Source organism: Caulobacter sp. P1_D6 (assembly GCF_056406095.1).
Map to the genome: position 1 here is coordinate 1 of NZ_JBFUAW010000029.1, position 210,579 is coordinate 210,579.

The 210,579-nt window shown below is 68.2% G+C and carries 206 protein-coding genes and 2 tRNA genes; 104 read left to right on the plus strand and 104 right to left on the minus strand.

Going from position 1 to position 210,579, the window contains the following annotated elements:
- From AC1DYP_RS16495 to AC1DYP_RS16525, 7 genes are all read left to right on the plus strand, one after another.
- A partial coding sequence (locus AC1DYP_RS16495; RefSeq protein ID WP_477047244.1) for an SAM-dependent methyltransferase occupies positions 1 to 489 on the plus strand: 489 nt, incomplete at its 5' end.
- Positions 490 to 492: 3 nt separating this feature from the next.
- Positions 493 to 1,272 carry a peptidoglycan editing factor PgeF gene (gene pgeF / locus AC1DYP_RS16500; RefSeq protein ID WP_477047245.1) on the plus strand — a complete coding sequence of 260 codons (780 nt, stop codon included), beginning with the start codon at positions 493 to 495 and terminating at the stop codon, positions 1,270 to 1,272.
- Between the two features lie 113 nt (positions 1,273 to 1,385).
- Entirely contained in the window at positions 1,386 to 2,324 is a 939-nt protein-coding gene (locus AC1DYP_RS16505) for a ribose-phosphate pyrophosphokinase (protein WP_477035200.1), read from the plus strand.
- 156 nt (positions 2,325 to 2,480) lie between these two features.
- Positions 2,481 to 3,608, plus strand: a complete 1,128-nt coding sequence (locus AC1DYP_RS16510) for a hypothetical protein (protein ID WP_477047246.1) — start codon at positions 2,481 to 2,483, stop codon at positions 3,606 to 3,608.
- Between the two features lie 117 nt (positions 3,609 to 3,725).
- Entirely contained in the window at positions 3,726 to 4,328 is a 603-nt protein-coding gene (locus AC1DYP_RS16515) for a 50S ribosomal protein L25/general stress protein Ctc (protein ID WP_477035198.1), read from the plus strand.
- 95 nt (positions 4,329 to 4,423) lie between these two features.
- Complete coding sequence (gene pth / locus AC1DYP_RS16520; RefSeq protein ID WP_477047247.1) at positions 4,424 to 5,044, plus strand: aminoacyl-tRNA hydrolase; 621 nt, start codon at positions 4,424 to 4,426, stop codon at positions 5,042 to 5,044.
- A gap of 85 nt (positions 5,045 to 5,129) precedes the next feature.
- Positions 5,130 to 5,867: a tetratricopeptide repeat protein gene (locus AC1DYP_RS16525; protein WP_477047248.1), complete on the plus strand. Its 738-nt coding sequence runs from the start codon at positions 5,130 to 5,132 to the stop codon at positions 5,865 to 5,867.
- On the opposite strand, the gene AC1DYP_RS16530 is transcribed toward AC1DYP_RS16525, so the two are convergent.
- The gene (locus AC1DYP_RS16530; RefSeq protein WP_477047249.1) at positions 5,864 to 6,223 is read right to left on the minus strand and encodes a phage holin family protein; all 360 of its coding nucleotides are present in this window, start codon (positions 6,221 to 6,223) and stop codon (positions 5,864 to 5,866) included. The genes AC1DYP_RS16525 and AC1DYP_RS16530 overlap by 4 nt on opposite strands.
- A gap of 159 nt (positions 6,224 to 6,382) precedes the next feature.
- On the opposite strand from AC1DYP_RS16530, the gene AC1DYP_RS16535 reads away from it, so the two are divergent.
- From AC1DYP_RS16535 to AC1DYP_RS16550, 4 genes are all read left to right on the plus strand, one after another.
- Positions 6,383 to 6,931, plus strand: a complete 549-nt coding sequence (locus AC1DYP_RS16535) for a biliverdin-producing heme oxygenase (protein WP_477047250.1) — start codon at positions 6,383 to 6,385, stop codon at positions 6,929 to 6,931.
- Positions 6,928 to 9,066 carry a histidine kinase dimerization/phosphoacceptor domain -containing protein gene (locus AC1DYP_RS16540; RefSeq protein ID WP_477047251.1) on the plus strand — a complete coding sequence of 713 codons (2,139 nt, stop codon included), beginning with the start codon at positions 6,928 to 6,930 and terminating at the stop codon, positions 9,064 to 9,066. Before AC1DYP_RS16535 ends, AC1DYP_RS16540 begins: the two co-directional genes overlap by 4 nt.
- A 240-nt stretch (positions 9,067 to 9,306) precedes the next feature.
- Entirely contained in the window at positions 9,307 to 10,194 is an 888-nt protein-coding gene (gene rpoH, locus AC1DYP_RS16545; protein WP_477035192.1) for an RNA polymerase sigma factor RpoH, read from the plus strand.
- Between the two features lie 58 nt (positions 10,195 to 10,252).
- The gene (locus AC1DYP_RS16550) at positions 10,253 to 10,963 is read left to right on the plus strand and encodes an alpha/beta fold hydrolase (RefSeq protein ID WP_477047252.1); all 711 of its coding nucleotides are present in this window, start codon (positions 10,253 to 10,255) and stop codon (positions 10,961 to 10,963) included.
- On the opposite strand, the gene AC1DYP_RS16555 is transcribed toward AC1DYP_RS16550, so the two are convergent.
- Positions 10,960 to 11,964, minus strand: coding sequence for a phytase (locus AC1DYP_RS16555; protein ID WP_477047253.1), 1,005 nt, complete (start codon positions 11,962 to 11,964; stop codon positions 10,960 to 10,962). The two genes, AC1DYP_RS16550 and AC1DYP_RS16555, sit on opposite strands and share 4 nt — an antisense overlap.
- A 205-nt stretch (positions 11,965 to 12,169) precedes the next feature.
- Between AC1DYP_RS16555 and AC1DYP_RS16560 the strand changes: the two genes are divergently transcribed.
- Complete coding sequence (locus AC1DYP_RS16560; RefSeq protein WP_477047254.1) at positions 12,170 to 14,455, plus strand: TonB-dependent receptor plug domain-containing protein; 2,286 nt, start codon at positions 12,170 to 12,172, stop codon at positions 14,453 to 14,455.
- 85 nt (positions 14,456 to 14,540) lie between these two features.
- Here the strand turns inward: AC1DYP_RS16560 and AC1DYP_RS16565 are convergent, their stop codons facing one another.
- From AC1DYP_RS16565 to AC1DYP_RS16585, 5 genes are all read right to left on the minus strand, one after another.
- Positions 14,541 to 15,284 (minus strand): nuclear transport factor 2 family protein, encoded by a 744-nt coding sequence (locus tag AC1DYP_RS16565; RefSeq protein WP_477047255.1) that lies wholly within the window; start codon positions 15,282 to 15,284, stop codon positions 14,541 to 14,543.
- A 98-nt stretch (positions 15,285 to 15,382) separates the two neighbouring features.
- On the minus strand, positions 15,383 to 16,180 hold the full coding sequence (locus AC1DYP_RS16570) for a response regulator transcription factor (RefSeq protein ID WP_477047256.1): 798 nt from the start codon (positions 16,178 to 16,180) through the stop codon (positions 15,383 to 15,385).
- Between the two features lie 93 nt (positions 16,181 to 16,273).
- Positions 16,274 to 17,401: a hypothetical protein gene (locus AC1DYP_RS16575; protein WP_477035185.1), complete on the minus strand. Its 1,128-nt coding sequence runs from the start codon at positions 17,399 to 17,401 to the stop codon at positions 16,274 to 16,276.
- 106 nt (positions 17,402 to 17,507) lie between these two features.
- Complete coding sequence (locus AC1DYP_RS16580; protein ID WP_477047257.1) at positions 17,508 to 18,794, minus strand: adenylosuccinate synthase; 1,287 nt, start codon at positions 18,792 to 18,794, stop codon at positions 17,508 to 17,510.
- A gap of 122 nt (positions 18,795 to 18,916) precedes the next feature.
- Entirely contained in the window at positions 18,917 to 19,525 is a 609-nt protein-coding gene (locus AC1DYP_RS16585; RefSeq protein WP_477047258.1) for an acyloxyacyl hydrolase, read from the minus strand.
- Positions 19,526 to 19,623: 98 nt separating this feature from the next.
- Between AC1DYP_RS16585 and AC1DYP_RS16590 the strand changes: the two genes are divergently transcribed.
- Complete coding sequence (locus AC1DYP_RS16590; protein WP_477047259.1) at positions 19,624 to 20,601, plus strand: threonine ammonia-lyase; 978 nt, start codon at positions 19,624 to 19,626, stop codon at positions 20,599 to 20,601.
- A 45-nt stretch (positions 20,602 to 20,646) separates the two neighbouring features.
- Here the strand turns inward: AC1DYP_RS16590 and AC1DYP_RS16595 are convergent, their stop codons facing one another.
- Positions 20,647 to 21,420, minus strand: a complete 774-nt coding sequence (locus tag AC1DYP_RS16595; protein WP_477047260.1) for an exodeoxyribonuclease III — start codon at positions 21,418 to 21,420, stop codon at positions 20,647 to 20,649.
- A 131-nt stretch (positions 21,421 to 21,551) separates the two neighbouring features.
- On the opposite strand from AC1DYP_RS16595, the gene AC1DYP_RS16600 reads away from it, so the two are divergent.
- From AC1DYP_RS16600 to AC1DYP_RS16615, 4 genes are all read left to right on the plus strand, one after another.
- A complete protein-coding gene (locus AC1DYP_RS16600) occupies positions 21,552 to 23,222 on the plus strand; it encodes a M28 family metallopeptidase (protein WP_477047261.1) in 1,671 nt (556 codons plus the stop codon).
- Between the two features lie 92 nt (positions 23,223 to 23,314).
- A complete protein-coding gene (locus AC1DYP_RS16605; protein WP_477047262.1) occupies positions 23,315 to 24,703 on the plus strand; it encodes an L-serine ammonia-lyase in 1,389 nt (462 codons plus the stop codon).
- Between the two features lie 210 nt (positions 24,704 to 24,913).
- Complete coding sequence (locus tag AC1DYP_RS16610) at positions 24,914 to 25,216, plus strand: hypothetical protein (RefSeq protein WP_477047263.1); 303 nt, start codon at positions 24,914 to 24,916, stop codon at positions 25,214 to 25,216.
- 67 nt (positions 25,217 to 25,283) lie between these two features.
- Positions 25,284 to 26,039: a DUF72 domain-containing protein gene (locus AC1DYP_RS16615; RefSeq protein WP_477047264.1), complete on the plus strand. Its 756-nt coding sequence runs from the start codon at positions 25,284 to 25,286 to the stop codon at positions 26,037 to 26,039.
- A gap of 133 nt (positions 26,040 to 26,172) precedes the next feature.
- Here the strand turns inward: AC1DYP_RS16615 and AC1DYP_RS16620 are convergent, their stop codons facing one another.
- Positions 26,173 to 27,177 (minus strand): NAD-dependent epimerase/dehydratase family protein, encoded by a 1,005-nt coding sequence (locus AC1DYP_RS16620; RefSeq protein ID WP_477047265.1) that lies wholly within the window; start codon positions 27,175 to 27,177, stop codon positions 26,173 to 26,175.
- 104 nt (positions 27,178 to 27,281) lie between these two features.
- Here AC1DYP_RS16620 and AC1DYP_RS16625 point away from each other — a divergent pair, with 104 nt between their 5' ends.
- From AC1DYP_RS16625 to AC1DYP_RS16685, 13 genes are all read left to right on the plus strand, one after another.
- Entirely contained in the window at positions 27,282 to 28,175 is an 894-nt protein-coding gene (locus AC1DYP_RS16625; protein ID WP_477047266.1) for a LysR family transcriptional regulator, read from the plus strand.
- An 85-nt stretch (positions 28,176 to 28,260) separates the two neighbouring features.
- On the plus strand, positions 28,261 to 28,800 hold the full coding sequence (locus AC1DYP_RS16630) for a hypothetical protein (protein WP_477047267.1): 540 nt from the start codon (positions 28,261 to 28,263) through the stop codon (positions 28,798 to 28,800).
- A 34-nt stretch (positions 28,801 to 28,834) separates the two neighbouring features.
- Positions 28,835 to 29,152: a hypothetical protein gene (locus AC1DYP_RS16635; RefSeq protein ID WP_477035173.1), complete on the plus strand. Its 318-nt coding sequence runs from the start codon at positions 28,835 to 28,837 to the stop codon at positions 29,150 to 29,152.
- 81 nt (positions 29,153 to 29,233) lie between these two features.
- A complete protein-coding gene (locus tag AC1DYP_RS16640) occupies positions 29,234 to 30,613 on the plus strand; it encodes a flavin-containing monooxygenase (protein ID WP_477047268.1) in 1,380 nt (459 codons plus the stop codon).
- Between the two features lie 51 nt (positions 30,614 to 30,664).
- Positions 30,665 to 31,306, plus strand: a complete 642-nt coding sequence (locus AC1DYP_RS16645; protein WP_477047269.1) for a TetR/AcrR family transcriptional regulator — start codon at positions 30,665 to 30,667, stop codon at positions 31,304 to 31,306.
- A gap of 29 nt (positions 31,307 to 31,335) precedes the next feature.
- Positions 31,336 to 32,382, plus strand: a complete 1,047-nt coding sequence (locus AC1DYP_RS16650) for an alpha/beta hydrolase (RefSeq protein ID WP_477047270.1) — start codon at positions 31,336 to 31,338, stop codon at positions 32,380 to 32,382.
- Positions 32,383 to 32,533: 151 nt separating this feature from the next.
- Entirely contained in the window at positions 32,534 to 33,532 is a 999-nt protein-coding gene (locus tag AC1DYP_RS16655) for an NADPH:quinone oxidoreductase family protein (RefSeq protein WP_477047271.1), read from the plus strand.
- An 11-nt stretch (positions 33,533 to 33,543) separates the two neighbouring features.
- Positions 33,544 to 33,918: a hypothetical protein gene (locus AC1DYP_RS16660; protein ID WP_477047272.1), complete on the plus strand. Its 375-nt coding sequence runs from the start codon at positions 33,544 to 33,546 to the stop codon at positions 33,916 to 33,918.
- A gap of 117 nt (positions 33,919 to 34,035) precedes the next feature.
- On the plus strand, positions 34,036 to 34,170 hold the full coding sequence (gene rpmH, locus AC1DYP_RS16665; protein WP_012284717.1) for a 50S ribosomal protein L34: 135 nt from the start codon (positions 34,036 to 34,038) through the stop codon (positions 34,168 to 34,170).
- A 105-nt stretch (positions 34,171 to 34,275) separates the two neighbouring features.
- Positions 34,276 to 34,716 (plus strand): ribonuclease P protein component, encoded by a 441-nt coding sequence (rnpA, locus tag AC1DYP_RS16670; RefSeq protein ID WP_477035168.1) that lies wholly within the window; start codon positions 34,276 to 34,278, stop codon positions 34,714 to 34,716.
- Between the two features lie 9 nt (positions 34,717 to 34,725).
- Positions 34,726 to 36,609: a membrane protein insertase YidC gene (yidC, locus tag AC1DYP_RS16675; RefSeq protein WP_477047273.1), complete on the plus strand. Its 1,884-nt coding sequence runs from the start codon at positions 34,726 to 34,728 to the stop codon at positions 36,607 to 36,609.
- Positions 36,609 to 37,250: a ribosome biogenesis GTP-binding protein YihA/YsxC gene (gene yihA / locus AC1DYP_RS16680; protein ID WP_477035166.1), complete on the plus strand. Its 642-nt coding sequence runs from the start codon at positions 36,609 to 36,611 to the stop codon at positions 37,248 to 37,250. The genes yidC and yihA overlap by 1 nt, the downstream gene beginning before the upstream one ends.
- A 129-nt stretch (positions 37,251 to 37,379) precedes the next feature.
- The gene (locus tag AC1DYP_RS16685) at positions 37,380 to 37,877 is read left to right on the plus strand and encodes an ASCH/PUA domain-containing protein (RefSeq protein WP_477047274.1); all 498 of its coding nucleotides are present in this window, start codon (positions 37,380 to 37,382) and stop codon (positions 37,875 to 37,877) included.
- 104 nt (positions 37,878 to 37,981) lie between these two features.
- Here the strand turns inward: AC1DYP_RS16685 and AC1DYP_RS16690 are convergent, their stop codons facing one another.
- The 4 genes from AC1DYP_RS16690 to AC1DYP_RS16705 form a co-directional block, all read right to left on the minus strand.
- The gene (locus AC1DYP_RS16690) at positions 37,982 to 38,434 is read right to left on the minus strand and encodes a chemotaxis protein CheW (RefSeq protein ID WP_477035164.1); all 453 of its coding nucleotides are present in this window, start codon (positions 38,432 to 38,434) and stop codon (positions 37,982 to 37,984) included.
- 154 nt (positions 38,435 to 38,588) lie between these two features.
- Positions 38,589 to 38,708, minus strand: coding sequence for a cytochrome bd-I oxidase subunit CydX (cydX, locus tag AC1DYP_RS16695; protein WP_035071806.1), 120 nt, complete (start codon positions 38,706 to 38,708; stop codon positions 38,589 to 38,591).
- A gap of 12 nt (positions 38,709 to 38,720) precedes the next feature.
- Positions 38,721 to 39,866 carry a cytochrome d ubiquinol oxidase subunit II gene (gene cydB / locus AC1DYP_RS16700; RefSeq protein ID WP_477047275.1) on the minus strand — a complete coding sequence of 382 codons (1,146 nt, stop codon included), beginning with the start codon at positions 39,864 to 39,866 and terminating at the stop codon, positions 38,721 to 38,723.
- A 14-nt stretch (positions 39,867 to 39,880) separates the two neighbouring features.
- Positions 39,881 to 41,446 (minus strand): cytochrome ubiquinol oxidase subunit I, encoded by a 1,566-nt coding sequence (locus AC1DYP_RS16705; RefSeq protein WP_477047276.1) that lies wholly within the window; start codon positions 41,444 to 41,446, stop codon positions 39,881 to 39,883.
- 127 nt (positions 41,447 to 41,573) lie between these two features.
- Between AC1DYP_RS16705 and cydD the strand changes: the two genes are divergently transcribed.
- The 6 genes from cydD (at position 41,574) to AC1DYP_RS16735 (ending at position 48,342) form a co-directional block, all read left to right on the plus strand.
- Positions 41,574 to 43,208 carry a thiol reductant ABC exporter subunit CydD gene (gene cydD, locus AC1DYP_RS16710; RefSeq protein WP_477047277.1) on the plus strand — a complete coding sequence of 545 codons (1,635 nt, stop codon included), beginning with the start codon at positions 41,574 to 41,576 and terminating at the stop codon, positions 43,206 to 43,208.
- Positions 43,205 to 44,857 carry an ATP-binding cassette domain-containing protein gene (locus AC1DYP_RS16715; protein ID WP_477047278.1) on the plus strand — a complete coding sequence of 551 codons (1,653 nt, stop codon included), beginning with the start codon at positions 43,205 to 43,207 and terminating at the stop codon, positions 44,855 to 44,857. The genes cydD and AC1DYP_RS16715 overlap by 4 nt, the downstream gene beginning before the upstream one ends.
- 116 nt (positions 44,858 to 44,973) lie before the next feature.
- The gene (locus AC1DYP_RS16720; RefSeq protein WP_477047279.1) at positions 44,974 to 46,449 is read left to right on the plus strand and encodes a PAS domain S-box protein; all 1,476 of its coding nucleotides are present in this window, start codon (positions 44,974 to 44,976) and stop codon (positions 46,447 to 46,449) included.
- Positions 46,442 to 47,053, plus strand: coding sequence for a response regulator FixJ (gene fixJ / locus AC1DYP_RS16725; RefSeq protein WP_477047280.1), 612 nt, complete (start codon positions 46,442 to 46,444; stop codon positions 47,051 to 47,053). Before AC1DYP_RS16720 ends, fixJ begins: the two co-directional genes overlap by 8 nt.
- A 121-nt stretch (positions 47,054 to 47,174) precedes the next feature.
- Entirely contained in the window at positions 47,175 to 47,822 is a 648-nt protein-coding gene (fixK, locus tag AC1DYP_RS16730) for a transcriptional regulator FixK (protein WP_477047281.1), read from the plus strand.
- 61 nt (positions 47,823 to 47,883) lie between these two features.
- Positions 47,884 to 48,342: a hypothetical protein gene (locus AC1DYP_RS16735; protein WP_477047282.1), complete on the plus strand. Its 459-nt coding sequence runs from the start codon at positions 47,884 to 47,886 to the stop codon at positions 48,340 to 48,342.
- Positions 48,343 to 48,348: 6 nt separating this feature from the next.
- On the opposite strand, the gene AC1DYP_RS16740 is transcribed toward AC1DYP_RS16735, so the two are convergent.
- A complete protein-coding gene (locus tag AC1DYP_RS16740) occupies positions 48,349 to 49,197 on the minus strand; it encodes an aldose 1-epimerase (protein WP_477047283.1) in 849 nt (282 codons plus the stop codon).
- A gap of 134 nt (positions 49,198 to 49,331) precedes the next feature.
- Here AC1DYP_RS16740 and AC1DYP_RS16745 point away from each other — a divergent pair, with 134 nt between their 5' ends.
- The 4 genes from AC1DYP_RS16745 to AC1DYP_RS16760 all read left to right on the plus strand — a co-directional run bounded on the left by AC1DYP_RS16745 (position 49,332) and on the right by AC1DYP_RS16760 (position 53,668).
- Complete coding sequence (locus AC1DYP_RS16745) at positions 49,332 to 50,495, plus strand: CaiB/BaiF CoA transferase family protein (protein WP_477047284.1); 1,164 nt, start codon at positions 49,332 to 49,334, stop codon at positions 50,493 to 50,495.
- Positions 50,492 to 51,607, plus strand: coding sequence for a CaiB/BaiF CoA transferase family protein (locus tag AC1DYP_RS16750; RefSeq protein WP_477047285.1), 1,116 nt, complete (start codon positions 50,492 to 50,494; stop codon positions 51,605 to 51,607). Before AC1DYP_RS16745 ends, AC1DYP_RS16750 begins: the two co-directional genes overlap by 4 nt.
- An 84-nt stretch (positions 51,608 to 51,691) precedes the next feature.
- Positions 51,692 to 52,705 carry an SMP-30/gluconolactonase/LRE family protein gene (locus tag AC1DYP_RS16755; RefSeq protein WP_477047286.1) on the plus strand — a complete coding sequence of 338 codons (1,014 nt, stop codon included), beginning with the start codon at positions 51,692 to 51,694 and terminating at the stop codon, positions 52,703 to 52,705.
- A gap of 123 nt (positions 52,706 to 52,828) precedes the next feature.
- Positions 52,829 to 53,668: an outer membrane beta-barrel protein gene (locus tag AC1DYP_RS16760; protein WP_477047287.1), complete on the plus strand. Its 840-nt coding sequence runs from the start codon at positions 52,829 to 52,831 to the stop codon at positions 53,666 to 53,668.
- A 9-nt stretch (positions 53,669 to 53,677) separates the two neighbouring features.
- Here the strand turns inward: AC1DYP_RS16760 and AC1DYP_RS16765 are convergent, their stop codons facing one another.
- From AC1DYP_RS16765 to AC1DYP_RS16775, 3 genes are all read right to left on the minus strand, one after another.
- The gene (locus AC1DYP_RS16765) at positions 53,678 to 54,061 is read right to left on the minus strand and encodes a DUF1244 domain-containing protein (RefSeq protein WP_477047288.1); all 384 of its coding nucleotides are present in this window, start codon (positions 54,059 to 54,061) and stop codon (positions 53,678 to 53,680) included.
- Positions 54,058 to 56,070: an acyltransferase family protein gene (locus tag AC1DYP_RS16770; protein ID WP_477047289.1), complete on the minus strand. Its 2,013-nt coding sequence runs from the start codon at positions 56,068 to 56,070 to the stop codon at positions 54,058 to 54,060. Before AC1DYP_RS16770 ends, AC1DYP_RS16765 begins: the two co-directional genes overlap by 4 nt.
- A 422-nt stretch (positions 56,071 to 56,492) precedes the next feature.
- A tRNA-Arg gene (locus AC1DYP_RS16775) sits at positions 56,493 to 56,569 on the minus strand.
- Positions 56,570 to 56,799: 230 nt separating this feature from the next.
- Here AC1DYP_RS16775 and ggt point away from each other — a divergent pair.
- Positions 56,800 to 58,527, plus strand: a complete 1,728-nt coding sequence (gene ggt / locus AC1DYP_RS16780; RefSeq protein ID WP_477047290.1) for a gamma-glutamyltransferase — start codon at positions 56,800 to 56,802, stop codon at positions 58,525 to 58,527.
- Between the two features lie 40 nt (positions 58,528 to 58,567).
- Here ggt and AC1DYP_RS16785 read toward each other — a convergent pair whose 3' ends face one another.
- Genes AC1DYP_RS16785 through AC1DYP_RS16805 form a run of 5 tightly spaced genes read right to left on the minus strand, consistent with a single transcriptional unit; the run spans position 58,568 to position 62,752 of the window.
- Positions 58,568 to 60,082 carry a sensor histidine kinase gene (locus AC1DYP_RS16785; protein ID WP_477035148.1) on the minus strand — a complete coding sequence of 505 codons (1,515 nt, stop codon included), beginning with the start codon at positions 60,080 to 60,082 and terminating at the stop codon, positions 58,568 to 58,570.
- 9 nt (positions 60,083 to 60,091) lie between these two features.
- On the minus strand, positions 60,092 to 60,829 hold the full coding sequence (locus tag AC1DYP_RS16790) for a TVP38/TMEM64 family protein (protein ID WP_477035147.1): 738 nt from the start codon (positions 60,827 to 60,829) through the stop codon (positions 60,092 to 60,094).
- On the minus strand, positions 60,826 to 61,902 hold the full coding sequence (locus AC1DYP_RS16795) for a quinone-dependent dihydroorotate dehydrogenase (RefSeq protein ID WP_477047291.1): 1,077 nt from the start codon (positions 61,900 to 61,902) through the stop codon (positions 60,826 to 60,828). The genes AC1DYP_RS16790 and AC1DYP_RS16795 overlap by 4 nt, the downstream gene beginning before the upstream one ends.
- A complete protein-coding gene (locus AC1DYP_RS16800) occupies positions 61,899 to 62,243 on the minus strand; it encodes a DUF952 domain-containing protein (RefSeq protein WP_477047292.1) in 345 nt (114 codons plus the stop codon). The genes AC1DYP_RS16795 and AC1DYP_RS16800 overlap by 4 nt, the downstream gene beginning before the upstream one ends.
- A complete protein-coding gene (locus tag AC1DYP_RS16805) occupies positions 62,240 to 62,752 on the minus strand; it encodes a SixA phosphatase family protein (protein WP_477047293.1) in 513 nt (170 codons plus the stop codon). Before AC1DYP_RS16805 ends, AC1DYP_RS16800 begins: the two co-directional genes overlap by 4 nt.
- Before the next feature lie 77 nt (positions 62,753 to 62,829).
- Between AC1DYP_RS16805 and metX the strand changes: the two genes are divergently transcribed.
- From metX to AC1DYP_RS16820, 3 genes are read left to right on the plus strand one after another with little or no spacing between them, the layout of a single operon-like run.
- Positions 62,830 to 63,987 (plus strand): homoserine O-acetyltransferase MetX, encoded by a 1,158-nt coding sequence (metX, locus tag AC1DYP_RS16810; RefSeq protein WP_477047294.1) that lies wholly within the window; start codon positions 62,830 to 62,832, stop codon positions 63,985 to 63,987.
- Positions 63,984 to 64,652 (plus strand): methionine biosynthesis protein MetW, encoded by a 669-nt coding sequence (gene metW / locus AC1DYP_RS16815; RefSeq protein ID WP_477047295.1) that lies wholly within the window; start codon positions 63,984 to 63,986, stop codon positions 64,650 to 64,652. The genes metX and metW overlap by 4 nt, the downstream gene beginning before the upstream one ends.
- A complete protein-coding gene (locus tag AC1DYP_RS16820) occupies positions 64,649 to 65,452 on the plus strand; it encodes an endonuclease/exonuclease/phosphatase family protein (RefSeq protein WP_477047296.1) in 804 nt (267 codons plus the stop codon). The genes metW and AC1DYP_RS16820 overlap by 4 nt, the downstream gene beginning before the upstream one ends.
- On the opposite strand, the gene AC1DYP_RS16825 is transcribed toward AC1DYP_RS16820, so the two are convergent.
- Positions 65,382 to 66,917, minus strand: coding sequence for a phospholipase D-like domain-containing protein (locus AC1DYP_RS16825; protein WP_477047297.1), 1,536 nt, complete (start codon positions 66,915 to 66,917; stop codon positions 65,382 to 65,384). The two genes, AC1DYP_RS16820 and AC1DYP_RS16825, sit on opposite strands and share 71 nt — an antisense overlap.
- Before the next feature lie 93 nt (positions 66,918 to 67,010).
- On the opposite strand from AC1DYP_RS16825, the gene AC1DYP_RS16830 reads away from it, so the two are divergent.
- A complete protein-coding gene (locus AC1DYP_RS16830; RefSeq protein ID WP_477047298.1) occupies positions 67,011 to 68,567 on the plus strand; it encodes an MFS transporter in 1,557 nt (518 codons plus the stop codon).
- 3 nt (positions 68,568 to 68,570) lie between these two features.
- Here the strand turns inward: AC1DYP_RS16830 and AC1DYP_RS16835 are convergent, their stop codons facing one another.
- The gene (locus AC1DYP_RS16835) at positions 68,571 to 68,915 is read right to left on the minus strand and encodes a P-II family nitrogen regulator (protein WP_422178578.1); all 345 of its coding nucleotides are present in this window, start codon (positions 68,913 to 68,915) and stop codon (positions 68,571 to 68,573) included.
- 29 nt (positions 68,916 to 68,944) lie between these two features.
- Positions 68,945 to 69,751 (minus strand): class I SAM-dependent methyltransferase, encoded by an 807-nt coding sequence (locus AC1DYP_RS16840; protein WP_477035138.1) that lies wholly within the window; start codon positions 69,749 to 69,751, stop codon positions 68,945 to 68,947.
- Positions 69,752 to 69,828: 77 nt separating this feature from the next.
- Between AC1DYP_RS16840 and gloB the strand changes: the two genes are divergently transcribed.
- Complete coding sequence (gene gloB / locus AC1DYP_RS16845; protein WP_477035137.1) at positions 69,829 to 70,575, plus strand: hydroxyacylglutathione hydrolase; 747 nt, start codon at positions 69,829 to 69,831, stop codon at positions 70,573 to 70,575.
- Positions 70,576 to 70,577: 2 nt separating this feature from the next.
- Entirely contained in the window at positions 70,578 to 71,045 is a 468-nt protein-coding gene (locus tag AC1DYP_RS16850) for a cupin domain-containing protein (protein ID WP_477035136.1), read from the plus strand.
- 4 nt (positions 71,046 to 71,049) lie between these two features.
- Here AC1DYP_RS16850 and AC1DYP_RS16855 read toward each other — a convergent pair whose 3' ends face one another.
- Both AC1DYP_RS16855 and AC1DYP_RS16860 read right to left on the minus strand, forming a co-directional pair.
- Positions 71,050 to 72,795 carry a flavin monoamine oxidase family protein gene (locus tag AC1DYP_RS16855; protein WP_477047299.1) on the minus strand — a complete coding sequence of 582 codons (1,746 nt, stop codon included), beginning with the start codon at positions 72,793 to 72,795 and terminating at the stop codon, positions 71,050 to 71,052.
- A 145-nt stretch (positions 72,796 to 72,940) separates the two neighbouring features.
- Complete coding sequence (locus AC1DYP_RS16860; RefSeq protein ID WP_477047300.1) at positions 72,941 to 74,842, minus strand: peptide MFS transporter; 1,902 nt, start codon at positions 74,840 to 74,842, stop codon at positions 72,941 to 72,943.
- A gap of 184 nt (positions 74,843 to 75,026) precedes the next feature.
- Between AC1DYP_RS16860 and AC1DYP_RS16865 the strand changes: the two genes are divergently transcribed.
- Entirely contained in the window at positions 75,027 to 75,581 is a 555-nt protein-coding gene (locus tag AC1DYP_RS16865; RefSeq protein ID WP_477047301.1) for a DUF427 domain-containing protein, read from the plus strand.
- Between the two features lie 113 nt (positions 75,582 to 75,694).
- The gene (locus AC1DYP_RS16870; protein ID WP_477035132.1) at positions 75,695 to 75,853 is read left to right on the plus strand and encodes a hypothetical protein; all 159 of its coding nucleotides are present in this window, start codon (positions 75,695 to 75,697) and stop codon (positions 75,851 to 75,853) included.
- A 7-nt stretch (positions 75,854 to 75,860) separates the two neighbouring features.
- On the opposite strand, the gene AC1DYP_RS16875 is transcribed toward AC1DYP_RS16870, so the two are convergent.
- A complete protein-coding gene (locus AC1DYP_RS16875; RefSeq protein ID WP_477047302.1) occupies positions 75,861 to 77,249 on the minus strand; it encodes an aminotransferase-like domain-containing protein in 1,389 nt (462 codons plus the stop codon).
- A gap of 123 nt (positions 77,250 to 77,372) precedes the next feature.
- Here AC1DYP_RS16875 and AC1DYP_RS16880 point away from each other — a divergent pair, with 123 nt between their 5' ends.
- Positions 77,373 to 78,233, plus strand: coding sequence for a DMT family transporter (locus tag AC1DYP_RS16880; RefSeq protein ID WP_477047303.1), 861 nt, complete (start codon positions 77,373 to 77,375; stop codon positions 78,231 to 78,233).
- A 28-nt stretch (positions 78,234 to 78,261) separates the two neighbouring features.
- On the opposite strand, the gene AC1DYP_RS16885 is transcribed toward AC1DYP_RS16880, so the two are convergent.
- From AC1DYP_RS16885 to AC1DYP_RS16895, 3 genes are all read right to left on the minus strand, one after another.
- Positions 78,262 to 79,620 (minus strand): glutamate--cysteine ligase, encoded by a 1,359-nt coding sequence (locus tag AC1DYP_RS16885; RefSeq protein ID WP_477047304.1) that lies wholly within the window; start codon positions 79,618 to 79,620, stop codon positions 78,262 to 78,264.
- A gap of 196 nt (positions 79,621 to 79,816) precedes the next feature.
- Positions 79,817 to 81,604 (minus strand): hypothetical protein, encoded by a 1,788-nt coding sequence (locus AC1DYP_RS16890; RefSeq protein WP_477047305.1) that lies wholly within the window; start codon positions 81,602 to 81,604, stop codon positions 79,817 to 79,819.
- Between the two features lie 145 nt (positions 81,605 to 81,749).
- On the minus strand, positions 81,750 to 82,466 hold the full coding sequence (locus AC1DYP_RS16895) for a 16S rRNA (uracil(1498)-N(3))-methyltransferase (RefSeq protein ID WP_477047306.1): 717 nt from the start codon (positions 82,464 to 82,466) through the stop codon (positions 81,750 to 81,752).
- Positions 82,467 to 82,512: 46 nt separating this feature from the next.
- Between AC1DYP_RS16895 and AC1DYP_RS16900 the strand changes: the two genes are divergently transcribed.
- The 3 genes from AC1DYP_RS16900 to AC1DYP_RS16910 are packed head-to-tail and all read left to right on the plus strand — an operon-like array spanning position 82,513 to position 84,979.
- Positions 82,513 to 83,274 (plus strand): polyphosphate kinase 2 family protein, encoded by a 762-nt coding sequence (locus tag AC1DYP_RS16900; RefSeq protein WP_477047307.1) that lies wholly within the window; start codon positions 82,513 to 82,515, stop codon positions 83,272 to 83,274.
- A 37-nt stretch (positions 83,275 to 83,311) separates the two neighbouring features.
- Positions 83,312 to 84,088: a phytanoyl-CoA dioxygenase family protein gene (locus AC1DYP_RS16905; RefSeq protein ID WP_477047308.1), complete on the plus strand. Its 777-nt coding sequence runs from the start codon at positions 83,312 to 83,314 to the stop codon at positions 84,086 to 84,088.
- Between the two features lie 45 nt (positions 84,089 to 84,133).
- On the plus strand, positions 84,134 to 84,979 hold the full coding sequence (locus tag AC1DYP_RS16910; RefSeq protein WP_477047309.1) for an alpha/beta hydrolase family protein: 846 nt from the start codon (positions 84,134 to 84,136) through the stop codon (positions 84,977 to 84,979).
- Here AC1DYP_RS16910 and AC1DYP_RS16915 read toward each other — a convergent pair.
- Positions 84,976 to 85,815: an aldo/keto reductase gene (locus tag AC1DYP_RS16915; protein WP_477047310.1), complete on the minus strand. Its 840-nt coding sequence runs from the start codon at positions 85,813 to 85,815 to the stop codon at positions 84,976 to 84,978. The two genes, AC1DYP_RS16910 and AC1DYP_RS16915, sit on opposite strands and share 4 nt — an antisense overlap.
- Positions 85,816 to 85,867: 52 nt before the next feature.
- A complete protein-coding gene (locus AC1DYP_RS16920) occupies positions 85,868 to 86,212 on the minus strand; it encodes an MmcQ/YjbR family DNA-binding protein (protein WP_477047311.1) in 345 nt (114 codons plus the stop codon).
- Positions 86,213 to 86,258: 46 nt separating this feature from the next.
- Here AC1DYP_RS16920 and AC1DYP_RS16925 point away from each other — a divergent pair, with 46 nt between their 5' ends.
- The gene (locus AC1DYP_RS16925) at positions 86,259 to 87,140 is read left to right on the plus strand and encodes an NAD-dependent epimerase/dehydratase family protein (protein ID WP_477047312.1); all 882 of its coding nucleotides are present in this window, start codon (positions 86,259 to 86,261) and stop codon (positions 87,138 to 87,140) included.
- 228 nt (positions 87,141 to 87,368) lie between these two features.
- Here the strand turns inward: AC1DYP_RS16925 and AC1DYP_RS16930 are convergent, their stop codons facing one another.
- The 4 genes from AC1DYP_RS16930 to AC1DYP_RS16945 all read right to left on the minus strand — a co-directional run bounded on the left by AC1DYP_RS16930 (position 87,369) and on the right by AC1DYP_RS16945 (position 89,488).
- The gene (locus AC1DYP_RS16930) at positions 87,369 to 87,905 is read right to left on the minus strand and encodes a YkgJ family cysteine cluster protein (RefSeq protein ID WP_477047313.1); all 537 of its coding nucleotides are present in this window, start codon (positions 87,903 to 87,905) and stop codon (positions 87,369 to 87,371) included.
- Complete coding sequence (locus AC1DYP_RS16935; protein WP_477035118.1) at positions 87,902 to 88,342, minus strand: YkgJ family cysteine cluster protein; 441 nt, start codon at positions 88,340 to 88,342, stop codon at positions 87,902 to 87,904. Before AC1DYP_RS16935 ends, AC1DYP_RS16930 begins: the two co-directional genes overlap by 4 nt.
- 72 nt (positions 88,343 to 88,414) lie before the next feature.
- Positions 88,415 to 88,759, minus strand: a complete 345-nt coding sequence (locus tag AC1DYP_RS16940) for a VOC family protein (RefSeq protein ID WP_477047314.1) — start codon at positions 88,757 to 88,759, stop codon at positions 88,415 to 88,417.
- A 42-nt stretch (positions 88,760 to 88,801) separates the two neighbouring features.
- A complete protein-coding gene (locus AC1DYP_RS16945) occupies positions 88,802 to 89,488 on the minus strand; it encodes a class I SAM-dependent methyltransferase (protein WP_477047315.1) in 687 nt (228 codons plus the stop codon).
- Positions 89,489 to 89,589: 101 nt separating this feature from the next.
- On the opposite strand from AC1DYP_RS16945, the gene AC1DYP_RS16950 reads away from it, so the two are divergent.
- A complete protein-coding gene (locus AC1DYP_RS16950) occupies positions 89,590 to 90,030 on the plus strand; it encodes a PEGA domain-containing protein (RefSeq protein WP_477047316.1) in 441 nt (146 codons plus the stop codon).
- Here the strand turns inward: AC1DYP_RS16950 and AC1DYP_RS16955 are convergent.
- Entirely contained in the window at positions 90,027 to 90,989 is a 963-nt protein-coding gene (locus AC1DYP_RS16955; protein ID WP_477047317.1) for a fatty acid desaturase family protein, read from the minus strand. The two genes, AC1DYP_RS16950 and AC1DYP_RS16955, sit on opposite strands and share 4 nt — an antisense overlap.
- Before the next feature lie 71 nt (positions 90,990 to 91,060).
- On the opposite strand from AC1DYP_RS16955, the gene AC1DYP_RS16960 reads away from it, so the two are divergent.
- The gene (locus tag AC1DYP_RS16960) at positions 91,061 to 91,402 is read left to right on the plus strand and encodes a lysozyme inhibitor LprI family protein (RefSeq protein ID WP_477047318.1); all 342 of its coding nucleotides are present in this window, start codon (positions 91,061 to 91,063) and stop codon (positions 91,400 to 91,402) included.
- Positions 91,403 to 91,405: 3 nt separating this feature from the next.
- Here AC1DYP_RS16960 and AC1DYP_RS16965 read toward each other — a convergent pair whose 3' ends face one another.
- Entirely contained in the window at positions 91,406 to 92,428 is a 1,023-nt protein-coding gene (locus tag AC1DYP_RS16965) for a UbiA family prenyltransferase (RefSeq protein WP_477047319.1), read from the minus strand.
- 227 nt (positions 92,429 to 92,655) lie between these two features.
- Here AC1DYP_RS16965 and AC1DYP_RS16970 point away from each other — a divergent pair, with 227 nt between their 5' ends.
- Positions 92,656 to 92,889, plus strand: a complete 234-nt coding sequence (locus AC1DYP_RS16970; RefSeq protein ID WP_477047320.1) for a hypothetical protein — start codon at positions 92,656 to 92,658, stop codon at positions 92,887 to 92,889.
- A gap of 3 nt (positions 92,890 to 92,892) precedes the next feature.
- Here the strand turns inward: AC1DYP_RS16970 and AC1DYP_RS16975 are convergent, their stop codons facing one another.
- Complete coding sequence (locus AC1DYP_RS16975; RefSeq protein WP_477047321.1) at positions 92,893 to 93,015, minus strand: hypothetical protein; 123 nt, start codon at positions 93,013 to 93,015, stop codon at positions 92,893 to 92,895.
- A gap of 714 nt (positions 93,016 to 93,729) precedes the next feature.
- Between AC1DYP_RS16975 and AC1DYP_RS16980 the strand changes: the two genes are divergently transcribed.
- On the plus strand, positions 93,730 to 94,020 hold the full coding sequence (locus AC1DYP_RS16980) for a DUF454 family protein (RefSeq protein ID WP_477032503.1): 291 nt from the start codon (positions 93,730 to 93,732) through the stop codon (positions 94,018 to 94,020).
- Between the two features lie 58 nt (positions 94,021 to 94,078).
- On the plus strand, positions 94,079 to 95,869 hold the full coding sequence (locus AC1DYP_RS16985) for an ABC transporter ATP-binding protein (protein WP_477047322.1): 1,791 nt from the start codon (positions 94,079 to 94,081) through the stop codon (positions 95,867 to 95,869).
- On the opposite strand, the gene AC1DYP_RS16990 is transcribed toward AC1DYP_RS16985, so the two are convergent.
- Entirely contained in the window at positions 95,866 to 97,656 is a 1,791-nt protein-coding gene (locus AC1DYP_RS16990) for a DUF4153 domain-containing protein (RefSeq protein ID WP_477047323.1), read from the minus strand. The two genes, AC1DYP_RS16985 and AC1DYP_RS16990, sit on opposite strands and share 4 nt — an antisense overlap.
- 128 nt (positions 97,657 to 97,784) lie before the next feature.
- Between AC1DYP_RS16990 and AC1DYP_RS16995 the strand changes: the two genes are divergently transcribed.
- From AC1DYP_RS16995 to AC1DYP_RS17010, 4 genes are read left to right on the plus strand one after another with little or no spacing between them, the layout of a single operon-like run.
- The gene (locus AC1DYP_RS16995) at positions 97,785 to 98,801 is read left to right on the plus strand and encodes a cupin-like domain-containing protein (RefSeq protein WP_477047324.1); all 1,017 of its coding nucleotides are present in this window, start codon (positions 97,785 to 97,787) and stop codon (positions 98,799 to 98,801) included.
- Between the two features lie 50 nt (positions 98,802 to 98,851).
- Positions 98,852 to 100,381 carry a UbiD family decarboxylase gene (locus AC1DYP_RS17000; RefSeq protein ID WP_477047325.1) on the plus strand — a complete coding sequence of 510 codons (1,530 nt, stop codon included), beginning with the start codon at positions 98,852 to 98,854 and terminating at the stop codon, positions 100,379 to 100,381.
- Between the two features lie 55 nt (positions 100,382 to 100,436).
- Positions 100,437 to 100,694 (plus strand): AbrB/MazE/SpoVT family DNA-binding domain-containing protein, encoded by a 258-nt coding sequence (locus AC1DYP_RS17005; protein ID WP_477032498.1) that lies wholly within the window; start codon positions 100,437 to 100,439, stop codon positions 100,692 to 100,694.
- Positions 100,688 to 101,005 carry a type II toxin-antitoxin system PemK/MazF family toxin gene (locus AC1DYP_RS17010; RefSeq protein WP_477047326.1) on the plus strand — a complete coding sequence of 106 codons (318 nt, stop codon included), beginning with the start codon at positions 100,688 to 100,690 and terminating at the stop codon, positions 101,003 to 101,005. Before AC1DYP_RS17005 ends, AC1DYP_RS17010 begins: the two co-directional genes overlap by 7 nt.
- Here AC1DYP_RS17010 and AC1DYP_RS17015 read toward each other — a convergent pair.
- Positions 101,002 to 101,814, minus strand: coding sequence for a DUF817 domain-containing protein (locus tag AC1DYP_RS17015; protein WP_477032496.1), 813 nt, complete (start codon positions 101,812 to 101,814; stop codon positions 101,002 to 101,004). The two genes, AC1DYP_RS17010 and AC1DYP_RS17015, sit on opposite strands and share 4 nt — an antisense overlap.
- 72 nt (positions 101,815 to 101,886) lie before the next feature.
- Here AC1DYP_RS17015 and hisI point away from each other — a divergent pair, with 72 nt between their 5' ends.
- From hisI to AC1DYP_RS17030, 3 genes are all read left to right on the plus strand, one after another.
- Positions 101,887 to 102,288: a phosphoribosyl-AMP cyclohydrolase gene (gene hisI / locus AC1DYP_RS17020; RefSeq protein WP_477032495.1), complete on the plus strand. Its 402-nt coding sequence runs from the start codon at positions 101,887 to 101,889 to the stop codon at positions 102,286 to 102,288.
- Between the two features lie 163 nt (positions 102,289 to 102,451).
- On the plus strand, positions 102,452 to 103,258 hold the full coding sequence (locus tag AC1DYP_RS17025) for a hypothetical protein (protein WP_477047327.1): 807 nt from the start codon (positions 102,452 to 102,454) through the stop codon (positions 103,256 to 103,258).
- Between the two features lie 39 nt (positions 103,259 to 103,297).
- Positions 103,298 to 103,927 carry a LysE family translocator gene (locus AC1DYP_RS17030; RefSeq protein WP_477047328.1) on the plus strand — a complete coding sequence of 210 codons (630 nt, stop codon included), beginning with the start codon at positions 103,298 to 103,300 and terminating at the stop codon, positions 103,925 to 103,927.
- A 25-nt stretch (positions 103,928 to 103,952) separates the two neighbouring features.
- Here AC1DYP_RS17030 and AC1DYP_RS17035 read toward each other — a convergent pair whose 3' ends face one another.
- Positions 103,953 to 104,591 carry a TetR/AcrR family transcriptional regulator gene (locus AC1DYP_RS17035; RefSeq protein ID WP_477047329.1) on the minus strand — a complete coding sequence of 213 codons (639 nt, stop codon included), beginning with the start codon at positions 104,589 to 104,591 and terminating at the stop codon, positions 103,953 to 103,955.
- 93 nt (positions 104,592 to 104,684) lie between these two features.
- On the opposite strand from AC1DYP_RS17035, the gene AC1DYP_RS17040 reads away from it, so the two are divergent.
- Positions 104,685 to 105,350, plus strand: a complete 666-nt coding sequence (locus AC1DYP_RS17040) for an O-methyltransferase (RefSeq protein ID WP_477047330.1) — start codon at positions 104,685 to 104,687, stop codon at positions 105,348 to 105,350.
- Positions 105,351 to 105,544: 194 nt separating this feature from the next.
- Here the strand turns inward: AC1DYP_RS17040 and AC1DYP_RS17045 are convergent, their stop codons facing one another.
- A complete protein-coding gene (locus tag AC1DYP_RS17045; protein ID WP_477047331.1) occupies positions 105,545 to 107,248 on the minus strand; it encodes an alkaline phosphatase D family protein in 1,704 nt (567 codons plus the stop codon).
- Positions 107,249 to 107,328: 80 nt separating this feature from the next.
- Here AC1DYP_RS17045 and AC1DYP_RS17050 point away from each other — a divergent pair, with 80 nt between their 5' ends.
- Complete coding sequence (locus AC1DYP_RS17050; protein ID WP_477032489.1) at positions 107,329 to 107,637, plus strand: ferritin family protein; 309 nt, start codon at positions 107,329 to 107,331, stop codon at positions 107,635 to 107,637.
- A gap of 47 nt (positions 107,638 to 107,684) precedes the next feature.
- Here the strand turns inward: AC1DYP_RS17050 and AC1DYP_RS17055 are convergent, their stop codons facing one another.
- The gene (locus tag AC1DYP_RS17055; protein WP_477047332.1) at positions 107,685 to 110,183 is read right to left on the minus strand and encodes a TonB-dependent receptor; all 2,499 of its coding nucleotides are present in this window, start codon (positions 110,181 to 110,183) and stop codon (positions 107,685 to 107,687) included.
- A gap of 96 nt (positions 110,184 to 110,279) precedes the next feature.
- On the opposite strand from AC1DYP_RS17055, the gene AC1DYP_RS17060 reads away from it, so the two are divergent.
- The 6 genes from AC1DYP_RS17060 to AC1DYP_RS17085 all read left to right on the plus strand — a co-directional run bounded on the left by AC1DYP_RS17060 (position 110,280) and on the right by AC1DYP_RS17085 (position 115,328).
- Positions 110,280 to 111,350: an RluA family pseudouridine synthase gene (locus tag AC1DYP_RS17060; protein WP_477047333.1), complete on the plus strand. Its 1,071-nt coding sequence runs from the start codon at positions 110,280 to 110,282 to the stop codon at positions 111,348 to 111,350.
- Between the two features lie 109 nt (positions 111,351 to 111,459).
- Complete coding sequence (locus AC1DYP_RS17065; protein ID WP_477047334.1) at positions 111,460 to 112,185, plus strand: hypothetical protein; 726 nt, start codon at positions 111,460 to 111,462, stop codon at positions 112,183 to 112,185.
- Between the two features lie 110 nt (positions 112,186 to 112,295).
- Positions 112,296 to 113,138 carry an MBL fold metallo-hydrolase gene (locus AC1DYP_RS17070; RefSeq protein ID WP_477047335.1) on the plus strand — a complete coding sequence of 281 codons (843 nt, stop codon included), beginning with the start codon at positions 112,296 to 112,298 and terminating at the stop codon, positions 113,136 to 113,138.
- Positions 113,139 to 113,207: 69 nt separating this feature from the next.
- Complete coding sequence (locus AC1DYP_RS17075; RefSeq protein WP_477047336.1) at positions 113,208 to 113,630, plus strand: PaaI family thioesterase; 423 nt, start codon at positions 113,208 to 113,210, stop codon at positions 113,628 to 113,630.
- Between the two features lie 150 nt (positions 113,631 to 113,780).
- Positions 113,781 to 113,870 (plus strand) — tRNA-Ser (locus tag AC1DYP_RS17080).
- 147 nt (positions 113,871 to 114,017) lie between these two features.
- Positions 114,018 to 115,328: a tyrosine-type recombinase/integrase gene (locus AC1DYP_RS17085; RefSeq protein ID WP_477047337.1), complete on the plus strand. Its 1,311-nt coding sequence runs from the start codon at positions 114,018 to 114,020 to the stop codon at positions 115,326 to 115,328.
- Here AC1DYP_RS17085 and AC1DYP_RS17090 read toward each other — a convergent pair.
- Complete coding sequence (locus tag AC1DYP_RS17090) at positions 115,234 to 115,515, minus strand: helix-turn-helix domain-containing protein (protein ID WP_477047338.1); 282 nt, start codon at positions 115,513 to 115,515, stop codon at positions 115,234 to 115,236. The genes AC1DYP_RS17085 and AC1DYP_RS17090 overlap by 95 nt on opposite strands.
- Positions 115,516 to 115,646: 131 nt before the next feature.
- Positions 115,647 to 116,168: a hypothetical protein gene (locus tag AC1DYP_RS17095; protein WP_477047339.1), complete on the minus strand. Its 522-nt coding sequence runs from the start codon at positions 116,166 to 116,168 to the stop codon at positions 115,647 to 115,649.
- A 138-nt stretch (positions 116,169 to 116,306) separates the two neighbouring features.
- Here AC1DYP_RS17095 and AC1DYP_RS17100 point away from each other — a divergent pair, with 138 nt between their 5' ends.
- Positions 116,307 to 116,537 (plus strand): helix-turn-helix domain-containing protein, encoded by a 231-nt coding sequence (locus AC1DYP_RS17100; protein WP_477032480.1) that lies wholly within the window; start codon positions 116,307 to 116,309, stop codon positions 116,535 to 116,537.
- Positions 116,538 to 116,907: 370 nt separating this feature from the next.
- On the opposite strand, the gene AC1DYP_RS17105 is transcribed toward AC1DYP_RS17100, so the two are convergent.
- The gene (locus AC1DYP_RS17105; protein WP_477032479.1) at positions 116,908 to 117,162 is read right to left on the minus strand and encodes a hypothetical protein; all 255 of its coding nucleotides are present in this window, start codon (positions 117,160 to 117,162) and stop codon (positions 116,908 to 116,910) included.
- Between the two features lie 48 nt (positions 117,163 to 117,210).
- Between AC1DYP_RS17105 and AC1DYP_RS17110 the strand changes: the two genes are divergently transcribed.
- On the plus strand, positions 117,211 to 117,426 hold the full coding sequence (locus tag AC1DYP_RS17110) for a hypothetical protein (protein WP_477047340.1): 216 nt from the start codon (positions 117,211 to 117,213) through the stop codon (positions 117,424 to 117,426).
- A 596-nt stretch (positions 117,427 to 118,022) separates the two neighbouring features.
- Here AC1DYP_RS17110 and AC1DYP_RS17115 read toward each other — a convergent pair.
- Positions 118,023 to 119,984, minus strand: coding sequence for a hypothetical protein (locus tag AC1DYP_RS17115; protein ID WP_477047341.1), 1,962 nt, complete (start codon positions 119,982 to 119,984; stop codon positions 118,023 to 118,025).
- A 301-nt stretch (positions 119,985 to 120,285) separates the two neighbouring features.
- Between AC1DYP_RS17115 and AC1DYP_RS17120 the strand changes: the two genes are divergently transcribed.
- Positions 120,286 to 121,317: a CBS domain-containing protein gene (locus AC1DYP_RS17120; RefSeq protein WP_477032476.1), complete on the plus strand. Its 1,032-nt coding sequence runs from the start codon at positions 120,286 to 120,288 to the stop codon at positions 121,315 to 121,317.
- A gap of 701 nt (positions 121,318 to 122,018) precedes the next feature.
- Here the strand turns inward: AC1DYP_RS17120 and AC1DYP_RS17125 are convergent.
- From AC1DYP_RS17125 to AC1DYP_RS17165, 9 genes are all read right to left on the minus strand, one after another.
- Positions 122,019 to 122,831, minus strand: coding sequence for a hypothetical protein (locus AC1DYP_RS17125; protein WP_477032475.1), 813 nt, complete (start codon positions 122,829 to 122,831; stop codon positions 122,019 to 122,021).
- A complete protein-coding gene (locus tag AC1DYP_RS17130; protein WP_477032474.1) occupies positions 122,828 to 124,162 on the minus strand; it encodes a DNA cytosine methyltransferase in 1,335 nt (444 codons plus the stop codon). The genes AC1DYP_RS17125 and AC1DYP_RS17130 overlap by 4 nt, the downstream gene beginning before the upstream one ends.
- A gap of 34 nt (positions 124,163 to 124,196) precedes the next feature.
- On the minus strand, positions 124,197 to 124,646 hold the full coding sequence (locus tag AC1DYP_RS17135) for a very short patch repair endonuclease (RefSeq protein ID WP_477032473.1): 450 nt from the start codon (positions 124,644 to 124,646) through the stop codon (positions 124,197 to 124,199).
- Positions 124,647 to 124,685: 39 nt separating this feature from the next.
- Positions 124,686 to 125,612, minus strand: coding sequence for a hypothetical protein (locus tag AC1DYP_RS17140; RefSeq protein ID WP_477032472.1), 927 nt, complete (start codon positions 125,610 to 125,612; stop codon positions 124,686 to 124,688).
- A gap of 48 nt (positions 125,613 to 125,660) precedes the next feature.
- Positions 125,661 to 126,608: an O-methyltransferase gene (locus AC1DYP_RS17145; RefSeq protein WP_477047342.1), complete on the minus strand. Its 948-nt coding sequence runs from the start codon at positions 126,606 to 126,608 to the stop codon at positions 125,661 to 125,663.
- Positions 126,608 to 128,065, minus strand: coding sequence for an ATP-binding protein (locus tag AC1DYP_RS17150; RefSeq protein WP_477032470.1), 1,458 nt, complete (start codon positions 128,063 to 128,065; stop codon positions 126,608 to 126,610). Before AC1DYP_RS17150 ends, AC1DYP_RS17145 begins: the two co-directional genes overlap by 1 nt.
- Before the next feature lie 9 nt (positions 128,066 to 128,074).
- The gene (locus AC1DYP_RS17155; protein WP_477032469.1) at positions 128,075 to 128,590 is read right to left on the minus strand and encodes a hypothetical protein; all 516 of its coding nucleotides are present in this window, start codon (positions 128,588 to 128,590) and stop codon (positions 128,075 to 128,077) included.
- 149 nt (positions 128,591 to 128,739) lie between these two features.
- Positions 128,740 to 129,843 carry an HNH endonuclease gene (locus AC1DYP_RS17160; protein ID WP_477032468.1) on the minus strand — a complete coding sequence of 368 codons (1,104 nt, stop codon included), beginning with the start codon at positions 129,841 to 129,843 and terminating at the stop codon, positions 128,740 to 128,742.
- A gap of 561 nt (positions 129,844 to 130,404) precedes the next feature.
- Positions 130,405 to 130,749, minus strand: a complete 345-nt coding sequence (locus tag AC1DYP_RS17165) for a hypothetical protein (RefSeq protein WP_477047343.1) — start codon at positions 130,747 to 130,749, stop codon at positions 130,405 to 130,407.
- 151 nt (positions 130,750 to 130,900) lie between these two features.
- Between AC1DYP_RS17165 and AC1DYP_RS17170 the strand changes: the two genes are divergently transcribed.
- The gene (locus AC1DYP_RS17170) at positions 130,901 to 132,565 is read left to right on the plus strand and encodes an alpha-glucosidase (protein WP_477047344.1); all 1,665 of its coding nucleotides are present in this window, start codon (positions 130,901 to 130,903) and stop codon (positions 132,563 to 132,565) included.
- 131 nt (positions 132,566 to 132,696) lie between these two features.
- Here AC1DYP_RS17170 and AC1DYP_RS17175 read toward each other — a convergent pair whose 3' ends face one another.
- From AC1DYP_RS17175 to AC1DYP_RS17205, 7 genes are all read right to left on the minus strand, one after another.
- Complete coding sequence (locus AC1DYP_RS17175; RefSeq protein ID WP_477047345.1) at positions 132,697 to 133,350, minus strand: FABP family protein; 654 nt, start codon at positions 133,348 to 133,350, stop codon at positions 132,697 to 132,699.
- A gap of 73 nt (positions 133,351 to 133,423) precedes the next feature.
- Positions 133,424 to 134,260 carry an alpha/beta fold hydrolase gene (locus AC1DYP_RS17180; RefSeq protein ID WP_477032512.1) on the minus strand — a complete coding sequence of 279 codons (837 nt, stop codon included), beginning with the start codon at positions 134,258 to 134,260 and terminating at the stop codon, positions 133,424 to 133,426.
- Between the two features lie 402 nt (positions 134,261 to 134,662).
- Positions 134,663 to 134,857 carry a tryptophan 7-halogenase gene (locus AC1DYP_RS17185; RefSeq protein WP_477047346.1) on the minus strand — a complete coding sequence of 65 codons (195 nt, stop codon included), beginning with the start codon at positions 134,855 to 134,857 and terminating at the stop codon, positions 134,663 to 134,665.
- 196 nt (positions 134,858 to 135,053) lie between these two features.
- Positions 135,054 to 136,847, minus strand: coding sequence for an N-acetylglucosamine-specific PTS transporter subunit IIBC (gene nagE, locus AC1DYP_RS17190; RefSeq protein WP_477047347.1), 1,794 nt, complete (start codon positions 136,845 to 136,847; stop codon positions 135,054 to 135,056).
- Between the two features lie 3 nt (positions 136,848 to 136,850).
- Positions 136,851 to 139,376 (minus strand): phosphoenolpyruvate--protein phosphotransferase, encoded by a 2,526-nt coding sequence (ptsP, locus tag AC1DYP_RS17195; protein WP_477047348.1) that lies wholly within the window; start codon positions 139,374 to 139,376, stop codon positions 136,851 to 136,853.
- A 27-nt stretch (positions 139,377 to 139,403) separates the two neighbouring features.
- Positions 139,404 to 141,773, minus strand: coding sequence for a family 20 glycosylhydrolase (locus tag AC1DYP_RS17200; protein WP_477047349.1), 2,370 nt, complete (start codon positions 141,771 to 141,773; stop codon positions 139,404 to 139,406).
- A 15-nt stretch (positions 141,774 to 141,788) separates the two neighbouring features.
- Positions 141,789 to 144,650 (minus strand): TonB-dependent receptor, encoded by a 2,862-nt coding sequence (locus AC1DYP_RS17205; RefSeq protein ID WP_477047350.1) that lies wholly within the window; start codon positions 144,648 to 144,650, stop codon positions 141,789 to 141,791.
- A 258-nt stretch (positions 144,651 to 144,908) separates the two neighbouring features.
- On the opposite strand from AC1DYP_RS17205, the gene AC1DYP_RS17210 reads away from it, so the two are divergent.
- From AC1DYP_RS17210 to nagA, 3 genes are all read left to right on the plus strand, one after another.
- Positions 144,909 to 145,652 (plus strand): GntR family transcriptional regulator, encoded by a 744-nt coding sequence (locus tag AC1DYP_RS17210; protein WP_477047351.1) that lies wholly within the window; start codon positions 144,909 to 144,911, stop codon positions 145,650 to 145,652.
- Positions 145,653 to 145,731: 79 nt separating this feature from the next.
- Positions 145,732 to 146,823 (plus strand): SIS domain-containing protein, encoded by a 1,092-nt coding sequence (locus AC1DYP_RS17215; RefSeq protein WP_477047352.1) that lies wholly within the window; start codon positions 145,732 to 145,734, stop codon positions 146,821 to 146,823.
- Positions 146,823 to 147,974, plus strand: a complete 1,152-nt coding sequence (gene nagA / locus AC1DYP_RS17220; RefSeq protein WP_477047353.1) for an N-acetylglucosamine-6-phosphate deacetylase — start codon at positions 146,823 to 146,825, stop codon at positions 147,972 to 147,974. The genes AC1DYP_RS17215 and nagA overlap by 1 nt, the downstream gene beginning before the upstream one ends.
- A 114-nt stretch (positions 147,975 to 148,088) precedes the next feature.
- On the opposite strand, the gene AC1DYP_RS17225 is transcribed toward nagA, so the two are convergent.
- The 13 genes from AC1DYP_RS17225 to AC1DYP_RS17285 all read right to left on the minus strand — a co-directional run bounded on the left by AC1DYP_RS17225 (position 148,089) and on the right by AC1DYP_RS17285 (position 161,173).
- The gene (locus AC1DYP_RS17225) at positions 148,089 to 151,109 is read right to left on the minus strand and encodes a TonB-dependent receptor (protein WP_477047354.1); all 3,021 of its coding nucleotides are present in this window, start codon (positions 151,107 to 151,109) and stop codon (positions 148,089 to 148,091) included.
- Positions 151,110 to 151,391: 282 nt separating this feature from the next.
- Complete coding sequence (locus AC1DYP_RS17230; RefSeq protein WP_477047355.1) at positions 151,392 to 151,859, minus strand: chemotaxis protein CheE; 468 nt, start codon at positions 151,857 to 151,859, stop codon at positions 151,392 to 151,394.
- Positions 151,856 to 152,440 (minus strand): response regulator, encoded by a 585-nt coding sequence (locus AC1DYP_RS17235; protein WP_477047356.1) that lies wholly within the window; start codon positions 152,438 to 152,440, stop codon positions 151,856 to 151,858. Before AC1DYP_RS17235 ends, AC1DYP_RS17230 begins: the two co-directional genes overlap by 4 nt.
- 3 nt (positions 152,441 to 152,443) lie before the next feature.
- Entirely contained in the window at positions 152,444 to 152,830 is a 387-nt protein-coding gene (locus AC1DYP_RS17240; protein WP_477032453.1) for a chemotaxis protein CheU, read from the minus strand.
- A 4-nt stretch (positions 152,831 to 152,834) separates the two neighbouring features.
- Positions 152,835 to 153,407: a chemotaxis protein CheD gene (locus AC1DYP_RS17245; protein ID WP_477032452.1), complete on the minus strand. Its 573-nt coding sequence runs from the start codon at positions 153,405 to 153,407 to the stop codon at positions 152,835 to 152,837.
- Positions 153,404 to 153,793: a response regulator gene (locus AC1DYP_RS17250; protein WP_010918325.1), complete on the minus strand. Its 390-nt coding sequence runs from the start codon at positions 153,791 to 153,793 to the stop codon at positions 153,404 to 153,406. The genes AC1DYP_RS17245 and AC1DYP_RS17250 overlap by 4 nt, the downstream gene beginning before the upstream one ends.
- A gap of 4 nt (positions 153,794 to 153,797) precedes the next feature.
- Positions 153,798 to 154,826 (minus strand): protein-glutamate methylesterase/protein-glutamine glutaminase, encoded by a 1,029-nt coding sequence (locus AC1DYP_RS17255; RefSeq protein ID WP_477032451.1) that lies wholly within the window; start codon positions 154,824 to 154,826, stop codon positions 153,798 to 153,800.
- Positions 154,826 to 155,710 (minus strand): CheR family methyltransferase, encoded by an 885-nt coding sequence (locus AC1DYP_RS17260; RefSeq protein ID WP_477032450.1) that lies wholly within the window; start codon positions 155,708 to 155,710, stop codon positions 154,826 to 154,828. Before AC1DYP_RS17260 ends, AC1DYP_RS17255 begins: the two co-directional genes overlap by 1 nt.
- A gap of 1 nt (position 155,711) precedes the next feature.
- Positions 155,712 to 156,179, minus strand: a complete 468-nt coding sequence (locus tag AC1DYP_RS17265; RefSeq protein WP_477032449.1) for a chemotaxis protein CheW — start codon at positions 156,177 to 156,179, stop codon at positions 155,712 to 155,714.
- A 4-nt stretch (positions 156,180 to 156,183) separates the two neighbouring features.
- Positions 156,184 to 158,502, minus strand: coding sequence for a chemotaxis protein CheA (locus tag AC1DYP_RS17270; protein ID WP_477047357.1), 2,319 nt, complete (start codon positions 158,500 to 158,502; stop codon positions 156,184 to 156,186).
- A gap of 48 nt (positions 158,503 to 158,550) precedes the next feature.
- Positions 158,551 to 158,916 carry a response regulator gene (locus AC1DYP_RS17275; RefSeq protein ID WP_028038734.1) on the minus strand — a complete coding sequence of 122 codons (366 nt, stop codon included), beginning with the start codon at positions 158,914 to 158,916 and terminating at the stop codon, positions 158,551 to 158,553.
- Positions 158,913 to 159,200 (minus strand): STAS domain-containing protein, encoded by a 288-nt coding sequence (locus tag AC1DYP_RS17280; protein ID WP_477032447.1) that lies wholly within the window; start codon positions 159,198 to 159,200, stop codon positions 158,913 to 158,915. The genes AC1DYP_RS17275 and AC1DYP_RS17280 overlap by 4 nt, the downstream gene beginning before the upstream one ends.
- Positions 159,200 to 161,173: a methyl-accepting chemotaxis protein gene (locus AC1DYP_RS17285; RefSeq protein ID WP_477047358.1), complete on the minus strand. Its 1,974-nt coding sequence runs from the start codon at positions 161,171 to 161,173 to the stop codon at positions 159,200 to 159,202. The genes AC1DYP_RS17280 and AC1DYP_RS17285 overlap by 1 nt, the downstream gene beginning before the upstream one ends.
- A 418-nt stretch (positions 161,174 to 161,591) precedes the next feature.
- Between AC1DYP_RS17285 and AC1DYP_RS17290 the strand changes: the two genes are divergently transcribed.
- Positions 161,592 to 161,903, plus strand: a complete 312-nt coding sequence (locus AC1DYP_RS17290) for an energy transducer TonB (protein WP_012284370.1) — start codon at positions 161,592 to 161,594, stop codon at positions 161,901 to 161,903.
- A gap of 130 nt (positions 161,904 to 162,033) precedes the next feature.
- Here AC1DYP_RS17290 and AC1DYP_RS17295 read toward each other — a convergent pair whose 3' ends face one another.
- The 3 genes from AC1DYP_RS17295 to AC1DYP_RS17305 all read right to left on the minus strand — a co-directional run bounded on the left by AC1DYP_RS17295 (position 162,034) and on the right by AC1DYP_RS17305 (position 165,239).
- Positions 162,034 to 163,182, minus strand: coding sequence for an acyl-CoA dehydrogenase family protein (locus AC1DYP_RS17295; RefSeq protein WP_477047359.1), 1,149 nt, complete (start codon positions 163,180 to 163,182; stop codon positions 162,034 to 162,036).
- A gap of 189 nt (positions 163,183 to 163,371) precedes the next feature.
- Complete coding sequence (locus tag AC1DYP_RS17300) at positions 163,372 to 164,811, minus strand: amino acid permease (protein WP_477047360.1); 1,440 nt, start codon at positions 164,809 to 164,811, stop codon at positions 163,372 to 163,374.
- A 173-nt stretch (positions 164,812 to 164,984) separates the two neighbouring features.
- Positions 164,985 to 165,239, minus strand: a complete 255-nt coding sequence (locus AC1DYP_RS17305; protein WP_477047361.1) for a DUF6356 family protein — start codon at positions 165,237 to 165,239, stop codon at positions 164,985 to 164,987.
- 121 nt (positions 165,240 to 165,360) lie between these two features.
- On the opposite strand from AC1DYP_RS17305, the gene AC1DYP_RS17310 reads away from it, so the two are divergent.
- From AC1DYP_RS17310 to AC1DYP_RS17325, 4 genes are all read left to right on the plus strand, one after another.
- The gene (locus AC1DYP_RS17310) at positions 165,361 to 165,828 is read left to right on the plus strand and encodes an Lrp/AsnC family transcriptional regulator (RefSeq protein ID WP_477047362.1); all 468 of its coding nucleotides are present in this window, start codon (positions 165,361 to 165,363) and stop codon (positions 165,826 to 165,828) included.
- 52 nt (positions 165,829 to 165,880) lie between these two features.
- Positions 165,881 to 166,984, plus strand: coding sequence for a pyridoxal phosphate-dependent aminotransferase (locus AC1DYP_RS17315; RefSeq protein WP_477047363.1), 1,104 nt, complete (start codon positions 165,881 to 165,883; stop codon positions 166,982 to 166,984).
- Positions 166,985 to 167,152: 168 nt separating this feature from the next.
- A complete protein-coding gene (locus AC1DYP_RS17320) occupies positions 167,153 to 167,515 on the plus strand; it encodes a YciI family protein (protein ID WP_477047364.1) in 363 nt (120 codons plus the stop codon).
- A 226-nt stretch (positions 167,516 to 167,741) separates the two neighbouring features.
- Positions 167,742 to 168,134 (plus strand): hypothetical protein, encoded by a 393-nt coding sequence (locus AC1DYP_RS17325; RefSeq protein WP_477047365.1) that lies wholly within the window; start codon positions 167,742 to 167,744, stop codon positions 168,132 to 168,134.
- 61 nt (positions 168,135 to 168,195) lie between these two features.
- On the opposite strand, the gene AC1DYP_RS17330 is transcribed toward AC1DYP_RS17325, so the two are convergent.
- Positions 168,196 to 168,825, minus strand: a complete 630-nt coding sequence (locus AC1DYP_RS17330; protein WP_477047366.1) for a TetR/AcrR family transcriptional regulator — start codon at positions 168,823 to 168,825, stop codon at positions 168,196 to 168,198.
- Between the two features lie 263 nt (positions 168,826 to 169,088).
- Between AC1DYP_RS17330 and AC1DYP_RS17335 the strand changes: the two genes are divergently transcribed.
- From AC1DYP_RS17335 to AC1DYP_RS17345, 3 genes are all read left to right on the plus strand, one after another.
- Positions 169,089 to 169,913 carry a UDP-2,3-diacylglucosamine diphosphatase gene (locus tag AC1DYP_RS17335; protein ID WP_477032436.1) on the plus strand — a complete coding sequence of 275 codons (825 nt, stop codon included), beginning with the start codon at positions 169,089 to 169,091 and terminating at the stop codon, positions 169,911 to 169,913.
- Positions 169,913 to 171,004 carry a glycosyltransferase family 4 protein gene (locus tag AC1DYP_RS17340; RefSeq protein WP_477047367.1) on the plus strand — a complete coding sequence of 364 codons (1,092 nt, stop codon included), beginning with the start codon at positions 169,913 to 169,915 and terminating at the stop codon, positions 171,002 to 171,004. Before AC1DYP_RS17335 ends, AC1DYP_RS17340 begins: the two co-directional genes overlap by 1 nt.
- A 217-nt stretch (positions 171,005 to 171,221) precedes the next feature.
- Complete coding sequence (locus AC1DYP_RS17345) at positions 171,222 to 171,965, plus strand: helix-turn-helix transcriptional regulator (protein ID WP_477047368.1); 744 nt, start codon at positions 171,222 to 171,224, stop codon at positions 171,963 to 171,965.
- 88 nt (positions 171,966 to 172,053) lie between these two features.
- Here AC1DYP_RS17345 and AC1DYP_RS17350 read toward each other — a convergent pair whose 3' ends face one another.
- Complete coding sequence (locus AC1DYP_RS17350; RefSeq protein WP_477047369.1) at positions 172,054 to 174,687, minus strand: glycoside hydrolase family 3 C-terminal domain-containing protein; 2,634 nt, start codon at positions 174,685 to 174,687, stop codon at positions 172,054 to 172,056.
- Positions 174,688 to 174,946: 259 nt separating this feature from the next.
- Here AC1DYP_RS17350 and AC1DYP_RS17355 point away from each other — a divergent pair, with 259 nt between their 5' ends.
- Entirely contained in the window at positions 174,947 to 176,575 is a 1,629-nt protein-coding gene (locus AC1DYP_RS17355; RefSeq protein WP_477047370.1) for an ABC-F family ATP-binding cassette domain-containing protein, read from the plus strand.
- Between the two features lie 30 nt (positions 176,576 to 176,605).
- Here the strand turns inward: AC1DYP_RS17355 and AC1DYP_RS17360 are convergent, their stop codons facing one another.
- The 5 genes from AC1DYP_RS17360 to AC1DYP_RS17380 form a co-directional block, all read right to left on the minus strand.
- Positions 176,606 to 176,890 (minus strand): hypothetical protein, encoded by a 285-nt coding sequence (locus AC1DYP_RS17360; RefSeq protein WP_477047371.1) that lies wholly within the window; start codon positions 176,888 to 176,890, stop codon positions 176,606 to 176,608.
- A 26-nt stretch (positions 176,891 to 176,916) separates the two neighbouring features.
- Positions 176,917 to 177,165 (minus strand): hypothetical protein, encoded by a 249-nt coding sequence (locus AC1DYP_RS17365; protein WP_477032430.1) that lies wholly within the window; start codon positions 177,163 to 177,165, stop codon positions 176,917 to 176,919.
- A gap of 27 nt (positions 177,166 to 177,192) precedes the next feature.
- Positions 177,193 to 177,525, minus strand: coding sequence for a DUF6481 family protein (locus tag AC1DYP_RS17370; RefSeq protein WP_477032429.1), 333 nt, complete (start codon positions 177,523 to 177,525; stop codon positions 177,193 to 177,195).
- 9 nt (positions 177,526 to 177,534) lie between these two features.
- A complete protein-coding gene (locus AC1DYP_RS17375; RefSeq protein ID WP_156390673.1) occupies positions 177,535 to 177,660 on the minus strand; it encodes a hypothetical protein in 126 nt (41 codons plus the stop codon).
- A gap of 403 nt (positions 177,661 to 178,063) precedes the next feature.
- A complete protein-coding gene (locus AC1DYP_RS17380; RefSeq protein WP_477047410.1) occupies positions 178,064 to 178,810 on the minus strand; it encodes an enoyl-CoA hydratase/isomerase family protein in 747 nt (248 codons plus the stop codon).
- A gap of 293 nt (positions 178,811 to 179,103) precedes the next feature.
- Between AC1DYP_RS17380 and ccrA the strand changes: the two genes are divergently transcribed.
- Positions 179,104 to 180,381, plus strand: coding sequence for a crotonyl-CoA carboxylase/reductase (gene ccrA / locus AC1DYP_RS17385; protein WP_477047372.1), 1,278 nt, complete (start codon positions 179,104 to 179,106; stop codon positions 180,379 to 180,381).
- A 110-nt stretch (positions 180,382 to 180,491) separates the two neighbouring features.
- Here ccrA and AC1DYP_RS17390 read toward each other — a convergent pair whose 3' ends face one another.
- Both AC1DYP_RS17390 and AC1DYP_RS17395 read right to left on the minus strand, forming a co-directional pair.
- Positions 180,492 to 181,601, minus strand: a complete 1,110-nt coding sequence (locus tag AC1DYP_RS17390) for an MFS transporter (RefSeq protein WP_477047373.1) — start codon at positions 181,599 to 181,601, stop codon at positions 180,492 to 180,494.
- Positions 181,602 to 181,662: 61 nt separating this feature from the next.
- Positions 181,663 to 182,628: an NAD-dependent epimerase/dehydratase family protein gene (locus AC1DYP_RS17395; RefSeq protein WP_477047374.1), complete on the minus strand. Its 966-nt coding sequence runs from the start codon at positions 182,626 to 182,628 to the stop codon at positions 181,663 to 181,665.
- Between the two features lie 82 nt (positions 182,629 to 182,710).
- Between AC1DYP_RS17395 and AC1DYP_RS17400 the strand changes: the two genes are divergently transcribed.
- The 4 genes from AC1DYP_RS17400 to AC1DYP_RS17415 all read left to right on the plus strand — a co-directional run bounded on the left by AC1DYP_RS17400 (position 182,711) and on the right by AC1DYP_RS17415 (position 187,361).
- Complete coding sequence (locus AC1DYP_RS17400) at positions 182,711 to 183,271, plus strand: sugar O-acetyltransferase (protein ID WP_477047375.1); 561 nt, start codon at positions 182,711 to 182,713, stop codon at positions 183,269 to 183,271.
- Positions 183,272 to 183,358: 87 nt separating this feature from the next.
- The gene (locus AC1DYP_RS17405) at positions 183,359 to 184,834 is read left to right on the plus strand and encodes a M20 family peptidase (RefSeq protein ID WP_477047376.1); all 1,476 of its coding nucleotides are present in this window, start codon (positions 183,359 to 183,361) and stop codon (positions 184,832 to 184,834) included.
- Positions 184,835 to 184,999: 165 nt separating this feature from the next.
- Positions 185,000 to 186,109 (plus strand): Rieske 2Fe-2S domain-containing protein, encoded by a 1,110-nt coding sequence (locus tag AC1DYP_RS17410; RefSeq protein WP_477047377.1) that lies wholly within the window; start codon positions 185,000 to 185,002, stop codon positions 186,107 to 186,109.
- Between the two features lie 94 nt (positions 186,110 to 186,203).
- Positions 186,204 to 187,361 carry a vWA domain-containing protein gene (locus AC1DYP_RS17415; RefSeq protein WP_477047378.1) on the plus strand — a complete coding sequence of 386 codons (1,158 nt, stop codon included), beginning with the start codon at positions 186,204 to 186,206 and terminating at the stop codon, positions 187,359 to 187,361.
- Positions 187,362 to 187,403: 42 nt separating this feature from the next.
- Here the strand turns inward: AC1DYP_RS17415 and AC1DYP_RS17420 are convergent, their stop codons facing one another.
- From AC1DYP_RS17420 to AC1DYP_RS17445, 6 genes are all read right to left on the minus strand, one after another.
- Positions 187,404 to 188,696 carry a hemolysin family protein gene (locus tag AC1DYP_RS17420; RefSeq protein WP_477047379.1) on the minus strand — a complete coding sequence of 431 codons (1,293 nt, stop codon included), beginning with the start codon at positions 188,694 to 188,696 and terminating at the stop codon, positions 187,404 to 187,406.
- A gap of 112 nt (positions 188,697 to 188,808) precedes the next feature.
- Positions 188,809 to 189,852 carry a substrate-binding domain-containing protein gene (locus tag AC1DYP_RS17425; RefSeq protein WP_477032418.1) on the minus strand — a complete coding sequence of 348 codons (1,044 nt, stop codon included), beginning with the start codon at positions 189,850 to 189,852 and terminating at the stop codon, positions 188,809 to 188,811.
- A 96-nt stretch (positions 189,853 to 189,948) separates the two neighbouring features.
- Positions 189,949 to 191,235: an OprO/OprP family phosphate-selective porin gene (locus AC1DYP_RS17430; protein WP_477047380.1), complete on the minus strand. Its 1,287-nt coding sequence runs from the start codon at positions 191,233 to 191,235 to the stop codon at positions 189,949 to 189,951.
- Positions 191,236 to 191,396: 161 nt separating this feature from the next.
- The gene (phnE, locus tag AC1DYP_RS17435; RefSeq protein WP_477047381.1) at positions 191,397 to 192,212 is read right to left on the minus strand and encodes a phosphonate ABC transporter, permease protein PhnE; all 816 of its coding nucleotides are present in this window, start codon (positions 192,210 to 192,212) and stop codon (positions 191,397 to 191,399) included.
- A gap of 20 nt (positions 192,213 to 192,232) precedes the next feature.
- Positions 192,233 to 193,252 carry a phosphate/phosphite/phosphonate ABC transporter substrate-binding protein gene (gene phnD / locus AC1DYP_RS17440; protein ID WP_477047382.1) on the minus strand — a complete coding sequence of 340 codons (1,020 nt, stop codon included), beginning with the start codon at positions 193,250 to 193,252 and terminating at the stop codon, positions 192,233 to 192,235.
- The gene (locus tag AC1DYP_RS17445) at positions 193,249 to 194,061 is read right to left on the minus strand and encodes a phosphonate ABC transporter ATP-binding protein (protein ID WP_477032414.1); all 813 of its coding nucleotides are present in this window, start codon (positions 194,059 to 194,061) and stop codon (positions 193,249 to 193,251) included. The genes phnD and AC1DYP_RS17445 overlap by 4 nt, the downstream gene beginning before the upstream one ends.
- A 327-nt stretch (positions 194,062 to 194,388) precedes the next feature.
- Between AC1DYP_RS17445 and AC1DYP_RS17450 the strand changes: the two genes are divergently transcribed.
- From AC1DYP_RS17450 to AC1DYP_RS17475, 6 genes are all read left to right on the plus strand, one after another.
- Positions 194,389 to 195,648 (plus strand): type III PLP-dependent enzyme, encoded by a 1,260-nt coding sequence (locus tag AC1DYP_RS17450; protein ID WP_477032413.1) that lies wholly within the window; start codon positions 194,389 to 194,391, stop codon positions 195,646 to 195,648.
- Between the two features lie 165 nt (positions 195,649 to 195,813).
- Entirely contained in the window at positions 195,814 to 196,866 is a 1,053-nt protein-coding gene (locus AC1DYP_RS17455; RefSeq protein WP_477047383.1) for a 1,9-bis(guanidino)-5-aza-nonane synthase, read from the plus strand.
- A gap of 60 nt (positions 196,867 to 196,926) precedes the next feature.
- Entirely contained in the window at positions 196,927 to 197,685 is a 759-nt protein-coding gene (locus tag AC1DYP_RS17460) for an acid phosphatase (RefSeq protein ID WP_477047384.1), read from the plus strand.
- A gap of 177 nt (positions 197,686 to 197,862) precedes the next feature.
- On the plus strand, positions 197,863 to 198,351 hold the full coding sequence (locus AC1DYP_RS17465) for a transcriptional repressor (RefSeq protein ID WP_477032410.1): 489 nt from the start codon (positions 197,863 to 197,865) through the stop codon (positions 198,349 to 198,351).
- A 109-nt stretch (positions 198,352 to 198,460) separates the two neighbouring features.
- Entirely contained in the window at positions 198,461 to 199,099 is a 639-nt protein-coding gene (locus AC1DYP_RS17470) for a hypothetical protein (RefSeq protein WP_477047385.1), read from the plus strand.
- An 80-nt stretch (positions 199,100 to 199,179) separates the two neighbouring features.
- Positions 199,180 to 200,127, plus strand: a complete 948-nt coding sequence (locus AC1DYP_RS17475; protein ID WP_477047386.1) for a thioesterase family protein — start codon at positions 199,180 to 199,182, stop codon at positions 200,125 to 200,127.
- Here the strand turns inward: AC1DYP_RS17475 and AC1DYP_RS17480 are convergent.
- Positions 200,124 to 200,480, minus strand: a complete 357-nt coding sequence (locus tag AC1DYP_RS17480) for an ankyrin repeat domain-containing protein (RefSeq protein WP_477032407.1) — start codon at positions 200,478 to 200,480, stop codon at positions 200,124 to 200,126. The two genes, AC1DYP_RS17475 and AC1DYP_RS17480, sit on opposite strands and share 4 nt — an antisense overlap.
- A 5-nt stretch (positions 200,481 to 200,485) precedes the next feature.
- Positions 200,486 to 201,397: an alpha/beta fold hydrolase gene (locus AC1DYP_RS17485; protein WP_477047387.1), complete on the minus strand. Its 912-nt coding sequence runs from the start codon at positions 201,395 to 201,397 to the stop codon at positions 200,486 to 200,488.
- A 73-nt stretch (positions 201,398 to 201,470) separates the two neighbouring features.
- Between AC1DYP_RS17485 and AC1DYP_RS17490 the strand changes: the two genes are divergently transcribed.
- A complete protein-coding gene (locus AC1DYP_RS17490; RefSeq protein ID WP_477047388.1) occupies positions 201,471 to 201,929 on the plus strand; it encodes a DUF488 domain-containing protein in 459 nt (152 codons plus the stop codon).
- Between the two features lie 160 nt (positions 201,930 to 202,089).
- On the opposite strand, the gene AC1DYP_RS17495 is transcribed toward AC1DYP_RS17490, so the two are convergent.
- Entirely contained in the window at positions 202,090 to 202,881 is a 792-nt protein-coding gene (locus AC1DYP_RS17495; RefSeq protein WP_477047389.1) for an SH3 domain-containing protein, read from the minus strand.
- A gap of 66 nt (positions 202,882 to 202,947) precedes the next feature.
- Between AC1DYP_RS17495 and AC1DYP_RS17500 the strand changes: the two genes are divergently transcribed.
- Positions 202,948 to 203,838, plus strand: coding sequence for a crotonase/enoyl-CoA hydratase family protein (locus AC1DYP_RS17500; RefSeq protein ID WP_477047390.1), 891 nt, complete (start codon positions 202,948 to 202,950; stop codon positions 203,836 to 203,838).
- A 49-nt stretch (positions 203,839 to 203,887) separates the two neighbouring features.
- On the opposite strand, the gene AC1DYP_RS17505 is transcribed toward AC1DYP_RS17500, so the two are convergent.
- The 5 genes from AC1DYP_RS17505 to AC1DYP_RS17525 form a co-directional block, all read right to left on the minus strand.
- The gene (locus tag AC1DYP_RS17505; protein ID WP_477047391.1) at positions 203,888 to 205,213 is read right to left on the minus strand and encodes a hypothetical protein; all 1,326 of its coding nucleotides are present in this window, start codon (positions 205,211 to 205,213) and stop codon (positions 203,888 to 203,890) included.
- Positions 205,214 to 205,454: 241 nt separating this feature from the next.
- Complete coding sequence (locus AC1DYP_RS17510) at positions 205,455 to 206,702, minus strand: pentapeptide repeat-containing protein (RefSeq protein WP_477047392.1); 1,248 nt, start codon at positions 206,700 to 206,702, stop codon at positions 205,455 to 205,457.
- Positions 206,703 to 206,769: 67 nt separating this feature from the next.
- On the minus strand, positions 206,770 to 207,729 hold the full coding sequence (locus tag AC1DYP_RS17515; protein ID WP_477047393.1) for a magnesium transporter CorA family protein: 960 nt from the start codon (positions 207,727 to 207,729) through the stop codon (positions 206,770 to 206,772).
- A gap of 51 nt (positions 207,730 to 207,780) precedes the next feature.
- The gene (locus AC1DYP_RS17520; RefSeq protein ID WP_477032399.1) at positions 207,781 to 208,485 is read right to left on the minus strand and encodes a CHAP domain-containing protein; all 705 of its coding nucleotides are present in this window, start codon (positions 208,483 to 208,485) and stop codon (positions 207,781 to 207,783) included.
- Between the two features lie 67 nt (positions 208,486 to 208,552).
- Complete coding sequence (locus tag AC1DYP_RS17525) at positions 208,553 to 209,650, minus strand: acyltransferase family protein (RefSeq protein WP_477047411.1); 1,098 nt, start codon at positions 209,648 to 209,650, stop codon at positions 208,553 to 208,555.
- Between the two features lie 117 nt (positions 209,651 to 209,767).
- Here AC1DYP_RS17525 and AC1DYP_RS17530 point away from each other — a divergent pair, with 117 nt between their 5' ends.
- The gene (locus AC1DYP_RS17530; RefSeq protein ID WP_477047394.1) at positions 209,768 to 210,547 is read left to right on the plus strand and encodes a TerC family protein; all 780 of its coding nucleotides are present in this window, start codon (positions 209,768 to 209,770) and stop codon (positions 210,545 to 210,547) included.
- Positions 210,548 to 210,579 lie beyond the last annotated feature (32 nt).

Below are 210,579 nucleotides of genomic sequence, written 5' to 3' on the forward strand. Positions count from 1 at the left end.
CCTCCCCCACAGGGGGAGGGCCTAGAGCCCGGCGCCGTCATCGAGTCTTCCCCCGCCCAGGCCGCCCTCGGTTCCGAGATCGGCCATCGCGTCGCCCGCGACGGCGGGGCGGCGCTGCTGATCGACTACGGCCGCGACACGCCCGGCGCCGGCGACACCCTGCAGGCCCTGAAGGCCCACGCCAAGGTCTCGCCGCTGGCCGAGCCGGGCCAGGCCGACCTGACCGTCTGGGCCGACTTTCCCGCCGTGCTGGCCGCCGCCGTCGAGGCGGGCGCCGCGACGGGACCCATCCTGACCCAGGGCGCGTTCCTCCAGGCGCTGGGGATCGAAGCCCGCGCCCAGGCCCTGGCCGCGGCGCGCCCCGATCAGGCCGAAAAGCTGGCCAGGCAGCTTGATCGCCTGACCGGAGCGGCGCAGATGGGTCAGCTGTTCAAGGTCGCCTGCCTGTCCGCGCCCGGCCTTTCTCCTCCGCTTTTCGAGGAACCGTAGACGATGCACGACCTGCCCACCGTCCAGTCGCCGCTGCTGGCCGCCGTCGCGGGAGTCCGGCATGCGTTCTTCACGCGCCAGGGCGGGGTGTCGACCGGGCTCTATTCCAGCCTCAACGTCGGGCGCGGCAGCAAGGACGAGCCGGCCGACGTCGCAGAGAACCGCGCCCGGGCCGCCGCCTGGTTCGGGGCCGCTCCGGAAGACCTCAACACCTGCTTCCAGATCCACTCGACCATCGCCATCGTCGCCGACGGCTCGTGGGGCGACGTTCGCCCCGAGGGCGACGCCGTCGTCACCAAGACCCCGGGCGTGGTCTGCGGAGCCCTGCACGCCGACTGCGCGCCGGTGCTGATCGCCGATCCGGTCGCCCGCATCGTCGCGGCCGCCCACGCCGGCKGGCGCGGGGCGCTGGACGGCGTCGTCCAGGCCGCGGTCGACCAGATGACGGCCCTGGGCGCCGACCCTTCGCGCATGGTCGCCGCCGTCGGCCCCTGCATCGGCCCGCAGTCCTACGAGGTGGGGCTGGAGTTCCTGCACCGCTTCGAGGCCGACAGCCCCGGCTCCGGCCGATTCTTTACGCCCGGCCAGGCCGACGACAAGCGCCTGTTCGACCTGCCGGCCTTCGTTCTGGACCGCCTGGAGACGGCCGGCGTGGGACAAAGCGAATGGGTCGGCCGCGACACGCGAACCGAGCCGGACCTGTTCTTTTCGAACCGCAGGGCCTTCCTGGCCGGGGAGTCCGACTACGGACGACTTCTCTCGGCGATCGCGATCGAGGCATGAGCCCGCCGGAAGACACGCCGAATAACGAGACTCAGTGGAAACACGGGGTTGTTCCAACGCCCGAGACTGCTAGAAGCCCCCGCAACGGCGACACCCCTTCCCGAGACAAGATCATGAAGCTGCTGTCCGGCAACTCGAACCGCACCCTGGCCCAGGCCATCGCGGAGTATCTCGACATGCCGCTGACCCGCGCCCAGGTGCGCCGGTTCGCCGATCTCGAGGTGTTCGTCACCATCGACGAGAACGTGCGGGGCGAGGACGTCTTCGTCATCCAGTCGACCAGCTATCCGGCCAACGACAACCTGATGGAGCTGCTGATCTGCATCGACGCCCTGAAGCGCGCGTCGGGCAAGCGGATCACGGCCGTGCTGCCCTACTTCGGCTACGCCCGCCAGGACCGCAAGACCGGCGGCCGCACGCCGATCTCGGCCAAGCTGGTGGCCAACCTGATCACCCGCTCGGGCGCCGACCGCGTCCTGACCATGGATCTGCACGCGGGCCAGATCCAGGGCTTCTTCGACATCCCGACCGACAACCTGCTGCCCTCGCGCCTGCTCGCCGACGACATCCACAAGCGCTACAAGATGGGCGACGACCTGATGGTCGTCTCGCCCGACGTCGGCGGCGTGGTGCGGGCCCGGGCCCTGGCCAAGCGCCTGAACGACGCCGACCTGGCCATCGTCGACAAGCGCCGCTCGGCCCCCGGCGAGAGCGAGGTCATGAACATCATCGGCGACGTGAAGGACCGTCGCTGCATCCTGTTCGACGACATCGTCGATTCCGCCGGCACCCTGTGCAACGCCGCCGCCGCCCTGATGGCGCACGGTGCCAAGTCGGTCTCGGCCTATGTCACCCACGGGGTGCTGTCGGGCGCGGCCGCCGAGCGCGTGGCCAATTCGGTGCTGACCGAACTGGTGGTCACCGACTCGATCGAAGCTTCCGACACCGTCAAGGCCTGCCCGAAGATCCGCTACGTGTCCTGCGCCCCGCTGATCGGCGAGGCCATCCGCCGGATCGCCAACGAGGAATCGGTCTCCAAGCTGTTCGACTAAGCCTCGGAAAAACACCCTGGGCGGGAACTGATCGGGCTGCACACGCCTTTTCGACAGCTACGCTTGTCAAGACATGGTTAACGGGCTGACTGTCACAATCTCGCCCGCGCGCCAGTGTTATGGCGGGCGCTCTATATCATTGGGGATGTTCCAGGGATGCTTTCCACCACGCGTACGCGCGCCGCGCTGACGGCCATCGCCGTGGTCGCCGCCACCTTGCTGGCCAGCTGCGAAACGCCGCCGCCGCCGCCGCCGGTGGTCCTCGCCCCGCCCGCCCCGCCGCCGATCACCCTGTCCTCGAGCATCGTCGAGAAGGCCAGCGCCTTCCGCGGCTACATGCAGCGCGCCGGCGCGATCGGCGCCACGTTCGAGAACGGCGACCAGATTCAGGCTTCGCTGAAGGTCGGCGTTGGCTACGAGCCCAAGCAGTTCCTGTCGGGCGCCACGGCCTACGCCGCCGTCCTGGCCCTGCAGGACCCGACCTACGTGGCCTCGGTGCGCGCGTTCGCCGCCGATCCGACCCAGCGCCAGCAGGTCATCAACCAGCTCATCTCCGACCCGGCCTACGCCGTCGGCTTCAAGGGCAGCGACACCGCCGCCGGCCGGATCATCGACACGCTCGGCGCCGACGGCGTGAAGCTCTACACCGCCGGCAAGGCCGTGAAGCAGTCGGCCTACGATGTCCAGCGCGCCAAGTGGTCGCTGCTGCCGGTCCTCGACCGCGACGGCCGCCTGGCCTACGCCAAGACCATGTCGGCGACGCCGGCCCTGGCCGACAGCGCCGACGTGGCGGCCCTGCGCCAGGCCTCGCTGAGCGGCGTGACGCTGGTGTCGGCTCCCGACGCCTCCGCGACCGCCMCCCCCGTGACCGCGGTCCCCGCGACCGACACGACCGCCGTTCCGGTCGCGGGCCCCCGGGCCGCCCCGCCGCCGTACAAGCCCCTGGTGATCCGCGGCCTCGCCGTCGCGGCCCTGGCCGCGCTCGGCTATGCGGGCGACGACAAGCTGGCCCTGATCGACGCGGTGATGGCCGAGCCGGCCAGCGCCATGTGCCTGAACATGGCCAAGCTGAACCTCTACCAGTGCCTGGCCGTCTCCAAGCCGCACTACGAGGACGTCTTCTGCCTGGGCCAGCACATCATGATCGACACCGGCATGTGCGTGATCAAGGCGTCGGGCGCGGCGATGCCCTACGAGCCGCCGCCCCCGCCCAAGCCCGAACCGGCGGTCATCAAGAAGAAGCCGGTCGCCAAGAAGGCCCCGGCCACCAAGAAGAAGAGCTAAGCAGCTCTACAGCCTGCCCTTTCGTCGCACTCCAGACGGCCGCCCGTTGCATGACAATCCAGTCTTGTGCGGCGGTTTCGCATTTCGAGAGCACGGGGCTCTCCAGAGAGACAAGACATGGCCGAGATCATTCTCAACGTCGAACTTCGTGACCGCGCCGGCACCGGCGGTTCGCGCGAAACCCGCCGCCAGGGCCTGGTCCCCGGCGTGCTGTACGGCGGCAACCAAGCCCCGGTGAACATCGCCGTGAAGGTCAACGAATTCCGCAAGGCGCTCTACACCGGCAAGCTGCTGGGCCACCTGGTGACCTTGCAACACGGCGCCGACAAGCAATCGGTCATCGCCAAGGCCGTGCAATTCCACCCCGTCACCGACGTGCCGCTGCACTTCGACCTGTACCGCGTCGACGAGCACCAGCTGATCAAGATCGAAGTGCCGGTGCACTTCAAGAACCACGAAACCTCGGTCGGCCTGAAGAAGGGCGGCACGCTGGAAGTCATCCGTCACACCGTCGAGCTGGCCTGCCCGGCCGACAAGATCCCCGAAGAGCTGGTCATCGACCTGGCCTCGCACGACATCGGCGACGTCATCCGCATCTCGGAAGTGAAGCTGCCCGAAGGCGTGCGCCCGGCCCAGGACCGCGACTTCGTGATCGCCAACCTGAAGGCCTCGGCCGCTTCGCAATCGAACGAAGGCGACACGGCCACCACCGAAGCCTAAGCGCTTTGGTCGGGTCACCGATCTGATACGTGAGAACGGGCGGGCTTTCAGGCCCGCCCGTTTTTCGTTCTGACGCCCAGTTTAGGTCTTAAGCGATGCTGATCCTCGCCGGCCTCGGCAATCCCGAGCCGAAATACGAGAAGAACCGCCACAATGTCGGGTTCATGGCGGTCGACGCCCTGGCCCGCAAATGGGGCACGTCGCCGTGGCGTTCGCGCTTCCAGGGCCTGGCCTGCGAGGGTCAGATCGGCACGCAGAACGGCCCGGTCAAGCTACTGCTGCTCAAGCCCAAGACCTTCTACAACGAGAGCGGCCGCGCCGTGGGCGAGGCGATGAAGTTCTTCAAGCTGGCCCCTACCGACGTGATCGTCTTCCACGACGAGATCGACATGGCCCCCGGCCGCTTCCGGATGAAGGCCGGAGGCGGGGCGGCGGGCAACAACGGCGTGCGCTCCATCACCAGCCAGATCGGCGACACGTTCCGCCGCGGCCGGATCGGCGTGGGCCATCCGGGCCACAAGGATGCGGTCATGCACTACGTGCTGGGCGACTTCCACAAGGTCGAGCACCAGTGGCTGGACCCGATGCTGGACGCCCTGGCCGACGCCCTGCCCTTCGCGGCGGCCGGCGACGACGAACGCTACCAGGCCGAGGTCCTGCGCCTGGCGCCCGCGCCGAAAGCCGATCCGAAGAAGGCCGCGCGCCAGCCCGAGTAAGGGGCCGGCCGATTGACGGCGCCGGCTTCCGCCCACACATAACAGCCTAGCCTTGGCCAACGCCAAGCTTGGAGCGCCTCTACCGATGATCCTGATAGGCCTGTCGCTGATCTTCTCGATCGCCCTGTGCGTCCACGTGGTGCGCACGGGCCAGCAGATGTACTGGCTGATGATCATCCTGCTGTTCCAGCCGCTGGGCGGGCTGGTCTACCTGCTGGCCATCGTCGCGCCGGAGTTCCTGGGCGGCGCCAAGGCCCAGAAGGCCCGGCAAGCCGCGCGCCAGGTCCTCGACCCGCAGCGCGAGTACCGCGAGGCGAGCCGGGCCGTCGACGACGCCGCGACCGTCACCAACCGCACCCGCCTGGCGGTCGCCGCCAGCGGCCTGGGCAAGCATGCCGAGGCCGAGCGCCTGTACGCCGAGGCCCTGCAGGGCATGTACGCCGACGACCCACAGCTGCTGCTGGGCCGCGCCAACGCCCTGATCGAGCTGAACCGCTCGGCCGAGGCGCTGCCTCTGCTGGAGAGCCTGAGCGCCCAGTCGCCCGCCGCCCGCACGCCGAACGTCGCCCTGGCCATGGGCCGCGCCTATCACGCCCAGGGCCGCGAGTCGGAGGCCGACACCGCCCTGCGCTGGGCGGCGGCGCACCTGCCGGGCTTCGAAGGGATGGCGCGCTACGCGGTGTTCCTGGCCGAGACCGGCCGCAAGGACGAGGCCCGCGAGGCCCTGACCGAGATCGACAAGCGCCTGGCCAAGACCCACTCGCACTTCCGCAAGGAAGCCCGCGGCTGGCGCGACCTGGCCGCGACGGCGGTGGGGACCTAGGCCCGCTCCCCGCCGTCCCCGATCAGCAGGTGGCCCAGCCAGCTGACGGCGCCGACGACGAGCGAGCCGAAGATCCCCGCCCACAGGCCGTCGACCACGAAGCCTTTCAGCATCAGGCCGACCAGGCCCAGCATCGCGGCGTTCACGACCAGCAGGAACAGGCCCAGCGTCACCACGGTGATCGGCAGGGTGAGCACGAAGACCACGGGCCGGACGATGGCGTTGACCACGCCCAGCAGCACCGCGGCGATCAGCAGGCTGGTCCAGCCGCCCGGCACGGCGATGCCCGGCACGATCTCGGACGCCAGCCACAGCCCCAGGGCGGCGATCAGGGCACGGATGATGAAGCGCGTCACGGGCAAGCCTCCTTGGCGTCCAAGCGCGACTATTAGATGTGCACTTCCCCTGTCGCAGCAAGGCCTCGCCGCGCCTTGGGTCGCATAGCCGACAGTGAACATGTTCATTGAGAGCTATGGTCTGAGACTCGGCCTTGGCCACGGGAATACAATCGCCTGATGACATCGCCGATCCTCGATCACCTGCGCTCGGCCACCCGTGACCTGCACGACGGCCTGGAAGCTCGGTTGGACGTCTTCGCGCGCGTCGCCGATCCCGTCCGTCGCCGCGAGATGGTCGGCCGGTTCCTGGCCTTCTATCGTCCCGCCGAAGCCGCCCTTGCGCGCGTGCTGGCCGACGAGCCGGACCTGGAGTTCGATGCCCGCCGCAAGGCCCCGGCCCTGGAGCGCGACATCGCGGCCCTGAAAGCCGCGCCGCCGGCCGACGCCCCGCTGGCCGCCCCGACCGGACGCTGCGAGGCCCTGGGCTTCCTCTATGTGCTGGAAGGCTCGACCCTGGGCGGCCGGGTCATCGACAAGCAGCTTCGCCAGCGCGGCCTGTCGCCCGAGGGCCTGAGCTTCTTCCAGGGCTATGGCGAGGCGACCGGCGTCCGCTGGAAGGCGTTCTGCGCCGTGCTGGAGCGCGCCGACGACAAGACCGCCGCGGCCCGCGGCGCCCGCTCGGCCTTCGCCCAGATGGAAGCCTGGATGTGCGGGGTTCCTGCATGACCACGCCTGATCCCGTGACGGGCCCCACGGCCGAGCAGATCGCGTCCTGCGACCGCGAGCCGATCCACATTCCCGGCGCGATCCAGCCGCACGGCGTGCTGCTGGTGCTGGACCGTGACACACTGGAGATCCGCCACGCGGCCGGCGACGTGGCCGGGCTGCTGGGTGTGGAGACGTGGATCGGGACGACCGCCGGCGCGGTTCTGGGCGACGCCGTCGCCCGGCGCATCGCCGCCGTCACCGCGTCGGGCAGCGGCGGCGGTTTCGTCGGGGCCCTGCGCGTGGCCGATCGCGCCTTCGACGTCAGCGCCAGCTTCCAGGCCGACAAGGTGCTGGTCGAGGTCGAACCGGGCCTCGACATGGCCCTGACCGGCGCCCAGATCCTGGCTCAGCTGGAGTCGGCGGCCGCCGCGTTCGAGCGCTGCCCGGGCCTGAAGACCCTGTACGACCGCGCGGCCCTGGAGTTCCGCCACCTGACCGGCTTCGACCGGGTGATGGTCTATCGCTTCGGCGAGGACGACGCCGGCGAGGTGGTGGCCGAAAGCCGCGCGCCCCACGTCCAGGCCTTCCTCAACCACCGCTTCCCGGCCAGCGACATCCCCAAGCAGGCCCGCGCCCTCTATGTGCGCAACCTGGTGCGGGTGATCCCCGACGCGGCCTACGTCCCCGCCCCGCTGCTGCCGCCGATGGAGCCCCTGCTGGACATGAGCGACTGCGCGCTGCGCAGCGTCTCGCCGGTGCACCTGCAGTATCTGCGCAACATGGGCGTGACCGCCTCGGCCTCGGTGTCGGTCGTCAAGGACGGGCGGCTGTGGGGGCTGATCGCCTGCCACCACGAGACGCCGCGCCTGCTGCCCTACGACATCCGCGCCGCCTGCCGCGCCCTGGCCGGGGGCCTGGCCCGCCAGATCAAGGCCAAGGAGGACGCCGAGACCTATCACGAGCGCCTGCGCCTGCGGTCGCTGGGCGACGACATGATCCACGCCCTGGCGCGCGCCGACAACGCCGACCTGGCCCTGGAAGAGCATCTGCGCGACCTGCAGCGCCTGGCCGGGGCGGACGGCGTGGCGGTGTTCCGCGACGAGCGCATCGAGGTGACGGGCAAGCTGCCGCCCTACCCGGCCCTGGCGATGCTGCGCGACTGGCTGGTGGAGAACGCCGCCGACGGGGTGGCCGCCACCGACCAGGCGCCCGCCGAGATTCCCGAAGCCGTCTCGTTCCGCACCCTGGCCTCGGGCCTGATGGGCGTGGTGGTCGAGCGCTCGCCCCTGCTGGCCATCCTGTGGACCCGGGCCGAACAGGTCGAGACCGTGCGCTGGGCGGGCGAGCCGGTGAAGGCCACCACGCCCGACGGCGTCCTGACCCCGCGCGCCTCGTTCGACGCCTGGACCCAGACCGTGCGCGGCCGGTCGCGTCCCTGGACCGCGGTCGAGACCGCCGCCGCCCTGCGGCTGCGCGACGACCTGATCGACCTGCGCCGCGCCCGCCGCACCGCCGAGTTGAACAACCACCTGCGCGCCACCCTGCAGGACAAGGACGAGCTGCTGCGCCAGAAGGACTTCCTGCTGCGCGAGGTGAACCATCGGGTGCAGAACAGCCTGGCCCTGGCCGCCAGCTTCCTGACCATCCAGATGAAGGCCCTCGAGGATCCGGTGGCCCGCGCGCCCCTGGAGGAAGCCAGCCGCCGCCTGACCGCCGTGGGCCTGGTCCACCGGCGGCTCTATCGCGGCGACCAGCTGGAGACCGTGGCGCTGGACCGCTACCTGACCGAACTGGCCGAGGAGATGGTCGGCACGCTGGACGAGGATTGGGGCCGCCACCTGCGGGTCGACGCCGCGCCGGTGACGGTGCCCACCGACAAGGCGGTGATCATCGGCCTGGTGGTCACCGAGCTGTTCATCAACGCGGTCAAGTACGCCTACCACGGCAAGCCTGGCCGGCTGGACATCGGCCTGGTCGAGGACGGTGATCGCCTTCGCCTGATCGTCGCCGATCAGGGCGGCGGCAAGCAAGGTCCGCGCGTCGGCTTCGGCAGCAAGATGATGGACGCCCTGGTCCGTCAGATGGGCGGGACCCTGACCTATCACGACAACGCCCCCGGCGTGCGGGCCGAGCTGTCCGTCGGCCGGCTCTGAAATCCCCTCGGGGAAGGCCCTTTGAAGGTGACGTCGCGTCGCGCGGCATTTTGCACTTGAAAAAGTGAGAATGAACGTTCATTCTCACTTTCGAAGGGCCAATACCCGAGTCCGGGTGTCGGACATTACAAATACGTTATCGACCTTACCTTAGCCGCAACGCCTTCCTATCTGACCCATTCCGGTGGGGATGGTGGCGCGCGGTTGACGGGCGGGTCCACACCAAGGGGATAGTTTTCCATGGCCGTGAATTCACTATCGGTGATGTCGCCGGACGGCGGCCTGTCGCGTTACCTCACCGAGATCCGCAAGTTCCCGATGCTGGCCAAGGACGAGGAGTTCATGCTCGCCCAACGCTGGAAAGAGCATCAGGACAGCGAAGCCGCCCACAAGATGGTCACCAGCCACCTGCGTCTCGTCGCCAAGATCGCCATGGGCTATCGCGGCTACGGCCTGCCGATCGGCGAGGTGATCTCCGAGGGCAATGTCGGTCTGATGCAGGCCGTCAAGAAGTTCGAGCCCGACAAGGGCTTCCGCCTGGCCACCTACGCCATGTGGTGGATCCGCGCCTCGATCCAGGAATACATCCTGCGCTCGTGGTCGCTGGTGAAGATGGGCACGACCGCCGCGCAGAAGAAGCTGTTCTTCAACCTGCGCAAGGCCAAGAGCCAGATCGAGGCCTTCCAGGACGGCGATCTGCGTCCCGACCAAGTCAGCGCCATCGCCACCAAGCTGGGCGTGCTGGACAGCGAGGTCATCTCGATGAACCGCCGTCTGGGCGGTCCCGACGCCTCGCTGAACGCGCCGCTGCGGGCCGACGGCGAGAGCGAGTGGCAGGACTGGCTGGCCGATGACGATCAGGTTTCGCAGGAGACCGTCGTCGCCGAGAGCCAGGAAAAGTCCATGCGGATGAGCCTGCTCGAGGAGGCCATGGTCGAACTCACCGATCGTGAGCGCCACATCCTCACCGAGCGGCGCCTGAAGGACGACCCGACCACCCTGGAAGACCTGGCCTCGCAATACGGCGTCAGCCGCGAGCGGGTCCGCCAGATCGAGGTCCGGGCGTTCGAGAAGCTGCAGAAGTCGATGCGCGAAGCCGCCATCGCCAAGAACATGGTCGAAGCCTAAGAAGGCCAAGATCTGAAAGACGGAGCGCCCCGGATCGCAAGGTCCGGGGCGTTTTTTAATGACCACTGCCCTCTCCCAACTGATCCTGCTGCCCGGCCTGCTGAACGACGCCGAGCTGTGGCGCGACCAGGTCGGCGGCCTGGCCGACGTCGTCCGCTGCCAGGTCGCCGACCTGACGCGGGGCGAAAGCCTGCGCGAGCTGGCCGAGCAGGTGCTGGCCAACGCCGAACCGACCTTCGCCCTGGCCGGGTTCTCGATGGGCGGCTACGTGGCCCAGGAGATCGCCCGGATCGCGCCCGAACGGATCGAGCGCCTGGCCCTGATCGACACCGCCATCCGCGCCGACACCCCCGAACGGGCCGCCCAGCGCCGCGCGGTCAACGCCGCGGCCAGCGGTGAAGGAGCCTTCCTGGGCGTCGCCGACCGGCTGATGGCCAGCTATGTCGACGCCTCGCGCCTGGGCGACAAGGACCTGACCGGCCGCATCCAGGCCATGACCCAGCGGCTGGGCCGCGAGGTGTTCCTGCGCCAGAACGGCCTGGCCCGCGAGGACGGCGCGGTCGCCCTGCGGGCCCTGCGCTGCCCGATCGTCATCATCTGCGGCGAGCACGACGCCATCACCCCGCTGGCCGGCCAGCACGAGATGGCCCACGCGATCGGCTGCTCGCACATGGTGATCATCCCCAACGCCGGCCACATGACGCCGATGGAAGCGCCGGACGCGGTCAACGCCGCCCTGCGTCGCTGGCTGGCGCGCACCGGTCGCTAGGGCGCGTCCAGCTTCAGCGCCGCCTTCACCGTCCGCCAGTCGACCAGCTTGAAGTTCTGCCGCTGGCGGTCCGTGGACGGCGTCTCGCCCTCGACGTCGACATCGTCCTGCATGACCACCAGCCCCTCGGCATAGGGTCCGACGGCGCCGCCCAGCGCCGCGACGCCGTCGGTGCCGGTCACCCCGTCGACGCCCTTGGCGGCGACCACCGAGAAGCGCCCAGCATAGGTCGGCTGCGCGCCGTCGACCCGCCACACCGCGAAGGCGCTGTCGCCCTGGCTGGAGGCGATCAGCCAGGTCTTCTGGCCCTCGCGCAGCAGGGTCAGCCCCTCGACGTCGGGCTTCAGCATGTCCGAGGGCGCGCTGGCCACCAGGGTGCGCGCGGCGCCCTTGGCGGGATCCAGGTCGTAGCGCCAGATCCCCTTGGCCTCCTCGCCGATATAGAGCACGCCCCTGGCGTCATCGACGACGCAGCCCTCGGTCTGGCTGCCGACCGCGAAGCGCTGCTCCTCGGTCGCCACGGGCTTGCCGTCGGCCCCCACGGCGATGCGCAACTGCCGCACCTGGCCGTCCGTGCCGTTGACGATGACGATGAACCCGTCGCCCCGCCGGCCCATGCACAGGCCGTAGGGCTCGGCCAGGTCGAGCGGCGCCAGGCCCCAGGGTTCGACCTTCAGGGTGGCGGGATCCATCAGGTAGAGCGCCGCGCCGATTCGACCGCGATCGCTGGCCGCGACCAGCACCCGCTCGCCCTTCGCCGTGGCCAATCCGCCACGAAGATCGACATTGTTGAGCTTGCCGTCGGGAATGAAGCCAGTGACGGCGCCCTTGAGATCGTACGTGTACAGACCAGCCTGCTTGTCGGTTCCGAAGATCACCCCGCGGGACGGATCGCGCGGATCGACCCAGATCTCGGGATCGTCGGCCGCGTCGGCGCGCTGGGTGGCGACCGATTGGGTCTCGCCGGCCGCGGGAACGGGCGTTCCCACCCCTACCAGCATCTTGTCGGAGTCCGACTTCGCCTCGGGATCCGCGGGCTTGCAACCCGCGAGAAGGAGAGAAATTCCCACCGCGATCACAAAAGTGAAACAAAACTGTCGAGTAAACATCACTGGCCCCAAGATGACGGCGAATTTATGCCCCGCCGCGTGAAATCACGTGCGAACGGCCGCGTCAACGGCCGCGCCGACGATGGGGGTACTCACAATGAAGAAGACCATGCTGTTCGCCTTGGCCGCGCTCGCGCCCCTGGCCCTGGCCGCCGCGGCTCACGCCGCCGACGCCGACGCGCCGATCGCCACGGCCGCCGAAGCGCCGACCACCGCCTCGGAACTGGTCGTTCAAGCCCAGATCGCCTATCGCAACCGCACCGACCAGGCCGCCCCGGTCCTGGACTACGGCCTGGACTACTTCCAGCGCTTCGAACCCCTGACCGCCGGCGACGCCCTCAAGCGCGTGCCCAGCGTCGCCTTCCTGTCGGATGTGCTGGAGTCGGACGGCGTCCGCCTGCGCGGCCTCGACCCCGCCTACACCCAGATCCTGATCAACGGCGAGAAGGTGCCCGGCGCCGGCTCCGGTTCGGGCGCGTTCGGTTCGGGCGCCGACTCGGCCTTCTTCGTGGACCGCATCCCGGCCGAACTGATCGACCGGATCGAGATCGTCCGCAGCGCCTCGGCCAACCGTAGCGGCGACGCCGTGGCCGGCGCGCTGAACATCGTGCTGCGCGACTCCTATTCGCTGGACGGCGGCTTCATGCGCGTCGGCGCCCTAATGTTCGACGACAAGCGCATCCGCGAGACCGTCGGCGGCGTGTGGGGCGGCCAGGTCGGTCCCGGCCGCCTGCTGGTCGGCGCCAACATCCAGGGCCGCCGCAATCCCAAGAACAAGACCAGCCTGCGCTATGACGAGCCGGGCGCGCCGATCAACAACAGCGAAGTCCAGACGGACGTGCGCAACGGCACCGACTACTCGTTCAACGCCAGCTACCAGACCCCGCTGGCCGGCGGCGACCTCGACCTGAGCGGCTTCTACGTCCACACCGACCGCTACCAGAACGAAGACTCGATCGAGTACAACAAGGACATCCGCAACAACGCCAACCTGTCGACCCTGAACGACAACGACGTCGACATCGAGCAAGACAGCTACTCGGTGAACGGCAAGTACAGCCACGACATGTTCGGCGGCAAAACCAGCGTGAAGCTGGGCTACGCCTCGTTCAAGGACAAGGAAGCCGAGTTCGAGGACGAGACCGAGTACCTGCGCGACGCCACGCCCTATCCGGACGGCGACCGCATCACCCGCGACAAGTCCAAGACCGATCTGGAAGACACCGAATTCTCGGCCAAGCTCGAACACAAGCGCGACCTGAGCGAGGGCGTGCAGCTGCAGTTCGGCCTGCAGTACGAGAAGAAGCAGCGCGACCTGCTGGTCACCGAGGTTCCGCGCAACCGCTACAACCTGCCCGCCGCCAACCCGCCGCCCTTCGGCCCCTATGCGGTGATCGACGGCGGCGACGCGGCGTTCGAACAGACCCGCCTGGACCCCTACGTGATGCTGGACGGCAAGTCGGGCGCGCTGAAGTGGGAAGCCGGCCTGCGCTACGAGACCACCGACGTCACCCTGCAGGACCGCACGGCCCCCTCGACCACAGACGTCGACTACAACTTCCTGCTGCCGTCGGCCTCGCTGCGCTACAACCTCACCACCGAGGATCAGGTCTACGTGTCGGGCGCGCGCACCATCCGCCGTCCCAGCTTCGACTACCTGTCGCCGGCCCTGCTGACCGCCGAGCTGGGCGACAACGACTTCATCGGCAATCCGGAACTGAAGCCGGAAAGCGCCTGGGGCCTGGACGTCGGTTACGAGCACCGGATGGGCAAGCAGGGCGTGGCCGGGGTCAACGTCTTCTACCGCAAGGTCAAGGACCTGATCGAGCTGAGCAACACCGGCGCGGAAGGCGACGAGGGTCCCGGCACCTTCGTCTACTCGGCCCGCAACACCGGCGACGGCAAGGTCTGGGGCATCGAGTTCGACCTGTCGACGCCGCTGACGGTGATCGGCCTGGAGAACACCGGCGTGTTCCTGAACTACTCCTGGCTGGACAGCGACGTGAACGACGAGTTCGGCTCGCGCAAGTTCAACAGCCAGTCGGACTACGTGTTCAACATCGGCTTCATCCAGGACATCCCGACCTGGGGCGCGGCGTTCGGCGCCACCTATCGCAAGCAGGGCGAGGCCTACAGCCGCGTCGTGGGCGAGGAAGTCACCACCACCTATGACGGCGACCTGGAAATCTTCCTCGAAAAGCGGATCGGCAAGGACCTGACGATCCGCCTGACCGGCTCCAATCTGCTGGACGCCGAGAAGAAGGAAACCTTCAACAAGTTCACCACCATCGAAGACCAGAACGACCGGAGCTTCGACGAGTACGAAATCGAGCGCGAGAACGCCGGTCCGGTGTTCCAGCTGATCGCCCGCCTGGCCTTCTAGGCCGGGACGCCATCCGAGACGACGAAGGGCGGCGTTCGCGAGAACGCCGCCCTTTTTTGTCAGACCGCCAAAGCGTCACCCACCATTAGTCGCCGACGAACAGCAGGGCCATCATTCGCCAGCCTCGGTCGGTCTTGAGGACCAGGGCGCGATCGGTCCAGGTCCTGCCGGCGGGGGTGCGGAACGACCAGCGGGCGACGCCGATCGAACCGCGGGCATCGACCTTGCGATCGATCTCCACCACCGGATTGTCGGGCGAGGCGACGCGACGCTCGGCGTAGCGGGCCTGCCACTCGGCGACGCTGGCGGCGACCAATTGGCCATCCTCCACGGTCATGACCAAGGCGCGCGGGTCGATCGACTTGAGCAGCAGATCGGGATCCCAATGACGGTCGGAGGCCAGCTTGGCGTCGATCACGGCTCCGATCGCGGCTTCGGCGACCGGATCGGCCGCCGCGCCAGCCTGGCACAGCTTGCCGACGATCTTCCAGTCACCGCCCAGGCGGGCGAGAAGAAGATAGTCGGCGAAGGTTCGGGTTCCCCGCACCGCCGCCGCCCGGGCCACGGCCGTGGTCTGATCGGCGTCCAGCCATTCGATCGTGGTCGACACAGGCGCCTCGGACGGCGGCGCCGCGCGCAGCCGGGCCTTCCACTGGGATTGATAGGTGGCGCGCACGCCCTCGGGGCCGGTGCAATACATGATGGCGCTGGGCTGGAAGGCGGCGCTCATTTCGGCGACGTTGTTGGTTTCCATCGCGCGCCCATAGGCGGCGATCGCCGCTTGCGGGGTTGCGTTGGCGAGGACGAGACTTACGGCCAGGGCCATCATGGGCGCACCTCCAATCGAATGGAGCGTGATCATCCGGCGGCCCGGCTCTTTCGAGAATTCGTAAGTTTCGCCGTCGCCGTTTCGCCAGACGAAACGATCTAGGCCGCGCCGCGGCCGCCGTTGTCACCCTCGACCATGAAGCCCAGCAGGGCGTCCATGCGCTTGACCAGTTCGGTGCGCGCCATGCCGCCGGCCGTGCAGGCCTCCAGGGCGACGGCGGCCTCGATCAGGCGGGTGTCCTTGACCGCTTCGCCGACCTTCTTGAGTTCGACGGCCTGGGCGGCCAGGGCGCGCCGGGCCTGGGCCGGATCGCTGTCCAGCGCCTGGGCGGCCGATTTGACGATGCGCAGGGCCTGGGACAGGCGCGCCGCCGGCGTGCCGCTGGCGTCGGCCTTGCGCTTGCGCGGTCCCGTATACTCGGCCGAATTGAAGCGGCGGCGGTCGGGCCCGACATATTGCACGGCCTCGACCCAGTCGCGGGGCTTCAGCGTCACCGCCTCGAGCCGGCGCTCAAGATCCTTGATCGTGAACGGCTTGCGCATGAACTCGTGGATGCCCGCGTCGCGCGCGCCGAAGATCGCCTCGGCCGTCGCCTCGGCGGTGCACATGATGATCGGGTTCTCGCGGCAGGCCAGGTCGCTGCGGCGAATCTTCTTGGCCAGGGCCAGACCGTCGCAGCCGCTGGAGGCGTGCTCGACGAAGACCAGCATCGGGTCGACCGTGCGGGCCATGCCCCAGCCGGCCTCGATGCTCGCGGCGTTGAAAATCTGGATGTGGCCCACGTGACGCAGTTGGTCGGCCAGCAGGCGCACGGCGGCCGTGTTCGGGTCGACGATCAGCACGCGCTGCATCTTCGCCGCGATACGCTGCAAGGTGCGGATGTTGCCGTCGAACACGGGCCTCGGAAGCTCCAAAAGTCTTTCGCCCGCACAATAGGCGGGCGATGGTAAAAATCCACTTGATGGCGACGGATCGCGACGGAACGTCCGTCAGATGGCCAAGCTGCTGCTCAGGCCGGAGTCGAAATCCGCCAGGATGTCGACCGCGTCGTCCAGATCGGCCATCAGCGGCGTGCCCAGCGGGAACCGATAGCGCCAGAAGGTCGCGATGTGGGCCAGCACCCCGACCCTCTCGCCCAGCGACAGGAACATCTCGGGCGCGCGCAGCAGGAATTCGCGGAATCCCTGGGGCCTGCCGTGGTCGATCAGACCGTCGAAGGCGCGGTCATAGACGTCCAGCGACCGCATGATCGCCTTGCGCTCGACGAGGAGACCCTGGCGCACGCGTTTACGGGTTTCGTCGAGATAGCGCTGGGTGTCGGCATCGCGATTGCCGCCGGTGACCGTCAGCCTGGCGATCTCGTCGCCCACGGTCTCCAGCTCCGACCACAGCCGGGTCAGCGTCCATTTGTAGTAGAGGAAGCCCTTCCAGCTGAAGACGCCTTCCTTGAAGCTCTCGCCGTCCATGATCAGCGTCTTGCGCAGCGGCTCCAGCCGCTCGTCGACGTCGGTCGACAGCAGGGCCTCGACCAGGCGGGCGGCGTGGGCGCCCGGCGCGGTCCGGTTGGCGTCGCGATAGGCCAGGTCGATCAGGTGCGAGATCTGGACCGACACGAAGCTTTGCATCTGCTCCATGTCCGCGCCCGACAGCGAAAAGTAGCTGGGCGCCACCGACATGCCGTGGCGGCGCAGATGCTCGCGCAGCAGGAAGGGGTCCAGGGACGGAAGCTGGTCGATGAGCTTCAGCGTCGCGATGTCGCGCGCCATGTCGGTGTGTTCGTTGCAAGCCTCGCGCAGCAGGTCGACCCAGCCGCGCTGTCCCACGAAGAACGACTGGCCGCCAAGGCCAAGATCGCTGCGCTCGAACGGGATGATGACCTTGGTGGCGCTCGGGCGCACCTCGTCGAACAGGAAGATGTCGTCGGCCCGCAGGCGGTGTTTCACCAGCAAGGCCGAGTTGAGGATGCGGTTGCGGAACAGCGGCGCTTCGGCGTGTTCAGGCCGGTGGCCGCTGCGGGTTTCGATGGCCAGCAGGTTGAGCACGCGGCTGGTCGAAGCCTCGCGGTCAAGCGCCCGCAGGCTGCGCGTCAGCCGATCCGCCTTGTTCGCGGACTTCATTAAACGACGCGCAGCGGCCAACGACGGCGAACCTCCCTGGAGAAGCCGCCGTCATAGGCCCTGGCCTGCTAAGCAATCGCTAATCGGGCCGTCGAAACCCGACCGATCAGCCCTGGAACGGATCGCGCATCAGGATGGTGTCGTCGCGCTCAGGACTGGTCGACAGCAGGGCCACCGGGGCGCCGATCAGTTCCTCGACCCGGCGCACATACTTGATGGCGTTGGCGTTGAGGTCCTTGAACGAGCGGGCGCCGGCGGTGCTTTCGCTCCAGCCTTCCATTTCCTCGTAGATCGGCACGGCCGCGGCCTGATCGCGCATGCCGGCCGGCAGATAGTCGACCTCGCGGTCGCCGATCTTGTAGCCGACGCAGATCTTCAGGGTCTTCAGGCCGTCCAGCACGTCCAGCTTGGTCAGGGCGATGCCGTCGATGCCGTTGATGGCCACCGACTGGCGCACCAGCACCGCGTCGAACCAGCCGCAGCGACGGGCCCGGCCGGTGTTGACGCCGACTTCGCGGCCGACGGTCGACAGGTGCTTGCCGACCTCGTCGTCCAGTTCGCAGGCGAACGGACCCTCGCCGACCCGGGTGGTGTAGGCCTTGACGATGCCCAGCACGTAGCCCGGCCCCTTGGGACCCATGCCCGAGCCGGCGGCGGCCTGGCCGGCGACGGTGTTGGACGAGGTGACGAACGGATAGGTGCCGTGGTCGACGTCGAGGAGCGCGCCTTGCGCCCCCTCGAACAGGATGCGCTTGCCGGCCTTGTGGGCCTGGTCCAGCAGGCGCCAGGCCGGCTGGGCGTAGGCCAGGATCTTCGGCGCGATCTCCATCAGCTGGTCGAACAGCGCCTCGCCGTCGGCCTCGGGCAGGCCCAGGCCGCGACGCAGGGCGCCGTGGTGGCTGAGCAGGCGCTCGATCTTGGGCTTCAGGGCTTCGGGATCGGCCAGGTCGGCGACACGGATGGCGCGGCGGCCGACCTTGTCCTCATAGGCCGGGCCGATGCCGCGGCCGGTGGTGCCGATCTTCTGGCTGGAAGCGGCCTCGCGGCCCTGGTCCAGGTCCTTGTGCAGCGGCAGGATCAGGGTGGCGTTGTCGGCCAGCACCAGCAGGTCGGGGCCGATGACCACGCCCTGCTCGGCGATCTTGGCGATCTCGCCCAGCAGGTGCCAGGGATCGACCACCACGCCGTTGCCGATGACCGAGAGCTTGCCCTGCACCACGCCCGACGGCAGCAGAGCCAACTTATAGACCTTGCCCTCGACCACCAGGGTGTGGCCGGCGTTGTGGCCGCCCTGGAAACGAACGACGACATCGGCCCGGTTGGACAGCCAGTCGACGATCTTGCCCTTGCCCTCGTCGCCCCATTGGGCGCCGACAACGGTCACATTGGCCATGTTCAGATATGCCTTATCACCTGCCGAAAGGCGCCCGCGGCCCTTCGACAGGACTCGGCGGCGGACGTTTCATCTCTTGTGATCGGCGTGACGGCCCCGCCTTCGAAAGGGGGCCGCCCGGTTCAGAACTTGTAGACCAGCCGGACCCCGACGTCGTCAAGCCCCTGGTTCTTGCCTTGGTGGAAGATCTGGCCGTTCGACAGGTGGGTGTAGCTGAGCTCGGTCGACCAGCTGTCGTTGATGTCGTAGCCCAGGGCCAGCTCCGGCTCGAACAGCACCTGCGAACCGAAGTCGATGCGAGTGTTGTAGAGCACCAGCCGCCGCTGGATCTCGTCGGGGGTCAGGCCCGGGGCGTTGACGGGCGGCAGGCCGGCCTCGCCGTCCGTATAGGCCAGGCCCATGCCCGGGCGCAGATAGAAGCCGCCCGGCTTGCCCAGCTCGATCCGCCAGTCGAAGCCGGCGGCCACGAAGTTGGAGGTGTTCTCGCTGTTGATCGAGACCATGGCGTGGACCTGGGGCTTGCCCAGCCAGCGCAGGCTTTCGATCCTGTTGGTGCGGTAGCCCAGATGGACGTCCACGCCGTCCTCACGGCCCGCGGCGCCCAGGCCGACAGCCTCGCCCAGGAAGGTCACGTCGTGCTTGTAGACGCCGACGAAGGCTTCGCCGGCGAAAGCGGGCGCGGCGACGGCCACGGCGGCGCAGGCCGCGGCGGCGAACAAGGCTTTCTTCACGGAAGGCTCCCCAGCGAAATCGTGTGTCCTCTTATCCCCTGAACGGCGCAGCTCGCAAAGGGTTTCGGCGACGCTTGGAGGACACTAGATGTTCCTGCATGAGCATCGCCCTATCCGACATCCAAGCCGCCGCCGCCCGCCTCGAAGGTCAGGCCGTCCGCACCCCGCTGATCGAGAGCCCGGCGCTCAACGAGCGTCTGGACGGCCGGGTGCTGATCAAGCCCGAGACCCTGCAGCGGGCCGGGGCCTTCAAGTTCCGCGGCGCCTATAACCGCCTGTCCCAATTGACCGACGACGAGCGCAAGCGCGGGGTCGTGGCCTTCTCGTCGGGCAACCACGCCCAGGGCGTCGCCCTGGCGGCCCAACTTCTGGGCTGTCCGGCCCTGATCGTCATGCCGTCCGACTCCCCGGCGGTGAAGGTCGCGGGCACGCGCGGCTTCGGGGCCGAGATCCGGTTCTACGACCGATTCACCGAGGACCGCGTCGCCATCGCCAAGGAGATCGCCGACCAGCGCGGCTGCGTGGTGGTGCCCTCCTACGACGATCCGCACATCATCGCCGGCCAGGGCACGGCCGGACTGGAGATCGTCGAGCAGGCCCGGGCGCTGGGCGTGCAGCTGGACAAGGTGCTCAGCCCGGTCGGCGGCGGCGGGCTGATCGCCGGCGTCTCGACGGCGGTCAAGGCGCTGTCGCCCTCGACCGAGGTCTGGGGCGCCGAGCCGGCCGGCTTCGACGAGACCCGGCGCTCGCTGGAGTCCGGACAACGCGAGACTATCGACCCGGACGCCCGCTCGTTCTGCGACGCCCTGCTGACCCCGATCCCCGGCGAGCTGACCTGGGCGATCAACAGCAAGACCCTCAGCGGCATCGTGGCGGTCACAGACGCCGAGGTCGCCGAGGCCATGCGCTACGCCTTCTCGGTGCTGAAGCTGGTCGTCGAACCCGGCGGTTGCGTCGCCCTGACGGCGGCCCTGACCGGCAAGATCGACCTGAAGGGCCAGACGGCGGCGATCGTCTGTTCGGGCGGCAACGTCGACCCGGCGCTCTATGCGCGGATTCTGAACGGCGAGATTTGATGGCCAGGGACATGCGCTCGTCGCGTGTCCCCATCGGCGGCCCCGTCAGTCCTGCAGCTCTATCCACACCGGCGCGTGGTCGCTCGCGCCCTCCTCCCCACGCGGCCAGCGGTCGACGCCGGCGTCGACCAGCCGTTCCGCCAGGTCCGGCGTCAGCAGCAGATGGTCCAGGCGCAGGCCCTTGTCGGCCGGCCAGCGGTTTCGCAGATAGGCCCAGAACGTCCACAGGGCCCCGTCCGGGTGGATGGCCCGCAAGGCGTCGGTCCAGCCCTGGTCGAGCAGGGCGCGATAGGCGGCGCGGACCTCCGGTTGCAACAGGGCGTCGCCCTTCCAGCTGTGCGGCTGGTAGATGTCGGCCTCGGTCGGCACGACGTTGTAGTCGCCGGCCAGCACCACCGGCGCGCCCGACGCGCGCAGGTCGGCGGCGTGGGCGACCAGCCGCGCGAACCAGGCCAGCTTGTAGTCGAACTTCGGACCGGGCCGAGGATTGCCGTTGGGCAGGTAGAGCGAGGCCACCAGCACCCCGTTGACCGCCGCCTCGATGTACCGGGCCTGACCGTCCTCGCGGTCGCCCGGCAAGGTCGTGCGGGTGACGACCGGCTCCACGCCGCGCGCCAGGATCGCCACGCCGTTCCAGCTGCGCTGGCCCTTCCAGACCGCGTGGTAGCCCATCTGGGCCAGCGGCTCGGCGGGAAACCAGCCCTGTTCGGCCTTCAGCTCCTGCAGACACACCACATCGGGCTCGGCCTCGGCCAGCCAGGCGATCAGGTTGTCGAGCCGCTTGACGACATTGTTGATGTTGAAGGTGGCGATCTTCACGGGGTCCAAACGCGGCACGGCGCGGGACGGTCCCAGGCGACGTTTTCAGGCGAAGTCGGAGGATGACGCGCGCGGCGCCTACGGCTAGGGTCCGCGCCAACGACCAAGATCTGCTCCAAAAGAGAGGCCCGATGAAACGCCTGCTGCTCGCGACCGCCCTGATCGCCGCTCCTATGCTGGCTCACGCGGCCGACACGCCAAAGATCGACCCCGCGAAGCTGTCGGCCCACATCAAGGTGCTGTCGTCCGACGACTTCGAGGGCCGCGGCCCCGCCACGGCCGGCGAGACCAAGTCGGTCGACTACATCGTCGGCCAGATGAAGGCGATCGGCCTCGAGCCCGCCGGCGATGTCCAGAAGGACGGAACCCGCGCCTGGACCCAGGACGTGCCGCTGGGCAAGTTCGACATCAAGGGCCCGGTCGCGGCCCAGTTCACGATCGGCGGCAAGGCCGTCCCCCTGGCCCAGGGCGAGCAGATCGCCGTGCGCGCGGCCATGACCAATGTCGACAGCGTCGCCATCACGGACGCCCCGATCGTGTTCGTCGGCTATGGCGTGAAGGCCCCCGAGCGCAATTGGGACGACTTCAAGGGGCTGGACCTGAAGGGCAAGGTCCTGGTCGTGCTGATCAACGATCCGGACTTCGAAACCGGGCCTAGTACGAAAGATGGGGGCGACTTCGGCGGCAAGGCCATGACCTATTACGGCCGCTGGACCTACAAGTTCGAGGAGGCCGCCCGCCAGGGCGCGGCGGGGGTTCTGATCGTCCACGAGACCGCGCCGGCCTCGTACGGCTGGGCCACGGTCAAGAACTCCAACACCAACACGATGTTCGACATCGTCCGCAAGGAGCCGGCCAAGAGCCACCCGGCCCTGGAATCCTGGATTCAGCGCGACGTGGCGGTCGAGCTGTTCAAGTCGGCGGGCCTCGACTTCGACGCCCTGAAGAAGCAGGCCCAGAGCCGCGGCTTCAAGCCGGTGGAATTGAAGGGCGCGACCTTCTCGGCCAGCTACGCCGTCGACCATTCGGTGATCGTGTCCAAGAACATCGCCGGCCGCATCAAGGGCTCCGCCCGTCCGGACGAGACCGTGATCTACAGCGCCCACTGGGACCACCTGGGCGTCGGCCAGCCGGACGCCAAGGGCGACAAGATCTACAACGGCGCGATCGACAACGCCGACGGCATCGCCGCCATCCTGGAGCTGGCCCGCGCCTTCAAGAGCCAGCCGGCCCCGCAGCGCTCGATCCTGTTCCTGGCCGTCACCGCCGAGGAGCGCGGCTTGCTGGGCTCGGAATACTACGCGTCGAACCCGCTGTTCCCGCTGTCCAAGACCGTGAGCGACCTGAACATCGACGCCCTGTCGGCGGCCGGCCCGTCCAAGGACGTCACCACCTCCGGCGACGGCAAGGTCGACCTGCAGGACCTGCTGGTCGCCAAGGCCAAGGCCCACGGCCGCTATTTCACGCCAGACCCCTCGCCCCAGGCCGGCCACTTCTACCGCTCGGACCACTTCCCGTTCGCCAAGCGCGGCGTGCCGGCCATCTCGGTCGGGTCGGGCGAGGACCTGGTCAAGGGCGGCAAGGAAGCGGGCCAGAAGGCGGAAGAGGACTACACCGCCACCCGCTACCACCAGCCCGCCGACGAATGGAGCGCCGACTGGGACCTGAGCGGCCAGGCCCAGGACATCGGCCTGTTCTACGAGATCGGCGCCGACCTCGCCAATTCGAAGACCTGGCCGGAATGGCAGGCCGGGTCTGAGTTCAAGGCGCTGCGCGACACGACTAGGGCCGACCGGAAGTAATTGCCGCCGTTCGGGATGCAGACGGGGACACGCACATGTGCGTGTCCCCAATCGCGTTCACGGGCCGCGAAACRCGTTTGTGAAATCATAGAATGACAGCCTCCGTCTTCGATCTGTTCAAGTTGGGCGTCGGCCCGTCGAGCAGCCACACCATGGGGCCGATGACGGCCGCCGGCCTGTTCGTCGGCCGGCTGCGCGACGCCGGCAAGCTGGCGACCGTCGCCCGGGTCGAGACGCGGCTCTATGCCTCCCTGGCCCTGACCGGCCGCGGCCACGCCACCGACCGGGCCGTGATCCTGGGCCTGATGGGCTTCGTGCCCGCCCACCTCGATCCCGACGCCGGCGAGGCGGCCCTGGCCGAGGCCGCCGCCAGCCAGTGGATCAAGCTGGGCGGCGAGGTCGGGATCAAGTTCGACGCCGAGCGCGACATCGTCTGGGCCGGCCACGAGCGCCTGCCCCAGCATCCCAACGGCCTGATCTTCACCGCCTTCGACGCCGCCGGCGTCGTGCTGGCCGAGCGCACCTATTTCTCGATCGGCGGCGGCTTCGTGCGCGATGAGAGCGAGATGGGCCGCAACACCCCGCCCGACGAAGGCCCGGAACCGCCCTTCCCGTTCGAGTCGGGCGCCGACCTGCTGCAGCGCGCCGCGGACGCCGGCCTGACCATCGCTGGCGTGATGGGCGCCAACGAGCTGGTGCGAATGGACGAAGACGCCCTGAGCGCGGGCCTCGATCGGATCTTCGACGCCATGGAGGCCTGCATCGAGCGCGGCATGCGCGAGACCGGCACCCTTCCGGGCGGCCTGGCGGTCAAGCGTCGGGCCCGGCAGATCCACCAGACCATCCAGGGCCGCATGGAGCGCCAGATCAGCGACCCGCTGGCGGCCATGGACTTCGTCAACCTGTGGGCCATGGCGGTCAACGAGGAGAACGCGGCCGGCGGCCGGGTGGTCACCGCCCCGACCAACGGCGCGGCGGGCCTGATCCCGGCGGTGCTGCGCTTCTACCACCGCTTCCACAACGGCACGCCGCAGGGGGTGCGGGTGTTCCTGCTGACGGCGGCGGCGATCGGCGCGCTCTACAAGCGCAACGCCTCGATCAGCGGGGCCGAGGTCGGCTGCCAGGGCGAGGTCGGCGTGGCGTGCTCGATGGCGGCGGCGGGGCTGGCGGCGGCGCTCGGCGCGACCAACGACCAGATCGAGAACGCCGCCGAGATCGGCATGGAGCACAATCTGGGCCTGACCTGCGACCCGATCGGCGGCTTGGTCCAGATCCCCTGCATCGAGCGCAACGCCATGGGCGCGATCAAGGCCATCGACGCGGCGAGGCTGGCGCTGCTGGGGGACGGGCAGCACTCGGTGTCGCTCGACAAGGTGATCGCCACGATGAAGCGCACCGGCGAGGACATGAACGAGATCTACAAGGAGACCTCGTTGGGGGGGCTGGCGGTGGGGCTTTCGGTCAATCGGGTGGAGTGCTGAGGGCCTGACCGCCGCAGTCCCTCCCCCTGTGGGGGAGGCGGCCGAAGGCCGGTGGGGGGATATTGCGCCCTCGACCACCGGCAAGATCGATAATCCTAGAACTCCCCCCACCGATCGCCCCGCGATCGCCTCCCCCACAGGGGGAGGGACTGTGAACCGGCTGTCGCCCTTGCACGTTAAGCCTCACCATTCCCCACGTCGGAGTTCCCCATGCGTATCGCCCTCACCGCCGCCGCCCTGCTGACCCTCGCCGCCGGCTCCGCCCAGGCCTCGACGCCCGGATCCTGGAACGACCTGCGCGTCCGCTCCGACAAGGCCTGCATCGCCGCGGCCCAGGAGCTGCGCAACGTCCGCGTCACCGCCTATGGCGACACCTTCCAGTCGGTGACCGTCTCCAGCCTCGAAGGCGTCTACAAGCCGCGCCACATGAAGGGCGCGCGCGGCAAGGCCACCTGCGTGTTCGACAAGCGCAACGGCCGCGCCGAGGTCCAGGAGCTGCAGGTCCGCCGCTAGCTTTTTCCGCTTCCGGTTTTCGCGGCCGCTGCTAGGGTGCGCCGCGAGAACAGGAAGGGAACGCCCGATGACCGGAACAATTCGCTGCGGCATTGGCGGCTGGACCTTCGAGCCCTGGCGGGGCGGTCCTTTCTATCCCGACGACCTGAAGCAGAAGGACGAACTGAAATACGCCTCGTCCAAGCTGACCAGCATCGAAATCAACGGCACCTACTATTCCACCTTCAAGCCCAATAGCTGGCAGAAGTGGCGTGACGAGACGCCCGACGATTTCGTGTTCGCGGTCAAGGCCAGCCGGTTCTGCACCAACCGCCGGGTGCTCTCCGAGAACAATGACTCCATGCAGAAATTCCTGACCCAAGGGCTGGAGGAGCTCGGCCCTAAGCTGGGTCCCATCAACTGGCAGTTCATGGCGACCAAGAAGTTCGACCCGGTCGACTTCGAGGGCTTCCTGAAGCTGCTGCCCAAGGAGATCGGCGGCCGGCCGGCGCGCCACGCCCTGGAGGTCCGCAGCCCAACCTTCGCGACGCAGGAATTCTACGACCTGGCCGCCAAGTACGGCGCGGCCATCGTCTACGCCGTCGACGACGAGGAGCCGACCTGGCCCTGCATCGACGCGCCGACCGCCGACTTCACCTATGCCCGCCTGATGTCGAGCAAGCCCGACGAGCCGACCGGCATGAGCTCGGACGAACTGGACGGCATCGCCAAGCAGGCCCAGGCCTGGGCCACGCGCGGCGACGTCTTCGCCTACTTCATCGCCGGCGCGAAGGTGCGGAACCCGGCCGCGGCTATGGCGCTGATCGAGAAGCTCAAGAAGTAGCCTCTCCGACTACCCAAACCCTCTCCCATGGGGAGAGGGAGGTGCCCATGCGCAGCATGGGAGGGTGAGGGGGCAAAACGTCAGCCGGCGTGCCGGCAGGGCGCTCGGGAACAATTTGTGAGGGTGTAACCCCTCACCCTCCCACCGCTACGCGGCGGGCCCCGCCCTCTCCCGCTGGGAGAGGGTGATCAAGGCACCCCAGCGCCCGCAGGCTCGACGCGATCGCCGCGTCCAGCGGCGTATGCGGCACATCCCCCAGGAACGCCCGGAGCTTGCGGTCGTCCAGGGCCAGCGGCTCGCGCCACAGGTAGCGCATCTCGGCCATCTCGCCGAACAGCGGCACGACCGGCGACAGGGCCGTGACCAGCCACCACGGGAAGCCCATGACCGGCAGCTTCGGCTGGCCGGTCGCCCGCCGCACCGAGGCCGCCATCTCGCCCCAGGCCAGCAGGTGGCCGCCAAAATGGAAGACCTCGAAGGCCGCCAGGCGATCGGCGCGGTCCAGCAACCGGGCCATGGTCTCGGCCAGGTCCGGCAGATAGGCCCAGGCATGGGCCAGGCCCTTGGCCGAGGGTTCGGTCACCGACTTCACCGGCGTGGCCGGCTTGATCACCATCTGGCCGAACCAGTTGTTGCCGGCGTGCGGACCGAAGAAGTCGCCGGCCCGGACGATCAGCACCGACGCGCCGTGGGCCGAGGCCGCCTTCAGCCGCCGCTCCATCTCGACCCGGATCTTGCCCTTGCGGGTGGTCGGGGCCTGGGGCGCGGTCTCGTCGATCAGCGGGAAGGCCTCCAGGCCGAAGTTGTAGACCGTGCCTGGCAGCAGGATTCGCGCGCCCTCCGCCTTGGCGGCCGCGATGGTGTTGTCGATCATCGGCAGCACCAGCTTGCCCCAGTTCCGGTAGCCGGGCGGATTGGCGGCGTGGACGATCAGCTGGACGCCCCGGGCCGCGCGGGCCACGTCGGCCGCGACCATGGCGTCGCCTTCGATCCACTCGATCCCCGCGCGGGCCGGCTGGGCGCGGCGGGTCAGGGCCCGGACGGTCCAGCCGTGGCGGACCAGGGCCGAGGCGGCCTCGCCGCCGATGCCGCCGGTCGCGCCGATCACCAGGGCGATGCGTTGTTCAGTCGTGGTCATGTCGATCTCCGTCATTGCCCAAGACGGGCTTGATGACGGGAAGATCGCTTGCGTGAGGCCAAACGAGAATTGACGAACTCTCTTGATCTACCATACATAAATGCATGATCGACCCCGACTGGAGTTTGTACCGCGCCTTCCTGGCGGTGATGACGGAAGGCAGCCTATCGGCCGCCGCCCGGGCGCTGGGCCTGACCCAGCCGACCCTGGGCCGTCAGGTCGCCGAACTGGAGCGCGCCCTGGGCGTGGCCCTGTTCACCCGCTCACCGCAGGGGCTGAAGCCCACCGACGCCGCGCTGGACCTGCGGCCCCACGCCCAAGCGATGGCCGGGGCCGCCAGCGCCCTGGTCCGGGCGGCGTCCGGGGCCGGCGACACCGCGCGCGGCGTGGTCCGCGTGACCGCCAGCGAGATCATCGGCGCCGAGGTGCTGCCCGCGATCCTGGCCGACTTCCGGCCCAAGCACCCCGGCGTGGCGGTCGAGCTGTCGCTGGACAACCAGCAGCAGGACCTGCTGCGCGGCGCGGCCGACATCGCCGTGCGCATGGTCCGCCCCACCCAGGACGCCCTGGTCGCCCGCCGCCTGCCCGACACCCACCTGGGTCTCTACGCCCACCGCCGCTATGTCGAAGCCGAAGGCGCGCCCGCCACCCTGGACAGGCTGAGCGACCACGCGCTGGTCGGCTTCGACAAGGGCACCCCGTTCCTGCGCGGCCTGGTCCAGCGCGTCCCGCTGCCGCCGGGGGGCTTCGCGTTCCGGGCCGACAGCGACCTGGCCCAGTTGGCCGCCGTGCGGGCGGGCTTCGGGATCGGCTTCATCCAGCACGGGGTGGCCCGCCGCGATCCCGACCTGATCCCCGTCTGCCCCGGCCAGATCGGGTTCGACCTGCCCGTCTGGCTGGTCATGCACGAGGACCTGCGCGCCACCCTGCGCATGCGCGCGATGTTCGACCACCTGGCCGAGGGTCTGGCGGCGTTCCTGGCGACGTCGCAGCCGTGACTAGGGACGGGCGCATGCCAACGGGTCTGGAATTCGATCGCAGAATCAGGGCGCTTAGCCCGCCGGAACCGGGGGAAATCTGATGATGAAAGCTTCGAGCGCGATTGCACTGGCGCTGTTGCTGACGGCCGGGTCGGCCTCGGCCCAGGACGCGCCGCCGCCCCAGCTCCCCGCCCAGGTGACGGCCCTCGCCGGCTGCTGGCAAGGGACGGGCGAGGTGATGGGCAAGCCGGTGGCGATCACCCTGACGGCCAGGCCGATCGCCCTGGACGCGATGTTCCTGATCGAGGCGGAAAGCCATGCCACGGCCGATCCCGCCGACCGCTACGCCGCCCACCTGATGATCGGGGCCCGCGCGCCCAAGGGGGCCTTTCCGGCGACGCTGACGGGCTACTGGGCCGACAGCTTCGGCGGCGACTACACGGCCACCGGCGCGGGCGCGGTCCGCGAGGACGGCTTTGAGATCGCCTATCCCTATCCGCCCTCCAGCTTCCTGAACCGCTGGACCTTGAAGGGCGACCGGCTGGACTGGCGGATCACAGCCCGCGAGGGCGACAAGGAACAGGTCTTCGCCCACTACGAGACGGCGCGCGTGGCGTGCCCCTCGGCCGGGAAACGTGGTTAACCAAACCTCAACGGCGAGCGGCTAGACCAAGCCCATGCGCCGCGCTCTTGCCTGCCTGCTGATTCTCGCCGCCCTGACCGGCTCGGCCGTCGCCCAGACGGCCAAGCCGGCGCGCCTGTCGTCCGGGTCCAGCAGCGCCTCGATCCAGAGCGACAGCCCCGCCCTGCCGCCGCCGCTGATCCCGCTGACCGGCGCGTCCCAGGGGCGCGATCCGGACCAGTGCCGGTCGTCCTGCAACCGCACCTACTTCTTCTGCCGGGCCAACGGCGACGACGACGGCTGCCCGACCCAGTGGGCCCAGTGCAAGACACGCTGCACGGCCACCTATTCGCCGCGCCCGCTCGGCGGCTGACCGCGCTGACCCAACGGCAGTTTGACGGCTCGCATAACGCTGATACGCTCACCTGAACAACGATAAGTCAGGGAGCAGGCGATGACCTCAGCATTGCCTAAGGCGTGCATCATCGGCGCGGGCTGCAGCGGCTTCACCACCGCCAAGCGGCTGAAGGACGCCGGCGTCCCGTATGACTGCTTCGAGGCCTCCGACGACATTGGCGGCAACTGGTACTACCGCAACCCCAACGGCCTATCGGCCTGCTACGAGAGCCTGCACATCGACACCTCCAAGTGGCGGCTGGCCTTCGAGGACTTCCCGGTTCCGCCCGACTGGCCCGACTTCCCGCACCACAGCCAGGTCCTGGCCTACTTCAAGGACTACGTCGCCCATTTCGGGCTGCGCGAGACCATCACCTTCAACACCAAGGTGTTGCGCGCCGAACGCACCCAGGAGGGCCTGTGGTCGGTGGCCCTGTCGACCGGCGAGACCCGGCTCTACGACGCGCTGATCGTCGCCAACGGCCACCACTGGGACCCGCGCGTTCCGGAATATCCCGGGACCTTCGACGGCGTCGCCTTCCACGCCCACGCCTATAGCGATCCGTTCGACCCGGTCGACATGCGCGGCAAGACCGTCGTGGTGGTCGGCATGGGCAATTCGGCCATGGATATCGCCAGCGAGCTGGCCCAGCGCCCGATCGCCGGCAAGCTGATCGTCTCGGCTCGGCGCGGGGTCTGGGTGTTCCCGAAATATCTGAACGGCAAGCCGTCGGACAAGTCGGCCATGCCGCCGTGGATGCCGCGCGGGCTAGGCCTGAAGATCGTGCGCTCGCTGATCCGCAAGCATGTGGGCCGGATGGAGGACTACGGCCTGCCCAAGCCCGACCACGAGCCGCTGGAGGCCCACCCCTCGGTCAGCGGCGAGTTCCTGACGAGGGCCGGCTGCGGCGACATCACCTTCAAGCCGGCGATCAAGGCGCTGGAGGGGAAGAACGTCCGTTTCGCCGACGACAGCGTCGAGCCCGTGGACGTGATCGTCTTCGCCACCGGCTACAAGATCAGCTTCCCGTTCCTGGACGACCCGGCCCTGGTCCCCGACGCCAACCACCGGCTGCCGCTGTTCAAGCGGATGATGAAGCCGGGCGTGCCGGACCTCTTCTACATGGGCCTGGCCCAGGCCCTGCCGACACTGGTCAATTTCGCCGAGCAGCAGTCCAAGCTGGTCGCCGCCTACCTGACCGGCCGCTACGCCCCGCCGTCGATCGCCGAGATGCAGAAGATCACCGCCAAGGACGAGGAGCGCCACACCGGCCAGTATTACGCCTCGGCCCGCCACACGATCCAGATCGATTTCGGGGTCTATTGCGCCGATCTGAAGAAAGAGATCGCGGCCGGCGAGAAGCGGGCGCGGGGGTCGCGCGGCGCCCWGCCGGTGGCGGCGCGCGCGTCGCGATCCTTGCCACTCACGGCGGAATGAGGCTGAAATCATGACGGGGCGTCATCTGGGCCTCGCCACGAGTCGCGTCCGATGTCGAACATTGCCTATTTCCCCGCCCGCCCGGTCCTGGAAGACAACAAGCCGGGCAAGCGCGAACGCACCAAGGTCGCCAACCGCCAGTCGATCCTCGACGCGGCGCGAGCTGTGTTCGGCGAGCTGGGCTACGAGGCCGCCACGGTCCGCGACATCATCCGCCGCACGGGTTTGGCCTCGGGCACCTTCTACAACTACTACAAGTCCAAGGAAGAGGTGTTCGACGCCCTGGCCGACGACGGCGCGCGGCGCTTCCGGCCGATCCTGCGGGCCGAATCCGAGCGCGCGACCGACTTCGAAAGCTTCCTGCGCGGCGCCATCCGGGCCTATTTCGACTTCCTCGAGGGCGAGCACGAGAGCTGGCGGATCAACCGGCCGGCCGGCGAGGTGTTTCCCCACGCCCGCGCCACGCCCGAGATCCAGGCGGTGTTCGACGAGGTCCACGCGGCCTTCGCCAAGGTGCTGGAGCACGACCACGCCCCGGCCGTCGATCTCGACTACTTCGCCGCCGCCTGCATCGCCGTGGCCCGCGAGGTCGGCGACAAGATGCTGGAGCGCCGGCCGATGGACGTCACGGGCGCCACCGACTTCGCCGTCCGGATGATCCTGGGCGGCCTGCCCGCCCTGCCTCGCCCGTAAAGCCGCGCCCCTTCCAAGAAAGAGCCCGAATGGCCGATCCCGCCGTCCAGAAATTCATCCTCAAGGTGCTGATGTCGCTGCCCAGCCCGGTGCTGCGGGCGATGTCGGGCGGCGGGAGCGTCTATCGCGGCGGGCGGACCCTGGATCCGCGCTTCCAGTTCCTGGCCGCGGCCGCCGCCAAGATGCCGTCGCTGACCAGCCTGGCGCCCGACGAGGCCCGCGCCGCCAGCGCCCGGGGCCTGACCGCGATGAGCGGTCCGCCCGAGCCCGGCGTGCGCAACGAGAGCCTGTCGATCGACGGCCCAGGTGGTCCGATCAAGGCGCGCGCCTATCGTCCGGCCGACCAGGACAGCAGCGCGCCTCTGATCGTCTTCGCCCACTTCGGCGGCGGGGTGATCGGGGATCTCGAGACCTGCCACGCCTTCTGCGGGATCCTGGCCCGGATCGCCCGGACGGCCGTGATCTCGGTCGACTATCGCCTCGCGCCGGACCACCGCTTCCCGGCCGGGCTGGACGACGTTCTGGCCGCCTTCCGCTGGTCCCGCGACAACGCCGCCCGGTTCGGGGCCGCGCCCGGCGTGGCGGCGATCGGCGGCGACTCGATGGGCGGCAACTTCTCGGCCATCGTCGCCCAGGAGATGAAACGCCTGGGCGAGGCCCAGCCGGCCCTGCAGCTGCTCATCTACCCCGCCGTCGACGTGGCCAGCGAGACGGCGTCGATGACCACCTACGGCGACGCCTATCCGCTGAGCCGGCCGATCATGGACTGGTTCATGGGCCATTATATGGGCCCCGACGCCGACCCGGCCGATCCGCGCCTGTCGCCGGACAAGACCAGGGACCTGTCGGGCCTGGCTCCCGCCGTGGTGATCACCGCCGGCTTCGACCCGCTGGTCGACCAGGGCGAGGCCTACGCCAAGCGCCTGGTCGCGGCGGGCGTGCCGACCACCTACCGCTGCTACGACAGCCTGGCCCACGGCTTCACGGCGTTCACCGGCGCGGTGCCGGCGGCCGACGCCGCGTGCCGCGAGATCGCGCGACTGGTGCGGGCGGCGTTCGACGCGAACAAGGCCTAACTTTTAAATCCGCTCATCCCGGCGAAGGCCGGGACCCAGATGGAATGGCTTTGAGGCTGACGCCAAAAGCGCCGAGCTCCTCCAATCAGCCACCCAGTTTTGGGATCTGGGTCCCGGCCTTCGCCGGGATGAGCGGAGTTTGGTGGGATTCATGACCGACACCATGCGCGCCCTCGTCGTCGAGACCCTGAGCGAAGACTTTTCGGGCTGCGCGGTCCGCGATGTTCCGACCCCGACACCCGGCCCGGGCGAGGTGCTAGTCCGCGTGCGGGCCGCCAGCGTCAACTTCCCCGACCTGCTGATGACGAAGGGCGAATACCAGTTCAAGCCGCCCCTGCCCTTCACCCCCGGCCTGGACCTGGCCGGCGAGGTCGCGGCGCTGGGCGAGGGCGTGACCGGCTGGAGCCTCGGCGACGCCGTGGTCGGCGGGGCGCGGCTGGGCGGGTTCGCGGAATACGCGGTGCTGTCGGCCGAGGCGCTCAAGCCCAAGCCCGAGCGGCTGTCGTTCGCGGAAGGCGCGGCCTATGGCGCGGCCTATCTGACGGCCTATGTCGCCCTGGGGCGCCGGGCGCGGCTGGAGTCCGGCGAGTGGGTGCTGGTGCACGGCGCGGCCGGCGGGGTGGGGCTGGCGGCGGTGGACCTGGCCAAGGCCCTGGGGGCGCGGGTGATCGCCGCCTCGGCCTCGGACGCCAAGCTGGCCGAGATTCAGCGCCTCTACGCGCCCGACGCGGTGGTCAACGTAACCGACGGCTTCAAGGACAAGGTCAAGACGATCACCGGCGGGCGGGGCGCCGACGTGATCTACGACCCCGTGGGCGGCGACGTGTTCGACGAGAGCGTGCGCTGCATCGCCTTCGACGGCCGGCTGCTGGTGATCGGCTTCACCTCCGGCCGCATCCCGAACGTCTCGGTCAACATGCCGCTGATCAAGGGCTTCTCGGTGATGGGCGTGCGGGCCGGCGAGTACGGCCGGCAGTTTCCGGAGAAAGGCCGCGAGAACGCGCAGGCGGTGTGGCGGATGGCGGACGAGGGCGTGATTTCGCCGCACGTGCACGCCACGTTCAAGCTCGACCATTGGCGTGCGGCCTTCGACTTGCTGGCCAACAGGCAGGTGGTCGGCAAGGCGGTGATCCAACCGAACGAAGCTTGAAGGAGCCTTCGATGATCCGCGAAGTGACGCTGGCGGCGGCTCTCGCGATGACGGCGAGCATGGCGCACGCCGATGAACCGCCCCTGTACCTGAAAGGCGTGCTGGTCAAATCCATCGAGCGCTCCAGAGTAGGCTCGGGGATATTCATCTTCTGGCATCGCTGGACCGTGGAGCCGCGGGCCGGCGCTACGATGACGCTATTCTCGCTCAGCCTGTCCACGGAAGAGCCCTTGCCGAGCCTCGGCCAGCGTTGCGAGGTGCGCTATCATTTGGGTAAACTGGGAGGGATGGCAGGCCCCGCCTTCGATACGGCCAAAGACTGGCCGATCGTCGATGATTTCAGTTGCGCACAGCTCTCGCAGGAACCTGTCGCGCCAAGCCCCTGATCCGACTCGTCTTCGTGTCGGACTCATGTTGACAGCGCCCGCCCCTTCCCTTATCCACCGCCCCTCACTCGCGGCGGCCCTCCGGCTTTCGCGTCCCATTATTATCGGAGCCACCTCGTGAAGCGGACATTCCAGCCGTCGAAGCTCGTGCGAGCCCGCCGTCACGGCTACCGCGCGCGTATGGCCACCAAGAACGGCCAAAAGATCGTCGCGCGTCGCCGCGCCAAGGGCCGTAAGCGCCTGACGGCCTAACAGCCTTATCTCCCGTCTCCAACTCGGCGGGAACTATACCATGATGAAAGCCGCCCCCTCCTCGAACCAGGTTTCGTGCCTGCGCCGGAAGGGGCGGCTTTTTTCATGACCGAAGCCCAGGTCACCGCTTCCAAGCCCGTGAAGATCGAACGCCTCAAGAAGCGCCCGGACTTCCTGAAGGCCGCCAAGGCGCCCAATCTGGCGCGCGGCGCGGTGTTCATGCAGATGCGTCCCCGCCACGACGATGACCCGCTGATCCGGGTCGGATTCACCGCCACCAAGAAAATCGGCGGCTCGGTCGAGCGAAATCGCGCCAAAAGACGCCTGCGGGAGGCCGCAAGGCTGCTTCTCCCCCTTCATGGCCGCCCCTCTTGCGACTATGTGTTCATCGCCCGCGGCGGAACAGGCCAGCGGCCATGGGGGCGTTTGCTTGACGATGTTAAAACCGCGCTGATAAGCCTCGCCGCCGACCTCGATCGCGCGGGTCCGGGCCAAGCGCCCGCTCCGCACGCCCCCGCCGCGTCCGATTCCTCCGTTTCTGGTTAAGTCCAACCCATGCAGAACGACTCCAACAAAAACACGCTGATGTTCCTCGTCTGCGCGTTCGCGATCCTGATCGGCTACCAGTTCTTCGTCATGGGCCCTCAGCAGAAGCGGCAGGAAGCCGAGATCCGCGCCAAGAAGATCGCCGAGGCGCAGATCGCCGCCCAGCCGGGCATGACCATCGGCGCGGACGGACTGCCACAGCCGCTGAAGCTGTCGCGCGACGCCGCCAAGGCTCAGAGCCCGCGCATCGCCGTCGACACCCCGGCTCTGTCGGGCTCGATCGCCCTGAAGGGCGCGCGGATCGACGACCTGTGGCTCAAGCGCTTCACCCAGACGGCCGACAAGAATTCGCCGCCGGTCGAGCTGTTCCGCCCCGAGGGCGCCGAGCACGCCTGGTTCGCCGACTTCGGCTGGGCCGGGATCGCCGGCATGACCGGCCTGCCCACGCCCCAGACCGTGTGGACCGCCGCGCCCGGCCAGGTGCTGCGCCCGACCACCCCGGTCGTGCTGACCTATGACAACGGCCAGGGCCTGGTGTTCACCCGCACCATCTCGGTCGACGCCGACGCCATGTTCACGGTGGCCGACACCGTCCGCAACCAGAGCGGCGCGGCCGTGGCCCTGGCCCCCTACGCCTCGGTCCAGCGCCAGGGCATCCCGACCGACGGCCCGCACGGCCTGGGCAAGACCCAGATCGTCTACGAAGGCGGCATCGGCGTGCTGGGCGGCATCGACGGGGTCAAGGACGGCAAGTACCTGCTGCAGGACCAGGCCAAGTACCCCAAGTGGAAAAAGGACAAGCCGCTCCAGAACGACCTGGCCTCCAAGGGCGGCTGGATCGGCATGACCGACAAGTACTGGCTGGCGGCGCTGATCCCGGAGCAGTCGGAGCTGATCAAGGGCCGCTTCCAGGTCCAGCCGGTCAAGGGCGTCGACGTCTACGAATCGGCCTTCACCGGCACGCCGCAGTCGCTGGCGGCCGGCGCCACGGTGACCAACACCACCCGCCTGTTCGCCGGCGCCAAGACCGTGCCGCTGCTGACCCGCTATCAGTACGGCGGCAAGCCGGTGGTCTGGTGGCAGTTCTGGAACCGTCCCGCCGAGGTGGTGCCCAGTTTCGACAAGGCCGTCGACTGGGGCATGTTCTGGTTCTTCACCCGCCCGATCTTCAACATCCTGGAGATCTTCTACAAGCTGGTGGGCAACTTCGGCGTGGCCATCATGCTGCTGACCGTGGCCCTGAAGCTCATCCTCTTCCCGCTGGCCGACAAGAGCTACGAGTCGATGGCGAAGATGAAGAAGATCGCCCCCGACGTCGAAAAGCTGAAGGCCAAGTTCAAGGACGATCCGGCCAAGCTGCAGCAGGAGACGATGGGCCTGTACGCCAAGGAGAAGATCAATCCGATGATGGGGTGCGTCCCCATGCTGATCCAGATCCCGATCTTCTACTCGCTGTACAAGGTGCTGACGGTGACCATCGAGATGCGGCACGCGCCGTTCTTCGGCTGGATCACCGACCTGTCGGCCCCGGAACCGACCACCCTGTTCAACCTGTTCGGCGCGATCCACTGGGATCCGGCCACCCTGCCGCTGCTGGGCGCCTCGATCGCCCACCTGGGCGTCTGGCCGCTGCTGTACGGCTTCACCATGTGGCTGACCACGGCGATGAACCCGCCGGCCGGCGACCCGATCCAGCAGAAGATCTTCCAGTTCTTCCCGATCATCTTCACCTTCACGCTGTCGGGCTTCGCTGTCGGCCTGGTGATCTACTGGTGCTGGAGCAACGTGCTGACGATCATCCAGCAGTACATCATCATGCACCGCTACAAGGTCGACAACCCGATCGACCAGATCATCAACCGCCTGCGCGGCAAGACCGTCGAGGCCACCTGATGGACGAACTGGCCTATAGCGAAGAGGACATCGAGGCCGCCCGCGTACTGTTCGCCCAACCGGCGACCTTCATGATGGGCGCGGTCAAGATGGACGGCATGCCCGCGCCGTCCCTGCCCGAAGTCGCCTTCGCCGGCCGTTCGAACGTCGGCAAGTCCAGCCTGATCAACGGGCTGGTCGGCCAGAACCACCTGGCCCGCGCCTCGAACTCGCCGGGGCGCACGCGGGAGGTCAACTTCTTCGTGCTGGCCGAGAAGCTGCGCCTGGTCGACCTGCCCGGCTACGGCTTCGCGCGGGTGTCCAAGAGCGTGGCCGACAAGTTCCAGGACCTGGGCCGCGCCTATCTGCGCGGCCGGGTGAACCTCAAGCGGGTCTATCTGCTTATCGACGCCCGTCACGGGCTGAAGTCGGTGGACACCGAGGCCCTGGACGCCCTGGACATCGCGGCGGTCTCCTACCAGATCGTCCTGACCAAGGCCGACAAGATCAAGCAGGCCGAGCTCGACGCCACGGTCGAAAAAACCCTCAAGGCCATCGCCAAGCGCCCGGCGGCCTTCCCGAAGGTCCTGGCGACCTCGTCGGAGAAGGGCTACGGCCTGCCCGAACTGCGCGCCGAGATCGCGCGGACCTGCCTGACCTAGATCCGGTTTCCTCTCCCGTGTTGATCCGCGGGAGAGGAGTCCACAACATCCCTTTCACGCTTTAACCTTCCGGCGACATCGGCCGGTTAAGGCCACGCCTCCCGTTTTCCGCCTGCCGAAGAATCCCCCATGACCCGTCACGAACTGAAGACTTGGCCGCAATATTTCGCCGCCGTGCGCTCGGGCAAGAAGCGCTTCGAGATCCGCCGCAACGACCGCGAGTTCGCGGTGGGCGACGTGCTGGTGCTGCGCGAGTTCGATCCGGAGCAGGACGTCTACACCGGCCAGGTCGAGGAGCGGCAGATCACCTTCCTGCTGTCGGAAGAGGACTACGGCGTGATCCACGGCTTCGTGGCGATCGGCTTCGGCGAAGTGGTCCACCATGGCGACCTGCCGGCCGACAGCGCTCTGACGGCCGAGCAACTGGCCCACTGGCACGAGACGGTCTCCAACAACGCCGCCCTGCGCGCCCAGGACGCCCGCAAGGTGGCCCAGAGCTACGCCGCCCCGACCACCGGCCGCGCGCCCATGTCGGTCGCCGCCGACCGCCACAACGCCGTGGCCGCCGCCGCCGAGGCGGAGGCCGCCTTCCACGCCGCGGCGGTGAAGATCGTGCTGCGGAAGTAGATCGGTTGGGGACAGGTCCATGGGCCTGTCCCCAGTCCGAGGTGCTGAATCAAAAAGGGCGGACCTGCTGGTCCGCCCTTTTTCGTTTCGCGCTGAAGCGTGGCTTACGCCGCCTGGCTGACCTGGGCCGGGAAGACGTCGTCCATGCGCAGATAGGTGATCAGGCGGCTGTCCAGCGAGATGATCGCCTGGATGAAGCGCAGCTCGTCGGCGCCCAGGTCCGGGGTCGGCTGCAGGTGGTCGCGCGACACGGTGAAGGTCTCGCTGACCGCATCGACCAGGATGCCGGCCAGGCGGTCCTGGCACTCGACCACGACGATGACGTGGCGGGTTTCCGGAACGGTGACGCCCAGGCCCAGGCGGTTGCGCAGGTCGATGACCGGCATGATCGCGCCACGCAGGTTGATCACGCCCTTCAGGAAGGCCGGGGCGTGCGGGATCGGGGTGGCCGGGGTCCAGCCGCGGATCTCGCGGACCGTCTTCACGTCGATGCAGAACTCCTGCTCGCCGATGCAGAACGAGATCAGCTCCAGGGCGGGTTCGGCGTGGTCGGTCATGGTCGGGTCCCGAGGCTCAAAAGTCTTCTGGCGAAGGCCGAAATCCGGTTTCGCGTCGTCCACCAGAAGAGCCCGAGCGCCGTTTAATAACGGTTAATGCAAAGCTTATGGCGCGGCGTCGAATTGTCGCTGCTCCTCCCCCTGTGGGGGAGGATTACGGCTCCGACGCCCCGACGTCGCCTTCGTCGGTCAGGTTGAACTCGTACCAGACGCCGTTCAGCACCCCGAAGGCGACGGCCAGGCCCAGGCCCAGGACCCAAGTGAAGTACCACATGGTTCAATCTCCTCAGTACAGGGCTGGGTCGGTCTTCAGCGCGGCCGAGCTCGTGCGCCCCCACAGCACCCGGTAGACCCAGGCGGTGTAGAGCAGCACCAGCGGCATCAGCGTCGCGACGACGATCAGCATGATGAACAGGGTCGAGTGGCTGGACGAGGCGTTCCACACCGTCAGGCTCGACCGGGGATCGATCGTGCTGGGCAGGATGAACGGGAACATCGACAGGCCCACCGTCGCGATGATCCCGGCCGCCGAGGCCGACGAGCCGCCGAAGGCCAGCGGCGCGGACCGCCGCCACAGGCCCAGCAGGGCCAGGATCGCCCCGCCGAAGCCCAGCACCGGCGCGATCAGCATCCAGGGATGGCGGCCGAAGTTGTCGAACCAGGCGCCGGGGGCGGCGACGGTCGCGGTCCGCAGCGGGTTGGACGGCGCGGCGGGGTCGAACGCGCCTTCGATGCGGAAGCCCAGACGCATGGCCAGCAGGCCGCCGACCAGGAACAGCAGCAGCGTGGCGATCCCGGCGCCCGTGCCGAACCTGCGGGCCCGGTCCTGGACCACCCCGCCTTCCTCGGCCTTCACCCCCAGCCAGGCCGCGCCGTGCAGCACCAGCATGGCCACCGACAGCAGGCCGCAGACCAGGGTGAAGGGCGTGAACAGGCCGAAGAAGGCGCCGTGATAGGTGCTGCGCAGGTCGCCATCCAGCTTGAACGGCGCGCCCTGCAGCACGTTGCCCACGGCCACGCCGAACACCAGCACCGGCACGAAGCTGCCGGTGAACAGCGCCCAGTCCCAGAACGAGCGCCAGCGCGGGTCGGGCCGCTTGGACCTGTACTTGAAGCCCACCGGCCGCAGGATCATCGCCACCAGCACCAGGAAGATGGCCAGGTAGAAGCCCGAGAAGCTGACGCCGTAGACCAGCGGCCAGGCCGCGAAGATCGAGGCCCCGCCGGTGATGAACCACACCTGGTTGCCTTCCCAGGTGGCGCCGATGGTGTTGATCACCATGCGTCGCTCCTCGTCGGTGCGGGCGACGAACGGCAGCAGGGCGCCGACGCCCATGTCGAAGCCGTCGGTCAGGGCGAAGCCGATCAGCAGCACGCCCAGCAGGCCCCACCAGATCATTCGCAGGGTCGGATAGTCGATGGGGAGTTCCATGATCCGGTTTCTCCTTAGGCCACGGCTTCGCCGGCGGAGGCGGCGTGTCCAGACGGGAAGGTTTCCTGCTCGGCGAACGGACCCTTCTTGATGGTCTTGAGGATCAGTCCGACCTCGACCACCGCCAGGGCGCCGTAGAGCAGGGTGAAGACCACGATGCTGGTCAGGATCTGGGCCACGCTCAGCGACGAGGGCGCCAGGAAGGTGGGCAGCACCCCTTCCACCGCCCAGGGCTGGCGTCCGACCTCGGCCAGCACCCAGCCCAGCTCGGTCGAGATCCACGGCAGCGGGATGGCCGCCACCGCGATCATCAGGAACCAGCGGGTGTTCTGCTTGCGCAGGGTCACCAGCACGAAGGCCGTGGCGAACAGGGCGATCATCAGGAAGCCGATGCCGGCCATGATCCGGAACGACCAGAACATCACGGGCACGTTGGGCACGGTGTCCCACGCGGTCTTCTGGATCAGCGCCTTGTCCGCCGTTCGCGGATCGGCGACGTGGCGCTTGAGCAGCAGGGCATAGCCGAGATCGCGGCGGTGGGTCTCGAACACGCCGCGCGCCGCCAGGTCGGTCGGATTGACCTTCAGGGTCTCCAGCGCGTCGTAGGCGACCAGGCCGCTCTCGATCCGGGTCTCGGCCTGGGCCACCAGCTCGAAGATGCCGGCGACGGGACGGTCAAAGCTGCGGGTCGAGATCAGGCCCAGGACGTAGGGGATCTTGATCTCGGCGTGGGTCTTTCGCGCCTTCAGGTCCGGGATGCCGAAGGCGGTCAGGCCGGCCGGGGCGGGCTCGGTCTCCCACATGGCCTCCAGGGCCGCGAGCTTCATTTTCTGGTTGTCAGTCAGAGCGTAGCCGCTCTCGTCGCCCAGCACGACCACCGACAGCGACGAGGCCAGGCCGAAGGCGGCGGCCACGGTCAGCGAGCGCTTGGCGACGCTGACATAGCGGCCCTTCAGCAGGTACCAGGCGCTGACGCCCAGCACGAAGACCGCGGCGATGGTGTAGCCGGCGCTGACCGTGTGCACGAACTTGGCCTGGGCGACGGGATTGAAGATCACCACCTTGAAGTCGACCACCTCCATCCGCATCGTGTCGGGATTGAAGGCCGCGCCGACCGGGTTCTGCATCCAGCCGTTGGCGATCAGGATCCACAGGGCCGAGAGGTTGGTGCCCAGGGCCACCAGGAAGGTGACCAGCAGGTGCTGCACCGGCTTCAGCTTGTCCCAGCCGAAGAACATCAGGCCCACGAACGTGGCCTCGAGGAAGAAGGCCATCAGTCCCTCGATGGCCAGCGGCGCGCCGAAGATGTCGCCGACATAGTGCGAGTAGTAGGACCAGTTCATGCCGAACTGGAACTCCATGGTCAGGCCGGTGGCGACGCCGAGCACGAAGTTGATGCCGAACAGCGTGCCCCAGAAACGCGTGGTGGTGCGCCAGATCGGCCGCTTGGTCATCACATAGACGCTCTCCATGATCACCAGCATGAAGGAGAGGCCGAGGGTCAGGGGCACGAACAGGAAGTGGTAGAGCGCCGTCAGGGCGAACTGCAGACGGGATAGGTCGACGACGGCGGGGTCCATGCAGCGCTCCGGTTGTCGTTGGCGATCATTGTCGCGCCAAGGACCATCCACCCCTAGACGCGTCGTGGCTAGGGCGCTTTGATCCTGATCAAGGACGCCCCCGTCCTCCAGGTCTAAACAACGGCTGATGACCGCCAGTTTCACCGCCCAGCTCGACGCCGTCGCGCGACCCTGGCTGAAGGCGCTGAGCAAGGCCGGCGGTCGCCAGGCCCGGACCGCCCCGCTGTGGCTGCTGGCCGATGTCCCCGCCGCGATCGCCTTCGCCGCCGGACTGGCCCTGGCCCTCGACGCCCTGCCGCGCGGCCTGGCCGCCGCGACGCCCTGGCTGGCCCTGCTCGCCCTGGCCGCCGCCGCGCGTGGATTGCTGGCCAAGCGGGCGGCCGAAGCCGGGACCCAGGCCGCCGCCGCGGTGAAGGCCAAGGCCCGCCACGACGCCGTCGCTTCCGTGCTGGGCCGCCGCGTCACGGGCGGTGAGGCCCTGTCGGCCGTGGTCGAGGGCGTCGAGGCGCTGGACGGCAATGTCGCGCGGTTCGAGCCGGCGCGAACGGCCGCCGTCGTCGCGCCCCTGCTGATCATCGCCGCCGTCGCCGTGGCCACGCCCGTGGCGGCCGGCATCCTGCTGGCGACCCTGGTCCCGTTCGGGCTGATCATGGCTCTCACCGGCGGAGCTGCGGCTGAGGAGGCGCGGCGGCAGTTCCTGGCCCTGGAGCGGCTCTCCAGCCTGTTCCTCGACCGGGTCCGCGCCCTGCCGCTGGTGCTGGCGTTCCAGGCCGAGGGCGCGGTGACCCGCGACCTCTCCGTCGCCGCCGACGACCTGGCGCGACGGACGATCCGTGTGCTGAGGGTGGCGTTCCTGTCGTCGGGCGCGCTGGAGTTCTTCGCCGCCCTGTCGGTGGCCCTCGTGGCGGTCTATTGCGGCTTCAACCTGCTGCGGCTGCTGCCCTTCCCGGTTCCCGAACAGCTGGACCTCAAGCGCGCCTTCTTCGCCCTGGCCCTGGCGCCCGAGGTCTACGCCCCGCTGAGCCGCCTGGCCGCCGCCTATCACGACCGCCAGGCCGCCGAGGCCGCCGCCCTGACCCTGGCCGTCCTGCCCGCCCCAGCGCCCCCGCCCGTCGCCGTGACCTTCGACGCCGCCCCGGCCATCCGCTTCCAGGCGGTGACGGTGACCTACGAGGCGGGCGAGGCGACGGTGTTCGACGGCTTCGACCTGGACGTCGCGCCGGGCGAGATCGTCGCCCTGCTGGGCCCCAGCGGCAGCGGCAAGACCACCCTGCTGAACCTGCTGCTGGGCCTGGCGCCCCTGAGCGGCGGCGAGGTGTCGGTCGGCGACCAGCGTCTGTCGCACCTGGGCTCGATCGCCGCGTCGGTCGCCTGGGCCGGACAGTCGCCCGTGGTTCTGCCCGGAACCCTGGCCGACAACCTGGCCCTGGCCCATCCGGGCGCGACGCGGGAGGCGCTGGAAGCGGCGGCCCGCGCCGTCGGCCTGACGGACGTGCTGGACGGTCGGGGCGGCCTGGACACAAGGCTCGACGAGCGCGGCGCGGGCCTGTCGGGCGGCGAACGACGCCGCCTGGGCCTGGCCCGGGCCATGCTCAAGCCCGCGCCGATCCTGCTGCTGGACGAGCCGACCGCCGATCTGGACGCGGCGTCGGAGCAGACCCTGCTGCCGATCCTGACCCAGGCCGCCAAGGGCCGCACGACCCTGATCGCCACCCACTCCGAGGCGGTCGCCGCCCTGGCCGACCGCGTGGTGCGCCTGTGAGCACCCCTCAAGCAAAAGGGGGTCCCCTCGCCGCCCTGATCCGCGAGCAGCGCAAGCGCCATGCCGACGGCCTGCGTCTGGCCGCGCTCTCGGCCGCGATCGTCGGGGCCGGATCGGTGCTGCTGTTGGGCCTGTCGGGCTGGTTCCTGACCGGGGCGGCGATCGCCGGACTGGCCGGACTGGCGGCGGCCCAGGCCTTCAACGTGCTGCTGCCCAGCGCCGGCATCCGCCTGCTAGCCATCCTGCGCACCGTCTTCCGCTATCTGGAGCGGCTCTCCGGTCACGCCGCCGCCCTCAAGGCCCTGGCCGCCATCCGTCCGACCCTCTACGCGTCCCTGGCCGCCGCCCCGCCGACCCAGGCGCTGGCCCTGTCGCGCGGCGAGGCGTCGGCCCGGCTGGTGCAGGACGTCGACGCGGTCGAGACCCGGCTGATCCGCCTGTCCGCCCCCTGGGGCGCCGGAGCCGCCGTCGCCGCCGGCCTGGCCATGGCCGCCCCCGCCGGCTGGGCGTCGGCCCTGGTCGTCGCCCTGGCCGTGGCCACGACCCTGCTGGGCGTCCGCGCCCTGGCCCGCCGCTTGACCACCCGCACCGGCCCGGCGATCCAGCGGGCCGCCGGCGACCTGAAGGACGCCCTGGCCGCCTACGCCGCCGCCGCGCCCGAGCTGAGGGTCTATGGCGTACAGGACCGGGCCGCCGCCGAGATCGCCGCCAAGGGCGCCCGCCTGGACGCCTTGCGCCGCGAGGCGGTCGCCGCCGGCGGTTGGGCGGCCGTGCTGCAGGGCGCGATCCTCGGCCTGGCCGTCGCCCTGGTCCTGGCCTTCGCCCACGACGCCGCCACGCCCCTGGCGGCCATGGCCGGCCTGGCCGCCGCCATGGCGCTGGAAGGCTTGGCGGGGGTCGGCAAGGCGTTCGAGCAGGACGCCGGGGCGGATGCGGCGAGCGAGCGGCTGGACGCGGTGCTGGTCCATGCGCCAAGCACGACGGACGCCCAGGCCTCGCTGGATCGTCCGAGCCTTGGCTTCGGCGATCTTGTCCTGGAGCCAGGCTCGCGGCTGGTCCTGACCGGACCTTCCGGTTGCGGCAAGACTACCGTGCTCGAAAGATTGCTGGGCCTCCGCTCCCCCCCATCCCTTCATCCCGACGAACGTCGGGATGAAGGAAGTTTGGGGTTGGCCGTGGCGGGCCAGTCCGTCGAAGCCCTCTCGCCCCAAATCCTCCGCGCCGCCTTCACCCACGCCCCGCAGGACGCCGCGATGATCGCCGGCACGGTCCGCGCCAACCTGGCCCTGGCCGGCGTCCATCCCGACGATGCGCTGTGGGACGCCCTGGCCGACGCCGCGCTGGAGGCCCGGGTCCGCGCCCTGCCCCAGGGCCTGGACACCTGGATCGGCGAGAACGGCGAGCGGCTGTCCGGCGGCGAGCGGCGGCGCCTCTCCCTGGCCCGCGCCCTGCTGCGCGACGCCCCCTGGCTGCTGCTGGACGAACCCACCGAGGGCCTGGACGCCGCCGCCGAGGCCCTGGTGGTCGCGCGCCTGGACGCCCGCCTCGAGCGCACCGGACAGGGCCTGGTCCTGGTCAGCCACCGTCCCGCGCCGCGCGCCCTCTGCGATCAGGAACTGCCAATCTCTCCGCCAAGGGCTGGGGCATGAAAAGCCATGCTCCAGCTTCCCTATCGGCGCGTTTCCTTCACGCGAACCGGTATCCACTTCGCTCGCAAACGCTCATAGGGTAGCCGACCTTGCGCAGCGGAGACCGCTATCACGTGATGACCACGGTTTCGGCCGGGACGCTGCACAGCGACCTGCGGCCCCGGGCCTATCTGGCGGCCGTGGCCACGGTCCTGGCCTGCGCCCTGATCCAGCTGGCCCTGCCCCCCGGCTTCACCGCCCCGTCGGCCTTCCTGCTGTTCGTGCCGGCCGTGCTGATCAGCGCGGCGGTCGGCGGCCTGGCGCCGGGCCTGTTCGCCACCGTGCTGGCGGCCGCGGCGGTCTGGCTGCTGAAGGTGCAGGGAAGGCCCGACCAGGCCACGGCCCTGTCCAGCCTGGTGTTCGTGATGATCGGCTTCGGCATGTCGGTCGGCGGCGGCTGGTTCCATGCCGCCCGGGCCCGGGCCGCGGCCATGACCCATCACCTGCAGTCGATCCTCGATTCCGCGCCGGACGCGGTGATCGTCATCGACCCGGTCGGGGTCATGACCTCGTTCAGCCCCGCCGCCGAGCGGCTGTTCGGCTGGACCTCGTCCGAGGCGATCGGCCAGAACGTCAGCCTGCTGATGCCCGAGCCCGACCGGGGCAGCCACGACAGCTTCCTGGCCAACTACGCACGCACCCGCGAGCCGAGGATCATCGGCACCGGCCGCGTGGTGGTGGGCCGGCGCAAGGACGGCTCGACCTTCCCCATGGAGCTGGCGGTCGGCGAGACCCGGGGCTCCAGGCCGTTCTACACCGGCTTCATCCGCGACCTGACCGAGCGCCAGCACACCGAGGCGCGGCTGCGCGACCTGCAGGCCGAGCTGGTCCACGTCTCGCGCCTGACCGCCATGGGCGAGATGGCCTCGACCCTGGCCCATGAGCTGAACCAGCCGCTTTCGGCGATCGCCAACCTGCTGACCGGCTCGCGCCGCCTGATCGACCGGGGACGTCCGGAGGACCAGGCCAAGGTCCGCGACGCCGTCGACAAGGCCTCGGCCCAGGCCCTGCGGGCCGGCGACGTGATCCACCGCATGCGCGAGTTCGTGCGGCGCGGGGCCAGCGAGCGAGCGCCCGAAAGCCTGTCCAAGGTGGTCGAGGACGCCGCCGCCCTGGCCCTGATCGGGGCCCGCGAGCATCTGGTCGCCAGCCGCCTGCAGCTCGATCCCGCCGCCGACGCGGTCTATGCCGACCGGGTGCAGATCCAGCAGGTGCTGGTCAACCTGATCCGCAACGCCGTCGACGCCATGGCCGACTCGCCCCGCCGCGAACTGATCATCGCCAGCCAGCGGCTGGAGGACGGGTCGGCCCAGGTCAGCGTGATCGACACCGGCTCAGGGATCAGCGACGACTTCCGCGACCGATTGTTCCAGCCGTTCATGACCACCAAGGCCGAGGGCATGGGGGTGGGCCTGTCGATCTCGCGCTCTATCATCGAGGCGCATGGCGGGCGCATCTGGGCCGACGCGAACCCCAAGGGTGGTACGGTGTTCCACTTCATCCTGCCGCCGCGCCGCGACGACCAGAGAGCCGAGGAAACGATCGATGAGTGAAGCCGTGGTCCACGTGGTCGACGACGACGAGAGCGCCCGCGAGTCCCTGGCCTTCCTGCTGGAGGCCGCCGACTTCGAGGTGGTCAGCCACGCCTCGCCCCTGGCCCTGCTGGACGCCCTGCCACTGGACGGCGCCGGCTGCGTGATCACCGACATGCGCATGCCCGACATGACCGGCCTGGAGCTGGTGCGCGAGCTCAACGCCCGGGGCTCGCGCGTGCCGATCATCATGATCACCGGCCATGGCGACATCCCCCTGGCGGTCGAGGCCATGCGGGCCGGGGTCGCCGACTTCATCGAGAAGCCGTTCGGCGAAAGCCGCATGCTGGACGCCCTGAACCGCGCCCTGGAGACCGCCCCGCCGCCTCCGGCGGAAGCCTCCGACGAGACGACCGTGGTCCGCCAGCGGCTCGAGACCCTGTCGGAGCGCGAACGCCAGGTGCTTGACGGCGTCGTCGACGGCCAGCCCAACAAGGTCATCGCCCGCGAGCTGGGCATCAGCCCGCGCACCGTCGAGATCTATCGCGCCAAGCTGATGGCCAAGATGCACGCCGACAACCTGGCGGCCCTGGTGCGGATGACGCTGTCGACCCGGCGCGGCTAGAGGCGCGAGACGATCGCTTCGTGCAAGCCATCCTAGGTAGTCCCCCTTAGGCGTAGGTCCCGACTGTACCGCTTGGCTCCGGCGACGGAGATTGGGCGGGCTATCAGATCGGGAGATCGCCATGCTGTCCGTGATCCAGACGCCCGCGCCCACCGTCACCCGCCAGCCGGCGGCGGTCGTGCTGGACGGCCTGCACCTGAGTTACGGCCAGGGCGAGACGATCTTCGACGAGGGCGAGCCGGCCGACCGGATCTATCAGCTGATCTCCGGCTCCCTGCGCACCTGCCGGATCCTGCGCGACGGCCGGCGGCAGATCGAGGCCTTCCACTTCGCCGGCGACGTGTTCGGCCTGGAAAGCGGCGAGGCCTACCGCGTGGCCGCCCAGACCCTGAGCCCGACCCTGGTTCGGGTCATGCCGCGCCCCGCCCTGCGGGCCCTGGCCAGCGAGCGCGGCGACGTGGCCAGGCGGCTGCTGGAGCTGACCACCGACAGCCTGCGCCGCTGCCAGGACCATGTGCTGATGCTGGGCGGCCGCACGGCCTGCGAGCGCGTCGCCGCCCTGCTGCTGGACCTGGCCGAGCGCACGGGCGCGCAAGCCCTGCTCGACGTGCCCATGACCCGCCAGGACATGGCCGACTATCTGGGCCTGACCATCGAGACCGTGTCGCGCACCTTCACCCAGTTCCAGCACGACGGCCTGATCGCCCTGCCGACCACCCGCAAGGTGCTGCTGAGGGACCGCGCGGCGCTGGAGGCGATGGTCGACTGAGCCAAGGTCACTCGAATCCATTGTCCCGCTGCGTTAGAACTCACGTACGGGGATATAGAAAATGCGCTTGATTAGTCTGGTTCTGGCAACGGTGGCTTTGGCTTCGAGCCCGGCGCCCGCACATGCCGAACCAACTGGCCGCTGGTGGGCGGGCTATGGCCATGGCGACTTTGAGTATGGAATCCGCAACGATAGCGCTGGCAGCGACACGATCTACATCGGATGCGGAGAGGGGCTGACTTACATCTCCTTCATCGTGGGCGGCGTTCAGCCCAAGGAAGGCGCAACGATTGTTGCGACCATCGGGGCCGACGAGTTCGAACTTCGGGCGGACAGTGCGGGCAATGTCCCAACAGCCTCACACGTCGACTCCGACAACTTTCACGCATTGTGGAAGGCGATCAGAGCCGGAAAGTTCATGCGTGTACGCCTGAACACCGGACAATCCACCTCTTTCACTTTGAAGGGCGCAGCCAAGGCGCTTCCTGCTCAGGCGTGTGAAACGGATTTCGAACGGTAGTTACGATTAGCTCGAGCTGACGTTCATCCACACCAAGGCCGTCTCGCCCGGCACCAGGATCTTGATGCCGCTGTCCTCGCCGTTGAACGGGTCGGGGCGGTTGGCGACCGGCTCGGCGCAGACGAAGTCGGCGCCCGGCGGCGAATAGACGTGCAGCCAGCGGCACTCCGGCGAGGCGGTCAGGGTGGTGCTGGCCCCGCCCGGAGCCGACAGGGTCGCGACGCCGTTCCAGCCCGTGTAGCAGTTGTCGATCAGGGACGAGACCGCGGTCGGCGCGCCGGCCGCCCAGTCCGAGCGCCAGGGTCCTTCGACCTTCGTGGTGGGCAGGCAGTCGTCGTCGATCAACCAGACGCCGGTCACGCCCGCCTGCAGGCGCTCGCCCTCGCGGGTCGGGAAATAGGGATGGAAGCCCAGGCCGACGGGCATCGGCTCGGTCCCGGTGTTGGTCACCGTCAAATCCTGGCGCAGGCCGTCGTCGCCGAGGGTGAAGCGCTGCTCGGCGCGATAGGCCCAGGGCCATTCGCCGGGCGCGTGGTCGAAGGCCAGCACGGCCTGCGTCTCGCTCGCCGAGACCACGCTCCACGCCCCGCGCCAGGCCTGGCCGTGCAGGGCGTGCGGATGGTCTCCCAGGTTCGGCGACAGGGCCACGTCGCGGCCGCCGAAGCTGAAGCGGCCATCGCGGATGCGGTTGCAGAACGGGACCAAGGCGAAGTTACCGGTGTCGAGCACCTCGGTCGCGCCGGCCGGCGCCGGCCGCAACACGTCGCGGCCGTCCCAGGTGAACCGGCCGACAGATCCGCCCAGGGCGGGCAACAGCTCGACGCGGGCGCGGGCGGTCTGCAGGACGACGGTCATGGGGGCCTCGATGGAGCAAGCTGACGCGGCCTGCCTACGCATATCGACCCGCCGAAACAAGCGCCCTTCCCCAACGTCGCCCTAGGCGCGGCCGGGCGCCCGTCGCATCATCGCGCCAACAAAAGGCGGAGCGGATGAACAGACCCCTGGACGGCGTGCGCATCGTGGCGGTCGAGCAGTACGCCGCCGGTCCCTACGGCACCCAGCTGCTGAGCGAGCTGGGCGCGCAGGTGATCAAGATCGAGGCTCCGTCCCTGGGCGGCGACATCAGCCGGGGCCTGGGTCCCTACTATCTGGGCGACGGCGACAGCCAGTTCTTCCAGACCTTCTCGCGCGGCAAGCAGTCGGTGGCCCTGGAGATCAAGACCCCCGACGGCCGGGCCGATTTCGAGCGGCTGGTGGCCGGCGCCGACGCCGTGGTCAACAACCTGCGCGGCGACCAACCGGAGAAGCTCCGGATCGCCTATGAGGACCTGAAGGCCATCAATCCCGCCGTCGTCTGCGCCCATCTGTCCGCCTACGGACGAGGCAACAGCCGCGAGGCCTGGCCGGGCTACGACTATCTGATGCAGGCCGAGGCGGGGTTCATGACCCTGACCGGAGAGCCCGACGGACCGCCGGTGCGCTTCGGCCTGTCGATGGTCGACTTCATGACCGGTTCGGTGTGGGCGTTGGGCATCGTCTCAGCGATCCTCGGGGCGCGGGCCGGCGGCAAGGGCTGCGACGTCGACGTCTCGCTGTTCGACGTCGCCCTGCACCAGACCTCGTATCCGGCGGTGTGGGCGATGAACGAGGGCCACCAGGTCGGCCGGCCGCCCCGTGGGGCGCACCCGTCGATCAGCCCCTCGCAACGGGTGAAGACCAAGGACGGCTGGGGCATGCTCATGTGCCAGACCCAGCGGTTCTGGGAGGTCTGGTGCGGCCTAGTCGGCCGGCCCGAGCTGAAGGCCGATCCCCGCTTTGTCGACATGCCCGCCCGCCGCGCCAATCTCGACGCCCTGACCCCGATCCTCGACGCGGTGATGGAGCAGCGGACCGGCGCGGCGTGGATGGCCTATCTGGGCGGCCGCGTGCCCTTCTCGCCGATCACCGACCTGGCGGACGCGCTGGACAATCCGTTCGTGGCCGAGGTGGCCATGCGCGACCGCATCGACCATCCGGCCCGGCCCCAGGGCCTGGACATGCTGGCCTGCCCGATCAAGGTCGACGGCCGGAGGATGCCCGCCGCCCGCGCCCCGGCGATGGGCGAGCACAACGATCTGCTGCTGGGACGCCCGGAAAAGCGGGAAGGGGCATGAAGCTCGACGGCGTCAAGGTCCTGGACCTCTCCCTGTTCCTGCCCGGGCCGATGCTGACCCTGATGATGGCCGACCACGGGGCCGACGTGATCAAGGTCGAGCCGGTCGGCGAAGGCGAGCCAAGCCGCCATATCGGTCTCTCCACGAACGGCCAGACGGTCTGGTTCCGCAACACCCATCGCGGCAAGCGCTCGGTGCAGCTGGACCTGAAGTCGGCCGAGGGCCAGGCCGCGTTCTGGGCCCTGGCCAGCGAGGCCGACGTGCTGGTCGAGGCCTTCCGCCCCGGCGTGGTCGACCGGCTGGGCGTCGGCTACGAGGCGGTGAAGGCGGTCAATCCGGGGATCGTCTACTGCTCGATCAGCGCCTTCGGCCAGACAGGCCCCTATCGCGACCGCCCGGCCCACGACCTGGCCGTCGAGGCCCTGGCCGGGTTGGTGGCCCTGAACGAGGGCCAGGACGGCAAGCCGGCCATGCCCGGCCTGATGGCCGCCGACGCCCTGGCCTGCCTGACCGCCCTGTCGGGGGTGCTGATGGCGCTCTATCGCCGGACCCAGACGGGCCAGGGCGACCACCTGGACGTCGCCATGCTCGACAGCCTGATGGCCTGGACGCCCAACGCCACCGGCCCGGTGTTCGCCGAGAGCCGCGCCAACGTCCCCAAGGCCGAGCGCTCCTGGGGCGGGGCGGCGATGTTCAACCTCTACGAATGCGCCGACGGCCGCTGGATCGTGCTGGGCGGATCGGAGGTGAAGTTCGCCGCCAACCTGCTGGAGGCGCTGGGACGCCCTGACCTGCTGGACTACGCCAAGCTGCCGCCGGGCCCGGGGCAGGAGCCGCTGCGGGCCTTCTTCCGCGAGACCTTCCGTACACGGACCCAGACGGAATGGGAAACCTGGTTCGAAGGCCGCGACGTCTGTTTCGCCCCGGTGCGCAGCCTGAAGGCCGCCTTCGACGATCCGGCCGTGGCGGCGCGTGGGATGATCTCCCGCGACGCGGAGGGCGCCGCCGTGGTCGGCACGCCGCTGATGTTCCGCGAGGAGCCGGGACGCGTGGAGCCCAAGACGCCGGGGTTGGACGAGCACGCCGGCCAGGGGTGGCGGCGCAAGCCATGACAAGGCTGTCATGACCAGTAGCGCTTCGGCGGAACGCGGGGCACAACAACGGGGCCGAAGATTCGGACCTCAGGAGCTCCGCCCGTGAACAACGCCTTCCAGATGACCCGTCGCGGCGCGGCCGCCTCGATCTTCGCCCTCGCCGCCGCTCCGTCTCTGGCCAGGGCCGCGATGCAGTCCTACCCCGTGGCCGGCAAGGTCGAGCGCCTTGACCCGGCCCTGGACGCCCTGATCGACGTCGACGCGCCGGTCGAGCAGGTGCTGGACGGCTTCACCTGGAGCGAGGGACCGGTCTGGGTCGGCGGCAAGGACGGCTTCCTGCTGGTCTCCGACGTGCCGGCCAACAAGATCATGCGCTGGTCCCCGGCCGCTGGCGGATCGGTCTGGCTGACGCCCTCGGGCTATGCGGGTCCGGAGACGGGCAGCCTGCGAGAGGCCGGCTCGAACGGCCTGATCCTGGCCCGCGGCGGCCTGGTGATCGGCGACAGCGGCAACCGCTGCGTCTCGCGGATCGACCTGAAGACCCAGAAGAAGACGGTGCTGGCGTCCAGCTTCGAGGGCAAGCGCCTCAACAGCCCCAACGACTTGGTGCTGGCCCGCGACGGCGCGATCTATTTCACCGATCCGCCCTGGGGCCTGAAGGGCGACTGGAGCTCGCCCTACCGCCAGACCGACTATTCGGGCGTCTACCGCCTGGGGACCGACAATGTCGTGACCCTGATCGACAAGACGATCGAGCCGAACGGCATCGGCCTGTCGCCCGACGGCAAGACCCTCTACGCCACCGACCGCAAGTCGGGCTGGGTGGCGTGGGACCTGGACGCCAAGGGCGCCCCGACCGCCCGCCGGCAGTTCGTCGACCGCGCGAGCAGCGGCATAGACGGCGGCGACGGCCTGAAGGTCGATCGCGGCGGCAACCTGTGGGCCTCCGGCAAGGACGGGATCTCGATCTTCACCCCGACCGGCAAGCGCGTCGGGATCATCCGCGCCGACGACGTGATCTCCAACTGCGAGCTGGCCGCCGACGGCCACCTCTACATGTCGTCCAACCACCGGGTGATCCGGGTCAAGGTGAAGGCCAGGAAGCTGACCGTCTGAGCCCATCGTCTCCAGACAAACCTGATCCGCACTAATGTAAAATCCACGGGCGAATTGAGAATTCTCCCGATTGGTTCGCGGCGCTTCCACGAGCAGCTTGACGGGTACACGCGGAGAGACCCCATGGCCCGATCGTCCACGAAGTGCTGCTTCCTGACGTCGGGGGCGGCGGTCGGAGCAGCCTTCGTCGCCTTCGCCTCATCCGCTCACGCCCAGAACATCGAGGACCGCTACTGGCTGGAGGCCCAGGCCTTCTGGCCGGACATCGACACCACGGTCAGGGTCGAGGGCAACGGCGGCGTGATCGGCACTGAGATCGACCTGGAATCCGATCTCAAGCTGAAGGATCGCAAGTCCCTTCCGGCCTTCTTCGCCGGCGCCCGGTTCGGCGACCACTGGTCGATCATCGGCGAGTACTACGCCCTCAACCGCAGCGCCTCGGCCAGCGCCAACCGGGACATCGTCTTCGACGACGTCACCTTCCCGGCCGGGGCGACCATCTCCAGCGAGTTCGACACAGACGTCTATCGCCTGGCGGTCGGCTATTCCTTCATCCGCAACGACAAGGCCGATCTGGGCGTGGCGCTCGGCCTGCACGCCACGCAGTTCTCGGTCGCGCTGGAAGGACAGGGCCACGTTGGCTCCGCCGCGGTCCAGACCCAGAACCGCAAGCGCGACGCCCTCGCGCCCCTGCCGACGGTGGGTCTGTACGGCGCCTACCAGGTGACCCCCAGGCTGTCGCTGGGCGGCCGGGTCGACTACCTGTCGCTGAAGGTGTCGGACTACGACGGCCGCCTGATCAACGCCGAGGCCCGGGCCTCGTACCGCCTGTTCAAGAACGTCGGGGTCGGCGTGATGTACCGCTATGTCGACTACGAGCTGGACATCGAGAAGGACCGCTGGAACGGTGAGGTGGCCTACCAGTTCAAGGGCCCCGCCATCTTCCTGCAGGCCGCCTTCTAGCCGCCCGTCCTAGCGTCCCGGCTCGGTCATGGCCGGCGGATCGCTGGCCGGAAAGCTGTCCTCCAGCGCCTCGTCCAGCTTGGCCTCCCGCTTGGCCCGCAGGCGTTCGTTGAGCGCCACGCTGGCCTCCATGCGGGCCAATTGCTCGGGAGTCGCCGGTCCCTGGTGGCGCGACTTCCAGTCGGACTGCGGCATGCCGTAGATCGCCTCGCGGGCCTGGTCCCGGCTCAGCGCGCCCTCCGAGGCCTCGCTCACCCAGTCCCCCAGGCAGTTGCGGCAAAACCCCGCCACGCCCATCAGGTCGACGTTCTGGACGTCGGTCCGCAGGCGCAGATGCTCGACCAGCCTGTGGAAGGCGACGGCGGCGAGACGGTCGTCGATCGGTGTGGTCATGGCGGCTCGCCCGGGATTTGTCCTGCACCACCATTTGGCGGCTCACGACCCGATCGGCAACACCCGGGACATGCGCACGGGCCTGTATCAAGCGTGGGGTGACCGTCGAGCTGTCCATGGCAGTAGGCCGCGTCGCAGGTGCGGGCCGCAAGATCCATCATCGTCACATTGGGCTTGGCCGCGAGTTGGGTCAGGACGCCGCCGTAGGCCGCGCGGGAGGCGTCGAACGTCTCACGGGGGATCCGCGGGTCGAAGGGCTGGTGGAACATCCGGGCGCGGGCGGCCGGGTGACCTCCGAAGCTGAACGAGTCGGCCGTGGACGTGGTCACCAGGAAGCGCCGGTCGGGATATCGGTCGATCAGCGCGTTCAGGCCGCGCGACATCGCGACATCGCCCGCGATGCGACGACCTTGGGCGTCGATATAGTCGTCCGTCACCGTCGCCGCCTTCCAGTAGACGACCACGATGACCTCGCGGACCTCCGGATGGGTGTCGAGCAGCTTCACGACCAGAGGGTTGAGGTAGGCGTACTTCTCCGGCTCGCCGCGTTTGCGATAGCCCAGGACCGGCCGATAGCCGGTCGCCGAGATCTGATAGCCGGATTGGCCGACACCGGCGCCCGCCTCGAACGCGGCGGCGGCCATCGCGTCGGCATGGCTGTCGCCGACCACCAGGAAGGTCGGCGCGACGCCGGGCGCGCCGAGGACGCAAAGCGTGTCGACCGTCCGCTTCTTGTCGAAAGCGAACCCGCAGTCACGGCGCGGGCCCTGGTGCGTGGCCTTTTCCGAAAACCGGACGATCTCCGGCGAAATCCGTCCGGCGAAGCCGCCGGCTTTGGCCAGGACGGCGCCCGTGCACGCCGCGACGGCAAGGGCGGCCGCGCCGACGATCAGGGCTCCACGAGGAGAGCCGCCCGGCTTGGCGTGGCGCAGCGGCTGCTCGACAAAACGCCAGGTGAGATAGGCCAGGGCAAACGAAAGCGCGACGACCGCGGCCATCAGACCGGGGTTCGGTTCGATGAAATAGTACTTCGTGAAGACGATCAGCGGCCAGTGCCACAGGTAGAGCGAGAAGCTGATCAGGCCGATCCACCGCAGGGGCGCGGCGGCCAGAAGGCGACCGACCAGCGTTTGCGTCGACGCGCTTCCCGCATGGATGATCATCGCGGCCCCGGCCACCGGCGCGATCGCCGCCCAGCCCGGAAAGGGCGTGGTCTCGTTGAACAGCAAGATGCTCGCGACGATGGCGATCAGGCCCAGCGCCGAGACGATCTCGGCGTGCAGGCGACGTGTCAGCGGCGGCACGACGCCGATGGCCAGCAGCGTCCCGGCGAGCAGCTCCCAGGCCCGCGCGGGCAGGAGGTAGAAGGCCGCGATGCTGTAGTGGTCGGTCGCGTAGATCGACAGGGCCAGCGACAGGACAAGTCCGACGACGACGACGGGCTTGAGGAATCGCCAGCCGCGAAGGCGGCTGACGGCGAGCAAGAGCAGGGGAAAGACGACGTAGAACTGTTCTTCCACGCCCAGGGACCAGGTGTGCAGAAGGGGCTTCAGGTCCGACTTGTTCGCGAAATAGTCGCCGCTTTCGAGCCAGAACAGGACGTTCGAGCCCGAGAGCGCGGCCGCCACGAGACTATCGCCAAATCGCGCCAGATCCTCCGGCAGCAACAGGGCGAAAGAGGCCAGGCAGGTGATCGCGGCGACGAAGAGGAACGCCGGCAGGATGCGCCGGACACGGCGCTCGTAGAACCGCGCGAGGCTGAAGCGGTTCTCCCCGATCTCCGTGGCGATGATCTGCGAGATCAGGAAGCCGGAAATGACGAAGAACACATCCACGCCCACGAAGCCGCCGGAAATCCCCGACATGCCGGCGTGGAACAGAACGACCGGGACCACGGCCAGTGCTCGAAGCCCGTCGATGTCGGGGCGATACTTCACCTTCTGCTTCCGGTCGCCAGGCTCCGCCGACGTTAGCTCCGGCAGTACGGCGCCCCCCCAGTCCATTCGCATAGTCGTCTATCCCCCGAGCTTCCCGATATTGTGCGTCGCACAAGTCAAGCTTCGACGCCAGCAGCGCGCCGCCCGATCTCTCAATATTCCGAGATTTAGATCCATGACGTGAGCCGGCGGCGAAAAGCTGATCTCCGCCTTTGCACAAAAGGAAGACATTCCCTTTTGGGGCGAGCCGATCTATTGAAGTCCAGGACGACAAAGGCGGGCGCCTGTACAACCTAGGATCTACTCTCCATCCGGCGATCGGGACAATCTAGACCACCCAGATCAACGCGACCGACGCCGAAAGTCACCGCGTGGACACGCTGTCCGCCGCCGAGATCAAGATCATGGGAAAAGGGACCGAACCGCTTCGGACATCGGCCGCTGCAGGCGGCGACCGGTCTGCAATTCTGGAGGTTCTCGGCTCTAGACCGAAATGGCGCGCCCGGAACGATTCGAACGTCCGACCCTCAGATTCGTAGTCTGATGCTCTATCCAGCTGAGCTACGGGCGCGCACTGCCTTTCGGCGAGGCGGGGGAGATAGCCCGGACCATCCAGGGACGCAAGCGCCTTTTGATGCAGAACGCGCGAAGTTTGTGGAGAAGGGCTTCCAGGCCTTGACCCGCAAGGCTCCGCTCCCTTCTTGAAAGGAACGACCTTGGCCGCGCGGGGATCGCCACGGCGCGCTCCCCGTTTCCGTGACCAGGGCTCATGTGACCAGAGTCCCTCGACGAAAGTTCGCCATGCGCCTGATTACCCCGCTGCTCATCGCCCTGCTCGCCGGCTGCGCGCCGCTCTCGGCCGAGGCCCGGCCGCCCGCGGCGGCTCCAGCCCCCGCCTCGGCGCCGGCCTACAAGCCCAGCGGCATGGTGGCGGCGGCCAATCCCCTGGCGGTCGAGGCGGGCCTGCGGGTGTTGCGCGACGGCGGCACGGCGGTGGATGCGGCGGTGGCGGTGCAGTCCGTGCTGAGCCTGGTCGAGCCGCAGAGCTCGGGCCTGGGCGGCGGCGCGTTCATGGTCTTCTACGACGCCAAGACCGGCAAGGTGACCGCCTATGACGGTCGCGAGAAGGCGCCGCAGGGAGCCACCCCGCAGCTGTTCCTGGGTCCCGACGGCAAGCCGCTGAACTTCGTGACCGCCGTGCTGTCGGGCCGCTCGACCGGCGTGCCGGGAGCCGTGGGCATGCTGGCCCAGGCCCAGAAGGAGCACGGCAAGGCCGCCTGGAACACGCTGTTCAAGGACGCCGAGGGCCTGGCCGACAACGGCTTCACCGTCAGTCCGCGCTTGGCCGGCATGATCAACAGCCCGCGCATCCCGCAGAACACCGCGCCGGACGTGATCGCCTATTTCACCAAGCCGAACGGCCAGCGCTACCAGGCCGGCGACACCCTGAAGAACCCCGCCTACGCCGCCACCCTGCGCGACCTGGCCGCCAAGGGCTCCAGCGCCCTCTACGAGGGTCCGCTGGCCCAGAAGATCGTCGACCGGCTGCACCAGGGCGACCTGCCCTCCAGCATGACCCTGGCCGACCTGAAGGCCTACAAGCCGCGCTCGGCCGACGCCCTGTGCCGGCCGTGGAAGGTCTACACCGTCTGCGTGCCCAATCCGCAGTCGAGCGGCGTGTCGGTGATCCAGGCGCTGATGATGCTGGAGCACACCGACATCGCCAAGCGCGGGCCGACCGACCCGGTGGCCTGGACGCTGCTCGCCGAGGCCGAGCGCGTGATGTACGCCGACCGCGACCGCTATGTCGGCGATCCGTCGTTCGTGAAGGTGCCCGTCGAGGGCCTGCTGGATCCGGCCTATGTCGCCGAGCGCGCCAAGCTGATCGGCGAGACCGCAGGTCCGGCCCCGAGCTTCGGCCAGCCCAAGGGCGCGCCGGCCGTCGGCCCCGACAAGACCCAGGAGCCCGCGGGCACGACCCACATGGTCATCGTCGATCCGATGGGCAACGTGGTGTCGATGACCACCACGGTCGAGAGCGTGTTCGGCTCGGGCCGGATGGTCGGCGGCTTCTTCCTCAACAACCAGCTGACCGACTTCAACTTCGCGCCCAACGACCCGGACGGCGTCCCCGGCGCCAACGCGGTGGCCGGCGGCAAGCGGCCACGCTCGTCGATGGTGCCGATCGTCGTGCTCGACAAGGACGGCAAGTTCCTGGCCGCCGTGGGCTCGCCCGGCGGCTCGGCGATCCTGTCCTACAATCTGAAAGCCATGGTCGGGGTGTTCGACTGGGGCCTGACCATGCAGCAGGCGATCAACCTGCCCAACCTGGTGGCGCGCGGCGACAGCTTCTCGGCCGACGTCGAGAAGTTCGGACCGGAGATGACCGCGGCGCTGCAGGCGCGCGGCGTGGCGATCAGGACCGGCCAGAACGAGACCTCGGGCCTGCACGGCGTGATCGTGCGGCCGGGCGGCGTGCTGGAAGGCGGGGCCGATCCCCGGCGCGAGGGGGTTGCGAAGGGGCTGTAGAGACGCCCTTCCCTCCCCTCGTGGGGAGGGAAACCAGGAACTAGGGCTTCGACCGGGCCTTGGGCTTCGCCGGTTCGGGCGGGGCTTCCGGCAGCGGTTCGGGAGTTCCCGTCAGGGTCAGGTCGAACACCGAACCGCCCGGACCTGTCTCGACCAGGGCCAGGTCGCCGCCGTGGCCCTGGGCCAGCTCGCGGGCGATGGCCAGGCCCAGACCCGTGCCGCCGCGCCGCACTGAACCCACGAACGGCTGGAAGAGGTTGTTGCGCGCCTTCTCCGGCACGCCCGGACCATCGTCGGACAGCCGCAGGACGCTCATGCCCTCGACCCGGCGCAGTTCGACGAACACCCGGCCCTTGCCGCCCCGGTCGGGCGCGCCCTCGATCGCCTCGCGGGCGTTGCGCAGCAGGTTCGTCAGGATGCGGTGCAGCTGGTCCGGATCGGCGACCACCTGCTCGCGGTTGTCGATCACGGTCTCCAGAGCCACGCCGGAGGGCTGCAGGCCGGAGTCCTCGGCGGCCATGTCCAGGGCCGCGCGCAACGGCGTGGTGCGCAGGGCCGGGGCCGGCTCCTTGGACTTGCCATAGGCCATGACGTCGCTGGCCAGGGTGATGGCGCGGTCGAGGGCCCGTTCGAGGCGCGGCAGGGCCTGGGCCACCTTGGGGTCGCCCAGGGCGGCCAGGCGGTCGGACGCCATCTGGGCGCTGGTCAGCATGTTGCGCAGGTCGTGATTGATCTTGGCCACCGCCTCGCCCAGGGCGGCCAGGCGGGCCTTGGCCTGCAGGGCGGTGATCAGGTCGGACTGCATCATGTCGAGCTCGCGCTCCGCCCGGCCGATCTCGTCACGGCGCCGCGAGACCACGACCCGGGCGGCCGGATCCTCGGGATCGGCGCGGAACCGCTCCATGGCCTGGGTGATGCGCTGCATGGGGCGCACCAGCAGGAAGTTCAGCGACAGATAGATCAGCCCTCCGGCCAGGCCGGCGACGAACAGCGTCACCCCGGCCAGCCGCCCCAGGGTGGCGACCAACTGCGCCTTCAGGGGGGCGTCGGGCAGGACGATCTCGACGAACTCGGCCTCCTGGCGGAAGCGCGGCTCGGCCATCACCCGCACCATGCTGCCGGGCGCGCTCTTCAGGGTGAAGAACGGGGCGGCCAGCCAGGAGCCGGAGTTCTGCCGGCGCAGGTCGACCAGATAGGGCGTCTTGATCCGCAGGCCGCGCGGCTCGGCGGGCAGGACGAGGCGACGGGCGCCGTCGACCTCCAGGGCCACGATCACCACCCCGGCCTGGTCCAGAAGCTGCTGGGAGACCTTGTCGGTCACCCGGCGCTCGGGATCGGCGTCGGCGATGGTCGAGGCCAGTTCGGCGGCCCGCACGCGGTCCAGCAGCCACTGCTTCTCGAAGTCGGCCAGGGCGGGGGGCAGGATCAGGGCGCCGGCGATGGCCACGAACAGGGCGGTCAGCAGCAGCAGACGCGCCGACAGGCCTCCAGGCCACGGGAAGCGACGCCCTGGCTTGGCATTTTCCGGAACGGACGGCGTGACCGGCTCGGTCATCTGTCTGGGTTACTTCAGGTCTGGGGCTTCGGCAACGCGTCGGCGTCGCCAATAGCGCCACAGGGGCGGCAACAGGGCCAGCCCGCCCATCGCCGCGATCGGCAGATAGATGCGCGGCGAGAACAGGGTGTGCATCGTCACCGGCTCGCCGCTGGCGAAGATGTGGCCCAGGCCCGCGCCGATGCCGGCATAGACGAACGAGCTGGGCACCATCCCCAGGAACGAGGCCAGGAGATAGGTGCGCACCGGAATGTTCATCAGGCCCGAGGCGACATTGACCAGCAGCAGCGGGAAGGCCGGGATCAGCCGCAGGGTCAGCAGGTAGGAGAAGGCGTCGGCCTTGAACCCCTCCTCGACCCGCGCCAGCAAGGCGCCGGGCTTCCTGCGCAGGAAGTCGCCGAAGGCCGTCCGGCAGACCAGATAGACCACGGTCGAGCCGCCGGTCGCGCCGGTCACCGCCGCCGCCCCGCCGCCGATCGGTCCGAACAGGAAACCACCGGTCAGGGACAGGATCAGGGCGCCCGGCAGCGAGATCGACACCGTGGCCACGTAGATCAGGATGTAGATCACCGCCGTCTTCAGCGGATTGGCCGCGGCGTAGGTCTGCAGGGCCTGGCCCTGGGCCTGCAGGGTTTCCAGGTTGAGCCGCCCCGCCAGGCCGGTGGTCAGGGCCACGACCAGCAGGATCAGCAAGGCGGCCAGCGGTCCGAAACGGCGCAGCCAGGCCAGGGTGGTGTCGGGCGTCATCCCGCGCCGACCGCGTCGGTCACCGAGGCGAAGCCCTCGGCGCGCAGTCGGGCGGCCAGGTCGGTCTTGATCCGCTGGACCAGGCCCGGCCCGCCATAGACCAAGGCCGAATAGAGCTGCACCGCGCAGGCCCCGGCGCGGATCTTGGCCAGGGCGTCGGCGCCCGTGGCGATCCCGCCCGCGCCGATCAGCGCCAGGTGGCTGTGGTTGGCCGCATGGAAGCGGGCCAGCATGGCCGTGGAGGCGGTCAGCAGCGGCCTGCCGGAAAGGCCGCCGCTCTCGCCCTTCTGGGGCGAGGTCAGGTCGTCGGGCCGGGCGATGGTGGTGTTGCTGACGATGATGCCGTTCAGGCCGTTGGCCGCGACCGTCTCGACGATGGCCTCGACCTCGCCGTCCTCCAGGTCGGGCGCGACCTTCAGGAAGATCGGATAGTCGACCGTGCCGGCCGCCTTCAGCAGGCCCCGCGCCTCGGCGATCTTGCCCAGCAGGTCCTCCAGCGCGGCCTTGGTCTGCAGGGCGCGCAGGCCAGGCGTGTTGGGCGAGGAGATGTTGACGGTGAAATAGTCCGACAGGCCCCACAGCCGCGTCAGGCCGGTGACATAGTCGGCGATGCGGTCGGTCGCGTCCTTGTTGGCCCCGATATTGGCGCCGACGATGGGCTGACGCCCTCCGGAGCCCCGGCGGGTCTTCAGGGCCGACAGGCGGGCGGCGAAAGGCTCCAGCCCCTCGTTGTTGAAGCCCATGCGGTTGATCACCGCCTGGTCTTCGGTCAGCCGGAACAGGCGCGGGCGCGGATTGCCGTCCTGGGCCAGAGGCGTGACCGTGCCGCACTCCACGAAGCCGAAACCGGCCTGGGACATGGCGGCGGGAACCTCGGCGTTCTTGTCGAAGCCGGCGGCCAGGCCCACGCAGTTGGACAGCGGCAGGTGGGCGATCGTACAGGCCAGGATCGGGTCGTCGACGTCGGTCTGGCGCGGCCCCAGGCCCATCTTCAGGCCCTTGATCGCCCAGCCGTGGGCGTCCTCGGGATCCAGCGCGTGCAGGGCGCGTGCGGCGATGTCGTGAAGGCTCATGCCGGCAGCTCGCCCAGCATCGGCACGCCGTCGGCGTCGAGCTCGAGCGCCCGCTCGGCGATCACCTCGTCGACCTTCAGGTCGCGGAACAGATGCGGGAACAAGGCCCCGTCGCGCGAAGCCTCCCATTTCAGGGCCTCGCCCAGGTCATCGGCCTCGACGGTCAGCAGCATCAGGCTGGCCTGGCCCTTGAAGTACAGCTGGGCCGTCCGTTGGGCGGTGTCGTGGCCGGAGAAGTGGATGAAGCCGTCGGCCAGGTCGACCGCCGAGCCGGCGAAGGCTCCGGCGGCGCGGGCGGCGTCCCACTCGGCCTTGGGAAGGATCTTGTAGATCTTGCTCATTCGCCGCCGTGTCCGCCGTTTTCCGATGCATAGAACAGGTGGCTCAAGGTCGGGGCTCCATCGGCGTCGATCGCAAACACCGCGACGGTCGCGGTGGGGAACTTGCCGCGCAACTGGGCCAGCTTGGCGGGATCGGCCGGACCGCCCATGGCCAGGCGCAGGGCCAGCTCGTGGAGTCCGGGATTGTGGCCCACGACCATGACGGTTCCGCTGTCGGGCGCGTCCTCGCGAATCGCCGCCAGCACGTCCTGCGCCTCGGCGTGATAGAGGTCGCGGCGGGTTTCGACGCGCGTCTTGGGGAAGGCCGGGGCCGCAGCCTCCCAGGTCTCGCGGGTGCGGCGGGCCGAGGAGACCAGGGCCAGATCCGGCGACAGGTCGGCCTTGGCCAGCACCTTGCCCATCAAGGCGGCGTCGTTCTGGCCGCGCGGCGCCAGGGCGCGCTCGAAATCGCCGCCCGAAGCGGCGTGCTGCTCGGCCTTGCCGTGGCGCATGAGGATCAGTCGGTCCATGATCCTCCATAGCCTTCACCGGAGCGCTCCGGAAGCGCGCGGTTGACACAGAAGTCGCCAAGCGGTCCAAGGCGGGCATGGCAAATCTCGATTTCGCCGGGGCTGTGCTTTCGGAGGGCGGAACCTGGCGGTTCCCGGCCCATCAACCTTTGCGGCTCGACTCCGGCGCGACCCTGGAAAATCTGGAGATCGCGTACCGCACCTGGGGCACGCTGAACGAGGACGGGACCAACGCCGTCCTGATCTGCCACGCCCTGAGCCTGGACCAGCACGTGGCCGGAACCCACCCCGTCAGCGGCAAGGCCGGCTGGTGGACGCGCCTGGTCGGCCCCGGCCAGCCGGTCGATCCGGCCCGGCATTTCGTCATCTGCTCCAACGTGATCGGCGGCTGCTCGGGCTCGACCGGTCCCGCCTCGATCAATCCCGCCACCGGCAAGCCCTACGGCCTGAGTTTCCCGGTGATCACCGTCGCCGACATGGTGCGGGCCCAGGCCATGCTGGTCGAGGCGCTGGGCGTGGAGAGCCTGCTGGCCGTGATCGGCGGCTCCATGGGCGGCATGCAGGTCCAGCAGTGGGCGGCCGACTATCCGGACAAGATGTTCAGCGCGGTGATCGTGGCTTCGGCCTCGCGCCACTCGGCCCAGAACATCGCCTTCCACGAGGTGGGCCGCCAGGCGATCATGGCCGACCCCGACTGGAAGGCCGGGGCCTACGCCCAGGGCAAGTCGCGTCCGGAAAAGGGCCTGGCCGTCGCGCGGATGGCCGCCCACATCACCTATCTGTCCGAGCCGGCCCTGCAGCGGAAGTTCGGCCGCGAACTGCAACGCGACGGCCTGTCGTGGGGCTTCGACGCCGACTTCCAGGTCGAGAGCTACCTGCGCCACCAGGGGGCCAGTTTCGTCGACCGCTTCGACGCCAACTCGTACCTCTACATCACCCGGGCGATGGACTATTTCGACCTGGCCGCCAGCCATGGCGGGGTGCTGGCCCGAGCCTTCGCCGGCGCGCGCAACGTGCGCTTCTGCGTGCTGTCGTTCACCAGCGACTGGCTGTACCCGACCGCCGAGAACCGCCACATCGTCCGCGCCCTGACCGCCGCCGGCTGCCGCGCGGCTTTCGTCGAGATCGAGAGCGACAAGGGCCATGACGCCTTCCTGCTGGACGAGCCGGTGATGGATGCGGCGCTGCAAGGCTTCCTCAGCTCGGTGGAACGGGAGCGGGGGCTCTCTAAATGATCCGCGAAGACTTCAAGGAGATCCTGCGCCTCGTCCGCCCAGGCTCCCGCGTGCTGGACGTCGGCTGCGGCGAGGGCGTGCTGCTGGACCTGCTGACCCAGGAAAAGCAGGTCGACGGCCGCGGGCTGGAGATCAGCGCCGCCGGCGTGGCCGCCTGCATGTCGCGCGGCCTGTCGGTAGTGCAGGGCGACGCGGACCAGGACCTGGACCACTTCCCCGACCGCACCTTCGACTACGCGGTGCTGTCCCAGACCCTGCAGGCCACACGCCGGCCGCGCCACGTGCTGGACGAGCTGCTGCGGATCGCCGACCGGGCCGTGGTGTCGTTCCCCAACTTCGGCCACTGGCGGGTGCGCTGGTCGCTGCTGCATCGCGGACGGATGCCCGAGACCGAGGCCCTGCCCCTGCCGTGGTGGGCGACGCCCAACATCCACCTGTGCACCCTGGCCGACTTCCTGGCCCTGACCGAGGACCTCGATGTCCGCATCGACGCCTGCGCCGCCTTCGCGGGCAACGGCCCGGCCCGGCAGATCGACCCGACCAGGACCCTCGAGAACTGGCGGGCGGAAACCTGCCTGTTCATGCTCAGCCGCAACCCCGCGCCCGCCGGCGCCGCGTCGGCGGCGGAACCTCCAGCCCCCTCAGGCGATCTCTTCGACGGATGAAGCTTCGTCTCATGACCTACAATGTCCACCGTTGCGTGGGCACGGATCGCAAGCTCGACGTCGAGCGTGTGGCCGAGGTCATCGCTGCGGAAAACGCCGACGTGGTCGCGCTCCAGGAACTGGACGTCCGCCGGGCCCGCACCAAGGGCGTGGACCAGGCCCACCGCCTGGCCGAACTGCTGAAGATGCGCTCGCACTTCCATCCGGCCATGGCCGTCGAGGAAGAGCTCTACGGCGACGCCATCCTGACCGCCCTGCCGGAGAAGAAGGTCAAGGCCGGCGGCCTGCCGCTGTATCCGCTGATCCCCGGCCTGGAGCCGCGCGGCGCGATCTGGATCACGGTCGACGTCGGCGGCACCCCGGTGCAGATCATCAACACCCACCTTGGCCTGGTGCCCCAGGAGCAGAAGCGCCAGGCCGCCGCCCTGCTGGGCGAGGGCTGGATCACCCACGACGCCTGGAAGGCTCCGGGCATCCTGCTGGGCGACTTCAACGCCACGCCCTATTCGGCCACCTATCGCCTGCTGAAGGCCGCCCTGCGCGACGCCCAGGCCCCGACCGCGACGTGGCGCCAGGCCCCGACAGCGACCTTTCCGTCGAACTTCCCGTTCATGCGCATCGACCACGTGTTCCTGACCAAGGGCGTGGAAACGGTCGGGGTGCGCTCACCCTACGGCGCCCTGGCGCGAACCGCCTCGGACCACCTGCCGCTGGTGATCGACCTGGAGATCAGTCCAGCAGGTGATCCGGCAGCACCGGCGACTGATGATCGTCCATCAGACGGTGCAGCTCGCGCTTGAGTCGCTTGCGGCGGCCCCAGGGCCGCCAGGCGTCGGTCGGCGAGATGGCGTCGCCCAGGCTCCAGTCGGCGATGAACTGCTGCACGCCGGTCAGCGACTTGATCGGCACCGGCGCCAGGCGGCGCGGCAGGCCGCCCCTGCGATCCAGTTCGTTGATCGTCGCCGCCAAGCCGCCCAAGCGGTCATAGGTCTCGAGCACGTGCTCGGTCTCGTGATCGAGGAAGTGGCCGATCAGCCGGCCCAGGAAGGCGCGTATGGCGGCTCGGCTGGTGTCGTCGGTTCCCTCGAAGGCGATGTCGCACTCGGTGTCCAGGCCGATCGAGCGGTTGTTCAGGTTCGCCGACCCCAGCCGCAGCATGCGATCGTCCATGATCGCCACCTTGGAGTGGACGATGATCGCCGCGCCCTTGGGCGTGCGGGCGCTGAAGGCCGAGAAGCGGCCGTGGACGTCGGTCTCGCGCAGGCGGTTGATCGCCGAGGTGCGGGCGCTGTCCATGGTCATCTGGTCGAAATAGCTGGGGCTGTGGGCCGGGCCGACCGTCACCACCTCGGGACCGTCCGGCTCGGCCAGGCGGTCGGCCAGGGCTTCGACGATGATCGGCGAGGTCAGGTACTGGTTCTCCAGATAGATCAGCCGCTTGGCCGCCTTGATGCTGGCCAGGTGCATCAGCATCGACTCGTTGATCTCGGGATCGCTCTTCCAGGCCGGCTGGGTGCGGCAGATCGCGACGGGGACGTTGCGCAGGTCGGGGACCAGGTGGTCCGGCCAGGGCGTCTCCTCGGCCTTCTCCGAGCGCTCAAGCGCCTCGCCGGTCGACCGCTGCCAGCGGGCGATGAACAGGTCGCCCAGGGCCTCGGCGGCCTTGCCGTCGACCAGGGCCGCCACTTCGTGCCGAGCCGGATAGTGGTGGCCGGTCGGCAGGCGACGGCGCGGATCGTTGTCCAGGTGCTGGGTGGTGTCCCAGCGGTCGACGCCGATGTCGCCGCCGCTGACCAGGGCCACGCTGCCGTCGACCACGACCACCTTCTGGTGATGGCAGGCGCTGGCCGGCAGGGTGTTGTCCAGGTGGTATTTGACCCGCGAGCCGGTGAAGAACACCTGGCCGCGATGCGGGCCGAACAGCTGCGAGGCTGCGATCGGGAACGGCATGTCCCAGACCAGGATCCGCACGTCGAGCCCGGGGTTCAGCGCCGCCTGGCGACGCAGCAGCAGGCCGATGCGGTCGACATGGGCCGGGTCGCGGCTCTTGCGCACCCGGTCGGGGTCCAGCCGGGTCAGCGGATCGAACACCCAGGCCAGGATCCAGATCGACTTCCGGGCCGACAGCAGAATGGACTTCAGGGCGTCGAACGCCTCGTCGTTGTCGATAAACAGCGCCAGCCGGTCGGCCTGCTCCACGCGCCAGCAGGTGGCGCCCGGACGGAGAAGCGAAGCGGAGGTCAGCGAGGATGCGTCGTCGGCCATGTCGCCCCTTTGTGCCACGGAAATTCGTCAACGCACGGACCCATGTTATGGCTGCGCTTGGATAGAAGTCTCCCGCATGTTTGTTGGACGCCCATGACAGCCCAGACGCCCGCCCATCACGTCCTCGCCGACCGCAAGCGCCTGTGGGCCTTCTGGCTGGGCTGCCTTGTGGTCACGGCGGGCGTCGTGCTGCACGTGCCGATGTACCTGATGGGCGCCGACATCGGCTACCAGCTGGCCGGCATGAAGATGGACCTGGGCATGACGGTGGGCATGCTGATCATCCCGCCCGGCTGCGCCCTGGCCGGCTGGGGCCTGCTGCCCCGACACGGCGTCGACCATCACCTGGAGCACACCGTCGAGGTCACGCCGCCGGAGGACGCGCCGCTGTCCATGGCCCACTGGTGGCTCATGCTGGTGCTGGTCGTGGCCCTGATCATCGACATCATGAAACCGGCCAGCCTGGGCTTCGTGGTGCCCGGCATGATCAAGGAGTACGGCGTCAGCAAGTCCATGGTCGCCTGGCTGCCCTTCGCCGCCCTGAGCGGCACGGTGACCGGCTCGATAATCTGGGGCGCCCTGGCCGACATCTTCGGACGGCGCGCCTCGATCCTGCTGTCGGCGGTGATGTTCGTCGGCACCTCGATCTGCGGCGCCATGCCCGATTTCTGGTGGAACGTGATCATGTGCTTCATGATGGGCGCGGCCGCCGGGGGCCTGCTGCCGGTGGTCTACGCCCTGCTGGCCGAGACCATGCCGTCCAAGCACCGCGGCTGGGCCCTGGTGCTGGTCGGCGGCCTGGGGGCCGTGGGCGGCTACCTGGCCTCGTCCGGCTGTTCGGCCTGGCTGCAGCCGGAGTTCGGCTGGCGGATCATGTGGTTCCTGAACCTGCCGACTGGCCTGATCCTGATCGCCCTCAGCGGCGCGATCCCCGAGTCCGCCAAGTTCCTGATGACCATCGGCCGCATCGACGCCGCGCACACCGTCATGAAGCGGTTCGGCTCGGTGGTCCGCGAGAAGGTCGACACGCCCGAGGATCATCACCACGTCCTGACCCCGCCGCCGGTCGAGCGGCGCTTCATCGGCAAGACCTTGGCGCTGAGCATCGCGGCGGTGGCCTGGGGCCTGGTCAATTTCGGCCTGCTGCTGTGGCTGCCGGCCGAACTGGTGGCCGAGGGCCACAGCGTCGGCGTCTCCAGCCAGCTGCTGGCCAAGTCGGCCCTGATCGCCTTCCCGACCGTCTTCGTCTGCGCGTTCCTGTACAGCCGCTGGAGCACCAAGTGGTCGCTGGCGGCGACGATTGCCGTTAGCGCTTTGGGCGTGGCCGGCGTGCTGACCATCGGCCCCGGCGTCAGTCCCGTGCTGCCGGTCGCCCTGATGATCATCGGCACCAACGGCCTGCTGGCCATCCTGCTGCCCTACACGGCCGAAAGCTTCCCGCTGCGGATTCGCGGCCGGGCCACCGGCTGGGTGGCGGCGTGCAGCAAGTCGGGCGGACTGATCGCCCAGCTGCTGGGCATCCTGGCGGCCGTGCCGCCGCTGAAGGTCGCCGCCCTGATGATCATCGCGCCGCTGGCCCTGGCCCTGGTCCTGGTGGCGTGGTTCGGCACCGAGACGCGCGGACGCGACCTGCGGGAGCTGGAGGGGTAGCGGCTAGCCCGCGATCGCCGCGGCGTCGCGTTCGCCGGTGCGGATGCGCAGGGCCTGTTCCAGGTCCATGACGAACACCTTGCCGTCGCCGATCTTGCCAGTGTTGGCGGTGCTCTGCAGGGCCTCGACCACCGGCTCGACCACGTCGTTGGCCACGGCGATCTCCAGCTTGACCTTCGGCAGCAGCTTCACCTCGTACTCGGCGCCGCGATAGACCTCGGTCTTGCCCTTCTGCCGGCCGTAGCCGCGAACCTCGGTGACCGTCAGGCCCGAGGCGCCCGCCTCGGTGACCGCCTCAAGCACGGCGTCAAGGCGGCTGGGCTTGATAATGGCGACGATCATCTTCATGGCGCGGCTCCCGCTGACGACGGCTTGTTCTACGACTTGAAGCTAGGCCCGGGAATCGATGGCTCCAAGGGCTTTGCGGCATTTAGATTACGCGGCGCCTTTCGAACAGGCGCCGGACCGCCCGGCGAGGGCTGCAACACGCCCGGCGCGAACACCCGCACCCGCGCACGGCTGCCGCGCGGCTTGACGGCGAAGGTCTGCTTGACCGCCTCCATCAGGATCAGGCCGGCGAAGCGCGGCCACAGGCGGGCGCCGACCTGCTCGAACCCCTCGGCCCAGCGCGCCGCCACCGGCATGGGCGGGGCGTAGAGGGCCCGGGTCCAGCCGGCGGGCTCCAGGTCGGCCTCGCGCAGCAGGGCCTCCAGCTGGTGACGGCTGAACGGCCGGCCATGGCCGAAGGGCGTGCTCTCGGCCCCGGCCCACAGGCCGTCGCGCGAGGCCACGGCGACGATCAGCCGGCCCGACGGCGCCATGACCCGCCAGATCTCGCGCAGGACGGCGGCAGGGTCGTCGGCCTCCTCCAGGGCGTGGACGGCCAGGATGCGGTCGAACATGGCGTTGGCGAACGGCAGGGCGGTCTCTTCGACCAGGGTGGCGGCGTTGGCCCCGCCGTTCGGCCAGACCTCGACGCCCTGGGTGGCCGGCATGGCCGCCACAACCCGGCGGGCCTGGGTGCGGGCCTTGTCGAGGAAGGGCGTGGCGTAGCCCAGGCCCAACACGTCCAGTCCCCGCGCGTCGCCCCAGGCCTCCTCGACCTTCCGGCCCAGCATCTCGCGGGCCGCGCGTCCGAGCGGGCTGGCGTAGAAGGCTCTGAGATCGAGCACGTCGCGGCGCATTGAGTCTCCCGATCGATGGCTTCATCTATGTAGGCGGGCCGACCCTTCGCGTCACGCCCCAGTCCGGAGTCGAGAGCATGTCGCTGACCGTCCACCAGTTCCCCTGCCTGTCGGACAATTACGGCTTTCTCGTGCGCGACGACGCCACGGGAACGACGGCGACGATCGACACGCCCGACGCCGACGCCATCCTGGCCCAATTGGACAAGCTGGGCTGGAAACTGGACCTGATCCTCAACACCCACTGGCACCCCGATCACGCCGGCGGCAACGCGGCGATCCAGGCGGCCACCGGCGCGACGATCGTCGGCCCGCAGGAGGTGACCCGCATCGCGCCGCTGGACCGCCCCGTCGGCCAGGGCGACACCGTGATGCTGGGCGAGACGCCGCTGGCGGTGATCGACACCGGCGGCCACACCCTGGGGCACATCGCCTATCACGACGCCCGCGACCACATCGCCTTCGTCGGCGACACCCTGTTCGCCCTGGGCTGCGGCCGGTTGTTCGAGGGCACGGCCGAGCAGATGTGGGGCTCGCTGTCCAAGCTGACCGCCCTGCCCGACGACACCACCGTCTACTGCGCCCACGAATACACCGCCTCGAACGCCCGCTTCGCATTGTCCGTGGACGACGCGCCGGTGCTCAAGGATCGCGCGGCGGCGGTGTTCGCCGCCCGCGAGCGCGGCGAGCCGACCGTGCCGACCACCATCGGCCTGGAGAAGGCGACGAATCCGTTCTTGCGCGCGCCCCTGCTGCGGCCCCATCTGGCGCCGGCGGAGGCGTTCGGCGAGATTCGCGCCGCCAAGGACGACTTCAAGGGGTGAGCATGTTGTCGGAAATCTCGGGCGAGCTAAGCGGCAACGAGGTCATTCGCTTGCTCGATCTGCAGCCGCACCTCGAGGGCGGCTGGTATCGCAGAACGTTCGAGGACACCCCGGCCGAAGAGGCCCGCCCGGCCTCGACCGCGATCTACTACCTGCTGCAGGCCGACGAAGTGTCGGCCTGGCACAAGATCGACGCGGTGGAGGTCTGGCACTACTACGCCGGCGCCCCGATGAAGATCACCATGTCGCCCCCCGACGGGCAGGGCGCGACCGTCCACGTCCTGGGCCCCGACCTGCGGGCAGGCGGCCTGCCGCAGCTGGTGGTGCCGACCGGCTGGTGGCAGACCGCCGTCAGCCTCGGGGCCTGGACCCTGGTCGGCTGCACCGTGGCCCCCGGCTTCCACTTCGACGGCTTCGAACTGGCGCCCAAGGACTGGCGGCCGCACTCCCAGGCGCCGCGCCGCCCCTAGGCCGTCAGGAGCAGGCGCAGATCAGCGGATAGTTGGTCGTGTCGGCGATGGTGGTCATGCCGTAGTAGTCGACCAGCACCGACTCCGCCGTGCAGAACGCCCCTTCCACCCAGGCCTGGTCGTTGGAATAGGCCTCGCCGATGATGAACAGGTTGGCGGCCGGGGCGCCGTCCACCAGGCCGGTGGGCTGGCGGATCTTCTGCATCACGTCGCAGATGTCGTAGTGCGCCGCCCAGGCGTGGTAGCCCGCCCCGAACGGGTTGAACGAGAAGTCGTTGTACACCGCCGACACCGGGTACGGGATCTTGTAGGCGTCGTCGGGGCTGCCGTAGTGCACCTTGGCCAGCTCCAGCAGCACCATGCGGACCATCGTCTCGTTGGCCGTCGCGGGCGCATGGAGGACCTGGTAGTCCTCCTCCAGCGGGATGGTGCGGCGCTCGTCGACGTGCAGCTCCAGTTCCTGCCAGAACTGCACGTATTGCATGTCGTCGTACGAGGCGAGCACGCCGTAGACGGGGTTGGGGTTGCCGTCGCTGTTGTCGCCGAAATAGTAGACCTGGCGCAGCGGCAGGTCGGTGATGGTCGGGCCGAAGGTGTTGGGCAGGCCGTCGCTGGTCAGGTCCGGCGGATAGGGGCAGGTCTCCCACCAGGGGCTGTCGAAGAACAGCATCACCCGCATCGACGGCTGGCGGATCACCCCGTCCATGTAGAGCTGCACGGGCCGCTGGTTCATGATGTCCAGCGTGCCGGCCGGCAGGTCGGCGTAGCGCGTGGCCTCGGCCACCAGGTCCAGCGAGGCCGGCGGCATCGCCAGGAGGGCGTTCGGCGTGGTCAGGGTCGGCCCGCCCTTGAACGGGTCGGCGGCGCTGGCCAGGCGATAGTTTATCACGCCGTCCGCCAGCCAGACCGAATGCAGCCGCGTATTGGCCTGCAGCGAGAACGCCACCCCGGCGTCCTGCGCCGCCGCGCGGGTCTGCTGGAACAGCTGGACGAAGACCTGGGAGTAGCCGCCCTGCACGGTCTTGAACTGGCCGCCGGGCGCGAACTCGCTGTTGTAGACCGCGGCGTTGGCGGCGTTCCAGTTGATGACGTTGGAGGTGTAGCCGCCGGCGTCCGAGGCGTACTCGTAGCCCTCGTTGCCGGCCTGGTCGTAGAAGATGTTCCAGTAGCCGATGTTGCCGGCGGTCGACCCCGGCGCATAGACGAACGAGTTGAAGGTCGGCGGCAGCACTCCCGTCCCGTAGAACGTGCACTGGGCGGTGCGGGTGGCGGGCGCCGGCGTGCCGGTGATCAGGTTGGAGATGTTGGCGAACAGCGTCGCGGCCGGGGCGGCGTTGTTGCCCGGCGTGTTGTAGGGCGCGTTCTGGGTGGCCAGGTTCTTCTGGTAGATGTGCTCGCCGCGCAGATAGAGCAGCGGGTCGGTGGTGGTGTTGAACGGCACGACCTGAGGCCCCAGGCCGAGCATGTTGATCGTCAGGGTGACCAGCTGGTGGCCCTGGGTTCCGTCCCATTCGATGAACCGCATGCCGCCGGCCTCGACATAGGACTGGGTCGGATCGTCGTTGCAGAAGTGGGTCACGATCCGGCCGGCAGGCAGGCGGGTGCCCGAGCCTGGACCGTCGAAGGCGTAGTCGCCCCACTCGATCAGCTCGATGCTGTCGCCCGCCACGGCCTTGCCGCCGGTGACCAGCCGCCAGGCCGTGTAGAGGCCCGCCGGCCCCGCGCCGAAGATGGTGTAGGCAGTTCCCATGACGCCCTCCCGAGACGGCGGCTTCGCGCCGCTAAATCGACCATAGCGTGCGATGGAGAATTATTCGCGTCAACTTGGCGCTTGAGCTTCGGCCATGAAAAAAGGCCCCGGATCGCTCCGGGGCCTTTCTTGTCTGGGCGAACGCCTAGGGGGCGATCGAGGCCGGTTCGGCGACCGGCTCGGGGTTGGTGTCGTCCGAGCCGTGCGACCACTTCTTGAGGACCGGCGACAGGGCCAGGAACAGCACGCCGATGGCGATCGAGATCAGGCCGATGATCTTGAACACCAGCAGCGACTGGGCCATGGCCGCGGCCGGATCCAGCACCTGACCGCCGATGGTCTCGGTCGAGGCGATGCCGGCGATCCAGCCGGCGACCAGGTTGCCCATGGCCAGGGCCATGTACCAGACGGCCATCACGAACGAGACGATCGACAGCGGCGACAGCTTGGTCATCTGCGACAGGCCGACCGGCGACATGAACATCTCGCCCGAGGTGTGCAGCATGTACATGAGCACCAGGAAGATCAGCGGCATCCGGAACGCACCGTCGGCGAACTGGGCGCCGACCAGCAGGATCAGGAAGCCCGCGCCCACCTGGATCAGCGACAGGCCGAACTTGACCATCGGACCCGGATTGCGGCCGCGCCTGCCCAGGAACGTCCAGAGGGCGGCGAACACCGGGGCGAAGATCAGGATCCAGCCGGCGTTGAGCGCTTGGGTCTGGGCCGCGTTGAACGAGGTGTTGACCCACAGCTTGCCGGCCGTGCTCCAGCCCGCCGCGGCCAGTTGCTCGGGCGAACCCAGCACCACCGCGCCGCCGAACCACTGCACCGGCTGCGACAGCAGGACGAGGTTGACGTTGGTGGCCGCGAACAGGTTCAGCGACGAACCGGCCTGTTCGAACAGGGCCCAGAATATCACCGCGCCCAGCACCAGCACCGTGGCCAGCAGCAGCCGCTCGCGCTCGACCTTCTCGCACTTCACGAAGGCGAACCACAGGATGTAGACCAACGACAGGACGCTGCCGGCGATCAGGGTGACGCTGACCACCGGGGTGTACTGCACCAGGAAGAAGATCACCCCGACCAGGCCCAGCGAGGCGGCGTAGATCAAGCCCTCGCGGTTCACCGGGCCCAGCACCGGAGCCTTCAGCTTGACCGGCTCTGGCGGTTCGCCCTTGCCCAGCAGCCAGGGCTTGCCCAGCACGAAGACCACGAAGCCGGCCAGCATGCCCAGGCCCGCCATGCCGAAGCCCGCGCCCCAGCCCAGGTTTACCCCCAGCAGGCCGCAGAGGATGGCGGCCCAGAACGAGCCCAGGTTGATGCCGTAGTAGTAGAGGGTGAAGCCCGGGTCGCGGCGCGGATCGCCCTGCGGATAGAGCTGGCCCACCAGGGTGGCGACATTGGCCTTCATGAAGCCCACGCCGACGATGATCAGCGAAAGCGCCAGCCAGAAGATGTTCAGGTACAGCGGATCGCGGTCCTTCACGTCCAGCTTGTACTGACCCTTGGGCAGAACCGACGGCAGGGCCGACTGGGCCGGCAGGTTCTTGATCTCGAAGTCGCCCGCCGCGTTGGCCGCCACGTCGTACGGCTTGTCGCCGACGACGATCTTGGCCACCCGCTCCTCGCCGCGGCCCTTGACCTGGAACTCGTAGGTCTGGCCGGCGTACTGCAGGGTCTGGGTCGCCGGGCGGCCCTCGACCGCCATGGTCAGGTGGCCCGCCACCAGCAGGATCGCCCCGAAGGCCACGGCCTTGCGGGTGCCCAGATAGCGGTCGGCCAGGAAGCCGCCGAGCAGGGGCACGATGTAGACCAGCGAGGTGTAGGAGCCGTAGTGGCCGCCGGCGGTCTTGGAATCAAAGAGGAAGTGCTGGGTCAGGTAGAAGATCAGCAGCCCTCGCATGCCGTAGTAGGAGAAGCGCTCCCACATCTCGGCCAGGAAGCAGATGATCAGGCCGCGCGGATGGCCCCGCAACAGCTGGATAAGCACGGGAACACCGGTCACGAGCGTGACCAGGATGCCGGCGGCGACAACGATATTCATTCACGAACCTTGAAACGTACAAGCGGGCGGGCGACCGACAGGTGGTTTCGCCCTCCCCTCCCCAATTGGCGGGGAGAAGATCACGGCGCTTTGCGTTTCACAAGCAATGGCTTGCCGCTTCGGAGCCCCGCTCCCCTCCCGCGCGTTTCCTAGGCGGCGCCCTTCTCAGGCGGGAGAATTCACCATGACCGACCCGACCCAGGACCACCCCATCACCTGTTCGCGCGAAGACGGACGGGTCGAAGTGCTTTTCGAGGGCCACGAGATCGCCGACAGTGGCGATGTCCTGATGCTCAAGGAGGCCGATTACGCCCCGGTGCGCTATTTCCCGCGCGCGGACGTGGCCATGGACTTCCTGCAGAAGACCGACAAGGTCACCCACTGCCCCTACAAGGGCCAGGCCAGCTACTACACGATTTATCGCGACGCCCAGATCATCGAGAACGCGGTCTGGTCGTACGAGAACCCGCTGCCCGGCGTCAGTCAGATCGCCGGCCGCCTGGCCTTCTATCCCGAGCACGTGGATTTCAAGCGCGCCGGCCTTACCGCGGCCGAGACCCGGGCGGTCGATGTCGACGAGGTGGTCCGGCACACCGACAGCGGTTCCGGCTCCAGCCAGGCCGAGCATTGGGCGCCCAATGTCTCGATGCCCGACGACGCGGCGTGGGAGGGCGACGACATCCGCGAAGAGGGGCCGGCGCACATCGCAAAGCCCTATGAGGGAACCGGATCAATCTGAGCCACGTTGAACCGGCTACAAGTGTAAAGCGTTCGTTAACCTTTCAAGCGCTGCAATATCCGCAGCGCTTAGCGCGAAGCCTCCTCTAGAGAGGCGTCCCTGGGAGAAACGTCGTGGCTTACGTCGGTTATGATTCCGGTATGCGGCCGTCGCCCGGCGCCGCGCGCTCGCGTCCCGCCCGCGCCAAGCTGGCCTGGGGCCGGCTGGCGGTCGTGGCGGCCAGCGTGCTGGCCTGGGTTGGGATCATCGCCGGCTTCCGCGCGATCTTCTGAACCGCGCCTAGGCGCTCGCCAGGGCTTGTTTCAGCACCGCGTAGACGCGCGGGTCCTGCATCTGCCCAACGTTGAACCGCATGAAGTCCGAGGCCTCCTGCGGGACGCTGAAGACGTTTCCCGGCGCCAGGATCACGCCTTCCAGCAGCGCGGCCCGCGCGATGTCCGACGCGTCCTTGCCATCCGGCAGCCGCCCCCAGAGATAGAAACCGCCCCGTGGAGCGACCCAGGTCCGCACCCCGAGGTCCGCCAGCCTGGCCGTCGCGTCGCGCCTGGCGCCCGATAGCCGGCGCCGCAGCGCCTCCACATGCCGCCGATAGTCGCTGTCCATCAGGCTGCTGAAGACGAGTTGGGCCGCCACCGGGCTGGCGCCGCCGAAATTGGTGGCGACCTGGAGATCGACCATCGCCTCGATCCATTCCGGCCGCGCCGCGATGTAGCCGCAGCGGACCGAGGCCGACAGAGTCTTGGAGAAGCTGCCGATCCGGATAACGTTGACCAGGCCGTCGAACGCCGCCAGGCGCGGCGACGGCTCCGGCTCGAACTCGGCGAAGATGTCGTCCTCGACGATGATCAGGCCATGAGCCGAGGCGATCGTCAGCAGCTTGTGCGCGGTCTGCGCCGATATCGTCGCGCCGGTCGGATTGTGGATCGCGGAATTGGTGATGTAGAGGCGCGGCTTCTCCTCGACCAGGACCTGCGCGAACCGCGCCACGTCCGGGCCGGTGGGCGTATAGGGCGCGCTGACGATACGCACCTTGTGGGCGGCGAGCAGGGCCTGGAAGTTGAAGTAGCAGGGGTCGTCGACCAGGACCGTGTCGCCGGGGCGTAGCAGGAACCGGCAGATCAGGTCGATCGCCTGGGTGCCGGACGAGGTCAGCAACAGTTGCTCGGGGCCGACATCCAGGCCGTCGCCCGCGCAGCGCCTGGCCAGCAGCTGTCGCAGGTCCAGCAACCCCCGCGAATTGCCGTAGTCGGCCAGCACGGCGTCGTCGGCGCGGGCCAGGCCGCGCATGGCGCGTCGAAGGATCGCGTTGGGCATCCAGTCCGACGGAAGCCAGCCGCACCCGGGCTTCAGCGCCTGCGGCTCCGCATCCAGCGACTGGCGCGAAACCCACAGCGGATCGATCGCCCGATCCGCTCTCGGCTGGAGATCGTTGACGACCGGCGTCGCGACGCCCGCGGAAACATAGAAGCCCGACCCCGGCCGCGAGAGCACCACGCCCTCCGAGACCAGCCGGTCATAGGCCTCGACGACGGTCGAGGGCGACACCTTCAAGCTCGCGGCGAGGCCCCGGATCGAGGGCAGCTTGTCGCCATGCGACAAGGCCCGGCTGGAGATCCTGCCGCGGATCGCCTCCATCGCCTCGCCGGTCCGGCTCACGGCCTTGCTCATTCACCCGCACCTCAACTGTGCGGCCTAGCGTAGCATACAGTTCGCCCCAGATCGTACTGACCGTTCCGGGTCATGCGCGACCGCCTCGACTATGCCTCGCGCTGGCTTTTCGGGGACGAGCAGATGGAACAGACATCAAAGGGATGGGGCAGCGGCCTTCTGGGCGTGATCATCTTCAGCGGTTCGCTGCCGGCCACGCGCGTGGCGATCGGCGGCTTCGAGCCGGTTTTCCTGACCTCGGCCCGAGCCGTGATCGCCGCCGTGCTGGGCGTGGCCCTGCTGCTGGCGCTGAGGCAGGCGCGGCCGGCCAGGTCGGACCTGCGCCCGCTGGTGATCGTGGCGCTGGGTGTCGTGGTCGGCTTTCCGTTGCTGACGGCCCTGGCGCTGCAGCACATCGACGCGGCCCACTCCATCGTCTTCATCGGCCTGCTGCCGCTGGCGACGGCGATCTTCGGCGTCCTGCGCGGCGGCGAGCGCCCCAAGCCGGCGTTCTGGGTCTGCTCGATCATCGGCAGCCTGTCGGTCGCGGGCTTCGCCGTCTCGCGGGGCGGTTCGGGATCGCTGGCCGGCGACCTGCTGATGGTGGCCGCGGTCGTCGCCTGCGGCCTGGGCTACGCCGAGGGCGCGGTCCTGTCCCGCAGGCTGGGCGGCTGGCAGGTGATCTGCTGGGCGCTGGTGCTGTCGCTGCCCCTGATGACGATCATCGCGCTGGTCACCCTGCCCCGGACCTGGAGCGGGATCGGCGCGCCGGCCTGGCTGGGCCTGGCCTATGTCTCGGTCTTCAGCATGCTGGTCGGCTTCGTGTTCTGGTATCGCGGCCTGGCCTTGGGCGGCATCGCCAAGGTCGGACAGCTGCAGCTGCTCCAGCCGTTCTTCGGCCTGACGCTGGCCGGGCTGCTGCTGCACGAGCCCGTCGCCATGACCATGATCGCGGTCACCGCCGTGATCGTGCTGTGCGTGGCCGGGGCCAAGCGGTTCGCGTGAGGGCGCGCTGGCCTCAGCCCCGAAGGCCTCAGTATGCGAAGTCCTCGAACACCCGGTTGATGTCGCCCTTCCAGGCGCCGTTGTAGAGCGACAGCAGCCGTTCGGCGGGGGTGATCCCGGTGGCGGCGATCTCTTCCAGGTCGCCTAGATAGATCGTCTCGTCCAGGAAGCCGCCGTTCAGGTGGGCGCGCGACTTCAGGCCCGACTTGGCGATGGCCACGAAGTCCTTGGCCACGTCCTGGGCCGTGCGGCCGGCCACCACGGCCTTCAGGCCCAGCTTCGGCACGTCGCGGCGCAGGCCGGCGCGATCCTCGGCCGTCCAGTGCTTGCAGAGGTCCCAGGCCGCGGCCAGGGCCGCGTCGTCGTAGAACACGCCGGTCCACAAGGCCGGGAGGGCGCAGAGGCGGCTCCACGGCCCGGCGTCGGCGCCGCGCATCTCCAGATAGGTCTTCAGTCGCACCTCGGGGAACAGGGTGGTGGTGTGGTCGGCCCAGTCCTTGATCGAGGCATGCTCGCCCGGCAGCTCGTCGATCTTGCCGTCGATGAAGTCGCGGAAGCTGCGGCCGGCCAGGTCGATGTACTTGTCGCCGCGCTTGGCGAAGTACATCGGCACATCCAGGGCGTAACGGGCGTAGCGCTCGAAGTCGAAGCCGTCCTCGAACACGAAGTCCAGCAGGCCGGTGCGGTCGGCGTCGGTGTCGGTCCAGACGTTGGCGCGGGCCGACAGGAAGCCGTTGGGCTTGCCCTCGGTGAACGGCGAATTGGCGAACAGAGCGGTGACGATCGGCTGCAGGGCCAGGCTCATGCGGAACTTGGCGACCATGTCGGCTTCGCTGGAGAAGTCGAGATTGGCCTGCACGGTGCAGGTGCGCAGCATCATGTCCAGGCCCAGGCCGCCGACCTTGGGCATGTAGTTGCGCATGATCACGTAACGCCCTTTGGGCATGACAGGAACTTCGTCACGCCGCCAAACCGGCGAGAAGCCCAGGCCCAGGAAGCCCAGGCCCAGCTCGTCGGCCACGGTCTTGACCTCGTCCAGGTGCTGGCCGGTCTCCTCGCAGATGTCGTGCATGGTCAGCAGCGGCGCGCCGGACAGCTCGAACTGTCCGCCGGGCTCCAGGCTGACATTGGCGCCGTTGCGCTCCAGCCCGATGATCGTCGGGCCTTCCATGACTGGCTTCCAGCCGAAGCGCTGCAGGCCGGTCAGCAGGGCGTGCACGCCCTTGTCGCCCTCGTAAGGAACGGGCGTGTGGTCCTTGAGGTAGAAGCCGAACTTCTCGTGCTCGGCGCCGACCCGGAAGGCTTCCTTGGGCTTGGAGCCCTGGGCGAAATAGGCGGTCAGATCGTCCAGCGTCAGCGGACGCTCCTGGCTCGCGGCTTCGGCCATCGGCCATCCCTCCCAAAACACGCATCAAGAAGGGAGGGGCAAACCCTCCGACCCGCCCGCGAACTGTCGTGCTGCGCAGTTGGGCGTTTTCTTAGCGAACCTCAAGAGGGACGCCCAGTCTTTCGCAACAAGGAAGGTTCGGTCGAGCTTCCGGCCTCGCCTCCCTCGCAAGGCATGGCGTCGGTCGCGTCGAGCTTCAATTGACCTTGCCGAGCGGCGCCCAATTGGGCGTACCCTTCTCATGAGGCTCGTCGGTGAGGGCGTGGACTTCAGAGCCATCGGCTCGCATGACGAAAATCTCGCCGTAGGGCTGCGGATTGGCCGGATGCAGAAGGGCTTCGTCCTTGAACCCTCCCCGGGCGCTCGTGAAGGCGATCCACTGACCGTCCGGTGACCAGGCGTTGTGGGCGTCGTTGCCGCGCGAGCGTGTCAGACGCTTGAGGTTGGAGCCATCTGGGCGGATGGAATAGATCTCGTAGTCACCGTCGATATCGGCGGTGAAGGCGATGACGTCGTCGGTGGGCGACCAGGCCGGGAAATTATAGTGCGCCGCCCCGGTCAGAAGGACGCGGGAAGCTCCGGTGTCCAGGTCGATGATATCCAGCGCGCGGATCGCGCCAGCCTGGCGATAGACGAGATGGCGGCCATCGCCCGACCAATCGGGAAAGCCGAAATTCCCGCCGCCGTGGGTGAGTATCCGCAAGGCCCCGCCCTTGGTGTCGATGACGGCGATGTCGGCCTGGGCCGGCCCCTGGAGGTTCTGGAAGAACTGACCCAGCCCGAAGGCGATCCGGTCTCCCTGGCGTGACCAGGTGGGCGCCAGGGCGCTCTTCTCGGCGTCGCCGAACAGCACGGACGCTCGCGATCCGTCGGCCTGCATCATCAGTATGCTGTTGTGCAGGATGCCGGCGGTCTTGTCGTTGCTGACCCGACGGTCGCCCGAAGGCGAATAGGACGGAAAGACGCCGACACGCTTCAGGGCAAACCTCGGATCGAGGGAAACCCATCGGTGATCCGGCGGCCACGCCTGCTCGACCTCACGATGAAACACCATGCGACGACCGTCCGCGGACCAGCTGGGACTGCTGAACTGGCCCCGAGCCCCAGGAGAGCCCGCCACCCGCTCAACGCCGCCTTCGGGCCCACCGCTGACATAGCCGATCTGACTGGACGCCAACCAATGCGGCGACCACTTCTCCCCGGCGCCGGACGTCAACACCTCCCGCGCGCCGGTCGTCAGGTCGACCGTCTCGATCTGACTGACACCGCGCGACCGCAGAGGACTGGTGATGTTGCGCACCTCGGCGATCGTCGTCGCGTAGAAAGCCAGCTTGGCGCCGTCCGGCGACCAGGTCGGGCTGCCGCCGTATTGCTGGTTCTGGGTGATCCGTCGAAGCTGCGAGCCGTCCGCCTTCACCACGTAGATCTCGGTCGAATGCCGGATCGTGAAGTCACCCTTGGGACTGCGGGGATTTTCGGAATCGCGGTCCGATGAAAAGGCCAGCCACTGTCCGTCCGGGGACCAGGACGGGCGAAAGTCGCCTGCGGCGTTGTTCGTCAGGTTGCGCAGCGCCTTGCTGGCCAAATCCAGCAACCAGATGTCGGCCTGGCCGCTACGGCTGGAGACGAAGGCCAGTGTCCGGCCGTCGGGCGACAGGGCGGCTTGATCGTCAAAGGCGGGCGAGGCCACCAAGGCTTCCAATCCGCCGCCATCGGGGTGCCCACGGTAGATGTCCGAGTTTCCCGCGCGTCGCGACGTGAACAGCACCCACTTTCCATCGGGTGAGAAGCTGGCGTTGGAATCGAGTTCGGCATGCGGCAGGAACGGCCTGGCATGGCTTCCGTCCGCGTCGGCGATGAAGATGTCGCTATTGAGCGGGGCGAAGCTGGCGAAGGCGATTTCATAGGTCGGCTCCGCCGCCAGGACGGGCAAGCCGCTCCAGGCCAAAGCCAACGTGACGATTGTGCGTGCGAACGTTTTCATGGGTCGCCCCCAATGCTGGGACGACTATCAAGGAGCGCACCCGACAAGTCCATCGCAGGTTGTGCCCGGAAGTGAACTCTCGACGTGGCTATGACTTTGCAGGTCGCGCCGGACGCGGCCCGAAGCTATCGCGGAGGCACCGCCGCTAGCGCCAATCCCCCGCGGCCGCTTGCCACAGCGTCATCGCCGCGATCGCCGCTGTATCCGCCCGCAGGATGCGAGGGCCCAGCGACACCGGAATGACGAACGGCAGGCTCCGCAGGCGCTCGCGCTCCTCCGGAGCGAAGCCGCCTTCGGGGCCGATCAGGATGGCGGCCGGGGCGGGCGCTTCCTTGGCGGCCTCGATCAGGGGGCGGGCGTCGCCGCCTTCGTCGCAGAAGATCAGCCGGCGCTCCGGATCCCAGCCATCCAGAATCTTGTCCAGCTTCAGCGGGTCGTCGATGACCGGCACGTCCAGGCGGCCGGTCTGCTCGGCGGCCTCGATGGCGATGGCGTCCAGGCGACCCAGCTTGAGGAAGTCGACATTGGTCCGGCGGGTCTGGGTCAGGCGCACCCGGCGCGCGCCCAGTTCGGCGGCCTTCTCGACGATGGTCTCGACCCGGCCGCGCTTGACCATGGCGATCACCAGGTCGAGGTCGGGCGCGTGGTCCTGCTCGCGGGTCTGGGCCTCGCAGCGCAGCAGGCAGCCGCGCTTGCCGGCCTCGGTCAGGCTGCAGCGCCACTCGCCGTCCTGGCCGTTGAACACCAGGATCTCGTCGCCGACATTGAGCCGCATCACGGCGGACAGGTAGCGCGACTGATCGACGGTGGGCGCGACGCCGGCGCCGGCCTTGAGCGGATGAGGAACGAAAAGACGGATCATGCCGCTCTTCTAGCGCAACTGAACCGGACGGGGGTAGGCTCCAGACATGAGCAAGCTCGAAGACTACGAAGCCGAACTCCGCGACCTGCAGCTGGCGATGATCGGCCTGCAGCGTCAGGCCATCAAGGAAGGCTGGAAGACGGTCACCCTGTTCGAGGGCCGCGACGCCGCCGGCAAGGACGGGGCCATCGCCCGCCTGACCGAACACGCCCACCGCCGCGCCACCCAGGTGATCTCCCTGCCCGCCCCCAGCGACCACGAGCGCAGCGAGTGGTACTTCCAGCGCTATGTCCGCCACCTGCCCGCCGCCGGCCAGGCCGTGGTGTTCAACCGCTCCTGGTACAACCGGGCCGGGGTCGAGCGGGTGATGGGCTTCTCCACCTCGCACGAGCAGGAACAGTTCCTGCGCGACGTCCCGGCCTTCGAACTGATGCTGGTGGAGAACGGGGTCAAGATGACCAAGTTCTGGCTCGACATCGACCAGGAAACCCAGGCCGAGCGCCTCAAGGCCCGGCGCGAGGAGCCGCTGAAGGCCTTCAAGGTCAGCGACCTGGACGCCGTGGCCCAGGCCAAGTGGGACGACTATACGGCCGCCCGCGACGAGATGCTGATCCGCACCCATTCGACGCCGGTCCCGTGGATCTGCGTGCGCGCCAACCACAAGAAGGCCGCGCGGCTGAACATCCTGCGCTGGCTCCTGCACGTCTCGGCCCCGAAGAAGCTGCTGAAGGGGATCAAGCGGCCGGATCCGGAGGTGATCTTCAAGTTCGAGCCGGCGGCGCTGACGGACGGGCGGCTGGCGCGCTGAACGCATGTCGGGCGAACGGGAATCCGCCGAGAGCCGCATGCTGAACGACGCCGAAATTCGGCATTTCATCGAACGCGGCTTTGTCCGGATCGACCGGGCCTTCCCTCGGGCCCTCGCGGACGAGGCGCGCGCCATTCTGTGGCGCGACACGGGCTGCGATCCCGCCGATCCGAGCACCTGGACCAGACCCGTTGTCCGCCTGGGGATGTACAGCCAGAGGCCCTTCGTGGAAGCCGCCAACACGCCGGTCCTGCACGCGGCGTTCGATCAGCTCGTGGGGCCAGGCCGCTGGCTTCCCTGCATGGCGATGGGAACATTCCCGGTGAGGTTTCCCTCGGCGGAGGACGCCGGCGACACCGGATGGCACGTCGATCCGAGCTTCGGCCATGACCAGCCCGATTTCATGGAATGGCGAACGAACGTCGCCTCGAAAGGACGGGCGCTGCTGATGCTGTTCCTGTTTTCCGACGTCGGGCCGGAGGATGCGCCCACGCGCCTTCTCCCGGGTTCGCACGGGGACATCGCGCGGAGCCTGGCGACGGCCGGCGAAGAGGGGCTAACGCTCCGGGAGCTCGTGCGGACCATCGGCGACATGGAGCCGCGCGACGAAGCCATGGCCGTCGGCGAGGCCGGGACGGTCTATCTCTGCCATCCGTTCCTCGTGCACGCGGCCCAGCCGCACCACGGACGCAACGCCCGCTTCATGGCGCAGCCGCCGCTGCTTCCACGAACGCCGCTGAGGCTGGACAGGCATGACGGCGCCTACGCCCCCGTCGAGCAGGCCATCCGGCTGGCCATGGGTCTGGCGGAGTAGGCCTCGGGGCTTGCCCCGCAAGCTGGACCGCATAGCATCGCGACCATGAAACGCATGGCCAGCCTTACAAGTCTCGTCCTCGTCGGGGTCTTGCTCCTGTCGGTACCCGCCTGCGCCCAGATTCACGAGCGCATCTATCCGGCCCCCACCGCTCCGCTCGCCCCGGCGGACCTGCCGGCCGGCGCGGCGATCATCACCGTGCGGACGGCCGATGGCCTGACCCTCAAGGGCGTGGAGATCGCGCCGCGCGACGGCAAGCCGACCTTCCTGGTGTTCCACGGCAACGGCTCGGCCGCGACCCGGTCGATGCAGTGGCTCGCCCCGCTGATCGCAGAGGGCTACGGCGTGGTGGCGGCCGAATATCGCGAGTACAGCGGCAATCCGGGCCGCGCCAGCGAGAAGGGCCTGGCCGCCGACGCGGACGCCTTCTACGCCAGGGCCCGCGTCGTGGCGGGCGGCGGCAAGCTGATCGTGGTGGGCCACAGCCTGGGCGGCGGCGTCGCCTTCGGCCTGGCCCGGCGACAGACACTGGACGCCTTGGTGACCATCGGCACGTTCACCGACCTTCGCACCATGGCCCCAGCCGCCGCCCGCTGGATGATCTCGGACCGGTACGACAACATCGGCACAATCTCGACGCTGGACGAGCCCCTGTACCTGATCCACGGCACGGCGGACGAGGTGATCCCTTTCGCCCACGGCGAAGCGCTGCGCCGAGCGGCGGCGTCGGACCACAGGACGGGCGCGCTGTTCACGATCCAGGGCGCCGGCCACTCGCCGGACGGCGCCGACATCTCGGCGATCCTCCGCGCCGTCGCGGCCAAGACCCAACACCCCGGCGCGATGGTGAAGGTCCAGCTTCCGGAAACCGTCCGGCTGACGCCGTTCTAGTCCGCGTCCCACTCGAACGCCGCGTCCAACCAGTTGCCCAGCCGTCCGTCCGGTCGCGCCAGGTCGAAGATCCGCGCCATCTCGGCGTCCGACAGGGCGAAGTCGAAGATGTCGAAGTTCTCGGCCAACCGCGCCGGATTGCTGGTCCGCGGGATGGTCGCGACCCGCTGCTGGACCTGCCAGCGCAGGGTCACCTGGCCCGGGGTCTTGCCGTGGGCCTCGCCGATCTCGATCAGCACCGGGTCGGCCGCCACCTTGCCCTGGGCCAGGGGCGACCAGGCGGTGATCGTCGAGCCCATCGCCTTGGCCTTGGCGATCAGGGTCTTCTGCGACAGGTAGGGGTGGTACTCGACCTGGTTGGTGGCGATCGGCGCCTCCGAGGCCGCCTGGGCCTTGGCCATCAGGGCCGAGGGGAAGTTCGACAGGCCGATGGCGCGGGTCAGGCCCCGGGCGTGGACGTCGTTCATCGCCGCCATGGTCTCGGCCAGGGCCGGCCTGGGCTTGGGCCAGTGCAGCAGCAGCAGGTCGACCTGCGGCGCCCTCAGGCGCTTGAGGCTGCCCTCGACCGACCGCTGCAGGTCGCCTTGGGCGAACTGGTCGACCCAGACCTTGGTGGTCAGGAAGATCTGGTCGCGCGGCACGCCGGTCGCCGTCAGGGCCGCCCCGACATCCTGCTCGTTGCGATAGGCCTGGGCGGTGTCGATGTGGCGGTAGCCCAGCTCCAGGGCCTTCTCGACCATCGGCTGGGCCGCGCCGTCGTCCAGCTGCCAGGTGCCCAGGCCGATGATCGGCATGGCCACGTCGCCCGCGCGGATGTCGGGGATGGAATGGGGCATGGCGGATCTCCGGCTGGGGGTCAGGCCGATATAGGCGCTTGAGCAAGCCGCGTCATGCGTTCGCCGCGTCATGCTCCTTGAGCAGCTTCTTGGGCGCGGTCGCCCGCCAGCGGCGTTCGAGGAAGCGCTCCACCGTGCCGGCGTCGACGCGCGACAAGCGGACCAGGACGTACGGGTAATTCTTGTAGTGGTCGGTGACGTAGAAGGTGTCGGGCTCGGCCTCGATCAGCATCTCGCGCTCGTCGAACGTGATCCCCGGAACGACCAGGGTGTCGCCGTCGTCCCACACCCGGGTCAGGAACTTGCCGTGCGCCTTCAGGCACGGATGGCCGTAGGCGGTTCCGTCGGTCACGCCGGGCAGTTTGAAGGCGAAGGCGCGAACATCCTCGAAGGTCATGAGCAAAGTCCTGGGTCGCCGCTTGCCGCGCGATTATAGGGGAAAGATGGACGCTGAAACCACCTCCCCCTCCTCGTCTTCAGGCCTGACCTCGCCCATCCTGGTGCTGGGCGCCACAAGCCTGATCGGCGAGTTCCTGCTGGCGCGGCTGAACGCCCTCGAGATCACGCCCATCGCGCTGAGCCGGCGTCCGCCGACCGACGACGTCTGCTGGGTGGACGGCGATCTGGCCGACCCGAACCTGGCCGACGAACTGCCGCCGGTCGCCACGGTGTTCTCGCTGTCGCCGATCTGGCTGCTGCCCCAGGCCCTGCCCGCCCTGAAGGCGCGCGGCATGACCAGGCTGGTCGCCTTTTCCTCGACCAGCCGCTTCACCAAGCAGGATTCGCCGGAGGCCTCCGAGCGGGCCGTGGCCCAGGCCCTGGCCGAGTCCGAGGCCAAGGTCGAGGCCTTCTGCGCCGAACATGGCGTGGCCTGGACGATCCTGCGGCCGACCCTGATCTATCTGGAAGGCCGCGACGCAAACGTCAGCCGGCTGGCGGGCCTGATCCGCCGCTTCAAGGTGCTGCCGCTGTCGGGCAAGGGCGAGGGCCTGCGCCAGCCGGTGCACGCCGACGACCTGGCCGGCGGCGCGATCGCGGCCGCCGCCGCCCCCGCGGCCCGCGACAAGGCCTACGACCTGGTCGGCGGCGAGACCCTGACCTACCGGACGATGGCCGAGCGGATCTATGCGGGCTTGGGCCGCCGGCCGGCGATCCTGCCCCTGCCGGCCTGGCTGTTCCGCCTGCTGCTGACCCTGGCCAAGCCGTTCTATCCCGGCGCCACGGCGACCATGGGCGACCGCATGGCCCAGGACCTGACCTTCGACGACGCGGCGGCGCGGACCGACTTCGGCTGGGCGCCGCGAGAGTTCAGGCCCCGGTTCTGAGGGCGCATCGAAGTTCAACGCCTCGGCCTGCTTGGCCGGTCCGCGAACTAGCTTTCTATGTTCGTCATTCCCGCCCTTGTGGCGGGAACCCCTGGTTCAGCTGACGGTGAGGCGCCTTGGCGCGCCGGCGCGCCACACCACCCCACTGCCCTTGCGGCGGACAGAGGGGTTCCCGCCACAAGGGCGGGAATGACGGGAGAATTAGGGATCGGTCGGATATCGCCGAACCTAGGCGTCGCTCAGCACCATGGCGAACGGGACCTTGTCGCCGTCCTTGTCGACATAGCCGCTGACCAGCTTGTGGTCGGGGTTGAGCACGCCCAGGTCGACGTCTTCGGTCGGGAACATCACCACCCGGCGATCGCCGATGCAGATCAGCAGTTCGTAGCCGTCATAGGCCCGCTGCGACATCGCCTTGAGCCGCGAATAGTAGGGCTCGCGCTGCCAGGACGAAGGCTTGCCCGGATCGACCACCACGTTCAGCCGCTTGCCGTCGCGGTCGGGGTACATCAGGAAGCCGGCCTTGTTGGGACGCCAGGCGTCGTCCAGCTTTTCCGAAGTCAGCCACAGGCAGTGGAAGCCCCGGCAGGCCTGGGGCCGGGCCTCGTAGTCGCCGCAGCCCGAGCCCTTGCGGAACACGCCGCACCACTGGCCCGCCGGCTTGTTCAGCTCGCTGATGTGCAGGACCTTGCAGCACATGCCGCAGTCGCCGCACGACTTGGAGGGGACGGGGGCCGAAACAGGGATGGAAGCCGCTTCGCTCATGCCGGAATCTCGCGCACCAGGCCGTAGTCGACGTCGCGGTCGGGCAGGATCTCGTAGCCGCGTCCGCCGACCAGCACATTGAGGGTCAGACCCTTGGCCGCGCCCCGCGCCGCCCAGGTCTTGAAGGTGTCGTAGTACGGCGCGCGCCGCCAGGCGTCGGGCGAGGCGGGATCGACCTCGACCACCAGGGTCTGGCCGCCGTTCTCGCGATGCAGGACGAAGCGCGCCCGGTCGGGCCGCCAGCGGTCGTCGAGATTGGGCGCGTCCAGCCAGTAGCAGGCGTAGTCGGCGCAGGCCTTGGGCCGGTCGGCGTAGATGCCGCAGCCGGCGCCCTTGCGGAAATGGCCGCACCAGACGTGCGGGGCCTTGTCGATGGCGGCCACGCCCATCAGCTTGCAGCACATCCCGCAATCGCCGCAGGTTCTGGCCTGGTCCACCGTCGCTCGCCCCGTAAATCGTCCGGAGACGGATTTATCGCGGTTTCGTGACGGTTTTTCTGTCGCGAGGGACTAGCTCTCGCTCCAGACCGCCAGCTCGTTGCCCGAGGGGTCGGTGAAGTGGAAGCGGCGGCCGCCGGGGAAGCTGAAGATCGGCTTGGTGACCACGCCCTTGGCCGCCGTCACCTTGGCCAGCATGGCCTCGATGTCGTGGGCGTAGAGCACGACCAGCGGCCGGTCGGTCGAGCCTTCCTGAGGGGTGGTGAAGCCTCCGTCGGTCCCCTGCCCCTCGAAGGCCGCGTAGTCGGGGCCGTAGTCGACGAAGCTCCAGCCGAAGGCGGCGGTGTAGAAGGCCTTGGTGGCCGGCAGGTCGCCGGCGGGCCATTCGATATAGTCGATCTTGCCGTCTTCCCGCATGGTAGCGCCTCTCGTTTGTTCTTATTATGTTCTAGATCGCCGTCAGGGCAGAGTCCAGACGCTGGTGCGCTTGACGGCCATGTCCTCCAGCTCCCGGGTGGTGGGCACCTGATATTCGGCCAGCTTCACCAGGCCGTCCTTGGGGAAATAGGTGCGGCCGGGGTCGCCGATCAGCACGGTCGCCCCCGCCGCCCGGCCCTGGCCCAGCCAGGCCATGACGGCTTCCGCCATCGGCCGCTCGTAGCAGATGTCGCCGGCCAACAGCACGTCCGCGCCTAGAGGGGGGCCGACCGGCGGCGGAGCGTCCAGCAGGTTCACCTCGGTGAAGGCCACCGTCACGCCGTTGGCGTCGGCGTTGACGCCGATCGCCGCCTCGCAGAACACGTCGATGTCGGCCGCCAGCACGCTGGCCGCGCCGGCCTTCATCGCGGCGATCGCCACCAGGCCCGAACCGCTGGCGAAGTCGATCACGCGTTTCCCAGAAACGATTGCAGGGTTGTCGAGGATGTAGCGCGCCAGGGCCTGGCCGCCGGCCCAGGCGAAGGCCCAGAACGGCGGCGGCAGGCCGATCTCGACCAGGGCCTCCTCGGTCAGCCGCCAGATCGGGGTGATCTCGTCGGCCAGATGCAGGACCAGTTCAGGCGTGTGCGGCGGGGCCTGGAGACGCGTGTTCTCCAGGATGAAGGCCCGGCGGCCGGGGAGGGTCTGGTCGATGCGGGAGACTTTCATGTCGGGTTGACGACAACCGAAGGTTCTTGACGAAAGAGCTCAACCGTTTAGCGATTGCGCTACAGCCAAGCTACGGCTGACGTTCATTTCGGGGGAATACCATGAAGTTCGACACCCGGCTCGCCCTTCGGGCGGCCTTATTGACCTGCGCCGCGTTCAGCCTCGGCGCCTGCGCCACCGTCACGCGCGGCTCCAGCCAGGCCTGGACGGTCGAGACGACGCCGGGGGGCGCCGCCGTGGCCACCACGACGGGCTTCAAGTGCGACGCCACGCCTTGCACCTTCAAGATGAAGCGCAAGAAGGAGTTCGACGTCACGATCACCAAGGCCGGCTACAAGCCCTACACGACCAGCATCACCAACCAGATCGGCGGCAAGGGCGGGGCGGCCCTGGCCGGCAACGTGCTGGTCGGCGGCCTGATCGGCCTGGGCGTCGACGCGGCGACCGGCGCCAGCAAGGACCTGACGCCCAACCCGCTGAAGGTGACCCTGGAGCCCGAAGCCAAGGTCGCCGCGGCGGCTCCCGCGACTCCGGCGAACTAAGCCTGCTGGGCGGCGGCCGGCGCCCTGCCGGACGCCGCCTTCAGCACCGACAGATAGCCCGGGGCGGTCAGCATGCCAACCGTCAGGCCTTTCTCCGCGAGCAGCCTATGCGCCTTGGGCAGGTTCCAGCACGGCATGTGCATGAACAGGTGATGCTCGGCGTGGAAGTTGACGTGGTAGGGCGCGATCAGGGCGCGCTCGATCCAGTTGGCCCGGGTGGTCCGCGCGTGGCGGAACGGGTCGGGCTCGTCCTTGGCCACCAGGGCGTGCTCGGCGATGTTGCGCAGCCGGGTGACCAGCGGGAACCAGGTCGCCATCGGCACGATCCACAGCGCCGGCCAGGCCCACCACAGGCCCATGGCGCTCAGCACGATCAGCAGACCAAGGTTCCACAGCAGGAAAGGCTTCTGCCGCGCCACTTCGCCCGCGAACACCGCGCCCTTGGGCTGGTCGCCCGCGCCCTTCATTTTGCCCAGCAGCGGACCGAACCGCTGCTTGAAGAAGGTCTGGCCGGTCAGGTCGCGGACGATCTTGCGGCGCAGCGAGGCGCGGGTGGTGGGGAACGGCGCCGACAGCACCAGGTCCGGATCCTCGGCCTGCTGGGCGTATTTGTGATGGGTCAGGTGATAGGGGCGGTACTTGGCCAGCGAAGCGCCGGTCGGGGCCGCGCACAGCCACTCGCCGACCCAGTCGTTGACCTTGAGGTTGGTGTGCAGGCCGCCGTGCGCGGCCTCGTGCATCAGGATGGCCAGGCCCAGCTGACGCGCGCCGATCAGCATCACCGCCAGGACGTAGGTCAGGGGATTGGGCCAGATCACGAACATCGCGCCGGCCGCGATGATCACCGCCCAGGCATGGGCCACCATCAGCAGACCCTTCCAGGACGAGCGCGCCGACAGCGGCGCCCACTCCTGGGGCGTGAACAGTTCCTGCGGCTTGATCCTGGACGCGACGACCATGGAACCCATCATGCCACATTCAGCTTCCGGCTTACAGAATGACCCGACGTCACGCCCCTTCGGAGACCCCCATGCGCCTTGTGCTGACCGCCCTCGCCCTGACCCTCGCCCTGCCCGTCGTGGCGAACGCCGCCAGCTTCGATTGCGGCCGCGCTCGCGCGCCGGACGAAAAGGCGATCTGCGCCAACACCGCCCTGAACGACAAGGACGTGAAGATGTCGGTGCTCTACGACATCAACAAGCGCACCCTGGCCATGGGCGGTCGCGGCGCGATGCAGGACGCCCAGCAGCAGTGGCTGCGGGATCGCCGCAAGTGCGGGGCGAACCGCTCATGCCTGAACCGCGCCTACGACCGCCGGCTGGGAGAGCTGGAACGGAGCATGGAGCGGATCTATCGCAACGGGCCGTTCTGAGCCCTACAGCCCTGGCGGCTGCCACAGGCCCGCCGCCAGGGCCAGGAACAGCACGAAGCCGACCTGGGCGTTGGACTTGAACAGGGCCAGGGCGCCGACCGGGTCGTCGATCCGCACCCGGGCCGCCTGACGCGACAGGTGGACGGCGACCAGGGCGGCCAGGGGCAGGAACAGCGGCCCCAGGCCGCCGACCCAGGCCGCCGCGATCACCAGCACGAAACAGGCGATGTAGAAGGCCAGCACGCCCTTCTGCACATGCTGGCCAAGCCGGCGGGTAGAGGACTTCACCCCGGCCAGGGCGTCGTCCTCGATGTCCTGGATGGCGTAGATCGTGTCGTAGCCCAGGGTCCAGAAGAAGCCCGAGGCGTAGAGGAGGACGGCGGCCCAGGTCAGGCCGCCGATGGGAGCGGCGCCGAAAGTCTGCCACTGCCCAGTCGCCACCAGTACGCCGCCCGCAACATATCCCAGCGTCGAAAGCCCGCCATTGGCCGCCGCGAAGCCCAGCAGCGCGCCCCAGTTGAAGGTCAGGCCCAGCCAGGCCTGCGGCCACCAGGTGATGCGCTTCATGAACGGATAGGCCGCGACCAGGCCCAGCGACAGCACGCCCAGCAGCAGGCACAGCGGGTTCAGGCACAGCAGGATCAGGAAGCTGACCAGGCAGCAGCCGATCACGAAGGCCCAGGCCTGCTTGACGCTGATCAGGCCGGCCGGGATCGGCCGCATCGCCGTGCGGCTGACCTGGGCGTCGAAGTCGCGGTCGACGATGTCGTTGAAGGCGCAGCCCGCCGCCCGCATCAGGGCCGCCCCGACGAAGAAGGCGATCAGCAGCCAGGGATTGGGCCACTTGCCCTGGCTCGCCGCCGCCAGGGCGATGCCCTGCCAGCCGGGCAGCATCAGCAGCCAGATTCCCGCCGGCCGATCGAACCGGCCCAGTTTCAGCCACGGCCGCAGGGCCGGCGGCGCATGGCGGTCGACCCAGTTGCCGGCGGCGGCGTCGGGCAGGATGGCGGTGTCGGGAGAACTCATGGGCCAAGGCTTAGCCCCGCCCTCCGGCCTCGCGCAACCCAGCCGAACCGCGACCATAGAACTTTCCGATCTCGATCCGAAAAACGATCAATTGGATTGATCCAGCGCCAGGGACCAAGGTGCCTTCACCGAAACGGCGATCCCCCGCTGTTTCGCGGGCCCGAGGAGGGCCGCCGTCTCCCCCCAGCGCGGCGGCCCTCCTCGCTAAGCTTCGAAAGGTCTCCGCCATGACCCATTTGATCGATCGCCTGGAAGCCTGGACCTTGCTGGCCCTGAGCCTCGCCGCCGGGATCGTCGCGCCGCACCCGGTCACCACCGCCCTGTGGACCGCCGCCGCGCGGTCCTTCAGGCGGGCCGGCGACGCCGGCATGGTGTCACGGCTGACCTCGGGCACGAAGTTCGGCGGCCGCATCCGCGCCGGCCTGCGCGGCGACACGCTCAGCCATCTGCGGTTCGCCTGAGGCCTAGCGAGGCGCCGCCACCGGAAGAACCAGGGCCAAGGCCAGGACCAGCAGACAGGCCAGGAGGTAGGCCGCCAGATAGGCGACGACGACGATCCTCGCAGGTCCCGGACGATCGATCCTCATGGGCCTCGGCTCCCGCCAGACAGGACTGTCGACGGCCGGCACAATGATGCCGGTCAAGCTGCCTCCGCCATCAGGGAATCCCTGGTTTTGCCCTAGGCGGAACCCTGAGGGATCCGGCGGGACACGGCTTCGCCGTCTCACGCGGGAAACCCGCTGAGCGTGATGGGGAGGGTGCGAAGCGCCCGGGCCTCGCCCGGATGATTTGCAGTTGTGAGTACCGTTTCGACGAAGTTCAGGCGCTTCGCGCGGCCGTTATCCGGAAGCCTTCGGATCGCGGATTCTTAACCCGCTCCGATGGAGGCCCCCGACGGGCAGGACGTTGGCGCGTCCCGGACCGCATGAGCGATTTCAGCCCATGCCTGCTGCGCTTGCCGATCCTCCGCCGCCTGGGTTTCGTCCTGTGTTTCAAGGAACCTGCCCAGGACCGTCGCGAAGGTGGTCACTCAAGACCCACCGACGAACGCTTCCCGCTCAACCACCCCCGAAAGCCGCATCGGTCGCCGTACGTGCACCCTCCCCGTGCTCTCAGGTGGGATCAGGATACGGGCGGTCCGGAAGGGTGAGGACCAAAACGGGTCGAGAAAGTTTAGGGCGTTGAAATCGCTGAACTTCATTCGCTATCCGCCGAGCATAAGCACTCTTGAACCCTCTCAGAGGGAGAGGGTGAAGACTGCGCCTTCCCGTTTCGCCTTCCATCCCCCACATTCCAGCTTCATGACCGACGCCCCCCGTCCGCCCCGCAAGCGCCTGTCCCGCCCGGTCCACTGGGTGCTGGACGGCCTGGGCGTGGCGCTGTTCGCCACGGGGGCGGTCGGCGCCTTCGTGCCCGGGATGCCGACGACGGTGTTCTGGATCGGGGCGGTGATGTGCTTCCTGAAGACCCGGCCCCACGCGGTGCGGCCGTTGCTGCGCACGCCGATCATCGGCCCGGCCATCCGCTGGTACCTGCGCTGGCGGCCGTTCGGCGGATCGCGGCGCCGGGGCAACACTTCCCCGAAGGCCTGACACCAAAGCGGCGGCCCCGCTCGCCTCCGGGACGGCCAGCGCCTATCTACCCTCCACCATGACCGACGAAATCGATGAGGACGAACACGGCGGACGCCGCCGCGCCCTGAGCAACGCCCGGGTGCTGGGCTTCATCGCGCGCTTCTGGCTGCGCCGGAAGGGCCTGTTCCTGGCCGGCGTCGGCCTGACCCTGGCGGCCATCTGCTTCGACCTGGCCCTGCCCTGGGCCTCCGGCCGGCTGATCGACACCATCATCAAGGGCCCGTCGGCCATCGACGCGGCCTGGACAGCCTGGGCGGCCTTCGTCGGCGTCTATCTGGGCTTCTCGCTGATCCGCAACCTGGCCATGCGGTTCTGGATCCCGCTGGCCGCCCGCAACATGGAGGAGATGACCAACGAGGGTTACGCCCGCGTCCAGGCCTTCTCGTCCGACTGGCACGCCGACAGTTTCGCCGGCGCCACGGTGCGCAAGCTGACACGCGCCATGTGGGGCTATGACAGCGTGACCGACGCGGTGACCATCTGGCTGGCCCCCAGCCTGATCGTGCTGGTCGGCCTGTCGGTGATGCTGCTGCTGCGCCAGCCCCTGGCCGGGGCCGTGGCCCTGGTCGTGGTGGCCGCCTACATCGCCGTGAACCTGGTGGTCACCACCCGCTACGTGCGCCCGGCCAACCTGAAGTCCAACGCCCTAGACTCCAGGATCGGCGGCAGCCTGGCCGACGCGGTCACCTCCAATCCCACCGTCAAGAGCTTCGGCGCCGAGGCCCGCGAGAGCGCCCGGGTGGCCGAGGTCACGGCCGCCTGGCGCGAGGCGGTGATGGTCACCTGGCACAAGTTCACCAATGTCTGGCTGGGCCAGAACCTGCTGCTGGTGCTGCTGCAGGGCGGGCTGACGGCGGCGATGATCCATGCCTGGTCCAAGGGAACCGCGACGCCCGGCGACGTGGCCTTCGCCATCACCGCCTTCATGCTGATGAGCGGCTACCTGCGCAACATGGGCGAGAACATCCGCATGCTGCAGAAGGGCCTGGACGACACCGAGGACCTGGCCGCCTGGGAGGGCCTGGCGCCGCAGATCGCCGACGCGCCCGGCGCGCCGGACTTCGTCAGGGGCCCCGGCGCCGTCGCCTTCGAGGACGTGACCTTCCGCTACAAGTCGGCCGGCGCGCCGCTGTACGACCACTTCTCGCTGACCATCGCCCCGGGCGAGCGCGTGGCCCTGGTCGGGCCGACGGGCTCGGGCAAGTCGACCTTCGTCAAGCTGGTCCAGCGCCTGCACGATCTGCAGGGCGGACGGATCGTCATCGACGGCCAGGACGTGGCGCACGTGACCCAGGGGTCCTTGCGCCGCGCGATCGCCGTGGTGCCGCAGGATCCGGCCCTGTTCCACCGATCCTTGCGCGACAACATCGCCTACGGCCGGCCCGACGCGACCGAGGAAGAGATCGTCAACGCGGCCAAGAAGGCCCGCGCCCACGAGTTCATCCTGCGCCTGCCCCAGGGCTACGACACCCTGGTGGGCGAGCGCGGGATCAAGCTGTCGGGCGGCGAGCGCCAGCGCGTGGCCATCGCCCGCGCCTTCCTGACCGACGCGCCCATCCTGGTGATGGACGAGGCCACCTCCTCGCTCGACGTCGAGACCGAGGGCCAGGTGCAGGAAGCCGCCGAGGCGTTGATGGCCGGCCGCACCACCATCGTCATCGCCCACCGCCTGTCGACCGTGCGCGGCGCCGACCGCATCCTGGTCTTCCAGAACGGCCGCGTCGTCGAGGAAGGCCGCCACGGCGAACTGAAGGCCGCCGGCGGGGTCTACGCGCGGCTGAACGCGGTCAGCGAGGGCGTTGGCTAGGGCTTCTTCTGGCTCAGCACGGCCGCCTCTTCGGCCGCGCAGCGCTTTGCCGGCTCGATCCTGGCTCGCTTGCCGCCGATGACCAGTTCCTGGGCCGGCGGCGACGGGGCGACCTGGATGTCTCCAGCCTCCAGTCCCTTGTCGACATCGCCGCAGAAGACCGAGGTCTCGGCCGTCTGGGCCCAGACGCCGGCCGCGTCGACCTTGAAGATGTCGAAGGTCCGGCCGGAGGACAACAGCACCTCGGCGACGCCGTCGCCGTCGATGTCGGCCAGCGTCGCCCGGCATTGCTGGTAGCCCCAGAGGCAGGTCGGCTCGTCCCCGCCGTTCCAGGTCTGGTCGACGAAGCTCTTGGGCAGCGCCTGACCCTTCGGATAGACCTTGGTCTTCTTGTAGCGATCGGGAATCGCGGTCGCCTCGGCCAGATAGGGCCTGCTGTCGAACTTGGCGGCGCGGAGCGCCTTGGTGCGGATGGTGGGATCCGGATCACGCCCGAGACCCTCCAAGGCCTTCCGACCGAAGCGGCCGCCGTCGAACCGCAAGGCGACATAGTCGAAGGCGTCCGGCTTGACCTTTCCCGCCTTCAGCCGCGCGACCTGGTCGTTCGCCGACAGGCGCCGGGGATCGCCGATCGGCGTGCAGAGGGCCAGCAGCACGGCGATGACGACGAAGGCCATGGCGATGTTGGTCGCCTCCAGGGTCTTCATCCAGGCGCCCGGCCGCACGGCGGCGATCGTGTAGCCCAGGGCGTAGCCGGCCGCGACCAGCACGCAGGCGCCGGCGATGATCCGGTCGGGGCTGAGGCCGTACTGGCCGATGCGCAGGGACAGGCCATAGGCGGCCAGCACCGTGATTGGGACCAGCAGCACGCCGGCCAGGCGCGCGGCCCATTTCAGCACCACGGCGGTCTTTTCGGTCCCGTCCTGGTAGGCGGCGTTGGTCAGCAGGATCAGGAAGGCGTCGGCGACCAGCAGGATGACCGTGGCGCTCCGGGTCTTCCACAGCGGCTCCAGGCCGGTGAAGGGCAGGGTCAGCAGGAAGCCCGCGGCGATCAGGGCCATCAACGGCAGCAGCCAGGCCAGCAGGGTCAGGGCCACCGTCCGCACGCCGCGCACCAGATTGGCCTGCACGTCGGTCAGTTGCACGGCGGCGGCGAACATCAGGGCGGTGGCGGGGAAGGCGAAGGCCTCGTGCTTGATCAGCTTCTCGATGGCGTCGACGCCGATCAGCTTGAACAGGGCCGAGGCCAGGAACAGCAGCAGCCAGAACGCCCCGGTGAAGCCCACCGACAGCACCGCCTGCACCCCGTGCTTCCAGGTGACGTCGAAATAGGTCGGATAGCGGGCGATCCGCCGGCGCTCCATGTCGGCCGGCTGGACCAGGTGATGGCCGATGAAGATCAGGGCGGCGACAGCCAGGAAGGCCAGCGGTCCCATGCCGTCGACGCCCCGGGCGGCGGGATCGCCGCTCCACACGCCATAGGCGCCCAGTCCGGCGGCGATGATCGCGGCCACGGCCTTCCAGACCGCCAGGGTGCGAAGGCGCAGGGCCGAGATGCCGGCCAGCCCCACGGGCGGGACGAACAGGACGATCAGCAGGAAGGCGGCATAGACCTCGCGCTGGGTGGCCGGCCAGACCTTGGACTTGTCGGCCTGCCAGAGGCCGTACAGCAGCAGGCCCTGGATCAGGCCCGTGGCCAGGCGGATGATCGTCGCGCGGCGGACGGCCCAAGGCTCGGGCGGGCGATCGGCGGTTTCCAGCGGGGCGCCAAGGGGAAGGTCGGTCATCGGCGGACTCTCACAACCTTTGCTATCGATGGGGGACAGGACCACGCGGCGCGAGCGGCGCCTAGGGCCAAGCTTGCGGCGGCGTCGACCCTTGCTCTACGAGAGGACGACCGTCGAGGAGCCACAGCGTGACGACCACCCCGCCCCGGACGCCGGAACATCGCGATGTCGACGCCGCGCGGTTCCGCGACGAGATCCTGCCGGCCGGACAGCCCGCGATCCTCAAGGGCCTGGTCGCCGACTGGCCCGCCGTCGCGGCCGGCCGCCGATCGGACGAGGCCCTGGTCGCCTATCTGGGCGCGCTGGACAGCGGCGCGACGGTCAACGTGCTGAGCGCCGGCGCCGACATCGGCGGGCGGTTCTTCTACACCCCCGACCTGAGCGGCCTGAACTTCCAGCGCGACGACATGCCGTTGTCCCGGGCCCTGGCCGCGCTGCTGGAGCTGCGGTCCGTGGCCCGGCCGCCGGCCGTCGCCGTCCAGTCGACGCCGACGCCGGGCGCCCTGCCCGGCTTCGCCGAGGCCAACGCCCTGCCCCTGGTCGACGCCAGGATCGCGCCGCGCATCTGGATCGGCAACGCCATCACCACCGCCACCCACTTCGACATGAGCCACAACATCGCCTGCGCGGTGGCCGGGCGGCGGCGCTTCACCCTGTTCCCGCCGGACCAGTTGAAGAACCTCTACATGGGGCCGTTCGACTTCACCCCCGCGGGGCCGCCGGTCAGCCTGGTCGACGTGGCCCGGCCGGACCTGGAGCGCTATCCGCTTTTCCAGGAGGCCCTGGCGGCCGCGCAGGTCGCCGAGCTGGAGCCGGGCGACGCGATCTATATTCCCTACTGCTGGTTCCATAACGTCGAGTCCCTCGACCCTTTCACCGTGCTGATCAATTACTGGTGGAACGAGACCCCCGCCCTGCTGAGCCCGCCCCTCTTGGCCCTGGTCCACGCCATGGCCAGCGTGCGCGGCCTGCCGCCCGCCGAGCGCGCGGTCTGGCGTGAGATGTTCGACCACTTCGTCTTCGAGACCCACGGCGACCCGGCGGCCCATCTTCCGCCCGACCGGCGGGGCCCGCTGGGCCCGATGACGCCCGAGCACAGGGCGCGCCTGCGGGCCGTCCTGGCCGAGGCGTTCAACTCGCCGTAGCCAGCCTGGTAAAAACGGTTAGGTTCCGCCGCGTTCAGGAGTCCCCCGGCATGGCCTATCGCTCGCTTCGCGAATTCATCGATGTCCTTGAAGCCAAGGGCGAGCTGGTGCGGGTGACCGAGCCGGTCTCGACCGTGCTGGAGATGACCGAGATCCAGACGCGCCTGTTGGCCACCGGCGGCCCGGCGGTGCTGTTCGAGAACGTGATCCTGCCCGACGGCAGCCGCTCGCCGATGCCCGCGCTCGCCAACCTGTTCGGCACGGTCAAGCGCGTGGCCATGGGCGTCACCCTGGGCGGCGAGCCGCGCACCACGGCGGGCGAGCTGCGCGAGGTCGGCGAACTGCTGGCCTTCCTGCGCCAGCCCCAGCCGCCCAAGGGCCTGAAGGACGCCTTGGACATGCTGCCGCTGGCCAAGACCGTGATGGCCATGCGGCCGGGCACGGTGAAGAAGGCCCCTGTGCAGGAAGTGGTGCTGACCGGCGACGACATCGACCTGACCAAACTGCCGGTCCAGACCTGCTGGCCGGGCGAGCCCGCGCCGCTGATCACCTGGCCGCTGGTGGTCACCAAGGGCCCGGGCAAGGACCGCGAGGACGACTTCAACCTGGGCATCTACCGCATGCAGGTCCTCGGCAAGGACCGCTGCATCATGCGCTGGCTGGCCCATCGCGGCGGCGCGCAGCACTACGCTCGCCATAAGAAAGCTGGGAAGAGAGAGCCCCTGCCCGCCTGCGCCGTGCTGGGGGCCGATCCCGGCACGATCCTGGCCGCGGTGACCCCGGTGCCCGACACGCTTAGCGAATACCAGTTCGCCGGGCTGCTGCGCGGGGCCAAGGTCGATCTCGTGCCCGCCAAGACCGTGCCGCTGATGGTGCCGGCCCACGCCGAGATCGTCATCGAGGGCCACGTCCTGCTCGACGAGTACGAGGACGAGGGCCCCTACGGCGACCACACCGGCTACTACAACAGCGTCGAGAAGTTCCCGGTCTTCCAGGTGACGGCGATCACCATGCGCAAGCAGCCGATCTACCTGACCACCTTCACCGGCCGGCCGCCGGATGAACCGTCCGTGCTCGGAGAAGCGCTGAACGAGGTGTTCATCCCGCTGATCCGCCAGCAGTTCCCCGAGATCGTCGACTTCTGGCTGCCGCCCGAGGGCTGCAGCTACCGCATCGCCGTGGTCTCGATGAAGAAGGCCTATCCGGGCCACGCCAAGCGGGTGATGCTGGGCGTCTGGAGCTATCTGCGCCAGTTCATGTACACCAAGTGGGTGATCGTCGTGGACCACGACATCAACGCCCGCGACTGGAAAGACGTGATGTGGGCGATCAGCACCAAGATGGACCCGGCGCGGGACATCACGGTGATCGAGAACACCCCCATCGACTATCTCGACTTCGCCAGTCCCGAGAGCGGCCTGGGCTCGAAGATCGGCCTGGACGCCACCGACAAGCTGCCGCCCGAGACCCACCGCGAGTGGGGGAACGAGATCCGCATGGACCAGGCGGTGATCGACACCGTCAGCGAGAAGTGGGCGCGGCTGGGTCTGCCTGGGGACGGCAAGCCGATCTGGAAGTAGCGATCGAAGAATGTTATAACTCCGTTCTAACGGAGACGGCATCATGCGATCCTCGGTGCGCAAGATCGGCAATTCGGCAGGGGTGATCCTGCCCAAGCCCTTTCTCGCCAGCATCGGCGCGGAAGCCGGCGACGCCGTGGACGTGACGATGGAAGACGACCGCATCATCATCGTCGCGGCGCCCAAGCCGCACCCGCGCGATGGCTGGGAAGAAGACGCCAGGCGTATCGGCGCGCTGGGCCTCAGCGAGGAAGAGCGCGAATGGCTCGACGCGCCCCTGAGCGCCGACGCCGACGAAGACCTTGAATGGTGAAGCGAGGCGATATCTGGATGGTGCGGCTGGACCCGACAGTCGGCAGCGAGATCCAGAAGACGCGTCCCTGCGTCGTGGTTTCGCCCGAAGGCCTCAGCCACCTCGACACATTCATCGTCGCGCCGATGACCACCGGCGGTCATCCGACACGCTTTCGTCCGGATATCGAGTTCAACGGCAAACGGGGTCTGGTCCTGCCCGACCAGATCCGCACCGTCGCGCGTGCTAGGATGATCAGACGGCTCGGCGCGGCGGACGAGGAGACGCTCGGCAAGGTGCTCTCGGCTTTGCGGGCCATGTTCGAGACCTAGAGACATGCCCGCCTCGGCCTGTGCACCACCGTCACCAGCACGTAGCTGAGCAGTATCAGCAGGTACCAAGCCCCCAGCTTGTTGGGTGAGACCATGTGCCAGCCGTGGCGCTGGCTGGGATAGATCCAGGCGCCGGCCAGGGTGCCCAGGTTCTCGGCGAACCAGATGAACAGGGCCACCAGGACCCCGCCCATCAGGAACGGCATGCGCCGCGCGACGCGGTCGGGCGTGAACAGGAACCAGGTCCGGCCGAAGACCGCCACCGACAGCGCGAACAGGCCCAGGCGGATGTCGGGTCCGTAGTGGTGGGTGAAGAAGTTGGCGTAGGCCAGGACGGCCAGGACCCAGGTGCTCCAGATCGGCGGGTAGCGGACATAGCGCACGTCGAACAGTCGCCAGATCCGGGCGATGTAGCTGCCGACGCAGGCGTACATGAAGCCGCTGAACAGCGGCACGCCGGCGATCTTCAGCAGGCCGGGCTCGGGATAGATCCATGAGCCGTGGGCGGTCTTGAACACCTCCATGATCGTGCCGACCACGTGGAAGACGCCGATCACCACCGCCTCGTTCCAGCGTTCCAGCCTCAGGGCCAGCAGGGCGACCTGGATGGCCAGCGAGGCGAGCACCAGGAAGTCGTAGCGCGCCAGCGGCGCGTCAGCAGACCAGAGCAGATGCGTGCCGACGATCAGGACCAGCATCAGCCCGCCGAACAGGCAGGCCCAGGCCTGCTTCAGGCCGAACAGCAGGAACTCGTACGCCCAGCCGTTGAGGCGCGATCGCTCGGCCCACGGCCGCGCCCAGGCGTCCATCGCCGCTACCCGGCTCTTGATCCAGTCATTGGCGCTAGCCGTACGGGGGGCGCCGGCGCCATATGTCGCCTCATGACCTCCTCGATCTTCCCGCCCGCCGCCGACAAGACCGCGCTCGAGCGCGGCGCCGCCATCGCTCCGCGTTTCGACGCCGCCGGTCTGGTCGCCGCCATCGCCCAGCACGCCGACACCGGCGAGATCCTGATGTTCGCCTGGATGAACGACGAGGCGCTGAAGCTGACCCTCGACACCGGGATCGCCCACTATTTCAGCCGCTCGCGGGACAGCCTCTGGAAGAAGGGCGAGACCAGCGGCCAGCTGCAGGTCGTCACCGAGCTGCGGATCGACTGCGACCAGGACGCCGTGCTGATCAAGGTCCGCCCGCAAGGCGACGGCGGCGCCTGCCACGTCGGTTTCCGCTCGTGCTTCTATCGCGTCTGGGAGAACGGGGCGCTGGTCGAGCGCGAGGCGTAGGGCTCTTCTCATCGCGCCAGCCTGCCCCGCCCGCGTCGAGCCGGCGGCCAGGGAACGTGCAGATCGCGTGAAGACCGCCGGTCGAAGACCGATGTTCCGCCAGCGTTACAGGCAATGAGATCTGTGGCATCGTCGTCCCGGGGACCAACGGGGGGCGACACACATGACCGAAGCGGCTTTGCGAACCGATGCGAGGGCCAACGCCTCGCGCCAATTCTATTTCGCCATGGCGCTGACCTGCCTGGCCATCGCCGTGCTCGGCTTCATGCCGACCTATTTCCTGCCGATGGCCCAGGGCAAGTTCAAGGCCCCGCCGCTGACCCATATCCACGGCCTGGTGCTGTACGCCTGGATGACGTTCTTCTGCACCCAGACCTGGCTGGTGGCCCAGGGCAGGACCGTCGCCCACCGCACCTGGGGCGTGCTGGGCGTGGCGATCGCCACCGCCATGCTGTTCGTGGTCACCGCCGTCGTCTCGCTGCGGGTCGCCCAGGCCTCGCTGCCCGGCCAGCCCGAGGGCCTGGCCCATCAGGTGCGGGCCTTCGCCTGGGTCAGCATGGGCGGGATCGGCTTCTTCACGGTGCTGTTCGTCCTGGCGATCATCAACGTCAGGCGGCCCGAGACGCACAAGCGCCTGCTGCTGCTGGCCACGATCTCGATGCTGGGCGCGCCGATCGCCCGCTGGTTCCTGACTTTCCTGGCCCCGCACGGCGGACCGCCGCCGACCCCGCCGCCCGGCCTGCCCCTGGTGGTCGCGCCGCCGGTCTTCGTGGCCGTGCCGCCGGCCCTGGTCGGCGACCTGCTGCTGTTCCTGGCCATGTGGGTCGACTGGCGCACGCGCGGACGGCCTCATCCGGTCTATCTGATCGGCGGAGCGGCCATGCTGGTGCTGCATCTGACCCAGGTCCCGGTCGCCGAATCGCCCGCCTGGCAGGCGATCGCCGCCGCCATCGGCCGCATCGCGGGCTGACCGCTTGCCTCGCGCCTGGTCGCGGCGGACAAGGTCGGCATGACCACCGCCCAGTCCCTGATCGCCTTCGCCGTCGCCGCCGGCCTGCTGACCATCACGCCGGGGTTGGACACCGCCCTGGTGCTGCGCACGGCCGCGGCCGAGGGCTGGCGGCGGGCGAGCGCCGTGGCCGTGGGGATCGGCCTGGGATGCCTGGCCTGGGGCGCGGCGGCGGCGTTCGGGGCCGGCGCCCTGCTGGTGGCCTCGCACACCGCCTACACGATCCTGAAGTGGGCCGGCGCGGCCTATCTGGTCTGGCTGGGCGTCAACCTGCTGCGCAAGCCGCGCGCCGCCTTCGACACCGGCGCCGGCGAGGTCCCGCCCTCGGACGGCCTGGCCGCGGCCCTGGCCAAGGGCTTCTGGAACAACCTGCTCAATCCCAAGGTCGGGGTGTTCTACGTGTCGTTCCTGCCGCAGTTCATCCCGACCGGCGCCAGCCCGGCCGTCTTCGGCCTGCTGCTGGCATCGATCCACGTGGTCATGGGCCTGGCCTGGTCCGGCGGCCTGATCCTGGCCACCGCGCCGATCGCCAAGGCGCTGAGGAAGCCGGGCGTGGTCAAGTGGCTGGACCGGGTGACCGGCGGGGTGTTCGTGGCGTTCGGCGTGCGGATCGCGCTGGAGCGGCGCTAGGCGCGTTTTCCAAACAAGCGCGGCGCTAGGCCGGCCCGCGCTCCAGGCGGTCCAGATAGGCGCCGAACATGTCGGCCATGGCGTCGGCATAGGCGGCGATCTCGGCGGCCGTGCGCGGCATTTCCGAGAAGGCCTTGCCCACCTGGCTCAGCGTCGTCTTGATCAGGTCGCCGGCCAGATCGCGGACGGCGTCGGTCGCCGTGGGCAGCGCCTCGCGCATGAAGTCGCGGACGATGTCGCCGCCCGCCGCCCGGACCGCCTGGGCCTCGGGCGCGTCGCGATAGAGCGGAGCGGCGTCGCTGAGCGCCACGCGCATGCCCGCCTCCTCGCATTCGGAGCGGACGAAGGCGTGGACCAGGGTCCGCAGCCGATCCAGGGGCGGTCGCGCGACGTCGGCCAGGATGTCGCGCAGCAGGTCGGTGGTCTGGCGCCACTCGTCGCTCTGCAGCCGAAACAGGATCGCGGCCTTGTTGGGGAAGTACTGATAGACCGAGCCGACGCTGACCCCGGCCTTCTCGGCCACCCGCGCCGTGGTGAAGCGCCCCGCGCCCTCCTTGGCCAGAACCTGAACAGCGGCCTGCAGGATCGCCGCCACCAGGTCGTTGGAGCGGGCCTGGCGAGGCTGCTTTCGCGAGGAAATCCGGGGACTTGGGCGATCAGTCATGGCGTGTTCGGGCAATGCGAATAGGAAACCTGACGAATTAGTCGCATTTCTTGGCCAGCGCAACGACACGCGCTTTTGCACCTGGAAATGCCGATGAACACCCTGACCACCGCCCCGCTGGCGCCCTTGCTGGAGCGCCTGTTCGCGCAGGCCGACGAGACCTCGCCGATGGACCTGCCCGCCGCGGCCGGCCTCACGCCCGAGGACCTGTCCCGCCTGATGCGCAGCAAGACCGACTATGTCGACTTCTACGGCCAGATGAAGGACATGCCCCTGGCCGTCTCGCGCGAGACCGGCGTCTTGCTCTACATGCTGGCCCGTAGCGCCAAAGCCCGGACCATCGTCGAGTTCGGGACCTCGTTCGGCATCTCGACCCTGCACCTGGCCGCGGCCCTGCGCGACAACGGCGGCGGGCGCCTGATCACCAGCGAGTTCGAGCCGTCCAAGGTGGCGCGGGCGCGGGACAACCTGACGGCCGGCGGCCTGATCGACCTGGTCGAGATCCGCGAGGGCGACGCCCTGCGGACCCTGGCCGTCGATCTGCCCGAGACGATCGACCTGGTCCTGCTGGACGGCGCCAAGGCGCTGTATCCGGAAATCCTGAGCCTGGTGGAGGGCCGCCTGCGTCCCGGCGCCCTGATCGTCGCCGACAACGCCGACTACGCGCCCGACTACCTGGCGCGCGTGCGCTCGCCGGCGGCGGGCTACCTGTCGACGCCGTTCGCCGAAGACGTCGAGCTGTCCATGCGGCTCGGCTAAGGCGCTCGGAGGCCCGGCGCGCTAGGTCGTATCGACATTCACGCTCGGTGCGTGGTCCTCGTCCTTCGACAGGCTCAGGATGAGGACCATTTACAAGCCCAAGCGGTAGAAAAACCTCATCCTGAGCTTGTCGAAGGACGAGGTTTTCGCCTCAGACGCTGAATGTCGATACGCCTAAGCGCCGCGCTAGGGCCTCACCCTTCCGCCAGCGCCTTCACCCCGCCCTCGTCGCCCGGCGTCACCACGAACCGCTTCAGCACCCGGGTCTGGTACTTCGGGTCCAGGATCGTCGAGACAGCGATCAGCTCGCCCGTCGCCCGGCCGTGCTCGAGGGTCAGCAGCAGGAAGCCCTTGGCGCCCTGGTCGGTGAACTTCACCTCCTTGTTGCGCTCGACATAGGCCTGGCCCAGCGGCACGCCGGGCAGGTAGTCGCTGTAGCCGGGCGAGGTCACCGAGGTGACGCCGAACTCGGCCGCCACCCGGGCGGTGCCGGCGTCGTCCCACAGCTCGTTGACCCAGAAGGCGTGGCTGTCGCCGGCCAGCACGATCGGCCGGGCCTTGCCGGCTTTGAAGATGTCGTAGACCCGGGCCCGGTCGGCCGGATAGCCGTCCCAGGCGTCCAGATTGCCCGGCGCGCCGGCCAGGGACAGGCCCCGGCTTTCCTCGACCGGCTTGGCGACATAGGCGGGCAGCTTGGCCAGCAGGGCCGCATAGGCCTGATCGCCCATGGTCGCCTTCAGGTCGGGCGGCACCACCCGGGCCATCACCACCTGGTTGCCCAGCACCTGCCAGGCCGTGCCGGCCTTCGTCGAGGCGTCGACCTCGCGGGCCAGCCACTGTTCCTGGCCCTGGCCCATCATCCGGCGGTCGGGATCGGCGAGCTTGGCGGCGAAGGCGGTGAAGTCGGGCTTGCCGTCCTTGACCGGAAGGTCGCGGCCGTAGTCCAGCTGGTGGCTGCGGGCCGTCAGCCGGGTCTCGGTCATCAGCAGGGTGGCGACGTCGCCGAACTGGAAGCGCCGCCACGACGCCTCGGGCAGGGTTCCGGCCACCGGCTCGCGGATCGGCATCCACTCGTAGTAGGCCTTGATGCCCGCGGCCTTGCGCTTGACCCAGTCGCCTTCGGTCTTGGGCTGGTGGTTCTCGGCTCCGCCGATCCAGCTGTTGTCGGCCGTCTCGTGGTCGTCCCAGACCACGATCCACGGCGCGCGGGCGTGGGCGGCCTGCAGGGCGGGGTCGGTCTTGTACTGGGCGTGGCGGCGGCGATAGTCCTCCAGGCTGAGGATCTCGCGCGGCGGATCGGGCACGCGGCCCTTGGCGGTCGGCGAATTCATGCCGTAGTCGTCGGGCGCGGCGCCGTACTCGTAGATGTAGTCGCCCAGATGCAGCACGGCGTCGACGCGTGGCAGCCTGGCGATGGCGTCATAGGCGTTGAAATAGCCGTTCGGGTAGAGGGCGCACGACACCACCGCCAGGACGACGTCGCGGGTCGCCCCCTTGGGCAGGGTGCGGGTCCGGCCGCCGACGGGCTTGCCGAACGGCTTGCCCTTCCTGACGTACTGGAAGCGGTAGAAATAGTCGGTCGCCGGCTTCAGGCCGGTAACGTCGACCTTGACCGTGTGGTCGCGGCCCGAGACCGCGACGGCCTGCCCCTGACGGACGAGGGTCTTGAAGGCCGCGTCGGTCGCCACCTCCCAGCGCACGGCGATCGGGGCGGTCGTCGCCTCCGCCGTGATCCGGGTCCACAGCACCACCCGGTCCTCCAGCGGATCGCCCGAGGCGACGCCGTGCAGGAAGGCGGCCCGTCCGGCGAACAGGGGCGTCGCCGCCATCGCCTCCCCGGCCGCGCCCGCGCCGCCCAGGCCGAAGAGGGCAAGGGCCCTGCGTCTGTCGATGATCATGCTCAACTCCCCGAAGGCTCACGGCGCCGCTTGGTCTTCTCGTGCGTTAGCCCCCGGAGACAACAGTAGGATGACGGTACATGTCCAGCGAAGGCCTCCACGTCCCGCGCGAAAAGCTGCGCGGCAAGACGCTCAACCAGCACTACGCCATCACCTCGCTGATCGAGGAGCTGGAGGCGGTGGACTGGTACCGCCAGCGCGCCGACGACTGCGACGACGAGGAGCTGCGCAAGATCCTGCTGCACAACGCCCGCGAGGAGCTGGAGCACGCGGCCATGGTGCTGGAATGGCTGCGCCGCAGCGATCCGGAGACCGACGAGCAGCTGAGGGAATATCTGTTCAAGGACGGTTCGATCACCGGCCATGAGGAAGAGGCGACCGACAAGTAGCGTCAAGGCTGGGGACAGGCGCATGCGCCTGTCCCCGACGCAGCATCCTACCGCCGCAGCGAGAACGTCACGCCGTAGTAGCGCGGGTTGCCGGCGATGAAGGTCGGGATGCCGAAGCCGTCGCCGGTGTTGCCGGCGTCCTTGACGTACTTCTCGTCGGTGGCGTTGGTCACGAAGGCCCCGAGCGTCCAGTGGGCGAACGAGGGCTGGTACTGCAGGCGCAGGTCCAGCAGGCCGTAGCTCTTCTGGAACTCGTCCTGCACCAGGTCCGGGATCAGGTTGTTCTTCTGCAGGGCGGAAATGTCGTTGTCGTCGTCGAAGAACACCTTGGACTGCCAGGCGTAGATCGGCGTGAAGGTGAAGCGGCCACGCAGCAGGTCGGCGTGCAGGCTGGTCCCCAGCGAGAACTTGTTGTCCGGCGACAGGCGGAAGCGGTTGCCGTCGCGGATGCCCGCCTTGAAGCGTCCGTGGTTGTAGCCGTACGTCGCGAACACCTCGGCGAAGCTGGCCGCCTGCCAGGTGGCCTGGCCTTCGAAGCCGTAGCTCTCGGCCTTGCCCGCGTTGGTGGTGATCACCTGGGCGCCTTCCTGGATCGAGGTCTGGAAGTTGTCGTAGCTGTAGAAGTAGGCCGCGCCCTCGACATAGAGCCGGCCGTCCAGCAGGCGGCTCTTGGCGCCGGCTTCGTAGCTGTCGACGGTCTCGGCCGAGACCGGCGTGAACTTGCCCGGCGTCATCGGCGCGGCGGGCGCGGCCGAGGACAGCACCTTGGGACGGCGGCCGCGGGCGTAGGAGGCGTAGAGGCTGGCGTCGGGGGTCACTTCATAGCGGCCGACCAGGCGCCAGGTCAGGCCGTCGTCGGTGAAGTCCTGGGTCGAGATCTGGCCGTTGCCGGTGGTGGGCTGGGCGAACAGGCCGAACATCGGGATCGGATAGCCGGCCGAGGTCGGGATGTTGGCCGCGCCCGGAACCGCCAGGGCGCCCAGGATCGCCTGCCGCGTCGCCGGGGCCTGGCTGAGCGCGCCGATCGTTCCGCCCAGGATCGAGCGCTGGGTCACAGACGAAGCGACGCCGCTGGACTTGTCGTCGCTGGTGTAGCGCAGGCCGGCCGACAGCTCGAAGCGGTCGGTCACGCGCCAGGTGGCGTCGCCGTAGACGTCCCACGACTGGGTCGTGCCGTAGTTGGTGAACTGCTCGGTGTGGACGCCGAGATTGTTGGCGATGCCCTGGGCGGTCGCGCCGCTGGCCGCGCCGCCGGTCAGGCCGGTGACCAGGGCCGCCAGGAAGGTGGTGTTGGTCAGCACCGCGTTCGGCTGCGGATTGGGCTTGGTCAGCTGGCCGGTCAGCAGGGCCAGGGCGTAGCGCTCGTCGAACTGCAGCGGCACCCGGGTCTGGGCGTCCTCATCGAAGTAGCTGACGCCGCCGAACCAGCTGAGCTTGCCGCCGTTGTCGTAGTTCAGGCGCAGTTCCTGGCTGTACTGCGTGCCGCGTGCATCCTCGGCGAACACGAACATCGGCAGCGAGAAGCCGTCCGGATCGAACACCTCGTCGCTGGCGAAGTGACGGGCGGCGGTGATCGACGACAGGCTCCAGGCGTCGTTGAAGCGGTAGTCGACCAGGGCCGTCGCGCCCTGCACGAAGCGCTTGAGGCCCAGGGCCGCGCCGCCCTCGAAGCCGTAGCCGCTGGACAGGCCGGCCGGGCTGGTGGGGTCGCGGTCGCCCAGCGCCTGGCCGGTCGTGATGTTGGTCGGGTTGAAGGTGTTGGACTTGAACGACGTGCCGGTCGGATGGTCGGCCTCGTAGTTGAGGATCAGGTTGGCGTCGAGCTTGTCGTTCGGGGTCCAGCGGGCCGACAGGCGCATCGCGCCGGTGTCGGTCGAGCCCAGGTTCTTGCCGCCCAGCACGTTCTCGATCGCGCCGTCGCGCTCCTTGTAGCGGCCGGCGAAGCGGATCGCGAAGGTGTCGCTCAGCGGCACGTTGGCCATGCCCTCGAACAGGCCGTAGGCGCTGTCGCCCAGCTCGGCGCCCACGCGCCAGTCCAGGGCGTGCACGTCGGCCTTGTTCTGGATGATGTTGACCGCGCCGATCATCGCGCCGCGCCCGAACAGGGTCGATTGCGGGCCCTTGGCCACTTCGATGCGCTGGACGTCGAACAGCTCGACATAGGAACCGCGCGACTTGGAGATCGACACGCCGTCCTGGAACACCGAGACCCGCGGCTCGACCGTGGCCTCGCCGCTGTCGGAGGTGATGCCGCGCATCACGAAGCCGGGGTTGTTGGGCGACTGGTTCTGGACCTGGAAGCCGGGGACGAAGGCCGACAGCTTGTCGAACTCCTGCACGCCCAGCCGGTCGAGCATGGCGCCCGAATAGGCCGTCAGGGCGATCGGCACGTCGAGGGCCTTCTGCTCGCGCTTCTGGGCGGTGACGATCAGTTCCTCGACCTGCTCGGAAGCCGGAGCGTCCGGCTCGGCGGCATGGGCGGCGCCGGCGATCAGCGCGAGACCGCTGACGGCGGTCATAAGCAAGGTGGTGCGGAACGCGCGCATCGACTATCCCCTTCGAACGCAAGACTTGAACCTGAGCCGTTAGGCGCGGGCGATGTCCGCGATACGACATAGCCGTGACGGAGCCGTGAAGACGCCTTGATCCAGCCGCCCGACCCGACCGCGCCGCTCGCCGATGACGAGATCGAGGACCTGGACGCCCAGGATGCGGGCGCCGGCGGCGACGTGGTGCGGATCGAGCTGGGCGCCGACCTGGCCGGCCAGCGACTGGACAAGGCCCTGGCGACCGCCGCCCCGGACCTGTCGCGGGCCCGCCTGCAGGCCCTGATCGCCGCCGGCCAGGTGTCGCTGGTCGTCGAGGGCCGCGAACCGCGCCCGATGACCGACGGCAAGGCCAAGGCCCCCGCCGGCCTCTATGAAGTGCTGGTCCCGCCGCCGACCGCCGCCGAGCCCGAGCCGGAGAACATCCCGCTCACCGTGCTCTACGAAGACGCCTGGCTGATCGTCATCGACAAGCCGTCGGGCATGGCCGCCCACCCGGCGCCCGGCTGCGAGACCGGCACCCTGGTCAACGCCCTGCTGTTCCACTGCGGGGCCAGCCTGTCAGGGATCGGCGGCGTCGCCCGGCCCGGCATTGTCCACCGCCTGGACAAGGAAACCTCGGGCGTGATGGTGGCGGCCAAGACCGACGCCGCCCACCAGGGGCTGTCGGCCCTGTTCGCCAAGCACGACATCGACCGCATGTATCTAGCCCTGACGCGCGGCGCGCCGCAGCCGGCCGTCGGCACGATCACCACCCAGCTGGGCCGCTCGCCGCACGACCGCAAGAAGATGGCGGTGCTTAAGTCCGGCGGCCGCGAGGCGATCACCCATTATCGCGTCGAGAAGACGTTCGGGTCGTCGTCGGCCAAGGCCCAGAACGCCCCCCTGGCGGCCCGCGTCGCCTGCCGGCTGGAGACCGGCCGCACCCACCAGATCCGCGTGCACATGGCCAGCAAGGGTTCGCCCTGCCTGGGCGATCCGGTCTACGGCGCCGGCGCTCCCGCCGCGCCGGTCAAGGCGGCCCTGACCGAGATCGGCTTCTCCCGCCAGGCCCTGCACGCCGCCGTCCTGGGCTTCGTCCACCCGATCACCGGCGAAACCCTGCGGTTCGAGACCCCACTGCCCCCGGACATGGCGGCGCTGGAAGCCGCCCTTGAAGCGCTGTAGCCGCGTCCCCAGCTTCGCCTTGCGCCCCATTGTCTTGCTTAGGCGATACATTCAGGCCCTAATTCGGTTACAGACCGGGCCCACTGTGGCGGGGTCGGAGGTTTCGTCCATGTTCGCGTCCCGCATCGCCCTCGCCGCTCTTCTGGCTCTCCCGCTGGCCCTCCCCGGGACCGCGTTCGCCCGTTCGGTCGACGACGAGGTCGTGACCACCGCCGCCTCGCGCGCCACCCGCCCGCCGACCGAGGCCGAGCTGGCCCAGGCCAAGGCCGACGCCCAGGCCAGGGCCGAAGCCGAGCGCGCCGCCAAGCCGGTCAGCACCCAGGACCAGATCTCCGCCTGGGTGGCCGACGCCCCGCCGATCGAAGGCGGCCCGATCGGCTACGCGCCGCGCGCGGACCTCGACGTGAACGGCTACCCCCTGGACAAGGACGGCAAACGCCAGGTCCACGGCGAGGTGGGCGTCAGCGTCGGCACCGGCGGCTATCGCAGCGGCTATGTCTCCAGCCTCATCCCGATCGGCGAGACCGGCACCCTGGGCGTCGCCGTCAGCCAGACCGACTTCGGCAAGCACGGCGGCGGTTACGGCTACGGAGGCTATGGTGGTTACGGCGGCGGCTATGGCGGCGGATACGGCTACGGCTGGGGTCCGCGCGGCGGAACCTCCCAGTCCCTGGCCCTGTCGCTGGACATGCGCGGCGGCGCCAAGCGCAGCCGGTCCGACACGCCGGAGGGCTGCGCCCCCGGCTTCCGCGACGGCGAGCGCTATGTGGAGCCCGTCTGGGTGACCGAAATGCGCGGTGACAAGAGCTGCGCGGCGGCCGCCGAACGTCCGTAGGTCTCATCCCTGAGACGAATCGCCTCGGGGGCGAGCAAGCTGGTCTTGTTCGCCGATACTTAAGAGCTTCCGGTCAAGGTGCCCGCCTCAGGGCGTCATCGGACCGATCTATGCAGCCGGAAATCACCGCTTTCCACCACCCCGCCACCGGGCGGGTGACCTATCTGATCGCCGATCCGGCCACCTTGCTCTGCGCGTTCGTCGACCCCGTCCTCGACTACGACCCGCTGACCCAGGCCGTCGACACACGCTTCATCGACGCCATCATCGCCGACGTCCGCGCCAAGGACCTGGGCCCGACCTGGATTCTCGAGACCGGCCTGCACACCGACCACCTGTCGGCGGCCGGCCACCTGAAATACGAGACCGGCGCCTCGATCTGCATCGGCGCCCAAGTGCTCGACAGCCTCAAGCGCCTGGCCCCCGTGCTGGGCAGCGACGGCGTCGACCTGGACGGCTGGGACTTCGACAAGCTGGCCCAGGACGGCGAGGCCCTGCCGATGGGCGGGATCGAGATCACCGTCATCGCCCTGCCCGGCCGCCTGCCCGGCGCCACGGCCTACCAGGTTGGCGACGTGGTCTTCGCCGGCTCGGCCATCCTGCCGCCCGACCAGGGCCTGGATGACAGCACGGCGCCCGGCGCCGACCCCGCCGGCCTGCACGCCGCCGCCCGCCGCCTGCTGAACCTGCCGCCGCCGACCCGCATCCTGGTGGGCCAGACCGGCGAAGTCATCGACGCCTGGAGCACCACGGTCGCCGAGCAGAAAGCCCGCAACATCGACGCCGGCGACGCCGTCTCGGCGCAGGCCTTCGTCGCCCGCCGCACGGCCGTCACCGCCACGCCCGGCCCGCTGGCCGCCCCGGCCCTGCAGGTCGGGATCCGCGCCTTCCGCCTGCCGCCACAGGGCGAGGACGGCAAGCGCTTCCAGCCCGTCGACATCAGTTCTATTTAAAAACTAACTTGCTTCAGCCCCGTTCCGGCGCGTAGATGCTTCGCACGCGAAGAACCGGGAGACGCCGTCATGGCCGAAGACAAGAGCGCCGAACTGACCGCCGCCCAGGCCGAGAACCTGCCGGGCCTGCTGGGCCTGGAATGGACGAAGGCGGTCCATGGCCTGGTCCAGGGCCGCATGACCGTCGCCAGGCGCCACATGGCCCCCAACGGCTTCCTGCACGCCGCCAGCGTTATCGCCCTGGCCGACAGCGCCTGCGGCTACGGCTGCATGACTTCGCTGCCCGAAGGCGCGACCGGCTTCACCACCATCGAGCTGAAGTCCAACTTCCTGGGCACGGTGCGCGAGGGCGGCGGCGTGGCCTGCGAGGCGACCCTGGTCCACGGCGGCCGCAACACCCAGGTCTGGGACGCCCTCGTCACCGCCGAGGCGACCGGCAAGACCATCGCGCTTTTCCGCTGCACCCAGATGGTTCTCTACCCCAAGGCCTAGGTTCGACCGGACCTCGAGGCCTAGCCAGGACCGGAAACCGCGCCCCGCGACACAAAAGCTTGTCACAAGCTCTTGCGCTCTTCGGGCGACGCCGCTAGGTATCCCGCCCTCACTCAAGGCCAGCCCCCGGGCAGGCCCCGAAGACCCCCTGGAGAGGTGGCAGAGTGGTCGAATGTACCGCACTCGAAATGCGGCGTGCCTGGAAGGGCACCGTGGGTTCGAATCCCACCCTCTCCGCCACCACCCCATCCTAACCAGTCCAGAGACGTCCACGGGCGTCCCGTAAATCCCCGCCACATAAGGGGAAATCGCGAAAACGTGTTTCGACACGTCCAGCGCGATCCACCACGCTCCACATCACATTTGTGGGACGAAGTGTGGGACAAAATGGCCCGGCTTTGGGAACGCCTGACGGCGCTACAGGTCAAGAGAACGACGCGACCGGGAATGCACCCGGACGGCGGCGGCCTCTATTTGATGGTCCAGGCGGGCGGCGGTAGGTCGTGGGTCTACCGCTACATGCTCCAGGGCCGCGCCCGGGAGATGGGGCTTGGCCCGGCCCACACCATCAGCTTGTCGGAAGCACGCGCGATGGCGCGAGACGCCCGTCGCCTCAAGTTCGACGGCGTCGATCCGATCGACCAACGTCAACTGGCTCGCACACGCTCTACGTTGGAAGCCGCCAAAGGCTTTACATTCAAGCAGGCGGCGTCCGCGTACATCCGCGCCAACAAGGCCGGCTGGCGCAATGAAAAGCACGCTCTGCAGTGGGAAAGCACGCTGACGACCTACGCTGATCCGATCTTCGGAAGTCACGGCGTCTCGGATATCGATACGGGCATGGTCCTTGCCGTTCTGGAGCCGATCTGGTCCGCCAAGCCCGAGACTGCCAGCCGTGTACGAGGGCGGGTTGAGGCGGTGCTCGATTGGGCGACCGCCAGAGGGTTGCGCGAAGGCGAGAACCCGGCTCGCTGGAAGGGTCACCTGGAAAAGCTGCTGCCGGCAAAGTCCCGTGTTCATAAGGTCGAGCATCATGCCGCCCTGCCCTACGCGGAAATGAGCGCCTTCATGGCGGGGCTGAAGGAACAGCCAGGCGCGGGGGCTCGGGCCCTTGAGTTTACGATCCTCACGGCGGCGCGGAGCGGAGAAGTCATCGGCGCCGAGTGGAGTGAGATCGATCTGGCCGGCCGCGTCTGGGTCATCCCGGCCGACCGCATGAAGGGGCGTAAGGAACATCGCGTGCCGCTCACGGCGCCCTTGGTGGAGATTCTCGAGGGTCGCCGGGCGGACTACGCCGCCGTGATCCGTCGGGTTCTCCAATCGAAGGGACAGCCCATTCCAGACGACATCCCGCCGGTCGGACCTCTTTTCTGGGGCACGCTGTTTGGGAAGAAGTTGAGCAATATGGCGATGCTGGCGGTGCTCAAGCGCATGAAGCGCGGAGACCTTACCACCCACGGCTTCCGCAGCACCTTCCGCGATTGGGCCGCCGAGACCACCGAGTATCGAAGCGAGATTGTCGAAATGGCGCTCGCCCACACGATCGGCAACAAGGTCGAAGCCGCCTATCGGCGCGGCGACCTGTTTGAAAAGCGCAAGCTTCTCATGGACGATTGGGCCGTCGCGGCGGGCCGCGCTCAGCGGCCTGCGAAACCTGCTCCAGACGTAGAAGATACGCCTCAAGCTCACTCCGCCTGATGAGGGTTCGGCCACCGTCCTTCAGGATTTTGATATCGCCGGAACCGATCAACTCGTACACGCGGCTTCGGCTGATCGCGAGCGCGTAGGCGGCCTCGACCACGCGGTAGGCCAGCTTCTCAATGGGAATTCCGCTGCCTAGTTCAACGCCATTTCCAGGCCTCGCACTGGTGGTTCCAACCATCATTGCCTCCACGCGCCGGGTTGGCACCCAGCCGGTGGAGGTTCCCTAAGTTGCGCTGGCCTTCAACGCGATAATTGAGGCGGGCGTACTCTGGCGAAGAAAAAGAAAGAATCGGCGGGTTTGCATCCGCTGTGTCAGGCTTTGGGGAGGCTCGGCGGCACATAGGGCTGTCCGCAGCCGGGGCACTTGGCCGACGCCAGGAACGCGATGGCCCTGTTGACCAGGGGCGCTGTCGGGCCGGGGTCGTGAAAGTCCATACGGGCGGCGATGACCAGCAGGCTGGCGACCTCGTGAATGTTGCGAGGCTCCAGCTTGGTTATGGCCTTGAGGCCGCGCTTCCGCTTTTCCCAAAGCTCGTCCAGTTCGACCTCGATCGCGGCCATCTCGGGCGCCATGGGAAGGCTGCCACGCTGATGGTCGCTCATGCGGAAATAGTCGTATCCAGCAACGGCCAGCGTCTCCAGGGCGGCCCAGCGCCGGGCTAGACCGTCGGAGGCGAAGTCGTGGGTTAGCCAGCGCGCGCATTGGCCGATGAGGCTCCTTGCTGGCATTGGCGGCTCTGCGTTCGGGGCGCTGCAAACCAGCGGAGCCGCGGACGTCGCGCCCAGGAGCGTGCGTCGCGAAATGGACGTGGGATCAGCCTTGTCTTCGGACATGCGGGGGCTCCCGGCGCAGGCGCTCGGTCCGATCAGCACGCTAATCGGTGGAGTTTCAGAGGATTTCGCTTAGACTTCAGCGAATTTCGCCGGCTCGGTCAACAGAAATTCGCAAGAAGTCGGAGAATTTCTCTAAAAATGATCTCGCCCGCTCAAATCCGTATGGCGCGAGCCGCACTTGGAATTAGCGTGAGGGTGCTCGCCGAGCGCTCGGAAGTCGCCGATTCCACGATCCATCGTTTCGAGGCCAACAAGGGTGGGATGCAGACCGGCACGATCGATCGTATCCAAGCCGCGCTCGAATCCGAGGGCGTGATCTTTATCAGCGCCGACGCCGGCGGCGGCCCCGGCGTTCGCCTAGTTAAGTAGGCGCCCCCCCACCGCTCAAGGGAGCCAGGACCTGAAAGGTCGGTGCTCGCCCTGGAGCGCTTGGAGAGCCTCTGCCGGGCGGGATGGCGCGGGTCAAGGGCGGCTTCGCCGTCGCTCCGCGATGCGCGCCGGAGGCGCGCACCCTTGACGCGCGCCAGCCCGTCCGGCCCTCGTTCCACCAAGCGCACCAGGGCGGTTTGTCTCCGAGCGATGGTCTGAAGCACTCAGTGATGGATAAAGGCCGCCGGGGCTCACTGGCGCGCCAACTCAAAGAAGTTAGTTGGTTACGCGAGGCTACTAGCCACGCCTCAGATCCGCTGTGTTGCTAACGCCGTTGCCCAATTTCCACCCCTCTCGCGCCCTCTGGCCGCTACAGCCATGAGTACAGTTGCGGGTTGGTTTTCACCAACTGAAGGCGAGCCGCGCGCTTCTCCTTGAGGCCCGGCGCGGCCACCTCCCAGTCGGCAACGGCGGCAATCAAACTTCCCTGGCGCTGAAGAATATCGTCCGCCAGTTTCACCACCACGAGGTTCGGCGTGACTAGTGGCCTGATCGTCAGCAACTGAGCAAGCGCTGCCCGTTCAGCTCCTGGGCCCGCCCTATCTGCGAAGATCGCGAGCGCCACAGCCGCCGATCTTCCAACCCCGTGGAAACAGTGGACCAGGAGCGAACCTTGGACGTGCAATCGTGCGAACGCCAGCGCTTCAGCGACTTGATCGCGGCACGCCACCCGCACGCCAAGTGTGTCGTCATCGACGTCCTCAAAAGCGAGTACCAGATGGGCGGGCGAAGGATGGTGCGTAAAACGAAGCCGATTGGCCGGACGACACCCTGGATCCTCAAGGGTGAGCACGGCGTCGAAGCGCCGTTTGTGTTTTCTAGCTTGTGAAAGGCTAGCGACAACCAGATCGCCAGGCGCTGGACGGACCGCTTGGTTGAGAACTCTTGCCATGCAATCTGGATAGACACCTAGACATCCGACATCCACCCCGAACGCAGAGTCGCGGTGACCGCTTTTCTGCAATCAGAAGCCCGGCGCTGGATGGCAGCCTTAGTGGCGCTGCCCCATCCAGCGAGCTGGCCGCTTTGATCGTTGGTGATAGTGACTAGGAGGGCGCGGGAGGCTGGAAGTCCCGCAAAAGGTCGATGGCGAGATTAAAGCGCCGGGACCTTTTCAAGTCCATGTCGCTGATGGTGCTAGAGAATTTCCGGGACCTTGTCTTGCGCCTAGGTCCCGGATTTCAGAACTTTCCGTTCCACGACAATGGGTTATCCAGGACTAATAGGACAGTCCGATGCGGTTGGTCCCGGTCAAGCCGTTGAAAGGCATGAAGAAATCAGGAAAATAGGACCTGGCCTCTGCGGCAGGTCCCTAAAAAAGCTGAACACCAACAATGACATAGGGCCGTCAGGTCCCTGTGCTTTTATCTTGCCTTAGTATTTGTGGTGCTGATTTTCTTCGTCCTGGCTCCAGACACACCCATTTCACCCACGGCCGGTGTCGGGTCGTGCGCCAAGATCCAGCGCACGACCCGCGATGGTCTCTGGGGTGTCCTGGATCGCGTAGCTGGCCTGCTCATGCGAGCCGGTCTGCTTGAGCACATGGGTGGCCAAAACGTCGCGAACATTGTGCGGTCCGTGCGGCAGAAGACCGGGGATCGCGCCGCGCCCCGTGTAGGGATTGAAGATGCCGTGGCGCTGGATCGCCAGGCGCCAGGCCTCATAGAATGGCTTTGAGCCGTACTCCGCGCTCACGCTCTTGGCCTTCATCGTTTTGACGAAAAACGTGCCCGGGTCTTGCCGCCGCTTGAGAAGCACGGCGCGGTCTTTGTCGATGTAGGTGTCGATCTCCTCGTAGAGCCCTCCCAGGTCGGGGAGCACGAGCCGGAAGGGACTTTTGCGGAAGAAGGTCGAGCCCGAATTCTTGAACGCAGCGGCCGGGATCAAGACCTCCCAGCCTTCATCGCGCACGCTCCATCGCAGTTCGCCGCGCTTCTGCAGCTCCAATTGCCGCTCTGGTGTCGGGCTTTGGGTCTTGGGCTTGAATAGCAGTTGGCGCAGGTTCTTCTGCCGCAAACCCAGGTGAAGCCCCAGGCGCAGCATTAAGAAGCTCCGGGTCGCTTCCGCGGCGGCCAGCGGGAAGCGTCGCCGGTCTGGCCGCCAACGGCGGATCTCCTCAGTGATCTTTCGGTATTCTGCCAGCGGGCTGTCAGCCTCCAGGATCGGAAGAACCGGTTCAAACGGGTCTCGATGCACTCTGGCGACCCGATCGATCTCTCTTGCTCGGATGACGGCGTGCCGGTGCATGGCGTCACAAAGGCCCTCCCAATCGTCATGAGCAGCCTGGACGTCGCTCGCTGTAACCAGACCCTCAATTGGGCGCAGACAGCACGCAAGGCGCGGAGATTGGCGCAGCCACCCTGTCTCGCGGCGGGTGAGTCCCGCGATCACGGTGAGCATCTCGCTCTCCCACCGCGTAAAGAAGCCGCGCCGTGCTTCCCGCCAAGTCAGATACCAATCCCACACGACGGGAAAGACCAGCAAGGCGAAGGTCAGGCTGCGCATCGGTATGCCGTGGCCACGCACGTCACTATCAGGGGATGCCGTCAGCGCGCCGAACAGGAGGCCTAAGTGCTCCATCTTCTGATCCGCCGTCTCGCGATTCCACACGCCGTTACGAGCCCGCCCCCGGGTCGTGAGGGTCGCGGTCTTGAAGAGCACGAGATCACGCGCCTCAGCGTCGATGGGCCCGGGCGCGGCCATGGTCGCCAGGAGGCGACCGAACTCGCATCGCCCTTCGTCATCCAGACGCACTTCGAGAGGAACCTCAGGCGCGAAAGGCAAAGCGCCCGGCCCGTTCGAGAACTTGATCGCGAACCGTTGTTGCAGGGCGTTGATGTGATAGCGCCGATAGTCCGTGGCGCCGGCGATGATCACCGTGCGCACCCACGACAGAACCTCCTCCTGCTTGGCCTTGGCGAGCCGATCGAAGTCGTCTGGCAGATGCCAAGCCAACCGGCGGCGCTCAGACATCGGGAGCCGGGAGAGTGTCTTGCTGGCGATCAACCGGCCGGGGTGCGGCAGCTTGGACCTGAAGTAACCCTCGGGCAGGTGGTAGCGCCGCTCGATGGCCGCCAGCACCCGGAAGCCCGTGCTGCTGCGCGGCGCAAGCACGCCGTTGCGCCAATCGTAGAGGGTCCGGATATCGACCACGTCCTCGCCAAGTGCGAGGGCCTTGTGAAGTCGGCTGACGTTCTCGCCATAGCGGCGAATATGCAGCGCGAACGCATCCTGGAAGTCCGCAGGATCGTCCCACTCCGTCCATAGCGGCTCGGGGTTCAGGTCGACAGCTCTGGTCTTGTAAGGCCCTCTGGGCTTGCGCGCGATCGCCGTCTTGATCGCACCATTCTTGCCGCCACGCGGCGTCTTGTTCGATTTGATGGGCATGAGGTTCGTACTGGCTGGGCGGAGCCAATTGTCCGCACAGGCTAGACACGTGAGCGCTGATCGATGGGCGCCATGCCGGCAAAATATTCTTTGAGCTGCGACTGGTGGTGACGTTGGGAAGGCCCGCTTCTTGGCAGCGGTCAGGTGGATTCCGCAAACGGGGAAATCTGGCGCATCTGTGACTGTGTCCAACGTCTGAGCCTGACTTATTTCGGCGATGACTGCTCGCGTGTGTTAGGTCCAATTGAGCAAAATCAACGGCGGTGCTGCCTGAGCTCCGATCTCTAGGACTGATCCCACTATGAAGCGCGAACTGCGATCCATTGCCGAGGACCTCAAGGCGGGGCGCACCGTTGAGCCGGTAACCGTCCGAACTTTCCTCTGGTGGTTTGAGGCCCAGCGCCGGGGTCCGGTAATCGTTCGCAACATCCGCAACGAGCTCGAAGAGGCCGGGATTGTGACAGTCCCAGATTTCGAATCACGTTGGGTGGACGCTCCAATCAATTTCGAGCTCGTCCAGGACGCCCAGAGCGATGCGGCGCAAGACCCGGAGCCCCCAAAGGAAGAGAGCTTCGAAGAAGGCGGCAGCTGGGTCACCAGAGACGCCACCTACCGTATCAGCAAGCTAGCGGCCGCCAACCAGGAGGTCGTCCGAATCTCGCCCGACGCGACGCTCGCCGAGGCCGTCACCTTATTGCTCGCTCGGGACTTTTCGCAAATTCCCGTCATGTCCAGCGAGCGCGACGTCAAAGGCACGATTAGCTGGAAGAGTATTGGCTCACGTTTGGCGCTCGGGAGGCCCGTCGGGCCTGTGCGCGAGTTCATGGAGCCGGCTCATGAAGTGCGCGCAGAGATATCCATCTTCGATGCGATCCCCATGATCTCCCGGTACGACTACGTCTTGGTCCGGGGCGAACAGAACAAGATCACTGGGATCGTAACCGCCAGCGACCTCAGCCGGCAGTTCCAGACTCTCAGCGAGCCGTTCCTTCTTCTGAGCGAAATCGAAAATCTCGTTCGGAATATGATCGGCGAGAAGTTCAGCGTGCCCGAGTTGGCTTCCGCTTTAGACCCTGGCGGGGCCCAGCGCGAGGTGGCCAGCGTCGACGATCTTACGTTCGGAGAATACATTCGCCTGCTGCAGCAACCTGAACGTTGGGCTCGCTTGGGCTTGGCCATAGACCGCGTGCTGTTTTGCAAGGACCTCGATGCAGTTCGTGAAATCAGAAATGATGTGACCCACTTTGATCCCGACGGGATCACGTCGGAAGAGATCGAACGACTTAGGGACTTCAAGTCTCTGCTTGAGACCTTAGAAAATATCGGACGCTGACGCGGGCTCCGAAAAATCCCTGTCGCCGGGCCGAATGCCCGGAATCCGGAACGCCTGCAAGTTCCGCTTGTTGCGCGATGAAGAATGCTCTTGGAAGATAGCGCATGCGATTACTACCCGGATTCTTCCTGCAGCGCTCGGGAGAGCGCCTCCTGCGCGAACTTGAGCAGATAAATGATTCTTAGAGATAACGGCTACAGGCCGTCGAATAGCAATGCGCCCTTGAACCGCTCGGCATCTTCCTCGGTGATGTCGCGCAGGGTCCATTGGGCAAAGGCGACATAGATTTGTTTCAGACGGTCATGGGCTTTGTCGGAAACGTTTGCGCGGCCTTTATGCAGCAGATTGATGTAGCCCAGCCGAGACGTTTGTATTTAGATAGATGTGCCCTGTTGTATTCGCGCCAATTGCTCAGACTGCTTTGAAATAATAACATCTCGCTCCGTAGGTGCGACCGGAGCGTCGGCGCAGGCCCAAGTCTGACTCTAAGTGACCCTCGCGGGGCCAGCTTTCTGATCGCGGCGAGTCCCACTCAAGCTGCCCCCGCGCTTGTGATCTGCCCGGGGGACGTCTCGGCCGTAACCCTATCAATGGTCAGCTGCCGCGGCATCGGATGCCGCCCCGCTGACCTCGCTCCAGCGCAGGGACGTCGGTGGGAATACGCTCGTGACTTGTGCATGCGGACGGGGCGGCGTGGCCGCTTAGATGGAACGGCGGTAGATGGCCAGGTCGTCGAGCGGAACCTGCCCGGTCACAAGCTTGTAGTGGCGCTCCTCTACAATGCGCACCTGATCGTCCTGCACCGTCAGCTCAAAGATGGCGATCCGCTCGTCGTCCATAAACTGGGCGGAGATGGATCGGCACACCAGGTTGGGGAACTTTTCCGCGCAGCAGGCGATGTCCTGCTTGGCCTGAACGACCGAGAGCTGATCGGTCCCGCCCTTTGCCTGGACAGGCACAACGTACTGCACTCCGTGGCGGTCGACGCCGACATAGACCTCGTCGATCTCAATCTGCCCGACGCCCTTTACGGTGGTTCGCAGATGATTCTGCAGGGAGAAGGCGGTGATCCCCAAGAAGGTGTCGATCAGCCGATTGTACCGAACCTTGGCCAGCAGAGCCTGTTCATCATTGAGTGTGTAGGTGCCGATGATCTCCGGCGTCGCGTCCGGGATCTTGATCGTGATCAGGTCCCGGTTCGGAACGATGCGGTTCACCGGCACCAGACAGAAACGGTACAGCGCGCGTCCCGCCCCCTCTACGATCCACTCCATGCCCTCGGGCTGGGTGGCGAGCACCCGGGCGGGCATCTGGGTGCGGTAACGGATCGAATAGACCACGTCGCCAAGGTTCTTGGGTAGGGCAATCCCGAGCTCAGTCGCCGCCCTCTCAAGGTCGTCGCGCCTGAAAGGCAAGACCGTCTTGCCCTCCGCGTAGTCTCCGTAACCGGGATGGAAGAAGATGTGCTCGATCAGGGCGCGGTAGCGGTTCGCACCTTCGACGGCGTCGGTCATCCGAACCCGACCGCGCGCTGCGCTTCGAACGCCGCCTCAATGTCGGCCTGTTTACGCTTCTTGGCGCCGCTCTTGCGATCCCTCTTGCCGTCGGGCGCGACGATGCCGAAGTGGGCGGCCGCCTCGGACACCGTCATCCGGATCAACGTCTCGTCGCCGAGCGCCACCGCCTCTGACGGGCGAAGAGGCTCAATCCCGAGGGCCGTCATCACCTGGTCCGCGACAGCCCTGGCGAGAGGCGGTGGGACGGCATTTCCGATCTGTCGGGCCCCGTGCCATTTGGTCTCGTTAAGCCGGAACCAGTCCGGGAAACCGTGCAGACGCGCCATCTCCCGGACGGTCACGCACCGCGCTTTCGCATAGTGAACCGGCCGGGGGCTAGTGAAAGCCCCTCGGGCCGCATCGGTCCCGGCGCGAAGGGTATTGCTCAGCCCACTTGGCGCCAGGCGATAGAAGCGGGAAATCGGCTCGACTGCGCCCGGCTCGGTCGCCGCGAACCGGCGACGCGAGATCGCTGTGTGGTCGGTTCTGGCGCTGGACGTCAGCAAGCGTGGTTCCCATTTGCGGGGGTGGGCGAAGTCGGTGGCGGCGCTGTCCAAGCCGCGCATGGCTTTGGCGTAAGGGCTGGGCTTGCCCCACTTCGCAGTGCGCACTTCGTCGCTATAAAGCAACTCCGCGAAGGCCTCGGCCTCGGGAAGGTCGTCCAAAGCGTCTTTTGCGGTCGGCCCGACCGGCAGGTCTGCTCCTTTGGCCCGGTCGGCCGGACGGGTCCGCGCGGCCGGGTAGTCTGGCAGGGGCAGGCCCTTTCTGGCGCCGAACAGGATCAGCCGCTCGCGGTGCTGCGGCACGCCGTAGTCGGCGGCGTCCAAGACCTTCCAAGGCAGGCGCACTTCGTAGCCCACCGCCTCGAAGGCGTCGATGAGCTCTTCGAGAAACTTGCGATGCTTGCCGAGCGTCAGGCCCTTGACGTTCTCGAACACGAAGTAGGAGGCGCGCAGCTCGTGTACGAGCCGGACGAACTCCCGAACCAGGCTGTTGCGAGGGTCGTCCAGGACCCGTTGCCCGATGAGCGAAAAGCCTTGGCAGGGCGCGCCCCCGAAAACGACGTGCACCGGTTTAAGCCCAATGCCGGCAGCGCTGCGCAACTCGGCGGCACTCAGGCCGACGACGGATCGCGCGATCACAGCGCAGTCGGGGAAGTTAAACTTGTGGACTGCGCAGTGCACTGGATCGACCTCGACCGCCGCGACGACGTCAAAGCCCGCCTGTTCGAAGCCGAGGCTCAAGCCACCCGCGCCGGCGAAAAGATCGATGCCGAGGGGTCTGTCCATGGAAATAAGCCTCGTCGCAATGAATCAGGTAAGCTTACCGATCCTGCGCAGACATGTCGATCGAAATCTTCGCGCCCGCAGCGCCCAGAGCGCGGGTCATCCTCTCCTTCAGGGTTTCGATGTCCCGGGTTTCGCACTGCCAGACCGTCTCGACCGTCCAACCCGCGGCGCGAAGGGCGGCCTCGCTTTCACGATCTCGCTCCCGGTTGCGCTCGAGCTTGGGTCCCCAGAATTCGGAGCGGGTTTTAGGCGGCCGTCCGATCTTGCAACCGTGGGCATGCCAGAAGCAGCCATGAACGAAGACGGCGGTCCGGCGGGCCGGCAAGACGATATCGGGCGTGCCCGGCAGATCCTTGCGGTGAAGCCGGAAGCGATAACCCATGGCGTGGAGCAGCCGGCGGACGACAACCTCCGGTGCGGTGTTCTTCGAGCCGATGCGCGCCATCAGGGCGCTTCGGGACGCGGGACTGCGGTTGTCTGCCATACGTCCTGAACGCGCGAACGAACGTTCGGTAAGCCAGACCTAGGCCGGATCAATCACCGACCGTTGCGAGCGCTTGAACTGATAACGCGCTTCGCGTTTGACAACAGCGTTGCCGTCGACCTCCGCCATCTCGAATAGATGGACGCTGCCGTCCGGAAGGAACTGGGCGGACACGCACCGGGCCTGGGCGACGGAAAACCGCTCGGACTCGCGGCAGAACGCCAGGTCCTGCTCGGTCTGCACGCTGGAGAGCTTGTCCGATTTGCCCTTGGCCTGAACAGGGACGACGAAGAGGTCGCCCCTGCCGTCGTGACCGATGTAAAGCTCGTCGATCTCGATCTGGCCAATGCCGGGAACCGCCGTGCGCAGGTGGTTCTGCAGGCTGTAGGCGGTGATACCGAGGAAGGTGTCGATCAAGCGATTGTACCGTATCTTGGCTAATAGGGCCTGCTCGTCCTCGATCCGGAACTCGGCGATGACTTCGGGTGTCGCCTCGTACACATCTATATCTTCGAAGTCCTTGCCCGGGACGATGATCGGGTCTGGGCCCAGCCTAAACCGATACTCGCCCTTACCAGCCAACTGGATGCGCCAGAACTTGTTCTCCTCGGGACGTTCGGTCTCCGCAATGCCGGGGGGCAGTTTGCGACGAAAGCGGTAGTCGTAGATCACCGCTCCGATGTTCTTGTGGCGCGGGATGCCGACTCGTTCGGATGGGAGTTCGGCGGTCCCAGGCAGGTCCTCCTCGGCGTCTGCGAGCGTCTGTGCCGCGCGGTCCGCCTTCTTGAACCGCTCCGGGTGCGTCTTTGCGACCAGAGCGAGCGCATCCTCATAGTCGGTCCGTGCGAAGGGGACCTCCTCCATGCCCGGCCGGAACTTCATGTGGAAAAGCGTCTCGATGACGAGACGGTCGAGGCCAGGCAGTCTAGGCTTCCGAGCGGCCTTCGGTGTCCCGACCTTCGCCATTTTCGGTTTCCACGTCATGGCTTCTGCGCTCGCGTGATCGGAGGGTTGTCAGGTGCCGATCTGCGCGAAGGTCGGATAATATTTATAGTAGCGCTGAAAGATGCCGATCTGGTCCTCGCCGAGATCGAAACCGAGCGCGCGAACAGCGGCGCGGTCCATCGGCGCTGCAGGCAGTTGCGCCTGCAGGACGGCTAGCTCGCGCATCGTGAGGTGCGGCGCGATGATCGGGCGATCCGCAACGCCCATCCAGTTCGGATGGGACACGACGTCGAGGCAGGCCTGACGGCGTTCAGGCGACGGCAGAACTACCCCAACGGTCGCCATCGCCGCCTTGTCTCGGTAGGGGAGCCTGAACGCCGGAACGAGCCCACCCGGTCTCGCACAGCTCTCGGCAGCGGACACCAGAAACTGCTCCAGATAGGTCGACAAGGTGTCGGCGAAGGGGTCCGTGTCTTTAAGGGCGCCGGGCTCCGGACGGTCGGGGACGATATCGCCGAGGAGATTGCGCAGCCGTTCCGCACGCTCTCCGCTGTCCTTGCCGTAGCGCTTGTGAGCGGCGTCGACCGTAACAAGCAGCAAACTGTCGGACGGAGCTCGCTCCACAAGATCACGGAGTTCGAAAATGGAGTCTTCCGACAGGGCGGTGTCGTAGTCGAGCCACACAATCCAAGGGAGGTTAGCGATTTCCGGGTCGTCGTAGAGGGTCGGAACAACATCGTACGACAAGCCCTCGAGCACTCGTACGAAACGGTAGGGCTTATTGTAGAGCGCGCGACGGAAGCCGATCTCGTTCGCCTCGATGGAGACCATTCTGTTCAGGCCGAGGCGCTTGTGCGCCAGCACGAAATCGGTGAACCAGATCGACCCAAATCCGATATAGGCGGCGTCCTGCCAGGGCATGACGACAGACAGCGTCTTGAGTCCGTCGAACACGATCCCTCTCTGGATCGTCTTGTTCGGACGCAGGCTGTAATTTACGGCGTCGAACGAAGCCATCAATCGTCGCCTACCAGCTCGCCATACGCATATTCGAATGATCGCGCGCCGACCTGCGTGCCGGGCATGTTGACGTTGCCAAACGCCTCGCCGAGCGCTCGAACTCTGGCCACCGGTTCGGAGTACTGAATCGATGTCGTCCGGATACGCGGCCGCGAAGGGACCGCTGGCGTGATGATCGCTTCGCGCACGGGCAGATTGAAAATTGGCACGGCCTTCGCCGCAGCTTCTTTGGCCTTTGCGGCCTCGCGGTCCTGTTTGCGGGTATTGGTATACTCGATCCAGGCCCGGGTAGCTTCGCGCATCGCGGACCGGCTCTGGCGGTAGACTTCCGACGACTGGTCGACGCTACGTTTGGTTGTCGTGAGCGGCAGGAGCTCCGTGTCTTCGGAGGTGAACATGATCAGACCGAAGAAGCCGCGATACTGACGGTGCCACATCGGGAAGCCGTCGAGGCCCCAGATCGAGGTTGAAGTCTTGTCGGCGGCGAGGACAATGCGTCCGTTACACGCCACGTACCAGCCGAACCGAGCTTCCCCGCGATCCTCCTCGTCGGGCGACTCTTCGTCGATCGGTAGCGCATTGGCGCCTGCCAGCAGTTCGACATGAACTGTGCCGCCCTCGAACGGGATGTCCCAGCTGCGGTTGAGCGGTTCGAACTCGTCGCTTTGCAGCAGGGTGATCGGCATGGGGATGAGCGCGGTTCCATTCAGGGTCACCTTCAGACCCCGATGAAGATGGAGGGCGTAGTCGCGCTCGATGACCCGCTGCAAATTTTGCAGAACGGCGGGGCTCGAGAATGCTGCGAGGGTTCCTTTGGTCAGTACCTCGACTTCGATAGATATGCCGGCTTCTGGCCGCGGCTTCGCGGGGTAAATGTCGAAGCTCCAATCCGTCTTGCGGTCGGCCATCCAGGTTGGGACATCGATCGGAACCTCGAAGGCCTTCAGGGTCCCGTCGGAACCTTTGTAGGTGCTATGGATGGCGATCTGGCGCCCTAGCTTGAAGAGCGCGCGTTTCATGCCGATGCCGTAAACGCCGATGCTGTAGTCCCCCTCTTCGTCGCCTTCGAGGGTTTCCGCGTCCACGTCTGCGATCTGGTCCGCCGCTACCGGGTTCTGCAGGCCGTCTTCGGCATCCGCTTCCTCATCCTCCTGAAGAGGCGCCTGGCGGCCGAAGGTAAACGCATGCTCCTCGGCACGTTGCTGGGCCATCCCGCCGCAGTTGTCCGCCATAGAGAATTTTTGTGGCGTGGCCACAATGTCAATCCGGAAAGGGCTTAGGTCGACGCCATCGTTTAGCCCCGGAGCCACGCGACCCAAGGACCTCCACGCGCCGTCGACGCTGTTGTCGAGGAGGTCGAGGATGCAATCGTCGAGCGCAATGTCGCGCGTCAGCATCTCCACGAAAAAGGCTCGGCTAGCGTTTGCATTTGCTGTTGCGATCGGCGTTGTCATCGAGCCCCCCTAGGCGACCTTCTTGAGCGTCAGCGCGTTGGCCTGCACTTCGCCATCGTTCGTCCAGCCCACCCACGATCCCTTGGCGTCTTTCAAGCTCGCGTGGAGCCTCGTCTGGAACGTACCGAAATAGCCTCGATCCGCGTCCGCCGGGTTGTACCAGCGTCCAGTGATAGTCTTGTCGACAAGTTTACCGACAAAAACACACTGTTCCGACGATCCGTCGCGCAGGGTCGCCGTCGTGGTGAACGTGATGTTCGAGAACAGTCTGTAGATTCGGACGCGGTCGATGTTCTCGTCTGGAAACCGCCGGCTGTCGACGCGCCAGGTGACTTCCCATGTACCTCCGAAGGGCTCTTGCGGAGACAGACGCGACAGCGCGCGGATAGCAAGTGCGTGTTCGGTCACTGCCTTGACGGGAGCCTGCATGATGATGCGCAGGCCGAGCCCCAGCACGCCGATCGCGGCGCCCGAAGCGAGCGCGAGCCAATCGACGCCCGCAAACCACTTCACGATACCTTCCACGCAGCCCCCCCGGGCATAGACGTTTTGTCCGGCGAATCCGGAGCTTGCATTTCAACCTAAGCGATCCGGGCGGCGTAGCCAACCGGGGGATCTGCCTCAGATGTTCCGGAGCCATACCATTCGCTGTGCGAGCGGAGCGGGCTCTTGAATCAGCGGGTGGTCTGCACGCCGTGGAGGAACACCTCGGTTAGATGGTGCGCGATATAAGGCAGGTGGCCTGCGGTGAGGGAAATACGGCGGGAGGCGTCCAGCATGGGGAACGCCGCGCGCTCCGCGTCGGACAGGCGATCCGAAATCAGCAGTCCGCCGTCCTCGTCAAAAGAGATGAAGCCGTTGTCGAAAAGGCAGTCGAAGTGGACGGCGAGGAGAATGCCGTTGTTCGGATCCAGCCGCTCCCGGCGATCGCTGACCCGCCAGGGCTTAATGTGGGAGGCCCGGAGCAACTCAGGCGTGGATACGCCGCTCAATGGGCAGCGACCCCAGACCTCGAACAGATCGGCGCGGAACTGACCCTGACCGAGGCGGGCCTTCTGGAGCCTCACCGTCTCTGTGTTTTGCTCGGCTCTATCCGCAGCGGTCGGCGCGAGAAAGTCGCGTCCGATCAGGGCCGCGACGAACCGGTCCAGCGCTGCGGGGCCCCCGACATCAAACGCGAGCCCGTAGTGAATGGGAGAATGCCCGCCGTGTAGCCGCTTCGGAAAGGCCGGCATCTGACTGTTGTGATAATAAGCGAACGGCGTGGATCCCCTGACGCCGTCCAGGCTGGCCAGGGCCGAGAAGCAAGCTTCGAACTCCGGGGCCACAACGACCGGCAAGGTGTCCGAGAGCCGCTTCACATAGACAATCAGGTCGCCGCGCCTAAGCTCGAACGTGTGTTGGCGCGCACCAGTCTGGTCGAAGCCAAGGTTTCGGAGCTGTCTCGCCAAGGTCTCCGCCCGCGCTTCGCCAGAAGAGGCGGCCGTATCAGCGCTGGACTGTAGGCGGAGGTAAAGGGCGTATCGCCGCAGCGCCACGCGCATGTCGATGATCGCCTTCCGCGACTGTGTTGCGGCGACTGCGCGATGCGACGCGAAAGTGGTGGCCAGCTCCTCGAGGGTCTCGGCCGGGGCGCCCTCGATATCGGCGTCCAGCAAGCGGGACAGCAGCCGCAATCGCGAGACGTAGTCGCTGGGCGCGTCGTGGCCCAAGGGGCGCGAGGTGACCGGCGACACGTAATCGGTCTCGAGCCATTCGCGGAAGGTGGTGAAGGGCATTGGGGCAGCCTATGAGCGGACCGGTCAGTTTCAACGCCGACGCGGTCGCGATCAAGGCCGCAGGCGGCACGAGCCGCACAAACTGGCTTTGATCCGTACTGCATCTTGCAGCGTAAGAAGCTGAGTTGCGTAACTAACCGTGCCGGTCAACCGGCGCGCAGGTCGGTGTTGGTAGAAGGCATCTGTGGTGGGGCGGCAGGTACGCCTAGCTGACCAACCCCAGAGTCCAATTGAGATCGCGGCACAGATGTCCGCTTGTGACGCTGAACTGCCGGGCCTCGATCCTGTTTGTATCAGAAGCAAGTCTTCTTTCGTTGACGGTCAAGCTCCGAGATTTGCATGTCATCAGAACGTGCCCTAATCGGCCATATTCAAGATGATACATGCTCATATTTTAGTGGTTTGCGGATCGATTTGTGGAACGACACCTCGCTGTAATAAAGCTAAACGTTTGAAATTATGGAATTTTGATAGGAATTGAGCGTCCACCCTCTCCGCCACTAACCCCTAAAAATCAGACACCGACCCGCGCGGCCCGCTCGCGGACGGCGGACCGTGTCTTCAGCGGATCGTGACGCGCTTGACGACGATCGGGTCGCCGCCGTCGGGCGCGGGCGACTTGGTCTCGACCACGTCGACGTCGGCTCCGGCGTCGCGGAACTCGTCCAGGCGGGCGGCGGTCTGCGAGCCGAAGGCGGCGGCCGGCAGGCTGATGGCGAAGCTGCCGCTGCCGCGGATGGCCTGCATCACCAGATCGTCGGTCAGGTAGTAGCGCGCCCAGTACCGGTCGGGGTCGGTGGCCATGACGTGGGCGGCCTCGGCTTGGCGGGCCTGCTCCTCCTCACGACGCGCCTGCACCAGCTTGGCGTCCTCGCGCGCCATCGCCAGCTCGGTCTTGAACGACATCGAGACCYCCCTCCAGGTCGAAAACAACCTGAGCTGTTATTTTAACAACACACCACCTTAGAGAACATGCACGGCCGCGCAAGGCGTCGGCGGTCGCCAGCCGCGTCTTGGCCGGTTAGCGTCGAGTCGAGTCGCCGAACGGAGTCCTGTCGTGAGCGCCGATCCAACGCCCGTCGTCGAACGTCCCTGGTGGAAGGACGCGGTCGTCTACCAGATCTATCCGCGCTCGTTCCTCGACACGAACGGCGACGGGGTCGGCGACCTGCCGGGGATCACGGCCAGGCTGGACTATCTGAGAGACCTGGGCGTCGACGTGGTCTGGCTGTCGCCGCACTTCGACAGCCCTAACGCCGACAACGGCTACGACATCCGCGACTACCGCAAGGTGATGGCCCAGTTCGGGACCATGGCTGATTTCGACGCCATGCTGGCCGGCATGACGACGCGCGGCATGCGGCTGATCATCGACCTGGTGGTCAACCACAGCAGCGACGAACACGCCTGGTTCGTCGAGAGCCGCAAGAGCCGTGATAATCCGTACAGGGATTATTACATCTGGCGCGACGGCGTGGATGGGGGGCCGCCCAACAACTACAGCGCCTTTTTCGGCGGCCCCGCCTGGACCTTCGATCAGGGCTCCGGCCAGTACTACCTGCACTATTTCGCCGCCAAGCAGCCCGACCTGAACTGGGAGAATCCCAAGGTCCGCGAAGAAGTCCACGACCTGATGCGGTTCTGGCTCGACAAGGGGGTGTCGGGCTTCCGGATGGACGTGATCCCGTTCATCTCCAAACAGCCCGGCCTGCCGGACCTGACGCCCGAGGAGCGCCGCGCGCCGCAGTTCGTCTACGCCGCCGGCCCTAAGCTGCACGACTACCTGCGAGAGATGCGTCGCGAGGTGCTGGATCGCTATGACACCATGACCGTCGGCGAGGCCTTCGGCCTGCGACCCGAGGACGCCCGCGACCTGATCGACAGCCGTCGCCGCGAGCTGGACCTGGTGATCAATTTCGACATCGTACGCATGGACATCGACGGCTGGCGCAAGACCTCCTGGACCCTGCCCCGGCTGAAGGCGCTCTATACCGAGCTCGACCAGGCGGCCGGGCCGTTCGGATGGAACACCCAGTTCCTGTCCAACCACGACAACCCGCGCTCGGTCTCGCATTTCGGTGACGACGACCCGGCCTGGGTCGAGCGCTCGGCCAAGGTGCTGAACACCCTGATCCTGACCCAGCGCGGCACGCCATTCCTCTATCAGGGCGAGGAGCTGGGCATGACCAACTACCCGTTCCAGACCCTGGACGACTTCGACGACCTGGAGGTCTGGGGCCGCTGGCGCGACGTGAAGCATCGGGTGTCGGAGGAAGAATACCTGGCCAACGCCCGGGCCATGGGCCGCGACAACGCCCGCACGCCGATGCAGTGGACGGCCGGCCCGAACGGCGGCTTCACCACGGGCAAGCCGTGGCTGCCGGTCAATCCCAACGCCGAGGCGATCAATGCGGAAGACCAGGCGGCGCGGCCGGACTCGGTGCTGGCCCACACCCGCGCCCTGATCGCGTTCCGACGCGGATCGGCCGATCTGCGTGAAGGGGCCTATCAGGACATCGACCCCGCCCACGAACAGGTCTTCGCCTATCGCCGGGGCGAGCGGCTGCTGGTGCTGTTGAACTTCGGGCGCGAGACCGTGCGGTACGCGCTGCCCGACGATCTCGCCGTGGAAGGCGCGGCGTTCGGCGAGGCGCCGGTCGAGGGCCAGGTCGTGACGCTGGACGGCTGGGCGGCGGTGATCCTGGCGGTCCACCCGACCTGACGTCCTAGAGTCTGCCATCCCGGACAAGCGCGCAGCGCGCCGATCCGGGACCGCCATGGATCGCCGCGTCCAGGCGTCGGTCCCGGGTCTGCGCTTCGCTACGCCCGGGATGACGGACCTTTGGGGGAAACCTAAATCCCGCCCTTCGCCGCCAAGATCCGCGCCAGCGGGTTCGGCTCCGGCTCCGCCACCTTGATCAGGGTGTTCCGGTCACGGTGCCGGAACGGTTCGGCCGCGCCGCGCACGGCCAGCATCGTGTCGCTGACATAGCTCCACGAGCCGTCGGGGTTGAACGTCACCTCGAGTCGATAGCTGTCGGTCCGGAAGGCGTATTCCAGGAACTCGGTGGAGCAGATGCCGTAGGTCGTCTGTCCGCGCTCAGCCGTCAGGACCAGCCGGTCGGCGTCGGGCGCGGCCTGGCAGGACGCGATCGCGACTTGGCCGCGCGGAATGGACAGCGTCTGGATCACCAGACCGGTGGCCGGCTCCCAGAGCCAGTAGCCGACCTGATCGTGGAAGGTGATGTCCTCTTCCTCGGTCGTGATGTGGACGTGGTAGCGCAGGCCGTAGAACAGCTGCGGGCCGTTGGCCTGGGGGTCGATCGGCGCCATGTCGATCCGTTCGAGATAGGGGCGCCGCTCGGGTCCGTCCGCCTTCGGATTGAGGTCGACGCCGACACGCCCCTCCCAGCTTCCGGCAAGTCGCCGCAAGGGGCCCAGGTTCGCCAGGGTGTCGGGATCGACGTCCGTCGGCTCGGTGTAGATGTCAGCGGGAAAGATCGGCATCGGCGGCCCCCTCGAACGAAGAAAAGGGCGCCCGCCGGTGACGGACGCCCTTCGAACCCAGGTTAGCCCAAGCCTAGGCCTTGATGAAGGCCAGCAGGTCGGGGTTCACCACTTCCGGATGGGTCGTGCACATGCCGTGCGGCAGGCCCGGATAGGTCTTCAGCGTGCCCTTCTTCAGCAGCTTGATGCCGATCAGGGCCGAGTCGGCGATCGGCACGATCTGGTCGTCCTCGCCGTGCATCAGGAACACCGGCACGTCGACCGACTTGAGGTCTTCGGTGAAGTCGGTCTCCGAGAAGGCCTTGATGCAGTCGTAGTGGGCCTTGGCGCCGCCCATCATGCCCTGGCGCCACCAGTTCTCGACGGTGGCCGGCGAGACCTTCGCGCCCGGACGGTTGAAGCCGTAGAACGGGCCGGCCGCGACGTCGTGGAAGAACTGGGCGCGGTTGGCGTTCTGGGCGGCGCGGAAGCCGTCGAACACCTCGATCGGCAGGCCGCCCGGGTTCTTGTCGGACTTGACCATGATCGGCGGCACCGCGCCGATCAGCACCACCTTGGCCACGCGGCCGGGCTTGGCGCGGGCGGCGTAGTGGATGGCCTCGCCGCCGCCGGTGGAGTGGCCCACGTGGACGGCGTTCTTCAGGTCCAGGTGGTCGGTCAGGGCGATGACGTCGGCGGCGTAGGTGTCCATCTCGTTGCCGGTGTCGGTCTGGCTCGAGCGGCCGTGGCCGCGACGGTCGTGGGCGATGACCCGGAAGCCCTCGCCCAGGAAGAACATCATCTGGTTGTCCCAGTCGTCGGCGCTCAGCGGCCAGCCGTGGTGGAACACGATCGGCTGCGCGGTCTTGGGACCCCAGTCCTTGTAGAAGATCTGCGTGCCGTCTTTGGTGGTGACGAAGCCGCTGCTCATTTTCGTGTCTCCTGGGGGTTTGGGCGAGGCCTTGGGCGTCGCCGCGGTCGATGTGGACGCGGAGAGGGACGGGAGCGCGCTCATCAGGGCCAGGCTCAGGCCGCTGGTGACGACGTTGCGCCGCGACGCCCCGTCCTTTTCACCCAGGTCCTGTCCGCCGGAGTCCTGCTCGCGCGAACCCTGGTCACCGGAAGATGTGGTCATGCGCCCGCCTCTCTGTCGATCCGGCGCGTGCCGCCGAAGTCCGCCGGGACGCTAGGCCGATCATCGGGGCGAGGCTTGGACAGGCCTGTCGTGACTTGAAGCTTCTGGGCGGATGACAACGTTGGCGCCCAGGCGCTTGCGAAGCCGCTTGAGAGGCGCGCGGTCAGGCGATCTCGGGTCGGAAGAAGGTGTTGGCGGTCAGGCGGCCAAGGCGCGGATCGGCGCTGGCGGGCCGATCGGGCAGGCTCGCGGGTCGTCACCGAGGCGATCGCGCCGTCGTCGGTCGTTGACCGCCAGGACGTTGCCCAGCACGTGCTTGACGCCCGTGGCCTTGCCCACGTCGCGCAGCAGGCCCGCCAGCTTGCCGGCGTCGAAATGGCAGGCGTAGGCCATCGGCCCGCCCTACTGCGGATCGTCCAGCCGCTTGGGCCCGCGCATCGCGTCGCAGACCTTGTCCTGCAGGGTGACCGCGTCGGAGAACGGCACGTCGCCCGCCTCGCCCATCAGCCAGTAGGGCGCCAGGTCCAGGCCGCCGTTCGGCAGCCGGGGTCGGGTCCCCTTAAGCCTTCACATTCCTAGCATCGCCGAGTCAGGCGGGCAGCAGGCAACGCACCGCCTCGCAGATCCGCTCGGCGTCGGGGCCCAGCACCACGTGCACCGAGCGTTGGCCGACCCGGACCACGCCGCGCGAGTCCAGGGCGTTCAACGCCGCCTCGTCCACCCGACCGCTGTCGCGAACCACCAGGCGCAAGCGGCTGGAGCAGGCCCCGACCGTCTCGACATTGGCCATGCCGCCCAGGGCCGACACGAGGGCCTCGGCCCGGCTGTCGTCGACGGCGGTGGGCAGGGCGACGGCGGCCTTGGCGGCGGTCGTCGTCACCGGCTTTGCGGGCGCGGGCGCCCCCATGGCCGCGCGGATCTCGCCGGCCACGCCGTCGGCGATCGGGCCCAGCACGACCTGCAGCGCCTTGTCCGACGGCTTGACCACGCCGCGCGCGCCCAAGGCCTTCAGGGCCGGCTCGCTGACCGCGCCTTGGTCGACCACGATCAGGCGAAGGCGGGTAGTGCAGGCGTCGACCGACACCAGGTTGCCCGCCCCGCCCAGGGCCTGGACGAAGTCGGCCCCGCGCCCGCCGCCGGTCGTGGCGGCCTCGACGGTGATCGCGTCGTCGGTCTCGCGGCCCGGGGTCTTCAGGTCGAACTTGACGATGAAGAACCGGAACAGGCCATAATAGACCCCAGCGTAGATCAGTCCCAGCGGTACGAGCCACAGCGGGTGCGTGGCCTTGTTGAAGTTGAGCACATAGTCGAACAAGCCGGCCGAAAAGCCGAAGCCCAGCTTGATGTCGAGGATGTTCATCAAGGCCATGGCCAGGCCCGTCAGCACCGCGTGGATGGCGTAGAGCACCGGGGCCAGGAACATGAAGCTGAACTCGATCGGCTCGGTCACGCCGGTCAGGAACGAGGTCAGGGCCAGCGAGGTCAGCATGCCGCCGACCGCCTTTTTCTTCTCCGGCCGGGCCGTGTGGTACATGGCCAGGCACGCGGCGGGCAGGCCGAACATCATCACCGGGAAGAACCCGCTCATGAACGCGCCGGCGGTGGGGTCGCCGGCCGCGAAGCGATTGAGATCGCCGGTGGCGCCATGGAAGTCGCCCAGGATGAACCAGACCACGTTGTTGAGGATGTGGTGCAGGCCCGTGACGATCAGCAGGCGGTTGAGGATCCCGTAGACGAACAGGCCCAGGTTGCCCGACACGGTGACCATGTGGCTCAAGCCGTCGACACCGGCCTCCAGCCAATGCCAGCCGAAGCCGAACACCAGGGCCAGGATCACGCCCCCCAGACCAGCGGCAATCGGCACGAAACGACGCCCTCCGAAGAAGGCCAGGTATTCCGGCAACTTGATGGTGCTGTAGCGATTGTAGAGCACGCCGGACATCACGCCCGACAGGATGCCGACCGGGATCGACAGCTTGCTGATCGCCTTGGCCTTCCAGGCGGCGACAGCCAGATCGCCCCCGCTCTTGGCGGCGGCCGCGACGATGTCGGGCGGCACGACGATCAGGGCCTCGATGCCCTTGGTCGCGACCAGATAGGCCACCACCCCTGCCAGACCGGCCGCGCCGTTGTTCTCGCGCGCCAGGCCGACGGCCACGCCGATGGCGAAGATCAGGCCGAGATTGGCGAAGATCGCCCCGCCGGCGGCGGCGAAGACATTGGCGACCACCAGGCTCAGGTCGCCGGTCATCGCCGCCAGATGCGCGTGCCCCAGCAGGTCGGTCTGGCCGATCCGCAGCAGCAGCGCCGCCACCGGCAGGACGGCGATGGGCAGCATCAGGGCGCGGCCCAGGGGCTGGAGGAATTCGAGCGGGGACTTCATCGCTTAGGCTCCCGCCTTCAGGATTTTGGCCTGGAAGGCTTTGCAGAGATCTCGGACGGCCTCGGGCGAGGTCAGGTCCAGCACCTGGCGGGCCAGGGCCTGGCAGGCCCCGACGTCCAGGGTCCGGACCAGGGCCTTCACTTCCGGCACGGTCGCGGCCGTGGCCGACAGCTCGGTGACGCCCAGGCCGACCAGCACCGGCACGGCGACGAGGTCGGAGGCCAGGCCGCCGCAGACACCGACCCAGCGCTGATGCCGGGCCGCGCCCTTGCAGGTCTGGTCGATCATCCGCAGCACGGCCGGATGCAGGGCGTCGATGCGGGCCGCCAGCTCGGGATTGCCCCGGTCCATGGCCAGCACGTACTGGGTCAGGTCGTTGGTGCCGATCGACAGGAAGTCGGCCTCGGCGGCGATCAGGTCGGCGGTGACGGCGGCGGCGGGCGTCTCGATCATCACGCCCAACTCGACGCGCTCGGTGATCCCCATCTCGCGCTTGGTCTCGTCGAGCATGGCGCGGACGGCGCGCAGTTCGTCGAGGCTGGCGATCATCGGCACCATGATCTTGCATTGGCCCAGCGGCTTCACGCGCAGGATGGCGCGCAGCTGGGTCTTCAGCAGGTGCGGCCGCCACAGCGACACGCGCACGCCGCGCAGGCCCAGGGCGGGATTCTCTTCCGCCGGGATCGGCAGATACGGCGCGGCCTTGTCGCCACCGACGTCCAGGGTGCGGATTATCAACGGGCGGCCGTCCAGGGCCGACGCGATGGCCTGGTACTGGCGGGCCTGTTCGTCCTCGTCGGGCGGGGTCTCGCGCTCCAGGAACAGGAACTCGGTGCGCAGCAGGCCCGAGCCTTCCGCGCCGTTGGCGGTGGCGGTCAGGGCGTCGTTCAACGAGCCGACGTTTCCGAACACCTCGATGCGGACGCCGTCGGCGGTGCGGCTTTCCTGATGGGCGGCGGCCTTGGCGGCGGCCTTGCGCTCGTGGCGAGCGGCGATCGCGGTCTGGGCGGCGGCCAGCTGAACGGCGTCGGGACCGACCCGCAAGGAGCCGTTCTCGGCGTCGAGGATCAGGCCCGCGCCCTCGGTGACGTCCAGCACGCCCGGACCGGCCGCGACGATGGCCGGTATGCCCATGGCGGCGGCCAGGATGGCCACGTGCGAGGTCGGCCCGCCCTTGGCCGTGCAGAAGCCCGCCACCTGGCCGGCTTCCAGCCCCATCAGCTGCGAAGGCAGCAGTTCGTCGGCCAGCAGGATGGCGCCGACCGGCAGCGAGCGAGCCTCGTCCTCCTCGCCGCTGAGGGCGCGCAGCACCTGGCGCTCCAGGTCGATCAGGTCGTCGACGCGCTCGGCCAGGCGGCGGTCGCCCAGGCCGCGCAGGGCCTCGACATAGCCGCCCACGGCGCGTCGCCAGGCGAAGCCCGCGCTCTTGCCGTCGGCGACCAGCCGGTGGGCCGAGGCGGTCAGTTCGGGGTCTTCCAGGAAGGCCAGGTGGGCGCCGAGGATGGCCTTGCGGGCGCTGTCGCCCTTGGACGCGGCCTTCTCGATCTTGGCGCGGACGACGGCCAAGGCCTCTTCCAGTGCGGCGCGTTCATGACCGGAACCGGCGCCGGCCTCGAGCACGACGATGTCGCTGGAGACGAAGCGCACGGCCTGTCCGATCGCCAGGCCCGGGGCGGCCATCACGCCGCGCAGCAGACCAGGCTCGGACGGCGGGGCGGCGCGGACGGCTTCGACCACGGCGGCCGGAGATGCGGTCGGCGGCAGGGCCGCGCTCTCGCCCATGCCGCCCTCGATCAGCTCGACGACGGCGGCGACGGCGAAGTCGGCGTCCGGACCCGAGGCCACCACGCTGATGCGGTCGCCATGGCGGATGGCCAGGGACATCACCCCGACCGGACTCTTGGCGCTGGCCCGGCGGTTGACGGCGACCAGGGCCACCTCGGCGGCGAACTTGCGGGCGCTCTCGGCGATGCGGGCGGCCGGACGGGCATGGACGCCATGCTGCAGGGGGACAATGACCTCGCGCGACACCTCGCCCTCGACGACGGCCAGGGTCGCGCCCGCGCCGCCCACCGGCGCCAGCTCCATCAGGAAGTCGCCGACCGAGGCGGCGTGGTCCTGCTCGCGGCGGACGATCTGGAAGGCGTCGGGATTGGTGATCACCACCGGGGTGATCAGGCTCTTGGCGCGCTGCGACAGCAGGTCGAGATCGAAGCTGATCAGCTTGTCGCCGGCCTTCACCGCCTGGCCGTTCTCGACGTGGACCTCGAAGCCCTCGCCGCCCAGGCCGACGGTCTCCAGCCCCACATGCATCAGGATCTCGGCGCCGTTGTCGGCCCGCAGGGTGACGGCGTGGCGCGTGGCGTGGACGGCGATCACCCGCGCGTCGCAGGGCGCGTGCAGGGTCGAGCCCAGCGGGTCTATGGCCAGGCCGTCGCCCAGCATGCGCTCGGCGAACACCGCGTCGGGCGTCTCGTCGAGCGGGGCGATCCAGCCCTTGAGCGGCGAGGACAGTACGAGATTGGCCACCGGTACGCTTCCTGCTTCCTAAGAGGTCTAGTTCTTCTTGGTCTTGGTTGAGGCTTGGGTCGGGGTCAGCGTGACCTGGTCCAGCACCAGCGTCGGCTCGACCGTGCGCGCTGTAAAGGTCAGGCAGAGGTCGTGGACGCCTTCGCGCCTGGCCAGCACGCCCGACACCATGCCCAGGCCCGGTCCGCGGGCGGCGGCGCCCAGCGGAATGGCGGCGATCCGCTCGCCCGCGCAGCCGTCGATCCGCACCTCCAGCTCGCCGTCGGGCGTCGCCGGGGCGCGCAGCGGGATCTTGTCGCGGTCGGCGCCGATCTGGAAGTTGAAGGGCACCTGGCCGATGCGGGCGGTCAGATTCAGCGGCGCCGACAGGTCCGCGCCCTTCCACACCCAGCAGGCGTTCATCAGATTGACCGCGAACACGGCGCGGGGGCCGCTCCCAGAACCGTTCTTTGGAGCGTCATCCTCGAGCGACAGGTTGATGCCGTCGCCGCAGAGTTCCAACTGGTGGCTGTTGCGGGTGTTAGCCGCCAGCAGGCTGACGGGATAGTCGCGGACCCGGCCAAGGGCATCAATGCCCAGGAACGTCCGAGCACGGATCGTCTTGCCCGGCGCGACGGTCAGAGGCGCTTCATAGAGGCCCGAAGCCTTGGTCGGCGCCTTGCCGTCGGTGGTGTAGCGGATCTCGCCCAGCCCCAGGCCCGAGGCCAGGGCGACCGAGACCTGGCCGCCGCCGGCCGGACGCAGGGTGGCCTGGGGCTCGTAGGGCACGGCGTCATGGGCGACGCCCAGGAGGTCCAGCCGCGCGGTCTCGGCCGGCAGGCGGGCGGCGAAGCTGTCCCAGCTGCGGCCCGCCTCCGGCGTCCAGCCGTTCTCGGCCACGGCGATCAGGCGCGGGAAGGTCATCTTCTCCAGCCGCTCGTCGGTGCGCATGTGCTCGGTGAACGAGTTGGCCTGCAGGCCCAGGATGTGGGCGCGCTGGGCCTCCGTCAGGGCCGCCGGGGCCGCGTCGAAGTCGTAGACGTCCTTGAGGCTGACGATCTTGATCCGGCCGGGCGGCTCGTCGGCCGAGGCGCTCTGGCGGCGGTCCATGTAGAGGGTGCTGTCGGGCGCCAGCACCGCGTCGTGGCCCTGCGAGGCGGCGGCGACCGCGCCCTCGATCCCGCGCCAGGACATGACCGTGGCGTTGGGGGCCAGGCCGCCCTCCAGGATCTCGTCCCAGCCGATCATCCGCCGGCCGCGGCTGTTGATGTGGTTCTCGGCCCGCTGGATGAACCAGCTCTGCAGCCCGTGTTCGTCCTTGACGCCCAGGGCCTGGATCTGGGCCTGGACCTCGGGGCTGGCCTTCCACTGCTCCTTGACCGCCTCGTCGCCGCCGACATGGATGTATTCGGACGGGAAGAGATCCATCACCTCGTCGAGGATGTCGTTCAGGAACGCGAACGTCTCGTCGCTGGGCTTGTAGAGATAGGGGAACACGCCCCAGTCGCCCATGTTGGCGCGCGGCGGGGTCTTCGTCATGCCGAACTGCGGATAGGCCACCAGCGGCGCCAGGGCGTGGCCCGGCATCTCGATCTCGGGGACGATGGTGATGCCGCGCGCGGCGGCGTAGGCGACCAGGTCGCGCACCTGATCCTGGCTGTAGAAGCCTTGGTAGCGGATCGGCTTGCCGGTCCTGGGATCGCGCCCCGCCGCCCCGGCGGGGACCCGCCAGGACCCTTCGGACGTCAGCTTCGGATACTTCTTGATCTCCAGCCGCCAGCCCTGGTCGTCGACCAGGTGCCAGTGCAGGACGTTCAGCTTGTGGGCGGCCATGGTGTCGATGATCGACTTGATCGTCTCGACGCTCTGGAAGTGTCGGGCGCTGTCCAGCATGAAGCCGCGCCAGGCGAAGCGCGGGGCGTCGTCGATGCCGACGGCGGGCAGCTGGGCGGGGCCCTTGGCGGCGTCCTGCACGGCCAGCTGCCAGACGCTGACCGCGCCATAGAACAGGCCCGCGCGCTTGGCGGCGGTGATGGTGACGCCGGTGGGGGTCACCTGGAGAGCATAGGCCTCAGACTTGTCGCTGGTGGCCTTGCCGCGCGCCAGGACGATGCCGGCCTCGCCGGCGGGCGGCGCGCCCTCGACCACGGCGGGCTTCAGGCCCCGGGCCTTGAACAGCATGTCGGACAGCTGGCCGGCCACGACGCGGGCCTCGACATCGCCCTTGGCGACGAAGATCCGGGTCCTGCTGGTCAAGGCGAAGGTCCCCCGCCCCAGCTCGGCCTTGGCCGGCGCGGGCGTCAGGGTCAGGGTCAGGACCGGTTCGGCGGCGAAACTGGCCGAGGCCAGGGCCAGGCCGGCGGCGGACGCCATCAGACCGGCGGTGAGCTTGGCGAAGGTCGTCGAGGACTGGGTCATGAACGGGGGCTCGGCCTACAGGCGGCAAAAAGCGGGCGGAGCGCCTGAACGCTCCGCCCCAGCTCCGTGCTTGCAGTCAGGAGGGGGTCGATTGATTCGCTCGGCGCGGCGTGGGGGATCATCTGCATAATCCTGACCGCCGCGCGCGGCGCAAATCCGCCACGAGCGGGGGGGGGGGGGGGGGGGGGCGGTCGTGGTGTTGGCATAGGCGTAGTACTCGCTGTCCAGCAGGTTCATGGCCGACACAGAGAGGTTGATGTTCTCGTTGAAGGCGTAGCCGGCGGTGGCGTCCAGGCCCTTGTAGGAACGGACGAACATCATGTCGCCGCGATCCAGGCCAGTGAAGTACTTCGAACGCCAGTTGTAGGTCACCCGCGCCGAGAACGGACCCATTTCGTAGAACGGGCTGATATTGACCTGGTTCTTGGAGTTGTAGGGCAGCGGCGAGCCGTCGTCGGCCTCGCCGTCGGCGTAGGTGTAGTTGGCCAGCAGGCCGAAGCCGTGGGCGTAGGTCTGCTGATAGGCCACCGACAAGCCCTTGATCGAAGCCGAACCGGCGTTGGTCGGACGGCTGATCTGGTAGGTGGTGACCGCGTTGCGCGCCTGGTTGAAGTGCTGCTCGGCGACCGTCTTCTGCAGGATGTAGTTGGTGATGTCCTTGTGGAAGACTTCGGCCGACAGGATGGCTTCCGGCGCGAAGTACCACTCAAGCGACGCGTTGACGTTGGTCGACTTGTAGGGGTTCAGGTCCGGGTTGCCGCCGCCGCCGGTCAGGATCTGGTCGGAGAGCCAGAAGTAGTTCGACATGTCGGCGTAGTTCGGACGCGAGATCACCGAGGCCGCGGCGAAGCGGAAGAGCAGGTCTTCCTTGACGTCGACGATGACGTTCACGCTGGGCAGGAAGTCGTCGTACTTCTTGGACTGCACCTTCCAGGCCCAGTCGGCGGCGGTGGTGCCGCAGCCGGTCGCGGTCTGGTTCACGCAGACATAGCCGCCGCTGTCCGAGGCGGTGTGCACGTAGCGCATGCCGAAGTTGCCGCGGACGTTCTCGGCCTGGAAGTTGGCCTGGCCGTACAGGGCGTTGATCTCTTCCTCGATGCCCCAGTTCTGGGCCGTGAACTCGGCGTTGCCGAAGATCGTCGGCACCGGCTTGGCCTGCCACGGACGCAGGTAGCCGCCGGCCTCGATGTAGTTGGCCAGGGCCGCGCCATCGATCTTGAAGCGGCCTTCCATCTGGCTGTTCACGCCGTCGAAGCCCTTCAGGTAGTTGCTGGGCACGATCGACGGGCTGAACTGCGAGGCCGAGGCCGGGTTGCCGAACACCGAGACGGTGACGCCCGACATTGCCTGGGTGGTCTCGTGCTTGCGGTACTTGTAGCCGAACTGCACGCGCTTGATCACGCCGTCGAAGTCATAGCCGGCGTCGAGCTGGGCGTAGGTTTCCTTGTCGGTGGTCGGCTTGGAGACGATGTTGCCGCCCCAGCCGGCGTTGTAGCCCGCCGGGCCGACCGAGGGATCGCCGCCGCCCCAGCCGCCGTCGAACGAGAACTTGCTGGCGTCGGCCAGCGGATTACCGTCGGCGGTCGGGTTGGTGTAGGTCAGGACGCCCGGCGCGCCGGGGGTGCCGGTGAAGTCGACGGTGTAGTCGGCCCAGTTCAGGAACTCGCCGTACAGCTGCTTCTTGGTGCCGCCGTCTGCCTCGGAGTAACCGACGTCGCCCGAGATGTCGAAGTGGTCGGCTGTCCACTTGCCGTTCAGGTGGTAGCTGTCGGAGTTCAGCTCGGCTTCGCGGTACTGCACGTCCAACACGCTCAGGGCGTGCTTGAATGACGCCTTGCGGATGACGTTGTCCTGGATGGTGATGTCGGTCAGGGCGCCCAGGCTGTTCCAGGTGTTGCCCTGGAAGGCGAACAGCGACTGGTTGGTGTTGTCGTAGGTCGCCTTGATCTTCAGCCAGTCGAAGTTCAGTTCCAGCGCGTCGGTCGGCTTCCACTGCACGGCGGCGGTGTAGCTGTCGCGGACGCGTTCCTGCTCGAAATAGGAGACCGACAGCGAGTTGACGCCGCGGGCGTTCGGATTGTTGGCCAGGGTGGTGGCGCAGGTTCCGGTGCAGTTGCCGTTGGTGATCGCGCTGACCGGGTTTTCCGGGTTGCCGCCGTTGTAGTAGCTGGCCGGAATGGTGCCGTACGACTCGATGCCGTCGCGGCGCAGCTGGTCCTTGGCGTGCTGGGCCGACAGGATGACGCCGAAGGTCTGGGCGTCGTTCTTCCAGCTGAGCAGGGCCGAGGCCTGCGGATCCGACTTCTTCGAGCGGTCGTTATAGAGGTAGCTGAGCTGACCCGAGATCGTCGGGGTCTTCAGGTCCAGCGGGCGGCGGGTGTTGACGATCACCGTGCCGCCGATGCTGCCTTCGTCGATGCGGGGCTCGGGCGACTTGTAGACCTCGACCTTGCCGACGATCTGCGGCGCCAGTAGCGCGTAGTTGAAGGTCCGGCCCGGTTGATCGAGGATGAACCAGTCGGACGAGGCCACGGTCTGGCCGTTCAGCAGGGTGCGGTTCAGCGCCGGGTCGGTGCCCAGGATGCTGACCTTCTCGCCTTGGCCGAACTGGCGGTCGACGGTCACGCCCGGCACGATGGTCAGGGCTTCGGCGACATTGCTGCTCGGGAACTTGCCGACGTCCTCGGCGGTGACGACGTCGATGATCGCGTTCGAGTTACGCTTGGAGGCGATCGACTGCTGCAGCGAGGCGCGGATGCCGGTGACGACAACGGCGTCGACGGTGTCGGGCTTTTCCTGCGCGAAGGCGGGCGTCGCCAGGGCGACGGCCAGAACGCTGGCTGACGCGGTCAGAATGGTCTTGTGGAAATTTCGCATACTCGGCTTCTCCCCTTTTTCCAGACCCTCGGGCCTGGAGCCGAACCCCAAGCCCAATCCGATACCAATTCTTCTGCGGACATCCGCAGAACGCGGTACTTCTCAGGCCTCGGACGGGAACTGTGACGGAAATTTATCGGATGACAAGGCCAAAAAAGAACCAATTGCAGACCATGTTCTTATTGGTATGAAAATGGTCATATGCTATTTCCGAAGCCAAGCGATGGCGCGGTTTTGCGCGGGGGTGCGAAATTGACGATGTTTTCCGAACGGATCGGAGGCCTGGACGGCCACGGCCAGGATCACGCGCCGCTCTACAAGCAGCTGCAGCGCGCGCTCCGCGAAGCCATCCAGAAGAAGATCCTCGCGCCCGACGACGCCCTGCCGGCCGAACGGGACATGGCCGAAGAGTTCAGCATCTCGCGCATCACCGTGCGCAAGGCCCTGGACGGGCTGGTCAGCGAAGGCCTGCTGACGCGCCGCCAGGGCGCGGGCACCTTCGTCGCCGCCCGGGTCGAGAAGAGCTTCTCCAAACTGTCGTCGTTCACCGAGGACATGATCTCGCGCGGGCGCACGCCGCGCAGCGAGTGGATCAGCAAGGCCGACGGCTCGGTCACGCCGGAGGAGTCGCTGACCCTGGGCTTGTCGCCCGGCACGCCCGTCTTCCGTTTCGCCCGCATCCGCTACGCCGACGGCGCGCCGATGGCCCTGGAGTACTCCACGATCGCCGGTTTCGCCCTGCCCTCGGCCGAGGTGGTGGGCGTCTCCCTCTACGAGGCGCTGGAAGCCACCGGCCACCGCCCCGCCCGCGCCCTGCAGCGGCTGCGCGCGGTGCTGTTCACCGCCGAGCAGGCCGAGCTTCTGGGCGTGCCCGTCAAGGACGCCGGCCTGCTGATCGAGCGCCGGAGCTTCCTGCCCGACGGCCGGGCGGTCGAGGTCACCCAGTCCTACTATCGCGGCGACGCCTACGACTTCGTCGCCGAACTGAACGCCTTGTCCTGAGGCCTCTCCAGAGGGGGCCTAGGGCGCACGCACTGAACGGGGTCCGCCCCGGCGAGCTTATGTAGAGGGAACGTCCGTCTTGGAGGCCAACGTCTTGACCCGACCCGCACCCCCCGCCTCGCCTTCAAACGGGCCGGCGCGGCTGACGGCGGAATCGACCCGCATGTTCCTCGAGGCCGGCCAGGCCTCGCAAGCCGTCGCCGCCCAGCTGGGCGCCAACGCCGCCCGCGCCGCCAGGATCGCCGAGCGCCTGCGCGCCAACCCGCCCCGCGCCGTGGTCACCTGCGCGCGCGGCAGCAGCGACCACGCCGCCACCTTCGCCAAGTATCTGTTCGAGACCCGCACCGGCGTGCTGACCTCGTCGGCCGCCCTGTCGGTCAGCTCGGTCTACGCCGCCCAGCAAGACTTGGGCGACGTGCTCTATCTGGCCATTTCGCAGTCGGGCAAGAGCCCCGACCTGCTGGCCGCCGTCCAGGCCGCCAAGACCGCCGGCGCTTTCGTCATCGCCCTGGTCAACGACACCACCTCGCCCCTGGCCGCCCTGGCCGACGAGGTGCTGCCGCTGCACGCCGGCCCCGAGCTGAGCGTGGCGGCCACCAAGTCCTACATCGCCGCCCTGGCCGCCATCGTCCAGCTGGTCGCCGCCTGGACCCAGGACGACGATCTGGCCGCCGCCCTGACCACCCTCCCCGCCCTCCTGGCCGAAGCCTGGACCCTGGACTGGACCCCGGCCGTCGAGCGCCTGAAGCTGGCCCGCAACCTCTATGTCCTGGGACGCGGCGTCGGCTTCGGCGTCGCCCAGGAGGCGGCGCTCAAGTTCAAGGAGACCTGCGGCCTCCACGCCGAGGCCTTCAGCGCCGCCGAGGTGCTGCACGGCCCGATGGCCCTGGTGAAGGCGGGCTTCCCGGTGCTGGTGTTCGCCCAGAACGACGAGAGCCGCGACAGCGTCGACGCCATGGCCAAGGGCGTGACCGAGCGAGGCGGCGACGTGCTGCTGGCCGGCGCCGGTGAAACAGGCGCCGGAGTCCTGCCGGCGCTCGCCGCCCATCCCGTGATCGAGCCGATCCTGATGATCCAGAGCTTCTATCGAATGGCCAATGCGCTGTCGGTGGCCCGCGGCTACGATCCCGACAGCCCGCCGCACCTCAACAAGGTCACAGAAACCGTCTGATGCAGTCCGTACTCGTTAATGGCCGCATCCTGACGCCCGAAGGGATCGTCGACGGCAAGGCCGTGGCGATCCGCGACGGGCGGATCGACGGCGTCATCGACAGCGCTGACACGCCCCCAGGCGCGTTTGGCGGCGCTCAGCGTCACGACCTAGACGGCGGCCTGCTGGTCCCGGGCTTCATCGACACCCAGGTCAATGGCGGCGGCGGGGTGCTGTTCAACGACCAGACCACGGTCGAGGCGATCGCCGCCATCGGCGCGGCCCACCGCCCCTACGGCACCACCGGCTTCCTGCCGACCCTGATCAGCGACGACCTGGCCGTGGTCGACGCGGCCATGCGGGCGACCGAACAGGCGATCGAGGCAGGGGTGCCCGGCGTGCTGGGCGTCCATATCGAGGGCCCGTTCCTCAATGTGAAGCGCAAGGGCATCCACGATTCCAGCAAGTTCCGAATCCTCGACGACGAGGCCGTGGCCCTGCTCAGTTCGCTCAAACGCGGCAAGACCCTGGTGACCCTGGCGCCGGAGACCACCACGCCCGAGATGGTCCGTCGTCTGACGGCCGCCGGCGTGACGGTCGCCGCGGGCCACACCAACGCCGCCTACGGCACGGTGCGCAAGGCGCTGGACGCCGGCCTGACCGGCTTCACCCACCTGTTCAACGCCATGTCGCCGCTGACCAGCCGCGAGCCGGGCGTGGTCGGCGCGGCCCTGGAGAGCATCACCGCCTGGTGCGGGATCATCGTCGACGGCCGCCACGTGGATCCGGTCGTGCTGCGCATCGCCCTGCGCACGCGTCCGCTGAACCGCTTCATGCTGGTGACCGACGCCATGCCGACCGTGGGCATGATCGACAAGAGTTTCGACCTGCAGGGCCGCCACATCCGGGTGGTCGACGGGGTCTGCGTCGACGACAACGGCACCCTGGCGGGCTCGGACCTCGACATGATCGGCGCGGTGCGCAACGCCATGTCGATGCTGGGCCTGTCGATCGAGGACGCGGTCTCGATCGCCTCGGCCACCCCCGCCGCCTTCATGGGCCTGGCGGGCGAGCGCGGCGCGATCCGGGCCGGACAGGCCGCCGACCTGGTGCTGCTGGACGACGACCTTCAGGTCCGCCGGACCTGGATCGACGGCGTCTCGGACGTTTAGAAAATCCGCTCATCCCGGCGAATGCCGGGATGAGCGGATCTAGAGAAACCCACAAAAAAGAAGGGCGCTGGTTTTCACCAGCGCCCTTTGGTCGTTTCGGGGAGGAAATTCGACCTAGAACTTGTACTTCACGCCCAGATAGTACTGGCGACCGAAGTGCACGTACTCTTCCGAGATCCGGCGCACCGAGTCGTCCAGCTTGCTGTCGGCTTGGTCGGTGAGGTTGATACCTTCAAAGGAGACCGTGAACTTGCCGAACTCGTAGCTGATCTGCGTGTCGACGTTCGTGGTCTTTTCCTTGATCCGGACGTCGTTGTTGTTCGTGGCCGCCGGGGCGACCTGGATCAGGTACTCGTCGCGATACGACGCCGAGACGCGAGCCTTGAACGGACCATTCTCGTAGTAGAGCGTGGCGTTGTAGGCGTTGGGCGAAAGGTTCACCAGCGGCTGGGTCAACAGCACGGCCGGCGCGGTCTGCACCCGCGGGGTTCCACCGAACGTCGGGTTGCGGATCACGTACTGGATGTCGCTCTTGACGTGGGTGTAGTTCAGGATGCCGCCGAACTTGTCGAACGGCGCCGGCAGGAACGTGAACGGACGCTGGATGCTCAGCTCGTAACCCTTCAGCTTGCCGCCGGGGGTGTTGATCTGGGTAGTGACCGTGAACGGCGTGTCAGCCGTGTTGCCGTTCGACAGCAGGCTGTCGGGCAGCTCGGTTTCCGACCACGGCATGACGGTGGCCGAGGTCTGGATGTAGGACTTGATGTCCTTCTGGAAGAAGCCCGCCGACAGCAGGGTTTCCTTGTCCGGATACCATTCGAAGCTGAGGTCCAGGTTGTTCGACAGCATCGGGTTCAGTTCGGGGTTGCCGCGCGTCAGCGTCTGGTTCTGCTGGCTGATGGCGGTGTAGCCCGGCGTCAGGTTCTGCAGCTGCGGACGGGTCATCGTCTTGGCGGCCGAGAAGCGGATGAAGAAGTTCTCGAACGGCTGCGCCGAGACGTTCAGCGACGGCAGGGTGTTGGTGTATTCGCGCTCGGTGGTCTGGATCGCGTCGACCGGCACGGTTTCGTTGATGACCGTGCCATTGCCGAGGGTGACCGGCACCGGAGCCGTGCTGCCCTTGTTGTAGTGGCCCAGGGCGCTCTGTTCGGTCTTCACGTAGCGGACGCCGAAGTTGCCGCGCACGGGGATGTTGAACAGGTCCTGGTCGAAGTCGGCCTGCAGGTAGAAGGCGTTGTCCTTCTCGGTGATTTCGCGCCAGGCGCCCAGCTGGTTCAGGACGCTGAGGCGGAAGTCGCCGTAGTTGTTGATGCAGTCGCAGTTGTAGCCGTAGACCGACTGCAGCTTGGCCAGGTCGGGGGCGATCCACGAGGTCGGGGTGCCGGCCGGCAGGTCCAGACCACGACCGAAGCCGGTGATCAGGCGCGAGACGTCGGCGACCGTGGCGCCGCCCGGCAGGGCGTAGCCCGCTTCGGCGGTGTAGGTGGTGCCGGTGGCCGCGAGGTTGCGCGAGAAGAGGCGCTTTTCCCACGAGTTGAAGCCGAACTCCTTCCAGGCCGCGCCGGCGCGCAGCTTCCAGCCGTCCACGACTTCGTAGTCCACGTCGGCGCGGAAGGTCTTGAAGGTGTTGACCGCCTTGCTGGGACGCATGCGCAGCAGCGACGGATCGCCTTGGGCCGAGCTGTTGCTGTAGGTGAAGTTGGCCGGGTTGGTCGGATCGAAGCCGTAGTTGAACGACGGCAGCTTGTCGTCGCCCGAATAGTCGTAGCTGTAGTTGTCGCTGTTGTAGCGATCGAACGAGAAGGTCGTCTGGACCGGGTTGTCCTGGATCGAGCGCGACTGGCCGTAGATCGCGCTGAAGTGGCCACGATCACCGAACTTGGTGTCGTAGGTCAGGGTGAACTGGTTGAACTCGGTGGTCAGGTCGTCGTGGCGATATTCCACGCGGGCGTCGACGTCGTCGAAGGTGCCCTTGATCAGGCTGCCCTTGCTGTCGGCCGTGAAGTTGACCACGTCGGTCTGGGGCAGGCCCTGGCCGCTGCGGCTGAACGAGATGACCTCCAGATAGGTCTCGTCGCGGTCGTTGGTGAACTTGGCCAGCAGGGCGTCCAAGGTCAGGGTCGAGTTCTCGGTCGGACGCCATTGCAGCGAACCGGTGATGCCCAGGCGCTTCTGGTTGTACTGCAGACGGCCGTAACGCGGGATCCGCGGGTGCCACAGGTTGTTGGCGGTGCCGGCGGCGGCCGCGGTGGTCGGGGTGGTGCCGCCGACGACGGTGCCGATCTGCCCACAGGTCAGGGCCGGGCCGCTGACGGGGTTGTAGGCCGGAGCCGTGCAGGGGAACGAGGTGGAGCTGTTGTTGGCGACGCTGGGGTTTTCCCAACGGCCGGTCGAGGAGCCTTCTTCCAGCGTCTTGCGCTCGGCGTAGGCCACCGAGATCAGGGCGCCGATTTCACCGATGCCGGTGTCCCAGCGGTTGCTGGCCAGGAAGGTGAAGCGCGGGTCTTTCTTGCGCGACAGGTCGTTCCAGCCGAGCTTGGCGCCCATGCTCATGGCCGGGCCGCTGAAGTCGAACGGACGCGAGGCCTGCAGGTCGATGATCGCGCCCAGCGAGCCTTCTTCGTTCGAAGCCGAGGTCGACTTGCGCACGGTGACGCTGTTGAACAGTTCCGAGGCGAAGATGCTGAAGTCGAATTGGCGGCTGCGGTTGGCGCCGCCGGAGCCGTCCTTGCCGCCCGTGGTGGCCAGGGCTTCCAGGCCGTTCAGGCGCACGACGGTGAAGTCGGCGTTCAGACCACGCACGGTGATCGTGCGGCCTTCGCCGCCGTCACGGTCGATCGACACGCCCGGCACGCGCTGCAGCGACTCGGCCAGGTTCAGGTCGGGGAAGTCGGCGATGTCTTGCGCCTTGATGACGTCGACGAGGTCGTTTTCGCGACGCTTGACGTCAAGGGCGTTGGCCAAGCTGGCCCGGAAACCGGTGACGACCACTTCTTCGACGGCGGTGTCTTCGGCGGCGGGCGCCGGCGTTTCTTGTGCGGCGGCGGCTCCGGCCATCGCCAGCGCCATGAGCAGGGCGCTGCTGGAAGCACCGAGCTTCAGCGCACGAACGCGCTGCTTAGAGACCTGGGACATGTATCCTCCTCCCGTGACACGTTTCTTTTGAACGACGCTCTCGCATCGCCCGGCCAAGAGTGCGTCCGCGCGTTCCTTCCTGCGCGACCGACCCTGGGGCCGTCATTTTTGACACCGGTGTCACATCTGCGTGAGATGTTGTCCTGACACCGGTAGCAATGTCAGCGGTATCAAATGAAACCGCTATTCACAAGATGGCTGAAGCGTGGCGAAACGTAGCGGGCCCGTAATCGTGTCGTTTCGGCCACATTGAAGCCAAGCTTGGTTTACGGCCATTGATCCTCAGGCCTCTTCGATCCGCCGTTGGCTGACCTTGTTGAGCCCGTCGATCACGGCGCGTCGCTGGTCGGAGCTGAGGTCGGTCGTCCGCAGAAGCCGGAGCGCGTTGATGTGGACGTCGATGGCGTCCCAGCGCCAGGCCTTGGCTTCCGAGCAGTTGTCGATCAGGGCGCAGAACGAAATCGCCGCCTGGTCGACGCAGGAGCCCGGCAGGAAGCCCGATACGTCGATGATACGCAGGGCCAGAGTGTAGAGGTCCTGATAGGCGCCGGCCGCGCGCGTGGCCGCCGCCGACTTGCCGAACCGGCTCTCGATCTCGGCCAGGGCGGCGTCCAGCACCGCCAGGGATTCGGCGCGCAGCGGCTCCAGCGCCGCGTCGGCGGCCGCCAGGGCGTCCTTGGCCATCATGCCGCCGTTGGCCCGGGCCAGCATCGACAGGCGGTTGGGAGCGCGGAACTTGCGGGCGGTCATGGTTTCACTTTCTCGGGGTCGCCCGCACCCTGCGCCGCGGCGCCCGGCGGACGGAGCGCTTGCGGGGGATCCTCGCGGCGACGCCCCTTGGCGTCGGCCGGGGGGCCGTCGTTCTTGAACCGGCGGTCAGGCCCGAGATAGGTCTCGCACTCGACGAACTGGCGGTCTTCCTTGGCCGCCCACAGGATGCGCTCCAGCACGATCTTGGGGGTGATCGGCTTGGCGATCGTGAAATTGGCGCCGGCGTCGCGGCCCTTGAACACCTGCGAGGGCGGGGTGTGGCCCGAGACCAGGATCACCGCCAGGTAGCGGTTGGCCTCCAGGGCGCCGCGGCGCAGCCATTTGACCAGTTCGTAGCCGTCGACGCCGGCCATGTTGGTGGCGCTGATGACCAGGTCGAAGGTGCGTTCGCGCAGCAGGGTCTGGGCGGCCTTGGCGCTGTCGGCCCGGGTCAGGTTCCCGACCCCGAAGCCGAGCAGCACCTGAGACAGCAGGTTCAGCGACGGGACGCTGTCGTCGACGAGCAGCACCTCGACCTTTTCGAGATTGATGCGGGTCGAGGCGTGAAGCGGTTCGCGCATGGCCTAGAAGAAGTCGAGTTCGCCGGCCTTGGCGTCCCAGCCCGAATGGTTCTCGGCGTCGCGAAGACGCACCACCAGGTCGGCCAGGCCCAGCCCCTCGAGCAGCGGCTCGACGGCCATGCTCCATTCCCCGGAAGCGTGCTGGCCGATGCGGGCCAGGACGTCCGACAGGCCGTGCAGGCGCTGGCTCAATTCGTCCAGGGCCTGCAGGCGCGACAGGTTCTCCAGCGCCGCGCCGCCGCCGGCCAGGTCGCCGGCGATGTGCTCGCAGTCGCGGCAGATCGCCGCCGCCGCCATCAGCTCCACCGCCAGCCGACGCGAAAGCTCGCCCACGGGCAGTTGCCCAGGGGTTTCGTAAGCGTCAGTCAAGGCAAGCGGCTGGGCGGTCATAGGATCAGAACAGCTCCAGTTCGCCGCTGCTGGCGGCGGGGGCGGGGGCGACGGGACGCCGGACTTCGGTCGGCGCGTTGTCGACGGCGACCAGGCGCTGGCGAACCCGGCCGGACGCCGGCCAGAACTCGACGCGACGGGCCGACAGGCCGCCCGTGCTGGACGACACGATCGGAATGCCTTCGTCGCGCAGGAAGCGCTCGGCGAAAGCGGCGTTGCTGGCGCCGACGTCCGAAAGGCCGTCGAACAGCTTGCCGCCGCCGAAGATCTTGGCCTCGAGACGGTCGCGCCGGGCGCCCTTCTTCAGCAGGCCGTTGATCAGCAGCTCCATGGCGTAGGCGCCGTAACGGACGGCGTCGCCGTTGTCGTTGTTGGCGCGGCCGCCGGTGTCGGGCAGCAGGAAGTGGTTCATGCCGCCGATGCCGGTGGTCGGATCACGCAGGCAGGCGGCGATGCACGAGCCGAGCACCGTGGTCATGACCACCTGAGGATCCGACGACACGTGGCTCTCGCCCTGGGTGACGTGAACCTTGATCGCCGGACCCATCTCGTCTGGGTGGGGATCTCGATTGATCATGTCAGCTGGCCAAAGACCTGTTCGATCTTTTCCTTCAGGCCCTGAACGGTGAACGGCTTGACGCAGTAGTTGTTGACGCCGAACTGCACCGCGCGCTGGACCAGCTCGCGGTCGGCCCGGCCGGTCAGCATGACGAAGGCCGTCTGGCGGATCGGCGGGTGCGAGCGCACCGCGCGCAGCAGGGCCAGCCCGTCCATCTTCGGCATGTTGAAGTCCGAGATGACCAGGTTGGCCGGCTTGGCCAGGAGATTCTTGAGAGCCTCCTCGCCGTCGGGGGCCTCGCGGATGTCCTTGAAACCGATCTGCTGCAAGGCGTTGCGGATCAACGCCCGCATGGTCAGCTGGTCATCGACGACGAGAACGGAAATGGTGCTTGCTTGGGGCATGGGTTCATCGCCTCGCGGAGGCCAGATCGAGAATGGTTTGGCCCATGGAGGACAGGGTGACCTGCTTCTCCACCGCGCCGAGTTCAAAAGCCGTACGAGGCATGCCGTAGACGACGCAACTCTGCTCGTCCTGGCCGACCGTCCTGGCGCCGGCCTTGCGCATGGCCAGAAGGCCCTGCGCGCCGTCACGGCCCATGCCGGTCAGGATGGCGCCGACGGCCTTGTCTCCGACGGCCTGGGCCACCGAATTGAAGAGCACGTCGACCGAAGGCCGGTGGCCGCTGACGGGGTCGCCCTGGACCAGGCGGCAGCGCAGCCCGGCCGAGCGAACGACTTCCAGGTGGGTCGCGCCGCCCGGGGCGACATAGACCTTGCCCGGCTCCAGCAGGGCGCCGTCGGCGGCTTCCTGCACCTTGGCCCCGCTGGCCCGGTCGAGGCGAGCGGCGAAGCTGGCGGTGAAGGTGGCCGGCATGTGCTGGGTGATCACCGTCGGCGGGCAGGTCTCGGGGAACTGGGTCAGGATCGACAGCAGGGCTTCCACCCCGCCGGTCGACGAGCCGATCGCCACGATATCGCCCGAAGGGACGTAGTTCAGGCGGCGGGCGGTCACCGGTCCGGCGTCGGCCTTGGTCCGCACGGAAGCGCGGGCGGCGGCCTTGACCTTGTCGGCCACTTCCGCGAGGGCCTCGGCGGTGCCGGTCGCGTTGGTGGGCTTGCCCACGCAGTCGACCGCGCCCAGCTCCAGCGCGCGCAGGGTCATCTCGGCCCCGGCCTGGGTCAGGCTGGAGACCATGACCACCGGCATCGGCCGCAGGCGCATGATCTTCTCGAGGAACTCGATGCCGTTCATGTTCGGCATCTCGATGTCGAGGGTGACGACGTCGGGGTTCAGGGCCTTGATCATGCCGCGAGCCTCGAACGGGTCGCCGGCGGCGCCCACCACCTCGATCTCGGGATCGCGGGTCAGGGCGGCCGTGATCAGGCTCCGCATGGTGGCGGAGTCGTCGACGACGAGAACGCGAATCCTGGCCATCAGCGACCTCCTGCCTTGCGATAGGCGGTCAGGCCGGCGCTTTCAAAGGCCGTGACCGACGCGCCCACGCGTTCGGAGTGGCCGACATAGAGCTTGCCGCCCGGCGACACCAGCGGCGCGAAGCGCTGCCAGACCCGCTCTTGCGTGGGCTCGTCGAAATAGATCACCACGTTGCGGCAGAAGATCGCGTCGAACGGACCCTTCATCGGCCAGCTCGGGCCGTTCAGGTTCAGCTCGCGGAACGCCACCATCTGCCGGGCGGCTTCGCAGACGCGGAAGCTGCGGCGGTCGCTGGCGTCGCGCTCGAAATACTGGCTGCGCATGTTGCCGGGGATGCCCTCGAGGAGGGTCTCCTCGTAGACAGCCGTCCGGCCGGTGGCCAGCACATTGGTGTCGATGTCGGTGCCCAGGATCCGGATGTCCAGATCGGCGGCGTTCGGCCACACCGACAGCACGGTGAAGGCCATCGAATAGGGTTCCTGGCCCGACGAGCAGGCCGCCGACCACAGGCGCAGGCGCCCGCCGGCCCGCACCTTGTCGGCCATGGGCTCCAGGATGCTGGCGCGCAGGTCGTCGAAGTGGTGCGGCTCGCGGAAGAAGCGCGTGACGTTGGTCGTCAGCGCCCGGAGCATGTGCTGCTGCTCGTCGACATTGCCGTCCTGGGCGACGAACGTGCAGTATTCGGCGAAGGTCTTCAGGCCCAGGGTGCGCAGGCGCTTGGCCAGGCGTGAATAGACCAGCGTCGCCTTGCTGTCGGGCAGGCTGATGCCGGCCTGATCGTACAGCAGGGCCGCGATCCGCTTGAAGTCCGCCGTCGTGAAGGCGAACTCGCCATCGACAAGGGCCTCGCGGCGATCCGTGAATGAGGTTGAGGGTGTGGTCATCTTAGGCGGCCAGGGCCTCGCGCTCGGGGAGCAGGCGGTCCAGCGAGATCTCGCTGATCATCCGCCCTTCGATGGAAATGATGCCCTTCACGAAGTGACGGACGTTCTCGCAGGCGATGTCCGGCGTCGGCTGGCACATGTCGTCGGTGATCGACAGGATGTCGGACACCGCGTCGACCAGCAGGCCGACCGTGCGGTCGCCGGCCTGGACCACGATGAACACGCTGCGGACGTTCGGCTCGGTGGTCGGCATGCCGATCCGGCAGGCCAGGTCCATGATCGGCAGCACCGCGCCGCGCAGGTTGATCACGCCGCGCATATAGCTGGGCGACTGCGGAAGCGTGGTCGCCGGGCTCCAGCCGCGGATCTCGCGGACCGCCATGATGTCCACGCAGTATTCCTGCTCGCCCACGCGGAACGAGATCAGTTCGCGGGTTTCGGCGCTGGGTGTGGTGTGGTGTTCGGTCATCGGGCTATTCCGCGGCGATGAGGGTGGGATCGGCGGCAGGCGGCGGGCCGCGGCGGCGCAGGTTGATCACCGCGTCGACGTCGAGGATCAGAGCCACCCGGCCGTCGCCCAGGATGGTCGCGGCGGCGACCCCTTCGACCTGCTGGTAGTTCTGCTCGAGCGACTTGATGACCACCTGGCGCTGGCCATGGATGGCGTCGGCCACCAGGGCGGCGCGCGAGCCGTCTTCACCTTCGACCAGCAGCACCACGCCCTCGGTCGCCGACGGCGACTTGCTGCGATAGTTCAGGGTCAGACCCACGTCGATCAGCGGCACGAAGCTGTCGCGCACGGCCAGGACCGAACCGGTGGGGCCCAGGGGCCGGATTTCCTCGGCCTTCGGGCGAAGGCTTTCGACGATGCAGGCCAGCGGGATGACCAGGGTCTCGCCGGCCACGTCGACCACCATGCCGTCCAGGACGGCCAGGGTCAGCGGCAGGCTGAGCGTGAAGGTCGAGCCCAGGCCGGGACGCGAGGAGATCGAGATGCGACCGCCCAGGGCCTGCACCGAACGCTTGACCACGTCCATGCCGACGCCGCGACCCGAGACGTCCGAGATCTTGTCGGCGGTCGAGAAGCCCGGGAGGAAGATCAGGTTGTCGATCTCTTCGTCGGTCAGGGTCAGGTCCGGCGAGATCAGGCCCTTGTTGACGGCGATCGACAGCACCCGCTCGCGGTTGATGCCCTTGCCGTCGTCCTGGACCTCGATGACGATCCGGCCGCTGCGATGCAGGGCGGCCAGGCGCACGACGCCTTCGGGATTCTTGCCGGCCGCCTTGCGCTCCTCGGGACTTTCCAGCCCGTGGTCGATGGCGTTGCGCAGCATGTGGGTGATCGGATCGGCCAGACGCTCGATGACCGTCTTGTCGACCTCGGTGTTCTCGCCGTCCATCACCAGGCGGGCTTGCTTGCCCGTCATGTTGGCGACTTCGCGGACCAGGCGCGGCATGCGCTGGAACACCGACTTCACCGGCTGGGCGCGGATGGCCATGACGCTGTCCTGGATCTGCCGGGTGAGCTGTTCCAGCTCATCCAGGCCCATGGCCAGGTTCGAGGACGGGGCGATGCCGTATTCGCCGACGCGTTGCGCCAGCATGGCCTGGTTGATGACCAGCTCGCCGACCAGGTCGATCAGGTGGTCGATGCGCTCGGGATCGACGCGGATCACCGACTGGCCCGGGCCGGGGACGTCGATCTGGGCCGGTTTGGCGCCCTGAGCCACGGGGGCGGCCGGCGCGTTGGCGGCGACCGGGGGCGCGGCGGGCGGCGGAGCCGAGATGGCCACGGGAGCCGGCGGCGCGGCCTCGACCACCGGAGCGACGGCGACCGGCGCTTCGACGGGGGTCTCGATCACGACGGGCGCGGCTTCGAAGACGGGTTCGGGAGCGGGGGCGGCCACGTCCAGCAGGGTCGCCAGCACGTCGGCCACCGGGGCCTCGCCACGGGTGATCTCCAGGTCGCAGTCGCCGTCGACGAATTCGAAGACTTCGCGGATGGCCTCTTCGCCCTGCTCGGTCTCGAGGCGGACGCTCCAGGTCACATAAGCGGCTTCGGCGTCGAGGAATTCCAGGGCCGGCAGGGCGCTGTCGTCCAGGGTCGCCTGGATCGGGCCCAGGCGGCTCAGCTCGCGCAGCAGCAGGGCCGTTTCGTTGGCCTTGCGGTAGAGGTCCGACTTCGGACGGATCGACACCGTCCAGACATTGTCCAGCACCGAGGCGTCGGCGGCTTGGGCGTCGAGGCTGATGGTCATCGGCTGGAAGCCGAAGTCCATGTCGTCGTCGTCCATCCCGTCGTCATCGGCGCCGACGACGAGGGGGGTGAAGGTGATGCCCATCTCGTCGTCGACGATGGCGACAGGGGCGGCGACCAGCGGGGCGGCGGCAGGAGCCGGGGCCGCCGACGGATCGGTGACGGCCTTCAGCTCGGCGGCCATGGCGGCCGATGCGTCCATGTCGACCACGCCCAGCCCGCGGGCCGAGCTGACATGGTCGGCCAGCACGTCCGAGGCGCGCAGCAGCAGGGCGGTCAGGTCGGGCGTGCCGGGGATCTCGTTGGACCGCAGCGCGTCGAGCAGGGTCTCGAACACGTGGGCGAAGCGCACCAGCGGCTCCAGGCCGAAGGCTCCCGCCCCGCCCTTGATCGAGTGCACGGCGCGGAACACGGCGTTGACGGTGTCGCTATCGTCGTTGCCGTCCTGAATAGCCAGGAGACCGCCTTCAAGATCGGCGAGCAGTTCCTCGCATTCCTGAAAGAAGGTGACCTTGATGGCCTCTAGCTCGTCCATTCCCCGACTTCCTACAAAGGTATTTCAGTACCTAAAGCACTCGTACGATCAGGCCGCGACGCGACGGATCGCCTCAACGAGCTTTTCGGGATTGAACGGCTTGACGATCCAGCCCGTCGCGCCGGCTTCGCGAGCCCGCTGCTTCTTGCTGGGGTCGCTTTCCGTGGTCAGCACCAGGATCGGGATGGCGCGATAGTCGTCGTCGACCCGCACCGCCTCGATGAAGCCGAAGCCGTCCAGCTTGGGCATGTTGATGTCGGTGATGATCACGTCCGGGCGATGGGCGGACAGCACTTCCAGCCCGTGTTCGCCGTCGACGGCTTCGACGACGTTGAACCCGGCGCCGGCGAGGGCCATGCGCAGCATGTCCCGCATCGTACGCGAGTCATCGACCGTGAGGACAGTACGCGTCACGATGCAGCTCCTTGAAGGTCAGTCCGCAGCAGGGCCCCTTCGGCCCCGAACAGACGGATGGTTTCCACGAACGCCTCGGAAGGCGCGGTGATCAGAAAAGGCTTGCCGTCCTCGTCCCACGCCTTGCGGGCGGCGAGCAGGACCTGCAGGCACAGGCCGCCGAGACGACGGACCTGGTCGGCATGGACTTCGATGTCCTGGCCGCGACGTTCGACGAACGCCTGCTTGAGCGGACCCGAAGCCTTCAGATCAAGGGTTTCGGGCAGGGCGATCGCGGTCGACATCAGAACTCCTCCCAGCCGTCGGCGGCGGGGGCCGCGGCGGTCGCCGCACCGCCGCGTCCGGGACGGGCGAAGGCGTTGAGGCGGGCGCGTTGCTCAGCTACCGGATTGGCGGCCGGGGCGTGTTGGGCGGGATCGGCCATCTGCGGACGCTCGTAGGAAGCGGTCTGCTGGCGGCCGTCGCCGACCCGGAAGCGACCGATCAGACGCACCAGCTCGCCGGTCTCGCCCTTCAGCGAGTGGGTGGCGGCGGTCGATTGCTCGACCATGGCGGCGTTCTGCTGGGTCACCTGGTCCATCTGGTTGACGGCGGTGTTCACTTCGTTGAGGCCGGTCGCCTGTTCGGCGGCCGAGGCGGCGATCTCGGTGACCAGGGCGTCGATCTCGCCGACCTTGACCACGATGCGCTGCAGGGCCTCGCCGGTCTGGCCGACCAGGCTGACGCCTTGGCTGACCTGCTGGGTCGAGGACGAGATCAGCGTCTTGATCTCCTTCGCCGCTTCAGCGGAACGCTGGGCGAGAGCCCGGACTTCCTGGGCCACGACCGCGAAGCCGCGGCCCGCGTCACCGGCCCGAGCCGCTTCGACGCCGGCGTTCAGGGCCAGCAGGTTGGTCTGGAAAGCGATCTCGTCGATGACGCCGATGATCTGGTTGATCTGCTTGGACGAGTCCTCGATGGCGCTCATGGCCGAGACGGCCTGGTGCACGACCTGACCCGAATGGGTGGCTTCACCGCGGGTGCTGGAAACCACTTCCGAGGCCTGCTTGGCGCCGCCGGCGGTGCGGCGCACCGTGGCGGTCAGCTCGTCCAGGGCGGCGGCGGTCTCTTCCAGCGAGGCGGCTTGCTGCTCGGTGCGGCGCGACAGATCGTCCGAGGCGTGGGCGATTTCGTCGGCGCCGGTGCGCAGGCCGTCCGTCGAGGCCGCGATGACCTTGATGGTTTCCTGCAGCTGGGTGATGGCGGCGTTGAAGTCGTCCTTCAGCTTGCGGTAGTCGCCCGGGAAGTCGGCCTGGACGCGGAACGTCAGGTCGCCCTTGGCCAGGTGCTCCAGCGCTTCGGCCAGCGACGACACCACCAGGGCGTTCTCGCGGGCGGCGGCGGCGGCGGACTCTTCCTTGGCGCGACGCTCGTCGGCGGTCAGGGCCGCGTTCTTCTCCTGCTCGGCGCGCATCTGCTCGAGGTGGATCTGATTGTCGCGGAAGACCTTGAGCGAGCGGACGATGGCGCCCAGCTCGTCGCCGCGGGTCATCTTCTCCAGGTCGATCGTGTTGTCGCCCTTGGAGAGCTTCTCGGTCGCGCCGGCGATGTCGCCGATCGACTTGCGGGTGGTCATCACGGTCATGAAGGCCAGGCCGGCGACCGCCAGCAGGGTGATCAGCGACATGACGATCGTGGCGCTCATCGCGGCGGCGGCTTCGGACTGGCGCTTGGCGGCCTGGGTCGTGGCGCGGACGGCGGCGTCGTCGACGACCTTCTGCAGCTGGGCGGCCATCTTGACGTAGGTGTCTTCGAAGCTGGCGGCGAAGCTCATGGCCATGCCGGTGTCGACGTCGATCATGCCGCTGACCGTGTCGATGGCGCTGCGGCATTCGTCGAGCGACTTGACCAGGGAGTCGATCTTGGAGCGCTCCGAGGCCGGCAGCTTGGACGAGAGGCCCTTCACTTCCTTGCCCAGGGCGTCGAACTCGGCGAGCAGCTCGGCGATGCGCGGACCGGCGGGCGGAGCCATCGGATCGGCCTTCGAGGCCAGGATCTGATAAAGCGTGCCGTGCGCCTTGGTGATGCGGCGCGACAGCGACTGGATTTCGCTGTTGATCCGCATGTCCTGCTCGACCACCTGCTTGAGCGCGGCGGACTGGCTCTTCTGGACGACGATGGCCCCCCCGGCCATCAGGGCCAGCATGAGCAGGGCGAAAGCCGGCGCGAAGCCGATTTTGATGATCAATGGCAGATCGACGAGCCGGAAGCGCTTCATCGGTTTGGTCCCCTCTAGCGGCGTTCCGTGCGCACGGATCACCAACGTCGAGGGGGATCATCACGACATATTCCTAATAGTTCCTGACTTTGGTTAAGAGCCTTTGCCGCAGGGCCTGTCGCACCCCCGCTATTTTCCGCCTTTTCCTGGCCGGCAAGACCCGCCGGACTCCTCGAGTCTAGGAAATGCCCGCGCGCGCGCGTGAGTCGCGCCCTTTCGGGGCGGAGTCTTAAAAGCTGAAGCCAGAGTCTAGTTTCAAGTGAAACGGCTGTATTCGCCGAATAACCGTGGTTACCAATGAGTAAATAAAACTATCTTCTCGTGACTCAGAATATTTTAACTCGCTTCTGCGAAAAAGCTCAGGCGTCCGGACGACGCGACCGTCCGAAGGGCGAGACACACTATTAGGAGCAGCGGGATGAAATATCCGATCGCTATTGCCGCGGGAATCGCTGGCAGCTTTTTTGTCGCTCAAGCCGCCTCGGCGGCTGGTGGCTTTGAAGACCAAATGGGCCGTTGCCTGCAACAGTTCGCCAACACGCGCGACGCCGCCCAGGTGATGCTGGAATGCACCGCCGACGCCGGCAAGCTCACGGAATGCAAGGTCGTGGACAACAGCGCCGCGGGCAAGGGTTTCGACAAGGCCGCCATGTGCATCGCTGAAAAGCTGCCGATGGGCGCCAAGACCGGCACCGTGAAGGTTCCGTTCCGCTTCCCGGGCGGCGCGTAAGTCTAAAAGCTCTCTCCCTTCCCGGAGAGATCTTAATACGCCTCCGCTGGCTCCGCCGGAGCGTCCTTACAGGGGACGTTCCGGCCCGGGGCCAACGGGGGCGTTTTGCGTTGGGGGCCGCGAAACGCCCCTACCCGCCCCGCTTCATCGTCTCGCGGGCGATGACCAGCTTCTGGATCTCGCTGGCGCCCTCATAGATCCGGAAGATCCGCACGTCGCGATACAGGCGCTCGATGCCGTAGTCGGCGACATAGCCGGCCCCGCCGAAGATCTGCACCGCCCGGTCGGCGACCCGGCCCACCATCTCCGAGGCGAACAGCTTGGCCGCCGCCGCCTCCAGGGTCACGCCCACGCCGGTATCGCGCAGGCGGGCGGTCTCCAGGGTCAGGGCGCGCGCGGCCAGGGCCTCGGTCTTGCTGTCGGCGATCATCGCCTGGACCATCTGGAAGCTGGCCAGCGGCGCGCCGAACTGCTTGCGCTCGCCGGCATAGGCCACGCAGTCGGCGAGCAGCCGCTCGGCCACGCCCACGCAGACCGCCGAGATGTGCAGCCGGCCGCGATCCAGCACCTGCATGGCCACCTTGAAGCCCTCGCCCTCTTCGCCAAGCCGATTCCAGGCCGGCACGCGGACGTTGTCGAAGGTGACGTCGTGGATGTGGGCGCCTTGCTGGCCCATCTTCTTCTCGGGTTTGCTGACCGAAAGACCCGGCAGGTCGCGCGGCACCAGGAAGGCCGAGACCCCCGAACCGCCCTTCAACTCGGGATTGGTGCGGGCCATCACCGTGAACAGCGAGGCCTTGCCGGCGTTGGTGATGTAGCGCTTGGAGCCGTTCAGCACGTACTCGTCGCCGTCCAACGTCGCCCGGGTCTGGACCGCGGCGCTGTCGGAGCCGGCCTCGGGCTCGGTCAGGGCGAACGAGGTGACGATCTCGCCCGAGGCGATGCCGGGCAGCCACCTGGCCTTCTGGTCGTCCGTGCCGAACATCACCAGCCCCTGGCTGCCGATGCCGACATTGGTGCCGAACGCCGAGCGGAAGGCGGGCGAGGCGCGGCCCAGCTCGATGCCGACCAGGCATTCTTCTTCCATGTTCAGGCCGAGGCCGCCGAACTCTTCCGGGATCGACAGGCCGAACAGGCCCAGGCCCTTCATCTCCTCGATGATGTCGGCCGGCACCGCGTCGTCCTCGGCGACCTTGGCCTCGATCGGACGCAGCCGCTCGGCGACGAACCGGCGGACGGCGTCGATCAACTGCTCGCGGGTCTCGAGGTCGAGGGCCATGGCGTTCCTTCCACTTCAAACACTTGTTTTGAGCGGACTGTAGCAATGGCGCGCCTTTGGGGAAGCGAAAACCTCGTCCTTCGACAGGCTCAGGATGAGGTTTTCGACTGAGCAGGCCTGCACATTGGTCTTCATCCTGAGCTTTTCGAAGGACGAGGACGACGCACGGCGTTGGAGAGGATGCTTCCGCTAACCCTCCGCCCGCGCCAGCAGGCTCTTGCGCATGCCGTAGCCGATATAGACCACCGCCCCGATCAGGTGGGCGTAGAGGAAATACAGCTGGGTCTTCGACGGCAGGCTGGAGAACAGGTACAGGCAGCCCAGGATCGCCCCCGGCGCCACCAATTGCCACAGCGGCGTGGCGAACACCCGCGGCCGGTTCGGATCGCGCACCCGCAGGATGATCACCGACAGGCCCACGGCGATGAAGGCCGCCAGGGTGCCGGCGTTGGCCAGCTCGGCGATGTCCTTCAGCGACAGCAGGCCCGACAACACCGCCGCCAGGGCGCCGGTCAGCAGGGTCATCAGCACCGGGGTGCCGGTCTTTGGGTTCACCCGCGACAGGGCCGGCGGCAGCAGGCCGTCGCGCGCCATCACGAAGAAGATCCGGCTCTGGCCGTACATGAAGGCCAGGATCACGGTCGGCAGGGCGACCACCGCGGCCAGGGCCACCAGTTGCGCCATCCTCGGCTGGTTCAGGGTCTCCAGGATGAAGACCAGCGGGGCCTCGCTCTTGGAGAACACCTCGGCCCGCGAGGCGCCGATCGCGACGGCGGCCACCACCATGTAGATCAGGGTGCAGACCAGCATCGAGCCGACAATGCCGATGGTCAGGTCGCGCTTGGGGTTCTTGGTCTCCTCGGCGGCGGTCGACACCGCGTCGAAGCCGTAGAAGGCGAAGAAGATCAGGCTGGCCGCGGCCATGACCCCCACCTTGATCCCGTCCGCGCCGCCCCCGGCCACCGTATGGGCGGCGAAGCCCTGCGGCATGAACGGCGTGAAGTGGCTGGCGTCGAAGGCCGGCAGGCACAGGGCCACGAAGATGGCCAGGGCGGTGATCTTGATCACGACCAGCACCATGTTGACCGTGGCGCTCTCCTTGGTGCCCAGGGCCAGCAGCCCGGCGACGGCGAACGAAATGATCACGGCCGGCAGGTTGATCAGGCCGCGTGTGCCGTCGTCCAGGATGACGTGCGGGCCGGCCAGCAGGAATTCGGGAAATCCGGCCATGCGGAACAGGCCGGCGGCGTGGGCCGACCAGCCCACCGCCACGGCGGCGCAGACCAGGGTGTATTCGAGGATCAGGCTCCAGCCCACGAACCAGGCGACCGGCTCGCCCATGGCCACGTAGCTGTAGGTGTAGGCGCTGCCCGAGGCCGGGATCATCGTCGACAGCTCGGCGTAGCACAGGGCCGCGCAGGCGCAGACGGCCCCGGCGATCAGGAACGACAGCATCACGCCGGGCCCGGCCAAGCCCGCGCCGACGCCGGTCAGGGTGTAGATGCCGGTGCCGACGATGGCCCCCACGCCCAGGGCGATCAGGTGGTACCAGCTCAGGGTCTTCTTCAGCGCGTGGGCGGGATCGCCGCTGGCCGTGTCGATCGCCTTGCGGCGGTTCCAGATGCTCAAGTTTCTTCTCCCGACTCTTGGGCGGGACGATGGGCTAGCCGAGCCGTGCCGCCAAGGGGGAGATTTTGCTCCGCCGACGACGGATTCTGACAAGCTCGTACAGCTGAGGCTCACATCGGGGTCGGAAGCCGCCGCTATAGATCCCTCTCTCCATGAGAGAGGGATTTACAAACTCAGATCACCGCGTCGAAGGCCGCCCAGTTCGGGACCTCGCCGCCGGCCGACTTGCGCCCCCGGTTGGCGATGCGGGTGTAGAGCAGCTTCACGCAGCGGCTGCCGGTGGTCTCGAACAGGAACGGGAAGATGCCGTGGACGAAGCAGGCCAGGCCGCCCAGCAGCATCGGGAAGGCGAAGCTCCAGGCCACGGCCATGTGCTCGCTGTAGGTCTCGTCGACCGAACGCGGATGGCGGATGAAGACGTCGAGCATGGGAATCCCCGGGATGGCGCGTTCTTTCAGAATGCCGCGCTTCGCGAGAATGACATGGTCGAAGACGCGCGCTCGTGGCAGTTAGAGAGAATTCCATTCTCCCAACGGGCCCGCACAGAGAATGATCTCACTCGACCAGATCGATCGCCGCCTGCTGGCCATCCTGCAGCAGGACGCCACCACGCCCATCGCCGAGCTGGCCGAGCGGGTGGGCCTGTCGCAGACGCCGTGCTGGAAGCGGGTCAAGCGGCTGCAGGACACCGGGGTGATCACCGCCCGCGTCGCCCTGATCGACCGCGAGGCCCTGGACCTGTCGCTGACGGTGTTCGTGGCGGTGAAGACCGGCCGGCATGACGAAGAGTGGCTGGCCACCTTCGCGGCCGGGGCCAAGGCCCTGCCCGAGGTGGTCGAGTTCTATCGGATGAGCGGCGACGTCGACTATCTGCTCAAGGTCGTGGTCCGCGACATCGCCGCCTATGACCGCTTCTACCGCCGCCTGATCGCCACCGCCCCGCTCACCGACGTCAGTTCCAGCTTCGCGATGGAGCAGATCAAGTTCACGACGGCCCTGCCGATCCAGACGGGTTGATCCTGTCACGAACGGCGCCTCAACTGCCGGCCTGGTGTTGGGGAGCGGGATCATGGACACGACGCGGCGCACGGCCTTCGGACTGCTGATCGGCGGCGCGGCGCTATCGCCCGGCCTGGCGGGCGCCGCCGAGACCTCGGTCGATCCCAAGGCCCCGCCGGCCATCCGCGCTCACCTCGGCGTCACCGAGAACCCCTACGGCCCCAGCCCCGCCGCCAAGAAGGCCGCGCTGAAGGCCGTCGAGGAAGCCGCCTACTACGCCTGGGAACTGGAGCCGCCGCTGGTCGCGGCCATAGCGAAACGGGAAGGCGTGTCGCCCGAACAGGTGGGGCTGTGCAACGGCTCGCTGGAGGCGCTGTCGCTGCTGTCGACGGCCTTTTCCGCCAAGGGCCCGGTCGTCTCGCCACAACCGAGCTACGCCACGCCCCTGCTCTACGCCCAGCGCCAGGGTGCGAAACTGGACTGGGTCCAGCTGGCCGCCGACCAGCAGATCGACCTGCCGGCGCTGGCGGCGCGGAAGACCGGGGCCGGCGCCGTCTATGTCTGCAATCCCAACAACCCGACCGGCCTGCTGCTGGACCCCGACGCCCTGCGGACCTTCTGCGTCGAGACCGCCAAGACCTGCCCGGTGATCGTCGACGAGGCCTATATCGAGATCAGCCCCGATCCCGCGCGCCACTCGATGGTCGACCTGGTGCGCGACGGTCACGACGTGGTCGTGGCCCGCACCTTCTCCAAGGTCTACGGCATGGCCGGGCTGCGGGTCGGCTTCGTGATCGCCCAGCCCGAGCGGATCAAGCAGCTGAAGAGCCTGATCCCCACCCACAAGGGCCGCCCCGGCCTGGCCGCCGCCCTGGCCTGCTACGGCGACCCGGCCTATCTGGCCGGGACCAAGGCCTATCTCGAGGGCTGCCGGAAGAAGATTTACGCGATCTGCGCCGCCAACGGCCTGCAATACCTGCCCTCGCACGGCACCTATGTGTTCGTGAACTGCGGCCGGCCGAACCTGGCCTTCCAGAAGACCCTGGCGTCGATGGGCGTCGAGGTGCGGGTGTTCGACAGCCCCCGGCACCCGACCTGGATCCGCGTGGGCACGGCCAGCCCAGCCGAGCTGGACTATTTCGCGACGGTGCTGCCGAAGGCGTTGAAGGCGTAGTCACCCACAGGCCTTCCTTCTCCCCGACGCCCGCCGAGCCTTCGAAAGCTCGAGAGCGGCCGACGGGCGGTTGTGACCGACGATTTCATGGACGGCCTCGTCGATTTCAAGTTCGCTCGTTCGTCATCCCAGGAAAGGCGGCCCGTCCGATCGCCGCAAGGAGACGTCATGACCCGATACCTGGTCGCTATCCACCACCCCGACGACTACGACGCCTCCGCCGAGGACGAAGCGATGCACCGCGACATCCGCGCCCTCAACGAGGAGATGGTGGCCGCCGGGGTCAGGGCCTTCGTCGGCGGCCTGGAACCGGCCGGCCGCGCGACCTCGCTGCGGGCGCGCCCCGACGGCCAGGTGCTGATCACCGACGGACCCTACCTGGAGGCCAAGGAGCACGTGGGCGGCTTCTGGGTGCTGGAAACCGCCGACCTGGACGAGGCCCTGGCCTGGGGCCGCAAGGCCGCCGTCGCCTGCCGCGCCCCGGTCGAGGTGCGGGCGTTCCTGGCGGGGCCGCCGCGGGCGGGCGGCTGAGCGTGAAACCCCTCTCTCATGGAGAGAGGGTTCAAGAACGCGCCTTTTCCGGAAAGACCCCTGACGTCATCCGCCAGCGGCGAGGCCGCGCCTTGACACGGCCAGACGCCAGAGCTCCGATCCACCAAGGTTTCAAGGCGCGGCCCCATCCGGGGCGGATGGTCATTCCCAAAGAAGCCGAAGTTTTCGCGCCGGCCTGCTTGGCGCCAGAAGGGACGCCCAAGCCATGACGAGCGAGACGCGAAAGACCGCCCGGACGCCGTCCGGGTTCATCGCTCTCGACGCCTTGCTGGGATGGCGCGGCGGATGGAAGGGCGGCGGAGACCTGTTCGACATTCGCTACCGGCCCAGCGTGGGGCGGCGATTGATCGCCGAATACGACGGCGACGGCGGCGCGGCCTGGATCGTAGTCGAAGATCCCGTCTGCTATCGTGTCTGCGACGAGCGCGAACTTCTTCCCTACTGGAACCAGTGGGCCGAAGAGGGCGCTCCGGTCGCCTTCGCCTACGAGATCGCCCAGAGCGCCTATCTGGACGAGATGGCCGCGGGGCTGACAGGCCTGAGCGACGGTGTGCTGCGGCATTTCCTGCTGGTGGCCAGAACCTCTGCCTCGAGGTGATCGGCACTGAGCTACCCGAAGTCGTCTACGAGCGTCCGGATCCGCTCGCCGGGGACTGAACTCAGTCCGGCCAAAGATCCTGCACATCGCCCTTGCGGTTCAGCATGTGCGTGGCCCGCTTGATCAGCATCAGCAGCCGTTCCCGCCGCCCGTCGGTGTCGTAGGTCAGCGACGCCTTCGCCAGGCCTTCCAGCATGAACCGCGCCAAATCCCGGCTGGCCTGGAACCGAGGCCCCGCCCCGGCGTGGAGGATCTTCAGGAAGTGGTCGCCGGCCTGGGCGCGGTCGAACTCGGCCTGGGCCGGGGCCAGCAGGGCCTGGACAGCCGGATCGGTGCGGCCCGCGGCCTCCAGCTCGGCGAAGGCCAGGAACGGCACGGTGTGCAGCAGGTCCCAATAGCTGTCGATCGCGTGCTCGGTGACGTCGCCGCCGACCGGCAGGGTGTCGGCGGCGGCGCGGAACAGGGCCGAGCGCTCGGCCTGGACGTGGGCCACGGCCGCCTCGACCAAGGCCTCGCGGGTGGGGAAGTGGTAGAGCATCGCCCCGCGCGTCAGGCCCGCGGCGTCGGCGATCACCGGATTGGTCGCGGCGTGATAGCCGATCTCCGCGATCAGCCGCATCGCGCAGTCGAGAATCCGCGCCCGGGTCTTCAGCGACTTGGGCGTATCCTTGGCGAGGCGAGCGGCGTCCATGACCCTGATCTAGTCAAAGCGATGTTGCGCTGCAACAGCACAGCGCATGTAAAGCTTTGCCTTGTCCTACAAGATTTATCCAATGGTGAAATTTCGGGCGTTGGTGCGGCGCAGCGTCGCGCCGTGTGCTGAACGACGTTTCACGAAAGCGACATGCAATCAGCTTAATCGCCGGACGAAGCGCCCTCCCTTGCAATCGGGGGGTCATGGCCGGTCCGGGGGGATCGGTTCCCGAACGCCGACCTGAACCGCCGGAGGGGCACATGGTCACCGACATCGAGATCCGCCACTACCGCTCGATCTTCATCAGCGACGTGCACCTGGGCACGCGCGGTTGCCAGGCCGAGCTGCTGCTGGACTTCATCCGCCACGTCGAGTGCGACAAGCTCTACCTGGTGGGCGACATCATCGACGGCTGGAAGCTGCGCAGCGGCTGGTACTGGCCCCAGAGCCACAACGACGTGGTGCAGAAGATCCTGCGCCTGGCGCGTAAAGGCGTCGAGGTGATCTACGTGCCCGGCAACCACGACGACCGGGTCCGCGACTTCTGCGGCACGCACTTCGGCGGGGTGGTGGTGGCCCGCGACGTGATCCACGAAGCGGCCGACGGCAAGCGCTACCTGGTGGTCCACGGCGACGAGTTCGACGGGGTGGTGCAGCACGCCAAGTGGCTGGCCTTCCTGGGCGACTGGTCGTACAGAACGATCCTGATGCTGAACACCTTGCTCAATCGCGCACGACGCAAGCTGGGGTTCGGCTACTGGAGTCTTTCGGCCTATCTGAAGGTCAAGGTGAAGAACGCGCTGCAATTCATCGAGAATTTCGAGGCCGCGGTCGCCGACGAAGCCCGTCGGCGCGGCGTCGACGGCGTGATCTGTGGACATATCCACAAGGCCGAGATGCGCGAAATCGACGGCGTGCTCTATGTGAACGACGGCGACTGGGTGGAAAGCTGCACCGCGCTCGTGGAACATATGGACGGACGGCTCGAAATCCTGGAATGGTCCAAGCTTAGGTCCTGGTCGGTGATCGACCGGGCGCGGGCGCTCGTCGTCGAGCCCCCTATAGCGGAGCCTGCCGCCGCCTGATGCGGATACTACTCGCCACAGATGCTTGGGAACCGCAGGTCAACGGCGTGGTTCGGACCCTCACCAAGGTGATGGCCGAGCTGAAAGCCATGGGCCATGAGGTCGATGTCGTCAGCCCCGACCAGTTCCCCACCTTCCCGCTTCCGACCTATCCGGAGATCAAGCTGGCCATCGGCGCCTACGAGCCGGTGATGGAGCGCTTCAAGTCGTTCGAGCCCGAGGCGATCCACATCGCCACCGAGGGCCCGATCGGCCTGGCCGCCCGCCGCATCTGCCTGGAATGGAAGCTGCCGTTCACGACCAGCTACCACACAAGATTCCCTGAGTACGTGTCGGCTCGTCTCCCGCTGCCATTGTCGGCCGGCTACACCTACATGCGCTGGTTCCACAAGCCGTCGGGCCGGCTGATGGTCGCCACCCCGACCATGCGCGACGAGCTGATCCGCCACGGCTTCCGCAACATCTCGCCCTGGACGCGCGGCGTCGACACCGACGTGTTCAAGCCCCGCGCCGAGGGCGACGCCGACGTGTTCGAGGGCCTGGCCCGACCGATCTTCCTCAATGTCGGCCGCGTGGCCGTCGAGAAGAACATCGAGGCCTTCGCCAGCCTGGACCTGCCCGGCACCAAGGTGATCGTCGGCGACGGCCCGCAACGCGAGGAGCTGGCCGAGAAGTATCCGGACGTGGTCTTCGCCGGCGCCAAGTTCGGCGAGGAGCTGGCCCGCTATTTCGCCTGCGCCGACGTGTTCTGCTTCCCGTCCCTGACCGACACCTTCGGCCTGGTGATCCTGGAGGCCATGGCCGCCGGCGTGCCGGTGGCGGCGTTCTCGGCCCCCGGGCCCATCGACATCATCCCCGGCTCGAACGCCGGCGTGCTGGCCCCCGGCCAGACCGACGGCCTGCGCGAGGCGTGCCTGGCCTGCCTGGATATCGACCACGTCACGGTCCGCAAGTTCGCCGAGGGCTTCTCGTGGCGCGCCTGCGCCGAGGAGTTCTACAAGAACCTGCAGCCGTATCCCGAGCCGGAGAAGACGCGGTTCTGGCGTAGGCTGCGGCGGCTGGCGAGACTGCGGCGCAAGCCGGCGGCGTAGGTTCGGCGAACACTTGCCCCCTACGGATCGCTTCGCGATCGTCTTCCCCCAAAGGGGGAAGAGGGGCGTCCTCCGCCCCCCTGGGGGCGGACAGACGGCCAAGCCGTCAGGTGGGGGCAAGTAGGTGAGCCACCGTCTCACCACAGAGACTCCCGCCCCCTGGCCCATCCCCCCGCCCTCCCCTAGTCTGCCCGCCTCAGGGGGCGAGCATCTCCGCGTGTTGAACACAGCTGAACAGCAAGCCTGGAGCTTTCTCAGCAGGGCGCCGCACTACGCGACGCCCGACGAGGTCGAGACCCATTTCGGGCGGGCGATCGCGGCGTTCGGCTATGACCGCTTCTGCGCCACCCTGATCAACGCCGAGCAGCTGGGCCGCGAGCCGCCCACCCTGGCCCGCCGCGACTTCGACGCCTGGGACGCCCGCTACTGGGGCGAACGCTATGTGGTTCACGACCCGTGCATCCAGCTGCTGCAGAAATCCGGCCGATCCTTCGCCTGGACCGACGCCAGGCCGCTGGGTGACAACCGCGCCCAGGCCATGTGGGGCGAGGCCGGCGAGTTCGGCATGAACGACGGCTTCGTGGTGCGGGTGTTCGGCCCGGCCGGCCACGAGGTGCTGATCCGCATGGCCACGGCGGCGACCACCACCGACCCCACCGCCCGCGCCGTGATCGAGAGCCTGGCCACGGTGTTCGGCACGATCATGCTCAAGCACTGGGAGCTGAAGGACGACAATGTCGTCGAGGGGCCGGACTACGGCGTGATCTCCGAACGCCAGGCCCAGTGCCTGTACTGGGCCAGCCGTGGCAAGACCGACTGGGAGATCGGCGCGATTCTCACCCTCTCGCCCCGCACGGTCCACCACCACATCGAAGCCGCCAAGAAACGCCTCGGCGTGGTCAAGCGGCAGGAGGCGGTGATGAAGGCGGGGGAGCTGGGATTGCTGGTGCGGGTGGGGTGAGCCGACCGGGGACATGCCCTTGCGGCGTGTCCCCAAGTCTTGGCTCCGTGGATGCCGATGGGGACACGCCACGAGGGCATGTCCCCGCTCAGTTCGCCAACGCCTTGCTGCCCGTCACCTCGAACCGCGCCTCGACGCCCGCCGGCTTCGCCAGCCCCGGCCGCGCCACGGGCTGCCCGCCGCCGATCCACAGCTTGACCGGCCCGGCCGCGATCGACCGCGAACCGTCGGCCGCCACCACGCTCATCGCGACGCCCTCCAGCGGGAAGCTCACCCGCCGCGTCTCGCCGGCCTTCAGATGCACCCGCATGAAGCCGTGCAGCGACCGCACCGGCGCGCCGGCCACGTCGCGCGACACGTACAGCTGCACCACCTCGTCGCCGTCGCGCGCACCGCTGTTGGTGACGTCGACCGACACCGCCTGCTCCCCGCCCGCCTTCACCGCCGCCCGCGCCAGCACGGGCGCGCCATAGCTGAACCGCGTGTAGCTGAGGCCATGGCCGAACGGATACAGCGCCTCCCCGCCGAAATAGCGATAGGTGCGGCCGGCCATGCCGTAGTCCTTGAAGGCCGGCAACTGGTCGGCCGAGCGGTAGAAGGTCAGGGGCAGGCGGCCGGCGGGGCTGAAGTCGCCCGCCAGCAGGCCGGCCACGGCGCGACCGCCCTCGCCGCCCGGATACCAGGCCTCGACGATGGCCGGCAGGTGGGCGTCGGCCCAGTTCACGCTGAGCGCCGAACCATTCATCAGTACAAGGACGACTGGCTTGCCGGTGGTGTTCAACCGCTCCAGCAGAGCCTCCTGCGGGGCGGGCAAGTCCAGGCTGGTGCGGTCGCCGCCGACGAAGCCGGGGGCCCGCACCGACATCTCCTCGCCCTCGAGCTTGGCGGTCAGGCCGCCGACGAACACCACCAGGTCGGCGGCCTTCGCGGCCGCCAGGGCCGCGTCGGCGCCGCGGCTGGGGCGGCTCCATTGCAGGCGCAGGTCGCCCCGCTCGCCCGACTGGTTGGCCTCGACGACGACGGCGCTGGCCTTGCCGGCCGTCAGGGCCACCTCGCCGTCGGGCGCGGAGTCCTTGGCCCGGGTCCAGGCGTCGACCACGGTCTTGCCGTCGACGATCACCCGGTAGCCGCCCTCGCCGCTGACCGTGAAGCGGTGGACGCCGGTCTCGGTCGGGACCAGCACGCCGGTCCAGCGCATCGAGGTCGTGCGCATCTGGCGCTGGGGCCGGCCCCAGCTGAACGACGCGTTCTTGGCCGGTTCGGCGGCGGCGGCCGGACCGGCCAGGTCCAGGCCCTGGAAGGTCTCGACCTTCAGGTCCTTCAGCACCCCGTCCGGCACGTTTTCGCGCGGCGCGGCCGTCCAGCCCGTGCCCTCGACGAAGTCGATCTTCGCATCGGGGAAGCGCTCGCGCAGCCCGGCCAGCACGGTGACCGGCTTGGACGGCGTGCCGTTGTAGTTGCCGACCAGAGCGTCGAGGCTGTCGGCGTTGGGGCCGATCACCGCGATGCGGGCCGGGGCGGCCTTCAGCGGCAGCAGGCCGTCGTTCTTCAGCAGCACCATCGAGGCCTTGGCCGCCTCCAGCGACAGGGCGCGGTGGGCGGGGGTGTCGTTCTCGGCGGCGGTGATCTTGAAATACGGAACGCGCTCGGGCGGATCGAACAGGCCCAGCTTCAGGCGGGCGATGAACAGGCGGCGGACGGCCTGGTCCAGCTCGGCCTCGCTCAGCAGGCCATGATGGACGGCGTCGACGATCGGGCCGATCTCGCTGCTCTTGTTGGGTCCGAACTCGGCGCAGAACAGGTCGGTGCCGGCCTTGATGCTGACGGCGGCGGCTTCCTCGGCGGTCTTCACATAGCCGTGCGAGGTGGGCTGGAAGACGTCGGCGATGGCCGCGCAGTCCGAGACCACGTGGCCGGAAAAATGCCAGTCGCGCCGCAGCCGCTCAGTCAGCAGGGCGGTGTTGGCGCAGGCCGGCACGCCGTCGACGGCGTTGTAGGCGCACATCACCGACTCGACCTTGGCCCGGGTCACCAGCGCCTTGAAGGCCGGCAGATAGGTGTCTTCCAGGTCGTGGGCCGAGGGGTGGATGTCGTCGCGGTGACGGTCGGCCTCGGGCCCGCTGTGGACGGCGAAGTGCTTAGCCGTGGCGACGGTCTTGTAATAGGTCGGGTCGTCGCCCTGCAGGCCGGTGGCGAAGGCCACGCCCATCTCGGCCGTCAGGTGCGGATCCTCGCCCCAGGTCTCCTGGCCCCGGCCCCAGCGCGGGTCGCGGAAGATGTTGATGTTGGGCGACCAGACGGTCAGGCCGCGATACTGGGCCGAGCCGCCGTCAGGGGCGCGCTTCTCGACGTACTTGGCGCGGAACTCGGTGGCGATGGTGTCGGCGATCCCGTGGATCATCGGCGCGTCCCAGGTGGCGGCCATGCCGATCGCCTGCGGGAAGACGGTGGCCTCGCCGGCCCGGGCCACGCCGTGCAGCCCCTCGCTCCACCAGTTGTAGGCCGGTACGGAGAGGCGCGGGATGGCGGGGGCGGCGTGCTTCAGCTGGCCGGCCTTCTCCTCCAGCGTCATGGCCGAGACCACGGCCGCGGCGCGGGCCTCGGGCTTGAGGGCCGGGTCCAGGAACGCCGCCGGCGCCTGGGCGCAAGCCGTCCCGGCGACCGCCAGGGCCAGGACCAGGGCGAGCGCGCCGCTGGATGGAATGATCGCTGAAGCCTTCACGCGTTTCCCCTCGTCCCGCGACCTTTGCAAGGTCGTCTCGTCCCGGCGCGACACCGGTGTCAAAGACTATGTAGACACAAGCCTCGTGGCGGGGACAGTGAAAAAAGGTACCGGTACCTTGTCACCCGCCGCAAAGACGACAGCGACCCGCGTAGGCGGCATGGATCGGAGTGTCGGGGACGACGGCCAAATCGTCGCGCCTGGAATTGGCGTGGCTCTAGGGCTGGCATTCTCCTTCCGCCCGGGTTAGCAGCCCCCCATGATCCGCCTCGACAACATCTCCAAGCAGAACGGCCACCAGATCCTGTTCATCGAAGCCTCGATGGGCATCCAGAAGGGTGAAAAGGTCGGGCTTGTCGGCCCGAACGGCGCCGGCAAGACGACGCTGTTCCGCATGATCACCGGCCAGGAGGAACCCGACGACGGACTGGTCGCGATCGATCCCGGAATGACGATCGGCTATTTCAGCCAGGATGTCGGCGAAATGGCGGGCCAGAGCGCGGTCGCCGCGGTGATGGACGGCGTCGGCCCCGTCAGCGCGCTGGCCGCCGAAATGGCCCAGCTCGAGGCGGCCATGGTCGATCCGGACCAGGCCGAGACGCTGGACGCCGTCATGGAGCGCTATGGCGAGGTGCTGGAGCGCTTCCAGGAACTGGACGGCTACGCGCTGGAAGCGCGGGCGCGCGAGGTGCTGGCCGGCCTGAGCTTCAGCCAGGAACGCATGGATGGCGATGTCGGCCTGCTGTCCGGCGGCTGGAAGATGCGCGTGGCCCTGGCCCGCATCCTGCTGATGCGGCCCGACGGCATGCTGCTGGACGAGCCCAGCAACCACCTCGACCTGGAAAGCCTGATCTGGCTCGAGGCCTTCCTCAAGAACTACGACGGCGCGCTGCTGATGACCTCGCACGACCGCGCGTTCATGAACCGCATCATCGGCAAGGTGGTGGAGATCGACGGCGGCTCGCTCATCACCTATTCGGGCGATCTGGACTTCTACGACCAGCAGCGCGCGCTCGGCGAGCAGCAACGCCAGGCGCAGTACGAGCGCCAGCAGGCCATGCTGGCCAAGGAGATCAAGTTCATCGAGAAGTTCAAGGCGCGCGCCTCGCACGCCGCCCAGGTCCAGAGCCGGGTCAAGAAGCTCGACAAGATCGAACGCGTCGAGGCGCCGCGCCGTCGCCAGTCGGTCCAGTTCGATTTCAGGAGCCCGCCGCGATCGGGCGACGACGTGATCAACCTGCGCAACATCCACAAGGGCTACGGCGCCCAGCCGATCTATGAAGGCCTCGATTTCCTGGTGCGCCGCAAGGAGCGCTGGTGCGTCCTGGGCGCCAACGGCGCCGGCAAGTCGACGCTGTTGAAGCTCGTGGCCGGCGACACCGCGCCCGACCAGGGCACGGTCAACATCGGCGCCAGCGTCAGGATGGGCTATTTCGCCCAGCACTCCATGGACCTGCTGGACGGCGAAGAGACGATCTTCGAGTCCCTGGAGCGCTCGTTCCCGCAAGCGGGCCAGGGCGCGCTGCGCACTTTGGCGGGGTGCTTCGGCTTCTCCGGCGACGATGTCGAAAAGCCTTGCCGCGTCTTGTCCGGCGGCGAGAAGGCGCGCCTGGTCATGGCCAAGATGCTGTTCGATCCGCCGAACCTGCTGGTGCTCGACGAGCCGACCAACCACCTGGACATGGCGACCAAGGAGATGCTGGTCACGGCCCTGGCGGACTTCGAGGGCACCATGCTCTTCGTCTCGCACGACCGCCATTTCCTGGCGGCCCTGTCGAACCGCGTGCTGGAGCTGACGCCCGAGGGAGTCCATCAGTACGGCGGCGGCTATACGGAATATGTCACCCGCACGGGTCAGGAAGCGCCGGGGCTGCACCCGGGAGGGTAGCGGTCCTCGAACCGCTAGGCGCGACCTCGCCTAGCCCGCCAGCCAGGCCACGGCGCGCCGGAGCATGGCGACCAGGCCGGCTCCGAACGCCATCACCAGCACGCCCGCCGGGACCAGCATCAGCAGGTTTCCCCAGTGCAGCCAGCCGGCTGTCCGGGCGGCGATCACGGCCAGGGTCAGCAGCACCGCCGCGCCCGCCACCGCGGCCCACAGGCCCGGCCGGGCGCCGCCGGCCCGACGCGGCGCGGCCTGCCAGCGTATCAGCCCCCCGATCCGGCGTTCGGACGCGATCCGCCTGGCGCCGTCGCTTCGCATTCTACGACGCCGTCCGGCCGAGGCGGTCATCGGTGGTGCATGTCGATGATGCGGCAACGGACGCTCCAGCCCTCGCCGCCGCGATCGGTGAAGTCGGTGACCACCAGCTCATAGACCTCGCCGTCCTGGCTGAGCGTGCAGACGTCGCCCACCCGCATCGGCCGGGCGTGGCGCGAGCGGATGTGGGCCTCGCGCAGGGTGACGAGGTTGTCGCAGGACAGCTCGTAGTCCTGGGACCCGAACGGCGACTCCGGTCTGGGCGCGGGTTTGGCCATCACAGGGGAGCCATCAACGGGAGGCCGTCATTGGCGAGACTTGCGCGCCGCGTACTTGGCGTCGCGCTTGTCCTTGGCCTCGGCCTCGGTCGGGGCCTTGGCGCGCTTGCGTTCGGCGCGCTGGTCGGCCACGGCGGCCGCGTCGGCGGCGACCACCGCCGCCGCCTGTTTCTTGACCGCCCGGACCGCCTGGCGCTCGGCCCGCACGGCCTTCAGCTCGGCGGCCTCCTCGACCCCGCGCTCGGCGAACAGCGGATCGACCACCGCCGCCTTGGGCTTGAACTTGGCGAGCAGCGCCTGCTTGGCCTCGGCGGCCGTCTTCAGCCGATCGGCCAGCCTGGCGCCCTTGGTGTCATTCATGTCGCGCTCTTAAGTCTTGGTGCCGCGCAGGGCGTCGGGGTCGATCGGCCGGGGCCGCGAGGGCTGGCCGCCGGTCGAGCGGGGATCGTTCAGGCCCTTGGGGCCCGAGGGCCGGGTTCCGGGATAGGTCTTCATGGCGTGAGCCTTTCGGTCGTGGGCGGACGGAACGCGGCGGCTATTTCTTCTTGCCGCCCAGCGGGGCCAGCAGGGTCGGCGCTGCGGCGATCACCTTGGGCTTGGCGGTCTTGGGCTTGCGGACTTCGCGATTGCCTTTGGACAAGGAGCGTTCCTGTTCGGGAGAGGGGCCGCGCGCGATCAGGCGCTTGGGCTGGACAGCCCGGCGCGACGCGTGCGGTGAACGACGGTGTCAGGTCCGTGAAGGGCGCTGGTCGTGGCGACTGACGGTCATGCGACCCCTTTCCGGGGTGCGTCGAGACGGCTCGCCAAGCGGACCGGCACTCGTCGGCGGCGCGTCCTAGCGCCTTGAGGGCGAGCCTAGCACGTCCGCGGGCCTGGCCGTTGGAAATACGTCACACCGCTACCCCCGCTTGAACAGCGTCGTCCGCTTGGCCATGAACGCCGCCACCGCCTCGCGGTGATCGGCGCTGGCCACCAGGGCCGGCAGCTCCTCCTCGACATAGGAGCGGCCGTCGACCACCCGCTTGGTGGCCTCCACCGCCAGGGGCGCGCGCGAGGCGATCCATTCGGCCAGGTGGAACGCCTCGGGCAAGAGACGCTCGGGCGGATGGACGGCGGTGACGATGCCGTCGGCCAGGGCCCGCTCGGGTCCGAACTGGGCGCCGGTCAGCAGGTGGGCCTTGGCCCGCGCCACGCCGATCAGCCGGGGCAGGCGCGTGACCGAGGCCATCAGCCCGATATTCACCCCCGAGGCGGCGAACACCGCCCGGTCGCTGGCCAGGCGGATGTCGCAGGCCAGGGCCAGCTCCAGCCCGCCGCCGAAGCACCAGCCGTCGATGGCCGCGATCACCGGCACCCGCAGGGCCTCGATCCAGTCCATCAGCCGGTTGAAGTTCTCGACCGCCGCCAGGGCGTCGGCCGGGGCGCGGCCCCCTGCTTGGCGCGTGGCGGCTTCGCGCAGGTCGTCGCCGGCGCAGAACACCCCGCCCCGACCGGTCAGCACCACCGCCCGCGTCTCGTCGTCCCTGGCGATCTCGTCGAGCACCTTGACCAGCTGGGCCCGCACGGCCAGCCCCAGGGCGTTGGCCGGCGGGGCGTCCAGCTCCAGCAGCAGGATCGAGCCCGTGGGGCGGCTGACGTGGATCATCGCGCTCATCGGGGGAACGTGGCCGATGACGGCGGGAATGGAAAGCTGAGCCACGGCCACCCCCTTTGCTCCGAGGCCGGTCGTTTCACGCGCAACCATGCTGCGATGCAACAACTTTCCCCTTGCCAGAGTTAAACACTTGTCACAGCTTAGATGGCCTTCGGGGCGGAATTTCCGTCGCGAAGCCCAAAACGATGGATCGACGCCGGGTTTCGACGCGCGCTGAACGATCCACGGAGCGCGAGAGCCAATCCGGCGTTTGTGTTGCAGCGCCGAACGACCCGGGGAGCGAGATGAACACCGCCACGCTGCAGACGACCGAGCTGAAGGACCTGTACGAGATCGGCGAGATCCCGCCGGCCTTCCACGTCCCCAAGACCATGTACGCCTGGGCCATCCGCAAGGAGCGTCACGGCAAGCCCTCGGTCGCCATGCAGGTCGAGGTCGTGCCCACCTGGGAGATCGGCGAGGACGAGGTGCTGGTCCTCGTGATGGCCGCCGGGGTCAACTACAACGGCGTCTGGGCGGCGCTCGGCGAGCCGATCAGCCCGCTGGACGGTCACAAGCAGCCCTTCCACGTCGCCGGCTCCGACGCCTCGGGCATCGTCTGGAAGGTCGGCGCCAAGGTGAAGCGCTGGAAGCTGGGCGACGAGGTGGTCATCCACTGCAATCAGGACGACGGCGACGACGAGGAGTGCAACGGCGGCGACCCGATGTTCTCGTCCAGCCAGCGCATCTGGGGCTACGAGACGCCGGACGGCAGCTTCGCCCAGTTCTGCCGGGTGCAGTCGCGCCAGCTGATGCCGCGCCCCAAGCACCTGACCTGGGAAGAGGCCGCCTGCTACACCCTGACCCTGGCCACCGCCTACCGCATGCTGTTCGGCCACAAGCCGCACGAGCTGAAGCCCGGCCAGAACGTGCTGGTCTGGGGCGCCTCGGGGGGCCTGGGCGTCTTCGCCGTGCAGCTGGCCGCCGTGGCCGGGGCCAACGCCATCGGCGTGGTCAGCGACGACGACAAGATCGACTTCGTCAAAAGCATGGGCGCCAAGGCGGTGCTGAACCGCAAGGAATTCGACTGCTGGGGCCAGCTGCCCAAGGTCAACGGCCCCGAGTTCAACGACTACATGAAGGAGAGCCGCAAGTTCGGCAAAGCCATCTGGCAGGTCACCGGCAACAAGGACGTCGACCTGGTGTTCGAGCACCCGGGCGAGTCGACCTTCCCGGTGTCGGTGTTCGTGGTCAAACGCGGCGGCATGGTCGCCATCTGCGCCGGCACCAGCGGCTTCAACCTGACCATGGACGCCCGCTTCCTGTGGATGCGCCAGAAGCGCGTCCAGGGCAGCCACTTCGCCAACCTGATGCAGGCCTCCGCCGCCAACCAGCTGGTCATCGACCGCCGGGTGGACCCCTGCCTGTCGGAAGTCTTCCCCTGGAACGACATCCCCGCCGCCCACGAGAAGATGCTGGCCAACCAGCACCTGCCCGGGAACATGGCCGTGCTGGTCTGCGCCCAACGGCCGGGGCTGCGGACGTTCGAGGAAGTGGTGGAGATCAGCGAGGGGCATACGTAACCTTCTCCCGGAGGGGAGAGGGAGGGACCCGCGCTGAAAGCGTGGGAGGGTGAGGGTGACGCCCTCACCGATTTCACACGAACGTCCTGCCGGCACGCCGGCCAAAGTCCCTAACCCCTCACCCTCCCACCGCTTCGCGGCGGGCCCCGCCCTCTCCCTCTGGGAGAGGGAAGAAAGTGAGCAGCCCCGCCACGGCGCCCGCCACGACCACCACCGGGACCAGGGCCCCGACCACCGCAGCGCCGGTCGCGCCGCCGCCGATCAGCTGGGCGGAACTGCCCGCCCATCAGCAGGAAGCCGGCGGCGAAGGCCAGCACGGCGATCGTCGTCCCGCCGTCGGCGCCGGACAGGGCAACCAGGACCACGGCCAGACCGGCATAGCCGGCCAGCAGCGGCCAGCGCGCGCCCAGGCGGTCGACGACCAGGCCGAACGCCAGTCCGCCCGTCGCGCCTCCGAGGTTGAACAGCGCAGAGACCAGGAAGGCGGCGGCCGGCGGCAGGCCGCGCGACACCAGCAGGGTCGGCAGCCAGTTGAGCAGCAGGTGCAGGGTCAGGGCGACCAGGGCGTAGCTGACCCAGATGCAGGCGGTGGCGGGCCAGCGCCCCGCTCCGAACAAGGCGCGCGCGGCGTCCCCCGACTGGCGGGCGGCGCGGTCGGGCCGTCCGACCGGCAGCACGAGGTACAGCAGCGGCGCGATGACCAGCGGGACCAGGCCGCCGACCAGGAAGATGGTCCGCCAGTCGTCCAGAGCCATCGGGGTGCGGGCCACCAGCCCGGCCACAGCCCCGCCCAGCGGCATGCCGCCGGCGATCAGGGCCACCATGGTCGCCTTGCGGGCCGCGCTGGCCTGCTCGGAGGCCAGGGCGATCAGCATCGGCATGGCGCCGCCCAGGCCCAATCCGGTCAGGAACCGCACGGCCAGCAGCGGCCAAAAGCCGGTCGCCAGGGCGGTGATCAGCGAGAACACGCCGAACGCCGCCACCGAGGCGGTCAGCACCGGCCGCCGCCCGATCCGGTCGGCGATCACCCCCCCGAAGCTGGCCCCGACCATCAGCCCGATCAGGCTGGCGCTGAACGCCCACCCGGCCTGGCCCGGCGTCAGGTGCAGGGCCGGCAGCATGCGCGGCGCCGCCACCCCCATCGACTGGATGTCGAACCCCTCGATCATCGCCGCCGACAGGCAGACGAGCCATATGGGCCAGGTCCTGGATGAAGTCATGAGCGCCCCTCTTGCGGGGAAGGTACGCCGGAAAGTCACCCTCTCCCAGAGAGAGAGGGCTTCATCTGCTCATCTCGTCCGCAACCGTCCGCGCCAGCGCCTCCTCGAAGTCCGTGACCTCCACGTACCCCAGCCGCCTACGGATCTTGGCGTTGTCGACGAACAGCGGGTAGTCGAGGTCCAGGCCCGAGACCGCCTTGGCCAGGGCGCCCCGCGCCACGTCGGGGTGGGCCAACTGGACGTCGCCGGGCCAGTTCAGGTGCTCGGCGAAGCTGGCGGCCCAGGCCAGGTTGGTCGGGGTGTTGGAGCGGCCGAGGTTGTAGGTCTCGCCGCCCGCCCGAGGGTGCGTGGCCGCCAGGGCGATCCCCGCCGCCACGTCGTCGACATAGCCGAAGGTCGCGCGCCAGCTGGCCCACGGATGGGGGATGACGATGCGCGGCCGGCCCTGGGCCATCGGCCGGATCGCCCACGAGAACCGCCGTTGCCGGTCGCCCGGCCCGAACACCATGGGCAGGCGCAGGATGGTGGTCTCGAACCCGGCGGCGGCGCAGGCGGCTTCTTCGAGCGGGATCTTGTCGTAGCCGTCCATCCAGGCCTGCGGGTCGCTCGCTGCGCGCGGCTTGGCCAGGCGGTAGGGGAAGCGGCTGGCGCGCAGTTCGGCGTCCTCGGTCAGCCGGTCCCAGATCGGCGTCGGCCGGCCCTTGCGGTGCAGGCCCTCGTAGTTGCGATAGACGTCGACCGAGCTGACCAGCACGTAGCGGGCGATCGCGCCCGACAGGGCGTCGAGCAGCGGCAGGGTGTCGGCGCTCGTATAGGCGATCAGGTCGATCACCGTGTCGGCGCCCAGGTCGCGCACCGCCGCCAGCAAGGCCGCCGGGTCGTTGCGGTCCACCACCACCGAGGCCGCCCCGGCCGCGACCGGGCGCGCGCCGTGATGCGCCACCGCCGTCTCGACGCCGTCGGCCAGCAGTCGCGCGACCACCGGGCCGCCGATGAAGCCCGTCCCTCCGAGCACCAGGACGCCCATGCCTTCTCTCGCAAACTCCAGGTCGAATCGCAGGCGTCAGGCTATGCGGGAGGCGGGGTCGCAAGGCAATGGAGGGACAACCATGCCCAAGCATGACGGAGAAATCAGGATCGCCCGGCGCACGGCCGAGTCCCGCGCCATGGTCGCCGACGTCCAGCGGGCGATGCGGCTCACCCCGGCCCTCAACCTCCTGACCATGGACGACGCCGACGAGATCCGGCAGCTGTTCGGCGAGTTGACCGGCCGGGCGCTCGACGACCAGTTCCGCCTGCTGCCGCCGTTCTACACGACCTGCGGCCGGAACATCGCCGTCGGCCGCAACGTGTTCATCAACCAGAACTGCACGTTCTACGACCTGGCGCCGATCACCATCGGCGACGACGTGCTGATCGGCCCCAATGTGAGCCTGATCACCGAGGGGCACCCCATCGCCCCGTCCGAGCGGCGCGACGGCGTCCTGGCCCGGCCCATCGTCATCGAACGGAACGTGTGGATCGCGGCGGGGGTCACCATCATCGGCGGCGTCACGGTGGGCGAGAATTCCGTCGTCGCGGCCGGCTCGGTCGTCACCAAGGACGTTCCGGCCAATACGCTGGTCGGCGGCAACCCGGCCAGGGTCATCCGCTCGATCGCGGGCGAGTAGGCCGGCGCCGCCTTCCCGCTTTTGGGATTGGCAGGGCCGCGAACGCGTCGCACAGTCCCGACAAACAAGCGTTTGGGGGAGTGGGACATGGGCTGGAAGAGCAAGACGGCGCTGACGGCCGTGGGGCTGGTGCTGGCGGTCGGGGCCGTGGTCGCGGTGCGCACGGCGACGTTCAAGGCCCCGGCGGCGGTCGACACCTCCAGCATCCGCCTGGCCTCGGCCCGTCCGGTCGACGCCAACCTGGCCGCCCAGCACCTGGGCGAGGCCGTGCGCTTCCAGACCGTCAGCCACCAGGACCCGGCCGAGGACCAGCCGGCCGAGTGGGACAAGCTGCACGCCTGGCTGCAGGCCACCTATCCCGACGCCCACCGGGTGATGGGCCGCGAGGTCGTGGCCGGCCACGCCCTGGTCTACACTTGGAAGGGGACCGACCCTTCCCTGGCCCCGATCGTGCTGATGGCCCACCAGGACGTGGTGCCGGTGACGCCCGGCAGCGAGGGCTCGTGGACCCACCCGCCGTTCGACGGCGTGATCGCCGACGGCGCGGTCTGGGGTCGCGGCTCGATCGACGACAAGGGCAGCCTGGTCACGTTGTTCGAGGCCCTGGACGGCCTGGCCAAGGCCGGCTTCGTGCCCAAGCGCACGGTGATCCTGGTCAGCGGCCATGACGAGGAGGTGCGCGGCGGCGGCGCCCGGGCCGCGGCGGCCCTGCTGAAGTCGCGCGGCGTCAAGGCCCAGTTCGTGCTCGACGAGGGCATGGTGGTGGTCGAGGACCACCCGATGACCAAGGGCAAGGTGGCCCTGATCGCCACAGCCGAAAAGGGCTACGCCACCCTGACGGTGACGGCCCCCGCGGTCGGCGGCCACTCGTCGGCCCCGCCGCCCCAGACGGGCGTGGCCACCCTGGCCAAGGCGGTGCTGGCGATCAACGACAACGCCTTCCCGATGAAGTTCGACGGCCCCGGCGCCGACATGCTCAAGAGCCTGGCCCCGCACAGCTCGACCACGATCAAGATGGCGGCGGCCAACACCTGGCTGTTCTCGCCGCTGCTGATCGACCAGACGGCCAAGACCCCGGCCGGGGCGGCCATGCTGCACACCACCATCGCCCCGACCATGCTGAAAGGCTCGCCCAAGGAGAACGTCCTGCCGCAGGACGCCACGGCCTGGATCAACTACCGCATCGCCCCCGGCGACAGCTCGGCCGAGGTCATGGCCAAGGCCCGGAGCGCGGTCGGCGACCTGCCGGTCAAGCTGGCTTGGGTGAAGACGCCGGACGAGCCCAGCAAGGTCTCGTCGACGTCGTCGGAAGGCTGGAAGACCCTGGCCGCCCTGGCCGGCGACGAGAGCCGCGCGCCGGTCGCCCCGGCCCTGATGACCGCCGCCAGCGACAGCCGCTACATGGGTCCCATCGCCGACGACATCTACCGCTTCCAGCCCCTGGTGCTGTCGGTCGACGCCACCAAGATGATCCACGGCACCGACGAGCACATCTCGGTGGCCAATGTCGAACGCATGGTGCGGTTCTACCAGCGGCTGGTGGAGACGGCGGCGGCGAAGTAGGCGCCACGAACTCTTCACGAAACGTCAGGTGGCGATCGCTGGACGGCAGCTGTGCAATAGGGCCTAGTAAGCCCCGGGGAACGGCATGTCGTGAAATCCTGATCCGGGGACCGCCTCAGGGCGGGAAGGATTTCGCGCGAACAGGCCGCAAAGTCGGGCGACCACATGGCTGACGACGCGCAAATGCTGGCCGCTCGGCCGGCTTCGAAAGCCGTGAAATTCGGCGAAGGCTTCGTCATGGACGCCTGGTACGTGGCGGCCCTGTCGCCCGACCTCAAAGCCGGCAAGATGGAAAGCCGCGAATATCTGGGCGAGCCGGTTCTGGTCGGTCGAACGAAGGCCGGCGCCGTCTACGCCATGCGCGACGTCTGCCCGCACCGCGCCGCCAAGCTGTCGGCCGGCAAGGTCCGCGCCGAGGCTGACGGCGGCGAGACGATCGAGTGCCCCTATCACGGCTGGCGCTTCCGCACCGACGGAGCCTGCGCCAAGATCCCGTCCCTGACCGCCGACAACCCGCTGGACACCTCGAAGGTCCGTGTACGGAAGTATCCACTGGTCGAGGCCCAGGGCCTGGTGTGGATTTGGATGTCGTCCGATCCGCGCTTCGACGGCGTCCCGCCCGAACCGCCGCCGGTGATCCCCGGCGTGGTCGGCGGCAAACCCAAGCTGGTCGACCACCTGGACTACGACATCCATATCGACCATGCGGTGCTGGGCCTGATCGACCCCGCCCACGGCCCCTATGTGCACCAGCAGTGGTGGTGGCGCACCAGCGCCAGCCAGCACGAGAAACGCAAGGCCTTCGCCCCGTCCGAGGCGGGCTTCACCATGGTGCGGCACGAGCCCAGCAAGAACTCCAAGGCCTACGCCATCCTGGGCGGCGAGCCGCTGACCGAGATCACCTTCCGCCTGCCGGGCCTGCGCTGGGAGCATGTGAAGGTCGGCGACAAGCAGGTGCTGGCCCTGTCGGCCATGACCCCGATCAACGCCGGCAAGACCCGGATGAACCAGATCATCTGGTCCGACCATCCGGCCTTCACCGCGCTCTATCCGGTGATCCGCATGGCCGCCCGTGTCTTCCTGCGCCAGGACGGCAAGATCGTCGAGGCCCAGACCCGGGGCCTGCGGGACAACCCGGCCCTGATGTGGGTGGGCGACGCCGACCAGCAGGGCCGCTGGTACCACCAGCTCAAGCGCGAATGGGCCGCCAGCCGCCGGGAGCGCCGGCCGTTCAGCAATCCGGTGACGGAGACGACGCTGCGGTGGCGGACTTAGGGCTTCTCCAAATCCTTCCGTTATCCCGGGCCTTGTGCCCGGGAACCCTGAACGTAATCTAGGCGCCTCAATCTGACTGAGAGACGTCGCGGAAATGACGGCCGTTCCAGTTCGCAGTCTTGTGGCCTGCACGCTTGCCCTCACGCTGTTCGGCTGCGGAGGCCCCTCGGGCGATCGGAACGCCGCGGCCGGCCGCGACCAGGTCAACGCCGAGGGAAAAGCCGCGGGAGGTTCGGCGAAGGCCCGGGCCTATGTCGCCCAGTTCACGAAGAAGGATCCGGAGGCGTGCTTCAAGAAGGATGTGGCGCTCAAGCAGCCGGAGCTGAAGGGCCCCGCCGGTGACATCGGCCCGCGGGTTCCGCCGACGCGCGTGATCGTGATGATCGACGGGTCCGGCTCGATGGCCGGACGAATGGGCGGCCGGACCAAACTCGAACTGGCGCGGGAGGCGGCGCTCGGCTTTGTCGACGGACTGCCCGCATCGGTGCAGACGTCCCTGCTGGTCTTCGGTCAACAGGGAAACAACAGCCAGGCCGGCAAGGCGAAATCCTGTTCCGCCATCGACGTGCTCGCGCCGATGGCGGCGGACCGGGGGAAACTCCGCACGGCGCTGGGACAGGTCCGCGCGGTCGGCTGGACGCCGCTCGCCGCCGGGCTGGATCGGGCCGAGGCGCTGCTGGCGGCCTCCGCCACGCCCGGGGAGCAGGTGATCTATGTCGTGTCGGACGGGGAAGAGACGTGCGGCGGCGATCCCGTGGCCGTCGCCCGTCGGATCAACGGCGGCCGCACGCGGGCGATCGTCAATGTCATCGGCTTCAACCTGCCTTCGGGCGAGGCGGCGAAACTGACCGCGGTCGCGCGTGCTGGCGGCGGCGGGTTCGTCAACCTGTCCAACGAGGCGGAGCTTGCGAGATACACGGCGCAGGTGCGGGAATCGATCCGACGGACGGACAACGAGGTCGCGACCAGCATAGCCACCACCGACAACAGCGTGGCGACCAGCATCGCCATCACCGATGCCGAAACCTGCGTCTCAATTCTCGCCACCGACGAGGACACGGCGATGTCCATCGACCTCACGGATCGCGAAGTGGCCGGCCGACCCGTACCCTTCCGGGAGGAAGCCGAAACCTTGTTGAAGGCGCGCCACGATGCGCTGCGGGCGAGGGTCGAGGCCTATCGGGCCAGACTCACCAACGCGGAGGCAGGGGCAAAACGGAGCATCGATTCAGCGGCGGATGCGGCCCGCTGAGCGTTCGCCCCATCGAGCGGGGCGGACACCGGCCCCCGCCCCCTAGTCCTTGCGTATGCACCGCAGGATCAGCTTGTCGATCCGCGAGCCGTCCATGTCGACGACCTCGGCGTCGAAGCCGCCCAAGGCCACGATCTCGCCCTCGCGGGGGATGCGGCCCAGGCGATCGAGGATCAGGCCGGCCACGGTGTGGTAGCCGCCCTCGGCCTCGAAGTTCTCGCCCAGGGCGTCGTTCAGCTCCTGGATGTCGAGGCGGGCGTCGACCAGCCAGGTGCCATCCTCGCGGCGCAGGATGCGGGTCTCGGTCTCGTCGTGGTCCTCGGGGAAGTCGCCGGCGATCATCTCCAGCAGGTCCAGCGGGGTGATCGCCCCCTGGATCGAGCCGAACTCGTCGACCACCAGGGCCATGTGCAGCGGCGTCTGCTTGAACACCGCCATCGCCCGCAGCAGCGACATGGTCTCGGGAATGGCGATCGGCTGCTGGACGTGGCTCTTGATGTCGATCGTCTCGCCGCCCAGGCAGGCGTCCAGCAGGTCCTTCTTGAGGATCACCCCGATGTCGCCGTCCAGGTCGCCCTCGCTGGCCACCACGATGCGCGAATAGGGGCAGTCGCGGATCTCCTGCAGGATCTCCTCCTGGCTGTCGGTCAGCGAGATCCAGAACAGGTCGCGGCGCGGGGTCATGGCCACCCGCACGGGGCGGTCGCCCAGGCGCAGCACCTCCTGGATCATGGTGCGCTCCTCGGGCTCGATCAGGCCGGCGTCGGCGCCTTCGGCCAGGACCGTCTCGACCTCCTCGGCGGTGATCTCGTTGGTGCGCTCGTCGCGCACGCCCATCAGCTTGAGGATGCCGGCGGTCGACACCGTCAGCAGGGTCACGAACGGCCGCAGCATGGTGGCGACGAAGGCCAGGAACGGGGCCATGCGGCGGGCGATGGCGTCGGGGAACATCAGGGCCAGGCGCTTGGGCACCAGCTCGCCCAGGATCACCGAGACATAGGTCAGGCCGATGACGACGATGATGGTGGCGATGGCCTGGGAATGGGCCCCGACCACGGGCTTGTCCTTCAGCCACAGGTCCAGCGCGCCGGCGATCGTCGCCTGGCCGTAGGCGCCGGCCAGGATGCCGATCAGGGTGATGCCCACCTGCACGGCCGACAGGAACCGCGTCGGATGCTCGGCCATGGCCAGGGCCAGCTTGGCGCCCTTGTCGCCCCGGTCGGCGAAGGTCTGGAGCCGGGCCCGCCTGGCCGAGACCACCGCCAGTTCGGACATGGAGAACACCCCGTTCAACAGAACGAGGAGCAAGACGACGACGAGCGCGAGGAGGATCATGGCCCTACAGGGTTGGCGCGACCCGGCGGGCGCGGTTCGGCCACTATACAAAAGAAAACGCCGCGGCCCACTGGGGACCGCGGCGTCGTCATTTTTAGAAGCTGTGCTCGGCTTAGGAAGCCGGGCGAGCCATCGCCGTCTTGTTGGCGGCGGCTTGCTTCTGGGCGTCGTGCTGGCCGGGGGGCAGCGGGATCAGGCCGCGGCCTTGCAGGTAGCCGCCACGACCCGAGGCCGCGTCCGAGGTGAACTCGGTCAGGAACTCGGCCAGGCCCGGCGTCACGCCGATGTTGGCCTTCTTGACGTAGATGAACAGCGAGCGCGACAGCGGGTAGGAGCCGTCGGCGATCGTCTGGGCCGAGGGCTTCACGCCGTTGACGGCCGCGCCCTTGATCTTGTCCATGTTCTCTTCGAGGTAGGACCAGCCAAAGACGCCCAGCGAGCCGGGGGTCTTGGTCAGGGTGCCGACGATGGCGTTGTCGTTCTCGCCGGCGTCGATCCAGCCGTCGTTACGCAGCGGGTCGACCAGCGACTTGAACTTCTTTTCGTTGTCCGAGCGCAGGGCGTCCGCGGTCGGGAACTTGCGGGCGCCGGCCTCGATGGCCAGTTCCACGAAGGCGTCGCGGGTGCCCGAGGTGGGCGGCGGGCCATAGACGTTGATGCGGTTGCCCGGCAGGCCCGCGCCGATTTCGTCCCAGGTCTTGTACGGGTTGGCGACGAAGGCGCCGCCCTTCAGGACTTGCTTGGACAGGCCCAGGTACAGGTGCTCGGTCTTGAAGTTGTAGTCGGCGCCGTCCTTGTCGGTGGCCACGACGATGCCGTCGAAGCCGATCTTGATCTGGACGATGTCCTTGACGCCCTTGGCGGCGCAGGCGTCGAATTCCGACTTCTTCATCGGACGCGAGGCGTTGGCGATGTCGGGGAAGCCTTCGCCCGTGCCCGAGCAGAACAGCTTGATGCCGCCGCCGGTGCCGAGGCTTTCAACCTTCGGAGCCTTCTTGCCGGACTTCTTGGCGAAGTTTTCGGCGGTGCGGGTGGCGAACGGGAACACGGTCGAGGAGCCGGCGGCCCAGACATAGTCGCGCGCGGCGTGAGCGGGGGCGGCGGCGAGGCCCGAGAGGGCGACGGCGGCGGCCGCGCAGGAAAGCAGCTTTTTCATGAAGGACTCCTGGAAGTCTCGAGAGCTTGAAACGTTGAGAGCAGGTCGGGCCGGCCCCTTCCCTTCTTGGAAGGGAGGAGGCCGGCCCGTTGGGTCTTAGAAGTCCATCTGCGCGCGCAGTTGGAACTGCTTGACGTCGTAGTCTTGGGCGACGCCGATGTTGTCGGCCTTGCCGTCGGTGTAGTTGGCCTGGAAGCGGACGTACGAGGTCAGGTAGTAGTTCGCGCCCAGGGTCCAGCCGGTGTATTCGCCGGCCTGCGACGTGGCCGGCTTCACCTTCAGGGTGTCGTAGGCGTCCTTCAGGTCGGTGAAGTCGTAGCGGACGGCCAGTTCCAGACCGCCCCAGCCACCGGCCGTGATCGGGTTCAGGATCTTCGGACGACCGAATTCGCCGGTGACCTGGTTGTAGTTGCGGGTCTCGCCCGTCGGCCAGAAGCTGGCGAAGGCGTAGCCGACCTTTACGGTCGGGTCAGAGCCCGCCGTGCCGGCGCGGGTCACGTCGATGCTCGAATACTCGCCTTGCAGCGAGAACGGGCCGTGGACCCAGGCGCCTTCGACGGCGATCGTCTTGTCGCGATTGCCGATGCCGCCCGTCTGGTAGAACGTCGTGCCGGCGCTGTAGGCCGTGGTGGTGCGGCCGGTGTAGTTGAACAGCGCTTCGTCGCCGCGGTTGCGGTAGCGGTACGACAGGCCCAGGTGGAGCTTGTCGGTGTCGGTGGCGATCGGGGCCCAGTGGCCGCGAGCGGTGATGGTCAGGCGTTCCTTGGCGTCGAGGCCGGCGCCGGTGACGGTGTTGGCGCTGCCGCCGGCGCTGATCACGTCGACGTTGTTGAGCGAGTTGCCCTGGACGCCCAGCGCGCCGCTGTAGTTCGGGCCGGTGAACTTGCCGACGACGCCCAGCAGGTAGCTGTCGACGCCGAAGTCACCGTACGGACCGCGGTCCATGAAGGTGATGAAGCGGGTCGAGGTCAGGTTTTCGAGGCCGGCGACCTTGACGTTACCGAACAGCAGGCTGGTGGTTTCGGTCGGCTTCACTTCCAGGACCACGTCGTCCCACGACGAGGTGCCGCCGTTCACGAAGCCGCCTTCGGCCTTGTAGGCGATGTAGTTGTTCAGCTTGCCTTCGACGCCGATGAAAACCTGACGGCCGCGGACGTTCGAGGTGTCGAAATCGCCCGACGTGCCGCCGTCCTTGTCGACGTCCTGGAACACGGCGTCCAACAGGATCCGGCCGCGGACCTTGAAGTAGACGTCGTCGTTGCTCCACTGCGGAGCGCCTTTCCAAGCCGTGGTGTTGTCTTGCGCGTGAGCCGCGACGCCGAGGCCGCAGGCGAGCATGACGCCCAGCGCCGCGCCGCAGACCAGCGAGGTCTTGTTCCGCATGTGAGAATTCCCCTTAAGGCTTTGCCCCCTGCCCGTTGGTCCGGATCAGGTATGAAGCGCTTTACGGGGGTCCCATGACGGTTCCGCCACCCTTTGATGACAGACCGATGACAAGCCTTTTCAAGATCTTAATTGTGGCCCGAAGGTCACAGAAAAGCGTCTCAGAGCAGACGTGTGCGGATGATTTGTGAGAGCAGGTCGATCAGCGACACGGCCACCACGATCACCAGGACGATGCAGCCGGTCTGGTCGTACTGGAAGCCGTTCACTGAATCGAACAGCACTTGGCCGATGCCGCCCGCGCCGATCAAGCCTAGAACCGTCGCCGCCCGGCTGGAGGATTCGAAGCGGTAGAGCGCGTAGCTGGTCCACAGTGGGGCGACCTGCGGGATCACCCCCCAAACCACCTCTTGTAGCTTTCCGGTGCCGGTCGCCCGCACGCCCTCGACGGGTCCCTTGTCGATCGACTCCACGGCCTCGGCGAACAGCTTGGCCAGCACGCCAGCGGTGTTGAGCATAATGGCCATAACCCCGGGAAGACCGCCCAGGCCGACGGCGGTGATGAAGATCAAGGCCACCACCAGATCGGGGATCGAACGGATCAGGTCGAGCACGCGGCGAACCGGCTGCTGGATCCAAAACGGTGTAACGTTGCGCGCGCCCAACAGACCCAGCGGGATCGCCAGGACGATGGCCAAGGCCGTGCCCCACAAGGCAAAGCCGATCGTGTCCCACATCTTGCCGATGTAGAGCCCCCAATCGGCGGCCATGAACGCTTTTGGATCCGTGAAGGGCGAAAAGAAGCCCGTCGCGAACTCCCGCATTCGGCCCGCGCCCGTGAAAAGCTGCGGAACCTTGTCAATCTCCGCCGACTTGAACGTGACCGCCAGCAGGGCTGCGATGCCGCCCCACAGCAAGACGTCGAAGGCGCGCGCCGAGATCGGCTTGCTGGGCGGAGGCGGGACAGCGTCGTTCATGGCGGGTCGGTCGTCTCGGCTCAGTTGGCCGGCGCGGCGACGCCGGCCTTGCCTTCGGCGATCACGCGCTGGGCCTTGATGTCGGCCAGGTTCTTCTCGGCCGACGCCAGCTTGGCCTGGTCGCCGGTCTCGCGGGCCAAGCCCACCTGCTCGAGGGCTTCCATCTCGCGCACCACCAGCAGGTGGGTGTCGTCGGCGGCCTTGAAGCCGCCCATGGACAGGCGCTCCAGGTTCTTGCGCTGCTGGGCCGCGACCGGCGTGTCGCCCTGGCCGTAGGTCAGGAAGAACTGGCGGACCTTCTCCTTCACGACCGGATCCAAATCCTTGCGCCAGACGATCGGATCCTCCGGCAGGGTCGGCGACTCCCAGATCACCTTGACCTTCTTGGCCTGGGCGCCGCCCTTGGCCAGCAGGTTCAGCTTCAGGGCGGTGGAGTTATTGGTCGAGGCGTCCAGCTTGTGGTTGGCCACGGCGAACAGGTTTGCGTCATGGCTGGCGCTGAGCACGGTCTTGAAGCAGGTCTCGGGCTTCTTGTCGGCCGGGATGAACAGGTAGGTCATCGGGGCCAGGGTGCCCGAGGTCGACTTCTTGTCGCCGATCCCGAAGTCCAGGGTCTTGTCACATTTGAGCAGGCCCTCGACCGTCAGCTTGCTGTCGGCCGGCACGATGATCACCGACTTGTAGCCGTCCGTGCCCGACGGATCGAAGGTGCGGGCGAAGACCTCGCCGCCCGAGCGGCGCACGGCTTCCAGGCCCGAGGCGTTGGAGAACCAACCCACGTCGGTCTGCTTGGCGCCCATGGCCACGATCAGCGACGAGTAGTTGGACGAGAAGAACGGCTTCACCTTCAGGCCGGTCGACGTCTCCATGTCGGCCAGGATGGGCTTCCAGTAGCTCTCCATGTTCTGGGCCGACTCGGTCGACAGGATCGAGAACACGATGGTGTCCTTGGCCACGGGCGCGGCGGCCTTCTTCTCCCCGCATCCGGCGAGCGACAGGGCGGCCAGGGCCAGGCCGGCGATAAGGGTGCGGCGGATCATTGCGGAGCTCCTTCCCAGAATACGTCCTCGAATTCCGGGCCGTAGATGTCGATGAGTTTGTCGCGGCCCAGGCCGCTGGTCGGGCCGTCATAGACCTTCTTGCCGGCCTTCAGCGCCACCACCCGGTCGCAATAGCGCAGGGCGTAGTCGACCTGGTGCAGGGTGACGACGACGGTCAGGCCGTCGGTCTTGTTCAGATCACGGAGGATCTCCATGACCTTGCGCGCCGAGACCGGGTCCAGCGAGGCGACCGGTTCGTCGGCGAGGATGATCTTGGCCCTTTGGACCAGGGCGCGGGCGATGGCGCCGCGCTGCTGCTGGCCGCCGGAAAGCGTGTTGGCGCGCTGGGCGGCGTAGTCGGCCACGCCGACGCGGTGCAGGGCGGCCATCACCGCCGAACGGGTCTCGGCCGGCCAGGCGCCGAACAGGCCCTGGACGAAGCCGATGCGGCCCAGCGAGCCCAGGGCGACGTTGGTGAACAGGGTCAGGCGGCCGACCAGGTTGAACTGCTGGGCGATGAAGCCGATGCGGATGCGCGCCTTGCGCACCTGGTCGCTGACCTTGCCCTTGGCCTGGACGGGACCGGCGAAGGCGGTGATCACGCCCTCCCCGTCCTTGCCGGAGGCGGGAGCGTCGATGGTCTGCAGGCCGTCGATCGAGCGCAGCAGCGTGGATTTGCCCGAGCCGGAGGGACCGATGAGCGCGATCATCTCGCCGCGACCGACGTCGAGCGAAACGGCGTCCAGCGCCCGGCGCGACCCGAAGGTCTTGGAGGCGGCGCGGATCGAGAGAACAGGGTCCGACGTCATGGTCGGGGCGAATCCTTAACTTGGTTTCAAGCACTGGGAAATGCGTTCGTCGGTTTGGGGCACGGACGCAACGGATTTGTGACTGGCGGTGGATCGAATTCCCGACCCGGGCCGAGCGGCGGGGAAGGCAAACTGCGCCGAAGGCCTGATCGGGGCACGGTTCGGGCCCCTGACGGCCGCCTCTTGTCCCTTGCGGGAACCCCGCGTCCAAAAGACTCTTTACATCCTCGGGGTATGACCCTATTTCGCTCGCTCCGGCGGACCCGAAGTCCTCATAAGCGCTGCTAACGCCGGCCTGGGTTTAACTTCTGCAGGGGTCTACGTGAATTGCACACGTACCATACTCCCCTGGACCTGGTCCGTGAGCGGTCACCGGAACGTCCTGTCGCACTCGTGCGACCGGACGCGGTGTCGGTAGCGGCGCGCTGGTTCCAGGCTGAATTCAAAGGCGACGTCTTTTACGCGGTGAAGGCCAATCCTTCGCCGTGGGTGATCCGCGAGTTGGCCGACGCCGGCGTGCGGTCGTTCGACGTGGCGTCGCTGCCCGAGATCGAACTCGTCGCCGAGCACGCTCCCGGCTCGCGCATGGCCTTCATGCACCCGGTCAAAAGCCGCGTGGCGATCTCGGCCGCCTATTTCGATCACGGCGTGCGGACGTTCTCGTTCGACACCCATGAGGAACTGGCCAAGATCCTGGACGCCACCGGCCAGGCCAAGGACCTGAACCTGATCGTCCGCATGGGCGTGCAGGCCGAGGGCGCGGCCTACAGCCTGTCGGGCAAGTTCGGCGTCGAACCGCACAATGCTCCGGCCCTGCTGCTGGCCGCCCGTCGCGCCACACAGGACCTGATGGGGGTGTCGTTCCACGTCGGCAGCCAGTGCATGCGGCCCACGGCCTACCAGGCCGCCATGGCCCAGGCCTCGCGCGCCCTGGTGCGGGCCGGCGTGCTGGCCGACGTCGTCGACGTCGGCGGCGGCTTCCCGTCGATCTATCCGGGCATGGCCCCGCCCGAGCTGTCGGAATATCTGGCGGCCATCGACCGGGGCTTCTCGGACATGATGGTCCACGAGACCACCGAGCTGTGGTGCGAACCCGGCCGGGCCCTGGTGGCCGAGGCCTCGTCGCTGCTGGTCAAGGTCGAGCTGAAGAAGGGCGACGCGCTCTATCTGAACGACGGCTCTTACGGCTCGCTGTTCGACGCCGCGCACATGAAGTGGCCCTTCCCGGTCAAGCTGTACCGCAAGAACGGTGAAGTGGTGGAAGAAGGCCTCAAGCCCTTCCGCTTCTACGGCCCCACCTGCGACAGCGTCGACCACATGCCCGGCCCGTTCTACCTGCCGGAAAGCGTCGACGAGGGCGACTACATCGAAATCGGCATGCTGGGCGCCTATGGCGTGGCGATGTCGACCCGCTTCAACGGCTTTGGCGAAACCGAGACCGTCGAGGTCCAGGACGCGCCGATGGCCTCGATGTACGGCCTGGCCAAGCGCTCGATCCCGACCCCGCGGCCCGAGGCCGAGGAACGCAAGATCGTCCGCTTCTCGCGTCCCAAGGGCGCGGCCGGCAAGAAGCGCCGTCGTCGCTAAATCGACGCGGTTCGCCAGTAGATCGTTTCTGAGTTAAACCGCGCGCCGCGCCCGACGTTACAGACGTCGGGCGTAGCCGCATTTCCCATTGCCCCCGTCGGTCGCTCCGTCCTGACGAAGGGTTCCTACCAACGACGGGCGTCCAAAGTCAGGGAAACCGAAGCGATGAACGCTCCCGTTCCGAACAACACCAAGGCCGAGCTGCTGCAGAACGTCGTCGAGCACATCGACATCACCTCGTTCGACGCCCGCCCGATCATCGACGCCATGCGCAAGATGTCGTTCAGCTCGCGCGACACCGCCCGCGCCGCCGACATCTTCAACATGGCGCTGGAAGACAAGTCCTGCTCGCCGTGGCTGATCCTGGCCGGCTCCACCTCGGCCGGCGGCTGCATGCACGTCTACCGCGACATGGTGAAGAACGGCATGATCGACGCCGTGGTCGCCACCGGCGCCTCGATCGTCGACATGGACTTCTTCGAAGCCCTGGGCTTCAAGCACTATCAGGCCGCCGGCCCGGTCGACGACAACGTGCTGCGCGACAACTACATCGACCGCATCTACGACACCTATATCGACGAGGAAGAGCTCCAGAACTGCGATCACACGATCCTGGAGATCTGCAACCGCCTGGAGCCCCGCGCCTACTCCTCGCGCGAGTTCATCTGGGAAATGGGCAAGTGGCTGAGCGAAGGCAACGCCAAGAAGCCCGGCTCGCTGATCCAGACCGCCTACGAGGAAGGCGTGCCGATCTTCTGCCCGGCCTTCGTCGACAGCTCGGCCGGCTTCGGCCTGGTCAAGCACCAGAAGGAACAGATCGCGGCGGGCAAGCCCTACCTGATGATCGACGCGGTCGCGGACTTCCGTGAACTGACGGACATCAAGATCGCGGCCGGCACCACCGGCCTGTTCATGGTCGGCGGCGGCGTTCCCAAGAACTTCGCCCAGGACACCGTGGTCTGCGCCGAGATCCTCGGCGTCGAGGCCGACATGCACAAGTACGCGATCCAGATCACCGTGGCCGACGTGCGCGACGGCGCCTGCTCGTCCTCGACCCTGAAAGAGGCCGCCAGCTGGGGCAAGGTCAACACCACCCACGAGCAGATGGTGTTCGCCGAAGCCACCACCGTGGTGCCGCTGATCGCCTCGGACGCGTACCACCGCGAAGCCTGGAAGGGCCGCGAGAAGCCGCGCTGGCAGAAGCTGTTCGCCAAGTAGGCTTGATACGGACCAACTGAGAATGCAGGGTCCCCGAAGTTCGCTTCGGGGACCTTTTTCATGCGCGTTCGGTTGATGGTCGTCCTCGCCGCCGTGGTCGTCAGTGCTTGCGTCCCGGGCTCGCCCTATCTCGCCAAGGGCGCCTATGACGGGCGCAAGGCCGTGCCGCCGCCGCCCGCCGCCGGCTCGCCGGTCGACCAGCAGGACCGCGCCACCTTCCTGGCCACTCGCCAGCTCAAGGACAGCCCGCGCTGGTCGCTGGCCCGGCAGGACGCCCGCGAGGCCCGGATCCTGGACAGCTACAGCTGCGCCCTGGGGGTCACGCCAAGCCGCCGGGCCACGCCAAGGCTGGCGGCCATGCTGCAGCGGGTCAGCCACGACGTGCGACCCGCCGTGTCCGGCCCCAAGCGGCTCTACAATCGCAAGCGTCCCTACCAGGTCGATCGCGGCGCCATCTGCGCCCGCAACGGCTGGATCGTGGCCATGACCTCGGACTACCCGTCGGGCCACACCACCTGGGGATGGACGGTCGGGCTGATCCTGGCCAAGGCCCAGCCGGAGCAGGCCGACCCCATCCTGGCTCGGGCCCGGGCCTATGGCGAAAGCCGAGTGATCTGCGGTGTCCACAACGCCTCGTCCGTGGACGCCGGCCGGATCAACGCCACGGCCCTGGTCGACACGCTCGCCGCCTCGCCGGACTTCCAGGCCGACCTGACGGCGGTCGGCGCCGCGCGCGMCGCCGCCSGGGCGGCGGGGCCCGCCCCCGACAAGGCCCAGTGCGACGCCCAGGCCGCCCTCCTGGCCCATCCGCCGTACTGAAGGCCCTCCCCCAGTGGGGGAGGCGATCGCGCAGCGATCGGTGGGGGGAGTTCTAGGATCGAAGATCGCAAATCCGGTCATCGCCTCATCACTCCCCCCTCCGTCGGCTACGCCGACACTTCCCCCACGGGGGGAGGAGCAGTTGCGCGAGGCGGTCGCGCCCTCTACCTGTTGGCCATGGCCCATCACGCCGCGTGCGATCACGATCATCACAACCACGGCGTCGCCGGCTCGGCGCTCGAAGCCGAACTGGCCGCCGCCGAGGCCCGCTGCGGCGCGGCCGAGCAACGCCTGACCGCGCCCCGCCGCCGGGTGCTGGAACTGCTGCTGCAGGCCGGCCAGCCGGTGAAGGCCTACGACCTGATCGCCAGCTTCGCCATCGATGGTCCCCCCGCGAAGCCGCCCACCGTCTACCGGGCGCTGGACTTCCTCGAGAAGCAGGGCTTCGCCCACCGCATCGAGAGCCTCAACGCCTATGTCGCCTGCCGCAAGGAGGCCGACGGCCACGCCGCCGCCTTCCTGATCTGCGACTGCTGCGGCGCCACCCGCGAGATCGAGCCCAAGGCCAGCGCCGAGATCATCGCCGCCGGCGCCAGCGCCGGCTACGCCCTGACCGCCGTGACGATCGAGGCCCACGGTCTCTGCGCCGATTGCCGCGACGCCTAAGCGCCTAGGCGCCCCCGCCAAAGTCTGTACACTTTTAACGACTGAGAACCCGCCTCACCGCCTTTTGGGAGAGCGAGATGAGCGATCGTGAACCGGCCAAGACGCACTGGTGGCACAGCGCCCCCATCGTTGTGAGCGCCATCGCCGGCCTGCTCACGGCGGTCACGGGCTTGATCGTCGGTCTGCACCAAGCCGGCGTGATCGGCGGCGGTTCGGAAAAACCGACCGCGGCGGCGGCGCCGAAGCCGCCCCCGCCCTCGCGCCGCTGACCGGACCGCCCGGCCGAAACCTGCTGTCGCCCCAATACGGCGGACGCCTGGTCGCGGCGCCGACCAAGGCCTGGTCGTCGGCCAACGACGACGTCCTGGGACCTGGAACCACGGTCACCTTCCTCGACGCCTTCGGCATCTTCGGCTTCCAGGACGACCGGCCCGCCACCTTCGACCGCTTCGGCATCCTGGTCCTGAGGGCCGACGAAAATCCCGCCACGATCGAGATCGCCGCCGGCGACGCCCTGACCGGCCCGTTCCGGCCGCTGGCCAAGGTGCAGATCCTGAACCTGTACGTCGCGGCGAACGATGGCTGGCAGTATTTCGACCTGCCCAAGACCACCGCCCGCTATGTCCGGATCAAGACCAGCGAAAGGCACGACCACGGGACCGTGGGCTATTTCAACGAGCTGAGCCTCGACGAGAAGCCCCCAACCGGGAAGTCTCCAGGCGAGAAGCCGCCAGGCGGGAAGTCCTGACGACAGGGCGGGGGCGATTGCGGATGACAAGCAAACGCCGCTAGGGTTCGAACAATCGTTCACCCATCCCGGACACGCCCATGACGACCGCTGAGCCCTTCCCCGGCGTCGAGATCTGGCGCGGGGGCGTGAACACCTGGGACTGCGACGAGATGGGGCACATGAACGTGCGCTTCTACGTCGTGCGGGCCATGGAAGGCTTGGCGGGGCTGGCGGCCGAGCTGGGGCTGCCGCACGCCTTCTCGCCCTACGCCAACGCCACCGTGGTGGTCCGCGAGCAGCACATCCGCTTCCTGCGCGAGGCCCATGCCGGGGCCACCCTGCACATGCTGGGCGGGGTGATCGAGATCTCCGACACCGAGGCCAAGGTGCTGCAGCTGCTGGTCCACACCGCCACCGGCCAGCTGGCGGCGACCTTTCAGACCACCATCGCCCACGTCACCCCGCGCGAGGGCGAGGCCTTCGCCTGGCCGCGCGTCGTGCATGAGCGGGCGACCGCGCTGAAGGTCGAGGTTCCGGAACAGGCGCGGGCCCGCAGCCTGGACCTGTCGCCGTTCGAAACCACCGCCAGCCTGGAGCGCGCCGACGCCCTGGGCCTGCAGCGGATCGGCCTGGGCGCCCTGTCGCCGACCGATTGCGACGTGTTCGGACGAATGCGCGCCGAGCAGTTCATCGGCCGGGTCTCGGACGGCATCGGCGCCTTCATCGGCCCGTTCCGCGACACCGTGGTCGCCCATGCCGAGCACAAGCCGACGCGGGTCGGCGGGGCGGTGCTGGAATATCGCCTGGTCCAGCTGGCCTGGCCCCGGGCCGGCGACCGGGTCGAGCTGCGCTCGGGCCTGGTCGGCACGCAGGGCCAGGCCATGCGCGTGGTGCACTGGATGCTGGACCCCACCACCGGCCGGGCCTGGGGCACCTCCGAGGCCGTGGCCATCACCTTCGACCTCGACGCCCGCAAGGTGGCCCCGATCTCGGACACGGCACGGGCCGAGCTGGGCAAGTCGGCGGTTGCGGGGCTGGCGCTCTAAAGCAGCTCGAACAGATGCACCTGGTCCGCCAGCATCGCCACCTCGAGCGCGGTCTGGTCCCACTCGTTCTTGGCGTCCAGGTTCGCGCCCAACTCCAACAGCGCCGCGACCACCGACGCATGCCCTGCCGCCGCCGCGTAGTGCAGGGGCGTGAAACCGCGATCTCCTGGCAGGTCGATCCGCCCGCCCAGGCGGACGAGGTCGCGGACATCCTCCGCCTGCCCTAGGCGCGCCGCCAAGTGCAGCAGGGCGTCCTTGGCCGAGCCGACGGTGTTGGGATCCGCCAGCGCCACCCCGGCCAGTTCCGGATGCGTCGCGTAGCGCGCCGCCACCTGTTCGAACGTCCGCGCCATGCCGCCTAGGCCGTCGCCATCTCGAAGATCGCTTCCCGGGTCAGGTCCGGGCGTTCCATCGGCAGGAAGTGGCTGGCGCCGGCCACCGTCTCGACACGGATCGATGGATGGCGGCGCATCAGGCCCGCGCCGTCGCCGACATGGGCGGTCGAGCCCTTCTCGGCCTTGAGGATGCGCGCCAGGCAGCGGATGCGGCCCATGGCCCGCCAGGGATCGTGGGCCTGGGCGCTGTAGTTGGAGGCCTCCCAGGCGGGGGCGCAGGCCAGCTCGACCTTGCCGTCGTCGCGATCCTTGAAGCCGCCGCCGACATAGTCGGCCAGCATCGTCTCGGGCCAGGTCCGGAACGCCCCGCGCCCGCGATAGGCGGTGAAGGCGGCCTCGCGGTTGTCGAACACCGCGCGGCGGCGCAGCGCGCCCTGCACCAGCGGCAGGTGCTTCCACAGCGCGCCGGAGGTCCAGGGCATGTGGGCGTAGAAGGCCATGATCCGCGGCATGATCACCGGGTCCAGCAGGACCAGGCCGCGCACGGCGTCGGGGGCGGCGGCGGCGGCCAGCAGGCTGACCGTGCCGCCCATCGAGTGGCCGGCCAGCACCACCGGCTGGGTTTGGTCCAGGGCGGTCAGCAGGGCCAGAAGGTCGTCGCGCAGGTCCAGCCAACTGCGACGGTGCTCGGGATTGGCCGCCAGGCGGCTGGAGCCGTGGCCGCGCTGATCGACCGCCAGCACCCGCAGGCCGGCCGACAGCGGGGCCAGCAGGGCGCGATAGGTCTGGCCGTTGAAGCCGTTGGCATGGACGAAGACCACGTCGACCGGCCGGTCGTTGGGTCCGAACTCCAGCACCGCCATCTCGCCGGCCCCGGCGCGGCTGGCGATCGGGATGAAGCGTCGGCGAGGCTCACGGAAGACGGCCGCGTCCATGGCGAGATGCTCCTGTTGCGGCCACTGGTCCCTAAGGTAGGCGCGCGGCGTTACGTCGTCCATGGAGGGAACCATGAAACCGCCCGCAAGCCCGCCCCCTGGCCCCTTGGCCACCATCGGCTACGAGACCGACACGCTGGACGGCATGATCGGCCGGCTGAAGGCCGCCGGCGTCGAGACGGTGGTCGACGTCCGCGCCGTGGCCGCCTCGCGCCGGCCGGGCTTCTCCAAGACCATGCTGGGAAACAGTCTGCGGGCCGAGGGGATCGACTATGTCCACCTGCGGCCGCTGGGTACGCCCAAGGCGGGACGCGAGGCGGCGCGGCGGGGGCGGACCGACGAGATGCGGGAAATCTTCCACGCCCACCTGGCAGAGCCGGCGGCGCAGGTGGCGCTGGGCGAGGCGACCGCCCTGGCGAGCGAGAAGCGCATCGCCCTGCTCTGCTACGAGGCCGAGGCGCGGTGCTGCCACCGGGCGATCGTGGCGGATGAGATCCGGGCCCGGCTGAAGTGCGAGGTGGTGGATCTCTGAAGCCGTGCGGTGAACACTTGCCCCCTACGGGTCGCTTCGCGACCGTCTTCCCCCAGGAGGGGGAAGAAGCGCGCCGCGTTCCACTCCTCCGCCCCCTATGGGGGCGGACAGACGGCGAAGCCGTCAGGTGGGGGCAAGTGCTCTCATGCTCAGGCCTTCATCAGGCCGCCGTCAGCTGCCACTCGCCCTTGGTGTCCTTGCAGGCGCTGTAGCGCTCGGTGGTCGGGTTGGCGCCCTGGGTGCGGATCGAGGCGTTGATGACCCGGCAGCTGGGGGCCGGGCCGTAGCCGCTCTGGCTCAGCAGCGAGGACGAGACGTAGCCGGCGCCGTAGCCGTTGCGGCCCACCAGCAGCCAGTTGCTGTTCGGCGCGCCGCCCAGCACCTCGACGCGCTCGCCGGCCGACAGCTTGCCGACCACCTTGCCGCTGGTCGAGGGACCCGAGCGCAGGTTGGCGGTCGAGCGGGCGGTGTAGTCGCCGCCGACGGCGTCGTAGCTGCGCAGCACCGTCACGCCGCGCTCGAAGCGCAGGCCGTCGCCGCTGAGCGGCGGGCCGTAGGACGACGACACCACGTCGATGCGGCCCGAGGCGCCGGTGCGCGAATTGCTCCAGGTCTCCGACTGGCCGTTGTCCAGCGCCTTCTTGGTGGCCTGCTGGGCCATGGCCTGGTCGGTCGACTGCATGCGGCAGCCGATATAGGCCCCCGCCGCCGCGCCGGCCGCCGCGCCCAGCACGGTGCCCAGGGTCTTTTCGTTCTTGCTGACGGCGCGGCCGACCAGAGCGCCGACGCCGGCGCCGATCAGGGCTCCGCCCTCCTGCTTCTTGCCCGAGCCCTCGCAGGCGAACAGCCCGCCGATCCCCTTGGACTGGGCCATCGCCGGCATCGGCGCGGCGACCAGCGAGGCGAGAACGGCGCCGACGGACAGGGTGGTGGCGATCGAATGCTTGACCATGGGGGAAGGTCTCCTCTGCAAGACTTCGGACCTTCGAAGGAAGGCCCGTTGGCGCCTGACGTCCCCATGATACAAGTGATCAACGATAAGGGAGAATGGAACGTGCAGGCCAAGCCAGACTATAGCTGCTTCGATGTCGAGATCGAGACAGGCGTGGCGCATCTGCGCCTGAAACGTCCCGAAGCCCTCAACACCATGACCCGGGCGTTCTGGAACGAGCTGCCGGCGATCATCCGCGACATCGACGACAACGCCCGCGCCCGCTGCATCGTCATCTCCTCGACCGGCAAGCATTTCTGCGCCGGCATGGACCTGTCGGTGTTCACCGACGGCGAGGGCGTCACCGGCGGCGACCCTGCCGACCGCTACGTGGCCGCCGAGAGCTTCCGCCGCCACGTCCATCACCTGCAGGACACCTTCAGCTGCCTGGACGAGGCCCGCATGCCGGTGATCGCCGCCATCCAGGGCGGCTGCATCGGCGGGGCGGTGGACTTCACCAGCGCCTGCGACATCCGCTACGCCAGCGCCGACGCCTTCTTCACGATCCACGAGATCAACATCGGCATGACCGCCGACGTCGGCACCTTCCCGCGGCTGTGCAAGCTGATCCCCGAGGGCTGGGTGCGCGAGCTGGCCTACACCGGTCGCCGCCTGCCGGCCGCCCGGGCCCGCGAGATCGGCCTGGTCAACGAGGTGTTCGCCACGCACGAGGAGGTCGTCGCCCACGCCCTGGCCACGGCCCGCGAGATCGCGGCGAAGTCGCCGCTGGCCGTGGCCGGCAGCAAGGTGATGATCAACTACGCCCGCGACCACTCGATCAAGGACGGGCTGGACTACATCGCCACCTGGCAGACGGGCATGTTCTCGCCGCCGCACATGCTGGAGGCCTTCCAGGCCAAGGCCCAGAACCGCGAGCCGATCTATCCGGACCTCGTGCCGCTGAAGAAGCGGATGTGAGCGATCCGGCCCCCTCGCCCTTGCGGGAGAAGGATCTGCAGCCGGCGGCCTAAGGCGCGGGAACGATCTGGATGATGGCGGCCCGATCCAGCCCGCCGGCCAGGACGGGGGCGATCTTGTCGTCCTTGCGTTGCCAGTACAGGTACTCGGAGGCTCCGACGAGCCCGAGCGCCGGCACGAAGGGCTCGGAGCCCCACCCCTGTCGCCCGTTTGTCGGGGCCATCACCAGCCGCAGCAATGCGGCGTACGGCCGGAGGTCCACCTTGCCTCTGTCGACGGCGACGAACCGATCCCGTGGCCCCTGGCGCAGGAAGAAGCAGTCGTTGGGGGCGTTGGGCGCGTTGGGGCCGCCGTTGGGGTTGCGCTTCTGGAACAGCCATATCTCCGCGTTCGGGGCTTCCCGGGGGAAGTGCCTGCGCGTCTCGGGGTCCACGAATCCCAGCCCGCGACCGCCGTACAGGACACGGGAGATGTCCCATCGGCCCGCATGCATGTGGGGACCGCGCACGAGGTACCGACGTCCCTCCGTCAGGGAGGCCGGCAGGGTCCGGGTCCATTGCGGGATCGCCTCGTTCAGCATGGCCCGCTGCAGCGCCATGTTCTTGGTGGTGTCGGCGATCTCCTGCTTCAGGGTCTCGAAATCGCCGGCGGCGACGCGGGCGTTGGCCAGTTGGGACATGCCGATGTACTGGACCACGAACAACCCGTGCAGCCACTCGTCCAGCCGGCGCCAGTAGGTGCTGAGCGGCGTGTCGGGCGCGAGTTGCCGGCCGAGGAAGATCGGTTGCCAGCGCGAGGTGAACAGGCGGATCAGCGGATCGCTGACCCCCATGGGGTCCTTGCCGAGTAGGACGTCGCTGATGACCTTCAGGCTGGCCGTGGTGCCGCCGTTGACGTCGGTGATCGCCGCCCTCAGCTCCGCCGCCCTGCGGTTGCGCTCGTCCGGGTTCACGACGTTCGACAGATGCCCGAGCTGCGTTTGGAGGTTGTCGATCTGCTGGACCGAGGGATAGCCGCGGGTGATCAGGTGCTGGAACTTCACCTCGAACAGCAGGTCCGCCAGCTTGCCCAGGATCAGCTTCTGCTGCGCCAGGATCGTGTTCAGCATGGCCTTGATCTGTTCCAGTTCGGAGCCGCCGCCGCCCCGGCCGAGAACCCTGAGCAGCGAGGCGGACACCCATTTCAGGGCCGCGCCGCCGCCGGCCCGGGCCAGCTCCTCCAGCTTGCTCTTCAGGAATTCCTCGATGCCTTCGGGCGTGGTCAGCGCCTTGGCCTCGTCGGCCATCAGGGCGTTGAAGTTCGCCTCCGAGCCGAATTCCTCCATCAGGATTTGCGATTGCTCGAACGCCGAGGTTCCCGCCTCGTCAGCCGCCATAGCCCCCTCCACCCCTAATGCGGATCTAGACGGACCGCTCTGAGGCGATCCCTAGAAATCTACCTGAGGCAGCATAGTGCGACATACTCGCAAGTAAATAGATTGATCGTCGGGTTTCCGACAAACGAACGCACCTCCGTCCTCGCTAGGCCCGCCGCCAGACGTCGCGTCAGTTCGGCCGACGACATCGGCGGCCTCGGCTACGATGGGAGCGAACGCCGGTGCCGTGACGGCGCGGCGGTTAGGCCTCGATCGCGTCCGGAAGCTCGGCGCTGGTCAGGTCGCAGCCGTCCAGCTTGCAGCGGGTCAGGTCGGCGTCGATCAGGCGGACGCGGCGGGCGTCGGCCTTGCTGAGATCAGCGCCGCGCAGCACAGCGCGGCTGAGATCGGTGCGCAGAACCCGGCCCTGGGCGATGGTCAGCGGTCCCAGCTTGGCGCCGGAGAGATCGGCCCGCGACAGCTGAGCGCCGACGAGGCGCGCGCCGCGCAGGTCGGCGCCGCGCAGATTGACCCCGCGCAGATCAGCCTCAGACAGGTTGGCGCCCTGCAGCTCGACCTTCTCCAGGTTCATGCCGAAGAAGATCGCGCCCGGCGCCGACAGGCCGGCCAGGCGGCGGCCCTTCAGGCGCTTGAGCGGCCGGAAGTCGACCATCGGAATCTTGGCCGGCGCGCCGTCCCGGCCGTCGCTGGTCACGAACAGCTCGTGCGCCTCGAGGATCTCGTGCAGGGGCGCGTCGTCGACATAGATGATCGGCGGCGGGGCGCGCAGCACCTGCGTCAGGTCGGCGCCGTCGAAGGTGGTCCCGGCCAGGTCGGCGCCGGTCAGCACCGCGCGGCGCAGCGAGGCCCCGCTGAGGTCGGCGTTGTAGAGATTGGCCTTGGAGAGATTGGCGCCGTTCAGGGTCGCCTTGTTCAACCGCGCGCCCTGCAGGCTGACCCCGGCCAGGTCCGCGTCGGTCAGGTCGGCGACCCGGGCGAAGGCGTCGCCCAGCTGGGCGCCGTCCAGCCGGGCCCCGCGGGTCACGGCGTGGTCCAGCTCGCCGCGGCGGGCGCGGTGATGCAGGATCTTGAAGCCCTCGGCGTTGTCCTGGGTGGCGGTGACGCCCTCGCGCAGGTCGCAGCCGGACAGGTCGGCGCCGCTGAGATTGGCCCCGCGCAGACAGACGCCGCGCAGGTCGCAGCGCGAGAGGTTGGCCTCGCGCAGGTCGGCGTCGCGCAGGTCCGCCCCGTACAGGGTGGCCCGCGCCAGGACGGCGCGCGAAAGCAGCGCGCCGGCCAGGCGAACCCCGGTCATGTCGGCCTCGGAAAGGTCGACCCCCTCCAGGTTGACGTTGTCGAGATCGACATAGGAGAGATTGGCGCGGACCCCGGCCGGCAGACCCTTCAGATAGCGGCCATGGGCCTCGATCGCTGCCCTCAGCGCCTTGGGCGAAAGCGAACGGATCAGGCTCTGCCGAGCGGCCTGCTGAGTTGAGGGGGCGGCGGACATGCGAGGGCTCTTTTCGCCGAACCGTGTCACGCCATCTTTAAGGAAACGTTCGAATTATCTCGAAAAGTCAAAGCCATCCACGTCTTTTGAACCATAGCAGCGGCCCGGCCGCGGCGATGACCATCAAAACCAGGGCGAACGGGTAGCCGTGCAGCCAGTTCAGCTCGGGCATGTGCGCGAAGTTCATGCCGTAGATCCCCGCCACCAGGGTGGGCGGCAGGAACATCACCGAGAACACCGAGAAGATCTTGAAGATGGCGTTCTGCTCGATGTTGATCAGGCCCAGGGCCGCGTCGAGCAGGAAGGTGATGTTGCCCGACAGGTAGCCCGAGTGGTCGGTGATCGACTGGACGTCGCGCTGCAGCGACTTGAGGTGGTCGCGCAGTTCCTTGTCGCCCTCGAACTGGCCGGCCAGCGAGGCGAAGCTGAGCAGACGGGCCAGGCTGACCAGGCTGTCGCGGGCCTTGGAGTTGACGATCTGGGCGCGGCCCAGGCGGTTGAGGATCGCCTCGAACGCCGCCCCGCGCGGCCGGCTGAAGATCACCCTCGACTGGCCCTCGACCTCGGCGGCGGTGCGCTCGAGGATGTCGGCCGTGCGGTCGATCACCGCGTCCAGCAGTCCCAGGAACGTCTGGGCGCCGCCGGGGCACAGGCTGGGCTGGCGCTCGGCCTGGGCGGCGAAGGCCGCGAACGACTTGGGCTCGACATAGCGGATGGTGACCAGCCGGTCGCCGGTCAGCACGAAGGTCACCGGTGCGGCCGTGGGCAGGTCGCCGTCGGCGTTGACCAGCACCGTGGCGGTCATGAACGTGCCGCCGTCTTCCTGGTAGAGGCGCGAGGAGGCCTCGATCTCGGCCATCTCCTCGCGGGTGGGCAGCAGCAGGCCGATCGATTTCTCGACCGCCACTTCCTCGGCGCGGGTCGGGCTGACCAGCTCGATCCACACCGCGTCGGCGGGCAACACCCAGTCGGGCGTCAAGCCGCCAGGCTCGAAACCCGGCGCGCCATGGCGCAGCACCCTCAACATGTGGAGTCAGCCTTGTTCACACGCCGGGCATGGCCCAGAGCGCGCACGCCGTCAACGCGGGGCTTGCGGCTTTTCGGCGTCTTGCGGCGGCGTGGAGGACTGCGATTGGGCGATCAGGGCCGCGATGCGGTCGGTCGAGTCGGCGGCCTGGTTGATCATGTCCAGCGGCGAGCTGGCGCGCACCGAGGCGGCGACCTGGTTGGCGGCGGACTTGGCCAGCGAGACGGCGGCGTTCTGGGCCAGGGCCAGCTTGCTGGTCGCGGCGGCGATCGTGACCGCCTGGTTGTTCTGATAGATGAAGCCGTGGGTCGGATAGACCGTGGTGCCCAGGTCGCGAATCGGGTCGTACCAGACCTTCACTTCGCTCCAGTCGCCGGCCGGCGAGACGTCGACGACGGTGACGTCCTTCTCGACCTGACCGCGGCCGCCGTCGATGATCGACCAGTTGGCGTGGGTCACCTGGATCACGCGGTCGGTCAGCACCTGGCTGACGAAGGCGACGTGGCCGAGGTTCATGCGGGCGGTCGGCTTGAAGCAGAGCACCGCGCCGGCGCGGGGCACGAAGCCCGTATCGTACTTGCCGATCGCCTGGCTCCACCAGGTGCGGGCGTCGCCGAAGATCTGGATTCCCGACATCAGACGCGCGAACGGGACGCACTGCCAATACCCGTCAGCGACCGCGCCGGACATCGGCACAAGGCTGATCATGGCGGCAGCGGCCAGGGAACCCCAGAGGGCTCTCGTCCGTTTCGTCATGCTGTGGGTACTCCCCGCGTCACTAGGGTTAAGGGATAACCCTCGCAGGGAAATATGAAAAGTCTGTTTATCCGGCTTCAGCTGTGGCAGGGCGTCGCTGTTTCCGCCCCTTCGCCCAAGCTTTCATGTGCTCCCGCGCCGGCTTTTCGATGATGTGGTAGGACAGCGCCGACAGCGGAACCAGCGCGGCGACAACCAACAGCCAAGCATAGAGCGGCAGCTGATCTCCATCGATTTTCAGAACCTTGAGCGCTGCATTGACCGCCAGGATCTTCCACGGGATGCAGATCATGTAGGTCGAATAGCTGATCTCGCCCAGATACACGAGCGGGGCCTGAGTCGCGACGCGCGACCCGGTCGCGGCCATGGCCGCCAGCGTGACGATCAGCCCGCCCAAGGTCATGACAATCACTTGATCCGGGGCGCCGAACTGCACAGCTAGCAGCACTGCGGCGCCCGCCAGGCAGGCGCCCAGGCCCGAGAAGCGGCCGGTGACCGCGCCCGAGCGCCACAGGGCGTGCAGGGCGCAGCCGTAGGCGAAGCACGGCACGATCCGCAGGAAGCCCCAGCGGATCGTCGCCTCGGTCAGCGAAAAGCCCGCCAGTTTCTGGAACAGCGGATAGAGGACAGCGATCAGGGCCAGGGCCAGGCCGACGGCCAGGCGCGGCCGCTCGCGCAGCCGCCAGGCGGCCCAGGCGAAGGCCGGGAAGCTGAGATAGGCGAACCACTCGGCCGAAATCGACCACGAGGGATGGTTCCAGCCCGAGACCGGCGCGAAACCCCAGGCCTGGACCAGCAGCAGATTGGCCGGCAGAGCGCTCCAGGCCAGCATGTTGTGATCTACGGCGATGCCGGCCACGCCCGCCGCGGCTGCCATCAGCCCCACCCCCGCCAGGGTCGCCAGGTGCAGCGGATAGACCCGCGCCAGCCGGTTCCACAAGAAGTCGCCGTAGCGGAACCGCCCGTTCCCGACGCCTTGCAGATAGACATGGCAGAGGATGAAGCCCGACAGGGTGAAGAACGCCTCGACCCCCAGATAGCCCTTGCCGATCATCGCCGGCGGGGCCGCCGCCGAGAGGTTCGGCCAGTAATGGTACATCACCACCCAGAAGGCGGCGAAGAACCGAAGGGCCGTCAGGGGCTTGATATTGGCGGCGTCTGGCATCATGTCGACTCTCGGTTCGGCGAAGCCTGGGGGCTTCCGTCGCGTTCCTTGCATGGACGGCGCCTCTTGAGGGGGAGGCGATGGCGCGTTTTCCGAACCCGAACTTAGATCGGTACGATGAACGAACTCCTTCAACTCGCCGCGGACCCTGCCGCCTGGGCCGCGCTGGTCACGCTGATCGTCATGGAAGTCGTGCTTGGCATCGACAACCTGGTGTTCATCTCCATCCTCTCCAACAAGCTGCCGCCCGAACATCGACAGAGGGTGCGTCGGATCGGCATTTCGTTGGCCTTGATCATGCGATTGGTCCTGCTTTCGACCATCGCCTTCATCGTGGGCCTGACCGCCCCGGTGTTCGACCTGGGCCTGGCCGGTCCGCTCTCTCACGGCGAACCGACCTTCGAGACGGCCTTCTCCTGGCGTGACCTGATCCTGATCGCCGGCGGTCTCTTCCTGATCTGGAAGGCCACCAAGGAGATCCACCACAGCATGGATCCCGACGCCGACGAGTCCGCCCCGGACGTCAAGACGGCGGCGATCTCCAACGTCGGCGGGGCGATCTTCCAGATCATCCTGCTGGACATCGTGTTCTCGATCGACTCGATCCTGACCGCGGTGGGCATGACCGATCACCTGCCGATCATGATCATCGCGGTGATCGTCGCGGTGACCGTGATGCTGCTGGCCGCCGACCCGCTGGGCAACTTCATCAACAACAACCCGACGGTCGTGATGCTGGCCCTGGGTTTCCTGCTGATGATCGGCGCGGTGCTGATCGCCGAGGGCTTCGGGGTGCACGTGCCCAAGGGCTACATCTACGCCGCCATGGCCTTCTCGGCCGGGGTGGAGAGCCTGAACATGCTGTCGCGCAGGAAAGGCGGGGGCAAGAAGCACTAGGAACGGCCGGGGACAGGCGCATGCGCCTGTCC

What these genes read in the sequence shown, in the direction of transcription:
- AC1DYP_RS16505 (WP_477035200.1), top strand. Translation starts at nt 1,386, where the DNA reads ATGAAGCTGCTGTCCGGCAACTCGAACCGCACCCTGGCCCAGGCCATC.
- AC1DYP_RS16515 (WP_477035198.1), top strand. Translation starts at nt 3,726, where the DNA reads ATGGCCGAGATCATTCTCAACGTCGAACTTCGTGACCGCGCCGGCACC.
- pth (WP_477047247.1), top strand. Translation starts at nt 4,424, where the DNA reads ATGCTGATCCTCGCCGGCCTCGGCAATCCCGAGCCGAAATACGAGAAG.
- AC1DYP_RS16525 (WP_477047248.1), top strand. Translation starts at nt 5,130, where the DNA reads ATGATCCTGATAGGCCTGTCGCTGATCTTCTCGATCGCCCTGTGCGTC.
- AC1DYP_RS16535 (WP_477047250.1), top strand. Translation starts at nt 6,383, where the DNA reads ATGACATCGCCGATCCTCGATCACCTGCGCTCGGCCACCCGTGACCTG.
- AC1DYP_RS16540 (WP_477047251.1), top strand. Translation starts at nt 6,928, where the DNA reads ATGACCACGCCTGATCCCGTGACGGGCCCCACGGCCGAGCAGATCGCG.
- rpoH (WP_477035192.1), top strand. Translation starts at nt 9,307, where the DNA reads ATGGCCGTGAATTCACTATCGGTGATGTCGCCGGACGGCGGCCTGTCG.
- AC1DYP_RS16550 (WP_477047252.1), top strand. Translation starts at nt 10,253, where the DNA reads ATGACCACTGCCCTCTCCCAACTGATCCTGCTGCCCGGCCTGCTGAAC.
- AC1DYP_RS16555 (WP_477047253.1), bottom strand. Translation starts at nt 11,964, where the DNA reads ATGCTGGTAGGGGTGGGAACGCCCGTTCCCGCGGCCGGCGAGACCCAA.
- AC1DYP_RS16560 (WP_477047254.1), top strand. Translation starts at nt 12,170, where the DNA reads ATGAAGAAGACCATGCTGTTCGCCTTGGCCGCGCTCGCGCCCCTGGCC.
- AC1DYP_RS16565 (WP_477047255.1), bottom strand. Translation starts at nt 15,284, where the DNA reads ATGATGGCCCTGGCCGTAAGTCTCGTCCTCGCCAACGCAACCCCGCAA.
- AC1DYP_RS16575 (WP_477035185.1), bottom strand. Translation starts at nt 17,401, where the DNA reads ATGAAGTCCGCGAACAAGGCGGATCGGCTGACGCGCAGCCTGCGGGCG.
- AC1DYP_RS16580 (WP_477047257.1), bottom strand. Translation starts at nt 18,794, where the DNA reads ATGGCCAATGTGACCGTTGTCGGCGCCCAATGGGGCGACGAGGGCAAG.
- AC1DYP_RS16590 (WP_477047259.1), top strand. Translation starts at nt 19,624, where the DNA reads ATGAGCATCGCCCTATCCGACATCCAAGCCGCCGCCGCCCGCCTCGAA.
- AC1DYP_RS16600 (WP_477047261.1), top strand. Translation starts at nt 21,552, where the DNA reads ATGAAACGCCTGCTGCTCGCGACCGCCCTGATCGCCGCTCCTATGCTG.
- AC1DYP_RS16605 (WP_477047262.1), top strand. Translation starts at nt 23,315, where the DNA reads ATGACAGCCTCCGTCTTCGATCTGTTCAAGTTGGGCGTCGGCCCGTCG.
- AC1DYP_RS16610 (WP_477047263.1), top strand. Translation starts at nt 24,914, where the DNA reads ATGCGTATCGCCCTCACCGCCGCCGCCCTGCTGACCCTCGCCGCCGGC.
- AC1DYP_RS16615 (WP_477047264.1), top strand. Translation starts at nt 25,284, where the DNA reads ATGACCGGAACAATTCGCTGCGGCATTGGCGGCTGGACCTTCGAGCCC.
- AC1DYP_RS16620 (WP_477047265.1), bottom strand. Translation starts at nt 27,177, where the DNA reads ATGACCACGACTGAACAACGCATCGCCCTGGTGATCGGCGCGACCGGC.
- AC1DYP_RS16625 (WP_477047266.1), top strand. Translation starts at nt 27,282, where the DNA reads ATGATCGACCCCGACTGGAGTTTGTACCGCGCCTTCCTGGCGGTGATG.
- AC1DYP_RS16630 (WP_477047267.1), top strand. Translation starts at nt 28,261, where the DNA reads ATGAAAGCTTCGAGCGCGATTGCACTGGCGCTGTTGCTGACGGCCGGG.
- AC1DYP_RS16635 (WP_477035173.1), top strand. Translation starts at nt 28,835, where the DNA reads ATGCGCCGCGCTCTTGCCTGCCTGCTGATTCTCGCCGCCCTGACCGGC.
- AC1DYP_RS16645 (WP_477047269.1), top strand. Translation starts at nt 30,665, where the DNA reads ATGTCGAACATTGCCTATTTCCCCGCCCGCCCGGTCCTGGAAGACAAC.
- AC1DYP_RS16650 (WP_477047270.1), top strand. Translation starts at nt 31,336, where the DNA reads ATGGCCGATCCCGCCGTCCAGAAATTCATCCTCAAGGTGCTGATGTCG.
- AC1DYP_RS16655 (WP_477047271.1), top strand. Translation starts at nt 32,534, where the DNA reads ATGACCGACACCATGCGCGCCCTCGTCGTCGAGACCCTGAGCGAAGAC.
- AC1DYP_RS16660 (WP_477047272.1), top strand. Translation starts at nt 33,544, where the DNA reads ATGATCCGCGAAGTGACGCTGGCGGCGGCTCTCGCGATGACGGCGAGC.
- rnpA (WP_477035168.1), top strand. Translation starts at nt 34,276, where the DNA reads ATGACCGAAGCCCAGGTCACCGCTTCCAAGCCCGTGAAGATCGAACGC.
- yidC (WP_477047273.1), top strand. Translation starts at nt 34,726, where the DNA reads ATGCAGAACGACTCCAACAAAAACACGCTGATGTTCCTCGTCTGCGCG.
- yihA (WP_477035166.1), top strand. Translation starts at nt 36,609, where the DNA reads ATGGACGAACTGGCCTATAGCGAAGAGGACATCGAGGCCGCCCGCGTA.
- AC1DYP_RS16685 (WP_477047274.1), top strand. Translation starts at nt 37,380, where the DNA reads ATGACCCGTCACGAACTGAAGACTTGGCCGCAATATTTCGCCGCCGTG.
- AC1DYP_RS16690 (WP_477035164.1), bottom strand. Translation starts at nt 38,434, where the DNA reads ATGACCGACCACGCCGAACCCGCCCTGGAGCTGATCTCGTTCTGCATC.
- cydX (WP_035071806.1), bottom strand. Translation starts at nt 38,708, where the DNA reads ATGTGGTACTTCACTTGGGTCCTGGGCCTGGGCCTGGCCGTCGCCTTC.
- cydB (WP_477047275.1), bottom strand. Translation starts at nt 39,866, where the DNA reads ATGGAACTCCCCATCGACTATCCGACCCTGCGAATGATCTGGTGGGGC.
- AC1DYP_RS16705 (WP_477047276.1), bottom strand. Translation starts at nt 41,446, where the DNA reads ATGGACCCCGCCGTCGTCGACCTATCCCGTCTGCAGTTCGCCCTGACG.
- cydD (WP_477047277.1), top strand. Translation starts at nt 41,574, where the DNA reads ATGACCGCCAGTTTCACCGCCCAGCTCGACGCCGTCGCGCGACCCTGG.
- AC1DYP_RS16720 (WP_477047279.1), top strand. Translation starts at nt 44,974, where the DNA reads ATGACCACGGTTTCGGCCGGGACGCTGCACAGCGACCTGCGGCCCCGG.
- fixJ (WP_477047280.1), top strand. Translation starts at nt 46,442, where the DNA reads ATGAGTGAAGCCGTGGTCCACGTGGTCGACGACGACGAGAGCGCCCGC.
- fixK (WP_477047281.1), top strand. Translation starts at nt 47,175, where the DNA reads ATGCTGTCCGTGATCCAGACGCCCGCGCCCACCGTCACCCGCCAGCCG.
- AC1DYP_RS16735 (WP_477047282.1), top strand. Translation starts at nt 47,884, where the DNA reads ATGCGCTTGATTAGTCTGGTTCTGGCAACGGTGGCTTTGGCTTCGAGC.
- AC1DYP_RS16740 (WP_477047283.1), bottom strand. Translation starts at nt 49,197, where the DNA reads ATGACCGTCGTCCTGCAGACCGCCCGCGCCCGCGTCGAGCTGTTGCCC.
- AC1DYP_RS16745 (WP_477047284.1), top strand. Translation starts at nt 49,332, where the DNA reads ATGAACAGACCCCTGGACGGCGTGCGCATCGTGGCGGTCGAGCAGTAC.
- AC1DYP_RS16750 (WP_477047285.1), top strand. Translation starts at nt 50,492, where the DNA reads ATGAAGCTCGACGGCGTCAAGGTCCTGGACCTCTCCCTGTTCCTGCCC.
- AC1DYP_RS16760 (WP_477047287.1), top strand. Translation starts at nt 52,829, where the DNA reads ATGGCCCGATCGTCCACGAAGTGCTGCTTCCTGACGTCGGGGGCGGCG.
- AC1DYP_RS16765 (WP_477047288.1), bottom strand. Translation starts at nt 54,061, where the DNA reads ATGACCACACCGATCGACGACCGTCTCGCCGCCGTCGCCTTCCACAGG.
- AC1DYP_RS16770 (WP_477047289.1), bottom strand. Translation starts at nt 56,070, where the DNA reads ATGCGAATGGACTGGGGGGGCGCCGTACTGCCGGAGCTAACGTCGGCG.
- ggt (WP_477047290.1), top strand. Translation starts at nt 56,800, where the DNA reads ATGCGCCTGATTACCCCGCTGCTCATCGCCCTGCTCGCCGGCTGCGCG.
- AC1DYP_RS16785 (WP_477035148.1), bottom strand. Translation starts at nt 60,082, where the DNA reads ATGACCGAGCCGGTCACGCCGTCCGTTCCGGAAAATGCCAAGCCAGGG.
- AC1DYP_RS16790 (WP_477035147.1), bottom strand. Translation starts at nt 60,829, where the DNA reads ATGACGCCCGACACCACCCTGGCCTGGCTGCGCCGTTTCGGACCGCTG.
- AC1DYP_RS16795 (WP_477047291.1), bottom strand. Translation starts at nt 61,902, where the DNA reads ATGAGCCTTCACGACATCGCCGCACGCGCCCTGCACGCGCTGGATCCC.
- AC1DYP_RS16800 (WP_477047292.1), bottom strand. Translation starts at nt 62,243, where the DNA reads ATGAGCAAGATCTACAAGATCCTTCCCAAGGCCGAGTGGGACGCCGCC.
- AC1DYP_RS16805 (WP_477047293.1), bottom strand. Translation starts at nt 62,752, where the DNA reads ATGGACCGACTGATCCTCATGCGCCACGGCAAGGCCGAGCAGCACGCC.
- metX (WP_477047294.1), top strand. Translation starts at nt 62,830, where the DNA reads ATGGCAAATCTCGATTTCGCCGGGGCTGTGCTTTCGGAGGGCGGAACC.
- metW (WP_477047295.1), top strand. Translation starts at nt 63,984, where the DNA reads ATGATCCGCGAAGACTTCAAGGAGATCCTGCGCCTCGTCCGCCCAGGC.
- AC1DYP_RS16820 (WP_477047296.1), top strand. Translation starts at nt 64,649, where the DNA reads ATGAAGCTTCGTCTCATGACCTACAATGTCCACCGTTGCGTGGGCACG.
- AC1DYP_RS16825 (WP_477047297.1), bottom strand. Translation starts at nt 66,917, where the DNA reads ATGGCCGACGACGCATCCTCGCTGACCTCCGCTTCGCTTCTCCGTCCG.
- AC1DYP_RS16830 (WP_477047298.1), top strand. Translation starts at nt 67,011, where the DNA reads ATGACAGCCCAGACGCCCGCCCATCACGTCCTCGCCGACCGCAAGCGC.
- AC1DYP_RS16835 (WP_422178578.1), bottom strand. Translation starts at nt 68,915, where the DNA reads ATGAAGATGATCGTCGCCATTATCAAGCCCAGCCGCCTTGACGCCGTG.
- AC1DYP_RS16840 (WP_477035138.1), bottom strand. Translation starts at nt 69,751, where the DNA reads ATGCGCCGCGACGTGCTCGATCTCAGAGCCTTCTACGCCAGCCCGCTC.
- gloB (WP_477035137.1), top strand. Translation starts at nt 69,829, where the DNA reads ATGTCGCTGACCGTCCACCAGTTCCCCTGCCTGTCGGACAATTACGGC.
- AC1DYP_RS16850 (WP_477035136.1), top strand. Translation starts at nt 70,578, where the DNA reads ATGTTGTCGGAAATCTCGGGCGAGCTAAGCGGCAACGAGGTCATTCGC.
- AC1DYP_RS16855 (WP_477047299.1), bottom strand. Translation starts at nt 72,795, where the DNA reads ATGGGAACTGCCTACACCATCTTCGGCGCGGGGCCGGCGGGCCTCTAC.
- AC1DYP_RS16860 (WP_477047300.1), bottom strand. Translation starts at nt 74,842, where the DNA reads ATGAATATCGTTGTCGCCGCCGGCATCCTGGTCACGCTCGTGACCGGT.
- AC1DYP_RS16865 (WP_477047301.1), top strand. Translation starts at nt 75,027, where the DNA reads ATGACCGACCCGACCCAGGACCACCCCATCACCTGTTCGCGCGAAGAC.
- AC1DYP_RS16875 (WP_477047302.1), bottom strand. Translation starts at nt 77,249, where the DNA reads ATGAGCAAGGCCGTGAGCCGGACCGGCGAGGCGATGGAGGCGATCCGC.
- AC1DYP_RS16880 (WP_477047303.1), top strand. Translation starts at nt 77,373, where the DNA reads ATGGAACAGACATCAAAGGGATGGGGCAGCGGCCTTCTGGGCGTGATC.
- AC1DYP_RS16885 (WP_477047304.1), bottom strand. Translation starts at nt 79,620, where the DNA reads ATGGCCGAAGCCGCGAGCCAGGAGCGTCCGCTGACGCTGGACGATCTG.
- AC1DYP_RS16890 (WP_477047305.1), bottom strand. Translation starts at nt 81,604, where the DNA reads ATGAAAACGTTCGCACGCACAATCGTCACGTTGGCTTTGGCCTGGAGC.
- AC1DYP_RS16895 (WP_477047306.1), bottom strand. Translation starts at nt 82,466, where the DNA reads ATGATCCGTCTTTTCGTTCCTCATCCGCTCAAGGCCGGCGCCGGCGTC.
- AC1DYP_RS16900 (WP_477047307.1), top strand. Translation starts at nt 82,513, where the DNA reads ATGAGCAAGCTCGAAGACTACGAAGCCGAACTCCGCGACCTGCAGCTG.
- AC1DYP_RS16905 (WP_477047308.1), top strand. Translation starts at nt 83,312, where the DNA reads ATGCTGAACGACGCCGAAATTCGGCATTTCATCGAACGCGGCTTTGTC.
- AC1DYP_RS16910 (WP_477047309.1), top strand. Translation starts at nt 84,134, where the DNA reads ATGAAACGCATGGCCAGCCTTACAAGTCTCGTCCTCGTCGGGGTCTTG.
- AC1DYP_RS16915 (WP_477047310.1), bottom strand. Translation starts at nt 85,815, where the DNA reads ATGCCCCATTCCATCCCCGACATCCGCGCGGGCGACGTGGCCATGCCG.
- AC1DYP_RS16920 (WP_477047311.1), bottom strand. Translation starts at nt 86,212, where the DNA reads ATGACCTTCGAGGATGTTCGCGCCTTCGCCTTCAAACTGCCCGGCGTG.
- AC1DYP_RS16925 (WP_477047312.1), top strand. Translation starts at nt 86,259, where the DNA reads ATGGACGCTGAAACCACCTCCCCCTCCTCGTCTTCAGGCCTGACCTCG.
- AC1DYP_RS16930 (WP_477047313.1), bottom strand. Translation starts at nt 87,905, where the DNA reads ATGAGCGAAGCGGCTTCCATCCCTGTTTCGGCCCCCGTCCCCTCCAAG.
- AC1DYP_RS16940 (WP_477047314.1), bottom strand. Translation starts at nt 88,759, where the DNA reads ATGCGGGAAGACGGCAAGATCGACTATATCGAATGGCCCGCCGGCGAC.
- AC1DYP_RS16945 (WP_477047315.1), bottom strand. Translation starts at nt 89,488, where the DNA reads ATGAAAGTCTCCCGCATCGACCAGACCCTCCCCGGCCGCCGGGCCTTC.
- AC1DYP_RS16950 (WP_477047316.1), top strand. Translation starts at nt 89,590, where the DNA reads ATGAAGTTCGACACCCGGCTCGCCCTTCGGGCGGCCTTATTGACCTGC.
- AC1DYP_RS16955 (WP_477047317.1), bottom strand. Translation starts at nt 90,989, where the DNA reads ATGGTCGTCGCGTCCAGGATCAAGCCGCAGGAACTGTTCACGCCCCAG.
- AC1DYP_RS16960 (WP_477047318.1), top strand. Translation starts at nt 91,061, where the DNA reads ATGCGCCTTGTGCTGACCGCCCTCGCCCTGACCCTCGCCCTGCCCGTC.
- AC1DYP_RS16965 (WP_477047319.1), bottom strand. Translation starts at nt 92,428, where the DNA reads ATGAGTTCTCCCGACACCGCCATCCTGCCCGACGCCGCCGCCGGCAAC.
- AC1DYP_RS16970 (WP_477047320.1), top strand. Translation starts at nt 92,656, where the DNA reads ATGACCCATTTGATCGATCGCCTGGAAGCCTGGACCTTGCTGGCCCTG.
- AC1DYP_RS16975 (WP_477047321.1), bottom strand. Translation starts at nt 93,015, where the DNA reads ATGAGGATCGATCGTCCGGGACCTGCGAGGATCGTCGTCGTCGCCTAT.
- AC1DYP_RS16980 (WP_477032503.1), top strand. Translation starts at nt 93,730, where the DNA reads ATGACCGACGCCCCCCGTCCGCCCCGCAAGCGCCTGTCCCGCCCGGTC.
- AC1DYP_RS16985 (WP_477047322.1), top strand. Translation starts at nt 94,079, where the DNA reads ATGACCGACGAAATCGATGAGGACGAACACGGCGGACGCCGCCGCGCC.
- AC1DYP_RS16990 (WP_477047323.1), bottom strand. Translation starts at nt 97,656, where the DNA reads ATGACCGACCTTCCCCTTGGCGCCCCGCTGGAAACCGCCGATCGCCCG.
- AC1DYP_RS17000 (WP_477047325.1), top strand. Translation starts at nt 98,852, where the DNA reads ATGGCCTATCGCTCGCTTCGCGAATTCATCGATGTCCTTGAAGCCAAG.
- AC1DYP_RS17010 (WP_477047326.1), top strand. Translation starts at nt 100,688, where the DNA reads ATGGTGAAGCGAGGCGATATCTGGATGGTGCGGCTGGACCCGACAGTC.
- AC1DYP_RS17015 (WP_477032496.1), bottom strand. Translation starts at nt 101,814, where the DNA reads ATGGACGCCTGGGCGCGGCCGTGGGCCGAGCGATCGCGCCTCAACGGC.
- hisI (WP_477032495.1), top strand. Translation starts at nt 101,887, where the DNA reads ATGACCTCCTCGATCTTCCCGCCCGCCGCCGACAAGACCGCGCTCGAG.
- AC1DYP_RS17025 (WP_477047327.1), top strand. Translation starts at nt 102,452, where the DNA reads ATGACCGAAGCGGCTTTGCGAACCGATGCGAGGGCCAACGCCTCGCGC.
- AC1DYP_RS17030 (WP_477047328.1), top strand. Translation starts at nt 103,298, where the DNA reads ATGACCACCGCCCAGTCCCTGATCGCCTTCGCCGTCGCCGCCGGCCTG.
- AC1DYP_RS17035 (WP_477047329.1), bottom strand. Translation starts at nt 104,591, where the DNA reads ATGACTGATCGCCCAAGTCCCCGGATTTCCTCGCGAAAGCAGCCTCGC.
- AC1DYP_RS17040 (WP_477047330.1), top strand. Translation starts at nt 104,685, where the DNA reads ATGAACACCCTGACCACCGCCCCGCTGGCGCCCTTGCTGGAGCGCCTG.
- AC1DYP_RS17045 (WP_477047331.1), bottom strand. Translation starts at nt 107,248, where the DNA reads ATGATCATCGACAGACGCAGGGCCCTTGCCCTCTTCGGCCTGGGCGGC.
- AC1DYP_RS17050 (WP_477032489.1), top strand. Translation starts at nt 107,329, where the DNA reads ATGTCCAGCGAAGGCCTCCACGTCCCGCGCGAAAAGCTGCGCGGCAAG.
- AC1DYP_RS17055 (WP_477047332.1), bottom strand. Translation starts at nt 110,183, where the DNA reads ATGCGCGCGTTCCGCACCACCTTGCTTATGACCGCCGTCAGCGGTCTC.
- AC1DYP_RS17065 (WP_477047334.1), top strand. Translation starts at nt 111,460, where the DNA reads ATGTTCGCGTCCCGCATCGCCCTCGCCGCTCTTCTGGCTCTCCCGCTG.
- AC1DYP_RS17070 (WP_477047335.1), top strand. Translation starts at nt 112,296, where the DNA reads ATGCAGCCGGAAATCACCGCTTTCCACCACCCCGCCACCGGGCGGGTG.
- AC1DYP_RS17075 (WP_477047336.1), top strand. Translation starts at nt 113,208, where the DNA reads ATGGCCGAAGACAAGAGCGCCGAACTGACCGCCGCCCAGGCCGAGAAC.
- AC1DYP_RS17085 (WP_477047337.1), top strand. Translation starts at nt 114,018, where the DNA reads ATGGCCCGGCTTTGGGAACGCCTGACGGCGCTACAGGTCAAGAGAACG.
- AC1DYP_RS17090 (WP_477047338.1), bottom strand. Translation starts at nt 115,515, where the DNA reads ATGATGGTTGGAACCACCAGTGCGAGGCCTGGAAATGGCGTTGAACTA.
- AC1DYP_RS17095 (WP_477047339.1), bottom strand. Translation starts at nt 116,168, where the DNA reads ATGTCCGAAGACAAGGCTGATCCCACGTCCATTTCGCGACGCACGCTC.
- AC1DYP_RS17100 (WP_477032480.1), top strand. Translation starts at nt 116,307, where the DNA reads ATGATCTCGCCCGCTCAAATCCGTATGGCGCGAGCCGCACTTGGAATT.
- AC1DYP_RS17115 (WP_477047341.1), bottom strand. Translation starts at nt 119,984, where the DNA reads ATGCCCATCAAATCGAACAAGACGCCGCGTGGCGGCAAGAATGGTGCG.
- AC1DYP_RS17120 (WP_477032476.1), top strand. Translation starts at nt 120,286, where the DNA reads ATGAAGCGCGAACTGCGATCCATTGCCGAGGACCTCAAGGCGGGGCGC.
- AC1DYP_RS17125 (WP_477032475.1), bottom strand. Translation starts at nt 122,831, where the DNA reads ATGACCGACGCCGTCGAAGGTGCGAACCGCTACCGCGCCCTGATCGAG.
- AC1DYP_RS17130 (WP_477032474.1), bottom strand. Translation starts at nt 124,162, where the DNA reads ATGGACAGACCCCTCGGCATCGATCTTTTCGCCGGCGCGGGTGGCTTG.
- AC1DYP_RS17135 (WP_477032473.1), bottom strand. Translation starts at nt 124,646, where the DNA reads ATGGCAGACAACCGCAGTCCCGCGTCCCGAAGCGCCCTGATGGCGCGC.
- AC1DYP_RS17140 (WP_477032472.1), bottom strand. Translation starts at nt 125,612, where the DNA reads ATGGCGAAGGTCGGGACACCGAAGGCCGCTCGGAAGCCTAGACTGCCT.
- AC1DYP_RS17145 (WP_477047342.1), bottom strand. Translation starts at nt 126,608, where the DNA reads ATGGCTTCGTTCGACGCCGTAAATTACAGCCTGCGTCCGAACAAGACG.
- AC1DYP_RS17150 (WP_477032470.1), bottom strand. Translation starts at nt 128,065, where the DNA reads ATGACAACGCCGATCGCAACAGCAAATGCAAACGCTAGCCGAGCCTTT.
- AC1DYP_RS17160 (WP_477032468.1), bottom strand. Translation starts at nt 129,843, where the DNA reads ATGCCCTTCACCACCTTCCGCGAATGGCTCGAGACCGATTACGTGTCG.
- AC1DYP_RS17165 (WP_477047343.1), bottom strand. Translation starts at nt 130,749, where the DNA reads ATGTCGTTCAAGACCGAGCTGGCGATGGCGCGCGAGGACGCCAAGCTG.
- AC1DYP_RS17175 (WP_477047345.1), bottom strand. Translation starts at nt 133,350, where the DNA reads ATGCCGATCTTTCCCGCTGACATCTACACCGAGCCGACGGACGTCGAT.
- AC1DYP_RS17180 (WP_477032512.1), bottom strand. Translation starts at nt 134,260, where the DNA reads ATGAGCAGCGGCTTCGTCACCACCAAAGACGGCACGCAGATCTTCTAC.
- AC1DYP_RS17185 (WP_477047346.1), bottom strand. Translation starts at nt 134,857, where the DNA reads ATGGCCTACGCCTGCCATTTCGACGCCGGCAAGCTGGCGGGCCTGCTG.
- nagE (WP_477047347.1), bottom strand. Translation starts at nt 136,847, where the DNA reads ATGAAGTCCCCGCTCGAATTCCTCCAGCCCCTGGGCCGCGCCCTGATG.
- AC1DYP_RS17200 (WP_477047349.1), bottom strand. Translation starts at nt 141,773, where the DNA reads ATGACCCAGTCCTCGACGACCTTCGCCAAGCTCACCGCCGGTCTGATG.
- AC1DYP_RS17205 (WP_477047350.1), bottom strand. Translation starts at nt 144,650, where the DNA reads ATGCGAAATTTCCACAAGACCATTCTGACCGCGTCAGCCAGCGTTCTG.
- AC1DYP_RS17210 (WP_477047351.1), top strand. Translation starts at nt 144,909, where the DNA reads ATGTTTTCCGAACGGATCGGAGGCCTGGACGGCCACGGCCAGGATCAC.
- nagA (WP_477047353.1), top strand. Translation starts at nt 146,823, where the DNA reads ATGCAGTCCGTACTCGTTAATGGCCGCATCCTGACGCCCGAAGGGATC.
- AC1DYP_RS17225 (WP_477047354.1), bottom strand. Translation starts at nt 151,109, where the DNA reads ATGTCCCAGGTCTCTAAGCAGCGCGTTCGTGCGCTGAAGCTCGGTGCT.
- AC1DYP_RS17230 (WP_477047355.1), bottom strand. Translation starts at nt 151,859, where the DNA reads ATGACCGCCCGCAAGTTCCGCGCTCCCAACCGCCTGTCGATGCTGGCC.
- AC1DYP_RS17235 (WP_477047356.1), bottom strand. Translation starts at nt 152,440, where the DNA reads ATGCGCGAACCGCTTCACGCCTCGACCCGCATCAATCTCGAAAAGGTC.
- AC1DYP_RS17240 (WP_477032453.1), bottom strand. Translation starts at nt 152,830, where the DNA reads ATGACCGCCCAGCCGCTTGCCTTGACTGACGCTTACGAAACCCCTGGG.
- AC1DYP_RS17245 (WP_477032452.1), bottom strand. Translation starts at nt 153,407, where the DNA reads ATGATCAATCGAGATCCCCACCCAGACGAGATGGGTCCGGCGATCAAG.
- AC1DYP_RS17250 (WP_010918325.1), bottom strand. Translation starts at nt 153,793, where the DNA reads ATGCCCCAAGCAAGCACCATTTCCGTTCTCGTCGTCGATGACCAGCTG.
- AC1DYP_RS17255 (WP_477032451.1), bottom strand. Translation starts at nt 154,826, where the DNA reads ATGGCCAGGATTCGCGTTCTCGTCGTCGACGACTCCGCCACCATGCGG.
- AC1DYP_RS17260 (WP_477032450.1), bottom strand. Translation starts at nt 155,710, where the DNA reads ATGACCACACCCTCAACCTCATTCACGGATCGCCGCGAGGCCCTTGTC.
- AC1DYP_RS17265 (WP_477032449.1), bottom strand. Translation starts at nt 156,179, where the DNA reads ATGACCGAACACCACACCACACCCAGCGCCGAAACCCGCGAACTGATC.
- AC1DYP_RS17270 (WP_477047357.1), bottom strand. Translation starts at nt 158,502, where the DNA reads ATGGACGAGCTAGAGGCCATCAAGGTCACCTTCTTTCAGGAATGCGAG.
- AC1DYP_RS17280 (WP_477032447.1), bottom strand. Translation starts at nt 159,200, where the DNA reads ATGTCGACCGCGATCGCCCTGCCCGAAACCCTTGATCTGAAGGCTTCG.
- AC1DYP_RS17285 (WP_477047358.1), bottom strand. Translation starts at nt 161,173, where the DNA reads ATGAAGCGCTTCCGGCTCGTCGATCTGCCATTGATCATCAAAATCGGC.
- AC1DYP_RS17290 (WP_012284370.1), top strand. Translation starts at nt 161,592, where the DNA reads ATGAAATATCCGATCGCTATTGCCGCGGGAATCGCTGGCAGCTTTTTT.
- AC1DYP_RS17295 (WP_477047359.1), bottom strand. Translation starts at nt 163,182, where the DNA reads ATGGCCCTCGACCTCGAGACCCGCGAGCAGTTGATCGACGCCGTCCGC.
- AC1DYP_RS17305 (WP_477047361.1), bottom strand. Translation starts at nt 165,239, where the DNA reads ATGCTCGACGTCTTCATCCGCCATCCGCGTTCGGTCGACGAGACCTAC.
- AC1DYP_RS17310 (WP_477047362.1), top strand. Translation starts at nt 165,361, where the DNA reads ATGATCTCACTCGACCAGATCGATCGCCGCCTGCTGGCCATCCTGCAG.
- AC1DYP_RS17315 (WP_477047363.1), top strand. Translation starts at nt 165,881, where the DNA reads ATGGACACGACGCGGCGCACGGCCTTCGGACTGCTGATCGGCGGCGCG.
- AC1DYP_RS17320 (WP_477047364.1), top strand. Translation starts at nt 167,153, where the DNA reads ATGACCCGATACCTGGTCGCTATCCACCACCCCGACGACTACGACGCC.
- AC1DYP_RS17325 (WP_477047365.1), top strand. Translation starts at nt 167,742, where the DNA reads ATGACGAGCGAGACGCGAAAGACCGCCCGGACGCCGTCCGGGTTCATC.
- AC1DYP_RS17330 (WP_477047366.1), bottom strand. Translation starts at nt 168,825, where the DNA reads ATGGACGCCGCTCGCCTCGCCAAGGATACGCCCAAGTCGCTGAAGACC.
- AC1DYP_RS17335 (WP_477032436.1), top strand. Translation starts at nt 169,089, where the DNA reads ATGGTCACCGACATCGAGATCCGCCACTACCGCTCGATCTTCATCAGC.
- AC1DYP_RS17340 (WP_477047367.1), top strand. Translation starts at nt 169,913, where the DNA reads ATGCGGATACTACTCGCCACAGATGCTTGGGAACCGCAGGTCAACGGC.
- AC1DYP_RS17355 (WP_477047370.1), top strand. Translation starts at nt 174,947, where the DNA reads ATGATCCGCCTCGACAACATCTCCAAGCAGAACGGCCACCAGATCCTG.
- AC1DYP_RS17360 (WP_477047371.1), bottom strand. Translation starts at nt 176,890, where the DNA reads ATGCGAAGCGACGGCGCCAGGCGGATCGCGTCCGAACGCCGGATCGGG.
- AC1DYP_RS17365 (WP_477032430.1), bottom strand. Translation starts at nt 177,165, where the DNA reads ATGGCCAAACCCGCGCCCAGACCGGAGTCGCCGTTCGGGTCCCAGGAC.
- AC1DYP_RS17370 (WP_477032429.1), bottom strand. Translation starts at nt 177,525, where the DNA reads ATGAATGACACCAAGGGCGCCAGGCTGGCCGATCGGCTGAAGACGGCC.
- AC1DYP_RS17375 (WP_156390673.1), bottom strand. Translation starts at nt 177,660, where the DNA reads ATGAAGACCTATCCCGGAACCCGGCCCTCGGGCCCCAAGGGCCTGAAC.
- AC1DYP_RS17380 (WP_477047410.1), bottom strand. Translation starts at nt 178,810, where the DNA reads ATGATCCACGTCAGCCGCCCCACGGGCTCGATCCTGCTGCTGGAGCTG.
- ccrA (WP_477047372.1), top strand. Translation starts at nt 179,104, where the DNA reads ATGAACACCGCCACGCTGCAGACGACCGAGCTGAAGGACCTGTACGAG.
- AC1DYP_RS17390 (WP_477047373.1), bottom strand. Translation starts at nt 181,601, where the DNA reads ATGACTTCATCCAGGACCTGGCCCATATGGCTCGTCTGCCTGTCGGCG.
- AC1DYP_RS17395 (WP_477047374.1), bottom strand. Translation starts at nt 182,628, where the DNA reads ATGGGCGTCCTGGTGCTCGGAGGGACGGGCTTCATCGGCGGCCCGGTG.
- AC1DYP_RS17400 (WP_477047375.1), top strand. Translation starts at nt 182,711, where the DNA reads ATGCCCAAGCATGACGGAGAAATCAGGATCGCCCGGCGCACGGCCGAG.
- AC1DYP_RS17405 (WP_477047376.1), top strand. Translation starts at nt 183,359, where the DNA reads ATGGGCTGGAAGAGCAAGACGGCGCTGACGGCCGTGGGGCTGGTGCTG.
- AC1DYP_RS17410 (WP_477047377.1), top strand. Translation starts at nt 185,000, where the DNA reads ATGGCTGACGACGCGCAAATGCTGGCCGCTCGGCCGGCTTCGAAAGCC.
- AC1DYP_RS17415 (WP_477047378.1), top strand. Translation starts at nt 186,204, where the DNA reads ATGACGGCCGTTCCAGTTCGCAGTCTTGTGGCCTGCACGCTTGCCCTC.
- AC1DYP_RS17420 (WP_477047379.1), bottom strand. Translation starts at nt 188,696, where the DNA reads ATGATCCTCCTCGCGCTCGTCGTCGTCTTGCTCCTCGTTCTGTTGAAC.
- AC1DYP_RS17425 (WP_477032418.1), bottom strand. Translation starts at nt 189,852, where the DNA reads ATGAAAAAGCTGCTTTCCTGCGCGGCCGCCGCCGTCGCCCTCTCGGGC.
- AC1DYP_RS17430 (WP_477047380.1), bottom strand. Translation starts at nt 191,235, where the DNA reads ATGCGGAACAAGACCTCGCTGGTCTGCGGCGCGGCGCTGGGCGTCATG.
- phnE (WP_477047381.1), bottom strand. Translation starts at nt 192,212, where the DNA reads ATGAACGACGCTGTCCCGCCTCCGCCCAGCAAGCCGATCTCGGCGCGC.
- phnD (WP_477047382.1), bottom strand. Translation starts at nt 193,252, where the DNA reads ATGATCCGCCGCACCCTTATCGCCGGCCTGGCCCTGGCCGCCCTGTCG.
- AC1DYP_RS17445 (WP_477032414.1), bottom strand. Translation starts at nt 194,061, where the DNA reads ATGACGTCGGACCCTGTTCTCTCGATCCGCGCCGCCTCCAAGACCTTC.
- AC1DYP_RS17455 (WP_477047383.1), top strand. Translation starts at nt 195,814, where the DNA reads ATGAACGCTCCCGTTCCGAACAACACCAAGGCCGAGCTGCTGCAGAAC.
- AC1DYP_RS17465 (WP_477032410.1), top strand. Translation starts at nt 197,863, where the DNA reads ATGGCCCATCACGCCGCGTGCGATCACGATCATCACAACCACGGCGTC.
- AC1DYP_RS17475 (WP_477047386.1), top strand. Translation starts at nt 199,180, where the DNA reads ATGACGACCGCTGAGCCCTTCCCCGGCGTCGAGATCTGGCGCGGGGGC.
- AC1DYP_RS17480 (WP_477032407.1), bottom strand. Translation starts at nt 200,480, where the DNA reads ATGGCGCGGACGTTCGAACAGGTGGCGGCGCGCTACGCGACGCATCCG.
- AC1DYP_RS17485 (WP_477047387.1), bottom strand. Translation starts at nt 201,397, where the DNA reads ATGGACGCGGCCGTCTTCCGTGAGCCTCGCCGACGCTTCATCCCGATC.
- AC1DYP_RS17490 (WP_477047388.1), top strand. Translation starts at nt 201,471, where the DNA reads ATGAAACCGCCCGCAAGCCCGCCCCCTGGCCCCTTGGCCACCATCGGC.
- AC1DYP_RS17495 (WP_477047389.1), bottom strand. Translation starts at nt 202,881, where the DNA reads ATGGTCAAGCATTCGATCGCCACCACCCTGTCCGTCGGCGCCGTTCTC.
- AC1DYP_RS17500 (WP_477047390.1), top strand. Translation starts at nt 202,948, where the DNA reads ATGATACAAGTGATCAACGATAAGGGAGAATGGAACGTGCAGGCCAAG.
- AC1DYP_RS17505 (WP_477047391.1), bottom strand. Translation starts at nt 205,213, where the DNA reads ATGGCGGCTGACGAGGCGGGAACCTCGGCGTTCGAGCAATCGCAAATC.
- AC1DYP_RS17510 (WP_477047392.1), bottom strand. Translation starts at nt 206,702, where the DNA reads ATGTCCGCCGCCCCCTCAACTCAGCAGGCCGCTCGGCAGAGCCTGATC.
- AC1DYP_RS17515 (WP_477047393.1), bottom strand. Translation starts at nt 207,729, where the DNA reads ATGTTGAGGGTGCTGCGCCATGGCGCGCCGGGTTTCGAGCCTGGCGGC.
- AC1DYP_RS17520 (WP_477032399.1), bottom strand. Translation starts at nt 208,485, where the DNA reads ATGACGAAACGGACGAGAGCCCTCTGGGGTTCCCTGGCCGCTGCCGCC.
- AC1DYP_RS17525 (WP_477047411.1), bottom strand. Translation starts at nt 209,650, where the DNA reads ATGCCAGACGCCGCCAATATCAAGCCCCTGACGGCCCTTCGGTTCTTC.
- AC1DYP_RS17530 (WP_477047394.1), top strand. Translation starts at nt 209,768, where the DNA reads ATGAACGAACTCCTTCAACTCGCCGCGGACCCTGCCGCCTGGGCCGCG.